Origin of the sequence: Clostridioides sp. ZZV14-6387 (assembly GCF_020657835.1) — a bacterium.
GTDB lineage: Bacteria > Bacillota > Clostridia > Peptostreptococcales > Peptostreptococcaceae > Clostridioides > Clostridioides difficile_A.
Window position 1 is genome coordinate 1 of the sequence record NZ_JAGWCW010000002.1, and the last position, 230,686, is coordinate 230,686.

At 27.5% G+C, this 230,686-nt stretch carries 215 protein-coding genes, 3 riboswitches and 2 other annotated features (1 of these 220 cut by a window edge); of the genes, 74 read left to right on the top strand and 141 right to left on the bottom strand.

What is annotated here, in order from left to right:
• The first annotated feature begins 436 nt into the window (after positions 1 to 436).
• Positions 437 to 1,876, top strand: coding sequence for a cell wall-binding repeat-containing protein (locus KGF38_RS01175; RefSeq protein ID WP_074178202.1), 1,440 nt, complete (start codon positions 437 to 439; stop codon positions 1,874 to 1,876).
• 216 nt (positions 1,877 to 2,092) lie between these two features.
• Entirely contained in the window at positions 2,093 to 3,529 is a 1,437-nt protein-coding gene (gene miaB, locus KGF38_RS01180; RefSeq protein WP_054270410.1) for a tRNA (N6-isopentenyl adenosine(37)-C2)-methylthiotransferase MiaB, read from the top strand.
• Between the two features lie 279 nt (positions 3,530 to 3,808).
• Here miaB and KGF38_RS01185 read toward each other — a convergent pair whose 3' ends face one another.
• From KGF38_RS01185 to KGF38_RS01195, 3 genes are all read right to left on the bottom strand, one after another.
• Positions 3,809 to 4,147, bottom strand: coding sequence for a DUF3784 domain-containing protein (locus KGF38_RS01185; RefSeq protein ID WP_054270409.1), 339 nt, complete (start codon positions 4,145 to 4,147; stop codon positions 3,809 to 3,811).
• Between the two features lie 271 nt (positions 4,148 to 4,418).
• Positions 4,419 to 5,030, bottom strand: a complete 612-nt coding sequence (locus KGF38_RS01190) for an NUDIX hydrolase (RefSeq protein ID WP_021384775.1) — start codon at positions 5,028 to 5,030, stop codon at positions 4,419 to 4,421.
• A 229-nt stretch (positions 5,031 to 5,259) separates the two neighbouring features.
• The gene (locus KGF38_RS01195; protein ID WP_054270408.1) at positions 5,260 to 6,180 is read right to left on the bottom strand and encodes a PhzF family isomerase; all 921 of its coding nucleotides are present in this window, start codon (positions 6,178 to 6,180) and stop codon (positions 5,260 to 5,262) included.
• 255 nt (positions 6,181 to 6,435) lie between these two features.
• Here KGF38_RS01195 and KGF38_RS01200 point away from each other — a divergent pair, with 255 nt between their 5' ends.
• A complete protein-coding gene (locus KGF38_RS01200; protein ID WP_003428797.1) occupies positions 6,436 to 6,792 on the top strand; it encodes a winged helix-turn-helix transcriptional regulator in 357 nt (118 codons plus the stop codon).
• A 114-nt stretch (positions 6,793 to 6,906) separates the two neighbouring features.
• Here the strand turns inward: KGF38_RS01200 and KGF38_RS01205 are convergent, their stop codons facing one another.
• Positions 6,907 to 7,083 carry a hypothetical protein gene (locus KGF38_RS01205; protein WP_054270407.1) on the bottom strand — a complete coding sequence of 59 codons (177 nt, stop codon included), beginning with the start codon at positions 7,081 to 7,083 and terminating at the stop codon, positions 6,907 to 6,909.
• A 52-nt stretch (positions 7,084 to 7,135) separates the two neighbouring features.
• Positions 7,136 to 7,225: riboswitch (cyclic di-GMP riboswitch) on the bottom strand.
• Positions 7,226 to 7,674: 449 nt separating this feature from the next.
• A riboswitch (TPP riboswitch) is annotated at positions 7,675 to 7,774 on the top strand.
• Between the two features lie 128 nt (positions 7,775 to 7,902).
• Here KGF38_RS01205 and KGF38_RS01210 point away from each other — a divergent pair.
• The 17 genes from KGF38_RS01210 (at position 7,903) to KGF38_RS01290 (ending at position 27,316) form a co-directional block, all read left to right on the top strand.
• The gene (locus KGF38_RS01210) at positions 7,903 to 8,193 is read left to right on the top strand and encodes an MTH1187 family thiamine-binding protein (RefSeq protein ID WP_003424145.1); all 291 of its coding nucleotides are present in this window, start codon (positions 7,903 to 7,905) and stop codon (positions 8,191 to 8,193) included.
• Positions 8,168 to 8,938 carry an ABC transporter permease gene (locus KGF38_RS01215; RefSeq protein WP_054270406.1) on the top strand — a complete coding sequence of 257 codons (771 nt, stop codon included), beginning with the start codon at positions 8,168 to 8,170 and terminating at the stop codon, positions 8,936 to 8,938. Before KGF38_RS01210 ends, KGF38_RS01215 begins: the two co-directional genes overlap by 26 nt.
• Before the next feature lie 21 nt (positions 8,939 to 8,959).
• The gene (locus tag KGF38_RS01220) at positions 8,960 to 9,973 is read left to right on the top strand and encodes an ABC transporter substrate-binding protein (RefSeq protein ID WP_054270405.1); all 1,014 of its coding nucleotides are present in this window, start codon (positions 8,960 to 8,962) and stop codon (positions 9,971 to 9,973) included.
• The gene (locus tag KGF38_RS01225; protein ID WP_176702442.1) at positions 9,942 to 10,676 is read left to right on the top strand and encodes an ABC transporter ATP-binding protein; all 735 of its coding nucleotides are present in this window, start codon (positions 9,942 to 9,944) and stop codon (positions 10,674 to 10,676) included. The genes KGF38_RS01220 and KGF38_RS01225 overlap by 32 nt, the downstream gene beginning before the upstream one ends.
• Positions 10,677 to 10,841: 165 nt before the next feature.
• Positions 10,842 to 13,685: a DNA mismatch repair protein MutS gene (mutS, locus tag KGF38_RS01230; protein ID WP_054270404.1), complete on the top strand. Its 2,844-nt coding sequence runs from the start codon at positions 10,842 to 10,844 to the stop codon at positions 13,683 to 13,685.
• Between the two features lie 10 nt (positions 13,686 to 13,695).
• Positions 13,696 to 15,660, top strand: a complete 1,965-nt coding sequence (gene mutL, locus KGF38_RS01235) for a DNA mismatch repair endonuclease MutL (protein ID WP_054270403.1) — start codon at positions 13,696 to 13,698, stop codon at positions 15,658 to 15,660.
• A gap of 37 nt (positions 15,661 to 15,697) precedes the next feature.
• Positions 15,698 to 16,633 (top strand): tRNA (adenosine(37)-N6)-dimethylallyltransferase MiaA, encoded by a 936-nt coding sequence (gene miaA / locus KGF38_RS01240; protein ID WP_054270402.1) that lies wholly within the window; start codon positions 15,698 to 15,700, stop codon positions 16,631 to 16,633.
• 113 nt (positions 16,634 to 16,746) lie between these two features.
• Positions 16,747 to 17,007: an RNA chaperone Hfq gene (gene hfq, locus KGF38_RS01245; protein WP_003428780.1), complete on the top strand. Its 261-nt coding sequence runs from the start codon at positions 16,747 to 16,749 to the stop codon at positions 17,005 to 17,007.
• A 126-nt stretch (positions 17,008 to 17,133) separates the two neighbouring features.
• A complete protein-coding gene (locus tag KGF38_RS01250; RefSeq protein ID WP_054270401.1) occupies positions 17,134 to 18,414 on the top strand; it encodes an aminotransferase class I/II-fold pyridoxal phosphate-dependent enzyme in 1,281 nt (426 codons plus the stop codon).
• A gap of 68 nt (positions 18,415 to 18,482) precedes the next feature.
• Positions 18,483 to 19,829 (top strand): M20 family metallopeptidase, encoded by a 1,347-nt coding sequence (locus tag KGF38_RS01255; protein WP_074178197.1) that lies wholly within the window; start codon positions 18,483 to 18,485, stop codon positions 19,827 to 19,829.
• A gap of 134 nt (positions 19,830 to 19,963) precedes the next feature.
• Complete coding sequence (locus KGF38_RS01260) at positions 19,964 to 21,046, top strand: SIR2 family protein (protein WP_074178196.1); 1,083 nt, start codon at positions 19,964 to 19,966, stop codon at positions 21,044 to 21,046.
• Positions 21,047 to 21,131: 85 nt separating this feature from the next.
• Positions 21,132 to 21,764, top strand: coding sequence for a cyclase family protein (locus KGF38_RS01265; RefSeq protein WP_227832107.1), 633 nt, complete (start codon positions 21,132 to 21,134; stop codon positions 21,762 to 21,764).
• 52 nt (positions 21,765 to 21,816) lie between these two features.
• Positions 21,817 to 22,356 carry a prolyl-tRNA synthetase associated domain-containing protein gene (locus KGF38_RS01270; protein WP_167640344.1) on the top strand — a complete coding sequence of 180 codons (540 nt, stop codon included), beginning with the start codon at positions 21,817 to 21,819 and terminating at the stop codon, positions 22,354 to 22,356.
• Between the two features lie 49 nt (positions 22,357 to 22,405).
• The gene (locus tag KGF38_RS01275; RefSeq protein WP_054270396.1) at positions 22,406 to 23,092 is read left to right on the top strand and encodes a DUF554 domain-containing protein; all 687 of its coding nucleotides are present in this window, start codon (positions 22,406 to 22,408) and stop codon (positions 23,090 to 23,092) included.
• Positions 23,093 to 23,273: 181 nt separating this feature from the next.
• On the top strand, positions 23,274 to 24,149 hold the full coding sequence (locus tag KGF38_RS01280; protein WP_054270395.1) for a hypothetical protein: 876 nt from the start codon (positions 23,274 to 23,276) through the stop codon (positions 24,147 to 24,149).
• 310 nt (positions 24,150 to 24,459) lie between these two features.
• The gene (locus tag KGF38_RS01285; protein WP_227832108.1) at positions 24,460 to 25,758 is read left to right on the top strand and encodes an acyl-CoA thioesterase/bile acid-CoA:amino acid N-acyltransferase family protein; all 1,299 of its coding nucleotides are present in this window, start codon (positions 24,460 to 24,462) and stop codon (positions 25,756 to 25,758) included.
• Positions 25,759 to 25,924: 166 nt separating this feature from the next.
• Entirely contained in the window at positions 25,925 to 27,316 is a 1,392-nt protein-coding gene (locus KGF38_RS01290; protein ID WP_074178192.1) for a benzoate/H(+) symporter BenE family transporter, read from the top strand.
• 56 nt (positions 27,317 to 27,372) lie between these two features.
• Here the strand turns inward: KGF38_RS01290 and KGF38_RS01295 are convergent, their stop codons facing one another.
• From KGF38_RS01295 to KGF38_RS01315, 5 genes are all read right to left on the bottom strand, one after another.
• On the bottom strand, positions 27,373 to 29,790 hold the full coding sequence (locus KGF38_RS01295; protein ID WP_227832109.1) for an ABC transporter permease: 2,418 nt from the start codon (positions 29,788 to 29,790) through the stop codon (positions 27,373 to 27,375).
• A gap of 12 nt (positions 29,791 to 29,802) precedes the next feature.
• Positions 29,803 to 30,468 carry an ABC transporter ATP-binding protein gene (locus tag KGF38_RS01300; protein WP_227832110.1) on the bottom strand — a complete coding sequence of 222 codons (666 nt, stop codon included), beginning with the start codon at positions 30,466 to 30,468 and terminating at the stop codon, positions 29,803 to 29,805.
• An 81-nt stretch (positions 30,469 to 30,549) separates the two neighbouring features.
• On the bottom strand, positions 30,550 to 31,581 hold the full coding sequence (locus KGF38_RS01305) for a sensor histidine kinase (RefSeq protein ID WP_227832111.1): 1,032 nt from the start codon (positions 31,579 to 31,581) through the stop codon (positions 30,550 to 30,552).
• Positions 31,571 to 32,257, bottom strand: coding sequence for a response regulator transcription factor (locus KGF38_RS01310; protein ID WP_227832112.1), 687 nt, complete (start codon positions 32,255 to 32,257; stop codon positions 31,571 to 31,573). Before KGF38_RS01310 ends, KGF38_RS01305 begins: the two co-directional genes overlap by 11 nt.
• 158 nt (positions 32,258 to 32,415) lie before the next feature.
• Positions 32,416 to 33,480 (bottom strand): 4Fe-4S dicluster domain-containing protein, encoded by a 1,065-nt coding sequence (locus KGF38_RS01315; protein ID WP_227832113.1) that lies wholly within the window; start codon positions 33,478 to 33,480, stop codon positions 32,416 to 32,418.
• 292 nt (positions 33,481 to 33,772) lie between these two features.
• Here KGF38_RS01315 and KGF38_RS01320 point away from each other — a divergent pair, with 292 nt between their 5' ends.
• The 5 genes from KGF38_RS01320 (at position 33,773) to KGF38_RS01340 (ending at position 39,441) form a co-directional block, all read left to right on the top strand.
• A complete protein-coding gene (locus KGF38_RS01320; protein WP_167640349.1) occupies positions 33,773 to 34,420 on the top strand; it encodes a TetR/AcrR family transcriptional regulator in 648 nt (215 codons plus the stop codon).
• 123 nt (positions 34,421 to 34,543) lie between these two features.
• Entirely contained in the window at positions 34,544 to 35,215 is a 672-nt protein-coding gene (locus tag KGF38_RS01325; RefSeq protein ID WP_227832114.1) for a response regulator transcription factor, read from the top strand.
• Between the two features lies 1 nt (position 35,216).
• Positions 35,217 to 36,125: a sensor histidine kinase gene (locus KGF38_RS01330; protein ID WP_227832115.1), complete on the top strand. Its 909-nt coding sequence runs from the start codon at positions 35,217 to 35,219 to the stop codon at positions 36,123 to 36,125.
• Between the two features lie 77 nt (positions 36,126 to 36,202).
• Positions 36,203 to 36,889 carry an ABC transporter ATP-binding protein gene (locus KGF38_RS01335; RefSeq protein WP_054270384.1) on the top strand — a complete coding sequence of 229 codons (687 nt, stop codon included), beginning with the start codon at positions 36,203 to 36,205 and terminating at the stop codon, positions 36,887 to 36,889.
• Entirely contained in the window at positions 36,886 to 39,441 is a 2,556-nt protein-coding gene (locus KGF38_RS01340; protein WP_074178189.1) for an ABC transporter permease, read from the top strand. The genes KGF38_RS01335 and KGF38_RS01340 overlap by 4 nt, the downstream gene beginning before the upstream one ends.
• A 173-nt stretch (positions 39,442 to 39,614) precedes the next feature.
• Here the strand turns inward: KGF38_RS01340 and KGF38_RS01345 are convergent, their stop codons facing one another.
• Positions 39,615 to 40,814, bottom strand: coding sequence for a coenzyme F420-0:L-glutamate ligase (locus KGF38_RS01345; RefSeq protein WP_054270382.1), 1,200 nt, complete (start codon positions 40,812 to 40,814; stop codon positions 39,615 to 39,617).
• A 118-nt stretch (positions 40,815 to 40,932) separates the two neighbouring features.
• On the opposite strand from KGF38_RS01345, the gene KGF38_RS01350 reads away from it, so the two are divergent.
• Both KGF38_RS01350 and KGF38_RS01355 read left to right on the top strand, forming a co-directional pair.
• A complete protein-coding gene (locus KGF38_RS01350) occupies positions 40,933 to 41,820 on the top strand; it encodes a LysR family transcriptional regulator (RefSeq protein ID WP_054270381.1) in 888 nt (295 codons plus the stop codon).
• 189 nt (positions 41,821 to 42,009) lie between these two features.
• Positions 42,010 to 42,564 carry a GNAT family N-acetyltransferase gene (locus KGF38_RS01355; protein WP_054270380.1) on the top strand — a complete coding sequence of 185 codons (555 nt, stop codon included), beginning with the start codon at positions 42,010 to 42,012 and terminating at the stop codon, positions 42,562 to 42,564.
• 121 nt (positions 42,565 to 42,685) lie between these two features.
• Here the strand turns inward: KGF38_RS01355 and KGF38_RS01360 are convergent, their stop codons facing one another.
• Positions 42,686 to 43,546, bottom strand: a complete 861-nt coding sequence (locus KGF38_RS01360) for a YitT family protein (RefSeq protein ID WP_054270379.1) — start codon at positions 43,544 to 43,546, stop codon at positions 42,686 to 42,688.
• 573 nt (positions 43,547 to 44,119) lie between these two features.
• Between KGF38_RS01360 and KGF38_RS01365 the strand changes: the two genes are divergently transcribed.
• The 7 genes from KGF38_RS01365 (at position 44,120) to KGF38_RS01395 (ending at position 51,781) form a co-directional block, all read left to right on the top strand.
• Entirely contained in the window at positions 44,120 to 45,343 is a 1,224-nt protein-coding gene (locus tag KGF38_RS01365) for a sensor histidine kinase (RefSeq protein ID WP_227832116.1), read from the top strand.
• Between the two features lie 190 nt (positions 45,344 to 45,533).
• Entirely contained in the window at positions 45,534 to 48,011 is a 2,478-nt protein-coding gene (locus KGF38_RS01370; protein ID WP_227832117.1) for an ABC transporter permease, read from the top strand.
• 14 nt (positions 48,012 to 48,025) lie between these two features.
• Positions 48,026 to 48,712 (top strand): ABC transporter ATP-binding protein, encoded by a 687-nt coding sequence (locus KGF38_RS01375; protein WP_054270377.1) that lies wholly within the window; start codon positions 48,026 to 48,028, stop codon positions 48,710 to 48,712.
• Positions 48,713 to 48,989: 277 nt separating this feature from the next.
• On the top strand, positions 48,990 to 49,415 hold the full coding sequence (locus KGF38_RS01380; protein WP_054270376.1) for a VOC family protein: 426 nt from the start codon (positions 48,990 to 48,992) through the stop codon (positions 49,413 to 49,415).
• Between the two features lie 387 nt (positions 49,416 to 49,802).
• Entirely contained in the window at positions 49,803 to 50,123 is a 321-nt protein-coding gene (locus tag KGF38_RS01385) for a hypothetical protein (RefSeq protein ID WP_003424083.1), read from the top strand.
• Positions 50,124 to 50,260: 137 nt separating this feature from the next.
• On the top strand, positions 50,261 to 50,905 hold the full coding sequence (gene trmB / locus KGF38_RS01390) for a tRNA (guanosine(46)-N7)-methyltransferase TrmB (protein WP_054270374.1): 645 nt from the start codon (positions 50,261 to 50,263) through the stop codon (positions 50,903 to 50,905).
• A gap of 144 nt (positions 50,906 to 51,049) precedes the next feature.
• Entirely contained in the window at positions 51,050 to 51,781 is a 732-nt protein-coding gene (locus tag KGF38_RS01395; RefSeq protein WP_227832118.1) for a hypothetical protein, read from the top strand.
• Between the two features lie 133 nt (positions 51,782 to 51,914).
• Here the strand turns inward: KGF38_RS01395 and KGF38_RS01400 are convergent, their stop codons facing one another.
• Positions 51,915 to 52,193 (bottom strand): hypothetical protein, encoded by a 279-nt coding sequence (locus KGF38_RS01400; RefSeq protein ID WP_003424072.1) that lies wholly within the window; start codon positions 52,191 to 52,193, stop codon positions 51,915 to 51,917.
• 301 nt (positions 52,194 to 52,494) lie between these two features.
• On the opposite strand from KGF38_RS01400, the gene KGF38_RS01405 reads away from it, so the two are divergent.
• The 10 genes from KGF38_RS01405 to lexA all read left to right on the top strand — a co-directional run bounded on the left by KGF38_RS01405 (position 52,495) and on the right by lexA (position 60,895).
• Positions 52,495 to 52,941, top strand: coding sequence for a hypothetical protein (locus KGF38_RS01405; RefSeq protein ID WP_054276746.1), 447 nt, complete (start codon positions 52,495 to 52,497; stop codon positions 52,939 to 52,941).
• Between the two features lie 269 nt (positions 52,942 to 53,210).
• Positions 53,211 to 53,663, top strand: a complete 453-nt coding sequence (gene accB / locus KGF38_RS01410) for an acetyl-CoA carboxylase biotin carboxyl carrier protein (RefSeq protein WP_054270371.1) — start codon at positions 53,211 to 53,213, stop codon at positions 53,661 to 53,663.
• Positions 53,664 to 53,678: 15 nt separating this feature from the next.
• Positions 53,679 to 55,040 (top strand): acetyl-CoA carboxylase biotin carboxylase subunit, encoded by a 1,362-nt coding sequence (gene accC, locus KGF38_RS01415; RefSeq protein WP_227832119.1) that lies wholly within the window; start codon positions 53,679 to 53,681, stop codon positions 55,038 to 55,040.
• A 14-nt stretch (positions 55,041 to 55,054) separates the two neighbouring features.
• A complete protein-coding gene (gene accD / locus KGF38_RS01420; RefSeq protein ID WP_054270369.1) occupies positions 55,055 to 55,909 on the top strand; it encodes an acetyl-CoA carboxylase, carboxyltransferase subunit beta in 855 nt (284 codons plus the stop codon).
• 20 nt (positions 55,910 to 55,929) lie between these two features.
• Positions 55,930 to 56,874, top strand: coding sequence for an acetyl-CoA carboxylase carboxyltransferase subunit alpha (locus KGF38_RS01425; protein WP_054276744.1), 945 nt, complete (start codon positions 55,930 to 55,932; stop codon positions 56,872 to 56,874).
• 188 nt (positions 56,875 to 57,062) lie between these two features.
• A complete protein-coding gene (locus tag KGF38_RS01430; protein ID WP_003424039.1) occupies positions 57,063 to 57,323 on the top strand; it encodes a stage V sporulation protein S in 261 nt (86 codons plus the stop codon).
• A gap of 151 nt (positions 57,324 to 57,474) precedes the next feature.
• Complete coding sequence (locus KGF38_RS01435) at positions 57,475 to 57,846, top strand: ACT domain-containing protein (RefSeq protein WP_074178173.1); 372 nt, start codon at positions 57,475 to 57,477, stop codon at positions 57,844 to 57,846.
• A 29-nt stretch (positions 57,847 to 57,875) separates the two neighbouring features.
• Complete coding sequence (locus KGF38_RS01440) at positions 57,876 to 58,721, top strand: hypothetical protein (protein ID WP_227832120.1); 846 nt, start codon at positions 57,876 to 57,878, stop codon at positions 58,719 to 58,721.
• Between the two features lie 307 nt (positions 58,722 to 59,028).
• Positions 59,029 to 60,156: a tyrosine-type recombinase/integrase gene (locus tag KGF38_RS01445; RefSeq protein ID WP_054270365.1), complete on the top strand. Its 1,128-nt coding sequence runs from the start codon at positions 59,029 to 59,031 to the stop codon at positions 60,154 to 60,156.
• A gap of 103 nt (positions 60,157 to 60,259) precedes the next feature.
• Positions 60,260 to 60,895: a transcriptional repressor LexA gene (gene lexA, locus KGF38_RS01450; RefSeq protein ID WP_054270364.1), complete on the top strand. Its 636-nt coding sequence runs from the start codon at positions 60,260 to 60,262 to the stop codon at positions 60,893 to 60,895.
• Between the two features lie 114 nt (positions 60,896 to 61,009).
• Here the strand turns inward: lexA and KGF38_RS01455 are convergent, their stop codons facing one another.
• Entirely contained in the window at positions 61,010 to 62,167 is a 1,158-nt protein-coding gene (locus tag KGF38_RS01455; protein ID WP_074178242.1) for a ComEC/Rec2 family competence protein, read from the bottom strand.
• Positions 62,168 to 62,633: 466 nt separating this feature from the next.
• Between KGF38_RS01455 and KGF38_RS01460 the strand changes: the two genes are divergently transcribed.
• Positions 62,634 to 64,037: a GGDEF domain-containing protein gene (locus KGF38_RS01460; RefSeq protein WP_074178172.1), complete on the top strand. Its 1,404-nt coding sequence runs from the start codon at positions 62,634 to 62,636 to the stop codon at positions 64,035 to 64,037.
• A gap of 421 nt (positions 64,038 to 64,458) precedes the next feature.
• On the opposite strand, the gene KGF38_RS01465 is transcribed toward KGF38_RS01460, so the two are convergent.
• Together KGF38_RS01465 and KGF38_RS01470 are read right to left on the bottom strand one after the other, a co-directional pair.
• Positions 64,459 to 65,091 carry an OmpA family protein gene (locus KGF38_RS01465; protein WP_054270362.1) on the bottom strand — a complete coding sequence of 211 codons (633 nt, stop codon included), beginning with the start codon at positions 65,089 to 65,091 and terminating at the stop codon, positions 64,459 to 64,461.
• A complete protein-coding gene (locus KGF38_RS01470) occupies positions 65,084 to 66,442 on the bottom strand; it encodes a hypothetical protein (protein ID WP_054276739.1) in 1,359 nt (452 codons plus the stop codon). The genes KGF38_RS01465 and KGF38_RS01470 overlap by 8 nt, the downstream gene beginning before the upstream one ends.
• A gap of 169 nt (positions 66,443 to 66,611) precedes the next feature.
• On the opposite strand from KGF38_RS01470, the gene KGF38_RS01475 reads away from it, so the two are divergent.
• Positions 66,612 to 67,211, top strand: a complete 600-nt coding sequence (locus KGF38_RS01475) for an ABC transporter ATP-binding protein (RefSeq protein WP_054270360.1) — start codon at positions 66,612 to 66,614, stop codon at positions 67,209 to 67,211.
• A 225-nt stretch (positions 67,212 to 67,436) separates the two neighbouring features.
• On the opposite strand, the gene KGF38_RS01480 is transcribed toward KGF38_RS01475, so the two are convergent.
• The 20 genes from KGF38_RS01480 to KGF38_RS01575 all read right to left on the bottom strand — a co-directional run bounded on the left by KGF38_RS01480 (position 67,437) and on the right by KGF38_RS01575 (position 83,823).
• Complete coding sequence (locus KGF38_RS01480) at positions 67,437 to 67,910, bottom strand: ethanolamine utilization protein EutQ (RefSeq protein ID WP_074178171.1); 474 nt, start codon at positions 67,908 to 67,910, stop codon at positions 67,437 to 67,439.
• A 1-nt stretch (position 67,911) separates the two neighbouring features.
• Entirely contained in the window at positions 67,912 to 69,003 is a 1,092-nt protein-coding gene (gene eutH / locus KGF38_RS01485; RefSeq protein ID WP_054270358.1) for an ethanolamine utilization protein EutH, read from the bottom strand.
• Positions 69,004 to 69,014: 11 nt separating this feature from the next.
• On the bottom strand, positions 69,015 to 69,566 hold the full coding sequence (locus KGF38_RS01490; RefSeq protein ID WP_074178170.1) for a BMC domain-containing protein: 552 nt from the start codon (positions 69,564 to 69,566) through the stop codon (positions 69,015 to 69,017).
• Positions 69,559 to 69,831 (bottom strand): EutN/CcmL family microcompartment protein, encoded by a 273-nt coding sequence (locus KGF38_RS01495; protein ID WP_021384701.1) that lies wholly within the window; start codon positions 69,829 to 69,831, stop codon positions 69,559 to 69,561. The genes KGF38_RS01490 and KGF38_RS01495 overlap by 8 nt, the downstream gene beginning before the upstream one ends.
• 12 nt (positions 69,832 to 69,843) lie before the next feature.
• On the bottom strand, positions 69,844 to 70,539 hold the full coding sequence (locus KGF38_RS01500) for a TIGR02536 family ethanolamine utilization protein (protein ID WP_074178169.1): 696 nt from the start codon (positions 70,537 to 70,539) through the stop codon (positions 69,844 to 69,846).
• A 41-nt stretch (positions 70,540 to 70,580) separates the two neighbouring features.
• Positions 70,581 to 71,210 (bottom strand): ethanolamine utilization phosphate acetyltransferase EutD, encoded by a 630-nt coding sequence (gene eutD, locus KGF38_RS01505; RefSeq protein WP_054270355.1) that lies wholly within the window; start codon positions 71,208 to 71,210, stop codon positions 70,581 to 70,583.
• A 12-nt stretch (positions 71,211 to 71,222) separates the two neighbouring features.
• On the bottom strand, positions 71,223 to 71,984 hold the full coding sequence (locus tag KGF38_RS01510) for a cobalamin adenosyltransferase (RefSeq protein WP_074178168.1): 762 nt from the start codon (positions 71,982 to 71,984) through the stop codon (positions 71,223 to 71,225).
• A 126-nt stretch (positions 71,985 to 72,110) separates the two neighbouring features.
• Positions 72,111 to 72,398: an ethanolamine utilization microcompartment protein EutM gene (gene eutM / locus KGF38_RS01515; protein WP_003423991.1), complete on the bottom strand. Its 288-nt coding sequence runs from the start codon at positions 72,396 to 72,398 to the stop codon at positions 72,111 to 72,113.
• Positions 72,399 to 72,491: 93 nt separating this feature from the next.
• On the bottom strand, positions 72,492 to 73,961 hold the full coding sequence (locus tag KGF38_RS01520; RefSeq protein ID WP_227832121.1) for an acetaldehyde dehydrogenase (acetylating): 1,470 nt from the start codon (positions 73,959 to 73,961) through the stop codon (positions 72,492 to 72,494).
• Between the two features lie 2 nt (positions 73,962 to 73,963).
• On the bottom strand, positions 73,964 to 74,626 hold the full coding sequence (locus tag KGF38_RS20510; protein ID WP_054270352.1) for a BMC domain-containing protein: 663 nt from the start codon (positions 74,624 to 74,626) through the stop codon (positions 73,964 to 73,966).
• A gap of 9 nt (positions 74,627 to 74,635) precedes the next feature.
• The gene (eutL, locus tag KGF38_RS01530; RefSeq protein WP_054270351.1) at positions 74,636 to 75,289 is read right to left on the bottom strand and encodes an ethanolamine utilization microcompartment protein EutL; all 654 of its coding nucleotides are present in this window, start codon (positions 75,287 to 75,289) and stop codon (positions 74,636 to 74,638) included.
• 19 nt (positions 75,290 to 75,308) lie between these two features.
• Entirely contained in the window at positions 75,309 to 76,190 is an 882-nt protein-coding gene (gene eutC, locus KGF38_RS01535) for an ethanolamine ammonia-lyase subunit EutC (RefSeq protein ID WP_054270350.1), read from the bottom strand.
• A 12-nt stretch (positions 76,191 to 76,202) separates the two neighbouring features.
• Entirely contained in the window at positions 76,203 to 77,567 is a 1,365-nt protein-coding gene (locus KGF38_RS01540; RefSeq protein ID WP_021384698.1) for an ethanolamine ammonia-lyase subunit EutB, read from the bottom strand.
• A gap of 17 nt (positions 77,568 to 77,584) precedes the next feature.
• Positions 77,585 to 79,018: an ethanolamine ammonia-lyase reactivating factor EutA gene (gene eutA / locus KGF38_RS01545; RefSeq protein WP_074178166.1), complete on the bottom strand. Its 1,434-nt coding sequence runs from the start codon at positions 79,016 to 79,018 to the stop codon at positions 77,585 to 77,587.
• A gap of 183 nt (positions 79,019 to 79,201) precedes the next feature.
• The gene (locus KGF38_RS01550; RefSeq protein WP_054270347.1) at positions 79,202 to 80,611 is read right to left on the bottom strand and encodes a histidine kinase N-terminal domain-containing protein; all 1,410 of its coding nucleotides are present in this window, start codon (positions 80,609 to 80,611) and stop codon (positions 79,202 to 79,204) included.
• Positions 80,604 to 81,179, bottom strand: a complete 576-nt coding sequence (locus tag KGF38_RS01555; RefSeq protein ID WP_054270346.1) for an ANTAR domain-containing response regulator — start codon at positions 81,177 to 81,179, stop codon at positions 80,604 to 80,606. The genes KGF38_RS01550 and KGF38_RS01555 overlap by 8 nt, the downstream gene beginning before the upstream one ends.
• Positions 81,180 to 81,309: 130 nt before the next feature.
• Positions 81,310 to 81,759, bottom strand: coding sequence for a EutP/PduV family microcompartment system protein (locus tag KGF38_RS01560; protein ID WP_074178165.1), 450 nt, complete (start codon positions 81,757 to 81,759; stop codon positions 81,310 to 81,312).
• Between the two features lie 7 nt (positions 81,760 to 81,766).
• Complete coding sequence (locus KGF38_RS01565) at positions 81,767 to 82,117, bottom strand: BMC domain-containing protein (RefSeq protein ID WP_021384706.1); 351 nt, start codon at positions 82,115 to 82,117, stop codon at positions 81,767 to 81,769.
• A gap of 240 nt (positions 82,118 to 82,357) precedes the next feature.
• The gene (locus KGF38_RS01570; RefSeq protein ID WP_074178164.1) at positions 82,358 to 83,488 is read right to left on the bottom strand and encodes a 1-propanol dehydrogenase PduQ; all 1,131 of its coding nucleotides are present in this window, start codon (positions 83,486 to 83,488) and stop codon (positions 82,358 to 82,360) included.
• Between the two features lie 158 nt (positions 83,489 to 83,646).
• The gene (locus KGF38_RS01575; protein ID WP_167640365.1) at positions 83,647 to 83,823 is read right to left on the bottom strand and encodes a hypothetical protein; all 177 of its coding nucleotides are present in this window, start codon (positions 83,821 to 83,823) and stop codon (positions 83,647 to 83,649) included.
• A gap of 295 nt (positions 83,824 to 84,118) precedes the next feature.
• On the opposite strand from KGF38_RS01575, the gene KGF38_RS01580 reads away from it, so the two are divergent.
• From KGF38_RS01580 to KGF38_RS01600, 6 genes are all read left to right on the top strand, one after another.
• On the top strand, positions 84,119 to 85,717 hold the full coding sequence (locus tag KGF38_RS01580; protein WP_074178162.1) for a recombinase family protein: 1,599 nt from the start codon (positions 84,119 to 84,121) through the stop codon (positions 85,715 to 85,717).
• A gap of 13 nt (positions 85,718 to 85,730) precedes the next feature.
• The gene (locus KGF38_RS01585; RefSeq protein WP_054270341.1) at positions 85,731 to 85,922 is read left to right on the top strand and encodes a hypothetical protein; all 192 of its coding nucleotides are present in this window, start codon (positions 85,731 to 85,733) and stop codon (positions 85,920 to 85,922) included.
• Positions 85,912 to 86,712, top strand: coding sequence for an ABC transporter permease (locus KGF38_RS01590; protein WP_054270340.1), 801 nt, complete (start codon positions 85,912 to 85,914; stop codon positions 86,710 to 86,712). The genes KGF38_RS01585 and KGF38_RS01590 overlap by 11 nt, the downstream gene beginning before the upstream one ends.
• A gap of 377 nt (positions 86,713 to 87,089) precedes the next feature.
• Positions 87,090 to 87,224, top strand: a complete 135-nt coding sequence (locus KGF38_RS20310) for a hypothetical protein (protein ID WP_054270339.1) — start codon at positions 87,090 to 87,092, stop codon at positions 87,222 to 87,224.
• 150 nt (positions 87,225 to 87,374) lie between these two features.
• Complete coding sequence (locus KGF38_RS01595; RefSeq protein WP_074178160.1) at positions 87,375 to 87,812, top strand: deoxycytidylate deaminase; 438 nt, start codon at positions 87,375 to 87,377, stop codon at positions 87,810 to 87,812.
• A gap of 131 nt (positions 87,813 to 87,943) precedes the next feature.
• Positions 87,944 to 88,735, top strand: coding sequence for an N-acetylmuramoyl-L-alanine amidase (locus tag KGF38_RS01600; RefSeq protein ID WP_227832122.1), 792 nt, complete (start codon positions 87,944 to 87,946; stop codon positions 88,733 to 88,735).
• A gap of 147 nt (positions 88,736 to 88,882) precedes the next feature.
• Here the strand turns inward: KGF38_RS01600 and KGF38_RS01605 are convergent, their stop codons facing one another.
• The 3 genes from KGF38_RS01605 to KGF38_RS01615 all read right to left on the bottom strand — a co-directional run bounded on the left by KGF38_RS01605 (position 88,883) and on the right by KGF38_RS01615 (position 90,445).
• Positions 88,883 to 89,233, bottom strand: a complete 351-nt coding sequence (locus KGF38_RS01605) for a hypothetical protein (protein WP_054270337.1) — start codon at positions 89,231 to 89,233, stop codon at positions 88,883 to 88,885.
• Positions 89,234 to 89,235: 2 nt separating this feature from the next.
• Entirely contained in the window at positions 89,236 to 89,619 is a 384-nt protein-coding gene (locus KGF38_RS01610; protein WP_054270336.1) for a YtxH domain-containing protein, read from the bottom strand.
• 442 nt (positions 89,620 to 90,061) lie between these two features.
• Positions 90,062 to 90,445 carry a PBECR2 nuclease fold domain-containing protein gene (locus tag KGF38_RS01615; protein WP_054270335.1) on the bottom strand — a complete coding sequence of 128 codons (384 nt, stop codon included), beginning with the start codon at positions 90,443 to 90,445 and terminating at the stop codon, positions 90,062 to 90,064.
• Between the two features lie 348 nt (positions 90,446 to 90,793).
• Between KGF38_RS01615 and KGF38_RS01620 the strand changes: the two genes are divergently transcribed.
• Positions 90,794 to 91,285 carry a prolyl-tRNA synthetase associated domain-containing protein gene (locus tag KGF38_RS01620; RefSeq protein ID WP_074178158.1) on the top strand — a complete coding sequence of 164 codons (492 nt, stop codon included), beginning with the start codon at positions 90,794 to 90,796 and terminating at the stop codon, positions 91,283 to 91,285.
• A 118-nt stretch (positions 91,286 to 91,403) separates the two neighbouring features.
• On the opposite strand, the gene KGF38_RS01625 is transcribed toward KGF38_RS01620, so the two are convergent.
• Positions 91,404 to 92,138 carry a class I SAM-dependent methyltransferase gene (locus KGF38_RS01625; RefSeq protein WP_074178157.1) on the bottom strand — a complete coding sequence of 245 codons (735 nt, stop codon included), beginning with the start codon at positions 92,136 to 92,138 and terminating at the stop codon, positions 91,404 to 91,406.
• A 346-nt stretch (positions 92,139 to 92,484) separates the two neighbouring features.
• On the opposite strand from KGF38_RS01625, the gene KGF38_RS01630 reads away from it, so the two are divergent.
• On the top strand, positions 92,485 to 93,063 hold the full coding sequence (locus KGF38_RS01630; protein WP_074178156.1) for an ABC transporter substrate-binding protein: 579 nt from the start codon (positions 92,485 to 92,487) through the stop codon (positions 93,061 to 93,063).
• Between the two features lie 129 nt (positions 93,064 to 93,192).
• On the opposite strand, the gene KGF38_RS01635 is transcribed toward KGF38_RS01630, so the two are convergent.
• The 7 genes from KGF38_RS01635 to KGF38_RS01665 all read right to left on the bottom strand — a co-directional run bounded on the left by KGF38_RS01635 (position 93,193) and on the right by KGF38_RS01665 (position 98,840).
• Positions 93,193 to 94,434, bottom strand: a complete 1,242-nt coding sequence (locus KGF38_RS01635) for an ABC transporter permease (RefSeq protein WP_074178155.1) — start codon at positions 94,432 to 94,434, stop codon at positions 93,193 to 93,195.
• Between the two features lie 20 nt (positions 94,435 to 94,454).
• The gene (locus KGF38_RS01640) at positions 94,455 to 95,321 is read right to left on the bottom strand and encodes an ABC transporter ATP-binding protein (RefSeq protein ID WP_074178154.1); all 867 of its coding nucleotides are present in this window, start codon (positions 95,319 to 95,321) and stop codon (positions 94,455 to 94,457) included.
• Positions 95,322 to 95,359: 38 nt separating this feature from the next.
• A complete protein-coding gene (locus KGF38_RS01645) occupies positions 95,360 to 96,121 on the bottom strand; it encodes a hypothetical protein (RefSeq protein WP_074178153.1) in 762 nt (253 codons plus the stop codon).
• Positions 96,118 to 96,633 (bottom strand): RNA polymerase sigma factor, encoded by a 516-nt coding sequence (locus tag KGF38_RS01650; protein ID WP_074178152.1) that lies wholly within the window; start codon positions 96,631 to 96,633, stop codon positions 96,118 to 96,120. The genes KGF38_RS01645 and KGF38_RS01650 overlap by 4 nt, the downstream gene beginning before the upstream one ends.
• A 354-nt stretch (positions 96,634 to 96,987) precedes the next feature.
• Positions 96,988 to 97,509, bottom strand: a complete 522-nt coding sequence (locus KGF38_RS01655) for a PadR family transcriptional regulator (RefSeq protein WP_054270327.1) — start codon at positions 97,507 to 97,509, stop codon at positions 96,988 to 96,990.
• A 54-nt stretch (positions 97,510 to 97,563) separates the two neighbouring features.
• Positions 97,564 to 98,412 carry a sialate O-acetylesterase gene (locus KGF38_RS01660; protein WP_054270326.1) on the bottom strand — a complete coding sequence of 283 codons (849 nt, stop codon included), beginning with the start codon at positions 98,410 to 98,412 and terminating at the stop codon, positions 97,564 to 97,566.
• A 146-nt stretch (positions 98,413 to 98,558) separates the two neighbouring features.
• A complete protein-coding gene (locus KGF38_RS01665; protein WP_054270325.1) occupies positions 98,559 to 98,840 on the bottom strand; it encodes a hypothetical protein in 282 nt (93 codons plus the stop codon).
• Between the two features lie 385 nt (positions 98,841 to 99,225).
• Here KGF38_RS01665 and KGF38_RS01670 point away from each other — a divergent pair, with 385 nt between their 5' ends.
• The 3 genes from KGF38_RS01670 (at position 99,226) to KGF38_RS01680 (ending at position 102,320) form a co-directional block, all read left to right on the top strand.
• Positions 99,226 to 100,080: an AraC family transcriptional regulator gene (locus KGF38_RS01670; protein WP_054270324.1), complete on the top strand. Its 855-nt coding sequence runs from the start codon at positions 99,226 to 99,228 to the stop codon at positions 100,078 to 100,080.
• Between the two features lie 196 nt (positions 100,081 to 100,276).
• Positions 100,277 to 101,782 carry a recombinase family protein gene (locus KGF38_RS01675; protein WP_219674014.1) on the top strand — a complete coding sequence of 502 codons (1,506 nt, stop codon included), beginning with the start codon at positions 100,277 to 100,279 and terminating at the stop codon, positions 101,780 to 101,782.
• A gap of 58 nt (positions 101,783 to 101,840) precedes the next feature.
• Positions 101,841 to 102,320, top strand: coding sequence for an ABC transporter substrate-binding protein (locus tag KGF38_RS01680; RefSeq protein ID WP_074178151.1), 480 nt, complete (start codon positions 101,841 to 101,843; stop codon positions 102,318 to 102,320).
• Positions 102,321 to 102,450: 130 nt separating this feature from the next.
• Here the strand turns inward: KGF38_RS01680 and KGF38_RS01685 are convergent, their stop codons facing one another.
• The 19 genes from KGF38_RS01685 to KGF38_RS01775 form a co-directional block, all read right to left on the bottom strand.
• Positions 102,451 to 102,798 (bottom strand): cupin domain-containing protein, encoded by a 348-nt coding sequence (locus KGF38_RS01685; RefSeq protein ID WP_054270322.1) that lies wholly within the window; start codon positions 102,796 to 102,798, stop codon positions 102,451 to 102,453.
• A 406-nt stretch (positions 102,799 to 103,204) separates the two neighbouring features.
• Positions 103,205 to 107,083 carry a DUF11 domain-containing protein gene (locus tag KGF38_RS01690; protein WP_227832123.1) on the bottom strand — a complete coding sequence of 1,293 codons (3,879 nt, stop codon included), beginning with the start codon at positions 107,081 to 107,083 and terminating at the stop codon, positions 103,205 to 103,207.
• Positions 107,084 to 108,128: 1,045 nt separating this feature from the next.
• Complete coding sequence (locus tag KGF38_RS01695; protein WP_227832124.1) at positions 108,129 to 108,875, bottom strand: YdcF family protein; 747 nt, start codon at positions 108,873 to 108,875, stop codon at positions 108,129 to 108,131.
• A 16-nt stretch (positions 108,876 to 108,891) separates the two neighbouring features.
• Positions 108,892 to 112,323, bottom strand: a complete 3,432-nt coding sequence (locus KGF38_RS01700; RefSeq protein WP_227832125.1) for a PAS domain-containing protein — start codon at positions 112,321 to 112,323, stop codon at positions 108,892 to 108,894.
• A gap of 32 nt (positions 112,324 to 112,355) precedes the next feature.
• Positions 112,356 to 114,503, bottom strand: coding sequence for an EAL domain-containing protein (locus KGF38_RS01705; RefSeq protein WP_227832135.1), 2,148 nt, complete (start codon positions 114,501 to 114,503; stop codon positions 112,356 to 112,358).
• A 291-nt stretch (positions 114,504 to 114,794) separates the two neighbouring features.
• Positions 114,795 to 115,634, bottom strand: coding sequence for a prephenate dehydrogenase (locus tag KGF38_RS01710; RefSeq protein WP_219674019.1), 840 nt, complete (start codon positions 115,632 to 115,634; stop codon positions 114,795 to 114,797).
• A gap of 20 nt (positions 115,635 to 115,654) precedes the next feature.
• Complete coding sequence (locus KGF38_RS01715) at positions 115,655 to 116,188, bottom strand: shikimate kinase (protein WP_227832126.1); 534 nt, start codon at positions 116,186 to 116,188, stop codon at positions 115,655 to 115,657.
• Positions 116,189 to 116,199: 11 nt separating this feature from the next.
• Positions 116,200 to 117,009, bottom strand: a complete 810-nt coding sequence (gene aroE / locus KGF38_RS01720; RefSeq protein ID WP_219674020.1) for a shikimate dehydrogenase — start codon at positions 117,007 to 117,009, stop codon at positions 116,200 to 116,202.
• 46 nt (positions 117,010 to 117,055) lie between these two features.
• Complete coding sequence (gene pheA, locus KGF38_RS01725) at positions 117,056 to 118,252, bottom strand: prephenate dehydratase (protein ID WP_074178147.1); 1,197 nt, start codon at positions 118,250 to 118,252, stop codon at positions 117,056 to 117,058.
• A gap of 2 nt (positions 118,253 to 118,254) precedes the next feature.
• The gene (gene aroC / locus KGF38_RS01730) at positions 118,255 to 119,334 is read right to left on the bottom strand and encodes a chorismate synthase (RefSeq protein WP_074178146.1); all 1,080 of its coding nucleotides are present in this window, start codon (positions 119,332 to 119,334) and stop codon (positions 118,255 to 118,257) included.
• Positions 119,312 to 120,625, bottom strand: coding sequence for a 3-phosphoshikimate 1-carboxyvinyltransferase (gene aroA / locus KGF38_RS01735; protein ID WP_227832127.1), 1,314 nt, complete (start codon positions 120,623 to 120,625; stop codon positions 119,312 to 119,314). The genes aroC and aroA overlap by 23 nt, the downstream gene beginning before the upstream one ends.
• Complete coding sequence (gene aroB, locus KGF38_RS01740) at positions 120,625 to 121,689, bottom strand: 3-dehydroquinate synthase (protein WP_227832128.1); 1,065 nt, start codon at positions 121,687 to 121,689, stop codon at positions 120,625 to 120,627. Before aroB ends, aroA begins: the two co-directional genes overlap by 1 nt.
• A gap of 21 nt (positions 121,690 to 121,710) precedes the next feature.
• A complete protein-coding gene (aroF, locus tag KGF38_RS01745) occupies positions 121,711 to 122,724 on the bottom strand; it encodes a 3-deoxy-7-phosphoheptulonate synthase (RefSeq protein WP_227832129.1) in 1,014 nt (337 codons plus the stop codon).
• 461 nt (positions 122,725 to 123,185) lie between these two features.
• A complete protein-coding gene (locus KGF38_RS01750) occupies positions 123,186 to 124,142 on the bottom strand; it encodes a CorA family divalent cation transporter (RefSeq protein ID WP_074178143.1) in 957 nt (318 codons plus the stop codon).
• A 354-nt stretch (positions 124,143 to 124,496) separates the two neighbouring features.
• Positions 124,497 to 125,195 carry a response regulator gene (locus KGF38_RS01755; protein ID WP_074178142.1) on the bottom strand — a complete coding sequence of 233 codons (699 nt, stop codon included), beginning with the start codon at positions 125,193 to 125,195 and terminating at the stop codon, positions 124,497 to 124,499.
• A 34-nt stretch (positions 125,196 to 125,229) separates the two neighbouring features.
• Positions 125,230 to 127,932, bottom strand: coding sequence for a sensor histidine kinase (locus KGF38_RS01760; RefSeq protein ID WP_074178141.1), 2,703 nt, complete (start codon positions 127,930 to 127,932; stop codon positions 125,230 to 125,232).
• Between the two features lie 274 nt (positions 127,933 to 128,206).
• Positions 128,207 to 128,878: a DUF4097 family beta strand repeat-containing protein gene (locus KGF38_RS01765; RefSeq protein WP_074178140.1), complete on the bottom strand. Its 672-nt coding sequence runs from the start codon at positions 128,876 to 128,878 to the stop codon at positions 128,207 to 128,209.
• Between the two features lie 14 nt (positions 128,879 to 128,892).
• Entirely contained in the window at positions 128,893 to 129,546 is a 654-nt protein-coding gene (locus tag KGF38_RS01770; RefSeq protein WP_074178139.1) for a hypothetical protein, read from the bottom strand.
• A 1-nt stretch (position 129,547) separates the two neighbouring features.
• Positions 129,548 to 130,390, bottom strand: coding sequence for an ATP-binding cassette domain-containing protein (locus tag KGF38_RS01775; RefSeq protein WP_074178138.1), 843 nt, complete (start codon positions 130,388 to 130,390; stop codon positions 129,548 to 129,550).
• Between the two features lie 110 nt (positions 130,391 to 130,500).
• Here KGF38_RS01775 and KGF38_RS01780 point away from each other — a divergent pair, with 110 nt between their 5' ends.
• Entirely contained in the window at positions 130,501 to 131,283 is a 783-nt protein-coding gene (locus tag KGF38_RS01780; protein ID WP_074178137.1) for a MerR family transcriptional regulator, read from the top strand.
• A 153-nt stretch (positions 131,284 to 131,436) separates the two neighbouring features.
• On the opposite strand, the gene ftsH is transcribed toward KGF38_RS01780, so the two are convergent.
• The 21 genes from ftsH to KGF38_RS20550 form a co-directional block, all read right to left on the bottom strand.
• The gene (gene ftsH / locus KGF38_RS01785; protein WP_054270303.1) at positions 131,437 to 133,254 is read right to left on the bottom strand and encodes an ATP-dependent zinc metalloprotease FtsH; all 1,818 of its coding nucleotides are present in this window, start codon (positions 133,252 to 133,254) and stop codon (positions 131,437 to 131,439) included.
• Between the two features lie 31 nt (positions 133,255 to 133,285).
• Complete coding sequence (locus KGF38_RS01790) at positions 133,286 to 133,729, bottom strand: MarR family winged helix-turn-helix transcriptional regulator (RefSeq protein WP_054270302.1); 444 nt, start codon at positions 133,727 to 133,729, stop codon at positions 133,286 to 133,288.
• A 330-nt stretch (positions 133,730 to 134,059) separates the two neighbouring features.
• A complete protein-coding gene (locus KGF38_RS01795) occupies positions 134,060 to 134,692 on the bottom strand; it encodes a TetR/AcrR family transcriptional regulator (protein WP_054276700.1) in 633 nt (210 codons plus the stop codon).
• A 170-nt stretch (positions 134,693 to 134,862) separates the two neighbouring features.
• The gene (locus KGF38_RS01800; protein ID WP_074178136.1) at positions 134,863 to 135,753 is read right to left on the bottom strand and encodes a homoserine O-succinyltransferase; all 891 of its coding nucleotides are present in this window, start codon (positions 135,751 to 135,753) and stop codon (positions 134,863 to 134,865) included.
• 29 nt (positions 135,754 to 135,782) lie between these two features.
• Complete coding sequence (locus KGF38_RS01805) at positions 135,783 to 137,048, bottom strand: O-acetylhomoserine aminocarboxypropyltransferase/cysteine synthase family protein (protein WP_074178135.1); 1,266 nt, start codon at positions 137,046 to 137,048, stop codon at positions 135,783 to 135,785.
• A 109-nt stretch (positions 137,049 to 137,157) separates the two neighbouring features.
• Positions 137,158 to 137,260: riboswitch (SAM riboswitch) on the bottom strand.
• A 53-nt stretch (positions 137,261 to 137,313) separates the two neighbouring features.
• Positions 137,314 to 139,971 carry a cation-translocating P-type ATPase gene (locus KGF38_RS01810; RefSeq protein WP_074178134.1) on the bottom strand — a complete coding sequence of 886 codons (2,658 nt, stop codon included), beginning with the start codon at positions 139,969 to 139,971 and terminating at the stop codon, positions 137,314 to 137,316.
• A gap of 125 nt (positions 139,972 to 140,096) precedes the next feature.
• Positions 140,097 to 140,840 (bottom strand): peroxide stress protein YaaA, encoded by a 744-nt coding sequence (gene yaaA / locus KGF38_RS01815; protein ID WP_074178133.1) that lies wholly within the window; start codon positions 140,838 to 140,840, stop codon positions 140,097 to 140,099.
• Positions 140,841 to 140,849: 9 nt separating this feature from the next.
• Positions 140,850 to 141,314 (bottom strand): thioredoxin-dependent thiol peroxidase, encoded by a 465-nt coding sequence (gene bcp / locus KGF38_RS01820; protein ID WP_021384605.1) that lies wholly within the window; start codon positions 141,312 to 141,314, stop codon positions 140,850 to 140,852.
• Positions 141,315 to 141,586: 272 nt separating this feature from the next.
• Complete coding sequence (gene ade / locus KGF38_RS01825; RefSeq protein ID WP_074178132.1) at positions 141,587 to 143,284, bottom strand: adenine deaminase; 1,698 nt, start codon at positions 143,282 to 143,284, stop codon at positions 141,587 to 141,589.
• A 291-nt stretch (positions 143,285 to 143,575) separates the two neighbouring features.
• Positions 143,576 to 144,721, bottom strand: coding sequence for a putative manganese transporter (locus tag KGF38_RS01830; protein WP_074178131.1), 1,146 nt, complete (start codon positions 144,719 to 144,721; stop codon positions 143,576 to 143,578).
• 252 nt (positions 144,722 to 144,973) lie between these two features.
• The gene (locus KGF38_RS01835; RefSeq protein WP_065388390.1) at positions 144,974 to 145,813 is read right to left on the bottom strand and encodes a 4-hydroxy-3-methylbut-2-enyl diphosphate reductase; all 840 of its coding nucleotides are present in this window, start codon (positions 145,811 to 145,813) and stop codon (positions 144,974 to 144,976) included.
• Between the two features lie 13 nt (positions 145,814 to 145,826).
• Entirely contained in the window at positions 145,827 to 146,423 is a 597-nt protein-coding gene (locus KGF38_RS01840; protein ID WP_054270294.1) for a lysophospholipid acyltransferase family protein, read from the bottom strand.
• Between the two features lie 48 nt (positions 146,424 to 146,471).
• The gene (gene cmk / locus KGF38_RS01845; protein ID WP_074178130.1) at positions 146,472 to 147,122 is read right to left on the bottom strand and encodes a (d)CMP kinase; all 651 of its coding nucleotides are present in this window, start codon (positions 147,120 to 147,122) and stop codon (positions 146,472 to 146,474) included.
• 48 nt (positions 147,123 to 147,170) lie between these two features.
• Complete coding sequence (locus tag KGF38_RS01850; protein WP_054270292.1) at positions 147,171 to 148,424, bottom strand: NAD(P)/FAD-dependent oxidoreductase; 1,254 nt, start codon at positions 148,422 to 148,424, stop codon at positions 147,171 to 147,173.
• A 23-nt stretch (positions 148,425 to 148,447) separates the two neighbouring features.
• Positions 148,448 to 149,089 carry a histidine phosphatase family protein gene (locus KGF38_RS01855; protein ID WP_054270291.1) on the bottom strand — a complete coding sequence of 214 codons (642 nt, stop codon included), beginning with the start codon at positions 149,087 to 149,089 and terminating at the stop codon, positions 148,448 to 148,450.
• 200 nt (positions 149,090 to 149,289) lie between these two features.
• A complete protein-coding gene (locus KGF38_RS01860; protein WP_223195487.1) occupies positions 149,290 to 149,727 on the bottom strand; it encodes a DUF1653 domain-containing protein in 438 nt (145 codons plus the stop codon).
• A 128-nt stretch (positions 149,728 to 149,855) separates the two neighbouring features.
• Positions 149,856 to 150,197, bottom strand: a complete 342-nt coding sequence (locus tag KGF38_RS01865; protein WP_054270290.1) for a LytTR family DNA-binding domain-containing protein — start codon at positions 150,195 to 150,197, stop codon at positions 149,856 to 149,858.
• 1,613 nt (positions 150,198 to 151,810) lie between these two features.
• Positions 151,811 to 152,188, bottom strand: a complete 378-nt coding sequence (locus tag KGF38_RS01870; protein ID WP_054270288.1) for a BlaI/MecI/CopY family transcriptional regulator — start codon at positions 152,186 to 152,188, stop codon at positions 151,811 to 151,813.
• A 270-nt stretch (positions 152,189 to 152,458) separates the two neighbouring features.
• Positions 152,459 to 153,019, bottom strand: coding sequence for a TetR/AcrR family transcriptional regulator (locus KGF38_RS01875; RefSeq protein ID WP_054270287.1), 561 nt, complete (start codon positions 153,017 to 153,019; stop codon positions 152,459 to 152,461).
• 251 nt (positions 153,020 to 153,270) lie between these two features.
• Positions 153,271 to 154,242 (bottom strand): MFS transporter, encoded by a 972-nt coding sequence (locus tag KGF38_RS01880; RefSeq protein ID WP_079770270.1) that lies wholly within the window; start codon positions 154,240 to 154,242, stop codon positions 153,271 to 153,273.
• Between the two features lie 33 nt (positions 154,243 to 154,275).
• Positions 154,276 to 154,473 carry a hypothetical protein gene (locus KGF38_RS20550; RefSeq protein ID WP_021384623.1) on the bottom strand — a complete coding sequence of 66 codons (198 nt, stop codon included), beginning with the start codon at positions 154,471 to 154,473 and terminating at the stop codon, positions 154,276 to 154,278.
• Positions 154,474 to 154,715: 242 nt separating this feature from the next.
• Here KGF38_RS20550 and KGF38_RS01885 point away from each other — a divergent pair, with 242 nt between their 5' ends.
• Complete coding sequence (locus tag KGF38_RS01885) at positions 154,716 to 155,195, top strand: DUF2798 domain-containing protein (protein WP_074179376.1); 480 nt, start codon at positions 154,716 to 154,718, stop codon at positions 155,193 to 155,195.
• A 129-nt stretch (positions 155,196 to 155,324) separates the two neighbouring features.
• Here KGF38_RS01885 and KGF38_RS01890 read toward each other — a convergent pair whose 3' ends face one another.
• The gene (locus tag KGF38_RS01890) at positions 155,325 to 156,536 is read right to left on the bottom strand and encodes a diaminopimelate decarboxylase family protein (protein ID WP_054270284.1); all 1,212 of its coding nucleotides are present in this window, start codon (positions 156,534 to 156,536) and stop codon (positions 155,325 to 155,327) included.
• A gap of 624 nt (positions 156,537 to 157,160) precedes the next feature.
• On the opposite strand from KGF38_RS01890, the gene KGF38_RS01895 reads away from it, so the two are divergent.
• Positions 157,161 to 157,763, top strand: coding sequence for a flavodoxin family protein (locus tag KGF38_RS01895; RefSeq protein ID WP_054270283.1), 603 nt, complete (start codon positions 157,161 to 157,163; stop codon positions 157,761 to 157,763).
• A gap of 84 nt (positions 157,764 to 157,847) precedes the next feature.
• Here the strand turns inward: KGF38_RS01895 and KGF38_RS01900 are convergent, their stop codons facing one another.
• Together KGF38_RS01900 and KGF38_RS01905 are read right to left on the bottom strand one after the other, a co-directional pair.
• On the bottom strand, positions 157,848 to 159,605 hold the full coding sequence (locus tag KGF38_RS01900) for a cell wall-binding repeat-containing protein (RefSeq protein ID WP_074179377.1): 1,758 nt from the start codon (positions 159,603 to 159,605) through the stop codon (positions 157,848 to 157,850).
• A 268-nt stretch (positions 159,606 to 159,873) separates the two neighbouring features.
• On the bottom strand, positions 159,874 to 160,764 hold the full coding sequence (locus tag KGF38_RS01905; RefSeq protein WP_074179378.1) for an MBL fold metallo-hydrolase: 891 nt from the start codon (positions 160,762 to 160,764) through the stop codon (positions 159,874 to 159,876).
• 148 nt (positions 160,765 to 160,912) lie between these two features.
• On the opposite strand from KGF38_RS01905, the gene KGF38_RS01910 reads away from it, so the two are divergent.
• The 3 genes from KGF38_RS01910 (at position 160,913) to KGF38_RS01920 (ending at position 163,283) form a co-directional block, all read left to right on the top strand.
• A complete protein-coding gene (locus KGF38_RS01910) occupies positions 160,913 to 161,773 on the top strand; it encodes a YitT family protein (protein WP_054270281.1) in 861 nt (286 codons plus the stop codon).
• Positions 161,774 to 162,092: 319 nt separating this feature from the next.
• Complete coding sequence (locus KGF38_RS01915) at positions 162,093 to 162,659, top strand: TerD family protein (protein WP_054270280.1); 567 nt, start codon at positions 162,093 to 162,095, stop codon at positions 162,657 to 162,659.
• A 42-nt stretch (positions 162,660 to 162,701) separates the two neighbouring features.
• Entirely contained in the window at positions 162,702 to 163,283 is a 582-nt protein-coding gene (locus KGF38_RS01920; protein ID WP_054270279.1) for a TerD family protein, read from the top strand.
• Positions 163,284 to 163,400: 117 nt separating this feature from the next.
• Here the strand turns inward: KGF38_RS01920 and KGF38_RS01925 are convergent, their stop codons facing one another.
• Entirely contained in the window at positions 163,401 to 164,318 is a 918-nt protein-coding gene (locus tag KGF38_RS01925) for a LysR family transcriptional regulator (protein ID WP_054270278.1), read from the bottom strand.
• 129 nt (positions 164,319 to 164,447) lie between these two features.
• Here KGF38_RS01925 and KGF38_RS01930 point away from each other — a divergent pair, with 129 nt between their 5' ends.
• Together KGF38_RS01930 and KGF38_RS01935 are read left to right on the top strand one after the other, a co-directional pair.
• Entirely contained in the window at positions 164,448 to 166,079 is a 1,632-nt protein-coding gene (locus tag KGF38_RS01930) for an FAD-dependent oxidoreductase (RefSeq protein ID WP_074179381.1), read from the top strand.
• Positions 166,080 to 166,081: 2 nt separating this feature from the next.
• Positions 166,082 to 167,029, top strand: coding sequence for a 4Fe-4S dicluster domain-containing protein (locus tag KGF38_RS01935; RefSeq protein ID WP_227832130.1), 948 nt, complete (start codon positions 166,082 to 166,084; stop codon positions 167,027 to 167,029).
• Positions 167,030 to 167,342: 313 nt separating this feature from the next.
• On the opposite strand, the gene KGF38_RS01940 is transcribed toward KGF38_RS01935, so the two are convergent.
• From KGF38_RS01940 to KGF38_RS01950, 3 genes are all read right to left on the bottom strand, one after another.
• Entirely contained in the window at positions 167,343 to 167,606 is a 264-nt protein-coding gene (locus KGF38_RS01940; protein ID WP_054270275.1) for a DUF1883 domain-containing protein, read from the bottom strand.
• Positions 167,607 to 167,704: 98 nt separating this feature from the next.
• A complete protein-coding gene (locus KGF38_RS01945) occupies positions 167,705 to 167,950 on the bottom strand; it encodes a hypothetical protein (protein WP_054270274.1) in 246 nt (81 codons plus the stop codon).
• A 414-nt stretch (positions 167,951 to 168,364) separates the two neighbouring features.
• Positions 168,365 to 168,733 carry a C-GCAxxG-C-C family (seleno)protein gene (locus tag KGF38_RS01950; RefSeq protein WP_054270273.1) on the bottom strand — a complete coding sequence of 123 codons (369 nt, stop codon included), beginning with the start codon at positions 168,731 to 168,733 and terminating at the stop codon, positions 168,365 to 168,367.
• A 446-nt stretch (positions 168,734 to 169,179) separates the two neighbouring features.
• Between KGF38_RS01950 and KGF38_RS01955 the strand changes: the two genes are divergently transcribed.
• From KGF38_RS01955 to KGF38_RS01975, 5 genes are all read left to right on the top strand, one after another.
• Positions 169,180 to 170,136 carry an L-threonine 3-dehydrogenase gene (locus KGF38_RS01955; RefSeq protein WP_054270272.1) on the top strand — a complete coding sequence of 319 codons (957 nt, stop codon included), beginning with the start codon at positions 169,180 to 169,182 and terminating at the stop codon, positions 170,134 to 170,136.
• A gap of 297 nt (positions 170,137 to 170,433) precedes the next feature.
• Positions 170,434 to 170,781 (top strand): hypothetical protein, encoded by a 348-nt coding sequence (locus KGF38_RS01960; protein WP_054270271.1) that lies wholly within the window; start codon positions 170,434 to 170,436, stop codon positions 170,779 to 170,781.
• A gap of 39 nt (positions 170,782 to 170,820) precedes the next feature.
• Positions 170,821 to 171,792, top strand: a complete 972-nt coding sequence (locus KGF38_RS01965; protein WP_176702506.1) for a 3'-5' exonuclease — start codon at positions 170,821 to 170,823, stop codon at positions 171,790 to 171,792.
• Between the two features lie 107 nt (positions 171,793 to 171,899).
• Complete coding sequence (locus KGF38_RS01970; protein ID WP_054276677.1) at positions 171,900 to 172,559, top strand: DUF421 domain-containing protein; 660 nt, start codon at positions 171,900 to 171,902, stop codon at positions 172,557 to 172,559.
• Between the two features lie 2 nt (positions 172,560 to 172,561).
• The gene (locus KGF38_RS01975) at positions 172,562 to 172,942 is read left to right on the top strand and encodes a DUF4363 family protein (protein ID WP_054270268.1); all 381 of its coding nucleotides are present in this window, start codon (positions 172,562 to 172,564) and stop codon (positions 172,940 to 172,942) included.
• Between the two features lie 124 nt (positions 172,943 to 173,066).
• Here the strand turns inward: KGF38_RS01975 and KGF38_RS01980 are convergent, their stop codons facing one another.
• The 23 genes from KGF38_RS01980 to KGF38_RS02090 all read right to left on the bottom strand — a co-directional run bounded on the left by KGF38_RS01980 (position 173,067) and on the right by KGF38_RS02090 (position 201,645).
• Positions 173,067 to 174,230 (bottom strand): MerR family transcriptional regulator, encoded by a 1,164-nt coding sequence (locus tag KGF38_RS01980; protein ID WP_227832131.1) that lies wholly within the window; start codon positions 174,228 to 174,230, stop codon positions 173,067 to 173,069.
• 206 nt (positions 174,231 to 174,436) lie between these two features.
• Positions 174,437 to 175,489, bottom strand: a complete 1,053-nt coding sequence (locus KGF38_RS01985) for a BtrH N-terminal domain-containing protein (RefSeq protein WP_074179385.1) — start codon at positions 175,487 to 175,489, stop codon at positions 174,437 to 174,439.
• A 238-nt stretch (positions 175,490 to 175,727) separates the two neighbouring features.
• Positions 175,728 to 176,927: an argininosuccinate synthase gene (locus KGF38_RS01990; protein ID WP_054270265.1), complete on the bottom strand. Its 1,200-nt coding sequence runs from the start codon at positions 176,925 to 176,927 to the stop codon at positions 175,728 to 175,730.
• A gap of 259 nt (positions 176,928 to 177,186) precedes the next feature.
• Positions 177,187 to 177,394: a binding site (T-box leader), on the bottom strand.
• A 113-nt stretch (positions 177,395 to 177,507) separates the two neighbouring features.
• Complete coding sequence (truA, locus tag KGF38_RS01995; protein WP_054270264.1) at positions 177,508 to 178,245, bottom strand: tRNA pseudouridine(38-40) synthase TruA; 738 nt, start codon at positions 178,243 to 178,245, stop codon at positions 177,508 to 177,510.
• Positions 178,246 to 178,266: 21 nt separating this feature from the next.
• Positions 178,267 to 179,700, bottom strand: a complete 1,434-nt coding sequence (gene walK, locus KGF38_RS02000) for a cell wall metabolism sensor histidine kinase WalK (RefSeq protein WP_074179386.1) — start codon at positions 179,698 to 179,700, stop codon at positions 178,267 to 178,269.
• A 2-nt stretch (positions 179,701 to 179,702) separates the two neighbouring features.
• Positions 179,703 to 180,401, bottom strand: a complete 699-nt coding sequence (walR, locus tag KGF38_RS02005) for a cell wall metabolism DNA-binding response regulator WalR (RefSeq protein ID WP_054270262.1) — start codon at positions 180,399 to 180,401, stop codon at positions 179,703 to 179,705.
• 28 nt (positions 180,402 to 180,429) lie between these two features.
• Positions 180,430 to 181,809 carry a hypothetical protein gene (locus tag KGF38_RS02010; protein ID WP_054270261.1) on the bottom strand — a complete coding sequence of 460 codons (1,380 nt, stop codon included), beginning with the start codon at positions 181,807 to 181,809 and terminating at the stop codon, positions 180,430 to 180,432.
• 159 nt (positions 181,810 to 181,968) lie between these two features.
• Positions 181,969 to 183,117, bottom strand: a complete 1,149-nt coding sequence (locus KGF38_RS02015; RefSeq protein ID WP_054270260.1) for a THUMP domain-containing class I SAM-dependent RNA methyltransferase — start codon at positions 183,115 to 183,117, stop codon at positions 181,969 to 181,971.
• 53 nt (positions 183,118 to 183,170) lie between these two features.
• Positions 183,171 to 183,974 (bottom strand): ATP-dependent sacrificial sulfur transferase LarE, encoded by an 804-nt coding sequence (gene larE / locus KGF38_RS02020; RefSeq protein WP_074179387.1) that lies wholly within the window; start codon positions 183,972 to 183,974, stop codon positions 183,171 to 183,173.
• 384 nt (positions 183,975 to 184,358) lie between these two features.
• Complete coding sequence (locus KGF38_RS02025) at positions 184,359 to 185,060, bottom strand: DUF4253 domain-containing protein (RefSeq protein WP_074179388.1); 702 nt, start codon at positions 185,058 to 185,060, stop codon at positions 184,359 to 184,361.
• Positions 185,061 to 185,692: 632 nt separating this feature from the next.
• Positions 185,693 to 186,055, bottom strand: a complete 363-nt coding sequence (locus KGF38_RS02030; RefSeq protein ID WP_074179406.1) for an arsenate reductase family protein — start codon at positions 186,053 to 186,055, stop codon at positions 185,693 to 185,695.
• Between the two features lie 284 nt (positions 186,056 to 186,339).
• Positions 186,340 to 187,011, bottom strand: a complete 672-nt coding sequence (locus KGF38_RS02035; RefSeq protein ID WP_054270256.1) for an amino acid ABC transporter ATP-binding protein — start codon at positions 187,009 to 187,011, stop codon at positions 186,340 to 186,342.
• A 31-nt stretch (positions 187,012 to 187,042) separates the two neighbouring features.
• Positions 187,043 to 187,654 (bottom strand): amino acid ABC transporter permease, encoded by a 612-nt coding sequence (locus KGF38_RS02040; RefSeq protein ID WP_021384590.1) that lies wholly within the window; start codon positions 187,652 to 187,654, stop codon positions 187,043 to 187,045.
• A 37-nt stretch (positions 187,655 to 187,691) separates the two neighbouring features.
• On the bottom strand, positions 187,692 to 188,495 hold the full coding sequence (locus KGF38_RS02045; protein WP_054270255.1) for an amino acid ABC transporter substrate-binding protein: 804 nt from the start codon (positions 188,493 to 188,495) through the stop codon (positions 187,692 to 187,694).
• A 126-nt stretch (positions 188,496 to 188,621) separates the two neighbouring features.
• Positions 188,622 to 188,884, bottom strand: a binding site (T-box leader).
• Positions 188,885 to 188,969: 85 nt separating this feature from the next.
• Positions 188,970 to 190,277 carry a hypothetical protein gene (locus KGF38_RS02050; RefSeq protein WP_054270254.1) on the bottom strand — a complete coding sequence of 436 codons (1,308 nt, stop codon included), beginning with the start codon at positions 190,275 to 190,277 and terminating at the stop codon, positions 188,970 to 188,972.
• 560 nt (positions 190,278 to 190,837) lie between these two features.
• Positions 190,838 to 191,281, bottom strand: coding sequence for a SufBD protein (locus tag KGF38_RS02055; RefSeq protein ID WP_227832132.1), 444 nt, complete (start codon positions 191,279 to 191,281; stop codon positions 190,838 to 190,840).
• A 216-nt stretch (positions 191,282 to 191,497) separates the two neighbouring features.
• Positions 191,498 to 191,875: a C-GCAxxG-C-C family (seleno)protein gene (locus tag KGF38_RS02060; RefSeq protein ID WP_054270252.1), complete on the bottom strand. Its 378-nt coding sequence runs from the start codon at positions 191,873 to 191,875 to the stop codon at positions 191,498 to 191,500.
• Positions 191,876 to 191,989: 114 nt separating this feature from the next.
• Positions 191,990 to 192,484: a methylated-DNA--[protein]-cysteine S-methyltransferase gene (locus tag KGF38_RS02065; protein WP_054270251.1), complete on the bottom strand. Its 495-nt coding sequence runs from the start codon at positions 192,482 to 192,484 to the stop codon at positions 191,990 to 191,992.
• A gap of 147 nt (positions 192,485 to 192,631) precedes the next feature.
• Positions 192,632 to 196,885: a 2-hydroxyacyl-CoA dehydratase gene (locus tag KGF38_RS02070; protein WP_074179390.1), complete on the bottom strand. Its 4,254-nt coding sequence runs from the start codon at positions 196,883 to 196,885 to the stop codon at positions 192,632 to 192,634.
• Positions 196,886 to 197,252: 367 nt separating this feature from the next.
• Entirely contained in the window at positions 197,253 to 198,422 is a 1,170-nt protein-coding gene (locus KGF38_RS02075) for a hypothetical protein (protein ID WP_054270249.1), read from the bottom strand.
• Positions 198,423 to 198,807: 385 nt separating this feature from the next.
• A complete protein-coding gene (gene gap / locus KGF38_RS02080; protein WP_021384519.1) occupies positions 198,808 to 199,824 on the bottom strand; it encodes a type I glyceraldehyde-3-phosphate dehydrogenase in 1,017 nt (338 codons plus the stop codon).
• Positions 199,825 to 200,261: 437 nt separating this feature from the next.
• Positions 200,262 to 200,870, bottom strand: a complete 609-nt coding sequence (locus KGF38_RS02085; protein ID WP_054276666.1) for an NUDIX hydrolase — start codon at positions 200,868 to 200,870, stop codon at positions 200,262 to 200,264.
• A 73-nt stretch (positions 200,871 to 200,943) separates the two neighbouring features.
• Positions 200,944 to 201,645, bottom strand: a complete 702-nt coding sequence (locus tag KGF38_RS02090) for a B3/4 domain-containing protein (RefSeq protein WP_054270247.1) — start codon at positions 201,643 to 201,645, stop codon at positions 200,944 to 200,946.
• A gap of 225 nt (positions 201,646 to 201,870) precedes the next feature.
• On the opposite strand from KGF38_RS02090, the gene KGF38_RS02095 reads away from it, so the two are divergent.
• Positions 201,871 to 202,137: a DUF1294 domain-containing protein gene (locus KGF38_RS02095; protein WP_054270246.1), complete on the top strand. Its 267-nt coding sequence runs from the start codon at positions 201,871 to 201,873 to the stop codon at positions 202,135 to 202,137.
• Between the two features lie 101 nt (positions 202,138 to 202,238).
• Here KGF38_RS02095 and KGF38_RS02100 read toward each other — a convergent pair whose 3' ends face one another.
• From KGF38_RS02100 to KGF38_RS02160, 13 genes are all read right to left on the bottom strand, one after another.
• Positions 202,239 to 202,658, bottom strand: coding sequence for a YjdF family protein (locus KGF38_RS02100; RefSeq protein ID WP_054270245.1), 420 nt, complete (start codon positions 202,656 to 202,658; stop codon positions 202,239 to 202,241).
• Positions 202,659 to 202,825: 167 nt separating this feature from the next.
• Positions 202,826 to 203,608, bottom strand: coding sequence for a PhzF family phenazine biosynthesis protein (locus KGF38_RS02105; protein ID WP_054270244.1), 783 nt, complete (start codon positions 203,606 to 203,608; stop codon positions 202,826 to 202,828).
• A gap of 31 nt (positions 203,609 to 203,639) precedes the next feature.
• Positions 203,640 to 204,401 carry an EFR1 family ferrodoxin gene (locus KGF38_RS02110; protein ID WP_054270243.1) on the bottom strand — a complete coding sequence of 254 codons (762 nt, stop codon included), beginning with the start codon at positions 204,399 to 204,401 and terminating at the stop codon, positions 203,640 to 203,642.
• 19 nt (positions 204,402 to 204,420) lie between these two features.
• Positions 204,421 to 205,647, bottom strand: coding sequence for an RtcB family protein (locus tag KGF38_RS02115; RefSeq protein WP_227832133.1), 1,227 nt, complete (start codon positions 205,645 to 205,647; stop codon positions 204,421 to 204,423).
• A 249-nt stretch (positions 205,648 to 205,896) separates the two neighbouring features.
• Complete coding sequence (locus KGF38_RS02120; RefSeq protein WP_054270241.1) at positions 205,897 to 206,727, bottom strand: class I SAM-dependent methyltransferase; 831 nt, start codon at positions 206,725 to 206,727, stop codon at positions 205,897 to 205,899.
• 353 nt (positions 206,728 to 207,080) lie between these two features.
• Positions 207,081 to 207,983: an SPL family radical SAM protein gene (locus tag KGF38_RS02125; RefSeq protein WP_074179394.1), complete on the bottom strand. Its 903-nt coding sequence runs from the start codon at positions 207,981 to 207,983 to the stop codon at positions 207,081 to 207,083.
• Between the two features lie 53 nt (positions 207,984 to 208,036).
• Complete coding sequence (locus tag KGF38_RS02130) at positions 208,037 to 208,498, bottom strand: pyrimidine dimer DNA glycosylase/endonuclease V (protein ID WP_054270239.1); 462 nt, start codon at positions 208,496 to 208,498, stop codon at positions 208,037 to 208,039.
• 51 nt (positions 208,499 to 208,549) lie between these two features.
• A complete protein-coding gene (gene def / locus KGF38_RS02135) occupies positions 208,550 to 209,005 on the bottom strand; it encodes a peptide deformylase (protein WP_074179396.1) in 456 nt (151 codons plus the stop codon).
• The gene (locus tag KGF38_RS02140; protein WP_054270237.1) at positions 208,986 to 209,240 is read right to left on the bottom strand and encodes a helix-turn-helix transcriptional regulator; all 255 of its coding nucleotides are present in this window, start codon (positions 209,238 to 209,240) and stop codon (positions 208,986 to 208,988) included. The genes def and KGF38_RS02140 overlap by 20 nt, the downstream gene beginning before the upstream one ends.
• 96 nt (positions 209,241 to 209,336) lie before the next feature.
• Positions 209,337 to 210,053 carry an ABC transporter permease gene (locus KGF38_RS02145; protein ID WP_074179397.1) on the bottom strand — a complete coding sequence of 239 codons (717 nt, stop codon included), beginning with the start codon at positions 210,051 to 210,053 and terminating at the stop codon, positions 209,337 to 209,339.
• On the bottom strand, positions 210,050 to 210,733 hold the full coding sequence (locus tag KGF38_RS02150; protein ID WP_054270235.1) for a hypothetical protein: 684 nt from the start codon (positions 210,731 to 210,733) through the stop codon (positions 210,050 to 210,052). The genes KGF38_RS02145 and KGF38_RS02150 overlap by 4 nt, the downstream gene beginning before the upstream one ends.
• A complete protein-coding gene (locus KGF38_RS02155) occupies positions 210,730 to 211,575 on the bottom strand; it encodes an ABC transporter ATP-binding protein (protein WP_074179398.1) in 846 nt (281 codons plus the stop codon). Before KGF38_RS02155 ends, KGF38_RS02150 begins: the two co-directional genes overlap by 4 nt.
• 113 nt (positions 211,576 to 211,688) lie before the next feature.
• Positions 211,689 to 212,279, bottom strand: coding sequence for a TetR/AcrR family transcriptional regulator (locus KGF38_RS02160; protein WP_054276654.1), 591 nt, complete (start codon positions 212,277 to 212,279; stop codon positions 211,689 to 211,691).
• 277 nt (positions 212,280 to 212,556) lie between these two features.
• Between KGF38_RS02160 and KGF38_RS02165 the strand changes: the two genes are divergently transcribed.
• Positions 212,557 to 212,790 (top strand): hypothetical protein, encoded by a 234-nt coding sequence (locus KGF38_RS02165; RefSeq protein ID WP_054270232.1) that lies wholly within the window; start codon positions 212,557 to 212,559, stop codon positions 212,788 to 212,790.
• 215 nt (positions 212,791 to 213,005) lie between these two features.
• Here the strand turns inward: KGF38_RS02165 and KGF38_RS02170 are convergent, their stop codons facing one another.
• The 5 genes from KGF38_RS02170 to add form a co-directional block, all read right to left on the bottom strand.
• Positions 213,006 to 215,393 (bottom strand): cell wall-binding cysteine protease Cwp13, encoded by a 2,388-nt coding sequence (locus KGF38_RS02170; protein ID WP_074179399.1) that lies wholly within the window; start codon positions 215,391 to 215,393, stop codon positions 213,006 to 213,008.
• 192 nt (positions 215,394 to 215,585) lie between these two features.
• Positions 215,586 to 216,341 carry an acyl-CoA dehydratase activase gene (locus tag KGF38_RS02175; protein ID WP_054270230.1) on the bottom strand — a complete coding sequence of 252 codons (756 nt, stop codon included), beginning with the start codon at positions 216,339 to 216,341 and terminating at the stop codon, positions 215,586 to 215,588.
• A gap of 24 nt (positions 216,342 to 216,365) precedes the next feature.
• Entirely contained in the window at positions 216,366 to 217,517 is a 1,152-nt protein-coding gene (locus tag KGF38_RS02180; RefSeq protein ID WP_054270229.1) for a double-cubane-cluster-containing anaerobic reductase, read from the bottom strand.
• A 196-nt stretch (positions 217,518 to 217,713) separates the two neighbouring features.
• Complete coding sequence (locus tag KGF38_RS02185; protein ID WP_054270228.1) at positions 217,714 to 218,454, bottom strand: EcsC family protein; 741 nt, start codon at positions 218,452 to 218,454, stop codon at positions 217,714 to 217,716.
• A gap of 71 nt (positions 218,455 to 218,525) precedes the next feature.
• On the bottom strand, positions 218,526 to 219,515 hold the full coding sequence (gene add / locus KGF38_RS02190) for an adenosine deaminase (RefSeq protein ID WP_054270227.1): 990 nt from the start codon (positions 219,513 to 219,515) through the stop codon (positions 218,526 to 218,528).
• Between the two features lie 264 nt (positions 219,516 to 219,779).
• On the opposite strand from add, the gene KGF38_RS02195 reads away from it, so the two are divergent.
• On the top strand, positions 219,780 to 221,000 hold the full coding sequence (locus KGF38_RS02195; protein ID WP_054270226.1) for a sodium/glutamate symporter: 1,221 nt from the start codon (positions 219,780 to 219,782) through the stop codon (positions 220,998 to 221,000).
• A 97-nt stretch (positions 221,001 to 221,097) separates the two neighbouring features.
• Positions 221,098 to 221,322 carry a FeoA family protein gene (locus KGF38_RS02200; RefSeq protein ID WP_021384566.1) on the top strand — a complete coding sequence of 75 codons (225 nt, stop codon included), beginning with the start codon at positions 221,098 to 221,100 and terminating at the stop codon, positions 221,320 to 221,322.
• Between the two features lie 219 nt (positions 221,323 to 221,541).
• Here KGF38_RS02200 and KGF38_RS02205 read toward each other — a convergent pair whose 3' ends face one another.
• From KGF38_RS02205 to KGF38_RS02235, 7 genes are all read right to left on the bottom strand, one after another.
• On the bottom strand, positions 221,542 to 221,976 hold the full coding sequence (locus tag KGF38_RS02205; RefSeq protein WP_054270225.1) for a FlxA-like family protein: 435 nt from the start codon (positions 221,974 to 221,976) through the stop codon (positions 221,542 to 221,544).
• Positions 221,977 to 222,066: 90 nt separating this feature from the next.
• The gene (locus tag KGF38_RS02210; protein ID WP_054270224.1) at positions 222,067 to 223,425 is read right to left on the bottom strand and encodes a sensor histidine kinase; all 1,359 of its coding nucleotides are present in this window, start codon (positions 223,423 to 223,425) and stop codon (positions 222,067 to 222,069) included.
• 1 nt (position 223,426) lies between these two features.
• On the bottom strand, positions 223,427 to 224,143 hold the full coding sequence (locus tag KGF38_RS02215; protein ID WP_223195665.1) for a LytR/AlgR family response regulator transcription factor: 717 nt from the start codon (positions 224,141 to 224,143) through the stop codon (positions 223,427 to 223,429).
• A gap of 301 nt (positions 224,144 to 224,444) precedes the next feature.
• Positions 224,445 to 225,752 carry a sarcosine reductase complex component B subunit beta gene (gene grdF / locus KGF38_RS02220; RefSeq protein ID WP_079739719.1) on the bottom strand — a complete coding sequence of 436 codons (1,308 nt, stop codon included), beginning with the start codon at positions 225,750 to 225,752 and terminating at the stop codon, positions 224,445 to 224,447.
• Positions 225,753 to 225,840: 88 nt separating this feature from the next.
• Entirely contained in the window at positions 225,841 to 227,127 is a 1,287-nt protein-coding gene (gene grdG, locus KGF38_RS02225; protein WP_054270220.1) for a sarcosine reductase complex component B subunit alpha, read from the bottom strand.
• Between the two features lie 281 nt (positions 227,128 to 227,408).
• Complete coding sequence (locus tag KGF38_RS02230) at positions 227,409 to 228,731, bottom strand: sigma-54-dependent transcriptional regulator (RefSeq protein WP_054270219.1); 1,323 nt, start codon at positions 228,729 to 228,731, stop codon at positions 227,409 to 227,411.
• On the bottom strand, positions 228,731 to 230,686 hold the 3' portion of the coding sequence (locus KGF38_RS02235) for an ATP-binding protein (protein WP_054270218.1). Its footprint extends 39 nt past the window's final position; 1,956 of the gene's 1,995 nt are visible here — the last part of the coding sequence; the start codon falls outside the window, past its right edge; its stop codon occupies positions 228,731 to 228,733. The genes KGF38_RS02230 and KGF38_RS02235 overlap by 1 nt, the downstream gene beginning before the upstream one ends.

A 230,686-nucleotide genomic window follows, 5' to 3' on the forward strand; every position in this document is an offset into this window, starting at 1 on the left:
ATATATAGTTCGTAATATAAAATGAAATTTAGTTAAAACTTATAAAACTATACCTGTAAAATATGTTTTTAATATAAAATAGAAAATTCTAAATTTAAATAATACTTTAGCCAAATAAAATATGTGTAACTATAATAGAAATAGAATATTTTGAGAAATATATCTATATACTTAAAAAAGAAAAATAAATCTATTAAAATAACATAATAAAAAAAATATTAAGAATAAAAATAAAATTATAAGTATTTATATAAATCTAGTTGATTTTTAATATAAATGTAAATACAATTATATTTATATGAATAATTGCATTGGTGATTATTAGTAATACAATCTAATGTAGTTTACGATTTTACATAAGTTTGTTAAGTACATAACCTAATTAAGAGAATGTATTCATATATTAAAAATTTATTATGAGGGGGATAATTTTATTATGAAATTCTGTAAAAGAATGTTAACATTGACTTTGAGTATTTCTTTTGCATTTGCAAATATTCAACTAGTAAATGCAATATCATCTGTAGAGAAGATACAAGGAAATAATAAGTATGAAATTGCAGGTAATGTAGCAGATGAAAATGCATATAAGACTGCTATACTAATTAATACTAATAATTCTATAGCAGATGGTCTAAGTGCAAGTGGATTAGCAGGAGCTTTAAATGCACCTATATTATTAACTGAAAAAAATACTATACCAACTGAGACATCTGCAAGATTAAAAAATGTATCAAAAGTTTATATAATTGGAGGAACATATTCTATAAGTACAGCTGTAGAAAATTCATTAAAAGCTAAAAATATAAAAGTTGTAAGAATTCAGGGAAGTGACAGAATAAAAACAAGTTATAATGTTGCAAAAGAAATAAACTCAATAAAAAAAGTTGACACTGTAATGTTAACAAATGCATATAAAGGAGAAGCTGATGCTATAAGTATTGCATCTGTAGCTGCAAGAGATAGTACACCAATAATTCTTACTAATGGGCGAAGTATACCTTTTTCAACTAGTGGCTTAAAATCTTATGTAATAGGAGGAACATCTTCAATGAGTACTACTTTAGTAAACAAGACTAAATCTACTAGATTGGGAGGAAGTACTCGCTTTGAAACTAATAAAGCAATAATAGATAAATTTTACAAAGATGCTAAAGATTTTTATATAGCTGGAGCATATGAATTAACAAATGCTCTTGTAGGTTCATCTTTATCAAAAAATAGTCCAATGGTATTAGTTGATAATGGCAGTAATAAAAGCGTCTTAAAGAATGCTAAAAAGATAACTTCTATAGGGTATATAAATTTAACTATAATTCAACAATGTCTAAATGTAACAAATGGACTTGGAGATATTAATACTGGAATTATAAAAGATGATGCTAAGCCGACTACAAAGACTATAAAAGCTGGTATGTATAAGGTTGGAAAAGATATATCAGCAGGGGAATACTTAATAACTTCAAATTCAGGAAGTTATGCTTCTTATTATGAAGTTACAAGTGATAGTACAGGAAATGCTGATAGTATACTTTCAAATGATATTTTTAGTGGAACTAGATATATAACTTTAGAGAATGGGCAGTATATTAAAATTGAGGATTCAACAATGATATTAGCCAAGTATGCTAAAGTTCAAAAGGCCAAGAATGGTAAGTTTGGAAATGGTATGTACAAAATTGGACTAGAAATTCCTGCTGGAGAATATACTATAGTTTCAAATTCTTCTGATGCATATTATGAAGTTAGAGATGATAGCTTGGGTGATGTGGATGGAATAGTTACTAATGATGTTTTCTCAGGAAACAGATATATAACAGTTGAGGAAGGACAATATTTAATACTAAATAATTGTTATTTGATTGAGAATAAATAGGTTTAATTATAATTCAGTAGGAAATAGGTCATTTTAATATAAGAAAGATGTTTTAAATTAAAATTTAAAACATCTTTTTTTATTTTTTAGCAATATACTATATCTAAATTATTATCAAAACACACATATAAAAATAATAATATCTTTAAAAGATTTTTCTTATTTGATATAATTAAGGTTATGTGTAATATAAGAAATTAAATAGGAGGAATAGACGTGAGCAAAAGAAAACAAGTAACAATACCTATAGAGAAAATACAAGAACAAGATAAATATATAGAACAAATACACAGACAAAATGAAGAATACTTCAACAGAACTGGAAAGAGAAAACTCGTGTTTACTCAAACCTTTGGATGCCAAATGAATGAACATGATTCAGAAAAATTATGTTCAATGCTAGAAGAAATGGGATACAAAATGTCAATGATGGTTGAAGAAAGTGATTTAATAATATATAACACATGTGCAGTTAGAGAAAATGCAGAACTAAAAGTATATGGCAACTTAGGACAATTAAAGAACTTAAAAGGAAAAAATCCAAATATGAAAATAGCTGTATGTGGGTGTATGATGCAACAACCACATGTTGTAGAAGAACTAAGAAAAAAATACAAACATGTAGACCTTATATTTGGAACACATAATCTATATAAATTTCCACAATTACTTACAGAGTCAATGGATTCTGACAAAATGTTGGTAGATGTTTGGGATGTAGATGGAGAGGTAATAGAAGGGCTTAGAAGTAATAGAAAATTTGAATTAAAAGCATTTGTAAATATAATGTATGGATGCAATAATTTCTGCACATACTGTATAGTTCCATATACAAGAGGCAGAGAAAGAAGTAGAACACCTGAAGATATAATTGATGAGATAAAAGAACTTGTAGCAAATGGAACAAAAGAAATAACTTTACTTGGACAAAATGTTGACTCTTATGGTAAGACACTTGAAAATCCAGTTACATTTGCAGAACTTCTAAGAAAAGTAAATGATATAGAAGGAATTGAAAGGGTTAGATTTATGACATCTCATCCAAAAGATATATCTGATGAAGTAATATATGCAATTAGAGACTGTGATAAGGTATGTGAATTTTTACACTTACCAATACAATGTGGAAGTAGTAGTCTTTTGAAAAAAATGAATAGACATTATACAAAAGAATATTATTTAGAAATAATAAAAAAGGCTAAAAAAGAAGTACCAGACATTGCTTTTTCAACAGATTTAATGATAGGTTTTCCAGGAGAAACAGAAGAAGATTTATTAGATACTTTAGATGTAATTGAAAAAGTAAAATATGATTCAGCTTTTACGTTTATTTATTCCAAAAGACAGGGAACACCTGCTGCCAAAATGGAAAATCAAATACCAGAAGAAATAAAACATGAGAGATTTAATAGAGTGTTAGAAGCTGTAAATAGGATTTCAGCAGATATAAATAATGGATATAAAAATAGAATAGTTGAAGTTTTAGTTGAAGGAAGAAGTAAAAATAATGAAAATAAATTTGCTGGTAGAACTAGACAAAATAAACTTGTAAATTTCGAAGGCGGAAATGATAATTTAATTGGGGAATTAGTTATGGTTAGAATTACTGAACCTAGAACTTTTTCATTAAATGGAGTACTAATAAATGATTAATATTGTACAATATAATAAAATTATGTAAACTTATCAAAATAGATGTACTATAAAACAAAATATATCAAATTTTAAAAACATACATTACATATGTTATGTTAATTTCAGTTTTTATTATAAATAAATTTGATATAAAATGTAAATTGATAGTACATCTATTTTTATTTTATCAAGTTTTACCTAACTATATATTAATCTTTCCTTATTATATACTAATATATTATAGAATAAACATAGAAAAGCAGTTAATCTTTAATTAACTGCTTAGCTTACTAAATATTATTTTTTACATTTCTTATTAGAATAATAGATATTGAAAAACACACTAGCAAGTATAACGATTATAAATATCACAGCAAATGGAAGCATTTCTTTTTCACCCATTTGTCCATTCTCTACTCTATAACCAAGAAATGCCATAATAAACAACATTATAGATACAATAAAAATAACAATGCTAGAACTTCTACATAATTTTTTTTTATCATATCTAGCTTTCTCTTTATCACTCATAGTATTATACCCTGCTAATAGCATACTTGCTTTTCCATTAAATAATAATATACTTAAAATGAAAAGGGCAATTGCGGATATAACAATAAATCCTACTGCAAACATTATAAGCACCTCCATATACTTTGATTTACAGTTTACTAACTTGTTATATTTTACCATAAAGATACATTAAAATCATTTATTTCATATCTTAACCTTATTAGATATATTATTATGCTATAATTTATCTATAGTATGATAATAACACTTAGTATTTACCTTGAAATTGTATTGGTAATTATGTAATAATAATTAAATAAAAAATTATAAAACATAATTTCTTATATTTTTTAGAATTATTACATTTAAAATTTTGAATATTCACTTACAAGTATTATTCTGATAAGAAGTTTAAAAAGTTTTCTAGTATTTTTGCTGTCATACCCCATATTACATAATCTTTATATTTATAGAATAGAATAGGGTAACTTCCACTTTCAAACTTATAATCTTTTTGGTTTGGAATTGATCCATAGGGTAGATTTTCATCAGGAAAAACTTTTACAGTATTATTATAAGTATTTGGAGGATTTTCTAAAAGATATTTTATAGGTACCAAAAAAGTATGGTCAACTTCATCTTTATTTATATTTAAATTGTTAATGTTTTTTATATATCCTAAATAAGGATGTATTATAAATTTTACAGGTGTTATAAGTAGGTCTAGACTAGATATGATTTCTATATTGTCACTAAAAGTGCCTAATTCCTCACAAGTTTCTCTGATAGCAGCATTATATGGAGTTTCATTGGATTCTATTTTGCCACCAGGAAAAGAAATTTCATTAGGTTGATGCTTTAAATTCTTTGAGCGAACTTCAAATAATATATGATGTATGTTATTTATTTCTACTATTGGAATTAAAACAGATGCTCTTTTCATATTTTTATATCCATTTATATATGGTTTGTAATCTTTGAACTTATTTTTAATATCGTTTATCATTTTTTCCTCCTAAAATAATATTATTAAAAATTATATAATTGAGTTTTGACAATAATATATAATTATGATTTATCTAATTTAAGATATAGTAACTATCTATATTATTATATAATATAATGATAAATATATATTAACAAATAATAAAAAAATTAATTTGTATATAAATTAGTTTGTTATTAAATTAGTATCAATTAGAATTAAAAAGTTCAAAATTTTACTTAGATGTATTCTATAATTCAATTTCTATGTTTGTTGAGAATGCAATTATAGCTTTTCCAATTATTTTTACTTCAACTGGCTTATTATCTGAAATAATTACTTTTACTAACATCTTGCCTTTGCGTTTTATTGCTTCTCCTTGAACTGCTTCAAATATAAACTGTGTGTTAGGTGTAGGTATTACTTTATAATGTACAATATACGCACCTAAAGGCCCATTAGCATTTCCTGTAACAGGGTCTTCTGAAATACCAATTGCAGGAGCAAACATCCTTCCATGAACTTGTAGCATTTCTTTATTATTTAATGTAAAAATATAATATCCATTACATTTTATTTCTTGACTTATTTTCGATAATTCATATAAATTTGGAGATAAATTATTTAATGTTGATAATCTCTTTATTCCAATCATAACCTTTGAATGTCCTGTAGATGCTATGGCAATAGGACAATCTGTATGAATATCTTCCTTTAAAATACCAAATGCATTAAGTAATCTTTCTTGATATGTTTGTTTTAATGGTGGAGATACTTCAATTTTTCCTTGTGTCATAATTATTTCATAATCATTATCTTTTTTTATAATATCAACTGGCAATATTCCAGCACCAGTTTTTTGAAATACTGTTGTGCTATTGAGTTGGTTTTCTACTGCTCTAGCATAATGGGCAGCAATAGTAGCATGACCACATATAGGAACCTCATTAGTTGGTGTAAAAAATCTGATATGTACATCATAATTTTCTTGATGATTTTTAACAAATTTATTGAAAATAAAAGCAGTTTCTGAATTATTTAATTCTCTTGCTATTTTTTGCATTTGTGATTCAGATAAGCCATCAGCATTTGTAATTACACCAGCTGGATTACCTGTAAATTTTTCTTTTGTAAATGAGTCAACTTGATAAAGACGAAATGTTTTATTCATATTATATAATCCTTTCTAAATATTAGAGTAGTTTGTGTACATAGAAAACTTTAGATAAGTTATTACTTATTATTATCTATTTAAATAAAATTAATAAAACAGTATATGTCTATATTAAAATTTAAACATATACATCTAAAAAAGTAGTATTATGTAAGGCTCTATGCTACAATCAAGATTATATTACGAATTAGTATGCTAAACAAGAATGCACTTTTTAGTTAGATACTTACTATTTTGAAAGAGAGGATTGGGATGGATATAGATAATAATTTTGAAGAATTTCCAAATATTGAAGAAAGACAAAAAGATTTTAATTGTTCAATTGGTTTTACCATGACTGTGATAGGAAGTAAATGGAGGGCAATTATTTTATGGCATATTTTAAAACAAGAGCCAATACGTTACAGTCAATTAAAAAAAGAAGTTGTTCATATAAGTCATAAGATACTGTCACAAGAATTAAAGTATCTTGAAAGAGATGGACTTATTAAGAGGATTTCTTATCCGACTATTCCTCCAAAAGTTGAATATTTGTCTACTAAACGTGGTAAATCATTGGAATCGATATTATTAGAATTATGTAATTGGGGTAAACAGTATATGAGATAAACTCAACTGTTTACTTCATGAAAAATAGATAATGAAGCTTATTTTAATTAGTTCTTTAATGTATTATAAAACGTAGATAAAACTAAAAAGGTTTTTCTAGAAAATAAAATTTCTTTAATTATATCTGCTTACCAATACCATCACTTGATGCAAACAAGATTCTACCACGTTCTCTCCATATTCTAGTATAAAGTCATTTAATTGTGTATCTATAAAATTGCAGTAATCGTATGAACTGCATATATATGCAGTTAGTATATGCGTACATCTATCCATTTTATCTATAAACATATATCATTTATCCCCCTAAAAAACTTTCATAAAAACAAAAAGAAAATATCTTTTTGGCAACTGGCTGACATAACTCGTTTCATAAGTCTTAGTCCCTATAGCTTTGCGTCACTAAATTTCTCTAGTTTTGCCTATTTAGTTTTATTCTACAATTACAATCATATAGGAAAACGTTTGATTTTTCAAGGTACATATTAAAAAATTTAAAAATTAAAAAAAATAATTTATTTTTCAAAAATAAATTAGGTAAAATAATTACATTATATAGTTTATATATACAAATCAGAATAAGAGGTTTTTATTATTAACCTAAATTGAACTGATTTGAGGCAGTAGAATAAAGCTAAATAAAGTCAAATGGTTAATAAAATAAAGAAAAATCATTATAATAGTATATTTTTATAACTAAGTTTTAAAATTTAATCAAACTCTAATAAATTATGATGAGTAGGTATTGTGGCAATATACTTTTTTAAAAATACTAAAAAATACTATTTTGGTATTATATATTTTAAAATAGATAAAATATATAATATGAATAAAAAATTTGTTAAAATATGATAAGTGTAGTATAATCAAGTAGAAAAGATATAATATATTTCGGGGAGCTAATGTGCTGAGAGGAGATTTTATCTCGACCCTTTGAACCTGTTTGGATAATGCCAGTGTAGGGAGACCAGTAAAGATGAAAATAAGTCTTATCCTATTGTGGATAAGACTTTTATTTTATTTAAATATATTATCTTTTAGAAGTAAAATTTTTAATAAAAAGCAAAATATACCTAGTAGGTATTAATTATTTTTAAAGGAGTGATTTAAATGGTAATCGCAGACATAGCAGTAATGCCACTAAGACCTTACAAAGGTGAAGAAGAAATGTATAAAGTAGTAGATGCTTGTATTGCTGAAATTGAAAAAAGTGGTCTTAAATGTGAAATAGGTGCAATGAGTACGACTGTTGAAGGTGATTTTGATGAAGTTTTTGAATTATTGAAGAAAGTACATAAAATCCCTTTTAACCTTGGATGTGAAAGAGTTATAACAGTAGCTAGAGTAGATGAAAAAGCTGGGGGTTTGACTATAGATGAAAAACTTAGAAATCATAGATAAAGTTAAAGATAGTATATATCCAATAGCAACATTTTTGTTTATACTTATTCTTTGGCAATCTGTGGTAGAAGTTTTAAAAGTCCCACAGTATATACTACCCACGCCAGTAGATATACTTAATGTATTTTTTAAAGACTCTCAAAATTTATCCATGCATGCTGTAGTTACTATAGGAGAAGCAATACTTGGTTTTATAGTTGCAATTATAATATCATTAATAATTGGTGTATTGATGGATTTTGTGTCGATAATAAAAAAGTGTCTTTATCCTATTATGTTGGTCACTCAAATGATACCTACAATAATTATAGCTCCACTTTTTATGATATGGTTTGGCTTTGGGACAATGCCAAAAATATTGATGGTAACGCTTACTTGTTTTTTTCCTATATTAATAAGTTTTGTAGATGGAATCGAGAATATTGATAAAGATTATTTAAATTTATTTAAGACTATGAATTCAAATAAAATTAATACATTTATTCATCTTAAATTTCCTATGGCAATGGATAAATTTTTTTCTGGGCTTAAAATATCTGCGACCTATGCTGTAATGGCAGCGACTGTTGCAGAGTGGTTAGGTGGAACCAAAGGTCTTGGTGTTTATATGCTAAGGTCAAAAAGTGCATATGCTCTTGATAAAGTATTTGCATCTACTATATTGGTAGTTATATTTAGTTTAATATTTGTAGGAGTTGTACAAGTAGTAAAAAAAATTGTTATAAGACATAGATTAGCAGATTAATTGTATTTGAGGGAGGAAATTATGAATTTCAAAAAATTAGGAATATTAGGTTTAGTAAGTGTTTTTACATTAGCGACAATAACTGGATGTTCTTCAAATAATGATAAGGATAAAAGTAGTACTAAAGATGATTCTTCTAAAAAAGTGACTATGGTGCTTGATTGGACACCAAATACAAATCATACTGGATTATTTGTAGCACTTGATAAAGGTTATTATAAAGAAGAAGGTTTAGATGTTGAAATAGTGCAACCACCTGAAAGTGGAGCTGAGACTTTAGTTGCAACAGGCAAAGCGGACTTTGGTATAAGTTATCAAGAACAAGTTACCTATGCAAAGACTAGTGAAGACCCACTTCCAATAAAAGCTGTAGCAGCTGTTATACAACATAATACTTCTGGGTTTGCATCACCAAAAGAAAAAAATATAACTACAGCTAAGGATTTTGAGGGAAAAACTTATGGCGGTTGGGGTTCTCCATCAGAAGAAGCTGTTTTTAAAGCAGTTATGAAGAAAAATGGAGCCGACTTTAACAAATTAAAAATAGTTAATACTGGTCAAGATGATTTTTTTGCAGCTATGAAAACTGTAGATTTTGCATGGATATTTGAAGGTTGGGATGCAGTTAAGGCAAGTTTAATTGACTATGATTTGAACTTTATACCAGTAAAAGATTTAGATGAAAGATTAGATTATTATACACCACTTATAATTTCTAATGAAACTGTACTAAAAGATAATCCAGAACTAGCTAAGAAATTCTTAAAGGCTACAACAAAAGGTTACGAATATGCAATTAAAAATCCAGAAGATGCAGCAAAAACATTAGTAAAACATGCACCTGAGGTAGATGAAAAATTAGCATTAAAGAGTCAAGAATATCTAGCAAGTAAATATAAAGACGATGCACCTAGATGGGGAGAAATGAAAGACAGTGTATGGAATAACTACACATCATTCTTAAAAGAATATAAATTAATAGATAAGGATATGAAGGCAAGTGATGCTTACACAAATGAATTCTTACCACAATAAAAAAATAAAAGTATCTATAGAAAATGTATCAAAAACATATAAAGAAGTTGAAGTTTTAAAAGATATAAGTATTGATGTATATGAAGGCGAATTTGTTTCTATATTAGGACCAAGTGGATGTGGTAAAAGTACTATCTTTAATATTATAACTAAACTTACAGATTACAATAGTGGTAAAGTAGATATAAATGGAAAATACAGTTACATGTACCAAAAAGACTTACTTTTACCATATAAAACTATAATAGATAACGTGTCACTACCACTAGTCTTAAAAAAAGAAAAAAAGAGTAAAGCAAGGGAAATGGTAAAACATTATTTTGAGGTTTTTGGTTTAAATGGATATGAAAATAAATATCCGTCTGAACTTTCTGGAGGAATGAGACAGAGAGCAAATTTCCTGAGAACCTTTGTAAATTCTGATGACATAATGCTTTTAGATGAGCCTTTTGGAGCACTCGACTCGTTGACTAAGACATCTATGCAAAAATGGCTTTTAGATGTTAAGAAAAAGGTAAATTCAACAATACTTCTTATAACCCATGATATTGATGAAGCTATAATGCTGTCAAATAGAATTTATGTCATTTCAAAAAAGCCATCAATAATAAAAAAAGAATTTATTATTGATAGTAAAAAACTGAATGAAGATAACCTTGAAAATGTCATTAAACTTAAGAAAGAAATAATATCTTTGTTGTAAAAATTATATATATGCTTTATTCAAAGAGTATTAAACCTAGCAATCCAAAATGCAATTATACATTTTGGATTGTTTTTTAGTTATACGTCAAAATTTTATATATTATATTAATAATAATCATCTACTATGATATAATATTTAATTAGAAAAGAAGGAGGTTTGATAATGCAAATAGATATGAATAAATTGACTCCTATGATGAAGCAGTACCTTGAAGTAAAAAACCGATATAAAGATTGTATACTGTTTTTTAGATTGGGAGATTTTTATGAAATGTTTTTTGAAGATGCATTAGTAGCTTCAAAAGCTCTTGAAATAGCATTAACAGGAAAAGCTTGTGGTTTAGAAGAACGTGCTCCTATGTGTGGTGTGCCTTTCCACTCAGCCAATTCATATATATCAAAATTAGTTGAAAATGGATATAAAGTAGCAATAGGTGAACAAATGGAAGACCCATCTACTGCAAAAGGAATTGTTAGAAGAGAGGTTATAAGAGTCATCACTCCTGGAACTGTTTTAGATGGAAATTTACTTGAAAATAAAAAAAATAATTATTTGTTGTCTTTATATAAGGATGGTTCTAATATAGGGCTAACTTATGTCGATATAAGTACTGGAGAAACTAATGCAACTTGTTTAAATGAAGATAAAGTAATTGAAGAGATTGCAAAAATCCATCCTACAGAAATAATTATAAATGATTTAGACTTTATAGAAAAGCTTAGAGATATAGCTACTGTAAGTAATATATACATAAATGAAAGTTTTAGCGATAACTATTTGGATATAAACATATTAAGAGAATATTTTCCAGAGGTTTATCTACAAAAACTAAAGTTTGATGATAAAGGTCTTATAAAGTCAAGCTTATCAATTCTTCTGAATTATATATATAATACTCAAAAACAAATAACATCTAATATAAATAATATAAATATATACAATTCATCAGAATACATGGTTTTAGATATGTTTACTAGAACTAACTTAGAGCTTACTCAAACTATAAGAGGCAATAAGAAGAAAGGTTCATTATTGCATGTTCTTGATAAAACTTCTACAGCAATGGGAGGTAGACTTTTAAGAAAATATGTTGAAGAACCTTTGATAAATAAATCTAAAATTGAAAATAGATTAGATGTAATAGAAGAGATAAAAGATGATTTTATATTAAGAGAAGATTTAAATGATATACTTAAAAATATATACGATATAGAAAGAATATGTGGAAAGATAGCATTTGAAAGGGTTACACCAAAAGAATTAGTTCACTTAAAAAATTCAATAGAAAAATTACCAAATTTAAAAGACACAATAGATTTATCAAATGCAACAATATTAAAAGAGTATGTTTCAGAAATGGATAAATTGGATGATATATACAATTTAATAGATGAAGCTATTTTAGAAGAACCTACAATAACTATAAAAGATGGAAATATAATTAAGTCTGATTTTAGTGAAGAGCTTAAAGAATTAAGAGATATTTCTAAAAATGGAGCTTTTCTTGTAAAAGAAATAGAAAATAGGGAAAGAGAAAAGACAGGAGTTAAATCATTAAAAATAGGTTTTAATAAAGTTTTTGGTTACTATATAGAAATAACAAAAGCTAACTTTAAACAGGCAAAACTAGATGAGACATATATAAGAAAGCAGACACTTAGTAATGCAGAAAGATATATAACTCCAGAATTAAAGGAAATAGAAGAAAAGATATTACATGCTGAAGAAAAAATTAAGTCTCTAGAATACGAGATATTTGTAGGTATAAGAGATACTATATACAAAAATATAGATAGAATACAAAAAGTAGCTAAAACTATAGCTAATATAGATGTTTTTGTATCTCTGGCAACAGTTGCACACATAAATAATTATGTAAAGCCAGCAATAAATGAAAATAATAAACTTGATATAAGAAATGGTAGACATCCAGTTGTTGAAAATATAGTAGGTGAGGAAAATTTCGTTCCAAATGATACATATCTAAACCGTGGAGAAAACATTATTAACATAATAACTGGTCCTAATATGTCTGGGAAATCAACCTATATGAGACAAACTGCTATAATAGCACTTATGGCACATATAGGTTCATTTGTACCAGCAGAATATGCTGATATTCCAATCTTAGATAGAATATTTACTAGAGTTGGAGCTAGTGATGACTTATCTCAAGGGCAGTCTACTTTTATGGTGGAAATGAATGAAGTATCTCTTATACTAAAAAATGCTACAGAGAGAAGTCTAGTTATATTAGATGAAATAGGTCGTGGAACCAGCACTTATGATGGTATAAGTTTAGCATGGTCAATAGTGGAATATATTCAGAAGAATATTAGATGCAAAACATTATTTGCAACACATTATCATGAACTTACTGATTTAGAAGAGGAGTTTAAAGAGGTTAAGAATTATTCAATAGCAGTCAAAGAAGATGGAGAAGGAATAATCTTTTTAAGAAAAATAATTCCTCAAGGGGCAGATAAGAGTTATGGAATATATGTTGCTAAATTAGCTAAACTACCAGATGAAGTCATAGAAAGAGCAAAATATATACTTAAAGACTTGGAAAAAAATCATGTCTATAACAGTGTAGCGATAAATGGTGATAAAGAAAAAACTAATGCGACTAGCATTAATTTAGATGAAGAATTGCTTAAGGTAAATCAAAGTAATTTTAAGAATAAATATGAATCTCTAAAAATAGAACATGAACTTATAGTAAAAGACTATAAGCATATAAAAAAGGATTATGATAAATTAAATTCTAAATTTAAGTTACTAAATGATGAAGTTGCTTTAATAAAGGAAAATGATGATATGGAGAAAACCAATAAAGAAGATTCTGTAAAAGAAGTAGCATTAACTCAAATATCTTTTGACAGTGTAAAGAGAGACATACTATCAGAAGAAATTTTAAATCTAGATATCCTAAATATGACTCCATTGGATGCGATAAATTCTCTTTATAATCTTCAAAAAAAAGCAAAAGAAATAAAATCTTAGAGGTGTGCAAATGAAAAATATAATTAACATCCTAGATGATTTAACTATAAATAAGATAGCAGCAGGTGAAGTTGTAGAAAGACCTTCTTCTGTAGTGAAAGAACTTATTGAAAACTCTATCGATGCAGGTGCAAGCAAAATTTCTATAGATATAGTTGATGGAGGCAAGAGTTTAATTAAGATTACAGATAATGGAATAGGAATACCTTCAAGTGAAGTTGAGAAATCATTTTTAAGACATGCTACTAGTAAAATTAAAGAAATTGATGATTTGTACGACTTATATTCTCTTGGTTTTAGAGGGGAGGCATTAGCATCTATTTCAGCTGTATCCAAATTAGATATGACTACTAAAACAAAGGATGAGATTATAGGAACTAAAATATACGTTGAGGGTGGAAAAATAATATCAAAAGAACCAATTGGTTCTACTAATGGGACTACAATCATTATAAAAGATATTTTCTTTAATACACCAGCAAGACAGAAGTTTTTAAAGTCTACTCATGCAGAAACTATAAATATAAGTGATTTAATAAATAAACTTGCAATAGGTAATCCAAGTGTTCAATTTAAATATACAAATAATAACAAACAAATGTTAAATACTCCAGGAGATGGTAAACTAGTAAATACCATTAGAAGCATATATGGAAAAGAAATAACAGAAAATATAATAGATGTGGAGTTTAAATGTAATCACTTTAAAATGAATGGATATATAAGTAATAACAATATATATCGTTCCAATAAAAATTTACAACATATCTATATAAATAAAAGATTTGTAAAAAGCAAAATAATCATAGATGCAATAACAGAAAGTTATAAGTCTATAATTCCAATAGGTAAACATGCAGTTTGTTTCTTAAATATAGAAGTGGAACCATCATGTATCGATGTAAATATACATCCTAATAAACTCGAAATTAAATTTGAAAAAGAACAAGAAGTCTATATAGAACTTAGAGATTTTCTAAAGGTTAAACTGATACATTCAAATCTTATTGGAAAGTATGCTACTTATTCAGATAAAAAAACGCAACCTAGAATTGCTATTAATAATAGAGAAAAAAGTACAGGTTTTGAATTGAAAAATAATAATTTATTAGAAGATGATTCTAAAAATAACAATATTACTAAAGAAAAAGATGAAGCTATTGAAGTTATAACTTTATCGAGTGAAAAACCAATAAATAAATTTCAATCGGTAAGTGAAGTATTAAATGAAAGTGTAGAAGATGAATTAAAAAACACTAAGTATCTAAGTGAAGATACTGTAAATGACAACATACAAGAAGAATTTCAAGTTGATGGTTCAAGAAGCGATGGTAACTGTTATATTGATAGCATTAGAGAGTGTGAAGAAGAATATTTATATAGTTCAAAAGTTAAATTTTCTCTATATGGATATTCTGTAATTGGTGTTGTGTTTAATACTTATATAATTTTAAACAAAGATGATTCTATGTATTTGTTGGACCAACATGCTGCACATGAAAGAATATTATATGAGAGATATATGGAAAAGTTTTATAGACAAGATATCAATATGCAAATACTTTTAGACCCAGTGGTAATTGAAGTATCAAATGTAGATATGCTTCAAATTGAAAATAATTTAGAGTTATTTATGAAATTTGGTTTTGAATTAGAAGTATTTGGTAATAATCATATAATGATAAGATGTGTACCAACTATATTTGGAGTTCCTGAAACTGAAAAGTTCATCCTTCAGATAGTTGATAATATAGAAGAGATTACAAGTAATTATGATTTAAAGGGAGAAAGATTTGCATCTATGGCATGTAGGTCTGCTATAAAAGCAAATGATAAAATATATGATATTGAAATAAAAAGTCTGTTAAAACAATTAGAAGATTGTGAGAATCCATTTACATGTCCTCATGGAAGACCTATAATGGTCGAAATATCTAAGACGGAAATAGAAAAAATGTTTAAAAGAATCATGTAAAATATTTGGATAGTTAAAATATATGGAAAGGAATATTATGAAAAAAATACCACTTATAATACTTACAGGTCCAACTGCTGTTGGAAAGACAGATTTGTCAATAAAATTAGCAAAAGACATGAATGCAGAGATAATTTCAGCAGATTCTATGCAAATATATAAATATATGGATATTGGAAGTGCAAAAGTTACAGAAGAAGAGATGCAGGGAGTAAAGCACTATCTTATAGATGAAGTTAAGCCTGACTATCCATTTTCAGTCTCAGAGTTTCAACAAAGGGCAAAAAAGTATATATATGAAATAAATCAAAAAGGAAAATCTGTATTAGTAACTGGAGGCACAGGGCTTTATTTAAATTCTTTAATATATAATATGGATTTTGCAAAATCTGATGCCAATAATGAATTGAGAGATGAACTTCAAAATCAGCTTGCTGAAAAGGGAATAGATTACATGCATGATAGATTGAAATCACTCGATGAAGAAGCTGCTAATAGAATTCATAAGAACAATACTAAAAGAGTTATAAGGGCACTTGAAGTTTGTCTAAGCGGTAAGAAAATGAATGACTTTTCAAGTGATTTAAAATTTAATGAAGAGTATGAACCAATAATAATTGTATTAAATAGAAATAGAGAACACTTATATGAAAGAATAAATATGAGAGTTGACATCATGCTTGAAAATGGGTTGGTTGAAGAAGTCAAAAAACTTTTAAGTATGGGATTTAAAAAAGACATGATATCCATGCAAGGTATAGGCTATAAAGAGATATTAAAGTATCTAGATGGAGAATATACATACGAAGAAGCTATCGAAATAATCAAAAGAGATTCTAGAAGGTATGCAAAGCGTCAGATAACTTGGTTTAAAAGATATGAAATAGCAAAATGGTTTGATTTAGATAAATATGAAAGCATAGATACATTAAAAAATGAAATAATCTTATATATTAAAGATTCTATAAAATAATATATAATTTTTTAAGTATACAACTTAATATTGAAAATTTATCATAACTTATATAGAATATAAGGTAGGAATATTTTAGAAGTTCAATTTAATCTTGGGAGGGTACAAATCTAATGAAAAATACAGTTTTAAATTTACAAGATTTGTTTTTAAATAATGCTAGGAAAGAAAGGATACCTGTTACTATATATTTAGTTAATGGAGTACAAGTTAAAGGGCTTGTAAAAGGATTTGATAGTTATATAATATTAATAGAAGGAGATAATAGACAGCAAAACATGATTTATAAACATGCTGTTTCAACTATACAACCTGGAAAGTATATTAATCTAACAAATCAAAATCAAAACAATAACAATAATAACAACAGATAGATAATAATTTAATTTAAGATGATTGAGAGGAGACTTATACTAACCTATAAACTATGATTTATTTGTTTTAGTAAAATAGTCTCCTTTGGCATGTTTAAATAAAATAATAAAGAGACAGGTGATAAAATGCTTAATGAGACAAAAGAATTATTAAAAGATTACTATGGGATAGATGATGATACTTTTAAACTATCGCAAGAAGTAATGGAAGAAATAAAGGACAAGTTTGAAGAAATAAAGGAAATAAGAGAATATAATCAATATAAAGTTTTAAAAGCTATGCAAGAGTCTAAACTAAGTGATATGCACTTTAACTGGACTACAGGATATGGATATAATGATATTGGGCGCGAAAAAATAGAAGAAATTTATTCTAAAGTTTTTAATACAGAAGATGCTCTTGTAAGACCAATAATTGTAAATGGAACACATGCACTTACTTTGTGCATACAAGGTATAGTTAGACCAGGAGATGAAATTTTGTCTGTTACTGGGAGACCATATGATACTTTAGAAGGTGTTATAGGGATAAGAGAAGAAAAAGGTTCATTAAAAGAGTATGGTGTTACATATGATGATGTAGATTTTTTAGAAAATGGGAATTTAGATTTAGAAGGAATTAGAAATAAAATAAATGATAGAACTAAACTTGTTATGATACAAAGGTCAAAAGGATATTCTTGGAGAAAATCGCTTTCAATTAGTGATATAAAAGAAGCTATTGATGTAATAAAGTCTGTTAAACCAGAAGTTATCGTAATGGTTGATAATTGTTATGGTGAGTTTTTAGATACTAAAGAGCCTACTGATGTTGGAGCAGATGTTATGGCTGGTTCTCTAATAAAAAATCCTGGTGGTGGTCTTGCCTTAACAGGTGGATATATTGCTGGTAAAAAAGATTTAATTGAACTTATATCTTATAGAATGACTTCTCCTGGAATAGGAAAAGAATGTGGTCTTACTTTTGGAACTACTAGAAATGTACTTCAAGGATTCTTCTTGGCACCTTATATAGTGTCTCAGGCTGTAATGGGAGCCATATTTTGTTCAAGAGCTTTTGAAAAGTTAGGTTATAATGTATTGCCAAAATACGATGATTTAAGAAGTGATATTATTCAATGTATTAGACTTAATGATGCTGATGAGGTAATAAGTTTTTGTGAAGGGATACAAGAAGCTGCACCAGTTGATTCTTATGTAAAACCTGTTCCTTGGGACATGCCTGGATATGAAAGTGAAGTCATAATGGCAGCAGGAGCTTTTATCCAAGGTTCTTCTATAGAGTTAAGTGCAGATGCTCCAATAAGACCTCCTTATAACGTCTATTTCCAAGGTGGACTTACATTTGACCATTCTAAAATGGGGACTTTAAAAGCGATTGAATTTATAAAAAAACTGAAAAAATAAGCATATTTTTTTTTAAAAAGGTCAAAATATTTATTAGTATATTATGATGAAAATTGAAGGGTGATAATATGAAAGAGCAAATTAAAGAAAAAGTAAATTCTCTACAAGATGAAATGATTTCTTCTATACAAGAAAGTGTAAAAATACCTAGTGTTATATCTGAAGCAACTGAAAACTGTCCATTTGGTGAAAATGTAGATAATGCTTTAAGAGGTATATTAGACTTATGTAAATCTCTAGGATTTAAGACAGTATATAAGGATGGATATTATGGATATGCTGAAATTGGACAAGGCGAAAAGATGATAGGTATACTTGGTCATGTTGATGTAGTTCCAGAAGGTGATTTGGAAAGTTGGAATCATCCTCCATTTGAAGCTGTCCTAGAAAATGGTAATTTATATGGAAGAGGAACACAAGATGATAAAGGTCCTACAATATCAGCAATTTATGCAGTAAAAGCTCTTATGGATTTAAAGGTAGACTTTAATAAGAGAATAAGATTTATTTTTGGAGCTGATGAAGAAAATCTTTGGAGATGTATAAATAAATATAAAGAAAATAATGAAGAAATACCAAATTACGGATTTACTCCAGATTCTAGATTTCCAATAACAAATGCAGAAAAAGGTCTTTTACAAGTTCACTTAACTTGTGATAGTAAAAGTGATATAGAATTGTCAGTTGGAAAAGCCTTAAATGCGGTTCCGGGAAAAGCGATTTATATTGGAAAATATTCTGATAAATTAAAAAAAGAACTTGATAAGTTAAATTTTGAATATACTGTTGAAGGAAATAAAATATGTATAATAGGAAAAAGTGTCCATTCAGCAGCAAGTGATACTGGTATAAATGCAGTAGCTAGACTTTGTATAGCTCTTAATAATATAGGTATAGATTCTAATATAATTAAGTTCTTAGCAGAAGTCATTGGAGAGGATGCTAATGGTAATAATATAATTCCTAATTGTAAGGATGATGTATCTGGCAAGCTAACAGTAAATATAGGTAGAGTAACTATTGATAGTGAAAAAGAATTTGCTGGAATAGATATAAGAATTCCAGTAACATACAAAAAAGATGACTTTGTAAAAGAATTAAAGAAAATGACAGATAAGTACAATTTAACTTATAAGGAGTATGATTTCTTAGATTCAATCTATGTTCCAGAAGATACACTTCTTGTAAAAACACTTAGAAAAGTATACGAAGAAGAAACTGGTCTTGATGGAACACCACTTTCATCTGGAGGAGCAACTTATGCAAGAGCTTTAGATAATTGTGTTGCATTTGGAGCTATTTTCCCAGGAAAACCAGAAACAGAACATCAAGCTAATGAATATTTAATAGTAGAGGATATTGTAAAGGCTACTCAAATATATGCTCTTTCTATTTATGAATTATTAAAGATTTAATATAAATATAAGGCTGTCTTGTAATAGGATTTTTTCTAGGAAGAGACAGCTTTATTGTTGTATTATTAAAGATATGATATGAATATTTAATAGATATAAAAAACAGTAGTAATATTTATATTAGGAGGAATCATATGAAAATAGCTATATTTTTAGGAGCAGGAGCTTCAGCAGCAGAAAATCTACCTATTCAAAATGAACTTTTTAGTGAATATTTTAAAAAACTAAATCCTAAAAACTATAATACCAATATGAATAGAGAATTATACAATTTTTTTAAACAGATGTTCAACATTGATATAGTAAAAGATAATCTAGATAATGCAAACTTTCCTACATTTGAGGAAGTTCTAGGTCTTTTGGATTTAGCAGAACAAAGAAGAGAGGCCTTTAGAAACTTTGGTCTAGAAAATCTAAATAATAGAAGTGATAGTATACGTTTTTTGAGACAATACTTAATATTATTAATGGCTGAAGCAATTCATAATACACCTAGAACAGATAATAAATATCATAAACTTTTAGTTGAAAACCTTTTAGAAAATGATTTACTTCTTGATACCACTTTTATTAGTGCAAATTATGATATACATATAGACAATACAGTCACTGGTTTAAGGGACAAAAATGATTCTCCAATTATGCTTGATTATGGTGTGGAATTTACTAATTTTAAGGAAGAAATAAATTGGAGAAAACCAAAAGAACCACTAATAAAATTATATAAGGTACATGGGTCATTAAATTGGCTTTATTGCCCTATTTGTAATAGTGTAACTCTTACCCCACATGAAGGTGGTGTCATGAAACTTATTGAAAATAGTTCAGAAACAAAATGTCTAGAATGTGGTGAATTGACAGAACCTATTATAGTCCCACCAACATATTTTAAGAATATGTCAAATATATTTTTAAGTAATGTTTGGAATGAAACAGAAAAAACGTTAAGAGATACTGACCTTTTAATATTTTGTGGATATTCATTTCCTGAAGCTGATATGCATATAAAATACATGTTAAAAAGAGTTCAGACAAATAGAAAAAAAGCTCCACTTAAAATAATGGTTTTTAACAATCATTCACAGAAACAAAGAATTACATTGAAAAAAGAAGAAGGAAGATACAAACGTTTTTTAGGCGAAGATGTTATATTTACTGATAATTCTTTTCAAGATTTTTCTGTAAATCCCTTGAAATTTATAAAAACTATATATTAGTATGGTATATAATGGAATAAAAACTGATAGAAATAAAGTGAATTTAGGTATATAATAGAAAATAAAACATAGGGGGTATATAAAAATGAAGGTTTTTGATTTAACTCATGTGACACATAACGACATGCCTGTATATGCAGAGCCTAACAGACCAGATATCAAAAAAGTAGCAATTATTGAAGAAAATGGTTATCAAGAAACACTTATTAGTGTATTTTCTCATAATGGAACTCATATGGATTCACCAAGACATATGTATACTAAAGGTGAGACCCTAGACAAATTGGATATAGAAAATTTTGTTGGAAAAGCTTATGTATTGGAACTTGAAAAAGGAAAGAAGAATATAGAGCTAGAATATCTAAAAAAATATGAAGATGAAATAAAACGTAGTGATTTTATAATATTTAAATCAGGTTGGTCAAAGTTTTGGGATAAAAAGCAGTACTATGTAGGTTATCCTACATTAACAGAAGAAGCTGCAAATTATATAGCTGATACTAATATAAAAGGTATAGGCATAGACATGCTATCAGTTGATAGATATGATACATCAGTTTTTAAAGTGCATCATATTCTATTTGAAAAAGGTAAAATAATAATAGAAAATCTTACAAATCTAGAAAATGTTCCAGAAAAATTTCTATTTATAGCAGCTCCATTTAAGTATAATGACGCTGATGGTGCTCCAGTAAGAGCAATAGCTATTGTAGAGTAATATCTTAAAGAGGGTATAGAAATAACAAAGTGTTTAAGGAGAAAAGAGAAATATGAATGATTTGAAAGATAAAGTTATGAAAGAAGAAGACGAAAATGAAGTGAGAATTAATGAAACTAAAATATATAGTATCTTGGACAAATTAAATATTGAATATGATGTAGTAGAGCATGAAGCTGTATATACAGCAGAACAACTAGTAATTTTGGATGAAATAACAAAAGGATGTCAATGTAAAAATTTATTTTTAAGAAATGCTAAAGGAAATAAGTATTACCTTATTGTAGTTAAAGGAGAAAAGCAGGTTGATTTAAACTCACTTAAAGATAAGATAGGAAGTTCTAGATTATCATTTGCTTCGCCTGAAAGATTATACAATGTACTTAAACTTCTTCCAGGAAGTGTAAATCCTTTTTCATTGATAAATGACATAGAAAGAAAAGTGGAGCTTTACATAGACAAGGATGTAATTAAAGAAGATTTCTTAAATTTTCATCCAAATATAAATACTAAAACTGTAAATATATCTAGAAAAGGATTTGAAGAATTTTTGGAATATTTAAAATATCCACTACAAACTATTGATGTTTAAGTTTTGATAATATGAGTAAATTTTAATTAGCTAATCGAGGGGAGAAAAAATGTTTGGAGTAATAGCAAATAGTCTAGCAATTGCAGGTGGATGTATAGTAGGTCTTATAATTAAAGGAGGACTACCTCAAAGAGTAAGTGATACTATAATGAATGGAATTGCTTTATGTGTATTGTATATCGGTATATCAGGAGCTTTAGAGGGGAAAAATACGTTAGTAACAATAACATCTATAGCTATAGGTGCTTTAATAGGAGAGTTAATAGATATAGATAAATGGGTAAACAAACTAGGAGTTTTTTTACAAAGTAAATTCTCTAAAGGAAATAAAAAAGATTCTATTGCGGAAGGTTTTATATCATCTAGTTTATTATTTTGTATAGGAGCTATGGCAGTAGTTGGAGCACTAGAAAGTGGACTTACAGGAAGTCATGATACATTATTTGTAAAATCTGTAATAGATGGAATAGCTTCTATTATATTCACTGCTTCTTTAGGTATAGGTGTAATGTTTTCTGCAATATCCGTATTTTTATATGAAGGTATTATATGTTTAGGTGCATCGTTTTTAAATGGATTCTTAAGTGACCCTGTAGTTACAGAGATGACAGCAGCTGGAAGCTTACTGATTATAGGTCTCGGTTTAAATGTACTTAAACTAACAAATATAAAAGTAGCAAATTTGTTGCCAGCTATATTTATACCAATATTATTTGGAGTATTTGGAATAATTTAAAGAATAATAGTCTAAGATTTGTCTAATTTTTTTAAAAACTTTAGACAAATTTTTTATTTAGAAGGAAAATAGCTTTTATCATCAAATTAATAATTATAGTATAAATAAGTTTAATATTATGATTATAAAGTTTATATTAAATTTATTTTATTGATGAAACTAATGGGGAGGTTAAAACTCAATGATTACTTTTGATGTAAATGGAGCTATTATCAGATTTGATGATACGAAAAATAATTATAATAAGATAAGGAAAATCTTTAAACTATACGCTTTGGAAATTTCTAAAAACTTTGAAAGAGATTGTTTAAATAATTTTCAAAATTTAAAACAAATATCAGATAGAGGTTTAAATTTAGGAGAAAAATATATAGAGGAATCTTTTAAGAAAGGCATTGAGACTATAGTAAGTTTTGGAATTATAACTATAGATATCGATACCTTTAAAAGTGTTTATTGCGAAAAATACTTGGATTTTAAGAGACTTTTTAATAATTTGAATAAAACTTTTATCATTCCAAATAAAAATAAAAAAAATGGTCATGCTAGTTTTTTAGAAATAGAATCAACAGTAAAAAAAATGAGTAATTATTTATATAATGATTGTTTTAAAATTCATTATGCTGTAGTGGATGCTCTTATAGAAAATAGGGTAACTGAGGTACATTCTTATATTGATGAAGAATCTATAAAAAAATCTAATGCATTATTTAATAATTATAAAGATGGCTTTATTGGAAAAGCTGATGAATGTAAGGTTGTAAAACAAATAATAACCTTAAATCCATATAGAGAAGATGTATACGAATTTTTGGTGAAAGAAGATGGAGATTTCAATAAGGAAATTGAGAGATTAACTGAATTTTTAGGTTATGATATAAAAGATTATAAAGCTTCATTAATGGATATTTATATAAATGAGTTAATGGAGAGTGATGAAAGTGATGTTGAAAATGCAAAAGAAAAGATAGAGAAATATGCTAAATATATTGGATGTAGCGATGAAAATTTATATATAGCAAGAATTAATGCCATATATACTTTTGCAAATGCATGATATAATTAGATATTAAATAAAAAATATCTAATTATATAAATTTAAATTAAAAGATAAACTTGTCAATATAAAATAACATTTATCAAAAACCATTCTTTAGAAAGAGTGGTTTTTATTTATGATGATATTAAATAGAGAGAGTATATTAGTGATAATTTAAAATGAATAAAAAGACATCATATTGACAAAAAGTTGATGAGTTGATACAATAAAATAGTCAATATGATGTCTTAATTTAGAGGATTCATATTACATTGGATAAAGTTATTTTAAATATATAAATCACTAATATTATAAGGAGAAATGGATTATGAAAGTAAATGTATACAATTTAGAATCGTTTGTAGATGAAAGACTTAAAATTATAGTTTCAGATTTGACTCCAAATACTAAACTTAAAGTAAGCATGAAAATGGAATTTCCATGGTGTAAGGGAGAAGAATTCTCTTCTTATGGAGTATTTTCTTCAAATGAAAAGGGAGAAGTAGATTTAGATTCAGTTGAACCTATAGAAGGTACTTATAAAAATCCTGACTGTATGGGATTAATTTATTCGCTGGAAAAATCTAAAACTGAAGGTAATAATTTTGCAGAAAATATATCTATAGATAAGCCAATAATCATGAATATGATATTTGAATCTTCTAATGAAAGAAAAGAAGTTAAACTGAAAAGACTATTTAAATCACATGATATTACTACAAAATACATATCTGATGAATTTATAGGAAAATTATTTTATAAACAAAATTCTAATAATAAAACAATTCTAATGTTGGGTGGTTCTGATGGGAGTTTAGATGCTCTAGACCTTTTAGCAGCTCCACTTGCATCTAGGGGATTCAATGTACTAACAGTTGCTTATTTTGCCTTAGAGGGTCTACCAGATAAATTAGAAGAAGTTCCATTAGAATATTTTGAAAAAGTATTTAAATGGATTAGTGAAAATGAAATTACTAATACTAAAGAAATCTTTATTCATGGAACATCAAAGGGTGGAGAGTTAGCACTTTTACTTGCCTCAAAATATGAACAGATTAAAAAAGTTGTAGTATCAGCTCCACATACTTATTGTTTCCAAGCTCTTAATGGATTGGAGAATGGAAAAGATACTTCATCATGGTCGTATAAAGGGGAACCATTTTCATATATCCACTTAGATGATGATATCTTTCTTGAAGAACAAAAGAAAGATATCTCAAAAGGAATTCCATTTGGATTTGCCAATTCTTATAAAAAAAATCTTGAAAGAGCGAATAATAGAAATGAAGCTAGAATAAGAATAGAAAATTCCAAAGCAGACATACTTATGATTGCTGGGAAAAAAGATAGTATATGGAATAGTTATGATGCTTGTTTAGAGGCATTAGAAATACTTAAAGAAAACAATTATCCATGTAAAGTAGAATTATTAACATATAATAATATGGGGCATCCATTACCAATTCCATATATTATACCTTTAAAAGAGACCTTATGTATGAATGTAGGTGGAGGTATCTTTTCTTCAGGAGGAACGATAGAAGGAAATACACAAGGGCAATTTGAATCATGGAAAAGAACCATTGAGTTTTATAAAGAGCCTTTATCAAGTGATATAAACAAATAAAAATGAAGATGTCTTTCCATATATGCACAAAATCTATCAATTTTATAAATTTAATTTATTGTTTATGCAATTTGCATGTTATATACTAGTTTTAACGACATTGATAATTTATAAACAATTATAAGGTTGTAAATTTATAAGAGTTATCGAAAGGTGGAGTGAAATTATGGAAAGACTCACTAGAATAGAGCAACCTCATATAAAATTTGGATTGTTCAAGATACGAATTCCATTTATACATTACAGGTTTGAGAAACCAGAAGCTATTCAAGGAATAATATCAAGTATGACAAGTTTAGGAACTATTGGTCTTAGTACACAAATTTTGGGATTACCTTATGAAGTAGCATGGAGTATGGCTATAATCAACTCCATATTATACTGCTTACATGTTTTTATGGGAGACCCAGTTGTACCTGGTTGGATTACGGCTTCTATAACTCTTACAACTGCATATTTGTTAAAGTTTAGCATGGGCATTGAAAGAATACAAGCATTAACAGCTTTACAAATAGATTTAGGAATCATATTTATTTTGATGGGAATAACTGGAGTAGCTGGAAAGTTAGTTAGTAAAATACCAAATTCTATTAAAGGTGGGATATTAATGGGTGTTGGTATCTCTACTGTAATATCAGAATTTAGTCCTAAAGGTAGATTTGATTCTTATCCAATAGCTATAACAGTAGGAATTTTGGTTGCCTGTTTTGTAATGTTTTCTGAAAGATTTGACACTTTAAAAGTTAAAAATAAATTTCTATTTCATTTAGGAGAATATGGAGTAGTATCAGCTATTTTAGTGAGTTTAATTGTAGGTATATTTAGCAAAGAAATAGGAATTCCTAGTTTGAGTTTTGATAAAATAATTTACATAGTAGACTTAAAAAATTTAATAAATACAGTATCTCCTCTTGGAATAGGTTTTCCAAACATGATGTTATTTATACAAGGGTTACCAATGGCTTTTATGATATATATAATTGCATTTGGTGATTTTATAACAGGTGAAAATTTAGTACTTTCTGAAAGTGAAAACAGAAAAGATGAATATATAGATTTCAATTCAAATAGGTCTAATATTATAAGTGGTATAAGAAATATTGTTATGGCAGTTATTTCTCCATATATACCAATGTGTGGTCCATTAGCTGCGACACTTACTGGAAGTGTTGCTCAAAGATATAAGGTTGGAAAGGAAGCAATGCAGTCCATTTTTAGTGGTATGGGTACATTAGTGTGGGTTTCAGCTATTTTTATATGTTTTTATCCAGTTGCTCAGATTGCTACTCCTCTTATACCATTAGCACTTTCAGTGACACTCTTAGTTCAAGGTTATTTATGTACAAAGTTGTCAATGGAACTATGTAATACTGGTGTAGAGAAGGGATTAATTGGGCTTATGGGAGGTGTGATTGCTGCTAAAGGTGGAACATGGGGACTTGTTGTAGGATTTATACTGTATTTTGTTTTAATCGATTCTAAAAAGAGAAGAGAAAAAGATAGTAACTCAACAGAAGATTGTATATATGAAATATTAGAAAAAAAGAAAAGTATTTAAAGTTAAAATAGGAGTTGCAACTATCTACTGATAGATTAATTGTAACTCCTATTTTTTTATTGAGAGCGTAAGCGTTCTGTAAGTGATTTTTTTTCTATATTTCTTACAAGTAATTCAGTTGTTAAAACTTGTATTCCAATTAATACAAAAGAAAAAATTAAAATAGTAAATATAGAAAAGTTAAAATTAATAAAATCTACTCTAACTACATCTTTTATAAAAGTACAAAGTAAACTTGAACCCAAATAACCTAATAAACTTGAAATACATACAGCTTTAATACTTATATTTAAACCTTCTCTGTAAAGCATATTTCGAAGTTGCTTTTTTGTCATTCCAACAGCTTGAAGTAAAGCAAATTCTCTTTTTCTGATTAAAACACTATTTATTAGAATATTGGTCATATTTAGTATACCAAAACAAGAAATTAAACCAACAAAAATGTATGAAGTTACAACTATATACTTAAATGCTCTAGTAATCATTTTATAATCATCCTCATATGAATAAAGCATTAAACTAGAATGTTCCTGAATGATACTTAGCAACTTTTCTTCAACTTCTTTAGAATATTTTTTATCTACCAAAATAGAAAAATCTAAGCTTGTATTATATGGAGTTAGAGATTCTAAGGTTTTATCCAAAGCAAAAAACATACTACCTGTATTAGAATTATCAATAATTCCTTTAATTTTCATTTGTTTTTTAATAATATTATTTCCACTAAAAATATCAAATGTAACTGTATCTCCAAGTTTTAAATCTAATCCATAGGATTTTGCTCTATACTTATTTACAATTAAATCATCTGAGTTAAGTTTTTTATAATCTGATTTTCCACTTACAATATATTCTTCAAATGATTTTAAAAGTTCAGGTGTAAGACCTTTAATTAAAGTAGTAAATTGTTTTTCATCTTTATCTTTGATAGAAGGTTCTATAAGACTACCTTTAATTGATTTAGATTCAATTACTTTTTTTACTCCATGAATAGATTCAATCTCATTTTTAAGGGAATCTGTTAATGGGTTGTTTTGTTGAATTTGTGTAATGCGTTCATATAAATTATCACTCTTAATGCTAACAAGGTAATTTTCGTTATATACAAATTGTTGTGACAACTGTTTCTTAAAATTTATCGAATTAGCAAGATTAGCAATTGAAATAAATAAAATTCCACTAATACTTAGTGAGATTAATGCAATTAAGTTCTTCTTTTTATTTGACTCAATATTTTTTAAGGCTAAATTTTTAATATTTATATAATTAAAGTTTTTTATTTTTTTTCTAAATTTAATTTCTGTGTATTGCATAGCTTCAATAGCAGATATTTTGGAAATAATTCTAGCAGGTTTATGTAGAGAAATTCTAACAGTTAAGTACATTACTAGTGATAAAATTAAGATTATAAATGAATCATCTATTATCTGCCATGCCAATGGTTGAATTATGTAAGCAATTATACACGATATAATGATACCTAATGGAATAAAAACAATCGATAAAAAATTTCCTTGTAGAGAAATAATCTTTTTTAACTGAAAAGAAGTCATTCCTAAAGATTTCAACTTAGCATACACATGAACCGAATTAACAACTGAAACATAAAAAATACTGTATATAACAAAAATACTAGAAAAAAGAATAACTATTCCAACTGCCAAAACTGTAATAACCTGTTCACTATCGATTAAATTTGATTCAATATATTTATCATTTAAGTATATATTATGTTTTTTAATCCCTAAAGAAAAGCCAATATCTTTTAATTGTGCCTTAATTGAAGCTGAATCTTTCTTTGTATTTTCTTCTGACAATTTTACTAATACATCTACATCGTTAGGTCTTGTATCATCAAAATTGCTACTTTTGTTTTGTAAAGATGTAGAAATTGTGTTCTTAAAATAGTCATTTGAAACAACTGTATAATATTGTTTAGCATTATCTTGATAATAATTTTCTAAAAGGCCAACAATAACAAAATCTCTTTGTATTTCTTTATTCGTCATATTATCACGATAAGTTAATTTAATACTGTCTCCAATGTCTTTATTTAAAGAAAGTTGCTGTAAGTATTTTTCTGAAATAGCAATCTCATTTTTATTTGTAGGCATAGTACCTTCCATTGGTTGAAAATTCATAAGTTTGATTGCTATATTATCTGCATAAATAGTTGACATCATATAATCTGTCTTCTTGTTACTGCCAATTAACTTGTATGTTCCTACATCACTAAAATTTTTATCTCGATATAATATGTTTTTTGATTTTTCATTTACAGACTTATATATAGCATGATATGGAGATGAATTAACTAAATCTACAGAACCATTATATGAAACTAAAGATACTGTTAACAGTAAACATGTAGAAATCATTATAATAATACCTGAAAGAGATGTTTTGAGTTTATTAATTTTCAAATCATTTAAAGCTATTTTTCTTATAAAAGCACGATTGTTATTTTTAAACATATATTACACCTCCTAATTATCAATTTTTCCATCTTCAATGCGAATAATTCTATCAGTTAGTTGAGCAATTTCATTATTGTGAGTAATCATTACAATTGTTTGATTGAATTTTTCACTTGTCATTTTCAGTAAAGCTAACACATCTGTACTCGTTTTACTATCAAGATTACCTGTTGGTTCGTCTGCTAGTATAATAGCAGGTTTTGTTACAAGTGCCCTAGCTATAGCAACACGTTGTTGTTGTCCTCCAGAAAGATTGCTTGGTATATCATATAGTTTTTCTTCTAGAGAAAGCATGCTTATAATTTCATGTATAAAATCTTTATCTATGGTCTCTCCATCTAATCCTATTGGTAAAATAATATTCTCATATACATTAAGCAAAGGAACAAGATTATAATTTTGAAATATAAAACCTATGTTTCTACGTCTAAAAATTGTAAGTTGTTCGTCAGTCATATTTGATAATTTTTTATCTCTTATAACAACCTTTCCAGATGTAGGATTATCTAATCCTCCCATCATATTTAATAATGTTGATTTACCACTTCCAGATGTACCTACAATAGAGATAAACTCACCTTTCTCAATAGATAAACTTACACCATCGAGAGCTTTTGTAATATTTGAATTTTCACCATAATATTTCTTCAAATCAATTACTTGTAAAATACTCATCATAAAACCTCCTTAATATATTATAAGAACAGTATAAAATCAAAATGTTGCAGAATTATCACAAATAAAATATTTAAAGAGCTATTTATTTGGTAAGAATATAGAAAATGTAGCCCCTTTTCCAATATCTGATGTAACTTTAATGTATCCACCTTGAAGAGATATAATTTTTCTTGAAAGATATAGACCTATTCCAATACCATCTATATCATGTACATCTTCCTCACGATAGAATCTTTTAAATATTTCTGCTTGATGACTTTCTGATATTCCTTTTCCATTATCAGTGATATCTATTTTGGTGTACATAACCCAACATTCTGTAGATACATGTATTTTCCCATTAGCATTCGTGTATTTTACTGCATTATCCAATATATTAAAAATAGCTTCAGAAGTCCATTTTTTATCATGAACTATATATAAATTAGGGTCACAATCGACTGTAACTTCAATGTTCTTTTTTTCAGCATCAAATAAAATTCCACTAAGTGCTATAGCAATTGTTTCATAAATTAAAGTTTTCTTTTTAGATAGTGTGATTATACCTGTTTCTAATCTAGATGTTTTCACCATAGACTGCATCAAAAAATCTAATTTATCTAATTGACCTTCCATATCCATCAAAAACTCATTTTGAATTTCTGTTTTAAATTTTTGATTGAGTAGAGTAGTATTAATCATCTTTAAATTTGCAATAGGAGTTTTAATTTGGTGAGATATATCAGAAACTAATTCTTGTAAGTTAGCTTTTTCCATTGCAACATTATGACGATTTTCTTGAATAACTTCATACATTCTAACTAATCTATGATTGATACGTGATAAAATAGTTTCTTCTTCTAATACAATTTCAATATTGTCTTCACTATTCATCATACTATCTAAAGTATGACATATTTCAGAACAAAACATAGTTATTTTTTTATGAAGTAAAAATACTATTAGGGCCATAAATCCACAAAGTATTATTGTATATATTAATAATAATACAACTAGTTTTATATCATCAATTATTACATAAATTACTATATTAAATAGAATGGCTGTAAAAATTAGACCAATGGCAATTGTTAAATAAATAGAGCTAAAAGAAAATTTTTTAAATTTCATTTCTTTCACCCAACCACATATACCCCATACCATATACTGTTTTAATATATTGAAAATTATCCTTTTCAATCTTACTTCTAATTCTACTTATAACAGATGTTAAAGTATGTTCATCTACAAAGTTAGCATCTATATCCCAGAGTTTTTCTAAAAGTATTTTTCTTGTTAATATGTTTTTAGGATTTTCAGTAAATAGCTTCAATGTACGAAATTCTAATGGAGTAAATATAATTTGATTTCCATTTATGTTGGCTGATAGCTCAGAAAAGTTAATTTCAAGATATCCATCATCATAGCAATCTTGTTTTGTTTTTATTGTAATATGATTTAAAAGAGCTTTTACTTTCTGCTTAAATACATTTATATTAAAGGGTTTTGTTATATAATCTAAAGCTCCAAGCTCATAACCTTTAATCATATCGTATTCCATATCATTAGCTGTTAAAAAAATTATTGGTATATCACAATTCATCTTAATTTCTTTACATAATTCAAATCCACTCTTATCTGGTAAATTAACATCTAAAATGATTAAGTCGAATTTATACTCCATAATAGACTTTAATGCAGAAATAGCTGTAAATTTTGAAGTAATCAAATATCCATCTTCTGTCAGGTTATATGACAGAGTTTTATTTAATATAGTATCATCTTCCACAACCAATATCTTTTCCATATATATACTCCTTTTATGTTTGACATTTTATAAGGTCAATTATAAATTTAAAATATTGCTGAATTGTTATAATCAAGAAAAAATCCTTCATAATCTATGTATTTAATAAAAAATCTGTCCTATAATTCATCATAGGACAGACTCTTGACTAAGTAGAACTATTTTAACCAAGAAGGGTTGCCAGGTACAAATATTCTTTTACCAAATTTTGAAGTATACTCATCTAAAGCTTTTTCAATAAGTTCATTATTACCCTTAAAAGAAGTGGTATTTTTTATAGTTTCAAGATTTTGGCTGAATGGGCAAGCAGATATACACATACCACAATCTGTACCTAAATATCTCCATTTAATATAACATGTTTCATGTTCAATTACCCAATTATACTTTCCATCATCACTAATCTTAATATCATTAGAAAGTGAGTGAGAAGGACAGTTAAAAGAACATTTTTTACAGACCTTGCAAAAATCTTCTAATCCAAAATCAACATATTCATCTTCTAAAAGTGGAATATCTGTAGTAACAACACCTAATCTAAGTCTAGAACCATAATCTTTATTTGTAAGAATAGCATTTCTTCCTATATCGCCCAGACCAGCATCACGAGCTATAAAAACAGGCATTACTAAATAGTTAGCATCCATATGATTTCTGGCATCATATCCTAAGTTTCTTATGTAGTAACTTAAAATCATTCCAACAATAGAAGCATCTACATAACACTTTGATGTTTCTATAACTTCACATATCATTGGTGCTCTATTTATCATTTCTTTATCCATTTCACATCCAAATACAATAGCATACTTGTGAGTCAGATTAACTTCTTCTCCATAATTTTCTTCATGTCTTCCCCTATTTGTATAAATATGATAGTCTTTTAATTTAGTTATACCAACTACAGAAGCACCATATTGCTTTGCAAAACCTTTTATTTTTTTTGTCATTGATTTTGCATCTACATCTACTTTTGTGTCAGAAACGTTTCCTTCACATAAGGACTTTATATCAGATAAAAAATCAAATGCACTACTTGCCATTGGAGAGTTTTCTTTGTTGTAAGTCATTGTTCCTTCGCTACATAAGTTTGGTCTGCTTCTTATACTATCATCAATTTCTTTTTTCTCAGGATTTTGCTTATAATAGTCATTATAAGCAGTACTATCCTTTTTATAATTTGCCCTTGCAAACATAGTATTTCTTTCATCAACCCTTTTCATCTCTATTCCCCCTAGTAAAAATATACTTAAAAAATATATCATTATTGTTGTATAATTTAATTATATAAGAACAACGTTGTATTTTCAATTTAAGTGTAGTTAAATTGAGAAATGTATAACTACATAATTAATTATAATATTTTTATAAGGAAATTATATTAATATTAAAAAAATTAGGAGCAAATACGTTTTGTTGTCTTTAAATGGAGTGTGTTGACATATTGTAAAGAATCTTATTATAATTAATGTACTAATGATTAGTATAAACTAATAAAGAAAGAAGTGAATTTATATGTCAAGAAATAAATACTCTGATAAAATAAAAAATCAGATACTAGAAGTCGCATGGAAAATATTTGAAGAGCAAGATTATGATGATGTAACTATGCAACAAATCGTTGATACTCTTGATATATCTAAAGAGGCTGTGTATTATCATTTTAAAGACAAGGAAATGTTATTTGAAGAAATAGTATTAAATAGTTTAAGAGTAGAAGTTGAAAATCTAAAGTCATTATTAAACAATCCTAAGTTAACTGTTAGAGAAAAAATATCTGAATTTATTTTATATATATCTAGTTCAGAAATAAGAAAAAAATTGATTGATTATATGTGCAGTCAAAAAAAACCAACTTTTTTTATAAAGAATATAAGAGCATCTACTATCGAAATAACTCCTTTATTATCTTGTCTAATAAAGCAAGGCATAGAAGAAGGTATTTTTAAAACAGATTATCCAGATGAAGTATCTGAAGTATTCATAATTTTAATTAATATTTGGCTAGACCCAATATTATTTAGAGATAGTACAGAAAAATATTTCAGGCGTATTGAATTTTTATCTGAATTTTTAAGTGCAAGTGGTGTACCTATTATAACTGATGATAATTTAGATTCAATCAAAATGTTTTATGAGGCATATTCTAAGAATGAAGAGTAAGTACAAGATATAAGACTGTAACTAGATTTGAAAAACAAATTTAATTACAGTCTTTTTAGTGAAATAAATATATATTAAAACTATAACAAGACAAAAATAATTAAAATTTAAAGGAGTGTAAAATTGAACTTATTAATTATTGAGGATGATATAAACTTAAACGAAGGCCTTTTTTATGCGTTTGAAAGTGATGGATTTAATGTATTTAAGGCTTACACAGTACAAGAAGGATTGCATGTATTTAATAATAAAAATATAGACCTTATAATTTTGGACTGTAATCTCCCAGATGGAAATGGATTTGATGTGTGTAAGTTAATAAAAGAAAAGTCAGATACACCAATTATAATGCTTACTGCAAGAGATTCAGAAATTGATGAGGTAAAAGGATTAGAAATAGGACTTGATGATTACATTACAAAACCATTCTCTTTATCTGTATTAAAGGCAAGAGTTAAAGTAGCAATAAGAAAAAAATTAAATAATAAAGTAATATATTCTAATGGAATAAAATTGGACCAAAACTTACTTAGAGTATATAAAAATGAAGAATGTTTAGAACTTAGCTCTGTAGAATATAAGCTTCTAAGTTACCTAATTGAAAATAAAGGTCAGATATTATTAAAGGAACAAATTTTGCATCATATTTGGGATAGTGAAGAAAATTATGTTGATGAGAATATTGTATCTGTAAATATAAGAAGACTTAGAATAAAAGTAGAAGATAATCCATCTAATCCAAAATATATAAAAACAGCTTATGGAATGGGGTATCTATGGAACGAGGTAGAATAAGATGTTGGTATTAGCTTTTATGATATGTATAGTAGCTATATGTATCATAATCACTAAAAAAAATCAAAATAGATATGATGAATTGAGCTTAATGTTAAATCAAATATTGGAAGGTAAAGAAGTTACTTATTCAGATACTAAAGATACAAGATTATCAAAAATTTCTCACCAAGTAAAAAAAGTTAAAGATATGATAGAAATAGAAGTAGAACAGTCAAAATTAGAAAAAGAAGCAATTAAAAGTTTAATCTCAAATATGTCACATCAATTAAAAACTCCACTTTCAAATATAACTATTTATTGCGAACTTCTGGAGAATATGAATATTTCTACATCACAGAAAAAGGAGTTTTTACAAAAGATGAAAAATGAAACCTTTAAGATTGATTGGTTATTACAATCTCTATTTAAGATGACTAAATTAGAAGATGGAGTCATTAATTTTGAGGTAGAGGAACTGTTAATAAAAGATACTATTCTGCAAAGTATTAGTACTGTTTTTAATAAAGCAGAGGCTAAAAATATAAGGATAAGTCTAGAACCATTTTCAGATGTAAAGCTAGTCCATAATAAAAAATGGACTATAGAAGCAATTGTAAATGTATTAGAAAATGCAATAAAATACTCACCATCAAATAGTGTAATTACTGTCTCTATAATAAAAATGGAATTGTATACTAAAATCACTATTAAAGATGAAGGAATAGGCATTGATAGTAAAGAGTTAAATGATATTTTTAAAAGGTTTTATAGAAGCAAGAATGTAGAAAATCAAAATGGAACAGGGATTGGTCTATATCTTGCAAGGTTAATTTTAGAAAAAGAAAATGGGAATATTATAGTAGAATCTAAGTTAGGAAATGGAAGTTGTTTTAGTATCTTCTTACAAAACTGTAAGAGTTTAAATTAACTTTGTAGGATGAGTGTAATTATCGTCATTTACAATATCTTATAAGAACATATATCTGTACTGAAAGGAGAAATTAAATGAGTATATTAATGACGAATAATTTAGTAAAACACTATGGAAAAGATGAGACTAAAGTCAAAGCTTTAAATGGAGTAAGCATAGAAATTGAACGAGCTACGTTTACTGCTATAGTTGGAACTTCTGGTTCTGGTAAAAGCACATTATTAAACATTATAGGTGGATTAGATAATCCAACATCAGGTGATGTAATAATTAAAGGAAAGAATATATCTAAAATAGGAAAAAAAGATTTAACAGTATTTAGAAGAAGAAATATAGGGTTTATATTTCAAAACTACAGTTTAATACCAGTACTGAACACTTATGATAATATAACTCTTCCTGTTACATTAGATAGAGGAAATAATGTAGACCATGAATATATTGAAATGTTGATGAATACATTGGGGATTTGGGATAAGCGTCTAAAGTTTCCAAATGAGCTTTCTGGTGGACAGCAACAAAGAGTAGCAATTGCTAGGGCTTTAGCAAATAAACCTGCACTTATATTAGCAGATGAACCAACTGGAAATCTTGATAGTAAAACCACAATGGAAGTAGTATGTTTATTAAAAGAAAGTAGTGCAAAATTTCATCAAACGATACTGATGGTAACACATAATGAAAATATAGCACAAGTATGTGATTCAATTATACATATTGAAGATGGAATTGTAGTAAATAATGGTGGTGGAGTACTATGATGTCTTTGATAAAGTTTGCAATTCAATATATTAAACATTATAAAAAACAATCTATATCTATATTTTTAAGCATAGTATTATCAGTAGCACTCTTGACAGGAATTGGTTCTCTAGTTCATAGTGCAAATAAAAGTGCAATCGAAAAAATAAGGGAAGATAGTGGAAATTATCATTTTTACTATAAAGTAAACGAGAAACAACTAAAAAAAATTAAAGAAAATAAAAAATCAAAAAAATACACTATAGATAAACTTGGAGTTACAAATGCTAAATCTCATATAGATGAACCTTTTATTATAGAATTTTTAAATGCAGATTCATCATACCTAGATATGACAGGTAGAAAATTATTGCAAGGAAGTCTTCCTAGTAAAGATGGAGAGATAGCTTTTGACACATATTCACTAAATAATTTAAATGTAAAAAAAGAGATTGGAACGACAATTAAATTAGATGGTAAAACTTATAAATTATGTGGTATTTTATCAAATCTTACAAATCCCAAAACTGATATGCAAGGATTTGTAAATGATTATTCACAACCTAAAGAAAATAATTCTTATTTAGTTTATGTAAAGTATGATGAAAATAAAAATATAAATAAGCAAAACTCTAAATTTATAAAAAAATTCAATATATCAAAAGAAAACGCTCGTGTAAATTGGCACTTATCAATTGAATTTGGAGTAAAGCCTCCAAAAGGCATAGAAAAATATAATATATTTGAGTTCTTAAAAAATCTAGAGCTAAATACAAATGCAATTATCTTACTTGTTGGAGTATTTGGCGCAGCAGCAGTATATAGTATTTTCCACGTTTCAATACTTCAGAGAATATCACAATATGGAGTTTTAGAAGTATTAGGTGCCAATAATAAACAACTCTTATTCTTACTATTTTTAGAGTTATTTTTACTTTTTATTATTGGATTTCCTATAGGTTGTATATTGGGTATTGGAGTAGCATCTACAATATATGAACGATTTCCACATATATTTTTGAGCAGTGATATTACTCCAGGAGCATTTTTTATAAGCGAAAAATCTATTTATTTGGGATTCTTATTTATTTTATTACTGTTAATTATAATTACTGTGCGTGTTGTACATCAATTAAATAAATATTCTAGTATAGAATCCATGAAAAATTTTAAGGTCACTAATAAGCAAAAAAGGACTCTAGAAAGTGTAAGACATTCTAATATGACAAAGGTACTATCTCATAAATACATGACTCAAAAAAAAGGAATGTTTGTGGGTATTTTATTTTCATTGTCACTTGGTGGGATTATTTTCCTATGTTCCAGTTACTCTATACAGCTTACTAAAAATAATAATGAACTCACAATGAAAGCTGATGATGGTTTAAATTCTGACTACCAAGTAACTATGCAAACAACAGATTTTGATATAGGTATACCTAAAGGTAAAATTTCAAGACTCAATGAGGTTGAGGGAGTATCACGAGTTTATCCAGTAAAGTATTTGTTTGGAGCTATACAAATTAAAGAAAAACAATTATTTTGGAAAAACTTCTTTAAACCTCTTGAGAAAGATTATAGAATAAAGAATTTTTTTAATGGTATTTGTACAAAACAAAGCGAAGGTGGATACCTTTTAAAAACCAATATATATGGATATAACAATGGAATGTTAGAAGGGCTAAATTCTTATGTCATAGATGGAAAAGTTAATCATGACGATATGGTCAAAAATAATAAAGTTATAGTTAGATTACCTATGGATGGGACTGGTATGTATGATGCAGTGGATATAAAACCAGGAAATACAATAAAGGTTAAAGTACCAAAAACAATGAAACCAACAGGTGAAATTGTTAAATTTAAAGAAGAAAATAAGGATGATTATGTAACAAAAGAATTTGTAGTTGCTGCTACTGTAAAACGTGTAATGGCTAATAACATATATTTTATTGGCGACTATGGTATGGATATAGTTATGACAAATGAACAAATGAAGAATAACTTTAATATTGAAAATTACAATTCAGTAAGTATAAAAAAGACAAAAGAAAGTAATAGCGTAGAGTTGTCTGAAAATATAAAAAGTGTTGTAAATAATATAAAGAGATGTATAGTAACAGACTATACCATAGCTATTGAAAAAAATAATACCTATTTAAATCAAAAACTTTTATTTATATATGGTATTGTATTTGTACTTCTAGCAATAAGTCTGTTTCATATTATCAATACAGTAAGTTACTTAGTTTTTTCAAGAAGACATGAATTTGGGATTTTAAGAGCTATGGGTATTACGGATAATAGGTTTTTACTTATGATGATGAGAGAAGGTTTCTTATATGGATTATATGCAAGTATTATAATGATAATTGGAAGTATTATTGGACAATTTATGATTTATTTTATGGTAAAACGCATATATTTATATATAAATCCAATCTTTGAAGTAAATGCACCTCTCTATATAGGCATGATTGTTTTAAATATTATTATCAGCATCGTTGCAGTTATTATTCCAGTAAAGCAAATTTTAAAAAATGATATTATATCAGAAATAAGCAAGAGCTAGAATTGTATAAATCTAAATAAGAATGTTTATATAATCTAAAAATGCCTTAGAGTTAGTCATTTCTAGAGCCATTAAATAAACCTCTTAATTGATACATAGAAAAATGTATCAATTAAGAGGTTTTAATAAATTTTAAATTTAATATAGAGAAATAAAATCCTCTTTTAAAAAAATTATTTTGTATAATTGTCAAAGTATCCTTGTATGTAAATAATAGGAGTACCTTTATCTCCACTTCCAGATGTTAAATCTGCTAAAGAACCTATAAGGTCTGTTAATCTTCTTGGAGTAGTACCTTGAGAAACCATATTTCCTGTTAAATCATCAGATTTATTATCTTTTTCAACTATGTATTTAGAAATAGCTTCTTTTAATTCATCACCAGATAAGTCAGCAAAATCATTATCTGCTAAATATTTTAATTTCACTTCATTTGGAGTTCCTTCTAAACCTTTTGTATAAGCAGGAGATACTACTGGGTCAGCTAACTCCCATATTTTCCCTACAGGGTCTTTAAAAGCTCCATCTCCATAAACCATTACTTCTACATTTTTACCTGTGATTTCTTTTATGTCACCTTGAATTTTGTTTACAACCTCATCACAATTTATAGGGAATAATTTTACTGTTTCTTCTGTAGCTTTGTTTGAACCTAAAAGTCCGTATTGGTCATTATACCCACTACCATCTACACTTGATGTCATTATATCATCAAGAGAATACACTTTTTTAGCACCATTTTGCTTTAAAATTCTCTTTGTTCTTTGTCTTGTATGTATATCACAAGTTAAAATACTTGTTGTATAGTCAAGAATAGTTTTTGGATTATTGGCAAATATAATTTCTACTTCTGCACCACAATCTTTAATTAAATTCTTATAATAATCAACATAATCTACGCCAGTAAATGTATGTTTGTTATATCCAAATAACTCTCTATATTTTTCCTCTGTTAAAACATCTGACCAAGGATTTATTCCTTTATCATCAAGTTCATCAATACTTATTAAATGGTTTCCAACTTCATCAGAAGGGTAGCTTAACATTAATACAACTTTTCTACATCCTTTTGCAATTCCTTTTAAACATATTGCAAAACGGTTTCTACTTAAAATCGGGAATATAACACCAACAGTATCATCTCCAAATTTATCTTTTACATCTGTCGCAATATTATCAACATGAGCATAATTTCCTTGTGCTCTAGCTACAACAGCTTCTGTAACTGCAATTACATCTTTGTCTCTAACTTCAAAGTTTTCACTTTTTGACGCATTTAAAACAGAATCAACAACTATTTTGACTAAGTCATCTCCTTGTCTTATAATAGGTGCTCTAACCCCTCTTGAAACAGTCCCAACTAATCTATTCATTATTCAAAATCCTCCTAAAGAATTAATATTGTCATATTAGTACCATGTATATTATAATTCAAATATGATTATAAGTAAAATAAATAATACTAATATTTGACATAAGGAGTAATTATATATGAATATAAAACTTGAACTATATAGGATTTTTAATGCAGTTGCAAGTAATAAGAGTTTTTCTCTTGCTGCCAAAGAATTATTTATGTCACAGCCAGCTGTAAGCCAGTCAATAAAACAATTAGAAGAACAATTGGACACTATACTGTTTTATAGAAATAATAAAGGTGTAAAATTAACACCAGAGGGAAAGATTTTAAGTGAACATGTAACTACTGCATTAAAGCTAATAGCATCTGGAGAAGATAGAATAAATAAATTTAAAAAATTAGAATATGGTTCTTTAAAAATAGGAGTAGGAGATACTGCTGCACGTTTTTTCTTATTAAAGTATTTAGAAATCTTTCATAAGAAGTATCCACATATACATGTATCTACAATAAATAGAACGAGTAGAGAACTTATATCCTTACTTAAAGATGGAAATATAGATATAGCAATTATAAATATGCCAATAGAAGATGATTCACTAAATATTGTTGAGTGTATTGAAATACATGATATATTTGTATGTGCAGATGATTACATAGAATATAAAGGTAAAAAAATATCCTTAGAAGAATTAAATACATTGCCTTTGATAATGTTGGAAAATAAAGCAAATTCAAGGTTGTATGTAAATGAATATTTTTTATCAAAAGGTATAAAACTAAACCCAGATATAGAATTGGGTTCTCATGAATTACTTTTAGAATTTGCGTACATAAATCTTGGCGTATCTTGTGTTATAGAAGAATTCAGTATAGATTATTTGGAAAGCGAAAAATTATTTAAATTGGATATAAAAGAGCCAATACCTAAGAGAAGTATAGGGTACTGTCACTTAAAGGATATCTCCTTGTCTTTAGCAACGAAAGAATTTTTAAGTATGATTTCAAATAATATGTAATTTAGAATGTATATAACAAGTGTGTTGATATACAAAGTGGATACAAGTTTGTACGTTTGAAAGATTCATATAATAAGCTAGTTTTTATTAAAAATAGAAATAAGGTTAATTTGAGAACATTTATATAATTAATATCGTATTTTAAATATGAACAGTATATTTAGATTAATGTATAAAGGGGGATTAGAAATGTCTGATTCTGGATATCCTCAAATGAAAACCTTAGAAACTAGAAACTGTATACTAAGACCTGCATCCTTAGAGGATGTTGAAGATTTTTTTGATTGTTATAAAAATAAAGTAGTAGTAAAGCATTTACCATTTAGTGAACACAAATCTTTAGAAGATACAAGAAAGTTTATAAAATCTTTTTTTCTAAATCCTTATAAAAAAGGAAAGATTGGTCATTTTGCTATAGTATATAAAAAAGACAATAAAGTTATTGGAAATATGGGGTTTAATAATATAAATCCCAAAGCATTGGAAGCAGAAATAGGTATATGTATCAACCCAAACTATTGGGGACATGATTTTGCTACTGAGATAACTAAAAGAGTAATACAGTATGGGTTTAGAGAATTAAACTTAAATAAAATCATTGCTATAACATATGAAGAAAATCAGAATTCTACAAAATCATTAGATTTGCTAGGATTTAAATGTATGGGAAAACATATTAAGAAAATTCATGCTGGTAGTATTGTAAAAAATGTTCCTTGTTATCAATATGAATTGAGAAAATAATAGATATAAGTATTTAATATACTAATAAAGTTTAAACAAAAAGGACATGAGACTTTCAGACTCATGCCCTTTTATATAAAATTCTTATTAAGCAAAATTAATTAAAGTATTAACTTTATAATTAATTTTCTAATTTTTTAAACCCTTCTCCAAGAACTTCATGTACATCTGTAACTATAACAAATGCAGTAGGGTCAGTTCTTTTAACCAATCTCTTTAGATAAAGCTCTTGTTTTTTAGAAACTACAACTAATAAGACCTCTTTATTTTCTCTAGTATATCCACCCTTACCATCTAGAATAGTAAGACCTCTATCAAGTTCTTCAGTTATAGCTTTTCTTAAATTTTCTGGCTCATCAGAAATAATAAAAAATGCTTTTGAATGGTCAAATCCTTCTATTATCATGTCTGCTATTTTTATTAATATACAAAGTGCTATACCAGAGTAAAGAGCAGTTTCTAAACTACGATTTACTATACCAGAAGATATAACAACCATTCCATCTAAACATGACATGAATTTTGTAGCTTTTATTCCTGGGAATTTTTTACTAAGTATGAGTGCAATTAAATCTGTTCCCCCAGTAGAAGCATCTGACTTAAACATTATTCCTAAACCAATACCAACTAATATTCCACCTGCAATAGCAGATAATAGTAAGTCATCAGTAAATCTTAATTTTGATAATGGGTCTGTTAATTGGACTATAGCAGAAAACACGATTGTACCAAATAACGTTTTTAATGAATTTTTTGTTCCCATAATTCTAAAAGCAAGTATTACTAATGGTATACCTATAATTAACATGATGGCTGATACTGGAAGTCCTGTAACTTTGTTTAATACTAATGATAGACCACTAAGCCCACCTGGAGCAATTGTATGTGGTTTTAAAAACATATTTATACCAATACTCATTGATATACAACCAAAAAATAGACCAAACATCTCAAGTAAAATTGGCGACTTTTGTTTTTTCATATAAACACCTCCATGAACTTGTCACAATTTAATATTATAACATATTTGACCAATTTATATTATATAAATTTTTCTTGATATAAGTAATTTCAAGTGTTTCATTATTCTTAATATTTGTGAATTTTATATAGTGTTTTAATATTTTTACTAATATTGTTATTTATCTATGAAAGTTTTATATGTTATAATTTTTTAGTTCTTTTATAAAGTATCCCCTATAAAGATAGTTATATGAAGAATTTCTTTATATTGTTTAATATGCTGAGATACTTTTATTTAAATTTATTGAAGACAATAACTATCTTGATAACATAAAGTAATATAAATATAATTTATATAGATAGTTATATTTTTAAATCAAAATACAAGCTTAAGAAAAGAGTTGATTAAATGCGTAAACCTAGTTACAAGACAATACTCCATTCATACCTTATTTTTTTCGTAATTTTTCTTTGTTTAATTTTTATTGTAATAGGCATTTTCTTATCCCTTATTACTATTCAACAGCCAAATGGGAAGTATGTACATAGTGATTGGGCTAAAAAATTTACTGAAGATTTTAATGAACAAATAATGTTTATAGATAATAAACCACAAATAAAAGAATATGGTTTAGAAAAACTTCAAGAAAACAAATTGTGGTTGCAAATTTTAGATTCTAATGGAAATATAGTTTATGGATTTTCGGAACCCAAAGACCATAAAAATTACTATTCTAATTCTGAATTGTTAGCATTAGTTGAGCAAAATAATTCTAGTGATGGCACTACATACTTTAATACTATTACAAATAACAAAAATGATTTTATTTATATTATACATTTTCCATTAAATATATCTAAAGTAAATATGTTTTTTGATGGTAATAAATTTATAGGTGGAAAGTCAATTATATTTTCAATTATAGTAATTATATTTTTAATAATTTTGATTTTTGGAGTCATTTATAGTTACTGGGTAACAAAGTGTATTTCCAATATTACAATTGCTGTTAGTGATGTTTCAAAAAGAAGCTATCTACCAATTAAGATTAAAGGAGTTTTTGCTGATGTTTATAATAGTTTAAATCTTCTGAGTGAAGAAATTCATAAAAGTGACGAGATACAAAAGAAAACTGATATTATGCGAGAAGAATGGATTTCAAATATAACCCATGATTTAAAAACTCCACTTTCACCAATAAAAGGATACGCAGAACTCCTTGCAGATAACAGTATTACTCATTCATCCGAAAAGATACATAAATACGCTTCAATCATGTTAAAAAATATAGAATATACAAATAAACTTATAAGCGATTTAAAGTTAACCTATCAATTACAAAATGGAACTATTCCTTTAAATAAGAAAAATGATGATTTAGTAAGGTTTTTGAAGGAATTGGCCATTGATATTTTAAACTACCCAGAGTATGAGTTAAATATAATTGAATTTAAAAATGATACAGACATTATTAACTTTAGTTTTGATTATACACTATTAAAACGTGCTTTTAGTAATCTTATCATTAATGCTTTTACATATGGAAATAAGGATACCAAAGTTGTTGTGAATATAGCGTTGAATGAACAAATTGAAATTACTATTTCAGATAATGGAAAAGGGATTACAAGAGAAGAAGTGTCAAATTTATTTAATCGTTATTATAGAGGAACCACGCAAAAGCAAAGAAAAAATGGAACTGGCTTAGGATTAGCAATAACAAAGCAAATCATTGAAATTCATAAAGGAGATATATCTATTGAAAGTGAATTGGGTCTAGGCAGTTCATTTCATATCTGCTTTCCACTTAATTAAGGTTAATTAAGGTTAATTAAAAAATATATTAAGATTGGTAGATTATTATGTTTATATAATAGTTTATCAATCTTTTTTATTTAGGATTTTGTTTAGTTGAAAACAGAATAAAAAGTTGTATTAGAGATTCTACATAGATTGGATTAAATCTAAGTCTAGGTTAAATTTAATTAAGGAAGTAGGTGTAAATTTGAAGATTATATTAAAGTATATTTTAACAAATGTTAGAGAAAGAAAAATTAGGACAACAGTTATGTTATTGTCCATAGTTTTATCGACAGTTTTACTTTTTGTTTCGTTCTCGATTGGATTATCTTACGAAAGTGCACAGAGAAAGATGGCAAGAGGTATGTTTGGTAGTGCAACTATATCTATCCAAAATAAAAATCCAGATATGTTAACTAGTCTAGAAGATATTCCTAATCTAAATTCTATAAAATCAAAGGCTGGGATATTAGAAAGTTCTGCTATTTATCATAAGGATGGATATTATGAATCATTCAGTCTTATATCAGCAGACTTAAATCAACTGAATAAAATCAACAAACCACGATTGGAAAATGGGAATAGTATTACTGATTTTTCTGGTGATAAGATTATTCTTCCCAACAGTTTTACATCAAAATATAAAATAAAAAAAGGTGATTCTATTACTTTACAAATCTATGGGAAGCCCTATACTTTTGAAGTTAGTGATATTGCTTCATATGATACAGTATTTTTGAGACATACAAGAGGTGTAAATGCACTATTACCTAAAGAAACTCTATCTAAAATATTAAATAAAGTAAATGGATATACAAGAGTTCTTATCGAATCAAAAGGAGAAAAGACAGAAAGTCTAGTAAGTAAATTGTCTGAAGAACTTCCAACTGAAAAATACAAGGTATCAAGTACCATAAATGAAAGTAAGATAGTTGCAGATGCTAGACAAAAAACAATGCCTTTCTTCTTAATAAGCTTTTTCGCATTAACTCTTAGTATATTTATCATATACAGTAGTTATAAAGTGATTACACTAGAACGCATTCCATTTATTGGTACTTTTAGAAGTGTTGGAGCTAATGAAAAAACTGTAACTTATATTTTAATGTTTGAAAGTTTGCTATATGGAAGTATTGGAGGAATGATTGCTATTCCTATTGGTATAGTTGTTTTAAATATTATGCTACATGGACTTGGAAATTCTCTTGAACAAGGAATATCAATTCCAACAGTAATATCTCCTCTTGGGGTGATTATCTCTGTTATAGTAGCAATAATTGTTTCTTTATTTAGTGCATATATACCTGTTAAAAAAGCTAGTCATTTACCTATTAAAAATGTCGTATTAGGAACTGTAGAAGAAAAGAATGTTTCAAATCGTCATATACTTTTTATAGGCACTATTATACTTATTTTGTCTATTCTACTACCAAGAATATCACCTGAAAATACACTGTATTTAGCTGGTGGATTTTCATTACTGGGATTAATCGTATCTACTATTGTGTTAATACCTCCTTTTACTGATACCATGTCTACAATTTTTGAGTTTGTTTATGAAAAGATTTTAGGTAATGAGGGGAAATTAGCTGCTAGAAATATGAAAAATAACAAAAATATTACACAGAATATTACGTTATTATTTATAAGTATTTCTGCAGTGATTGTAATAAGTGTTGTTGGCAGTTTTGTCAAAACTTATGTAGGTGATGTATTTCGTGATGCAGAACTACAAGGTTTTGCAGATGGAAAGATGGATGAAGAGTTTATTGAAGATGTTAGACATATAAGTGGAATTAAAAATATTTTACCTATTTATGTTATGAATAATAAGATTTGTGGTAACAATACAACATTTTCAAGACTAGAAGCCACAGATAATTTAAAATTGTATAGTTCTATGCTTGCAATCAATTATACAAATTCTGATATGAAAAAACAAGTAATTGAATCTTTTGAAGATAAGCGTTCTGTTATTTTGAATGAAGATACTTTAAAAAAACTAGGTTTATCTATAGGAGATACAGTAACTTTATCTAATAATAAATATGAATTTTCTTATAGTATAGTAGGTAGTTTTAAATCTCGTGCAAGTGATGTAGAAGCTGTTATACCATCACATTATGCTGTTAGCGATTTTGATGAAACTAATTATGGTCTTTTAACATATACAGCAGTTAATCCAGATGCTGTTATGATTCAGATAAGAGACCTATTTAAAGATACATCTAACTGGAGCCGTACAGTTAAAGAATTTAATAATGATGCTTTAAAAACTATAAATAGTTTTTTATCTCCTATGAATAAAATGACCTATTTCATTTTTATTCTTGCTACAGTTGGGATTATCAATAACCTAATAATTAATTATATTCAAAAAAGACGTTCTATAGCTATGTATAAATCGGTAGGGCAAAGCAATAAACAAAATGTAAAAATGACATTGATTGAAGGTTTTACCTCAGGTTTGCTCGGTTCTATTATTGGAATTGTAATATCTATAATGGAAATTCAAACTATATTCATAGTTGCAGGACCAAAGATTTCAATGTCACCAGAATTGGATTTTAAAACATTCATTATTGTAGGATTATTGGGAATTGTAGTAACTTTAATAGGTTCAATAGTCCCAATTGTAAAAAGTAAGAAAATGAATCTAGTAGAAGAAATTAAATTTGAATAATAATGGAGGTTAATATGAAAACTATATTTAAGAGTTTAGCTGTAGAAGCTAAAAATATTATTAAAGAATTCAAAATTGGAAATGCAACAACTAGGGTGCTAAAAGATATATCCTTGCAAGTAATGAAAGGTGAATTTGTTTCTATTATGGGTCAATCTGGTTCTGGGAAAAGCACTCTTTTATATATCTTAGGAGGCTTAGATACTCCAACTAATGGAAAAGTGTATATAAATGGAACTGATATATCACATTTTGATGATGATAATATGAGTATGATACGTCGTAGAAATATAGGATTTGTATTTCAATTTTATAATCTAATACCAAATCTAAATGTTGAAGAAAATATAATGCTTCCCTTATTATTAGATGGTAAGAATTTAAAAGATTATAAAAATCAATTAGATGAAATATTAGATATAGTAGGTTTATGTGATAGACGTAAACATACACCACGAGAGTTATCTGGTGGTCAACAACAACGTGTTGCTATAGCTAGGGCTTTAATAGGAAAGCCAGAAATTTTATTTGCTGATGAACCTACTGGAAATTTAGATAGCAATACAGGAACAGAAATAATAAATTTACTAAGTAAAATAAACAGAGAAAGTGGTCAAACTATAATTATGGTAACCCACTCATTAGAAGCAGCTAAAAGTAGTAGCCGTACTATTACAGTTTTAGATGGTTTAATTGTATAATGAGTTGCTAGGATATGAATTACCAATAAATTAGAAGTTTCAGAGAGCGTGGAAAGTGTCATAAAAAGGTTGTTAAAACTAGGTTTAAGTGTTGAAGAAGTTTCAAAACATACGATGTAGCCTGCTGAATTTATTAAACAGTTTCAATAATTATAAAATGTTAAAATATAAGTTTTTTTATATTGCAAGAACTAAATACTTAGTACATAATATAAGGACACGTAAAATAGCTTACAAACTCAATGTTTGAATTTAGATTATTGGAGGTAATTAAGTTATGTATGATGAATTGAAAATAAAAATGTATTCATTTACAATGGATTGTAAAGACCCATATGAATTAGCAAAATTCTATGCAACATTACTTAAGTGGGAAATACCATTTTATAATGAAGAATTTGCATGTGTTGGTGCTCCAGGAACAAATCAAGGTACATATCCTGGTATAACGTTCCAACGAAATCCTGAGTATAAACAACCTGTATGGCCAGGAAAGCCCGAAGCTCAACAGCAGATGGCTCATATGGATTTTGCTGTTAATGATTTGGAAAAAGCAGTTCAGTATGCAATTCATTGTGGAGCGACAATCGCAAAAGAGCAATTTTCTGATGATTGGAAAGTTATGTTTGACCCAGCTGGACATCCTTTTTGCTTATGTCAGATGAAATCAGTTATTGAGAGTAGCCATTTTGCATTGTTATAGCCACAACATCTTTGAGTAGTTACAAATGGAAATTATAAAAAGAAAGAAGAAGCACGATGATACGTACCATTGTGCTTTTCTTGTTGTATACAGAGAAGCTTTCAAATATATAAATTTTGCATATATGAATTGGTCATTATCAAATGTGTTATAATATTAAGGCAACAAATAAAAGAATTATATTTTTTAGCAAAACTTTTATTTGTTTACTATGCATACAATAGGGTATTTACTTAAGGAAATAAAATATCATATAAAATATTTTAAAGCTTTAAGTAATATTTGGCAGAAGTTTTAGTAAAATATGCAAAAACTAATTGATTATGTACCTTATATGGGTATATAATAGATATTGTTTTAATAAAATATTTGAAAGGGAATGATTTAATGAAAATTACTTTACCAGAAACAGCTATTGATACTTTGAAAAGTATCTTAAAAGACAATCAAGATAAACCTAATAATATAAGAGTATACTTTGCAGGTGTTGGTTGTGGAGGTCCTTCTTTTGGATTAGCTTTAGATGAGAAAAAAGAAGATGACTTAACTTATGAAGTTGGAGAATTACAATTTGTAATGAGCTCTGATGAATATAGTCAGTATGGAGATATAATAATAGAAGATACAGGATTTGGATTTAGAGTTATTCCTGAAAATATGAAAGATCAAGGTGGAGGAGGATGCTCTGGGTGTTCAGGGTGCCACTAAGATTAATTTTTTAGCAGATTAAGAGCTCTCTTTATAGAAATAGATTTCTATTTTAAGAGAGTTCTTTTTATTTTTTGCTTAGATAATGTATAATAAAAAATGTATTTTACTAATTTTTATATATAAGGAGAATTATTGTGAGAAGAAGACGAAAAAAAGGTGCAGATGAAAAACTTTTAAGTTATACAAAATACGTTTTAAGAGACAATATAGAAGAATTAAAAGGTAAGTGGAGTTTTAAGTTTGGTAATGATAATCCAATACATGTGGAATTTGGTACTGGTAAAGGTAAGTTTATAACAACTTTAGCCCAGCAAAACCCTGACATAAATTATATTGCTATGGAACTTAAAGAAGAAGTTCTTTTAAAGGCTGTTGAAAAGGCTGATGTTTCTAATTTAAATAATATATTATTTTTATGGGGAGATGTAAGTAATATTTTAGATTACTTTGAAGCTAAAGAATTGTCAAGAATTTATATAAACTTCTGTGACCCATGGCCTAAAAATAGATGGAGTAAAAGAAGACTCACTCATTCTGGATTTTTAGATATGTATAACAAGGTTTTAGAAGATAATGGCGAAATTCACTTTAAAACAGATAATGAAAAATTATTCGAGTTTAGTTTAAATGAAATTGCTGCAAATAATTGGCTATTGAAGAATATTTCTCTTGATTTAGGAAATAGTGAGTATGAAAATAATGTTACAACAGAGTATGAGGACAAATTTATGTCACAAGGTATGCGAATATTTAGATGTGAGGCTAAAAAACGTAACTAGCAATATGTTTATAAGTTTAATAGTAGAAATTTATTTTAATTTATATTAATAAAGTGTACGAAAGTAGGTATATACAACAAGGAAACAGAACCCTCTCATAGAAATTAAATTACTATATATAAAAAATTTATGTGGGAGGGTACTATGAATTTAGCTAATGTAATACCATTTCTTATTTCTGCGGCAGCTTTAAGTCCAATAAATTCAAATGATAATGTTTTAAGCGACAATCAACTTAAAAATATTTTTCCTGATGCCAATCTAAGAGCAGTTGTAAAACGATATATAAACCCAGATGAGATGACTATAAGCAATATAAAGGCTTTAGATGGAGAATTTTATGCAACTGGTGAAAACATTTCAAATTTAAAAGGAATATCCTATCTTGAAAATGTAGACAATTTTATTTTTTGGAACAATAATATAAAAGAAGTTCCTAGAGAAGCTTTAAGTCTAAAAGATATGGATTCAATCAATTTAGCAAATAATTATTTGATTGATGATGGTGTAGTAAATTCTCTTTCTGATAATGGTGTGGATGTGAATTGTGATTTGAATTTTATTGATACAAAAGACAATCAATATAAACTGGATTCTAAATATCATAATGTTGATATAGCAAAAGGTGAAAGTATTGATTTGAGAAAAATAATTACAAAGAAAATTGATAGCTATTATAAGTATTGGGAAGTTACTGATAGCCTTCCAAAGGATTTAGATTTTGCTATATCTGTAAGTGATAAAAACATAATTTCATATGAAGGTATGATTGTTAAAGGTAATAAAACAGGTCAAGCTGTAGTAAAAGTTGTACTAAATGACAAAAATGATTTAAATACATCTCAAGAAGTTCTAATCACTTTCAACGTAAAATAAGTATATGTCAACTTACTTAATAATTTGATTTTTAATTTAAATGTATAACTAAAATAAAGGTTGCTGGTAACAGAGCACTATTATTAGCACTTTGTTACTAGCAACCTTTAGATATCTATTAAAAATAGATTATCTAGAAAATACCATTTCTTCTGTTAGTAGCCCATATTCCTATTAAAATTATTAATGAATATATGATATATAAAACTATTCTTATATACTGGACATCTAGTCCAAAAAATTCAATGTTACTTTGTGAGGTATGCAACATCACAAGGACTGCAGATATACCAATAAGCAAAGGATTGATTACTATTTGCTTATCAGTTCTTAAAATCATTATTTTACCCATCCAAATAATTGATAATATAAAAAATAAAATTTTAAGACCAAATTCTAATGTATCTACCAAAGCGAAAACATCCCTTCATTTATAATAAATTTTTCAGCTCAACAAAAATATAAAACCCTGTAATAATTTTTAATCCTGTGTTAAATCCATAATGAGATAAATTAATTGAGTAGCATAAAACTTTATCTACATTAATATATACTACACTATACTTCAAATTTCTTAAACATAAATTAATGAAATTAACAAAAATTTATTCATAAGCATATAAAGATATATTTCATTATTCATAAGCATATAAAGATATATTTCATTATTTAAACGCATATCATTATATATACAGTTTTAGGAGGTGAGGTATATGGAATCTAAATTTTTTAATTGGTACACTCAATCCCTAGGAGGAACTTTTGGCATTATATCGTGTATATGCGCTTACTTAAATGGATACATGTTTGTTTATACAAATAGTGCTAGTAAATACTTTGAAAGTATCGGCTTTTTAGGAATAATTTCAAGTTATACATTACTCCCACTTTGTATGTTAACTGTAATTTTTGGAATTATATGTTCTTATACTCCAAAGACATCTGATAAAAGTATCTTTAATATACCTTTTTTTACTTTAAATAAAAGATTAATATTTCTTACAGTAGTTTTTGGCTTTATAGGTGCTAGAGTTTATTTTATAATTCCTGCAATTTTAATAACTTTTAACATGTATAGTGATATTTTAATAACTAAGTTAAAGTATATTCTATGTAAAGATAAAGAAAATGATACTAATTTGAAAGAAAGCGAAGTCTAAATTGCATAATATTGGTATTTGTCTTAAAAATCCCCGAGGTATTAATTTGTATTCTCTTGTATTTTGCAAAAAATATTGAATTTTATTCATTTTATACTTATAATCTATATTAATAATGGAAAATTAAAACAAATATAAGTTACTTGTTGTTAATCTAAAATTAAAATATATATTAATGTGTTGATTCTCTAGTCAGCACTTTTTCTTTTATAAATTTGTTTTTTGTGATATAATATTAGCACCAGGTAATAATACAAGGGGGTAACAACATGAACATCAATGAAATTAAGGAATTATTAAAGGTTATAGACTCAACTAACTTAGAATATGTAAAACTTGAAAGTAGCGATTTAAAATTAGAAGTATCTAAAAAAGCTCAAGTTACAAGTTCACCTGTTTTAAGTGTACAACAAGAATCAGTAGTGGATCTTTCTTTAGAAAAGCCAGTTGTAAACGATATACCTGTCGCATCTAATGAGAATCTATCAGTGGTAGTAGCTCCTTTGATGGGAACATTCTATGATTCTCCAAGTCCAGATGCAGATAGTTTTGTCAAAGTTGGCGATGTAGTTGAAGAAGGCGATACTTTATGTATATTAGAAGCGATGAAGCTTATGAATGAGATAACAAGTGAAATTAAAGGTGAAATAATTGAAGTATTAGTTGATAATGAAGAACTAGTAGAATATAATCAACCTTTATTTAAGATAAAACCATTGTAGTAGGAGGTATTTAAGTTGATAAAAAAAATACTAGTTGCAAATAGAGGCGATATAGCAGTTAGAATCATCAGAACATGTAAAGAATTAGGTATAAAGACTGTTGCTATCTATTCTGAAATAGATAAAGATTGTTTTCATAGATATATAGCTGATGAATCTATTTGTATAGGGCCAAACAATATAAGCAAGAGTTATAACAATATAGAAAATATAATATACCTTGCTCTTAAATTAAAGTGTGATGCTATTCATCCAGGTTTTGGTTTTTTATCAGAGAATCCTGAATTTGCAAGACAATGTGAAGAGAATAATATTATTTTTATAGGTCCAACAAGAGAACAAATGATTTTGATGGGAGATAAATCTAGAGCAAGAGAAACTATGATGGAATTAAATATCCCTGTTGTTCCTGGTTCAGAATCTGTTTTGAAAACTAAGAAAGAAGCTTTAGAAGTTGCAAGAGAAATTGGCTATCCTGTTATGATAAAAGCCTCAAGTGGAGGCGGTGGAAAAGGTATGAGAATCGTTAGAAAAGAAGAAGAACTTTTTTCAAATTTTGACATGGCAAGTTCAGAAGCTCTAGCAGCATTTTCTAATAGCGATTTATATATGGAAAAATTCATAGAAAATCCTAGACATATAGAAGTACAAGTATTTGGGGACAAACACTCAAATGCAATACATTTAGGTGATAGAGATTGTTCTATGCAGAGAAGAAATCAAAAAGTAATAGAAGAATCTTTAAGTCCATACCTTTCAGATGAAGAGAGACAAAAACTTCATAAAATCGCAGTAGATATAGTAAAAGGTGTAGGTTATATTGGTGCTGGTACTATTGAGTTTATAGTTGACAAAGATAAAAGCTTTTATTTTATAGAGATGAATACAAGAATACAAGTTGAGCATCCAGTTACAGAGATGGTAACAAGTCTTGACCTTATAAAGCTTCAAATATCTATAGCTAATGGGGAAGAAATTCCTTTTAAACAAGAAGATATTACTTTTAGAGGTCATGCTATTGAGTGTAGAATAAATGCTGAAGATTCATCAAATAACTTTGCTCCATCACCAGGTAAGATAGAATCGTTAAATTTACCTGGAGGTTTTGGTGTTAGATTTGATACTTTTGTATATGCAGGATATACTATACCACCTTTATATGATTCTATGATAGGTAAATTAATATGTTGGGCTGAGACTAGAGAAGAATGTATAAATAGAATGTATAGAGCTCTAGACGAAATTATTGTAGAAGGTATTAATACAAATGTAGAATTCCAAAAGGCACTTGTAACAAGTGAAGAGTTTAGAGAAGATACTCATCATACCAAATTTATAGAAGATGTCTTTATGAAGAAAGAATTTGCTACATTATAAGGAGTAAATAGATTATGATAAAAAAATTTTTATCATCAAAAGAATCTAAGTATGTTACGATTTCTTTAGATGACAACTTTAAAAAGAATAGTGTAGATGATAAATTTTGGACTTATTGCAAAGGTTGCGATAGTCATGTATTTAGAAAGGACATAGAAGAAAATTCATTTGTATGTCCAAAATGTTCAAGACATTATGGCTTAAGAGCAAGAAAAAGAATAAATTTATTGATTGATAAGGGAACTTTTATGGAGTTTAATTCTGAGGTAGAATTTCAAAACCCACTAAACTTTCCTAAATACAAAGAAAAAGTAGACTCTTATAAGGAAAAAACGAATGAGTCAGAAGCTGTTGTCACAGGTTATGGAAGATTAAATGGAATTAAAACAGTTATTTGTGTAATGAATCCTGATTTTATGATGGGAAGTATGGGTTCTATTGTTGGAGAGAAAATAACTTATTCAATAGAATATGCTGCTGAAAATAATTTACCTATAATTATTTGTTCTGCTTCAGGAGGAGCTAGAATGCAAGAAGGTATGGTATCTCTTATGCAGATGGCAAAGACTTCTCAAGCACTTTCTAAACTTGAAGAAAAATCATTGCCATATATATCAGTTCTAACTGACCCTACTACAGGAGGAGTAACTGCTAGTTTTGCTATGCTTGGAGATATTATAATTTCTGAACCAAATACATTGATAGGCTTTGCAGGTCCAAGAGTAATAGAACAAACAATAAATCAGAAACTTCCTGAAGGATTCCAAACTTCTGAGTTTTTACTTGAAAAAGGTTTTATTGACATGATAGTAGATAGAAGAAAAATGAAGGAAGTATTATATCAAATTCTTGCTATGCACAAGAAATAGGGCATGAAGGAGGAACTGTTTTGATTGAAAATAATAGCGAAAAAATAAAGGTTTTAGAAAATGATATTAAACAATTAATAACTATTTCTGAGGCAAATAATATAGATTTAAGTGACAAAATAAATTCACTTAATGAGAAATTGGAAAAACTTAAAGAAGAAGCCTTTTCCCATCTATCTCCATATGAAAAAGTGATGTTAAGTAGAGATATAAAAAGACCTACGACTTTAGAATACATAGAACACATTTGTTCTAATTTTTTAGAGCTTCATGGAGATAGGCTTTTTAAAGATGACCCTTCTATTGTTGGAGGAATAGGTCAGATAGGAAGATTCAATGTTACTATAGTTGGTCATCAAAAAGGAAGAGATACGAAGGAAAATATAAAAAGAAATTTTGGAATGCCTCATCCAGAAGGATATAGAAAAGCACTAAGACTTATGAAACAAGCTGAGAAATTCAATAGACCAATAATAACGTTTATTGATACATCAGGAGCTTTTTGTGGTTTAGAAGCAGAAGAAAGAGGACAAGGAGAAGCTATTGCAAGAAACTTACTTGAAATGAGTAAACTTTCTGTTCCAGTAATCACTTTTGTAATTGGTGAAGGTGGTAGTGGAGGAGCTTTGGGTATTGGAGTAGGTAATGATGTTTGCATGTTAGAACACTCAGTTTATTCTGTAATATCACCTGAAGGTCTTTCTAGTATCCTATTTAAAGATTCTTCTAAAGCTAAAGAAGCTTGTAATGTTATGAAACTTACAAGTGATGATTTGTATGATTTAAAAATAATAGATAAGATTATAAAAGAGCCTCTTGGAGGAGCACAAAAAGATGTAGAAGCTGTTTCAAAGGAAATAAAAGCTTATATTTTAGAAAGATTAAATCATTATAAAGATATGGATAAAGAAGAAATTATGACTCAAAGATATAATAAATTTAGAAATATTGGAAAATGCTTATAGAATATAAAGAAATTTGTAGTTTTTTCATTATAAAATGGTTTTAAAAAATAAAGGTTTTCTTAAAACAATTATAGAAGTATATTTTTATAAAAGTATACTTTAAATGATGATTGTAATTAGTAAATGGCAATTGTGATTTAGTACTTTAGGTAATGGATACTTTAACAAATTAACAAGGAGATGTTGAAATGGAAGTACTAAAAGTTTCATCAAAATCTAATCCTAATTCTGTAGCTGGAGCCTTGGCTGGAGTACTGAGAGAACGAGGTATTGCAGAAATACAAGCTATAGGAGCTGGAGCTCTAAATCAAGCGATAAAATCAATTGCAATAGCAAGAGGTTTTGTTGCACCTAGTGGAATGGATTTAGTTTGCATTCCCGCATTTACTGATATAGAAATCGAGGGTGATAAGAAAACAGCCATTAAACTTATAATTGAACCTAGATAATATATCTTTTATTAGAATTTAATTAAGTTTTAAAGGTTGGCTATAGAAATAGGATACTATAGTGAACCTTTTTTACGTTATATGTTTTATTTTATATAATTTTTAATGTATAATCTTAAGTAAACAAATAAGTTTGGAGGAGATGTACATTATGAAATTAAAATTATTTGCAGAAGAGTATGCAGTATGTAGATTAAATAATGATAGTAAAATACCAACATGGATAGATACAAAAAACTTTTACTCTATAACTAAGACTGAGGATGAATTAAGTGTTGTATGTTCAAATAATAATATTCCTTCTGATGTTAAGTCGGAAAAAGAGTGGAGAATACTTAAGATACTAGGACCTTTAGATTTTTCACTTATAGGAATTTTATCTAAACTAAGTGGCTTATTAGCAGAAAATAAAATAAGCATATTTGCAATTTCTACATATGATACAGATTATATTTTAATAAAAGAAAAAGATATAGAAAATGCTTGTAAAATTCTAACTTGTAATGGATATGAAGTAGAGTAGTCAAATACTTCTACATGAGGTTTTAATTTATGATTCATATAATCGAAATTTTAAAAATAAGTATGATAAATATCTTTTGCTTTTTAGGAATATTTATTGTTTTTGGACTGATTTTTAGTATTACAGAAAATCTAAACAATAAATTTATATTTTCATCTTTTGGAAAAACTGGGATTATTGTAACTGGAGCTATAGGAACATTTATTCATGAACTTAGTCATTTGATAATGTGCTTGATTTTTATGCATAAAGTAAATTCAGTTAAATTTTTCAGACCAATAGAAAGTAAAAATGATGGCATATTAGGATATGTAAGTCATAGTTATAAGAAAGATAGTCTTTATCAAAGTATAGGAAATTTCTTTATAGGAATTGCACCTATTATAGGTGGAACAATAATGATTATTTTACTTTTTAATATATTGTTGCCAGAGAGTTATATGAAAGTGACACAAAATATAGACTTAAAATTATATGTAAGTATGATTAATAGTTTCAATATAAACGGTTTTATACACATTATTATAGATGATATTTCTAATTTTATAAAAGTAATGTTGTTAACACCTAGTATATATTCATTTAAGTATTTTATATTTATGTTCCTAATGTATTCTATATCTACACATATGTCACTTAGTAGTGCTGATTTAAAAAACAGCTTAAATGGTTTGAGTTTTATAATCATAGTTATTTTCGCGATAAGTCTAATTACATACTTACTTGGACCTGATAACTTGAATATATCCAGTCTGATAGTTCAATATAATATATTTGTGAGTTTTTTTATGGCGATAGGGCTTATTTTTTCAGTGGTAACTCTAATAATATCTTATATTTTAAGTTTGGTCAGTCCATTTAAAAACTTTAATTAAAGAGCTGTATATTTTACAATATATTTAGTTTTATTAGAAACATATAAAAATATTAAATAAAAAAGATTTCAGTAGAGTATAAAATTTCTCAATATATTTATAGAATAATTCTTAAAATATATTGAGAAATAAAAAAAGAGTACTTAAATACAACTAGTCTTTAAATGTGGATTTAGGGAATAGTTAGTGCTAATCTCGATTAAAGCACTACTAATCTCTTAAAAATACAAAAAATAATTAAATTAAAGATTTATAATTAATTTATATAATTTAAAAGATTTATATTTTTACTTTAGGAGGTTTAATTTTGAATAATGATAAGAAAATTATAAAAATACATAATAAATCAGATAAACCTGATAATATCGTCATCAAGGAAAATGAGCTTATAGAAAAATGTCTACTTTTGGAAAATAAACTTCCTATATTTATGAAGGATTATTTTATATATTTAAAAGGCTCTGTTGCAGTTTCCACACGACTTGCTTATTTAGAAGATATAAATTTTTTCTGTTCATATTTGGTTGAAACTAAAGAATTAACAAGTGCAGATTGTATAAAAGATATTACTGAAGATGACTTTAATACAATAAAATCAAGAGATATAAATTTATTCTTAGGTGATTATTGTAGTAGATATTATAAAAATACAGAAAAAAACACATTAATTTTTGAAAATAATAATAGAGCTTTGGCAAGAAAAAAATCATCCATCTCTACTCTATTTAAATTCTTATATAGGAACTCTCAAATAGATAATAATATAACTGATGGATTTAATCCAATAAAACTTCCTAAACCTCAACCAGATGCTATTAAACGTCTTGAAATAGATGAAGTTGCTAAGATGTTAGAATCAGTAGAAACAGGTGAAGGCCTTACAGAAAAAGAAAAAGTATATTGGAGAAAGACTAAATTGCGTGATAAAGCTATTTTAGCTCTATTTGTTACATATGGGCTTAGATTAAACGAACTTAGAGAATTAAACATATCCTCTTTTAATTTTTCAAGAGGAGAATTTAAAATATATAGAAAACGTGGAAAGGAAGTTTTAATGCCTATAAACCATACTTGCGAACATGTAATAAAAGACTATTTGCAAAATGAAAGAATAAGAGATGATTTATTAAACGATGATGAAAAAGATGCTTTATTCTTATCTCTTCAAAACAAGAGAATTACAGCAAAAGCTATAAGAACATTGGTAAAAAAATATACCTCTATTCCACTGGATACGACTAGAGATAATGGATATAGTCCTCATAAATTAAGAGCAACTGCTGCGACTTCCCTAATCCAAACAGGATTTTCTATATACGATGTTCAAAACTTACTTGACCATGATAATGTCACAACTACTCAGCTTTATGCAGCTCATAAAAAGAATGTAAAACGTGATATAGTTAAGAATTTTGAATGGATTGAGGATGATTAAAAATCAGGAACAAATGTTTGCAGATATAAATGGATTATGTTATAATTAAAAATATAAAACGTATGGAAATAAAAACAAAATATGTTTAGAAATGAGTGATGTTATGTATTTAGATCTAACTGAAAAGCAAGTTTTGATATTGGAATTTATAAAGTCTCAAATCATATTAAAAGGTTATCCACCTGCTGTAAGAGAAATATGTACTGCTGTAGGGTTAAGATCTACTTCAACTGTACACTCTCATCTAAATAAACTTGAAAAACTGGGATACATAAGAAAAGACCCTACTAAACCAAGAGCTATTGAAGTTTTAGAACGTAGTAAAGTAAATGATGTTTCTGGAGCTAATCAAGAAATAATAGAACTTCCATTAGTAGGTCAAATAACAGCTGGAGAACCCATTTTAGCTCAACAAAACATAGAGGAATACATTCCATTCCCTGCCAGTTTAGTAAAGGGCAGTAATAATTTTGTATTAAGAGTAAAAGGCGAAAGTATGATTAATGCAGGAATTTTAGATGAAGATTACGTTGTAGTAGACAAAAAAAATACAGCCTTGAATTCTCAGATAGTAGTTGCACTTATAAATGGTGAATCTGCTACGGTTAAGAGGTTTTTTAAAGAAGGACACTTAATAAGACTTCAGCCAGAAAATGATTTTATGGAACCAATTATGCTTAATGATTCAGAAGTTGAAATTGTAGGTATTGTAACTGGTGTATTTAGAGTTATAAAATAACTATTTAAAGAATACTAAAAAAATAAGCTATTCGTATAGATAAAATGTGTTATCTACTAATTATAGCTTATTTTTTTTATGCATTTATTTTATTTTTTATTATTTGCTCTTTTATTATTTTCCATAACATATATCACATGGGTCATTTTTTTTACTTTCGGAAATAGTACCTGATAATATTTTTTTACTTCTTGAAAGACCACTACAATTTTTTGTTGAGTGATAACTCTTCCCTTTTGGAGTAAAATACACTATTTCTGATGTATTAGATACATTTTGTTCTTTATTTAGAGGTTCATTTTTTATTGTATTGTTATTTGATTTTTCAGAGTTTCCATCTTCTCTAACCCCTTTTTTATAGCTTCCATCTTTACAACTTGTAAATACTCCATCACCTGTCGATTCAAATATTATGTCTGAACACTCATCACTTCTATGTACCTTTACTCCCATTTTTTCCAATTTGTTCATTGTTTCTTGATGTGGATGACCATATGAATTACCTTTACCTACTAAAAGGACTGCATACTCAGGGTCTACTTTATCTAAAAACGCTTGAGATGAACTACTACGAGAACCATGATGAGCCACTTTTAAAAGGTCTACTTTGCTAAGTTTTGATAGTATCTCTTTTTCTGTACCTTCTTCAGCATCACCTGTAAATAAAGCTTTATCTTTACCATTAGTATATGCAAGAACTAGAGATTGTTCATTAGTCGTATCTCCACCATTTGTATTTAGAACTTCAAAGTAAGAATCTTCTAAATAAAACTTCTTATTTTCAAGTGGTACACTTGGAGATAAATCTTTATCTACCAAAGCATTTATAAAGTCTCTATAACTCTTTGTTTCTGCTGAACCATTTGATACAAAAACATTCTCTATGTTAAAGTTTTTGACAACAGAATCAAGTCCACCTAAGTGATCTGCATGAGAATGGGTAGCTATAAGATACTTAATATCTTTTACACCTTGCTTATTAAGATAATCTACCATTAAATTTTCATCATCATTATCCCCACCATCTATCAATGAAAAAGTTTTACCCTCTTGAATCAATATTGCATCACTATTTCCAGTGTTAATAAAATGAATTTTTACATTTTTATCACTTGATATACTACTAGATAAGGAATCTTTGTTATTTGATTGATTGTTGCCATTATCTGATGTATCGCAACCAGTCAAATAAATCGATATAGATATTATCAGTAAAAATACTAAAGCTTTAAATTTAGAATTTCTTTTACTTTTTATATTACTATTTTTTATACTACTTCCTATCACAAACTACTCCTCCATTTTCATAATACTTTACAACATCTATCGACTTATTTTATCATAATTAACTATTTAGTATCAATATTTCTCTTATATAGTCAGATTATATTGACTTAACATTGAAAAAATAATACCTTTATTATTTCTTTATTTTTACAATATAAACTGTTACTTTTTTATGTATTTTTAAGTAATAATGTTTAATATAATAGTGATAATAATAAATTGCATCATAAGGAATTTTTAAGCTTTAATCCATTAAAAAAATATACTATAATATATGTATTAACTAAAAGAAAATAGCTAAATAAGTCATTATTAGTAATATAAAAATATAATTTTAAACTTTGATAACTGTCAGTTTAACTATCTTAACCTATATTTGAGGAAGGAAATTCTCATTTCAAACTTAGCCAAATGATGAGTTATTGACAGGATTTTTACTTAGGAGGTAAAAATGAAAGATAACTCACATTATACACTTATTCAAGCACTTGCTAATATGCTCATTGGAAAACAGATAGATACAAAAACAATTACTAAGTCTCTTGAACTTATCTGTAATACCTTCTCATTTGAATGTGGTTTAGTATATGAAGCAGACCAATATAATCAATTTAATTTAATTGAAAATTATAGTTTGAATGATATAAAATTATGCAATAGTTTTAATGCATGCGAAATTAAGTCAGATTTTCAAAATCAATTAGCTCATCAAGAAATAATCTACTTAGATAAAAATAAAGATTATAAATCATGTGAGATTGATTTTATGAATATTTTTTCTGCAAAATCTTTGCTTGGAATTTCTGTAGTAGATGAATATTTTAATAACTATGGTTTTATCTTATTTCTAAATACTACATGCAGTAAAGTAGATTTTTCTGATTCTGAACTTAAGACATTAGCCATTGTACTTTCAATGCTTGAAAAGTATTTAGGAATAAGAATACATAGAAATAAAGTTTTATTCACACAGACTGCACTTGAAGGAATAATAAATCATACAGGCATAGATATTTATATAATTGATTTTTATACATATGATATTTTATATGTCAATGAGTCAATGGCTGCTCCTTATGGTGGCGTATCTCAATTTTCAAACCATAAATGCTGGCAAATTCTTTTCCCAGGACAGACATCTCCTTGTGAGTTTTGTCCACAAGAAAATCTTATTGATGAAAATGGGAATAGTACAGGAGTATATACATGGAATTATCAAAGACCTTTTGATGGAGCGTGGTTTAGAGTATTTAGTACAGCTTTTAGGTGGGTTGATGGTCGTCTTGCTCATCTTGTTAGTAGTGCAGATATAACTGATAATAAAAAGAATGAAGAATTAATTGAATATATGGCAAATTACGACGTGTTAACAGGTCTGCCAAACCGAAGGATGCTTATTGAAGAATGTAAAAATAGAATCGACAATGCTAAAGAAGATGAACAAGGATATGTAATCTTTTTCGATATTGATGGCTTTAAGGTAATTAATGATAATTATGGGCATGATGCTGGTGATGAATTCCTTGTAAAACTTGGGGATTTTTTCTCTTCAATTCCACTTCTTAAGAATTCTGTTTATAGAAATGGTGGCGATGAATTTGTTGCTGTAATTGGTGGGGATATTACAAAAGATAATATTCGCAATTTAATAAATTTTATACATAATAGATTTAAAAAACCATGGAATTTAAAAAATGGCTCAGTATACTGCAATACTAGTGTTGGCATAGCTTGCTATCCAGAAGATGGAAATAATGCAGAAGAATTAATCAATAAAGCAGACCAAGCAATGTATCAAATTAAGAAATCTGGAGGAGCAGGAATCTGTTTTGGCTATCAATTGATAAAAAAATGATTAAAGTTAAATTTTTTCATCAATAAAAAGGTAACAACTAAGGTTAGTTGTTACCTTTTTATTTTTCTACTATAATCTAATTAATAAATAATTAAATTATTCTAAGCTCTATATAATATACTAATAGCTCTAGCATTATATGGGTTTTTATGATATTTTTCTACATATTATTTTAAATGACTTGTTATCGTATAATAATATCAACAATTGACTGCTTATAAATTTTATATTATATAAAATGAAATATTTTACATCAGTAGTACCCAGTTATGCATTTTAAACGACCATTTACGTTTAAGATATTGCAAATTTTTTCTAAAAACTATAATATGTTAAATATCAACAAAAATAAATAAACTTTTTCCTTAAAGAAGGCTTAAAGCTCACACCAACTGCCTTCTTTTTTTTTATAAAAATTCAATTATTTATTTTGATTAATATTTATTTCATATTTTAGCTCTACCCTTCTAGATGCATCTCTGTTTACTCCATTATCTCCATCTTTTATAAGTTCAGCTTTTGATCTTCCTATTGCAATAATATGTCTAGTAACCTTATCTTTATATTTATAGTCACCAATCTCATCCCCTACTATATACTTTGCAACACTATATGCTCTTCTTTGGGACAGGTCTAAATTGTATATATAGCTCCCTACATCATCTGTATGGCCTTCTATAACTATTTTTGATATATAATCCCCATAATCTTTATAAATAGTTTCTATGTACTTTGGAACAAACATTTTTAACATTTCTTTAGCCTCTGGTTTTAAAACATCACTATCTACATCAAACATAGTTCTTTCACCAAAGGTTACTTGACCATTAACCTTATCTACTTTCACAGGAATACCACTTTTTTTAAAGGTCTCCTCAACAGAAGCATTGACGTTCTTGGCCAAATCTTGCTCGACAGAACCTGAAATACTTTCTGAACTAAATAAGATAAGAATCACAACCATCAATACAGTTGATAATAAATCTGTAAATGTTGGCCAAAAGCTACTCTTTTCAAATTCTCTGTTAACAGTTCTTCTATATTTATTATTCATTTAACTCATCCTCACCTATGACCTTTATTTCATTATTTTCTATCTCATAAATTTCTTCGCTGAAAGGGTTAAATACACTATCGATATCATCTTTAAATAATTCTTCACTCTCAAGAGGAACTTCATCATGCATAAAAGAGTTATTAAACATAACGTCTAATTTATCTTGAATATCTAAAGAATTCTCAAACATTATATCTAGTTTAACTTGTAGGTCATTGGAAAAGTTTTCAATAATACTTGAAAGATTTTTTATTGAATCATCTAGAGTAAACTTTTCATCTAAAAGAATTTTTTGATTTTGAGATATTTTATTTTCATGAGTCATTAATTTAGTTAATAAATCTTGGGCACTTCTTTCATATAAAGCAAATCCTGCATTTATATTTTTTATGTAGTCTCTAATTTTAAACTGGCTTTCAGTAGCATTGTATATATTTTTTGAAGATTCTTTTATGTCAAATAAAATCTCTTTATTTATGTTGTCTTGATTATCATACTTATCAAACAGTTTTACAAACTTTACATTTAAAATATTAAACTGTTTATCTAATTTTCTTACGCTTTGGTCAAAGGTCTTAATAGAGCTTTGAGAACCCTCTAAAAGGCTTTTTAAAGCTTCTATTCCACTTATGAATTCATCATTAAAGTCATTTAAATCTTTAGATATTTTATCAAATTTTTCAATAGCTTCTATAGACTTACTTATTTGTTTTATTGTATTTTTTACCTCTTCTACTTTTAAATCCATTCTTTCTGATTTAAAATGAGTTATCTCAGATGTTAATAAATTTTCGCATTTTAACATTATCTGTATTAAAACATGTTCACAATCTTTTATCTTTGTACAGTAGCCTATAATTAGAGAAAATACGACTCCAAAGATGCTTGTTGTAAATGCAGTCTGCATACTACTAATAGTCGAAGGAAGTGAATTTATAATGTCTTTGGTATCAACACATAAAAGCATTGTAGAAAGTCCAACAAATGTACCTAAAACTCCAAGCAAAATACTTATTGAAGATGAATTTTTTATACTTCTAATCTTCTCTAAAAGTGGTAAGTTGTTGTGTTTTAAATCTGATACAACTTCTTCTATAAAAGAAGTTATATTTACATCAGAATAAGGATTTTCTTTGCTATATGTATAGTAATCATTCCTTACCTTTCCATAAAATTCACTCGTTTTATGGTTTCTATTGATTTCTTCTAGTTTTGAACTTACAAACGAGTATACTCTGTTATTTTCTATTATCTTAAAAACAGAATATAAAGTTATTGCAAGTAAAAACAATATAGTTATCGGATTAGTAAATATTGACTCTATTAAATTAGTTATTATGTTACTCAATTCTATCCCCTACCTTATAATTTATTTATCTATAATTTATACGTACAAGTTACTAAGAAAATACGTAAATAAACAAAATATTTATATTATATTTATGAAAAATGGTACAAATAGGTCATATTGTTAATAACATAATATATACGAGCTAAAAGTTATAGGGGGTGGCATAATGAATGACAACATAGTAGAGGTTAAAAATATAAATATGAACTTCTACACTAAGGAAGGCGAGCTTGAAGTATTAAAAGATGTTAATTTTAACTTGAAAGAAGGAGAAATATTAACTTTGCTTGGTCCTTCTGGAAGCGGTAAATCTACAATTTTAAATATTCTTACTAATCTTTTAAAACCAACTAGTGGCGACGTAAAGATTACTGGAAATATTGGATATATGTTTCAAAAAGATAATTTGCTTGAATGGAGAAATATAATGGATAATATAACTATTGGCTTAGAAATTCAAGGCAAAAAAGATAAAAAATCTTTAGATAGAGTTGAAAGTCTTTTAAAGACTTATGGATTATGGGATTTTAGAAACATGTACCCAAAAGAATTATCTGGTGGTATGAGACAAAGGGTTGCACTTATTAGAACCCTGTCTGTAAATCCAGATATTTTACTTTTAGATGAGCCTTTTTCAGCTCTTGATTATCAGACGAGATTGTTAGTTTGTGATGATGTTTATAGTATTATTAAAAATGAGAATAAGTCTACTATTTTGGTTACGCATGATATTGGTGAAGCACTATGTATAAAAGTGCAACACTAGGAGATAAAAAGTATATATTCCGTTTTTTCAGAATAAATTTAAATATTTAAGAAGACAACTTTGAATCAAAAGTAATTATAAGCTATTAAATATGAAAATAAGGCTATGATTTTGTAGCCATAGCCTTACTAACAAATCTTTAATTATCACTTTAAAAGTAAAATTTTATTTAAAGAATACACAGAAACATTTCAATAATTTAAATATATTTAAAGTATTCTCTTGTTAATTTTGAGATGCCCAGTCTGCTGGATATGTTACATATATAAACCTAGCATAATCAGGTACAGAAAATTGTATCTTACTTCCTTTTGGTATAAATATTAACTCACCTGAAGAAGCAGATATCTTTCTTCCATCTATTATTATATCTAAAGTTCCATCTATTACATAATCTATTTCATCATAGTTTAGAGTCCAGTCAAAAGTAGTTTCCTTCATCTCCATCATACCACAGCCTAATCTAGGACTTTCCTCTAATGTAAATAAATCTTTTGTATAAACTACATCATTAGGATTTCCTGTATCTAATCTATCAGATTCATTAACCTTTACTGTTGGTAACTTTATAGAAGTTATTCCACTAGCATCTTTATTTCTAACGAAATCTACACTATCTTTAGTTCCATTTACTTTTTCTTCTATTATTTGTCTTACTAATGTTTCAATTAAGTTTTTATCTATATTTGTTATATCCATCTTATGCATTCTCCTTTTTTAGTGTTTTATTTGCTATAACCATAGCTAATAGGACTGCTGTTATACCACCAACCAATTTAGCAACTATCATTGGTGTTATCATATTAGCATTAAACCCTGCTGTAAACCCTAAGTGGTCTCCAAATACGAATGCTGCTGAAACAGAGAATGCCACGTTTATTATCTTTCCTCTATTATCCATATCTTTCATCATACCAAACATTGGTATACAGTTAGCTAAACTTGCAACAAGACCTGCTGCTGATACATCATTCATTCCAAGAACTTTTCCTAAAGCCATCAGTGGTTTATTGAACACTTTTGTTATAACAAACACTAGTGGGAATGCCCCTGCTAAAACTATTGCTATATCCCCTACTATTTCTATACCTTCACCTATTGGTTTCATTCCAGGTATTACAACTATTCCTGTTAAGGCTTCAACTATCGCAGCAGCAAGCCCTAAAGTTATAACTATTACTACACCTTTTCCAAAATATGTGAATCCTTTTATCATAGCATTTTCAAACTTCAATAATCCAAGTGCTATAACTACTGCAAATATTATTATTGGCACTAAGTTTCTAAGAACCATCATTACCTCAAATCCTGCAACTAATCCACCAACAAACGCCCCAACAGGTATCGTTATTATTCCTGCAAGTATTCCTGTTGCTAAGAATTTTTGGTCTTCTTTTTCTATTATCCCAAGTGCAACTGGTATTATAAATACTATTGTAGGTCCCATCATAGCTCCTACTATTAATCCGCCAAATAATCCAGCATTTGGGTCTTTTGCAAGCTCAAGAGCAAGTGGCGCACCACCCATATCATTAGCTAATAAACTTCCAGCAAACATAGCTGGGTCAGCTCCAAGCATATCAAATACTGGCACTACAATTGGTCTTAATACATCAGCAAGTACTGGTGCTAGACATATAACACCAACCATTGCAACTGCAAGCGAACCCATTGCCATTATACCTTCTTCAAACTGTTCTCCAAGACCAAATTTATTGCCTATACACTTATCTATAGCTCCAAGTGCCATGAAGACTACCATTACATAGATTATAATTTCGTTTATACTCATAATGCCCCCCATTATTTTATTAGACTTTTTATTATTTGACTGTCTACTGATGATATTACAGTCTTATAGATTACTTCTTTTTCTTTTACAACTTTTTCACTTTCTTTTAATGCATATTCTAAACTACTTAAATCTCCTGCGACTATATATACTAACTTTCCACCTATAGTAAAAGATAATTGAAGCTTTACTAATACTAAGTCGCCTGATTTTAAAGTATTATCAAGCATTTTTATTCCAGCACATACTTTACTACTTTCAACAACACCTATAGAGACTATATTATCTAATGTTTGGTACCTATTTTTAAATCCATTTAATATTTCTTGTGAAATTGAATTTATTACAAAATTATCTACAATGTACTTTTCTCCAAGCTCCATTCCATAACTTATGCATTCATTTACATAGGAAGTTTCTCCACCTACTATTATTAAAAATTTACCTGGACAAATACTTTTTAAGTATAATACATCAACTGATGATTTTTTTACCATTTCATTAGATACTTCTATACCTTTAGCTATACTTTTAAACTCTATAGCACCTATACTTTTATTCATCAAATACCTCAAATGAGTCAACTACTCCAACTATAGTTGCATCTACTGGAACATGTTTTTTTTCAATAGATTCTCTTGCTGAGGAACCTTTGGATATAAGAACTAAGTCTCCATTTCCTGCTCCTGCATTATCGGCCGCAACCATAAAGCCTTCTTTGTATGTGTCTTTAGTTTTTAAAATTTTTACGACTAAAAGTTTTTGACCACACAATTTTTCATCTTTTCTTGTGGCCCAAACATTACCTACAACTTTTCCTATATCCATAAAATTACCTCCTTACATTTTCTTTAGTTCGAGATGGTGTATTCTCATAAAATCTACAGCTAATGGAGTTATTATACTTTTTTTATTAACTAATATATTTTTAACTCCATTTATAGTAGGTTTTCTTAAATCAGCTTCTGATATAAGCTTTTTATTTCTTAAATCTAAACTAAACTCATTAACTATCTTTGTATTCTCTGTATTGATTAAACTTATAGTATCTTTATTTAAAATTTCTGTAGTTTCACTTTGTATACTTAACTTACTTTTAGCTATAGTATTTAAGTCTTTTATAATTACAACACCAAATTTACGTATTTCATCTTCAAATGATATAAATTTTTTATACAATGCTTTTGGTGCAGTATCTTTATATCGTTTGTATTCAATTCCTTCATCTAAGACATATACTTTTTTACCTTTCATAAGCATCTTTAGTATAAATCTCTCTTCGTCACTTGTTGAATTTCCAAGTGCTAAGTTTGATAATCCTCTCATACAAAGTTTTGAAACTATCACGACCTCGCATTCTTTTATGCTTTTATTAAATTCTACTATTTCAAATTCATCTCTTAATAAATTAAATTTACTGTTATCCTGTTCAAACACAGTTACAGCTTTAGGTTTATTAGATACTTTTAATTCATCATTATTTATTTTTTTATATATTTCTTCTATTACTAAATCTACAAGCTTATCATAATTCATATTAAATCCTCCCTAGAGGTAATCTATATAGCAGGTTAAATCTATGCTTTCTTTATTATTTTAGCAACAGTCCCTTTTGAATAACCACATGCATTAGCTTCATCATAATCTATGTGCATGTAAGTTTTAAAACTATCACTAACTCTTATTACTACATCATCAAATGTTAGAGGTCTCTGACCCATCACTTTAGCTTCAACTATTTCTCTGTCACATACATTGAATTTTTCTGCATCAGCAGGCGTCATATGTATGTGTCTTTTAGCAACCATTAATCCTTTATCGAGTTCAACTTCACCATGTTGTGTTGATATTTTAACCATTAAAGTTCCTTCTAAGTCTCCACTTTGTCTTATAGGAGCTTTTAATCCAAGAGTTGAACCATCTGTTAAAGAGATTTCCACTTGAGTTTCTTCTCTACATGGTCCAAGTACAACTACATTTTTTATACTTCCCTTAGGCCCTGTAATAGTAACTCTTTCCTTACAAGCATATTGACCTGGTTGAGATAAGTCTTTTAATTTTGTAAGAGTGTGCCCCTTACCAAATAATTTATCTACGTCTTCTCTACTTAAGTGAACATGTCTTCCTGATGCTTCAACCTCTATAAACGCTTCTTTTTTAACTCTATTTATTACTTCTTCTACTATTTCGTTTAATAGACTTTCCATTACGTCCTCCAACTACTTATACTTATTAGTCCTAACTTTATATATCATTATCCAAAATACAGATGACAATCTATTAAGTGCCTTTATTAAATCTTCTCTATGAACATTTCCATACTCACCCTTAAATGCTTCATAAGCTGCAAGTTCAACCTCTCTAGCATTGCTTCTTATACTGTTTATAGCAACTACAGCTTCACCCATTTCATAACTTGGGAATTCATGTCCTATACCAAAATATTTTTTAGGATAGTGAGATTGTTCTCTAAGTTCTTGAGGAGTTAACCCTAAAAGTTTAAAGTCTTCTAGTTTTTCTTCCAGAACTTCACATCTCATTATATTTCTTACAAAATCTAATACTTCTTGTAATTCCTTAACAAGCTTTGGCATATCTAGATTTTGACAAAGAACTTGAGTTTTCAGTATTTCTGATTCAAGTGAATCTATTTTACCTCTTAGTATTATTCTTTTATGGTCTTTAAAAACTAAAAGATTTCCATTTAATTGAGTCATATGTTCTGGTTTCTCATCCAATTTAGCACCAAATACAGTAGTATATCTATATGTTTTTTCTTTAACTACTTCTTTTATAACTTCCTTAGGTTCATTATTTATGACTGGAAGTTTATCAACATACTTAAGCTCAATACTTCTCTCAGCTAAATAAGATTTTGCAGAAGGAGTTATTATTTGCCCTTTTTCTATACAAAATTCAGTTATATTATCTTTATTTTTTCCAATTTTTCTTTTTACTTCATTTTCTGTTAAAACACCCATTTTATCACATCTCCTATTAGATGTATAAAAAAGGCTACCTCAAAATACATTGAGTTTATTAGTAAGACTCATTTTTGAGATAGCCTCTTTTTTAATCAAAATTTAAATTTTCAAATTACATTTATATTACTCAGCTGATACTTTTGGTAATATAGCATCTACTTCAAAATGTGGTCTTGGTATAACATGAACTGATATTAGTTCTCCAACTCTTTCAGCAGCAGCAGCTCCAGCATCTGTAGCAGCTTTAACAGCTCCAACATCTCCTCTTACCATTACAGTAACTAATCCTCCACCTACTTGCTCTTTTCCTACTAATTGTACGTTTGCAGCTTTAACCATTGCATCTGCTGCTTCTATTGCTCCTACTAATCCTTTAGTTTCTATCATTCCTAATGCATTTGCACTTGCCATAATCTTATCCTCCAAAAATTTAATATTATTTTATAGTTTTTTATTTTTAGAAATCTTATAGTTATAAACTATAAGTTTCATTGTTTATTTTAATTATGCTAGTTCTTTGACTAATCTTTGAACTAGAAGATTTATTAATTCTTCTTTATCCATTGAGTCAAACATTGATTTTTCAACTTGAGATTTATCTCTACCAAGTTCTTCTATTTCTTTGATTCCATAAGCTACTCTTTTAATATTTATTAAATCAAGTGGACCTACATTGTTTGAAGTTGAGCTTCCACCTATCGCACCACAACCAAGTGTTAGTGCTGGTACAAGATTTGTTGATGCACCTATTCCTCCAAGTGCTGAAGGAGTATTCACAAGTATTCTTGATACTGGCATGTTAAGAGCAAATCTTTTTACCAATTCTTCATCATTTGCATGCATTGAGAAAGTATGTCCAGCACCTTCATTTAATAGTATTTCTCTACATCTATTCATAATAGCATCTACATTATCTTCAACATAGAATGCAAGTATTGGTGTAAGTTTTTCTCTTGAATAGGCTACATTGTGACCAACTTTAGTTTCTCTTGCAACTAAGACTTTTGTATTTTTAGGTACATTTGCAAGGTCTGCTAAATTTGCTATCACCTCAACACTCTTACCAACTATTTGCGGATTCATAGTACCATTAGCTCTTAATATGAACTTTGCTAATCTTTCACTTTCTTCTTCATTTAAAAGATATGCTCCTTGGTTTTTAAGTTCTTTTAAAACAGTTTCTTCCATGGACTTTTCTACCACTATCGATTGTTCTGATGCACATATAACACCATTATCAAAAGTTTTAGAGTCTATTATTCTCTTGACTGCCAACTTAACATTTGCTGACTTATCTATAAATGCTGGTCCATTTCCAGGGCCAACTCCTATAGCTGGTGTTCCTGAAGAGTAAGCAGCTCTAACCATTGCTTCTCCTCCAGTTGCTAATATTAAGTTTGTATCCTTATGCTTCATTAATTCACTTGTTCCAACTATACTTGGATTAGTTATACATAATATTGAATCCTCTGGTGCTCCAGCATCTATAGCTGCTTCGTTTATTATTTTAACTGTTTCAAGTATGCATTTTTTTGCATTTGGATGTGGAGAGAAAACTATAGTATTTCCTGCCTTTATAGATATTATGGTTTTATATATTACTGTTGATGTTGGGTTTGTTGAAGGTATAAGCCCTGCTACAACTCCAACTGGTGTAGCTATATCTATAGTGTTTTCTTTTTTATCTTCGCCAATTATTCCAATAGTTTTTGTATCTTTTAAAGTTTTATAAACTCCCATAGATGCAAAAGTATTTTTTATTACTTTATCTTCCCATTTTCCAAATCCAGTTTCTTCATTTGCCATTTTAGCTAACTTAGTAGCATTATTAAATGCTGCATCTGCAATAGACTTTACTATTTTATCTATTTGCTCTTGGCTCATTTTAGAAAGTTTCTCTTGAGCTACTTTAGCCTTTTTTACAAGAGTTCTGACTTCTTGTATAGATACTAAATCTTTATCTAAAAGTGTCATAACTATTTATCCCCTCTGCTAAGCTTTTTAACTAAGTTTATTAATTCTTCTTTCTTAAGAACATTTAAATCTTTATAAGTTATTGAAGAGTCTAATTTCTTAGCTATAGCTTTAAGTTTTTTTACACTGTTTTTTGATAAATCATCTTTATCGAAATCAGTGTTTTCTATTTTAACTTGTTCTAATACTTCTTTATGAGCATTAGAATTTTCTATTTTTTCTTCATTAGCTTCAGTTAAACTATCATCGACTGTTTCTATTTCATTTTTAACTTTCTTTATATTACTATCTTGTTTATCATTATTTTCAATATCATCTAAAATTACGTTACCTATTTCTAATATATTTTCAAAGTTCTTATCTGTCTTTTCCAAAACTTCACAGACTTTAGATTCTTCCTTTTTAAATAAAGTATCTGTTACTTCATTATGGATTCTTGGTATAATATGTGATGCCCTTAATGTACCAACTCTTGAAGCTGCCATTTCACCTGCTTCTAGAGCAGATTTGACAGCACCAACATCTCCATTTATTGTTAAAGTAACAATACCTGCTCCAACCTTATCAACTCTTACAAGATTAACATTTGCAGATTTTAAACAAGCATCAGAAGCTTCTATTGCAGCAACATACCCTATTACTTCTATTAAGCCTATAGCATCCATTTAATTATCCTAAAAGCCTGTTGGATTGTCTGCAACTGATTTTACTGCTTCGGCAAATGCATCACATGCTGCTTTACAAGCTGATTGAGAACCTGTAAGTAATGCTCCACCAAAGTTTGTTTCAGTTGGAGGTGCAAATAATTCGCACATTTTAACATCTGCTGCTTTCATCGCTGCATCTAAAGCATACATTGCTTCAAGTGGTGGTGCTACTAAATAAGCTAATGCCTCACCTTCTCTTATTCCTGCTACTTCTGAAAGGTATGTGCCTGTTCTTGATACACAATGAGCGTAATATGCTATTGAATCATCATCATTTGCACTTATAAAAGTTGCTCCATATTCCATAAAATCAATTATTGCATTTAATCCACTTCTTACTTCGGCTGGGCTTGGTCCTGCTATTATTCCTAAAACTTCACCAGCAAGTTTTGTTGAAGCATTTGCTGCACCTGCATACATTGATTTTGCATATACAACATCAACTTCTGAAGCTTTAGTTGCTTCATCAAGAGCTGTGTATGTAACATCATCACAGTCTGCAGTTATTAACCCCAAGCTTTTATGGTGTGATTTTAATTCTAGTTTTTGTGCCATTTCTGGACTTATATTCGAAATTATTTTAACTCCTAGTATATTAGGACGAATCATATCGTTTTTCATATTCTACACTCCCTCGACTTTATTTAAGGTCTATTCCTGAAGCTTTTTTATCCAGCATAGTTTTTATAAGTTCAGCTATATGAGCACCTGCCTCGACTGCAGTTGTTCCACCTTTGTGAATATTTGATATAACTGTTCTCTTTGCTTCTGCCATTCCTATATATGGCTTATATGCTATATATGCTGACATTGATTCAGCAGTAACCAATCCTGGTCTTTCTCCAACCAACATACATATAACTTCACAACCTAATTCTTCACCTAAGTGGTCCATAGCACCAACTCTACAGTGTTTAACAAATAAAATTTCACTTGAGTCTATTCCATACATTTTTAGACCTTGTTTTATAGCTGGCACACAATCTTTTAAGTTTGCTTCTATAGCGGCTGAACTAAGTCCATCTCCTACTAATATTAAAACCTTTTGATTTGTTCCAAATTTAGATTTTATATTATTTATAGTTTCTGGAGAGAATTTTCTTCCTAGGTCTGGTCTAGTTAAGTATTCATCTTTATCTTTACATAAAGTTTCTACTGCAAACATATTATTTTCTTTTATAAATTCTTCATCTACATAAGAGAATACAGCATCTTGTGCAGCAGCATGGTCTGCTCTAAATCTTAAAACTGTTTCTGTTTTATATCTTGTACCAGCTCTTCCTATACCTAATCTTGCAGGTGTTTTGGCTTTCATATCTAAGTAAGCTTCTGCATCCTTAGGATTTTTTACTAGTAATTGCTTTCTTATATCAATTTCTGTTATATCATCTATGCAAGCACTGTTATCAATTACAGTTTCAGTTGCTTTCTTAACAGTTTCAGATACAACATTAGTATCTAATTCTCCAACCATTTGTCCAACTAACTGTTCTACTAATGCTTTTAAATCCTTCTCATTCATACTAAATACCTCCTATCCTAATAATATAGATGCGTCTCCTGCTAACTCTGTTAACTTACCATCTTTAGAGAATCCCATCTTTTCCATCCAAGCATCAAATTCTTTTATTGCAGTCAATCCAAACATTTCTCTAAGTGATGCTGTTTCATGGTATCCTGTTGTTTGGTAGTTAAGCATTACATCATCTCCATGAGGTATTCCCATAAAATACGTACATCCTGCTGTTGTCAGTAGTATAGCTAAGTTTTCCATATCATTTTGGTCAGCCTTCATGTGGTTAGTGTAACAAACATCAACACCCATTGGTAATCCATGTAATTTACCCATAAAATGGTCTTCAAGTCCTGCCCTTACTACTTCTCTAGCATCATATAAATACTCAGGCCCTATAAATCCAACAACTGTATTTACTAAGAATGGTTCATACTTTTTAGCAAATCCATAACATCTAGCTTCCATAGTAACCTGGTCTATTCCATGATGTGCTTCTGAAGATAATTCTGAACCTTGTCCAGTTTCAAAATACATAACATTAGGTCCAGTAGCTGTACCATGTTTTAAAGCTAATTGTCTGGCTTCCTCGATAGTATCACCATTGAATCCAAATGCTTCATTTCCTTTTTCAGAACCTGCTATAGATTGGAATATCAAATCTGCAGGAGCACCGTTTCTTATTGCTTCCATTTGTGTAGTAACATGTGCTAATACGCATGTTTGAGTTGGTATTTGATATTTTTGTTTTACTTCTTCAAATCTTTTTAACACTTTAGTAACACTTTCAACTGAGTCATCAACTGGGTTTAAACCAAGTACTGCATCTCCTATACCAAAAGTTAAACCTTCAAGAAGTGATGCAAGTATTCCATCTGGGTCGTCTGTAGGGTGATTAGGCTGAAGTCTTGCTGATAATGTACCTTGTTCTCCTATAGTTGTATTACAATGAGCAGTAACTTTTATTTTTTTAGCAGCATAGACTAAGTCCATATTTGACATTAACTTTGCAACTGCTGCTATTATTTCAGAAGTTAATCCTCTTGATATTCTTCTTATATCAAGACTTGTAGTATTTGAATCTAATATCCATTCTCTAAGTTCTGATACTGTCCATTCTTTTATTTCTTCATAAACTTTTTCATTTACAGCATCTTGTATTATTCTTGTTACTTCATCTTCCTCATATGCTACTGCAGGATTATTTCTTATATCCTCTAACTTTATGTGTGATAAAACAACCTTTGCTGCTATTCTTTCTTCAGCTGATTCTGCTGCAAGACCTGCTAATTTATCTCCTGATTTTTCTTCATTAGCTTTAGCCATTACATCATATAAGCTTTTAAACTGATAAGTACGTCCAAATAATTTTGTCTTTAAAATCATTTACTTACCTCCTTCTATTAATTAAAAACTAATGTTTTTATTACTACAGGTAAAACTTTGCCTTCAACTATAGGTTTCCCAATGTCAATATAGTCTCCATTTTCGACCTTGACACTGTCTATACAGACAATTTCTTCTTCATAATTTAATAATGCATATATTGCTTGACCTAATACTTTTGCCATATCGTTTTCAACAATTACTACAAAAGGCAAATCATTTTCTATGATTTGTTGCATTCCATCCACAAATCCTTTGGCATATTCTTGTATATCTGAAAAGGCTGGGTTTTTCTTGCCTATCATAGCTATAGCAACTTTCTGTAAATCATTTTCTAACTTAAACCAGTTAAGTTTGTTTTTTATAGCTTCACTAATTTGTTTTGAAGTACCTACTTCTTCATCCATTGATAATTTTAAAACTGGCAAGTTCTTAAGTGGAAAATTTTCACTAGTATAAGTTATTGTACTTCCACTTACCTCAGTAGTATGAGAACCTGCACCAACTACTGTAGCTCTTATTGTCTCCATAGATTTGACTATGTTCACTTTTTTAAGGTACTCACAATTTTTTATTGCTTGACCAAGTAAAATTCCCAAATCACCATATTCAAAATAATCTTTTATTTCTCCATCATAGTAAATATAATCAGCTACCCCACCTGAAAATGAGACATTCTTAATATCTTCATCTATATTGATTGATTTATTGGTTATTATAAAATCAAATAAAGGTGTCTGAGTTTTTAATCCTATACTTTCCATTAATAAGTCAACCATTATATTAACTATTGGTTTTGTATTTTCTATTGTAGCTACAGTTCCAACTTGAAGATTTAAATTATTATCTTTTATGATTTCATTTATTTTAGGTGATATATAAGTTATTTCTTTACTTATTTTATCTACTTTTATAAGCCTTCCACCTATATCCAAGCACCCAGTATCAGTTACTTCTCCTCTTTTAAATGAGGCTATATTACTAGTTCCCCCACCTATATCTATATTTACAATTGTAGTTGAATGTTTTTTTGAATAAATATGAGCTCCAGCTCCTTTACCTGATATTATACTTTCTAGGTCAGGACCTGCTGTTGCAACAACAAAATCTCCTGCAAATCCACTTAAAGTATGAAGCACATCGTTTGCATTTTCTTTTCTGGCTGTTTCGCCAGTTATTATTACTGCTCCTGTATGTATATCTACTTTAGATATATTTGCTTTTTTATATTCACTTTCAACTATTTCTTTTATTTGCTGTCCATTTATTTCATTATTTGAGATAAGGGGAGTGAAATAAACCTTACTTTTATAAATAATTTCTTTGTCTACTATACTTATCCTAGGTACCGAAAAATTTGATTCAGTATTTTCTACTATTAACTTAGAAAAAATCAACTGAGTAGTACTTGTTCCAATGTCAATACCAACACTTAATAACTCTTCTCTCATTTTCTCACCTCCTAAAGTTTAAGTATGTCTTAAACAAGCAAAGAGGCTTAAAGCTATAATAAATATCTGTTAAATTGAATTCATATTTACAAGTTTTATAAATATATTCAACTAACTTAATTTATTAATAACCTTAAGCCTCTTTGCTCAATTAAAACTACTACTTTGTAGATGAGTTATTATTTAAATATTAATTTGTGTAGGTATAGTAATTAATACTTCTGTCCCATTTTTACTACTCTTTCTTTTTATACTTCCTTTTAACATTTGAGTTATATAACTATCTATTATATATGTTCCTAAACTATTTTTATTTATATTATCACTATCAAATCCAACGCCATCATCTATAATAGCTATATTTCTAGAATCATTATCTTTATTTATTAGTATTTGTATATTGCCACGTTCTCTATCAATGAAAGCATGGTCATAACAATTTTGTAATATTTCATTTATAACTAAAAGTATGGCGGTTGCTTTTTCTCCACTAATTTTAAAATCTTCACCTGTTATACATATATCTATATCTTTACTAAACAAATAACCACCTTGAATATTTGATACTAATAAGTTGATACCTTCTCGTATAGATATATTATTATCTACTTCCTTAGATAACAGATAATGAGTTGAAAGTATTGCAAACACTCGGTTTATTATATTATCTAAACATTGTTTAACTTCCTCATTTTGAGATAATCTACTTTGCTTTTTTATTATAGATATTACTGTATGAAGATTATTTTTCACTCTATGATGAGCTTCTCTAATAGCTACTGTTTTTAAAACTAGTTCTTCTTCTTTTCGTTTTAAATCACTTATATCTTGTACTATTTTACAAACTTTAAATTCATCATCTTTGATGTATATAGTTTTTATTTTGAAAAACATATTACCTATCGAAACTTCATTTGTTTCATCATAATTTTCATCTATTAATATATCTTCAAATACTTTAGTTTCTATATATAAGTCGTTGTAATGCATATCCTGTATATCACAATCAAATCCAAGGTTTTTATACATCTCAGTTGCAATACGATTTTTAATTTTTAGTTTTCCATTTTTATCAAATATAAGGATGGCAGAATTTAAATTGTCAACTAAAAAATCATTATTTCCTATCAATTTTATAAACTGATGTAAATTCTTATTTTCTTCATCCTCGTTAGTTTCAAATTCACTTTTAACTTCACTGCTTATATCTTTTTCAACTATTAATACTGCTAAAACTTTGTCATCTAATGTTATTGGCTGAATATTTTGTTTAACCAGCTTGTATTCTTGTGTTAAAGCTTTTATATCTCTTGCTCTTTCTCCAGTTCTTAGACACTTTATAACTCCTGGTTCATTTTCAATTAGAGCCTTTTTACCTACAACACTTTCACTGTAGACTGACTTTTCTTTAGGTCTACTATGTGCCACAACAATCGCTTCATCATCAAGTTTACTTAGTACATCTATAAAAACATCAGCCTCATAAAAGGAAGCCATTAAATCTAAGGATTTTGATACTTCTATAATTTTTTCAATTTCATTATTATTTAAGTATGTTTGTGTAGTTGCTATTTTTTTTATCGTATTAGTCATCGTATCCTATAATAATCATTTTGGCAATTTCCATCATTGTAGTTCTTTTATCCATACTTAATTTTCTTATTCTAGTGTATGCTTCATCCTCAGAAATCTTAAACTCTCTTATAAGTATACCTTTTGCTCTTTCTACTAATTTTCTTTCATTCAATTTAGAATTTACCTTTTCTAAATCTTTTTTCATTTTTTCAAATTCATTTACCTTATTTAAACACATTTCTATAGTTGGGATAAATGACTTTTCACTTGCTGTTTTTACCAAGTATCCATAAGCACCTATACTTTTGGCTTTTTCTATATATTCTTTATCTTCAAATGAAGTTAATAAAAGCACTCCACCTGCTAGATTTTCTTTACAGATTATTTTGCCTGCTTTTATACCATCAAGTATTGGCATTTCTATATCCATTATAACTAAATCAGGTTTGTGTTTTTTACACATTTCAACAGCTTCAAATCCATCACTTGCTTCTCCTATTACTTCATAACCATGACTTTCTAGTATATCCTTTGTGTCCATCCTTAACAGTGGTTCATCATCAACCAATAGTATTTTTTTCCCCATGTTCCTACCTCACTTAAAGATTAAATCTTTTTAGAATAGTTTATATATTTCTTTATAAAATACTAATTTATATTTTCTTTAACTATCCATATAATTTTATCATATTTTTTAGTTAAAAAAACATTTCCCCTTAAATTTCATCTATATTTTTAGATTTTTCTAGATATTTAAATAATGTTTCAAGCCCAATATTATCCACTGTATCTATTTTAAATATTTGACTTGCTCCTGCTAGTAATAGTCTCTCATAAGCTATGTTGATTTCATCTTCAGTAGCTTTATTTATTTTAGTTATAATCCCTATTACATCTTTACAAAACATACTTGCAAACCCTGGTGCTATATAATTTTCTTCTTGTGTAGCATCATACACTATTGCTATAATCTTTGCATCTGCTGATGTTGTTATTAATGCATTATATAGATTTCTGTTTTCCATATATTCACCTGGAGTATCTATTGCATTATTATAAAGTTCTACTGACTGAGTTTTTTTATATTTCAATTCCAATTGGTCTAGTTTTTGACATAGAGTAGTTTTTCCACTACCCGTCTTTCCCATAAATATTATATTCTTCATTATATTATTATGTCCTTGTTATTTTTGTAGATGAGAAGTTTAGCATATTTCCTAAAACTTCTAAAACATCATCTAATGCAGATTCTACAGAACTTACATCTCCTGATATTACTACAGAGCCACTAAATCTATCTATAAAACCTAAAGATACATTTGAAGATTTTGTAGCAACATCTGCTGCTATTATTGATGCTTCGCTGGGTGTTATTGTAAGTATTCCTATTGCATCTTTTTTATCAAGTACCAATCCTAACTTCTTATATATATCTTCATTAGGGTTAGCTATTATATGTGCTAATGTAACCTGTTTTCCAGGAACATATTCTTGAATGACTCTTTGCTTAGATTCTTCAGCCAAATTTATTCCCTACTTTCTTTAAATATAGTTTACTAAAAAGTTATTTGCTTAAAATAAAAGAAGCTCCATAAGAATAATATTAATATTCCTAAGAAGCTCCGTTGCTTTTTACTAAAGTATCACGCCTTTGTGATACTTTCATTATAGTTTTATGTTTTATATTTGTCAATATATTATTTATATTTTTAAAAACATTTTCCCTATTTGTATAATATTATGTTTGCATGTAATAAAATGTAATTATTTAATATTATTTAATATGCTTATTATATCCTCTTCAGTTGGTACTTTAGGATTGGTTAATGTACAAGTATCTTTTATAGCAAGTTTTGCTATTTCTCTTTCTTCATTAGTTATATCTTTTAAATTTAATTTACACTGTGTTAATTTGGTTGGCATATTCATTTCTTTTTGCAATTTCTTTATTTCATTTACTAAGTTTTTAACTGCTATCCTTATATTACCATTTACAAACCCTACTAATTCTGCTATTTGCGCATATTTCATGGCTGTATCTGAGTAAGTTGTATTAGTATATCCTACTATTGATGCATTATATTCTATCACATGTGGAAGTAATATTGAATTTGCTCTTCCATGTGGTATATGAAATTTTCCACCTAATACATGTGCTATAGAATGATTTATACCAAGTGATGTTTGATTAAATGCCATACCTGCCAGACAAGATGCATTGTGCATTTTTTCTCTAGCTTCTATATCATTTCCATCTTTATATGCCTTTATTAAGTACTTAAATACTAGTTTTATAGCTTTTTCGGCTAATGCATCTGAAAAATCATTAGAATTTGTAGATACATAAGCTTCTATAGCATGTGTCAATACATCCATACCTGTATCTGCTGTTATAAAGTTTGGTACAGTTTTTATAAGTTCTGGGTCTAGTATTGCCATATTTGGAAGTAAATCATCACTTACTAATGGATACTTACATCCCTTTTGATTATCTGATATTACTGCAAATGATGTTACTTCTGAACCTGTTCCACTTGTTGTTGGTATTGCTATAAATTCTACTTCATTAGTTTTTAATATTTTTTTAGAAAAATCCATTATAGATTTTGCAGCATCTATTGCAGAACCTCCACCCAATGCTATTATTACATCTGGATTTATAGATTTAAATGCTTCTATTCCCGCTACTACTATTTCTATTGGTGGGTCTGGTACTATTTCTTCAAAAACTTGATATGTTGAATTTATTAAATTACATGTTATTTTATCTATTGTTTTTGATTTAACCATAAATGGGTCTGTTACTATTAATACATTTTTGTTTTTTAATTCTTGTAGTGCTTTTAGTGAACCTTCTCCAAATTTTATTTTGGTTTTAATCTCAAAATTATTCAAATTACCATCCTCCTTAAGTTAAATACGCAAAAAAGCTCCATAGACTTTATCTATGGAGCTCCATTGCTCTTTTAACACTTCATTGTGTTATATTTTAAAATATACTATTTGATTAATATAATGTCAAGTCATAGTACATTAAAATCAATAATCGAAGCTTATGTATCAGCTTTACTTACGTTTAATTCTTTTTCTAAAAGGGTAAAAGCCTCCCCTAAAATTTCTTTAGGATATTTTTTACTTATTATATTTACAAACCAATTAGCTTTAGCCATTTCTATTTCATTGAGTTTAGCTTCATCTTTAGGAAAAATTTCTATAACCTTGATTTCCATATGCAAGCCCCCTACACATTTTTGTTATAACTACTAGTTTTAAAAATCATATTTTAAAATATCTGGATTTTAAGTATCTTATATTAATCTATGAAGTTATAGATTTGTCCTGATACAACTAAGTATCAATTTGCCTAACTCATTTGGAATTTTAATGGCAAAGAAATAAAAAAAATAAATAGTCATATATTATAAAGGGGATAATTATATAAATTCAATTAATTAATATATTCATTTGAAATACTATAATAAAAAATTTAAAATAGATAGCTCGAATTTATAGGAGGTCTTAATTTTGAAAGCTGCAATTTATTCAAGAAAATCAAGATTCACTGGGAAAGGTGATTCTATAGAAAATCAAATACAACTATGTATGGATTATTCCAAATCTATTGGTATAGAAGATTTTTATATATATGAAGATGAGGGCTTTAGTGGTAGTAATATAGATAGACCACAATTTAAAAAAATGATGCAAGATGCCAAGGACAAAAAATTTAATTATCTAATTTGTTATAGATTGGATAGAATTTCGAGAAATGTATCTGATTTTTCTACTTTAATAGAAAAATTAAACAAACTAGATATATCGTTTATATCTATTAAAGAACAATTTGATACCTCTACTCCAATGGGAAGAGCTATGATGTTTATATCAAGTGTATTTGCTCAATTAGAAAGAGAAACCATTGCAGAACGTGTAAAAGATAATATGTATGAATTGGCTCGTAGTGGTAGATGGCTTGGAGGCAAAACACCTCATGGATTTAACAGTGAAAAAATCACTTTTTTGGATGAAAATCTAAAAGAAAGAAGTATGTATAAACTCCAAGTAAATGATGAACAAATGGAGATTGTAAAGCTAATATATAATAAGTACTTAGAATTTAGGTCCTTATCAAAATTATATAAATATGTCTATCACAATAGTATAAGAGGTCCTCATGGTGGTAAATTTGACCCTAGCTCTTTATCTAGAATACTTAGAAATCCAGCATATGTAAAAGCTAATGATGAAATTTTAAAATATCTCAGAGACAATGGTATGGAGGTTATAGGAACTCCAGATGGAAAATGTGGAATATTGACATATGCTAAAAATACGTCTGATTCCATAGCTGCAATTGCAAAGCATCTTGGAGTTATAGAACCTGAGATATGGCTTAAAACACAAAATCAACTGGATAAAAATCGTGATAAAACGCCTAGAATAGCAACTGGTAAAACTGCTCTTTTATCTGGTCTTATAAAATGTGGTAAGTGTGGTGCTAATATGAGAATCACTTATAAAGGTAAAAAAACTGATAAAGATTTAAAATATTATTATGTATGTGGAACTAAAAAAACACTTGGTGTTGATGGTTGTAACTGTAAAAATCTTAATGGACCATTAGTTGAAAGTTTAGTTGTAGATAAAATTAAAAATTGTGATTTAGAATCTATCATAAGTGCATTTGATAGTAATAAAATTAAGATTGATTATGCCTTTAATGATTTACACTCCGAGATTGATTTACTTAAAAACAAGGTTTTAGAGAAGGAAAAACTTATTAACAATTTAATTAAAGAGCTTGCAAAAAATACTGGCAGTATCGCTTCTGATTACATAATTTCTCAAGTTGAAAGTTTAAATAATGAGATTAGTATCTTAAAGAGTAAGATTGATGACTTAGAGTCTAGTGATATAAATACTAGTAGTGATTGTTTTAATTTGGACATTATTGTTAGTAATTTGAAGAAATTTAATGATGAAGTTGATAATGCTAGCCTGGATGATAAGAGATTATTATTGTCTACTATTATTGATTCTATTATTTGGGATAGTAGTTTAGGAGACCTTAACATTATTTATATGGGTGCTGAAATAGATGATTCTGTTTCTTTAAATAATTAGTTGCACTTTCTTAGTGATAGTAGAAGCAATAAGCATATCAGATAAGGTTGCAATATTATCTAAAAGACCTGCTACCATAAAAAACATTTACGACATTGAACTTAATATGGATGGAACAAAAACGCCTCTCAAAACACGTAAAGTTCCGGATTTTCAAAAGTATTTCGACATATTATGGAAGGAGCTAGATACACATGAGGCTTAATAAAAGATCAGAAGGATATATAAACTATGTTAAAGGTGTAAAAAGAGAAAAAAGAAATGTATTGTTCTACCAGTTATTAATTCTAATTGGTTTTATCATAGTCTGGGAACTTCTAGCTGACTTAAATGTTATAAATACATTTCTATTTAGCAAACCAAGTGATATTTACAATTTATTTATTCAGTATGCATCTAGTGGACAGTTATTTAAGCATATTGGAATATCTGTATATGAAACTGTCCTTGGTCTTGTTATAGGGACTGTTTTAGGTATATTGGTAGCAATTGCTCTTTGGTGGTCAGAGAAATTATCAAAAATATTAGACCCATTTTTGGTAGTTTTAAATGCTCTTCCTAAGACTGCTTTGGCTCCTATAATTATAGTTTGGGTAGGTGCTGGAATAGAAGGAATCGTCGTAACAGCTGTAACTATTTCGGTTGTTGTTACTATACTTTCAGCTTACAATTATTTTATGAATATAGATGAAGAGAAAATTAAAATGCTAAAAAGTTTTGGAGCAAGTAAATCCCAAATACTTTTTAAACTTATACTACCTGCAAATACAGGGAATTTGATAAATTTAACTAAGATTAATATTGGTATGGCATGGGTAGGCGTAATTGTTGGAGAGTTTTTGGTTTCAAGATATGGAATAGGATACTTAATAGTATATGGCTCTCAAGTATTCAAATTAGATTTAGTAATGATGGGCGTATTTGTATTGGCTATCTGTGCATGGGCAATGTACGCTGTAGTTAATATTATAGAAAAAATATACAATTCTAGATAAGTAAAATTTTATTCAAGATATTTGATTATTTTAGTGATTATAATAAGGAATGATTTCTTATAAGTAATCATTTTTCGAAATTAAAGAGATACATTTTTAATAATTAAAGCTGTAGGAATATTTGTGAAGATATAAGACAAATTTACCTACAGTTTTTAGTGTGTAAATAAGAAAGTAAATAATAAAAAAGATTAAATAATAATTATTTAAGTGATAATTTTAAAACTTACTGAATATAATTATATGTCGGTTAAAGACGTATGAAAATAAAAGGAATTTAGAAGTTACATGTTGTATAAATATTGTATATGCAGCATGTAATAAATCTTAGCACTATTTATATTCTATACAAAAAGATATTTGAAGGGAGATTAAAAATGGGAATATTAGAGGGAGCTGCAATGATAAGAAAAATTGCAATTAAAATAGCTAAAGAAAAAGGGATTACAGAGCAAAAGGCATGGCCTGAAGCTGTAAAAGAATTTAAAGAAAAATATGAACTTCTATTATAAACCTTGATTATAAAACTGTCTCGATTTTATTGAGACAGTTTTCTTATTTTAAATTGCTTTGTTTCTAACATATTTATATATAAATTTGTTTTTAATACTATTTTTAAGGTATAAACTTTATATATTAGACATAAGTTTGGAGGGATTAATTTGGAAAATAAAATTGAAAATAGATGTTCATGGCAAGAGTATTTTATGAGATTATGTGAGACAGTAGCTGAAAGAGGTACTTGTGATAGAGCCTATGTAGGTGCTATAATTGTAAATTCAGAAAATAGAATTGTATCTACTGGTTATAATGGTAGTATTTCTGGAGATAAGCATTGCAGTGAAGTTGGTCATGAGATGAGAGATGGACATTGTATTAGGACAATTCATGCTGAACAAAATGCTCTTTACTATTGTGCCAAAGAAGGTATCGCAGTTAAAGATTGTTCCATTTATGTAACTCATTTTCCATGTTTAAATTGTACTAAAGCCATAATTCAATCTGGAATTAAACATATATATTATAGAAATGGATATAGAATGGATGAATATGCTATAAAATTATTGAAATCAAGCAATGTATTATATACAAAACTATAACTTTAATACATTTTACCTAAATGCTCTATGAATTTACAAGATATCTTATATTAAATCTATAAGACATAAAAAGAAACAAATTTCTAAGTTATGCATATATTAAATAGAGGTTAAATTTAATTGAAAAGGAGATGCATAGCTTGAAAGTAGTAGTAATACCAGGGCATACTTTAACTGGAAAAGGTACAGGAGCTGTTGGATATATAAATGAAGGTAAAGAAACAAGAATAATGAATGACTTGATTGTCAAATGGCTTAAAATGGGGGGAGCTACTGTTTACACAGGAAGAGTTGATGAATCAAATAATCATTTAGCAGACCAGTGTAAAATAGCAAACAAACAAGAAACTGATTTAGCTGTTCAAATTCATTTTAATGCAAATGTCACAACTTCAACTCCAGAAGGTACAGAAACAATATATAAAACTAATAATGGGAAAATACATGCAGAAAGAGTAAATGCTAAATTAGCTACAGTATTTAAAAACAGAGGAGCAAAATCTGATGTTAGAGGTCTTTATTGGCTTAATCATACTGATGCACCAGCAATATTAATAGAAGTATGTTTTGTAGATAGTAAGGCAGATACAGATTACTACATTAACAATAAAGATAAAGTTGCTAAATTGATAGCAGAAGGAATATTAAATAAATCTATATCAGATTCTCAGGGGGGAAATAAAGTGTATGAAAATGTAATAGTTTATACAGGAGATGCTGACAAAGTAGCAGCTCAGATTTTATACTGGCAATTAAAAGATGCTTTAATGGTTGAAGCATCTAGTTATAAGCAAGGTTTAGGGAAAAAAGTTTATGTTATAGGTGGAGAAGCTAATAAACTTGTAAAAGGTGATGTAGTAATAAATGGTGCTGATAGATATGAAACTGTTAAATTAGCATTAAAACAAATAGATAAATTATAAGAGAATGATTATTTTATAAAAATCTAATAAAAAGATGTATCTACTTGTTAGTTTATTAATTAATAGATACATCTTTATTTATTCATTCATATTAATTTTATCGATAAATTATTTTCTGTTTTAATAATTTTTTCATTAAAACTAGAATTATTTTTTATCTAAAAAAATGTTTTTGATTATAGTCAATATATCAACTATAACATCCATATTTGATTTGACACTGTCTTTAGTAACAAGAAAATCTGCTGTAACTTCAGTAACTGCTTCAGTTACATCTTTCATATTTTCTCCTACTTCTCCAAAATTCTCTACAACACTAGGAAGATTATTTAAAGTTGTATTTATATTTTGTGTATTATCATTTAAAACAGTTCCAACATTACTTAAAATCTTATGTAATTTAGCAAGTACAATAATTAAATAAACTAAAGCAACACATCCAAGTATAGCTAATAATATATATATTATACTTATATTGATTGTTATTGTATTGTTCATTCCTATTCCTCAGTGACACTAACTGGTTCAACAATATCTATTATTTTATCTTCCTCATTAGAATGCTCAATGTTCTTTTTAGTATCTATATACTTTCTTATTTTTTTCTTTGACTCCATAAAATTTCCTCTTCTATCTTCTAGCTTGTTAGACATTTTATCTTTTACATCTACTGTTTTAATATTTATTTTTTCAACAATCTGTTGTGAAGCATCTTTTATGTCTTCTCTTGTTTCTTTTCCTGATTTAGGAGCCAACAATACTCCACTCACTGCACCAGTAACTGCTCCTAACACTACACCAGCTGTAGCAACTTTAGCTTGCTTAACTTTTTCAGCTCTTTGTTTAGCTTTTCTCTTATCTTCTATTTTCTTTGATAAACTCATATCTAATCGCCCCTTATTATAATATTTCTAAATATTATAATACATTTTTTTCCATAATGATATAGTTTCTAACTAAATTTTTAGAAACTAATACAAAAAAATACTTTTTTATAGATATAGGATTATTCATATTATTCCATAAATCACATTATATGAATATCTAAGAAATTATTTAGGATAAAGTAAGTATTCTTATACTTCAAATCTTTTATATAAATTTACTTAATAGTTCAAAAAACAATAAGAGAGGAATTAATCCTCTCTTTTAAATGTAATTAGATTTGGCAGGGCGGCGTATCCTGCATCTCTATTAACTACTCCATAGTAGCGTATTGGGTGCCCTTTCCAACCTCAAATCTAACTAATAAATATCTACATATATATTAATATTATAACTTATTTAACAATATTTTTCAATAGTTTCAAAAATAATAATATTATGTTAACTTTCGTATTGTTTTACTCTTCCACTACTAATTCTACTTTCTAATTTCGCTTCTTTTATAGCATATAGTGAAGATACATATAAATATCCCTTTTTTGTATCTAGTTCTGTAGCCACTAAAATATAATCACCAATTTTTTTTATAAACTCCACACTTTTTCCAGGCTTTTTAGGATGACTGCCTATATATTCAGGAGATTTGAGTACCATTTTTATAGTATCTATTATATCATTAACAATATCCTTACTTAATTGACACCTATGTTTTTTCTTTATATGTTTTATAACACCAGAAGAAGCATAAATTTTACCAGTATATTCAATTCCAGCAAGTTCTGCAGTTTCTTCATCTATGATTCCAACAACTTTGTCTGTAGACATATAAAGCACGTTCCTTTCTAAGGTAATTTACTGTTAATACTGTAAAATTTATTAAAATTAAATATCTCTATTTAAAGTATAGTTTATTCCAAAAAGAAAAGATAGTATAATATAGTTTTTTCATATGTGACTTTATATAATCTCTTTTTATATAATTTATAAATAGTAAATAATGTCCTTTTTACAAGTATTTTTAAAATTTTTTAACTTTATAGAATTATATTTGTACATTAGAGCTTTATCTAAAAGCAAATAATATAGCATTTACACACTATAAAACGTTTTCTTTTGAAGTTTTATGTGATAATATTGTTTATATATAAAATAAATTTCTAATAGGAGGATATTATGGATACTCAACAACAAGAAGTATATAGAAAATTGGATGAATTAAATATACCTTATGAAGCTGTAAATCATCCACCAGTTTATACAATTGAAGAAATGGAACAATTAGAAACATTACATATGGAATTTGTTGTAAAAAATTTATTTCTTCGTGATGCTAAAGGGAAAGAACATTTTTTAGTTGTACTAGGTAAGGATAAAAAAGCAGATTTAAAAGACATTCGTCAACAAATTGATAGTAAGCCTCTTAGTTTTGCATCAGAAGAAAGACTTCAGAAATACTTAAAACTTACTAAGGGAGCTGTAACTCCTTTTGGTATATTAAATGATACAGATGCTGTTGTAAAAGTTGTATTTGATAAAGATTTATTAAAAATGGATAAAATAGGTATACATCCAAATGACAACACAGCTACTGTGTTTTTGAAATTTGAAGACATGAAAAAACTTATAGAGCAAAATGGAAATGAAATATATTATGTAGAAGTATAATTATTACTTACTAGAAAAGGCAAAAGAAATCATTACTTTTGCCTTCTTTAAAAAATACGATTAATCTTTCAGCTTAGCATTTAAAATTTTCTCTATAAGCTAAATTAACTAGTCTTTACTATCTTTTTCTTGCAGCCACAAGTAACATCATAGGTCTGCGTAATTCATCTTTCATTTCAGGAATTGTATCTAATAGTTTTTCTTGTGGTTGAGGTTCGATTATTTCTAATATTTCAAATCCAGTTTTATTTAAAGTATTTAGATAAGTTGTCAGTGTTTTATGATATTTTATAACTTCTTCTCCTAAAAAATTAGATTTACGTACTCCTTCTGTAAAATATCTATCAACTGGCCAATGAAGATGATTACCATCCTTGTCACAATACCATTCTTGAGTTCCATATGCAGTGAATATAGGATGTTCAACAGAAAATACGAACTCACCTCCACTTGAAAGGCAGTCACTTATTTTATTACATATATCTTCAAATGATTGAATATAATGTAGTGCCAAAGAACTAATAACTATATCAAAACTATCTTTTGGAAAATTAATATCTTCAATAGGCATACATATGTATTTTATATTATCAAATTTTGTTTTGTTTCTAGCTTCTTTTAGCATTTTTTCTGAAATATCAATTCCAATAGCAGAATCTGCTCCATTTTCAACTGCATATTGACAGTGCCATCCAAATCCACAGCCCAAATCTAAAACGCGTTTTCCTTTAGATTCTGGTAACATTTTTTTTAAAACATGCCATTCTCCAGCACCTGCTAGACCATTTATAGAACGTTCCATTTTACTGTATTTATCAAAGAATTCATCATTATCATATTTATTTTGTTTCATATAATTTCCTCCATTTTAATTATGTTTGTCCAGTAATACTCAAGTAATTGCAAAATATAAAGTTAGGTTATTTCATATAAAAATAATCTAACCTTATATATAAATTCTTTTCATATAAATTAGTATTTATATATAGTACTCTAAAATAATATTATTTTAATTTTACCCTTTAAATTATAAATAATCAATATAATTTACCCAAGATTAAACATTGTTTAAAACATAAAACTCAAATTTATTTTTAGGTTTTTGTAGAAATAGAATAAATATAGATACATTTTTGTAACAACTACAATAAATATTTAATACTATATATTATTCGGATGTCTTATGGGAGGTATTTATTATGTTTAAAAAAATAGTTGCAATTGCAAGTTCTGTTGTTATAGGCACGCTATGTCTAACTGGATGTGATTTTAGTTCCAATGATAAAAAAGATGACTCTTCTTCATCTAAAAATCTAGATAAGGTAACTATAGCAGAAGTTACTCATTCCGTTTTTTACGCTCCACAATATGCTGCTATTACAAAAGGTTTTTTTGAAGATGAAGGTATAAAAATCGACCTTATAAATACTCAAGGTGCTGATAAAACTATGGCGGCTTTGATTTCAGGTGAAGCAAATGTAGGTCTAATGGGTCCTGAAGCATCTATATATGTATATAATCAAAATAAAAATGATTATGCAGTGAACTTTGCTCAATTGACTAAAAGAGATGGAAGTTTTCTAGTAGCTAGAAAAAAAATGTCTAATTTCTCTTATGATGATTTAAAAGGAAAAGAAATATTAGGTGGCAGAAAAGGTGGAGTTCCACTTATGACTTTTGAATATGTTCTAAAAGACAAAGGACTTACTATAGGAGAAAATCTAAAAGCAGGTAATGTTAATGTAAGAACTGATGTACAAAAATCAGTATGTTTATAACATAAACTTATAATCTCTAAACTACATATTTTATAATTGCTCAACTTAAATACAAAACTTCAAAGCTTGAATATACAGAAATTAACTATAATTTATTTCTGTATCCTCAAGCTTTTTATATTATATAGTTTAATTAACTTGGTGTTTTTTAAAATTATTTTTAGTAAAAGGTAAGAAAATAATTGCAAGTACTAAACATGTAAAAATAATCATAGTTGGTAAATCTATTATTAAATTACCAATCTTGTAATCTATATAATTGGCAAACGAAAATGAAATAGCATTTGATGGCAAAATTCGTAAAATCAGATTATAAAGTTTGTTGGTTTCACTATATTGTAAAAATATTGGTACGAAAAGTATTATTATATTTGTAATTAAAACTGGAAAAGGTGATTTCATGCAAGAAGATAATAAAAGTGTAAAACTAATTAATGCTATTAATATAATATAAATAACTAATATGCTTAGTAATGTTGCCTGTAAAAGTGTATATGGATATGGAACTGAACTAGTTGTAAGTTGTAATGGTAAATTCCATCCATCCATTCCAAAAGACAGAGTGAGTATTCCAACACATACAATTGTGTTTATAATAAAAATAATTGTCCCAAATAAAAAGGAACTTATTATTTTGGCTGTTATAACTTTACTTTTTCCATATTTAGAAGATAATATCACTGAATCAGTACCTGATTGATATTCTCCTGAAAATACAGAAGCTATACTTATACAAATAGCTAATATAGTAAAAATCAGTAAATCTCTCGATAATATGAAATAATCCCAACCTTGATAATATCCATTTAAATAGGGCTCACTTATTTCCTTATTCTTAGATAACCAAAATTCCTTTTCTTTTTGTGTATAATTTCCATTTGCATATTCCATATTTAAGATTGTATTTACTTTTTCATTTCTAGACTTATAAAAATCAATGCCATTCTTTAGTGACATTGTTCTAATTATAGAGGAATCAAAATCATTAGGCTTACTATATGACTCTATTATAAAACTGTAAAAACTCTTACTAGGATAAAAAAATTTCCAATAAATATCTGGTTTAAAATCTGAAAAACCACTTTCATCTTTTATAATATTATCTGGATTATTAAACATTTTTTGATATTCTTTAACTGAGTTTTCTACTTTTTTATTTGTTATGTACCCATCATTTAATTTAGATTGTTGTTTTTTTATTTCAATGGCCTGTAGACCTCTATACTCTTTTCCATTCTCATCATTAGCTTTTTCTTGAAGTGGCATTAAAGAAAAAAGGATTATGCTTAAGGCTAGACTTCCTAAAATAACTGCTATTGTAGACTTTCTCTTTATTATTTTTTTTAATTCAAATTTAATTAATGTAGACATACTTATCTCCTTATATATATTTATAGTTCCTTATTAATACAATATAAATACAAATCTTCTAATGTTGGTTTCAAATTACATGCATTATCATGTGGTTTTATATCACTTATAATTCTAAGATTTACGACTCCTCCAGAATGATGAATATTTGCTAAACAATATCTATCAGACATATACTCTACTTCATTTTCATTAATTACACATTTCCATACTTTATCTTTTATTTTTGAAGTTACCTCTTCAACTGAACCAGTTAAAATGAATCTTCCTTTTTTCATTATTAAAATCTTATCTGCAATATGTTCTACATCAGATACAATATGAGTAGATAAAATAACAATTTTCTTTTTAGAGAATTTTGAAATCAAATTACGAAATCTAACTCGTTCTTTAGGGTCTAATCCTGCTGTTGGTTCATCTAATATTAAAATTTTAGGGTCGTTAAGTAGTGTCTGAGCAAATCCTAGTCTTTGTTTCATCCCTCCAGAGAATGTTTTTATTTTTTTATTGATTACATCTGATAAACCAACAATTTCTAATAATTCTTGTGTTTTTTTCTTTGCATGGCTAGGTATCAATCCCTTTAATGAAGCTATATATAGCATAAATTCTTTTGCAGTAAAATCTGGATAATATCCAAAGTCTTGAGGAAGGTATCCAATCATATCTCTAAAATCTTCTCCCATATCCAAGTTATTTTTACCATCTATCTTTACTTCTCCAGATGTTGGACTTAATATCCCACAAATCATTCTCATAAGAGTAGTCTTTCCTGCCCCATTTTCTCCTAAAAATCCATATATACCTTCATTCAATCTAAATTCTATTTTATCTACTATAACTTTGTTATTATACTGTTTTGTTAATCCTTCTACACTTAGCTCCATACTTATTCCTCCTGATACTGTATATTCTTATTTTTTTCTTACACAATAATATTTTCAAACGAACGAATATGTCTCCATGTTTTTCTTATTTCATAAATTAATATTACTGATGTGATTATAAAAACGATTAGCCATTGGTTTATTGATTCAAATTGATATATACTTTTTCTAAAAGTACCTAGTGTAAATATCAATAATACAAGAGATACACCATATATCATACAATAATAATTCGTATTTTTACCTTTGTTTTTATTTATAATTTCCATACATCCTATACACATTAAGTTAAAGGGCACTAGTATATAAATTATTATATACAGTACATTTAAATTAATAGTTTGTTTTGCAGATATCAAGACAATAAGCATAAGCAACAAATCACTTATTCCAAATACAAGCATTCTTGTAGCAATAATTTTGTGTAGTGTATTTTTGGTTGAAAATTCTATCTCTAAAATACTACTATTATATACTTTTGCTAACTCTTCTATATTAGTTAATATGAGAAGTGGAAATGTTGCGGAAATCAAGGATAAAGTATTGTAAAGTGAATTGCTATCTCTTGATGTACTAAATAAAAATAAGCATATTATACACAGTACTAAAAATTGCATAATCCAAGTTCTTTTTCGTATAAAGCCAATTTGAGAGATAAAAAATTCTATACTATTCATTCTTTTATCTGCATTATTAAATGTTAATTCATGTATAGCTTTAACCGTTTTTTCAATTGCTGAAACATCATATTTTGGAACTTTATATTCAAATAGACTTTCTTTAAGTTTTTTATTATTCATAATTTACCTCCTTCCAAATATAATTTTAGTTTTTTTAATGCTCTATTCATTCTATACTTTGTGACAGAGACGCTTGAACCCATAATCTTAGCAATATCCTTAAATTTTAAATCATGATAATATCTTAAAATTATCACTTCAAACTCTACTTCTGGTAATTTAATCAAAGCTTCTTTTACAAATATTTTGTTTTCAACATCTGCTAATTCTTGCTTTGACATCTCTTTATCTAATGACTCTAAATATATAGGTTGCTTTTTCTTCCATAAGTCCTTACACTTATTTTTTGCAATAACATATAAATAGTTTTCAAACTTACCATAATGTTTATAATCACTTATATTTTTTATAACTGTTATAAATACATCTTGGGTTAAGTCTTGTGCAGTCATTTGATTGTCTACATGGCGATAACAATAACAATAGATGCTATCATAGTATTTTTTGATTAGAGTATCAAACAATTCTTTTTCCCCTGCTTTTATTCTTGATATAATCCGAGCATCATTCACTATTATCACCTCCGTCATTATATATAACGATTTATACTATAAAAAAGTCAGTATAAAAAAATTAATTTATTATTTTATAATTATTTATAAATACAATTATATTAAAACTATTTATACCATTAATTAATACTCAAACAATTTTATTATATCAAATGTCATACTTTTCATCTTAAGTGTCTGTAATTCAACGATTAATAACTTTATATTTATAAATTTTATTTACATAGTATAAATGTCTTTTAACATCTTATATAATAAAAAGACAGATATCCAATTGGAAATTATCTGCCTTATTTTAATCTATATATCCTACATTTATATAAAGTATATATGTAGATTTTTTTATTATTAACATCAATCTTTAATATCATTTAGTAACTTCTCAAACCATTCAATATTAACTAAATGGTGAGAACGAGAATTTTCTAGCATTCTATTAAAATAATGTGAATTTGTTTTGTTATTTTCTATGGATTCATTTAACAGAGAAATTCTTACTTGAGTTTGCTTAATTTGCGTTTCCAATAATTCTATTAACTTTTCATTTTTATAATCATTGGCAAATAACAGTGTTGCGTAAAATGATAGATTTATATACTCTGTTTTAGAACCATACTTATACATTAGTTTTTCAAATTCTTGACATCCAAGTTCAGTAATTATATAGTTATGAGTTTCTCTACTTTTATTAGATTGTTTATTTTCAACTTTTTCAATAAACTTTTTTTCTTCAAGTTGCTGTAAATTATAATAAAAAGAACCTTTAGTGAAATTTACTATGTACTTGTAATGCTTCTTCTCCATTAATGCTAACAACTCATATCCATAAGAATTTGGATTTTGTTTTAATAATCCTAAAATTAATAATGGTATCAAAAAATCACCTCTTTTTTCAAGCTATATTTACTAATATATTAATGAATATTTTATCTAATTATCATTAAGTTTAATAAGTTTAGATTCAAACTCATCATATGATATCTTTCCTAGTGCCAAGTCCATACTATTTATATATATTTTTTCTGTTTTTGTATATGTCTTGGAATTACTTGGTATTATCAACTCACTTTCATTAGCTAATGCTTCCATAATATGCTTTTTATTATAAAAAGCTTCAAAATAACGTAATCCAAATTTTCTTTGAGATATTGCATCAATATGAATACCATCAGGATTAGATGTAAGGCCTGTTGCTGTAACAAAGTAACAATTATCTTGTTCAAAAGCAAATTTCTGTAACTCTTGATTGATAAATACGTACTCAGTACAACTTTTACCAAAACCTACTTTTCCTAAGAAGTCTCCCAATCCACCAATAATAATCGGCATATCTGGAATATTTAATTCTTTTCTAAGAGCTTCAATAATAGAAAGTAATTTTTTATAATAAAATTTATAGTTGCCATTATTACTGTCACTTTCTCCTTGATGCCATAAAATTCCTGTCAATTCACTGCTTTGCATGGCAAATTTAGCTTCACTTATAGCATGTTTAAAAAGTATACCATCTATATTCCATTCATCTAAGGAACTGCCTCCTTCAGCACAAGGAATTAGCCCAATTCTATCCTCTTGATTTTCACAACACCATGCATTTGCAAATGATGCAGCAAGACTTACCCCAGAAACTGGTCTGTCATAATTAATAGGTTCTGTCATCATTTGCCATCTTCCATTACGTAACATCTGTATTCTTTCATTATAAATTGGAGTCACTTCACTTATGAATCCTCTTCCAGCCATATTGGACTGTCCTAACATTAAAAATGATTTAATCATTGTTATTGTCCTTTCTTAAACTCTTATTGTATTTATTTTCCATAGTAGTCTAATTAGACTATCTATGTTTATATTATAGTCTAATTAGACTATAAGTCAATAATATTATAAAAAATACTTGTCCTACTTGACTTATTAAAGAAGTGCTAATGACTAGCAACTTCTTTGTTTGAATCTTTTATTTGTAATTGTCTATCTACCATTATTTTTTCTATTGCTTCATATATTATTGTATCTTTTTCTTGTTTTTCTTCTAATGTGAACTTTCTTCCTAAGGTTGTTTCAGGAGATACTACATGACAGATTGTCTTTCCATGTAGTACTGTCATGGATATTTTATAACCATTCTCGTCTGTTGGAACATCTACATCGTCGTCGAGATATATTATAGTAGTTGTACCATCCAAGTCTTTTTCTATCTTTGGCATTTAAATCCCCTCCTCTTTATATTTTATGTATCTTAAAAATTGTCCTATTCTCAATGATTATTTATAATTGAGTAACTAAGCTTTGCTTGATTAAAAGCAAACCCTCAAAAATAGTTAACTATGAATAAAATATTATATATAATTAAATGTTTAACCTAAAATATTATAAAAATTTCATAATCAATTAAAACTGTTATCTTCTATAAAAATTAGATACTAATTTGTGATATACTTTAATGTGAAAAACAATACTATTTGTTCATTTTTGTAGTTAATTACAGACTTTCTCATGTTCATTCTTTATTAAGCTAGTTAATTAGTGCATAGAAAGAGAGGATTAACTATTTTAAAATATATATTATATAAATTACAAGGAGCTGATTTTATGGAATGGATTGAAAGATTAAACAAAGCAATTAACTATATTGAAGAAAACATAACAAAAGAAATTGAATATGAACAAGTTGCAAAAATAGCTTGTTGTTCTACATATCATTTTCAAAGAATGTTTGCTTATATGGCAGATGTACCACTTTCTGAATATATTCGTCGTAGACGAATGTCTTTGGCAGCTGTAGAATTACAGAATGATGATAAAAAAATAATTGATGTAGCTTTAAAATATGGATATTCTTCTCCAACTGCCTTTAATCGTGCATTTAAAAGTATTCATGGTGTTGCTCCATCAGTTATAAAAAAAGGAGAAATAACAACTTTGAAGGCCTTTCCACCAATCAGCTTCAAAATTAGTATAAAAGGAGCCGAAGAAATGAATTATAGAGTCGAAAAAAAAGAAGCATTTCGTATAGTTGGTGTATCTCAACCACTTCACACTGAATTAGAAAAGAATTTTGAAATTGTTCCTCAAATGTGGCAAAAAGTTGCTTTAGATGGAACTCTTCAAAAATTAATACCTATGATGGATAGTCAACCTCAAGGTGTATTAGGTATAAGCATTTGCAATGATTTAGAAGAATGGAGATATTTTATATCAGTTTCAAGTACAAAATCTATAGATAATACATTAGACGAATACACTATTCCAGCTTTTACTTGGGCTATATTCTCTGGAGAAGGCCAATGCCCACAAGCAATTCAAGAACTAGAAAAGCGTATTGTAACAGAATGGTTGCCTACTTCTGGATATGAATATGACAATGGTCCTGATATTGAGCTTTACTTAAATCCAGACCCACAAAATGCTAAGTTTGAAGTATGGATACCTGTTGTAAAAAAATAGCGTAAAATTTATAGCTAAGGTATAAAGATAACAATATGAACATTACTTAAAGTATGAGATTTTAAATGGACTATAGAAATTACTATATAAAAATAAACCTTTAAAAATATATCGTGTATTTTTAAGGGTTTATTTTTTATATTTTAAATATAATCAATTTGTTGTTGAATATAATATATTCAAGGAGTGTGATTTAATGAATGTCGCAATTTATTTACGCAAAAGCAGAGCTGATGAAGAAGCAGAACATAGAGGTGAATTTGAAACACTAAGTAGACATAAGACAACTCTTTTAAAATTAGCAAAAGAGAAAAATTTAAATGTTATTAATATTAAAGAAGAACTTATTTCTGGTGAAAGTATAAAATACAGACCTAAGATGATAGAACTATTAGATGAGGTTAAAAATAATGACTATGATGCAGTCTTAGTAATGGATATTGACCGTTTAGGACGTGGAAATATGCAAGACCAAGGATTAATATTGGATACATTTAAAAAATCTAAAACAAAAATTATTACTCCTAGAAAAATTTATGATTTAAATGATGAATTTGATGAAGAATATTCCGAATTTGAAGCTTTTATGGCTCGTAAAGAATTAAAATTAATATCTAGACGTATGCAAAGAGGAAAAATTAAAAGTATTGAAGAAGGTAAATTTATAGCTCAAGCACCGCCTTATGGATATGATATTAAATATTTAAATAATAAAGAAAGAATACTTATAATAAATGAAGAGAAAGCAACTGTTGTTAAAATAATCTTTGATATGTATTTAAAGGGAGGTGGCGCATGTAAAATATCTAGTTATCTAAATGAACTTGGTTATAAAACTACAACAGGTAGGACTTGGTATGAAAAAGGAGTTAGAGATATTATAAAAAATAAAGTGTATTGTGGTTATATAGTATGGAATAAAGTTGAGAGAAAAAGAAATTCTAGTAGAACAAGAGGAATTGAAGAACAGATTGAAGTAAAAGGAAAACATGAACCAATAATAAGCGAAGATATATGGAATGAAGCACAGAACATAAGAAAAAAACGTAGTAACTCTCCCACATCAAACAATAAAATAACTAATCCACTAGCTGGGATTGTAAAATGTGGATACTGTAATCATACTTTAGTAGCTAAATCCAATACTACATCAAGTGGTCATGAGAAATATATGGTTTGTACTAATTGTAAAAATAAAGCTACAAAATTATACATATTAGAAAATAAAATTTTATCAGTTTTAAACAAATGGGTAATAGATTATAAACTATCTTTAAAAGAAGAAAAAGATAGTTTTAAAATTAAGGATAATTTAGAAAATACTTTAGCAAGTTTAAATAAAGAATTTAATAATCTAGAAAAACAAAAAGAGCGACTACATGATTTTTTAGAACAAGGGATTTATGACAGTGATACATTTCTAGAACGTTCAAATATACTTACATCTCGTATAGAAGATATAAGAAAAGCTATAAATAAAACAAATATAAATATTGAAATTGAAAAAGAAAGAAAAATAGTTGAAGCGCAAGTTATTCCTCAACTTGAAAGAATTCTAAGTGAATATACAGAAGAGAAAGAACCCTATTTAAAAAACATACTACTTAAAACTGTAATTAATTATGCTGTATATAAAAAAGAAGCTAGTCAGAAGTCTGATGATTTTTCTTTAACACTCTACCCCAATATCTCAAGAAATTAATCAAAAAATTAAATACATATTTTAGTGTTATAATTAGACTGATTACCAATTTGGTGTAATGGCAGGAGCTTTTGCAGGTGGAGAAGGAGACTTTACAACAGCTTTTGAACCTACAGCAACAGCTATGGAAAAAGAAGGTAGTGGATATATAGTTACATCTATAGGAAAAGATTCTGGAGAAATACCATTTACAGCTTATTCCACTACTAAATCATATATGAAAAATAATAAAGATTTAATTCAAAGATTTACAAATGCTGTCTATAAAGGTCAACTATGGGTTCAACAAGCACCTAGTAAGGATATAGCTAAAGCTATGCAACCTTTCTTTGAAGATATATCTTTAGAAGACTTAACAACAGTTGTAGATAGATACAAATCAATAGATGCATGGTCTCAAAATCCTGTATTAAAAGAAGAAGGATTGAACAAATTAATGTCTGTTATGAAAGAGGCCAAAGAATTAGACAAAGAAGCACCTTATAAAGATATTGTAAATACTGAGTTTGCTGAGAATGCTATAAAAAATATAAAATAAAGAATATATGTTCATCATTTCAACAATGAAAAAGAGGCTTATCTCTATTTTGAGATAGCCTCTTTTTACAGTTTGAGATTAAAGTTTATATAATAAAATAGAAATTAAAATACTAATTGTACTTATATATCTATCCTCTATATTCTGCTCCAGCATTGATTTTTGTGATTTGAACAGCTACCATTTCTTCTTTGCTTCCATTAGTAATCTCATGCCATTCTCCTGTTGGTACAAAGACAGTATCACCATCTTTTACATCACATTCATGTTCACCAAGCTTCATTTTACCTTCGCCCTTTAGAAACACAAATATTTGCTCACCATTAGGATGTCTATGAGCATTAAGAACTTGATTAGGTTTAAAATAATAAACTTCTGAAGTTATATCACTACCAGCGAATACTGGTATTTTTGGAACAGCTGTATCATTATATTGAGCTAAGCTTCCATCTAATAGATTCTTTTTATTTTCATGCATACTAGAAATACCTCTTTTCTGTATTATAGATTTACTCTTATTATTCCAATATAAAAAAATAGTATTCTCATCCTCAACAATAGGAATAAAATTCTTTTATTCTTAAAATGCAGTAAAGTTTACCTATGTACTTAAAGAAGTGTACCTTTATGAATATAAAAATAGCCTGAGGTGATAAATCTTAAATTATTTTTGGCTATATAAATTTAGATAAGTAAAAGATATGAATAATTTTTATTAAAAAAACAAAACTATATAAGGACCACTTCGCTTTAGGCAATAGCACTGCGAAGTTAGTCCTTATCAAATATAAAAAGGTTAATATTTTTTAATTACTATAAAATATTTTCTTCATACACTGTAAATCTACTTTTTATCTTATTTAGGATAAAATTATTGTGGCAAATTAATATTTAGACTTATTTTTAGAACAATCATTGTGACAATTGCAACTGTGCTCATTGCAACAACAATCATTACAGCAATTGCAACTATGTTTATCACAACAACAGTCTTTACAACAATTACAACAAGGATTGCCACAACAACAATCTTTACAACAATTACAACAAGGGTCGTCACAACAACAATCTTTACAACATGAGTCATCACAACAACACTGTTCAATTTTCACTTTCACTCTTGATATATTATTGTTGGGATTTGAATCTGGTGTTGTTGAAGTTACTTTTGCAGTATTTATTAGTTTGTCATTACATGTTGGTTTTACAAATCCTCTCAATAGAATAACTCTTAAAGACCCTGCTGGTAATGTACCTATATCAAGACTTCCAGTCCATGGTTTAAAACTTATACCTCTATCCAATGAAAATTCTGCCCTACCAAGTTTATTTGACACATGGTCTATTAAAATAACATTTTGAGCATCTGCTGGGCCTGCATTTGATACTTTTATTAAAAATTCTAATCGTTCTCCTACACAAACTTCTTTTTTATTTACTAATTTTATTACGGAAACATCTGCTGATAAGCTTACTTCTGCTTCTGATGTTGAAGTATTGTTATTTAGATTTGGGTCATACGTAGTTGAACTTACAGTTGCAGTATTTACAATAATACCTACTGCTGTTTGGCTTACTGTTCCCATTATTATAATATTTCTTATTTCTCCAGCATTTAGAGTACCTATATTAAGTCTTCCAGTCCATGGATGGAAAGTCACTCCGTTGTCTATTGAGTATTCTGGATTTAAAATAGAAGTCGGTATATTGTCTGTTAAAATAACATTTTGTGCAGCTGATGGTCCTGCATTTGAAACCTCAACAACATAAATGAATGTTTCTCCTGGTACAGCAATTGGTTCATTCTCTTTTATTACAGAAATATCTGCTGATGAACTTACTTCTATTTCTGCTGTCGAAGTATTATTGTCTAAATTTGGATCAGGTGTAGGTGAACTTACAGTTGCAGTATTTATAATCATACCTACTGCTGTTTGACTTACTATCCCTTCTATTATAATACTTCTTATCTCTCCAGAATTTAAAGTTCCTATATTAAGACTTCCAGTCCATGGTTGGAAAGTTACGCCTCCATTTACTGAATACTCGGGATTTAGAATAGAGCTTGGTACATTATCTGTTAAAATAACATTCTGTGCAGCTGATGGTCCTGAATTTGTAATTACTATAGTATAGCTAAAAGTTTCTCCTGGAACTGCTGCATCCATATTGTTAGTCTTTATTACACCTATATCTGCTGATGCAATAATAGGAGTTGTCACTGTTGATGAATCTACAACTGGTTCTGGTACATTTGCACTTACTTCTGCTGTATTTGTAATATATCCTGTGGCTGTTGAACTTACTAATCCCTTTATAATAATTCTTATTAATTGCCCTGGTGCCACTGTACCTATATCAAGGCTTCCAGTCCATGGTTGGAAAGTTACTCCATTATCTATTGAGTATTCTGGATTTAAAATAGCAGCAGGTATATTATCTGTTAAAACTACATTCGTAGCATTGGATGGTCCTTCATTAAAAATTCCAATTGTATATACAAGTTCTTCTCCAGGAACAGCTACATCCTCATCAGTTACTTTTATAATAGAAATACCTGCTTGTGGATTAACTGGTGTAATAGTAGTTGATATATTATTACTTAAATCTGGGTCAGGTGTAGATGAAACGACTGTTGCTGTATTTACTATATCTCCTGTAGCGTTTAAACTGACTATTCCTTGTATTAAAATTGTTACTGAAGCTCCAGCACCTAAAGTTCCTATACCAAGACTTCCAGTCCATGGTTGGAAAGTTACCCCACCATTTGTTGAATACTCTGGATTCAAAACAGAATCTGGTATATCATCATTTAGTACTACATTTTCAGCATTTGATGGCCCTAAATTTACTACTTCAATAGTATATTTTAATAAAGTACCTGGAACTGCTGAGTTAGGTTCTGATGTCTTAACTATCAAAAGGTCTGCTAACAGACTTACTTCTGTATCTATTGTAGACGTATTATTTCTAGGGTTTGGGTCTGCTGTAGATGAAGATACCACAGCTGTATTTCTTATAGTACCTATTGCTGATGGATTTACAACCCCTCTAATTATAATAACTCTTACTTCTCCTACTCCTAAAGTACCTATATTAAGACTTCCAGTCCATGGTTGGAAAGTTATTCCTCCATTTGATGAATACTCTGGATTCAAGATGGAAGCAGGTATATTATCTGTTAAGATTACATTTTCAGATGGATATGGTCCATTATTTATAACTTTTATAGTATACATCAGTTCTTCCCCTGGATTCACAACATCAGGCTCAGACATCTTTGTAACTTCAATATCTGCTGTTATTACCAAAAGTGGAACTGGATTAGAATCTACTGAAAAATCATTTGGTATTCCTCCCTCTACAGGTGTATAAGAGTAATCTATAGTTGCTATATTATTAATTGGATTTGGATTAGGAATACCTTCTACTCTTACATCAAAGGTTACTTCAACACTTGTCCCTCCTCCAACATTTGGCAATGTAAAACCTATATTAGGGTCTACTCCTGATATAGATGCACCATTAACCGTTACACTTCCAGGTATAAATAACAAACCATTTGGAACGATATCTCTAAAAAATACATTAGTTAAAGGACTACTACAAGTATTATCTAGTCTAACTGTGTATGTGACTATATCTCCTACATTTGCAGCCATTGTATTGCTTGTTTTTATTGGAGTAAATGTTGGTATTTCAATTTTTCTTAAAGAAACATCATCTATAGCATAATCATTTCCGACAGCACCTTCTCCTTCACTAAAAAATTCTACTGTAAGTTGATTATTATTTTGAGAATTAATGATAGTACCTACTTCTTTCCATTCTGGTGCGTTTGTATTAACTGGAATTTGAGTTCCTAATGTTGCCTGATACAATATATTATTATTTTGGTCAAGTATTCTTACGCCTAATTGTGGTGGTGGATATCCTGTTACCTTAAAAAGATTTAAAATCCATGTACTAAATAGGAAATTAGTATTAGGTGTAACAGATACTGTTGATCTAAAAAATACAGCGCCTGGATCAAAACCATTTACTACCATCATTCTACCTGTTTCATTTCCTGTAGTATGGTCAGCAATACGCCACCAAGCTCCTATAACGTTACTCATCGCATTTGTCATAATGTTTTGTACTGTGTATTCTCCATCTATCGGTGTAAACTTAGTCGGGTCTGGTACCACATACGTAAAATCTGGAGTTACACCTGGGTAAGGTTCTATTGCAGGAGCTGTATTACTTGGTGTGCCTGGTTGGAAAAAACCAAATGTACCATTATCCGCATCTGTAATAAGATTTATATCAGATACAGATACACAAGGGTCCAATATATTTTGTATAGGTGTATAAATTACAGGTCCATTTAATATATTTTGATTTGTTATATCAGAACCTGTCACTGTTATTAGTAATGTATTAGGTGTTGTAGAATCTAAGTTTGTTGAACCTGTAGGTGGATTTGTTACAAAAGTAATAGGAGGTGCTTGGGCAATTGGAACTGGACCTATTACTGCTGTTGCAAAATTTCCTGGTGTCGGTATTCCTCCTGGAGTTCCAAAAGCCTCCACAATCCTATAGTTACCATTTGGAACATTAGTAAACACATAATTCCCTGTAGCATTTGTAAGAACTACAAGTCTAGCTCCAGTTGTTATATTTTGTAACACAACTGGTACATTGGCTATTCCTGTGTCTCCAGTGTTGATAGTAGCACTTCTATCTCTATCAAAAATTATTTGGCCTGACACTGTTGCCATATTATCACTCCTTTAAAATTATAAAATTTTGTGTTCATAATATATTATTCTTTTAAATACTTTTATGTGACATTTTCATTCAATAAGCATGCTTTTTTTCTATAATATTCTTTTTTTCTTTCCATAATCCCCAATCTATTTGATAGCGTATTTTTTGTGGTAGATAAACTATTTAGATTATAATTTTTAAAAACTATCATACAAATAAAAAATGGCATAAAATATACTATTTTATGCCATTTTTTATTAATCCAGTATTTTCAATATATATAACAAGATAAATTTGTATTTTGTCAGTAAAATGTCAGTAATTTTTTTATTATTTTTTCTCTTTTTTTAGTTTTAAATAAATTAAAAACCATGCTTTTATATTCTAAACTATCAAACAAACTATTTTAAAAAAATCAAATTTAATCACTTAAGATATTTTTCGGATTAAACTATATACATCTCATTTTTTATTTATGTTCTATTTTAATCATAAAATTCTCAGTATTTTATTCACTTAATAATAATAGCAAATTAAAAGTAACTTCAAAATACACGTTGAAATCTAGTTGAATTTTATAACATTTACTGACTTTGATTATTTCGTATTTTTTATTATAATTATTTTCGTAATCTTGCCTAAAATAACGACTTATTATTTTAGTTTTTAAGTAGCTTATATATTTTTTATTGATGTTTTATACCTTTGAGGATAAAATAAGCTTAGAATTTATTTAAACGTCTAATTATACGCCTCAAGCTAAAATTAAGAATTTTAGTTAACTTTATTTTTATTATGTAAACTAAAAAGTCTTTTTAAAACTCTATCTATATTTATAAAAATTAGTACAATCTTGAAACTATTTTTATATTGATTTGTATTAATATTATGAATATTTTATTTACGTTCATGATATTAATATAAAATGCCAAGGAGATTTGTAAAGATGAGAAATGGATTAGAATTAAAAGAAAAGATAATTTTATAACTTTTGGTTTATCATATAAAAAAAGACTGGATATAGGTTTATAATTTATATCCAGTCTTCTTAATTTATTATATATCAAAAACAATTGTTTTCCATAGTGCAAAAAATTCTCTTGTATAATAAGTAGGTATAAATGAAAGTTTTGATTTACTAGCATAAAAAGAGGTGTTTTTATATCCATTTCTATATGCCAATATTTTACTTCTAAGAACATGAAAATCTGTTGTTACTATTTTTATTTTTAAGTCTTTTAATTTTCCTTTGCTATGTTCTTCTATCTTTAACTTTGAATACTTAAAATTTTCGTAAGTATTAGTAGATTTATCTTCCTCTATTATTCTATTTTTATTTATACCATTTTTTATAAGATAATCTTTCATAGCTTTTGCCTCAGTTATATTTTCTCCATTTCCTTTACCACCTGATACAACCACATAACAATCATCATTAACCTTTAAATATTTTAAGGCTGTGTTTAATCTTCCCTTTAAGGTTGTACTTGGTGTATTCTTCTTTACAGAAGCTCCTAAAATCAATAGATAATCACTCTTTACTTCAAAGTTGTTTTTGGGGTAAAAAATAATCAAACTTTCAGTAACTATGAACACTATTAGAAAAACACTAATTATTATCTTTAGCAATTTATAAAAAACCTTCTTTTCTTTAATTTTATTCTTAAATATTTGATAAACAATTAATAGGATTCCTACAACTAAGAAAATTTCACTAAATGAAATACCTCCAAAAACTATTTTAAGATAAAAATAGTAAATTGCAAATACTATGCCCAATATTAAACTAACACTATTTAACATATTCTCATAATCCTTTTTATTTATTTTTGTACAAAGAAATATCTATACACTCTATGAGACAGTTATATTCTCCGTCTATCCAATTAATCCAACTTGCTATACTTACATTTGTACCAAATGTATTTGTCTCCATATTGAATTTCGAGTGTTTATTTTCTTCCAATCCATTAAGAGGACAATTATCACAAGGTTTATTAGATTTTAATAATGATTTATAACAAGTCTCACCTAGTTTTATTTCTAAATCTAGACTTGATACCTTATTATTGATAAAGAGAAGTTCATAAGTATTTGGATTTACTATATATATATAATTATCAATGGAATCAAGGACTTCCTTAAGTACAGGTTTAGATTTTTCATATTTATTTACTTTTTCTATACTCTCGTAATCTATATTACCAACTTCATTTTGATAGACATAATCATTGTAAAGTGCATATTTATCTTTACCTTTACTTTTTGCATAATAAAGTGCTATATCTGCTTTTTGATAAAGGTCTTCAAATATAGTTCCATGTTCTGGAACAAATGAAATTCCAACTGTACCTGATATTTTATATGTCTTTTTGTTTTCAGTATAAGAGTTTCTAAATATATCGCATATTTTTTCAGCTTTCTTTTTAGCATTACCAAAAGATTGAATATTCTTTAAGAATACTATAAATTCATCTCCACCAATACGACCCACTATATCATCTTTTCTAAATATAGGTTTTAGATGTTTAGAAACCTCAAATAATACTTTATCTCCAAATACATGTCCTAAATTATCATTTACAGATTTAAAATTATCTATATCAACAATTAAAAATGCATGTATTCCTAAGCTTGACTCTTCAGAACCTAAGAAATCATTAATTAGTTTTTCAGTAGTCCCTTTATTATATAATCCTGTAAGGGTATCCCTTTCTGCTTTTATTTTTAATCTAATTTCTTCATTCTTCTGTTTATCAATATCTTTAACATAAGCAAGAGCTTTTATATCATTCGTAATAGAGTCTTTTATCAGGTGCATCGTGCAAATAACCCAAATCATTTTATTTTCTTGATTCATTCTTCGATATTCTAATTTTATTTCACTTATATTATTCTTATGTGCAGTTAACAAATTCTTACACAAAAATGTATTTAAAAATACATCTTTATCATCTTTATAGATAATATTCTTTGCTATATTTTTTACCATCTCTGAGTAGTTATTGTTAGGCTTAATTCCGAATTCTTTATACCAATTTTCATTTCCTCTTATAAAAGTATCTTTTGATACATTTATCTCATAAGTTATCATTGCTTCCGATAATATAGCTGAATGATATTTGCCTTCTTGATTATATCTTATTTCTGCCTCTTTTTGTTCGCTTATATCTTCCTGTATACCAATTGCTCTTACAGGTTTCCCATCTTCATCAAAAACTGTGGTCAAAGTAACCTTATTCCATACGTAACTTTTATCTGGAAGTTTTATCTTAATTATACAATTTGCTATCTTTGCTCCATTCATTATTTTCTCGTACATATTTATAAAATCATCACTAAAATCTTTATGAATTATTCCTGATTCTACTAAAGAATATGGAACATTTTCAGTAATATTAGGAATGTTGTACTTATCAAGTTCTTTATTAGTATTTAAAAGTGATTTTGTTTCTATATCATATTCAAATATAGTGTTTGATGTTTGTCTTAATGCAATTCTAACTCTTTCTTCATTGATTTTAAGTTTTTGCTCTACATTTTTCAAATCAGTTATATCAGTCAGAATCCAAATACCTTTTTTACTTCCATCGCTATCAACAATTAGTCTTCCTTTTACAGAAACCCAGATAATATTACCATCTCGTCTTATTATTCTATGTTCATATTCAGCTATACCTTTTTTATCTAACTGATGCTTTATACTTTTAAGAGTCTTTTTTCTATCATCGTAAAAAACGAGAGTACATGCCTTGTATTGAAGTTCTTCTTCTAGTTGTTTGCGAGTATATCCAATCATTGAAAGATAACCAGCATTAGTGTATTGTATAGTAAAATCTTCATTAAAGTCTGTTATAAGTATGCCACCTAAAATATTTTCTGATACCATTTCAAGTTCTAGATTTTTTTGTTCCATTTCTTTTTCTAATTGTTTCGTTTTTGTAATGTCTACTGTTACACAACAAAGATACTCTTTACCGTCAGGTTCTGTTATAATTTCTCCTTTATTTAAAACCCACACTACATCACAATTTTTTGTTATAACTCTGTATTCTAGCTCAATAGTTTTGTTTTTGTGAAGCTGTTCAGAAATCTCCTCTTTTATTCTTTTTACATCGTCTTTATGTATTAGATTATAAAAGTCATTATTAAATATGGTTTCTATTTCTTCTCTTGTATAACCAAACAAATCTATAAATCCATCACTTAAAAAATTAAATTCATACCTTTCTCCAATCGTACATTTTTGTACTCCTCCAGGAATGCTATTTGTAATAGATGATATTTCTTTGTTTGTTTTTAATATATGTCTTTGAGATTTATTATTTTTATAAAAGATGTATATTATAAGTATAATAAATAATAAGAATACTTTAAAAATTAGAGAAAATGCTAATTGATTTATTTTATCAATATTTTTTCTTACAGTATATTGTGGTATAACAGAAAGCACATACCAATCATTTACACCAATTGGTGTATAAGTGGCATACCTATTCTCTCCTTTATATTCATATGATGTAAAACCACTTTTGTTATTCTTTGTGTCCTCGTATATTTTTTTATAGCTATAACCTTCATCAAAAGAGGCATTTTTAAATATATCATATATATTACTACTAGATTTAATAAGATTATTTGTATGTAAAGATTTTAAAACAAATCGTCCACTAGATTCAAATATATGTATATATCCATCACTATTAAAACTCGTTATATCTATAAGTTCAGCTAGTTTATCATTGTAGTAAGAACCATACAAAATACCAACTACTTTATTGTTTTTAAGCACAGGTGTAGCTATAACAAAAGTATCTTTCCCATCAACTGGAGATTTTAAAATTTCAGATATATTACTTTCTCCTCTAATTGCTTTCTTAAAATATTCATAATTTGATACATCAATAGTTTTTCCATCACTAGTATGACTTATCCCCTTAGGAGATACAATAGATATTCTTTGAAAGTCAGATTCCTTTGATATTCTAGATAACAATGGAATTATTTCTTGATTATCTATAGTATCAAAGTATGAAACCATATTTGATACACTTTTAATGAATGATAAAGAACTATCCAATTTTATTTTTATTGCATTAGAACTTTGAAGAGATATCTCTTTTAAATTAACTTTATTATTTTCTTCTTCTTGAACATTCGTTTTAAATGCAAAGTCAGAAAATGAAATTATTGTAAATAAAAATATTAAAACAATACTCAATATGCTCTTTAAAGATTTTGCTCTTATCATTTATTTACCACCTCCCATTTAAGATTTATTGACTATATTTTATAGACTAATTTTTCAAATTCTTTAACTGGTAATGGTTTTGAAAAATAATACCCTTGAACAATATCACAATTTGCTTCTTTTAACATTTTTATTTGACTTTTAGTTTCTATTCCTTCTGCAACGACACTTATTCCTAATTGTTTGATGAGAGAAACTATGCTTTTTATAACAATTTGACTCTTATCAACATCTTTATCATCTATAAAAAATCCTCTATCTAATTTTATTACATTTAATGGTATATTTTTAAGCATATTTACAGAGGAATATCCTGAACCAAAGTCATCCATTGAAATTATAAAACCAATATCTTGTAAATTCCTACTTACATCAAATAGAATATCAGTATCTCCAAACATACTAGATTCAGTAATTTCAATTTCTATTAAACTATATGGTATTTTATATTTATCACATACATCTACTATCTTTGAAATAAAATCTTTTTTTAAAAAATCAACTCTTGAGAAATTTACAGATATGGGCAATGGTGAAATACCTTTATCAAATAAAAACCTAATTTCTTTACAAGCTTGTTCTAATATATACATATCGATTTTTCTAATAAATCCATTTTTTTCAAATATAGGGATGAAATCTCCTGGATATATTACTTCATTTTCTGTATATTGCCATCTTACTAAGGCTTCACTTCCACAAAATTTATCTAATCTAATATTATATTTTGGTTGTAAATACATTACAAATTGACCATTTTCAAGTGCATATTCCATTTCTTTTTCTATCTTATCTTCAAGTAATAGTTTATCTCTTAATTTATCATTAAAAAAAGCAAAGTTCACATCACTATTATTTTTTATTGAAGATTTTGCAAGTGAAGCTCTATCACTATATACACTTGCAGTTAGAGTTTTATCTTTAATTTCATAAATTCCAAAAGATAAGTTTACAAGTTCATTATTTGCCATAATCTTTTTGATGATATTTACTATATCTTCTTTTTCATCATATGTTAATAATATATTAAAGTTATCAGCACTTACACGAGCAAAAGTTTCATTATTATTGGTTAGTTCATCTAAAGTACTAGCTATATTTTTTAAAATTAAATTTCCCTTTTTATGACCATATATATCATTAATCGCTTTAAATTTATCTATATCAAATATAACCATTGCATATTTATTATTTTGTGAAGATTTTTTCAATAAATTTATAACATCCAATTCAAATTTTCTCCAATTTGAATAACCAGTTACAAAATCTGTATATGCTATCTTTTCTATAGTTTTTTGGCTTTTTGTCTTTGAATATAATATGTACATTATAATACCTAAAAATAAAAATGAAAGTATAATCCACCCAATAATTGTAACTATCATCAAATCATTCAGCTTTTTAGATACAACCATCTTTGGAACAAAGGATGCTATAAACCAATCATTAATTCCTAAAGATGTGTATGCCATGTAAAACTTTTTATCTGATTCTTCAACTTGCACTACACCTTGGTCTGACTTTTTCATATTTTTAAAAGTAAACCTTTTTTCAAAGTTAATTTGAGATAGGTTTGTAATATCTGAGTTTAAATTTTTATGATACGATGGAATAATTATATTACCATCACTATCACATATAAGTGAAAAACCTTCCCCATTAAATGTAGAAATTGATAAGAATTCAGATATAAACTCAACATCATAATCAGCTGCAATCACAGCAACAATTTTTCCTTTATTATATAAGGGTACAGCATATGTTTCAGTAAGTTTTCCAGTAGTTTTATCTATTAATGGTTTTGATATATTAGATTTACCTTTAACTGCAAGTTTAAAATAATCTCTATCTGAAAAATCTGTTCCAAAAATTGTTTCAGCATAACCTTTCCCGTTTGGTAAAATTAGACCAATATTATTATAATTACTGTCTTTGTTATAAGATTTTAGAATTTTTAAAGTTTTTTCTAAATTAAAGCTATCCTCTGTCTCTAAAAGTTTAGAAATGCTCTCTAATTTATCTAAATTACTTGTCAATTTACTATTTATTGCGATTTTACTTTCTGTACTAATTTCAGACAGATATTTTTGTGTTTCATATTCTAGTGCACTATCCATATTACTCACATAAAAAAAAGCAAATATACTAAAAAAGAATAGCACTATAAATGCGATTAACATATTTTTCAATATTGGCCTACTATTTTTCAAGTAGATACACCTCTCCCTCTTTAACAACTATAATTTAATTGATTCATTTTATTTTACTATTAATAACTCTTTTTTACAATTAAGTTTTATAATTTGTTAACAAAAACTAGTTTTTAAAATATTATTTATAAAGTAACAATATTTAAGGGTACAAATACATCAATAACATATTTAATTATATTAAATCCATAGATACTAATACAATTAAATATGCTATCGCCTATATTTATACCCATCGACATATAGCTTAAATAACAATCTTTATTTTTCTAGACTTTCTCTTCTTGTTGAAGATTTTTTAAAATATTCTATTAATTTATTTTTATCATTATTAAAAATAGCATCTTTTATCAAATTTACTTCTGACTCAAAATTTTCTATAGATTTTAGTAAATTATCTCTATTTCCTAAAAAAAGTTCACTCCATAAATCTTCATTCATATTTGCAATTCTAGTTAAGTCTCTATAACTGTCTCCAATAAATTTACCTGTATCTCTATCTTCTTCATCACTATTTATAAGAGCAACTGCCATAACATGAGGAAGTTGAGATGTAAAAGCTATAATCTCATCATGTTTCTGTGAAGTCAATTTTTTTACTCTTTTAAATCCTATCTCCAAAATTAAATTCTCGACCAATTCTAAATTTTTTATATTATTTCTACCAGTTGGAGTAATTATATAATTTGCTTCTTTAAAAACCTGTTCACTTGCAAAATCAATTCCCTTCTTTTCTCTTCCTGCCATGGGATGCCCAAATATAAAATCTATGTCATCTGGAATTATTTTTAATACATCATTGATAAGTGCTTCTTTTATTCCTGTAGTATCAGTGATTATAGTTCCTTTTTTAAAGAATTGCTTATTATTATTTAAAAAATCCACAATTAATCTAGGATATATAGATAATATAATTAAATCAGCTTCCTTAAATAGCTCTTTACCTGTAGTACTTCCTTTTTTTATGATTTTTGATTCTTCTGCTTTCTTTAAAGTTTCTAAATCTACATCCACTCCAAATACATTTTCATATCCTGCTTTTTTTAGTGCTTTAGCAAAAGAACCTCCTATAACTCCTAGCCCCACAATAACAATATTCATTATCTTCATTTCCCCCTAGATTATTTTTCTTTAAACTCAAATTTAAAATTATCACTGATTGCATTCGTAATATTATATATAGCATTACTTAATGACTTATCATTTAAAATCTCAATATCTGAAAACTTTTTATAAAGACTTATTCTCTCATCATAAAGATTGTACAATCTATCTTTGCCATTCTTTAATAAAGGTCTTGAATTAATATTTATATCTTCTAAAATTTTTTGTACAGGTCTATCAATAAAAATAACTATACCTGTTTCTTTTAATATCTCCATATTGGCATCTTTTTTTATTACACCACCACCAGTAGATACCACTGTTTTATCACTAATAGAAAGTTCTTTGCATGCTTGAGTTTCATAGCCTCTAAAAACATCTTCTCCTTCTGAGAACAACTCTGCTATACTTTTTTGTGATATTTCACTTATATAATCATCCATATCACAGAAACTACAATTATATTCTTGAGCTAGAAGTTTACCAATTGTAGTTTTTCCACTTCCTGGCATACCTATTAATATTAATTTTTCTTTTGGTTTATTTATCATAATAATCCCCCTTACAAAAACTCTAATTTTAATTCATTATATATAACATCTAAAATATCATTATTTATTTTTCTATTCTGCCAAATTTCCTGAGACTTTATTGCTTGACCTACCAACATATATAAACCATCACAAGTTTTCTTACCCATATCATTACCAATTCTCAAAAACTCCGTTTCTCCAGGATTATAAATTAAATCCACTAAAGTATCAAAATTTTGTATAATTGATTTTGGTACTGGTGATATTCCAACATTAGGATACATTCCTACTGGTGTAGCATTTATCATTATATCTCCTTTTATAAATTGAAGTTCTTCATAGTCTATTAATATAGCTTTATCATTTAATAATTTTTTATTATCCTTTTTTCTAGTTGAAACATAAACTTTATCTACTCCAGAATCAAGGAGATATGTAAGAGCAGCTTTAGATGCTCCACCAGTTCCTAATATAACAGCGACTTTTCCTTGAACATTAATATTGGCCATTTTAAACATACTATCAAGCCCAAAGTAATCTGTATTATAACCATATAATATATTTTCTTTAAGTAAAATTGTATTAACTGCTCCTATTCGTTTTGCTTCTGGTGATATAAAATCTAAATATTTCATAATGCGTTCCTTATATGGCACAGTGACATTTACTCCTTGTATCCCTAATAATTTTATAGCACTCTCTAACTTGGATATATCTTCTTTTGATATTTCAAAGTTTTTATATGCACTTTCAATATTTAGTATCTCAAATATTCTCTTATGGATATGAGGTGAAACACTATGAGAAAGCTTTTCACCTACTAGACCAAAAAAATTCATCTTTGCACCTCCTAATAATTAAAATTAAATAAAGAATTCTATTTTCCTATTCAATTTTATTCTTATATACACCTATAAATTTAAAATATGCTGTATTATGTTCTATTAATTCTAATAAATTGTACACTCTTGGATTATAAAGAGAGCATTCAAAATCTATATAAAAGAAATATCTCCATGAAGCATCCTTCATAGGTCTTGATTCTATTTTTGTCATATTTATATTATTTTCAGCAAAGTACCCAAGTACTTTATATAGTTTTCCTGCTTCATGTTCAACAGAAAATACTATGCTCATTTTATTTGATTCTTCATCAATGTGTATCTGATTGCTGATTACCACGAATCTAGTGTAATTATTCGTAATATCATTTATACAAGGGCTTATTATTTCTAGTTCATAAATATTTGCAGCTTTTTTACTTGCAATTGCCGCTTTTGTTTTGTCTTGAAGTCTTTTTACAAGTTCAGCACTTGTTGCTGTATTATTAAATGGTATCAGCTTCCAATTACTATTCTGTTTTAAAAACTCACTACTTTGCCCTATCCCTTGTGGATGAGAGTATATTTCTTTTATATCTTCAAGTTTTGTACCTTTTATTCCAATTAAATTTTGGTCTATTTTTATACATTCTTCTCCAACTATATAGAAACCATATTTTCTTAAAAGGTCATAAGTTTCAGAAATGGCTCCTGTAGATGAATTTTCTATAGGTATTATTCCATAATCTATTTCTTTATTTTTAAGTGCTACGAAAACATCTTCAAATTCTTTAAATTGTTTTTTGGATATTTTTTTGTTGAAGAATTTATTTAAGGCTTCTTCTGTAAATGAGCCTGATATACCAGGAAATCCTACTAGGATATTTTTTTTATTAATTTCATATTTTAAAGTTTTATATTTATTTATGTTTGACAAATCAAATTTCTCATTTGATGAATTTAGATTACATTCAGATTTTTCTTCTTTATCGTCATCCATTATTCTCTTTTGTAATCCCCTACTAATTTCCATTATAGAATTAAAAAACTGTATCGTTTCTTGAGAATACCCTTTATTATCCAAATTATCTACAGCTTTACTTAGTACCTTTTCTTCTCTATCTTTTTGAAATATAGTAGTGTTATTTTTCATTTTATGTTTAGCAATCTCAAGAACTGTATTCATTCTCTTTTCAAATAATTGAATAAGCTCTTTATCTATGTCATCAATTTCATTTCTATATCTTGTTAAATCCTCCATTATTATCGTCCTTTCACCAAATCAAAAATTCCAATAGCCGTTACTGCTTCTATTACAGGTACTGCTCTTTGAACTATACAAGGGTCATGTCTACCTTTAATAGATAAAATATCATCTTTTTTATCTTTTATATTAATTGTGTTCTGCTGAACACTAATCGATGGTGTTGGTTTTACTGCAACTTTGAAAATTATTGGCATTCCAGTTGTAATACCTCCAATAATTCCACCATTATTATTTGTTTTACTCCTAACTTGATTACCTTCATAATACATCTCATCATTACTTTGAGAACCATACATATCTGTAAGTCCAAAACCCAAACCAAACTCTACACCTTTTATAGATGGAACAGAAAACAATAAATGTGATAGAGTAGATTCAACAGAATCAAAAAATGGATTCCCAATGCCTACATTAATTCCCACTACTGCACATTCAATTATTCCACCAACTGAATCTCCTTGATGTTTTGCATCTATAATAGTATCTCTCATAGTGTCTTCCTTTGATAAATCAAGTAAAGGTAACTCTAAAGTTTGTAAATTTGTTAATTGTTGTTTTGATATATCTGCATAATCAAAGCTAATATCTTCTATATCTTTAATTTTTTTTATATGTGCTCCTATTTCTATTCCTTTTTGTGATAGAATTTGTTTACATATAGCACCACAAAATACTAATGGAGCTGTTATCCTCCCTGAAAAGTGACCTCCGCCTCTGTAGTCATTAAATCCAGAATATCTTACATGCCCTGTATAATCTGCATGTCCTGGTCTCATTAAATTTTTAAGTTCCCCATAATCCTTTGAACGAGTATCACTATTTCTTATGATTGCACATAGTGGAGTTCCTGTAGTTTTACCATCAAAGTATCCACTTAGAATTTCTGGTATATCACTTTCATTTCTTGAGGTAGATATAGAATTTTTTCCAGGTGCCCTTCTCTTCATTTCTTTATCAATCTTATCAAAGTCAAGTTCAATTCCAGAAGGAAGACCATCTATATTTATACCTATAGCATTTCCATGAGATTCTCCAAAAATTGAGATTTTCAAATTATTTCCCCATATTCCACTCATCAATTCGCCCTCCTAACATCTCAAAATCTTTAAAAAAATGTGGATAAGATTTAGATACACACTCAAAATCTTTTAATACTATCGGTTTGTCACATCTACAAGAAGCTATTGCAAGTGTCATTGCAATTCTATGGTCTTTATGACTCCATACTTCTACTCCACCATTTAGCTTACTTACCCCATCAATTATTAAACTATCTTCTTTTTCCTCTATATTTGCTCCAAGTTTACTCAACTCAACATTTATTGCATGAAGTCTATCACATTCTTTAATTCTAAGCCTTCCAGCATTTATTATTGTAGTTCTTCCTCTACTTAAAGCTGCTACTACTGACAAAACTGGTATTATATCTGGACACTGAGATGCATCTATTAGAGTACTATTTAAACAATTAACTATACCTTTTATTTTTTCATCTTCTCTTAAAATATCCATACCCATTCTAGATAAAATATCAATAACTTCACTATCACCTTGAAGAGAATCTTCTTTAAGGTCTAGTATATTAATTTCTCCTCCAATAGCATCTGCTGATAAATAAAATGCACCTTGAGAATAGTCACCTTCCACTTTATAATCTCTAGCTTTATACATTTGATTTCCTTTTATAATAAATTCTTTATAATTATTGTTTACAATCTCTATTCCAAAATCTCTCATAGTTGAAAGAGTTAAATCTAAGTATCCTTTGGATTCTAGCTCAGTTGTAATTATTATTTTTGAATCATTGTCTAATGTTGGTAAAATAAATAATAAACCTGTTATAAACTGAGAACTTATATTTCCTTTTACTTTAAATTCATCTGGTTTAAGTTTTCCTGATATTACTAAATCCAGTTGATTTTCCTTATAGCTATATTCTATATTTTGTCTATCAAAAATTTCATAATAAGTATCAAGTGGTCTTTTCCCAAGATTCCCTCTACCTACAAATCTTTTTATTCCATCAAATGCTAGTGATATAGGTACTAAAAATCTTAAAGTAGAACCTGATTCATTGCAATCTATTGTCAATTTAGATTGATTTAATTGATTTTCTTTATTCAAAACTGCTTCTTTAGAAAAAATACCCGTAATTTCTAAAATATCTTCCTTCTTTTCTATAATAGCTCCAAGTGATGTCATTGCTCTTATAGTAGCTATAATATCATCAGAAAAATCTATATTAGAAATTCTACTTTTTCCATCACTTAAAGATGAACAAATAACTACTCTATGTGCCATACTTTTGGATGGTGGGATTTTTACATCTCCAGACAATCTACTTGGATATATTTTTAAACTTCCCATCATTTTACCTCCTGAAAAAATTTAGAAGTAGTATTATATATAATACTCTCTCCAATGTTCTTTAAAAGTATTATTTTTAATGTATCACCTAGATTCTTTTTATCAAGAGATATTGCATCTATTATAGACTTATTATCTCTTAATTCAATTTCATAAGGCAAATCATAATTTATTAAAATTGATTTTATAAGCTCTGATGTACCCTCATTTGTGATTCCTTTTTTTTCACTTTCTAAAGTTATCTTATACATCCCTATGCCAACAGCTTCTCCATGAGTATAGCCAGAAAAATTGTAATATGTCTCAATAGCGTGACCTAATGTATGCCCAAAATTTAGAAGCATTCTATCTCCGAAGTCTCTTTCATCAGCTTCAACCACTGTTTTTTTAATAAAGCAACATTTGTGTATAATGTATTCTATATGTTGCATTACTTCTTCCCTATTTTTTAAACTTAAAAGCTTATCAAAAAAAGTTTTGTCTTTTATACATCCATATTTTATAACTTCAGCCATTCCATCTCTATAAAATTTTTCAGGAAGTGACAACAGTACATTTGGGTCGATAAACACAGCTTTAGGTTGATAAAAGCTTCCTACCAAATTTTTTCCTCTTTCAAGGTCAACTCCAACTTTTCCACCCACAGAACTATCAACTTGTGCTAACAAAGATGTTGGAATTTGAATGAAATTTACACCTCTTAGAAAAGTTGCTGCTACAAATCCACCTAAATCTCCTATTACCCCTCCTCCTAAAGTAATAATCAAATCTTTTCTAGTCAACTTAAAGTCGAGTAAACTATCATATATTTTAGGAAGAGTATTAAATGACTTTGTTTCTTCACCAGCTTTTAATATTATAGCTTTAGTTTCAAATCCAGATTCATTTAAATTATTTTTTACTTCACTTAAATATAATTTCGCTATATTTTCATCAGTTACAATAAAAATCTTATTTCCAGAATATATTTTTTTTATTTCTTTACCTATATCTTTTAATATGTTTTTTTTAATAAATATGTTATAGCTATTTTCTTTTAAATTTACTAATAATTTTTCTTCCACACTTAACCATCCTTTTATAGATTATATTTCTCTTCCAACTGCTAATGCGACAGTCTTTAATTCACTTATTAATTCATCATATTCATTTGGTCTAATTGATTGTTTGCCATCACAAAGTGCATGGGCTGGGTCATTATGAACTTCTATTATAAGCCCATCTGCTCCAACTGCAATTGCTGCTTTAGATAGAGAGTCTACCATCCATGATTTTCCTGCTGCATGACTTGGGTCAACTATTACTGGTAAATGACTAAGCTTCTTTACAGCTAAAATTGCACTTAAATCCAAAGTATTTCTAGTATATGTTTCGAAAGTTCTTATACCTCTTTCACAAAGTACTACCTTTTCATTTCCTCCAGCCATTATATACTCAGCTGACATTAACCACTCTTCAATTGTAGCAGATAATCCTCTTTTTAAAAGTATTGTTTTATGTGTTTTTCCTAATTCTTTTAATAAATCGAAGTTTTGCATGTTTCTAGCTCCAACTTGAATTACATCTACATTTTCTTCAAATATATCTATATCTTGTGTTGACATTATTTCTGTAACTATAGGAAGCCCTGTTTTTTCTTTTGCTTTCTTTAATAAATCTAATCCATCGTATCTTAATCCCTGGAAAGCGTATGGTGATGTTCTTGGTTTGAATGCTCCTCCTCTTAAGAATCCTGCTCCTGATTTTTTTACATCTTCAGCGATAGATACTATTTGTTCTTCTGTTTCAACAGAACAAGGTCCAGCTATCATAGCAATTTTTTTTGAACCAATTTCCATCCCATTAACATTTATTATAGAAGGTTCTGGATGAAACTTTCTGTTTGCCTTTTTAAAAGGCTCTACTACATGCATAACTTTTTCAACTATTTTATTTGCCTCTATTCTTTTAGCATCTATTTTACTAGTGTCTCCAACTAAACCTAAAACAGTTAGTTCTGTCCCATCTATAGGATTAACTTCTACTCCTTCTCTTCCAATAGCTTCTATTAACTTCTTAACTTCACTTTTATCTGCTCCCATTTTTAATACTACTATCATTTTTACTACCTCCCAATATTATAGTTTTATATTTAAAATAAAAAAGAGAACTCACTAATGAGTTCTCTAAAATAATCTATTAAGCATTAAATCTTATATAAATATACAAAACAACAATTTTTATAAAATTTACTTATGCTCAAAATCATTAAAACAAGGCCTCACCAGAAAGGAATTGCATGTATTTTTGTAAAAGAAATAGCCAGCGCTAAAATAAAAGCCCCAGAACATAAAGTAATAAAAGCTATAAAGTTTTGCTGTTAGTTCTTTTAATATTCCTTTCATAGTATTCTCCTCCATTTTTATAATTTATTATTCTTCTTGTTTAATAATTATAACAAAGAAAATATAATTGTCAATATTTTCTATAAATATTTTCAATTTAAAATATTTTTTCATTTTCTTAAATTAGTTTCTTAATTGCTGTATTTTTACAAAATCATTTAAAAATCATCTGCTCTTTACAATAGTTTTTTTATTTTAAATATTACAATTCCAACAAAAATTATACATAGCATAAAGAATAAAGTTGCTGGATATCCATAGACCCAATTTAATTCTGGCATGTATCTAAAGTTCATTCCATATATACCAGTTATAATTGTAAGTGGTGCAGATATAGCTGTTAGTAAAGTTAATTTTGTAATTAGATGGTTTGTTCTTTCACCTACTCTAGAAGAGTATATATCTAATAGTTTATCAGCTAATTCTCGTGTTGATAATGCAAAATTATATAATTTATCAATTCCAAAATCTATACCTTGAAAATTTTCAAGATTATATTTTTTTACATTGGAATACTTCAAATACCTTATATTTTCTTTTACTATTCTGTCACCAATATATAAAAGAGGTCTCGTATTCTTAACTATAGTCCTTGTTAGACCCCTTACATCACTTATTCTAGATACATGATTTTTATGAATATTATCCATCATCTCATCTTCTATTTGAAGAATTAATTCTTCAACTTTTTCCAAAGACTCAAAACCATTTTTTATAACCTCTCTAAAAATTAAATAGTTTATTTTAAATAGATTTATAACTGGGTTTTTTTCAAGTTGAGAATTTTTAAAAATAATACTTTTTACAAATTCAAATAAAAAATGTTCCTCATTTACTACAACTAATATAAAATTATCTGATAAATACATATTTACTTCTTCTATAATAGCCTCTCCATCTCTTAATTCAAATGTATTTAAACTCAAAAAATCGTAATTATCAAATAAATCAAGTTTCGTTATTTCATCAAACTTAAGACAATCATTAAAAGTTATCTCATCTATATCCAAGATTTCTTTGAGCAATTTTAAATTTTTTGGAGCACTTAATATAAGATAAGAATTTTCTGCTGTATAAAATTTTTCACTAAAATCTTCAATAATTTCTCTTGTATTTAAATTCAGTATATACATACATCTACTCCTAAACTTCAATTTACATTTCAAAAACTTTCTATAATGATTATTGTAATTATTTTACACTATTTTAATAATTATTATTTAATATTTATGTTAAATTTATTATAAGACAAGGGTTAAATATTTTTATTGTTTAATTAAAATCTTTACCACAAATTATACCATGTATTTATTTTAAATCATATTTCGTATTATTAATACTAAAAAATTATTGATACTTAAAAAATAAAAAATAAAATGCATATACTAAACTAACAATAGCATATACACTTCATTCTTATTTTTAACTAAATTATATAATTATAATATACATTAAATATTCAATCTGATAATTAATATACATAACATCTATTCATCATTTAATCTATATCCTACACCAACCTCTGTAATTATATACCTTGGGTCAGCAGGTTGCTTTTCTATTTTCCTCCTTAATGTTGCCATAAAAACCCTTAAAGACTTAGTTTCATTTCCAATAATACTACCCCATATCTCTTTTATTATAAAATTATGAGTAAGTACTTTTCCATGATGTTTTGCAAGTAATGAAAGAATATTATATTCAATAGGTGTCAAATGGACTTCATTATCATCAACTATAACTCTTCTTTTATCAAAATCAATCAATAATTTATCTACTTCAAAAGTAGATTTAACTTCTTCTTTTTGTTGTAACTCTATCTGTGAATGTCTAAGTGCTACTCTAACTCTAGCCAATAATTCTACTATCGAAAATGGTTTTGTTAAATAATCATCCGCTCCTGCATCAAATACTTCTACCTTTTCTCTATCTTGTTCTCTTGCGGAAACTACAATTATTGGTATCTTTGAAAATTGTCTAATAGCTTTTATTACCTCTATTCCATCCATATCTTCTAACCCTAAATCCAAAAGAACGACATCTGGAGAATATGAAACAGCAATCGATATTCCTTCTTTACCAGTTATAGCTTCCTTGACATCGTAATCTTGTGTCAAAAGCGCAGTAGATATAAATTTTCTTATTGTCTTATCATCCTCTACTAATAATATAAGTTTTTTACTCATTTCTTCCTCCAAAAATAAATTTCAAAATTTGACATTATTCATTTTCCTTAGGCAAACTAAATTTAAAAGTTGAACCTTTATCTCTATTATTTTCTACCATAATTTCACCTTTATGAGCTTGAATTATTGATTTACAAATTGATAATCCAAGTCCAACACCTTTTCTAGAATCCTTAGAACCTTCTTCTCCTGTAAAAAATCTATCAAAAACATGCTTTTTCAATTCTTTTGATATACCAGGGCCATTGTCAGATACTTCAAACCAAACATAATCTTCTTCTTCATATACATTTATATTTATCTTACAATCTTCTTTTGAATATTTTAAAGAGTTATCTATCAAATTAATTAAAACTTGCTCTACCAATTTTGCATCCATAGGAACAAATAGTATTTGTTCTGGTATATTAATATCTATAATTGCATTCTCAATTCTTTTTTTAATTTTTTGCAATGCTTCTGAGATAACCTCTTCAACAAGTTCAGAATGTTTTTTAACTTCTAATTTTCCTTCATCTATTTTAGTCATGCTAAGTAAATTTTCAACAAGTCTAATTAACCATTGAGTATCTTCATATACACCACTAAGTAATTCATCTATTATATCTTGACCTATAGTACCTTTATTTTTTATAATCGTACTTACTGCTCCAGATATTCCTGCTAATGGAGTTCTAAGGTCATGGGAAACTGCTCTTAGAAGATTACTTCTTAATCTTTCTCTCTCTATTTCAAGATTGGTATTTTCTTTTGCTTCTGATAGAATTTCTCTGTCAAGAGCTATTGCCATTTGAGCTATTATTGTTTCAATTAAATTTATGTCTTCTGCATCTAATTTCGAATCAATACATGATATCCCAACAACCCCTAAAGTTAAATTCATACCTACTATTGGTATATAATACCCCTTTGAACCTGGAAGTGTATCTGTATCACTACCTGCCACTGTTGAATTGGATAAAACCCAACTTGCAACAGCTTTTTCATCGTCACTATCTAAATCATTTTTATCTTTGTTAGAAGCATTTTTTTTATATAACTTTGATTTTTTATGCTTATCTACACTTAAATAACAAACTACATCTCTACTCAAACTAAGAGATAAAAGCTCTATCCCCTTATTTACTATATCATCTTTATTTGATAACCTCAAAAATCCCTTTATTATTTGGTATATCATTTTTGTATTTTCTTCTCTTTTAGCAGCTGTTTCTGCTTCATGTTGTACCTTAGATGTAAGTGTACTAGTTATTATACCAACTATCGAAAATACAACTAATGTAACTATATAGTTTGAATCAGCTATTGATAATGTATATATTGGTGCTGTAAAAAAATAATTTAGCAGGATTATATTTAACACAGAACTCACTATACCTGTGCTATATCCTTTAGTCCACATTGAAACTAAAACTACTCCTAACATATATATTAGCAGTATATTTTCTCTTATAAATCCAAGACTTTGTACTACATATGCTAAGATACTTATCATTAAAGTAACAATCATAAGTTTGATAAAATCAACCTTACTAATTTTAAATTTTGATTTTATTGATAGTTTATCTTTTTTAGGTTTATATTTAACTTCTGAAGCAAATTTATAAGGTATTATATGTATATCTATATAATCCACTTCGTCTATTAATTTGTCAACTATATCTTTTTTAAATTTCTTATTAAGTTTTTTATTATTTGAATGATTTCTACCTATTACAATTTTTGTTACATTTCTAAGCTTTGCAATCCTAAGTATCTGTTCAATTACATCTTCACCATGTAAAACAATTATTTCACCACCTAATTTCTTGGCAAGTTTTAAATTGTTTTGTAATTGTTTTTGCTCTTGTAAAGGTAATCTTGCTGTATTTGGAGTTTCAACATATAAAGCTATCCATTTTGCAAATGTACTGTCTGATATTCTAGATGCAGTTCTAATGACTTTTGCAGAGGATGGAGAGGGGCTTATACATGCAAGCAATGTATCTGATGTAGGTATTACGCTTACATCACCTTTTGATAATCTAGTCATTTGTACTTCTTTATTTACTCGTTCTGCTGTTTTTCTAAGGGCAATCTCTCTAAGGGCAACTAAATTATCTTTTATAAAAAAATTATCTTTTGCTCTAATTGCTTGTTCTTTCTTATATATTTTACCTTCACTGAATCTTTCAAGAAGTACATCAGGTTCAACATCAATAAGTTCCAATTGTGTATTAGTATCTAAAAACTTATCTGGTATAGTTTCTTTAACTGATACATTTGTAATTATTTCAACAATGTCATTTAGACTTTCTAAGTGTTGAACATTTACAGTGGTATATACATTTATACCTGCTAACAATAATTCTTCTATATCTTGCCACCTTTTTGTATGTCTTAGCCCAGTGACATTAGAATGTGCAAACTCATCTACCAATATAACGTCTGGCTTTCTTGCCAAAGCAGCATCTAAATCAAATTCTTTTAGTTTTATAGATTTATATTCTATCTCCTTTACAGGAAGAATTTCTAATCCCTCAAGTAAAGCTAATGTCTCTGGTCTTGTGTGTGGTTCAATATATCCAACTACTACATCTACACCTACTTTTTTCAAATTTTGTGCAGATTCCAACATAGAATAAGTCTTCCCTACTCCTGCTGCATAGCCAAAAAATATTTTTAATTGACCTCTATTCAATTTATTTTCTTCATTTTTAATTTTTTCTAACAGTATATCAGGGTTTGGTCTGTCCATTAAACAACCTCCTTACACCTTTCATTATTATTATATTATCAATTTTGGCATAAAATTGTAGTTAAAATGTATTTTTAATGATTAAGATTATGTAAAGATTTAAATATGTACTATTAACTAAATAATAAAAATACTTAATAAATACAAGTAGCAAATAACTTTAGAGATTTCATATACACGATTCGGATTTTATACATAAAAAATAAAGCAAAACACTACAAATGAATGGTATGTGTTTTGCTTTATTTGCAGTTTTATTTTAATAGGTTTGGCTTTAATCGTTAATAAAGTCCAAAAGAATATCTCCATTATTTGTATAAGTTGTAAGTTTCTTTGAACCATTATGTTTATCATTAGGCAAATTACTTTTTCCCTTTTTTATATAGTTTGATATAAAAAAATCATCATAAGAACCTATTAGTGTTCCACCTATATTACCATTTTTCGTTTCAAGTTCTATAGAGTTTCTTGCATCAAGCTCTTTTAATTCAATATTTCCATTGCTAACCTTTATATCTACTGAACTTAAAAATGATAATTGTGATATTTCTATATCTCCATTAGATGTTTTTAAGTTTAGATTTTCTAAAGATTCATTGGGTATCCACATTTTTATTGTTCTGTTTTCTATTGAAGTCTTTCCACCTATATAATCACTCCAACCCTTATTAGTAATATATTTAATTGACAATCTATTTTTTTCGAATAAATCAATCATATAATACTCTTTTTCATTGTCATAATAAGAAATATGAATTTTTTTATCTGAAGATGGAAAAACCTCAATTTTTCTATCTTTTATGTCAACTTCTATATTATCTATATCTAACATAGAGTATTGCTTTTTCTCATAAGTAGTATCTGTAGAAGAACACCCCACTAAAGTGCTTGATAATACAATTAATATACTTAAAAGACTAAATAATTTTTTAAAGTTTTTTTTCATTTGTAATCTCCTTGTTAAATAGCTTTCTTCTTCAATACAATCAAACAAAGATATGCTAATAGGAAACTACCTATTGAACAAATTCCAATATGTAACAGTGGATTGCTATTGAACATAATAAGCTTAAAAAACTCTACCAGTATGCCACGCAAATGCTGTATAGGAACAAATATACATATGATAGCTATAAGAGCGATGTCAGTTATCCATCCATACCAATAAGTTTGCATAGACAATAATAAATGTAAAAATATAGATACTAACAATAGGAAGGTAAATTGCTGGAAAAAAGCAAGAAATGGTCCATTTTGCCACCAACCACATAGTTCTAATAAATTTATTACTGTTTGAGTTTGATTAATCGGGTCTATTACAAGATGAATGAAAGTATTTATGAGAGATACTGCTAGAGCAGTAATAATATATGTTATCATACTTCCCCAAAAGTAATATTTTTTAGTTGCATTTAAATATATCAGCTTGCTGAAATTAAAATATACAATAAAAAATGGAACTATTAATATATAAAGATAAGTATAATTTCCACGGCTTATGGCTATTTTTGCATCACTAGATGTACTGGATAATAATACTACTAAAATTGTAATAATAAATCCAATAAAGCTACTCGAAAAATTACGTTTTAAAATTGTTAAAACTGGATTCATATTAAATTACCTCCTTTCTTCCAACCATATAAATAAAGAAATCTTGGAGAGACATTTCTTCTATATTAAGACTCTCAGAATTAATAGGTACGTCAAAAATGTGCCTTGTCAAAAAACCTCCAACTTGTTCATTTCCAATTATATTCAAATCTTTAGTAGCTTCTTCTACCTCTTGTTTTGGTCCACTTACACTATATGCTTTATCCTTAATAACTTGTAATGTATCAAAAAAGCATAATGCTCCTCTATCAATAATAATCAATTTTTGCATAACTTTTGCAATTTCATCTATTATATGAGTAGAAACAATAATAATTCTTGGTTTCCGAGAAAAACTTTCTGTTAATAAAGAGTAAAACTCTGCACGCATAATTGCATCAAAACCAAGTACTGGTTCATCTAAAAGAATTACTGGTTTATTACTTGAAAGACAAATAATAGTAGAAACCATAGTTTTCATTCCCAATGAGAGTTTATTAAACTTTTTACTTCCATCCAATTCAAAGCGTTCCATCATCTCAATGGCAAATTGATTGTCAAAAGAAGGATTTAATTTTCCTGCAATTTTAATAAGTTTTTTTACAGGAAGATTAAAATGTTTTGCAAAGTTATCAATATAACTGACACTAGTATCCATTGTTGCTGTACTAATAAAACCTCCATTCACATAAATACTTCCACTAGAAATATTCTGATAACCTGCAATAGATTTTAAAAGTGTAGTTTTTCCTGCACCATTTCTTCCCAACAAGCAATATATTCCATCTGCTTGAATTGTACATGTAAAATCTCTTAAAATAACTGCTTCTTTGTATTTCTTCGTTACTTTTTTTAATTCTATCATAACTTGTTATCCTCTCTAATCTTTCTTTTTTATATCATTGTGACTTATGTCAACAGATGATATAATGTATTATAAACTTTTGTGTTACAAAAAAGTCAAGAGGTGAATGAATGAAAAATTACTTTTCGATTAAACAAGCTGCAGAAATTGTAGGTATGACTAGTGAAGCACTACGTCACTATGACCGTATTGGTATTGTAAAACCTTGTTACAGAGATGAATCATCTGGTTATAGATATTATTCTGAACAAGAACTTGTAAAATTACAAACTATAGCATTACTTAAATCAATGGATTTTACATTAACAGAAATTGGAGACATATTACAACTTGATAACCTACACAAAGTTATTGAAGCTCTGAAACAAGCTGAAGAAAATGCAAATAAGAAAATAGCTTATCTCCAATATGCAAAAGAAAAAATTAAACGTGCTTACACAGATTATGAAAACAAATTAAATAATATTGATACTAAAAAAGATAATTTTTTTGTAATGCATATTCCCAAAAGAGTTATTCTTATTTCCAATAATATGGAACATGCATCATTAAAAAACTTATGGAACTATCATGAACATTTCTATAATCAACTTGATACATCATTAGAATCGCAATTTTTATTTGAAGATATGGCTGGTATGATTACAACTCCAGAAAAATCTAGACTGTTTGCAATTTGTTTAAAGTATCCCTCTGTAGAAGAATTAACTATATTGCCAGAAGGTGATTACCTATGTGCAAACTGTACAGAAGAAAATAAAGATATAGTTTTAAGAGAATTATTACATAAATTAAAAACAGAATCTAATATATGCCCAAATGTAATTGTACACATCATATCTGTAACTGGAATTTTACAATGGAGTTATCAAATACAGATATTGCTAAATTAAGATAGCTTATTCAAAACTTATACAATATAAAATAAAAACTAGTTATATTAAATAAGATTTTTCCATATTAAAAAGTGGTATAACATTTATAAATGCTATACCACTTTTTAGTAAATCTAAAAGGATTTTATCCTAAATCATTAAATAATTATTTTATTGTAAATTAAGTATTTCCATAAACTCATCACCTGTAATAGTTTCTTTTTCTAATAAATATTCAGCAAGTTCATGAAGTTTTTCAATATTGTTTTCTAAAATTTCAGTTGCATTTTTATGGCAAGTTTTTATTATTCTAAATACTTCTTCATCAATTTTGGCAGCAGTGTCTGAAGAACAAGCAAGAGAAGTATCTCCTCCTAGATATTGATTACTTATTGTCTCTAGAGCAACCATATCAAACTCTTCACTCATGCCAAGACGAGTAACCATAGCTCTTGCAATTTTTGTAGCTTGCTCTATATCATTTGAGGCTCCTGATGTACAAGTATTAAAAATAACCTCTTCAGCAGCACGACCTCCTGTAAATGTAGTTATTTTATCAATTGCTTCTTCTTTAGACATAAGTACACTCTCATCTTCTGCAACTTGCATAGTATAACCCAATGCACCTGAAGTTCTAGGTATTATAGTAATCTTATGGACAGGAGCAGAATGTTTTTGCATAGCAGCAACAAGTGCATGACCTATTTCATGATAAGCTATAATTTTCTTTTCCTTATCTGAAATTACAGCTCCTTTACGTTGATATCCAGCAATTACAGTTTCGACAGATTCATCAAAATCCTGTTGTTCTACTATATCTCTTCCTGATTTAACAGCTAAAAGTGCGGCTTCATTAACAATATTTGCAAGTTCTGCGCCTGAAGCACCTGATGTAGACCTCGCAACTGCATTATAATCTATATCTGAGCTTACATTTACATTTTGAGCATGCACCTTTAATATAGCTTCACGTCCTCCAAGGTCTGGAAGTTCAACTGGTATACGTCTATCAAATCTTCCTGGACGAAGTAATGCTTTATCAAGACTATCAGGTCTATTTGTAGCAGCAAGTATTACTACACCTATTCCACCATCAAAACCATCCATCTCACTTAACAACTGATTCAAAGTTTGTTCACGTTCATCATTTCCACCTAATCCACTTCCATTATCACGCTTTTTCCCAATAGTATCAATCTCATCTATAAAGACTATACATGGAGCTTTTTCTTTTGCTTGTTTAAATAAATCACGAATTCTAGATGCTCCCATTCCTACAAACATCTCAACAAATTCAGAACCAGATATTGAGAAAAATGGAACATCTGCTTCTCCTGCTACAGCTTTTGCAAGAAGTGTTTTTCCTGTACCTGGAGGCCCTACTAAAAGCGCACCTTTAGGCATTTGTGCTCCTATCTTCTTGTATTTTTCTGGATTGTGTAAGAAATCTACTATTTCACTTAAAGCTTCTTTTGCCTCATCTTGACCAGCAACATCATTAAATCTTTTTCCACTTTGAGCAGATACATACATTTTGGCATTGCTCTTTCCAAACTGCATACTGTTGCCACCCATTCGCTTTTGCATTGATTTCATCATTAAATTACCAAATAGCATAAGAATACCTATAGGTATTATCCATGTAAGTAAAATACTTAAAAGTGGTGAGTTTTCCTTAGGAATAACCTTATTAAACTCTACTTTCGCATTTTTCAATCTATCTACCAATTCTGGGTCATCCATTCTACCAGTTATGTATATATTCTTATCTTTACTACTAGATGGACTTATTGCTATTCTATTATTTTCTATCTCAACAGATTTTACTTTTCCTGTATCCAACATCGTAAGAAACTTTCCATAGTCAATCTCAACCATTTTTTTATCCATTAGACTTGGAAATATTAAAGCATTTAAAAACATTACTACTATTATTATTATTGTATAATAATAGAGACCAGACCTTTTCTGTGGTTTATGTTCATCCATAATTTTATTCTCCTTTAAATTATTTTTTATGTTATTTGCAATCAATGTAAGTTAAAAGCTTATTTAACTTCTCTAAACCTTCTATTATATCTTCCATATCTTGCAATTTTTCACTAGTCATATTTTCAAAATAATCATCAAAGATACTGCTTGAAATACTCTCCTGTATATCTAGTGATTTATTTGTAAGCCTTACTTTTACAATTCTTTGGTCTTCCATATCTCTTATACGATTTAAAAAACCATTCTTTTCAAGTCTCTGACATATTACTGATACATTACTGTTTGTCATATTTAAATTTTTTCCTAAATCACTTATTTTTTTCTCTCCATGTTCACATAGTTCTGACAGAATCAAAGCTTGCACTGCTGTAATACCAAGTGGTTGATAAAATTGGCTCAATAAAGTTGCAAATTTAATATTTATATCTCTAGTCAATTCCAATAACTCTTTCTTAAAACTTATCTCATCCATACAAACTCTCCCTACAAAAACGCTTTATTTTACTGAATATTAACCTTAGGCTTAAGTGTATCTCACTAATAAATACTTAATACTATAATATTTAATGTATTAAATATTATAGTATTAAGTATTTATTGTCAATTACAATATTGTAACTTCAGTTATAAATATCATTTCTTATTGATATCTAATTTGATATAATATATTTTTAATAAAATTTAATGAAAAATCGATGTATATATTTTACACCGATTTCCCACTTTTTAATCCCATTACAACTAATTATCTCAAATATAGTATGACTAAAAATCAAAATATAATAATAAATAGTGCAAAAATTTAATTCTTTATTATCATATCATGTACAAAATCAAAACTACCTTTATCTGCACCTAAGGTTGTTTCCATAATATAAACAAAAGCCTCTGTTTTTTGTAACATTTCATCTTTATTCCAATTGAACATTGATTCATCAAATATACACTCAGAAGAAGCAATCAAAAACTCTATCGTTTCTTTTGGATACTTTGTATTGAATACTCCTTCTCTTACTCCTTGTTCTACTACCTCTGCTAAGATTGGTGTAAAGTTTAGAATAGTTTTAACTATTGTCTTTTGATGCATTTCTGCATTGTTTGGTAAATGGAATTGTTCAATTACTTTTTCTTTATTATTTCCAACACTAGGTCTTTGAGACATCAATATCTGAAAGAATTTTTCAAGCACTGGAATTTCTGGATTTAAAGCAATTTTTTTTGCCACATTTATATCATTATCTATAATTCTAGTTATAATTGCATCCATTACTTCTTCTTTGGATTTAAAGTAGTAATAAAAAGTACCCTTTGCAATTCCAATTTCATTTAAAATATCATTTATAGTAGTTTTCGAATAACCTTTAGTACAAAAAAGCATTTCAGCTGTATCTAATATTTCAGCTTTACGTTCTTCAGGGTCTTTTACAATTCTCATATGTTTTCTCCTTTCAATAGACCGTCAGTCGGTTTAGTTTTATTATATAAAACTACTATTATAATGTCAAATTTTTTAAAAAATAATAAGGTATAAAGAATCATTAAGACTATCTCTATACCTATCATTTTCTATATCTTATCTAATTATTTTTATATAGCATCTCAAATTTATTGTAGTAGATAGTTTTTTATCCAATTTCTAAACAATAACTCAGAATGTTTTTTCCATTTGACAGTTGGCTCTTGTGAAGGGTCATTATTCATATAATAGTTTTGAGGTATTGATATCTCATCTCCCTTGTCTATATCCCTCTTATATTCCTTATCAAGAGTGTACTTATCATATTCACCATGCCCCATTACAAATACATCTCTTGAGTTTGTAATTATATAAGGACCAGCTTCTTTAGAATGGCTTACAATACTCAATTCTTTATTATTTCTTAGAGCTTCAGTATTTATAGTAGTGTGTCTTGAATGTGGAGCAAAAAATTCTTTTTCAAATCCATCTACTATTTTACTATTTTTATCTACTTTATGCTTAAATACCCCAAAACATTTTTGACTTAATGGAAGTTTTTTTACATTGTAGTATTTGTAAAGACTTGCTTGAGCTGCCCAACATATATATAATGTAGATTTAGTTTTTCTTTTAGAATAATCCATAATTTCTTCTAGTTCATCCCAATAATCAACTTCTTCAAACTCCATTTGTTCAACTGGAGCTCCTGTTATTATAAAACCATCAAAGTGTTCTTCTTTGGCTTCATCAAATGTTTTATAAAAATCCTTAACATACTCATTGCATACTCTCTTACTTTCTCTTGTTGAGATTTTAATAAATTCCACAGATACATTAAATCCTGTTTTATCTATTCTTCTAAGTAAATCTAATTCTGTATCCATCTTTATAGGCATTAGATTCAATATAGCTATCTTTGTATCTATATTCTCTTCATATTTTAATTCTTTATTAAAATCTTCTTTGTAAACTACATCTATTCCTTCATCCAATAATTTATTAATAACAGGTAATCCTTTTGGTAGTATTAAAGCCATATCTTTTCACTTCTCTTTCTCTTAGACTATTAGAAATTTAAAGCTTGATTTAAATCAGCTATTAAATCCTCTACATTTTCTATTCCAACGGACAATCTTATTAGTGAAGGTAATACTCCAGATGCAATTAATTGTTCTTCTGTTAACTGTCTATGAGTAGTTGAAGCTGGATGTATAACACATGTTCTTACATCTGAAACATGTGTAACTAAAGATGCTATCTGTAATTTTTCCACAAATTTTTTGGCATTTTCTAATCCACCTCTTACTCCAAATGATAAAACTCCACTACATCCTTTTGATAGATACTTTTTGGCATTCTCATAATACTTATTATCTTCAAGTCCTGGATAGTTAATCCAATCTACATTTTCGTGTTTTTCTAAAAAGTTAGCTATTTTAAGTGCATTTTCACTGTGTCTCTCCATTCTAAGGTGAAGTGTTTCAACATTTAAATTAGTAAGATATGCATTAAATGGGCTTAAACAATTTCCATAATCTCTAAGTAGTTGAACTCGTGCCTTAGTTGCATATGCAGCATTTCCAAATTTTTGAGTATAGCTTATTCCATGATATGTTGGGTCTGGTTCAACTAACTCTGGAAACTTTCCATTATCCCAATTGAAATTTCCACCATCTACTATAATCCCCCCAACACTTGAAGCATGCCCATCTAAATACTTTGTAGTAGAATGAGTAACTATGTTTGCCCCATATTTTAGAGGATTGCAAAGCACTGGAGATGCTAGTGAATTATCAACTATAAATGGAACATTAACTCTCTTAGCCACATTTGCTATTTTTTCAAAATCTATAACTTCAAGAGTTGGATTGGCAAGTGTTTCTGCAAACACAACTTTAGTATTTTCATTTGCAAGTTTTACTATTTCATCTTCACTTGAATCTAAATCAAATGATATTAAATCTATTCCAAATTTTTTAAGACTAGGTCCCAATAAATTGAATGTCCCTCCATATACTTTTGAAGAACAAAGTATACTATCTCCTGCTTTACATACATTTAAAACAGCTAACATATTTGCAGATTGACCTGATGATACAGCCACAGAAGATACTCCCCCTTCTAGCAAACTTATTTTTTCTTCAAAGGCTTGAACAGTTGGATTACTTATTCTTGAATACATATGTCCATCAACTTTCAAATCAAATAGGTCAGCAAGTTGGTCTATACTACTATATTTAAAAGTTGTACTTTGATATAAAGGTAAGACTCTTGGTTCTCCATTTCCTGGTTTATAATTTCCTTGCACACATATTGTTTCTTTGTTATACATTTTTGTATCCCCCTTAGATTTTAGTAAAAAAAATTAAACTATTTACCAGATGAGATTTAAAATAAATAAAGCCTGAGTATATAACTCAGGCTCTGTATAAGCTTAATTATACTCATCTCTCAGCTTTCGCCGCAGGATTTAGCACCAATGTATATAAATATACTGGTTGCCGGGTTTCATAGGGCCAGTCCCTCCACCTCTCTGGATAAGATTTATTTAATTTTTCTATGTTTTATATCTTATATATTTTTCCTAATTTTGTCAACTATTTTTTTGAAATTTTTCTTTTAATAACTTTTCCAACTTCTACTTGAACTACAGACATTGTGGCTAGAATGATTGTTATGAGCCATTCTGAACCATTTAAAATAGTTAAACTGAATGCATTTCTAAAGACAGGTACAAATAGTATTACTGCTATTAGTAATGCAGAAGTTAAAAATGAAATTAAAAGAAATGGATTCTTACCATTATTTTTATTAAACATGGAATCTGTATTTGAACGCTGACTAAATGCTCTTAACATTTGTGAAAATGCTAATACACAAAATGCCATTGTTTGACCTACAGCATGATTTTCTATATTAAGACCAATTTTATATGCTAAAATAGTCATTATTGCCACAAATATACCTTGAGTAACTACTCTTTGTATAAGATTTTTTTCAAATAAGGTTGTTGATTTTACTGGCTGATGCTTCATTATATTTCTACTTGGTGGGTCAACTCCAAGCGCAAGGGCTGGAAGTGTAGCAGTTGCAAGGTTTACCCACAAAATATGAACTGCAAGAAGTGGAGTATCCCAATTTAATAATATTGCAACAAACAATGTAAGTATCTCTGCTATATTACCAACAAGTAAGAATTGTATAACTTTCTGTATATTTCTATATACACGTCTACCTTCTTTTATTGCATAAGCAATTGTTGTAAAGCTATCATCCATTAAAATCATATCAGAAGAATCTTTTGCAACGTCTGTACCACTTATACCCATAGCTATACCAATATCAGCAGATTTTAAGGCAGGAGAATCGTTTACTCCATCTCCAGTCATTGCTGGCACTTCTCCAATTCTTTTTAGAGATTGTATAATTCTAAGTTTATCAAACGGGGACACACGTGCAAATACTGTAGCATTTTTAACAGCCTCATCTAGCTCATCATCACTTAAATTATCAAGTTCATCACCAGATATAACAGTATTTCCTTCATTCCATATTCCTAATTCATGAGCTATTGTTGTAGCAGTAACTTTATGGTCACCAGTTATCATTATGGTTCTTATACCTGCTTCTTTACAAGTATTTACTGCATTAATTACCTCAGTTCTTGGAGGGTCAATCATACCAACCATACCTATAAATGTCAAATCATATTCTATATTTTCATTATCTTCTTTTGGTATAGATAAAATCTCACGCTTCGCAAAACCAAGTACACGCAGTGCATCTTTAGACATAGTAAGACATAATTCGTGTATATTCTTTTTATCCAATTCGGTAATATTTCTTTCACCTTTTGATGTTAATATTTTAGTACACAAGTCAAGAATTTCATCTACTGCACCTTTAGTATAAGCAGTAATCTTTCCATCTATATTATGAACAGTTGTCATACATTTTCTATCAGAATCAAAAGGCTGTTCAAATACACGTGGATATTCTTCTTCAAGAGCTTCTTGATCTATTCCAAATTTGTTAGCCATAAAAATTAATGCACCCTCTGTTGGGTCACCTAATATTTCATCTGTTTTATCTGGATTAATACATGCATCATTACAAAGTGCACCAGCATAAACAATCTCTTTATATACTAGTGGATGTTTTTCAGATGCAGTATCTATTGATGTAACTTTCCCAGATTCAAAATCTCCATTTACAGCAATATGTGTAACAGTCATCTTATTTAAAGTTAATGTACCAGTTTTATCACAACATATTACTGTAGCTCCTCCTAGTGTTTCAACAGCAGGTAATTTTCTAATTAAAGCATTTCTTTTAGCCATACGTTGTACGCCTAAAGCCATTACAATAGTAGCTGTTGCAGGTAATCCCTCTGGAATAATTGATATGGCAAGGGAAATTGCAATCATAAACATTGGCAAGAGAGGTCTCTGATAAAATGCACCTATTGCAAATATAACAACGCATACAATAATACCTATTACACTTAATGTCTTTCCAACAGTATTAAGTTTACGTTTTATAGGAGTATCAAAATCATCTTGTGAATCTAAAAGATGTGCTATGTTACCCACTTCTGTATCCATACCAGTTGCAACTACAACACCTACACCTCTACCATATGTGACAATTGAGGATGTATAAGCCATATTGCTACGGTCTCCTAATACACATTCTTCAGGTAAGATTGTATCTGAGTCTTTTTCTGATGGAACAGATTCTCCCGTTAATGAAGCTTCTTGAATTTTTAAACTTGATGTCTCTATCAAACGAAGGTCTGCTGGAACCATCGCCCCATCTTCTAAAAAAACAATATCTCCTACTACAAGATTACTTGCTGGAATAACACTTTCTTCACCCTCACGCATAACACGAGCTATAGGTGAATTCATATTTTTTAATGCTTCTAATGATGATTCTGCTTTTTTCTCTTGAACGATTCCAATAACTGCATTTACTGTTACAATTATTAGTATTACAAAAGCTTCTGTAAATTCTCCAAATATCAAAGATAATATGGCTGCTCCTATTAAGATTAAAACCATAGCATCTGTAATTTGACTCCAAAGCATTTGTAAAGTTGTTCTAGGTGGTTTTTTTCTCAGTTCATTTAAACCATTCTCTTTAATCCGTTTTTCCGCCTCGGTATCGGTGAGCCCCTCTTCTGATGAATCTAGACTTTCTAAAATTTCATGTGTTGCTCTTGAATGCCAAGGCATCTGTTTGTGATTTTCCATTTTGGAAGATCACTCCTTTCTTTTTTTGATTTAAGAATAATTATATTTTAAAATTAAGCTCAATTCAATACACAATAAGCATATTTTACCTAAATTTAACAATACTATTTAATATTTAAAACTATCTACTCTTTTACAAATACATATTCACCATTATCAGATAACTTTTCTTGATACTTATATCCACCTAAATTAAACTTCTTTAGTTCCTCAATATCTTTTACTCTATTTTTTACAATATATTTTACCATCATTCCTCTAGCTTTCTTTGCTTGTGTAGATTCAACTTTCAATTTACCATTTTTACTTACCTTAAAAGTACATGTAATATATGTATCACTATCTTTAATAAATTTTTCTATGGATTTACTGTATTCATTTGATGTCAGATTGACGATAGCCTTTTTTTCTTTAATTAGTTCTTTATATATGCTATTTCCCCAATATTCATATAAATTCTTAAATTCTTGTATCTGTAATTTTGTCTGCATTTCTAATCTATATTCATATATGCTGTCATATGGTTTTATAACTCCATACAATCCACTTATGATTCGAATACAACCATCAGCAAATTCTTCATCTTGCTTTGTAAAACTATGTGCTTCTATGTTTTTATATTGCATTCCATCATAAGTTAAGATTGCAGGACTCCCAAGTCTATCAAACTTAATGCTCTCAAATCTATTTTTATTTAATGTAGCTAGTTTTTCATTGATTTTCATTTTGTTTTTGAAATCTTCTATACTAAATATTTTTATATTCTCCACTATTTCTTTTACATTATCTATAAAACAAGGCAAACTTAATTCTCTATCAAATGTTTCTACATGCTTCATATTTTTAGCTGGTGATAACATTATAATCATAAATTTCTATTACTCCTGTTTTTCCAAATATTCAAGAATTTCTTGTGCATTTGTATCTGGCTTTGCTTTTTCAAATACCTTTTCAATAATTCCATTTTCATCTATGATATATGTTGCTCGCACAACTCCCAATGCAGTTTTTCCATACATTTTTTTCTCTTTCCATACATCAAAGGCTTTAATAGCAACTAAATCAGGGTCAGAAAGTAAAATAAATGGCAGTTCATGTTTTTCTGCAAATTTTTGATGTGATTTTATACTATCTTTACTTATACCAATAACTTGTACATCATCCTTTTTAAACCCATCATACGCATTTCTAAAAGCACAAGCTTGGCGTGTGCAACCTGGTGTATTATCTTTAGGATAAAAATATACTACTACTTTTTTTCCTTTAAAATCTGACATACTTACTTTATTTCCATCTTTATCTTCTAATGTAAATTCTGGTGCTTTTGTTCCTATACTCAACATATATATCTCTCCTTTTATTTTTATTTATAAATTTATATTATGTATATATTATTACCCTATATATCTGTTCGTAAATAAAATATTTTATTTTTTATGTATAAAAATTCATCAATATATAATTTTCATATATTTATATACTAAAAATAAATAAAAATACTTTAAGTCTATTATTCAAACTTAAAATCTCTTTAAATAATAGACTAATTAAAATAGACAGTATTCAATATATATTAAATACTGTCTGTTTATTGTTGTTTTTATAATATTATAATCTATATAAATTTAAATTCTTCAACATCAAACAAACCTAAATCAGTAAGTCTTATTTGTGGAACAACAGGAAGCGCCATAAAAGAAAGCGTAATAAAAGGGTCTACATACTTTGGCACTCCCATATTTCTTGCTATCTCCAACATATTGTCAGTCGTTTCCTGTACTTCTTCAGCTTGAAGAGTACTAATTAATCCAGCGACTTGAAGATTCAGGTGTGCAATAACTTTTCCATTTGATACAATTACATAACCACCTTGAATTTCTTTCAAATAATTTATTGCAATTATTATGTCATCATCATTATCTCCTGCAACTATTATATTATGAGAATCATGAGCCACAGTAGTGGCTATTGCTCCATTTTTTATTCCAAAGCCTTTTAGTGGTGCAATTGATATATTCCCAGTCATTTTATGTCTCTCAACAACACAAAGCTTTGAATACTCTTTATTTGGAATAAAATATCCATCTACATTTGGTATGGATTCATACAATTTATTTGTTAAAATTTGATAAGGTACAATTTCCATCACATAATTTTTTTCATTTGATTTTAACTGTATTTTCTCTTTACTAATCTCTTTAAATTTAACTGTATTGAGTAACTCTTTGTCTTTAATCTCATAATTGTAATTAGAGAACATTTCTTTAGTTACCAATTTACCATCTTTATAAACACTCTCCACTTCCATTTCATTTAAACTATTCAACACAACAATATCAGCTTTATAACCAGCTCCTATTGCTCCAATCTTTTTTAACCCATATACTTTTGCCGAATTATATGTTGCAATCTTTATGGCTTTGATAGGTTCCATACCTAAATCAATTGCACATTTTATATTCCATCTTATATGACCTTGTTTTTCTATATCATCTAAATGCTTATCATCTGTACAAAACATAAATTCTTCAATTGGTAAGTTATGATTTAACAATCCCTTTACTATAGATTTCAAGTTCTTCGCTGCACTACCTTCCCTTATTAAAATCTTTAGACCTGCTCTCAATTTTTCATATACCTCATCAAAAGTTATACATTCGTGGTCATTTTCTATTCCTGCACACACATATGTCTGAAGTGATTTCCCACTTATATTTGGAGCATGTCCATCTACAATCTTACTTTTAAAAATTTCTAATTTATCTAAGATTTCTTTTTCAGAATCTATAACATCATTAAAGCACATTACCTCTCCTAATCCTAAAATCCTAGTATTCTGTATATACTTCTCCATGTCTTTTGCACAAAATTTACCGATTCCATTAGTTTCAAATCTTGTCGCAGGTACAGATGAAGGCATCATAATATATACATTAAGTGGTATATCTTTTGTCGATTCTAATAAAAAATCTATTGCATTTGCTCCTTTTACATTAACCAATTCATGTGGGTCAGCGATGATAGTTGTCGTACCTGATTTCAATAATTTTTTTGATAATTCAATTGGCATTACCATTGTAGATTCAATATGCATATGTGCATCAATAAAGCCAGGTGATATATATTTACCACTACAATCAATTTCTACATTCCCATTGTAATCCCCAATACCAACAATAGTATCTTCCACTATTGCCACATCTCCCACTATCAATTCTTCTGTAAATACATTTATGATTGTTCCATTTTTAAGTACAATGTCAGCTTTATCTCTTCCACTTGCTACATCACACTTTTTCTTTAAAGTACTCATTTTTACAACTCCTCTTAAGTTTTTTATATCAATATACTTGTTGTATTACATATTATAATTTAATTTATTAATATATATTATATATGAGTTTTAATAAAAAGTATCACTTGAAATTTGTTCCAATATTCATTTAATTAAACAGAGAGAACATGAGAAATAATATTATCCCTCATGTTCTCTTTAATAGCTCAGTCATATTAAATTTTTACTTTACACTTGCTTATTATTAATCTTGAAATATAAATTTATAAACTTGTATTATTCATTCTTAGTTATCTTATATAATCATCTTTATCCTAAAAATACATAAACTATCATACCTACAAGTATTGCTGGTATAGTGGTAATAATCATGGCCCATAAAGACGATTTTTTATCCATTGCTAGAAGTGGAAAAAGTGCATCTCCATCTTGGGAGATAGAGTTGGCTATAACTGCACCAAGTGGTATAGTTCCCTTCAAATAGAATGACATAAGCACAATTTGTATACCACACCCTGGAATAAGTCCAAGACCTGCACCTATAAATACACTTATTACGCCAGTTGATAATACTAGTTTGACTAAGTATTCATCTCCACCTAAAATTAATATTATCAAATCATAAATAAGATATGCAATAAAAATCCATGTAATTACAAATGATATTTCACCAACAGAGTGTATAAGCATTTCTCTTAGAGAAATCTTTTTATTTTCCTCTTCTTTTTGGTTGGAATTTTTAAATACTTTTTTAAAACACCACATATAAATTATTGAAAATAATATTCCAATAACTGCAATTGCTTCTTCTAAGGAATGTAGCTTCTCAATTATAGGTAGATTAAGCCCAGAGTGAGCAAGCAACATAAATATAAAACCTATTAATACAATTCCTATATAAATTTTATATCCTTTCCCATGTGTTATTATAAATGCAAGTCTATTTGTGTTGCCATGAGATTTAGCAAGATTGTCCAATATTATTTCATCATGACTATGTGCTTCTTTAGAGTTGGTTTTATTTATACTGTGTTTATCCAATTCTCTTCGCTTTTTTAATCCTAATTTTTCTTCAAGTTTAAAACAATCTACTAACTGCCCAGTTATTATTCCTGTAATAGTACTAACTATTGTAACAAAAAAATACATCTTAATATTCGCTGAGATAAGTACAAATGCAGCATCTCCCATACTAGCTATTAAACTTGCGATTATTGCACCAAAGCTCAACTTCCCATTTATGTATAATGGCATTATTGCTAAACTTCCCCCACAACCTGGTATAGCTCCAATTAAAGCCCCTATCAAAGGTTGAAGTTTTCTGTTTTTTGATATTATATTAGTAAAATTCCCACTAGTTTTATAATTAATATATCCAAATAACAAAATAAAAAATCCAATCATAGAACCTACATGTAAAAATGCTTCTTCAGAAGCAGATATTAGCATTTCCATTAATTTACCTCCTTACCTAATTTCACAATAATTATATTATATTTTATTTGTTATTGATAATCAATATCAATTTATCTTTTATATTCTTAATATTAAAAAGTGCGCATCTTATATTATTAATTTCTCATACATTAAGATACACACTTTTTGATATTAGGCTATCTATTTATCACATGTAGTATGAAATCACATATGATAAATAGATAAGTTCTATGTTATAACAATGTCCACATGCTGTATTATTTACTGAACTTATAAATTTTCAATGAATGTTACAACTTCTTCTATTATCCAATTAGGTGTAGATGCTCCCGCTGTAATGCCTAATGTTTTATATCTTTTAAGCATATCTACATCCAATTCATCTTTAGTTTCTATTGCAAAAGTTGGAACTAAATCTTCACAAACTTTTACTAATTTTTGAGTATTAGAGCTATGTTTGCCCCCTATAACTACCATACAATCAACTTCTCTAGCCAACTCTTTAGCTGATTCTTGTCTTGTCTTTGTAGCTGAACAAATAGTATCATTAAACACAATTTTTTCCAGTTTATCTGATAGTTTAGCAACTATACTTGAATATAAATCTGGATTTATTGTAGTCTGTGCCACAAGACAATATTTTTTTGAATTATCCAAGTCCATATTTTCCATCTGTTCTACAGTCTTTATTATTATTGCTGAATTTTCACACCATCCATTTATGCCTATTACTTCTGGATGTTTCATATCTCCAATAACTATTATTTCATAGCCTTTATTATGATACTCGCTTACTACTGTATGTATTTTCTTTACAAATGGACATGTAGTATCTACTATTTTTAGTTTTTTATCTTTTGCCTCTTTATATATTTTCTCAGGAACTCCATGAGACCTGATTATCATATTTTCATAATTTGGTATTATATCAATTTCATCTACAGTCTTAAGACCTTTTTCTTCATATTTTGCTACTGCTTGTTTATTATGAATAAGAGGTCCTAGAGCATATATACCAGAATTATTTTTTTCTACTTCATCCCATGCCATTTTCATTGCTCTTTTAACTCCAAAACAAAAGCCAGCATGTCTTGCTATTTTTACATTCACAGGTTTTCCCCCCTTATTTTGAATATTTAAAGTAATTTTGTTTTATTACTTCTAAAATCTCTTGTGATATTCTTTCATGGTCATCATTACTCAATTTTTCTTTAAAATGTTCTTCAAACGATATCGGTTCTCCAATATATACAATTACTTTACTAAATAGTTTATATTTAGATATTATCGATACTGGAACAACTTTAGACTTACTCTTTATTGTAAATACAGAAAGACCTGCCTTAGCTTTACCAAAAGAATCCCCTTTAATTCTAGTCCCTTCTGGGAATATACCTAATATATAACCATCTCTAATAGACCTCAAAATAGTTTTTATTGTAGATACATCTGGCTTCTCTCTATTTATCGGCATAACATGCAATTTTTTTAATAAAAATCCTAATGGCTTAATTTTAAATAATTCTTTTTTTGCAATTGCAGCTATTTCTCTATTTTCTATAGCAGCAGCCAAAAATACAGGGTCAAGATTAGACTTATGATTTGAGGCTACTACTATATTTCCTCTATCTGGAATATTCTCAGCACCTATAACCTCATACTTAAAAAACAGTTTAGAAAAACCTTTAAAAATAGTTATTGCAAATCTATAAAAATTCACGTTTATCTCCCTTCAATACTACATTATATTTTATTATGATACATCAAACTAAAGATTTATTTTAGAGACAACTTCATCTACAACCTCTTCTATTGTTTTCCCTGTAGTATCTATTTCTAGTGCATCATTAGCTTTTACTAATGGAGCAAATTCTCTGTTTGAATCAATATCATCTCGTTTTATTATATCTTCAATTACTTCCTTTAAAGTAGTATTATATCCCTTATTACAAAGTTCTTTATAACGTCTACTTCCTCTTTCTTCTGGAGTAGCTACTAAAAAGAATTTATAATCTGCATTTGGGAAAACATATGAACCTATATCTCTACCATCTAATATTACTGAACTTTTTGTTCCTATTCTGCGTTGAACTTCAACCATTAACTGTCTTACTTCTTTTATCTTGGCTACAGCAGAAACATTATTACTTACTTCTATTGTTCTTATTTCTTCATTTATAATTTCTTTGTCCAAGTAAATATTATTATTCTTAAAATCTATATCCGAATTTTTAGCTATCTCAATAACTTCTTTCTCATTATTGACATCAATATTACTTTTTAAACACTTATAAGTAACTGCTCTATACATAGCACCTGTATCTATATAATTTATATCTAGCTTTTTTGCTACTATTTTAGCTATTGTACTTTTTCCAGCTCCTGCTGGACCATCTACAGCTATAACTAAATTACCCATATATACACCTCTATTTATTCATATTTAATTGTTAGTTAAAAACTACACTTATACACTAATACCCGAAAGATATCCAGTTGAAAAAGCTATTTGTAAATTGTATCCTCCAGTTTCTGCATCTATATCAATTACTTCACCTGTAAAAAACAAATTCTTAATTAATTTAGACTCCATAGTGGAAGAGTTAATTTCTTTGACTGATATTCCACCAGAAGTAACCATACCAGTGTTTATACCTGTAGTTCCATTACAAGTCAGCTTCATATTTTTTATATACTCAATGATTTTAATTTCATCCACTTTAGATAAATCACTTGCTTTTTTATCATTTAAAGATAATAGCGTAAGAATTTCTTTTAAGAAATTTTGAGGTAGTATTTGTTTAAGATTATTTATGATATTTTTGTTTGGAAATTCTCTGATTATACTAGAGATTTCATCAGCATTTAAACTTGGTAAGAAATCTATATTTAATTCTACCTTTTCTTTATCAATAGTCTTATTAATATAAGATGACATTATAAGCACACAGGGTCCTGTTATTCCAAAATGTGCAAATAACATGTCTCCTGTCTTTGATATTTTCTTTTTCTTAATCTTACAAGATATTTCCACATTCTTCATAGATATTCCTTGTAAATCTTTAATCCATTTTTCTTCTATTGTAAGTGGAACTAAGGCTGGATATAGACTATTTAATGTATGCCCATGATTTTGAAGAATCTTATACATTGAACCATCTGAACCAGTTTTTGAATAACTCACTCCTCCAGTTGATATAATGACCTTATCTCCCAATATCTTATCTCCATTATCTAAAATGACTCCTCTTATTAGACACTTTGATTTGTCTTTATTAGAATCATTTTCTGAAGTTATGTCTTCAGTTATAATGTCTATAACTTTTTTATTGTACATTATCTTAACATTGTGGTTGATTAAATCTTTATTTAGTACTTCTATCACTTCTATGGATTTATCATTTTTAGTATATACTTTGTTATCATTTTCTTCTTCAATTTTATATTCTAAATTTCTACTTTCAAAATACGAAATGAGGTCTTTATTTGTAAATGAGTAGAAACTGCTATAGAGAAATTTCTTATTATTAACAACTTTATCAAAAAAATCTTCTATCTCTCTATTGTTGGTAAAGTTACATCTACCTCCACCAGTAGCTCTTAGTTTTCTTCCTAATTCTCCATTTCTCTCAATTAGTATCACTTCATTATTATTTTTCGAAGCTGATAGAGCTGCCATCATTCCAGAAGCACCTCCACCAACTACTATAACTTTACTCATAAACTTCTCCTTATAATTGATTATTACTCTAATGCAGAATTATTTATCTTTACATGATTTTTTATATGGCTTGTATCATTCATTTTTATTATAACAGGGCCATAATCTTTAAATTCTACTATATTTAAAGCAGTATTATCCTGCTTGATTCTATATATATTTTCCATACCTGATTCTAAAAATGATAATAACATAACTCTTAATGTGATTGAATGAGTGACAAGAATTATATTTTTATCATCATATTTTTCATTTAATTCTTTTATAAAAGCATCTACTCTATCTTTTATGAGTTTAAGAGTTTCTCCTTCTGGTATGTTTACTAAGTGTGGTTCATTTCTCCATGTTGAATATATATCTGAATAATCTTTTTGAATCTCTTTTATTAAAAGTCCTTCCCAAACTCCAAAACCCATTTCTCTAAGTGCTTCTGTTTTTTGAACTTCAAGGTTAAGTTTATCCCCTAAAATTTGAGCTGTTTGCATTGCTCTTCCTAAGTCACTACTAAAAATATAATCAATCGAATATTTTCCAATATCTTCAGAAAGTTCTTTTGCTTGTTCTATCCCTTGAGGAGTAAGGTCCGAATTACCATGTCCTTGTGTTTTCCCTAAAAGATTCCAATCTGTTTGTCCATGTCTTACTATATAAAAAGTATTTCCCATATGCCCTCCTAATATATGCCCATTTTTATTAAATATAAATTAGTACTTCTCAAAACTTAATTATATCATATAATACTTTACTTTGTTCTATTTTATAATTTAATCTAGTATATTATCTTCAATAAATCTCTTTTATATTTACACAAGTTATTGTTCTATAACAGAGCTTTTATAAATTTATAAAAAATAATTTTCACATATTACTTATAGAATTCTTCAAATCTGTATTTCTGGATTGGATTAAAATATTTATCTATATCTACTTTTGATAAAAACATATCCAAAGGTCTTGCAAATATACCTGTATCATCGTATAAAGTCTTATATAGAACTAAATCATTTTTGTCTTTTTCTTCCTTATGATAAAACTTTCCATCTAAATCTATATATACACAGATATCATCTTCTCTTTCAGTGTGCCTAATAACTATCTTATATTTATTTTCGTTTTTATTTAAATCTTCTTTGCTGTATAATTTACAAATATTTTCTATATCATCATTGTTGGTAGCCTTACTAAGCCCCATTGTAGCATAGTATTTTCCTTTAAAATGTTTATAGATACAAGGATATTTTAATTTTCTTCTATTCGTATCTACATCATCTTTTGATTCAACTATTTTATTATAATCTCCCATATCTTTTTCCTTTCTCTTAAAAAGAATTTTATATTTAAATAAGTTACTTGTTTTATATTTTATCATAACTTGAAATTTATTAATAATATAATAAATAAAGAGGCTGTATAAAATACAGCCTCTCAAAATTAATCTTCATAATCATATAATTTCTCTAATTTCTTTTTTAACTTCTTTTTTCTTTCTGAACCCAAAATTCTTATAAAATTATTATTTACAAAAATACAATTATTGCTAAGATAAAACTCGCACTTATCTAAATTTACAATATAACTATTACTACATTTGAAAAAATTTTCTTCTTTCATTAATTTTTTTATACTAGGAGCATTTTCTCCAACTTCGTAATTACCATTTTCGGTATAAATCTTTGATTCATATTCTTGTTTCTCTATGTACAAAATCTCTTTGATATTAATTGAAAAACGTTTATCTTCGTATTCAATATTAATAAAATTTTCATCTTTCATTTACATCCCTCCAAGTACTTTATTAATTTAATTTTAGTGTTTTTTATCAATATAATCTATCGGAAATATATGTAAGATTGACTCATTTAAAAGATTTAAAATCTTGCTTTTTAGGTTATGGTATATGTTTACTTTTTAACATTATTTTTTAAAGTTAAAAGCACTTTTTTAAATTATATTTATACTTATACTTATATCTTTCTTTAATAAAATAACCTTTCTATAAGTCCATGTAAAATTATACATAAAAAAGTAATTATTAACTTTTTCTCTAAATGAATTTTATTAGAATTTATATTTGAATTGGTAGCTTAATTTGTTTATACAATATATATATTTATAAGTGAATTTTTAGTTGAAATGGATTATGTTAGAAGATAGCATTTGGATATATTTGCTATCTCCTTTTTATGTAAATAATTTATATTATTTTTTTCACTTTAATTTTAAGTATTATACGTATTAATACAAATATTGAAATATTAGATAGTATTAATAAGAAAACTATTGCTAAAAAAGCAATTCTTTTCTCTGGAGAAATTTTCACAAGATTGATAATATAATCATAGAGTATAAAAAATGACAATAAATTTGCTATAATAGGAACACATATGTATATCTCTTTTTTACTAATTATAAAATTTTTACTAGAAATTTTATAAACATAAAGCAATGTAACTAAGATTAATTTCCCTAAGAATATAGCTTCATACCTATATAAATTTCCACTAAGTAAAATATTCATATTATCCAAATTATTTATGGATACTACTAATAACATACTTAATGCATTTATACCTATCAATACCAACCAATAAAAAAAAGAAATTACTAGACATTTATATATATTGACTTTGTAATTAAGCTTATAAAAGATAGCAGTTATAAGTATGCATATCCAAATTCTATTATCCGCTCCAATATTTATATAGAAAGAAGAAATAATAATAAAAACAGAAATTAAGAAATATATATTTAGTTTTTTAAAATTAATTTTTGCTTTACTTGTATAATCAAAAATTTTTTTACATGCCCATATTTCTACAATGGAAGAGACAAGTGTTATAAATGTATCTAACATAATAATATCCTCAGTAATAATTAAATTATATTTTTTTTATAAAATAATATAATAAAAAATACATACTAATTATAGCACAAAGATACAATTAGATTTGGTATAATTACTTAATTTTTTTAATAAATTTTTAAAATAAGTTGTGATGTATTAATAATCTAATTAATAACAATAAATTTAAAATATATAAAAAGTATTTCTTACATTTACCTCATATATAAATAAGAAAAAACAAATTTATCTTTTAAACAATTAAAAATAATAAAGTAGATTTTAATATGATTGAATAAAAATAATAACTTAGACTTAGGAATATTGATATGTTATAAAATCATTTTAAATGTTAAAAAATCGATATTTACTAGGATAAGTGGTATCATTTAATTTGATACTCCCTATTCCAATTGTTTTAGGTACTCTACTAAATTAGGACCTATTTAATATTACTTTATGAATAGTGAGTAACTGATTAAATAATACCATTTATGGATTTTTTCAGCCATCTATTAAAAACTTAGAATTTTAACTTATATAATTACTCCTCTTCTAAGTTTTTAAAATGACTTTCAAATAAATCTAGTACATCTTTATCAATAACTTCATCATCATGTAATGCTGAAATCAAGCTCTGTAAAGAATTATCATGTATATTACTCAAAAAATCTTTTGTCTCAACGCTTAAATACTCTTTATGGCCAACAACTATTGTGTAATGAGTATATCTATCTATCTTTTCTGCATTTAAAAAATGTTTTTTAACAAGTCTTGATAAAAGTGTTAATGTAGTTGTTTGTTTCCATCCATATTTTTGCTCCATAGCTTCAATAGTTTCTTTTGATGTTACTGTATCATTTTTTTCCCAAATAAACTTCATAACTTTTAATTCTGCTTGTGGTATTTTTGAAATTGTCATAGCCTAACGCCCCTCTCATACTTTTATTAAATTAATACTATCGCAATATAGTTTTTAAGTCAAAGATTTTGTCGATAATAATATTTTCCAATTTTTACCATAAGCTATTTCTTGATATAATTCTATAATAAATTACATAAGAATCGTTTATTCTACATCATGAAATTAAATTATGTGGATTATAGTAAAACATATTTTATATCACAAATGTAATATCCTAGAAGGAAGGTTTTCATGAACAAAATTTCAGCTCTAGTTTATATATTATAATTATTTACCCTCTATAAATAAATTCATAGATTTTAGAATTATCTCAGACATCTCTTTGGGTGTCTGGGCAAATCCGTTTTTTAGCCATTCAGATAGTATATTCCAAAATCCTCCAGAAACAAAGAGTATAGCATATGTAACTTCTTCTTGAATATTAAACTTATTATCATCTCCTTTATAGATTTTATAGATAATAGGAAGAAACTCGTTATACTTTTCTAATAAAAAAAACATTAGATGATTTTTATTTAGCATAGTTAAAAATTCAACATGTTTTTGCCAAAATGAAAAATATAGTTCTGTCACATTACTTAATGATAAATCACTCTCATTCTTAAAACATTCAATATATTCCTGACATAAATTTTGGCAATATGTTTCAAGTATTTCTCTCTTACTGTTAAAATTTCTATAAAATGTTCTTCGTGATAGTAAGGCATTCTCTGCAATTTCTGTTACAGTTATACTGCTATAATCTTTTTTTGACATCAAAGATAATAAAGATTCAATTAGACATATTCTCGACTGTTCTGCGATAGATTTTTTTTTATCAACTTGCATTATTAAATTCCTCCATATCGTTTTTTAAAAATATAATGAAACACTTACTTCAAATATATTGAAGTCTATATTTTTATAATTTCTATCATTATACAACAGCCAAACAGATGCCACAAGGAAGTTATCAAAGCACAACTTTTAGGTTAATAAGAACAAAAGAATTCATAAAAATGAATCCTTTTATATATAATCTTAATTAGTTTTTTATATAATACTAAAGCATGTCTTATCTACTCATCAAAATTTAAAGTTTATTTTACATCATTCTTAGTAAATAAACCAGTAAATTTATACATCCAAAATGCATTCACAAATAACAATAAACTTGTTGAAAAAAATACTGTCCTAATACCTAAATGTGCTGATATTTGTCCCCCTAAAAAAGCTCCTGATGAACAACCTATATACTGAGCAGATGCATTATATCCAAATATTTTCCCCACATATTCTTCTGGTGCAATTTTTTTTAATAAACTATTTACAGAAGGATTAAGCCCTGCTACTGATAATCCTAATAAAAACCTCAATAACATCAATTGCCATGCAGTTCTTACAAAAGCTTGTGGTATAAATATAACTCCTGCCCATAAAAGTGAAATCAGTAATACCTTTTGAGGCCCTACTTTGTCTGATATTTTTCCAAGCCTTTGAGCCGCTAATAAGTTTGCCAATCCTGATGCAGAAAATGTTAATCCTGCTATTAAAGCTACATTTGATGCAAAATTTGTAAGTTGTGATATATATATTGTTACAATCGGTTCTATAGAATACAACGCTAGCTGAGTAATAAATGTAGTTACAAAAATTGATGCAATTAAAAATTTATTTGGCAATGGATTTAATGGTTCTTTAATTATAGAAATTGGCTTTGTTGTTTCTTTAGGTTTAAAATTATCTACTACAAATAGAATAGATATGATAAATGATACAAATAATAATCCTCCAGTTATAATAAAAACACTTTTAAGCCCTAAAATTGATTCTATATATCCTCCTACTGTTGGTCCGATTAAGGAACCAGTAGTTGATGCTGTTGCAAGTGTACCTAAAGCCCAACCAGAGTGATTTTTATCTGTCTGAGTTGCAATCAGTGTAGTACACGCAGTAGCATAACCCGTAAAAACACCTTGGAGAATCCTTAATCCTAATAGCTGATAAACATTTTGTACAAATGCCATGGTAAATATCACTATTCCCATACCAATATTTGCACGTAGAAGCATTGACTTTCTTCCATATTTATCAGCAGCTTTACCTCAAATTGGTGAAAAAAATGCTGCTACTACAAAAGTACATCCAAAAATTATACCTGAATACTGTTGTATTAAACCAACATCAGTTACACCTAACTGTTTAATATATAGTGGAAGTATAGGTGCTATTTGGCTCATACCTATAGAACTAAAGAACATCCCTATCCAACATACAAATAAATTTCTTTTCCACAATTCCATATAGAACTACACCCCCTATATTTTAATTTTTTGGCAACACTATAATTTTATTACCTTATATTATTAATTATAAAGTTAAAAAAACCAATTTCCATGGATAACTATAAAAAATAAAATTTTTTTATTTTCATTTATGTCTATTTCAAAAAATAAATTTCAAATTTTAAAAAATTTACTTACGACAAAATTTTTCTTCATGTATAATCCTAATATAAATAAATTACACTTGGAGGTAAATGAATATGCCACAAAATAGAAAAGAAAGTTTAATATTTACAGTACTTATGTGTGCCTTTATGGTATTTTTTATGAGCGTTTACAATATTTCTATACATGATAAATTCTCATTAGATACGTTTAAAAGTGCTTGGTTGGATTTTCCAACTACATATGTTATAGCTATGATTTTTGACTGGTTTATTGTTTCTAATATCGCAAAAAAAATAGCATTTCGTATTATAAATCCAGATGCTAAACAAATTATAAAAGCTATTGTTATATCGAGTTGTATGGTTTGTGGAATGGTCATCTGTATGTCTTTATTTGGAGCTATTAAATCAATTGGGGGTCCTAATACACTTATCACTATATGGATTATAAATATAGCCAACAATTTTATTGTTGCATTACCACTACAACTGTTAATTGCAGGGCCATTAGTTAGATTTATTTTTAGAACATTATTTCCAGAAGGTACAATTGTTGAAATAGTAAATTCTTAAAATAAATAAAGGTATAAAGAGTTATTATACTCTCTATACCTTTTATCGCTCTAAATTAAAATTATATTTGTATCCATCACTATACCTAAAAATTTATATCTATTCTAGATTAAATATTTAAAACATAGTTTATTCAATATATCCGTCTTTTCTCTTATAATATTGTTTTGGAATCTCATAACTAGAAAATAATAGTGGAGATAATGAATATGAGTAACTTCCAGCATTACTAATAGAAATCAAATCTCCTATATTTGCTTTTTTCAATTTAACATTATTCGCTATTACATCTAATGAAGTACAAAGATTTCCAACAACATTTACATACTCTTCTTCTTTTATATTATTTAATACTGAAACAGAGAATGCATTATTTGATGTATATAGTGGTTCTTGACCTTCTAATTCTACCCCATAAGTAACCTTTTCAACTAGATTAGAAATAATTGGTCTCATGAATCCATTAAGTCCATTTTTTACAATAAGGTATTTTTTCCCTCTTGATACTTTGATATCTACAATCTTAACATAATAATTACCTGCTTTACAGACTATGAAGCGTCCTGATTCAATAAGAAGTCTTGCCTTCAATGTATTTGAATTAGTTAAGACAATCTTTTTAGTTAACCTTGAAAGTTCTTTAAGATTAACAGGATTCTCTCTAAGATTATCATACACTACTCCAAGCCCACTGCCAAAATTTATAAATTCGATATTAATATATTTACTTTTATTTAGGTTTAAAGCTATAAGAAAACATTTTTCATAATAACAACCCAACTTTTCAAAATCCAATACTTGAGATTTAATATGTATGTGAATTCCAACTACAGATATATAATCACAAATGCTTAGCATTTTAAAGACACTGTCAATATCTTCTATATCAATACCAAATTTACTTGATATAGTATTATCATCATCCATGGTGAAATTAGGATTTATTCTGATTCCTATTTTAGTTTTCTTATCGATTTTCTTTGAGATTTTATTTATAAGTTCTATTTCTGTGATACTATCTGCAATAATTATACATTTATCTAAAGCTATTTCTATGTCAGATTCTGTTTTGCCTGGTGATGAATAATATATATCATCTTTGGCAACTCCACATTTTGATGAAAGTATAACCTCATTAATTGATGCAGCATCTGCTCCAAAACCTTGTTCTACAATACTTTTTACAATTTCATTATATGGATTTGTTTTTATAGAATATAAAAAATCAAAACCTAAAATATTATTTTTTAGTTCTTTACACTTTTCGATTATACTAGTCTCATCATATATGTAACAAGGTGCATGTTCTTCTATAAATTGAATTTCTTCATTTAAGCACATATTTTACCTCCAAGCCTATAAATGTATTCATAAATTAGATAACTCTATTCCTATAATATATTCTACTATATATTATCATAATTAAATACTATATATATCTAATTAACTATAGTTCTTTATACTGTAAATGATTTCCTTTAATTAAAAGATATAGTTTAAAAACATTATTTGAGTATTCTCTATAAATTTATAGTCATTTTTACTTACTTTTTTAAATAATTTATTTCAAATTTATTACAAACTTAAAAAGGATATTGTTGTTATCATATTATAATAGTATCCTAAAACTATATTAAACTTTAAAATTGTGAGGTTATTTATGAAATTCTTAATGGTTTTTTTAGTATATTTTTTGATGTACATTTTACTTGTGCGTATTGGGAAAAAACTTAATAAGGTATATCCATATAAGAATCATATTTTTATATGGATGATTTTAATTTTATTATCATTCTATATAGTTACAAATATAGCTGTTTTTTTTTAATCACTTATATAATACTATTGATTTTAAGATATTATGATAAAATAAACTTCATTCTATGTAGCTTGTCTTTAAAAGTTTATTATACAAACATTGCTATAGAATTAAAAACTATTTTAAAATACTGTGGAGGTGTCAATATGGAAGTATGTATTCTCATGGGAAGTCCTAAGAAAAAAGGTAATACTGCTGCTATTCTAAAACCTTTTATTGAGGAATTAGAAGATTATAATGCAAATGTTGAAGTAATATGGTTATATGATTGTAAGATAGAACCTTGTACTGCATGTAAGACATGTCAGAAAAATTTTTCTGAATTTGGATGTTATCATGAAGATGATGTTCAGAAAATTTTCAAAAAAATTCTTATGTGTGATTTACTTGTTTTTGCAACTCCAATTTATTCTTGGTACTGCACTTCACCAATGAAATCATTACTTGATAGATTGGTGTATGGAATGAACAAATACTATGGTGATGAAAAAGGACCTGCATTATGGGCAGGAAAATCATTAGCACTTATTACAACATGTGGATATAAACCTGAAAAAGGTGCTGATATCTGGGAAAACGGTATCAAGAGATATTGTAAACATTCTCAATTAAAATATATCGGAATGCTTGTTGAGCGTGACTTAGGTAAACCTAGTTTCATGGATAGAGAAAAAGAAGAACATTCTCGTCAATTCGCAAAACAAATTTATAATATCTTAGATAATTCAACTAAAGTAGACAACTGTTAAGTACATAATGCCACAAGTAAAATATTGATAATTAAGTAAAGCTTATATAATTTAAAAATTATATAAGCTTTATTTTCATATATTTTATTCACCAAGTGTTATATTGTTTATGCCATTATTTTTAACCTCAATAACTGGATGCCCATTTCCTAAAATATAATCTTTAGACCAACCATCAGGTAACTTATTTAACCCATTGCCTATCAACTTCAAGTGTAAATTTGATGGTTCTTTTTTCAAGTTTAATTTAAAGATTCCATCAAAGTTATCTTTGCCATCTTTTCCATACAAGCTTATATCTCCACTTATATTCGTAGCTGTTATATCTACAATTCCATCATTTGACCTAAACTTTATTTCAGATGATATAGTTTCAGCTGTTACAGCTGAAATACCATCATTAGTATTTATATTAAATGGATATGTAACACTATTATCGACAATTTTTGCAATTCCATCATTAACATTAACTGTAGCTCCACCTTTAATATTATAAAGTTCTACTGTTCCTCTTTCTACCTCTACATTAAAATTAGAATACTCTTTATCAGGAATCCCAATTTTTATAACATTTACCATTTTATCTTTATTTGCATTTATCATATTATCGCCATTCATATCTTGTGAAGGTCTATCTTGCTTCTCTATTTTTTTCTTAGCACTTACAAACAATTTTCCATCCTTCACATTATTGGAAGAACTCTCTTTATTCACAGAAAAAGTACAATTTTTTTCATTAGTCACACTTACATAGTCAAATTCAAATTTATCAGTATTTGTCTTTTCAACAACTACACCTAAATTATCTATTTCTATAGATACTTCAGAAACTTCATTCCCTTCAATTGAAGTTAGGTGTTTTACAATGTTTGGAGTTATGTTCATATCATTATATTCCACTACATCTAGACATTGTTTGTATGTATTAGCATCAATTCCTCCAACTTTTGTTATGCTTTTAGCTCCTTTTAAAATACCTTTGTTACTTCCATCAGCAACTAAAACGATTGGTTTTTCTTTAGCTAGAGGAGATAGTGTTAGCGCATCTACCAATTGATACCCCTTTGTTATGTAAAAATCTGTTGCTCCATTATAAAATTTCTCTATCACTTTTTTATTAGTTTCAAACCTATCATTGCCACCAATTCTAGTTGCATTAGTTTTCTTTACTAAGTCTTCACTTATTGCAGACTTGCCTCCTATTGCGTACACATTTAAGTCTTCAGTGCCAAATGGAATTGATTTACCATCTGTAAGTATTATGGCTCCTTTGTTTTTTGCAGCTACAGGTGCTACACTCATAGCATCAGCCTCTCCTACAAATCCATTTGTCAGCATGACTTCTTTTACCTTACCAACTTCATTTATTTTTTTTGCTACATTGTAACTAGTTTCAATTCTATTATTTCCATTTATTCTTTCAACTTCAATACCTTTTCCTTTTATATCTTTTTCTACTGAATTTTCAATAGTATTGTAGCCACCAATTATATATACTTTTTTTACAGTATTCAAAGTCTTATTGTCTAGTCTAGTCGAAGTAGCTTTTGGTATCTCATTTTTTTTAGTTAAAAGTATAGGTGCATTAATAGCTCCAGCCAATCCACTTGATGAAAGTCCATCAGATAAACTTTTATCTCCATTAACTAATATTACAGTATCATAATTCTGCTTGTCTGCTATAAGCCCTGCTGTTTCATATCTGTCATTTCCTATTATTGAATCCTCTTTAAACTGTGCGTTTACAGTTAGATTACTAAAAAGAAACATAGTCAAAGCCAAGGTTGATATACTTATTTTTTTACTGAATTTTTTGAATTTTTTATTCATAATCTCTACCATTTCCCCCTATAAATTCTTTAATTTGCTTATAATCTATCCTCTTATTTACAAATTATAACATAATTTTATAATCAAGCATCTATTTTTATAAAATTATAAGTCAATTTATACCAATTATTTTATCTTATTCATTATAAAATTTATTTGTTATAAAGTAAAAAACAAATTTATATTTAAGACTTTTATAAGCTTTTAGAGGTACTGTTGTTTATTTTTTGTGATAAATTGATAGTAAATTTAATTTTTATCATTACTTTCTAACTAATATTTATACAGTTTTTATCAACATCTTGCCACCGTCAAACACGTATTCAACCATTTTATTCTCATATAAATATGTTATATAAGAACGTATTGTACTTCCAACTAATACATATTGATTAGCATCAAGTTTAACACTATACAAATCACACATTTTTTCAATAACTTCATCAATTGTAATTGCTTCACAACAGACTTTTTTAATATTATCTATTATTTCTTCCATCTTATTTTTATTAATATCAATTAAATTTTTTATATCTCTAGTTTTAACAGAATGACTTGGAACAAAGAAATCTGCTTCTAAACTTCTCATTTTTTCTAATGTCTTAAATTGTGATTCTATATCCAATAGGAAGAAAAAATGATATTTGGTAATTATATTTTCTGGTGTAAGACTATCTGCAACAAACAAAACATCATCTGGAGTTCTAATACCAATCATTTCAAAATAATGACCTGGAAGAGAAATAGCTTCAAGTTCTGTATCTACAATTTTTCCATTTGAAGGTATAATATAATCAACTTCACTTTCTTTTGCTAATAGAAACTTATTTTTCAGTGCTTTACTTGGATAGCCTCCATATAAAAATGTTGATTCTAGTATTGGATTTTCTGTAAAATATCCTTCCATTTTAGTTGTAGCAATTTTGCATTTTGTTTGATTCTTCAAATATGCATTTCCTCCTATATGGTCTGCATTTGAATGAGTGTTTATTATTAATTTAGGATTTAGATTATGCTCCTCTAACAATCTTAAGACTTGTCTAGCAGTATCTTTGTTATTTCCACTATCAATTAAAGTTGCATCATTACCATCTACATATACACCTACTATTGTAGGGAGTGGAATATAATACGTGTTTCCTTTTATATGTTCTAGAGTTAATTTAGCCATTTTATAACCTCCCTTTAAATTTATTTTTAATTATAGCATTAATTTTCAGAAAATTCCAATCAAATTATTTTTATAATATATTTTTATTTTTTTTATTAAAAATTGGAAAAACTATATAATATATATTATAATCTATATATAAGGAGTGATGTTATTGAAAAAAGATATAATAACTTTTTCAGAAATTTTAATATTAATTGTAGGCTGTATATTAATGGCAATTTCTCTTAACATGTTTTTTAATCCACATGCAATCGCTGCTGGTGGTATAACAGGGCTTGGAGTTATTTTAAACGCACTATTTGGTATAGAACTTTGGATTGTCAATTTAATTTTAAATGTTCCATTATTCATATTTGCTTACAAAATACTTTCAAAGAAAGATTGTTTTAAAACAGTTTTAGGAATAATTTTTCTTACTATAGCACTTAAGCTTACTGCAAATATGGCTACACTAGATATCACAAATGATATGTATCTTGCAATTATATCTGGTTCTATTTTAATGGGAGTTGGTCAAGGTCTTATTTTTAGAATAAATGGCTCTACAGGTGGAACTGATTTGATGGCACTCCTACTAAATAAATATTTTCCTACATTTAGTATACCTGTTTTGATGGGTATTGTTGACTGTGTTGTGGTAGTTCTATCAGGTATAGTAAATAGACAGGTTGAAATTGCACTTTATTCAACTGTAGCTTTATACATTTTAGTAAAAGTCAGTGACTTACTTATTGAAGGATTTAATTATTCAAAATCATTTACTATCATATCTGACCTTTCAAAAGATATAAGCAAAAAAATAATGGAAGATTTAGATAGAGGTGCAACTATCCTAAAGGGCGAAGGCGCTTATACTGGAGAAAATAAGAATGTGCTCTTAGTGGTGGTTGAGAAAAAAGAAGTTGTCGAATTAAAAAAATTAGTAAAAAATGTCGACCCTAATGCATTTATCATAATTACAGATATACATGAAGCTTTGGGTAATGGATTTAAAAAAATAGAATAAATATAAAACAAATGGCAGACATAATTAACATATATAAACAGAGCTTTTTATATGTTAATTATGTCTGCTTTTAAATTTCTTTTTTATTTTATTATCAATAATCCAAAACACTTCCATCATAACTACCTCCAGACTTTATATAAATTTTTCTAGATATACTTGAACTTAAATATAACATTCTAAAATATTTACGTAATTATACAATTAAATAGTTTATAGATATAGCCAAATTAGTCTAAGTATGTATATAATAGAGCTAATATGATTCTTACACTTATAACTACCAATAAAACTTAAAATACAAAAAGGAGAACTAAAAATGAGTGTTAGTTTACAAAAAGGACAAAGAGTAAGTTTAGTAAAAGACAATAATCCTGTAAAAAATGTAATTGTAGGATTAGGATGGGACATGAACAAACTAGGTAAAAAAAATTATGACCTAGATGCTTTTGCAATAGCATTGACTAACCAAGATAAAATGAGTTCTAAGAGTGATTTAGTTTATTTTGGGAATCTTAAGCATCCTTCTAAAGCTATTATACACACTGGAGATAACTTAACTGGAAGAGGTGAAGGTGATGATGAACAGATAATGGTCAATTTAGATGGTATTCCAGAATATGTACATAAGATAATTTTTGGAGTCTCTATATACAAAGCTAACAAAAGAAATCAAGATTTTGGTCAAATGAATAATTCTTTTATAAGATTAATTGATGCAAATTCTAAACAAGAACTATTTAAGTATAACCTTCAAGAAGATTTTTCTGGTAAAGTCACAGTTTTGGCAGGTGAAATTTATCAAAGAAATGGAGAATGGAAATTTAATGCTTTAGGTATTGGTCAAAATGAAGAACTTCGTGAATTAACTAATTTATATAGTTAATAATAATTACAATAAAAAATTTATAACAAGGAGTTGTTTTAAATGGGTATAACTTTGGCAAAAGGACAAAAAGTAAGTTTAACAAAAACTAACCCTGGTCTTAAAAAAGTAGTAGTAGGATTAGGATGGGATACTAATAAGTATGATGGTGGCTTTGATTTTGATTTAGATGCTTCTGCATTTTTAACTGGTGCTAATGGTAAAGTTACAAATGATGGAGACTTTATATTCTACAATAATTTAAAACATGCTTCTGGAGCAGTTGAATATATGGGTGATAATAGAACAGGTGTTGGTGATGGTGATGATGAACAAATAAATGTAGACTTATCTAAAATACCACAAGACATTGCTAAAATATCATTTACAGTTACTATAAACGAAGCTGTAACAAGAAGACAAAATTTTGGACAGGTTGAAAATTCATATATAAGAATCTACAATGAAGAAACTAACGAAGAACTTATTAAATATGAATTAGGTGAAGATTTTAGCATAGAAACAGCAATAGTAGTTGCAGAATTGTATAGACATAATGAAGAATGGAAATTCAATGCTTTAGGTTCTGGTTTCGAAGATGGTCTTGCAGGACTATGTGGAAACTTTGGTGTTAATTTAGGTTAATATTAATTTAAAATAGTAAAGATATTTTTTAAACTAAATCTATTTAATAGCATAGGCGAACAAAAAAAGAGTATATTAATATACTCTTTTTTTATTTCCTATTTTATTTTTAATATGTTATAAAACATTCATTTTTTTATTCTTTTTTCTCATTTGCTTTTTTCCAAACTCTACTGAAATATCAAAAAATGATGAGATATTTTCTGTAAAAAATTTATTTTTATGATATGCAATGTCGAATGTCCTCTGTAAATTGATACCCTCAATATCACAAGACCATAAAAGATGCTTTTTTAAATAATCTTCAACAAGTAATTCAGATATAACTGCAATACCAAAATTATCTACAACTGCTCTCAATATAGCTTCAGAATTATAACATGACCATCTAATATTCATTGGAATTTTCAATTCTTTTAACTGATTTTCTAACTGTGCTCTTGTGCCGCTTCCCAACTCACGCATAATTAATGGTTGATTCGAAAGTTCTGAAACGTTTATGTAATCTCTTTTGTAAAACTCATGCTTATTAGAACATATAAGTACTAAATGGTCATTAATAATGCTTTTTGTAACAATATCTGGATGCTTTATTTTGCCCTCTACAATGGCAATATCTAATTCACTATTAAGTAGTTTCTTTGCAATCAACCTTGTATCTTCTACAAATACTTCTGGTTCTATCAAAGGATTTACTTTATATAACTCTAGTATTATTGGGCTTATTACACATGTTCCAACAGTTACTGTAGCTCCAACTTTTATACGAATATTTTTTGCACAGTGTTTCATGCAATCATTCATTTCTTCATTTATAGATAAAAGATGCCTCCCATATCCAAGAAGTTTTTTTCCTGCTTCTGTCAAATATAATTTTTTTGAAATTCTTTCAAATAACTTAACTCCATACTCTTTTTCTATTTCTGAAATGACTTGACTAACTGATGACTGTGTAATATACATATTTCTTGCTACTTCACTCATTTTACCACACTCGGCAACCTTAACAAATATCTCAAGACTGCGAATAGTCATATTATCACAACCTTAGCAAACATTAGTAAATACTTATGATTTTATTAATATTTTAGTATTTTACAAATGTATTGTCAAGAACTATAATTTTAGCATAGAGTTATAAAAGAGATTGGAGTGTGATATATTGTGAAAGTATTGATTATAGGTGGAGTTGCCGCTGGAACAAAGACTGCTGCAAAAATAAAACGTGAAATGGGTGATAACTGCTCTGTTACAATTCTAAATAAAGGTGAAGATATTTCTTATGCTGGTTGTGGTCTACCATACTATGTTGGCAATATAATTAAAGATAAATCATCTTTAATTGTCAATACACCTGAAAGTTTTTCGAAGCTAACAGGAGCAGAAGTTCGTTGTGGTGTTGAAGTTACCTCTATTGATAGAGCTACAAAACAAGTAATTTTGAAAACGATTTCAACAGGAAAAGAAGAAAATTTAAGCTATGACAAACTTGTAATTGCTACAGGAGCAGACCCAATAAAACCACCAATACCTGGCATTGACTTATCTGGAGTATTCTTTATGCGCACTCCAAATGATGCTATAACACTAAGAGATTCTATTGGAGATGGTGTTAAGAGAGCTGTTGTTATCGGTGGAGGTTTTATTGGTCTTGAAATCGCTGAAAACCTTTCTGCAATGGGCATACGTGTAAGTGTTATTGATATGGCTGAACATGTTATGCCTGGATTTGATACCGACTTTGCTGAATATGTTGAAAATCATATGGCTGATAAAGGTATAATGATTTTTACAGGTGACCAAGTTGTAGGCATTGAAGGTCAAAATAAGGTCGAAAAACTTCGTACTAAAAATAGAGTCATTAAAACAGATTTAGTAGTTATGTCAGTTGGGATTCGCCCTAACACAGACTTTCTAAAAGATACAGGTCTAGAATTTGCTCCAAATAAAACACTTATTGCAGATGAATATATGCTTACAAACGATAAAGATATATATGTAGTTGGAGATTGTGCATTTGTAAAAAATGCTTTAACAAATAAACCTACATGGTCACCTATGGGTTCATCTGCAAATCATGAAGGTAGAATTTGTGCACAAAATATATCTGGTAAATCTAAAACCTACAATGGTGTCCTTGGAACAACAGTAGTAAAATTACCTGAACTCAATGCAGGAAAAACAGGACTAAGTAAAGAAACTGCTGAAAAAGAAGGTTATAATGTTTGTTCTGTAACTATAGCTACTGATGACAAAGCTCACTATTATCCAGGTGCATCTAATTTTATTATAAGAATGGTTGCTGAAAAGGATACTAGAAAATTATTGGGTGTTCAAGTTATGGGACCTGGAGCTGTCGATAAAATAGTAGATATATCTGCCACTGCAATAACTTTAGGAGCTGACCTTTATTCATTAGAAAGTATGGACCTTGCATATGCACCGCCTTTTTCAACTGCTATTCATCCATTTGTAGTAGCAGTAAATGTTTTACAAAACAAACTTAATGGAGAACTTGATAGTGTTTTACTTGATGAAATAGAAGACTTTGATAGTTGGACTAAAATAGATGTTTCAAAAGCTCCTTCTATTCCTAGCTTACGTTATCTTCCTGTTGGGGAGATTAATGGAGAAATTGAAGGTCTTTCTAAGGATGAAAAAATCCTTCTTATATGCGCAAAAGGTAAAAATAGTTATATGGCTCAAAATCGTTTAAGACGCTTTGGCTATACAAATACTAAAGTTCTTGAAGGTGGAATACTATTTTATCCAAATCTTAAGGTAATGGAGGAGTAATTATGAGTAATATTACAGCAGAACAAAAAAAAGAATTAAAAGGTAGAGGTTTTTTACCAAGCAGAGATGGAGAACATTTTGCAGCGCGTATAATAACTGTAAATGGCGTAATAAATACATCTCAAGCAAAAAAAATTGCAGAAGCTGCTGAAAAATTCGGAAATGGTCAGTTAGCATTTACTACTAGATTAACAGTAGAGTTACCTGGTGTAAAATTTGAAGACATTGAAGCTTTAAGTGAATTTATTGCTAGTGAAAATCTAATCACAGGTGGAACTGGTTCAAGAGTTCGTCCTGTTGTAGCTTGTAAGGGTACTGTTTGTGTTCATGGTTTAACTGATACACAGGCACTAGCTGCTGAAATACATCAAGAATTTTACAAAGGTTGGTATGATGTAAAGCTACCTCATAAATTTAAAATTGGTGTCGGAGGATGCCCTAATAATTGTATTAAACCTGACTTAAATGACCTTGGAATTGTTGGTCAACGTGTACCTGATTACGACTCTGAGTTTTGTGTTGGTTGTAAAAAATGTGCTGTTATGGAAGTCTGTCCTGTCAAAGCAGCTAAATTAACAGATAAAGGTAAACTTGAAATAGATAGTAATTTATGTAATAACTGTGGAAAATGCATAGAAAGTTGTAATTTTGACAGTATTGAAGAAAAAGAATCTGGTTATAAAGTATATATAGGAGGAAAATGGGGAAAATCTGTTCGTCCTGGAACACAAATCGATAGATTGTTTTCAAAACAAGAACTTATGACTTTAATTGAAAAAGCAATTCTTTTATTTAGAGAACAAGGTAAAACAGGAGAACGCTTTGGAATAACAATTGACAGGATTGGTGTTGATAAATTTATAGATATGCTTTTATCAGATGATGTTTTGGAAAGAAAAGAAGACATACTTGATGCTCCTCTACACCTTAAAGGTGGAGCTTTATGTTAACAATAAATATTTTAATAGTATAAATTTTACTAATATGTATAATTTAGTTAAGAACAATAAAAAATTAAGTATTATAAATAATTTGTAAAGGTATATACAAATATATCTTTACAAATTATTATTTTATAACAACTATTTATTAATTTTATGTTAATTATATAAAATACACAATAAGTAATAATCTCTGATATTTTCAAGTAGTATTGGATAGATTATATCCTATCTCTACATATAAGTTTCCCTATATGCTGACTACCTTAGCTACTAACTCACGACTAAAATCACGAGTGTGTGTAGCTATTTTTTAATCAAATTAATTTTGAATTGTATTAATTGAAAAACCAACTATTCCACTATTTCCATCTTGATTTACAACCAAATACCATGTTCCTGTATTAGGTACTCTCATTCTACATAGATTTTTCTTGGCAAACCCGCCATAGTAATCATAATTTTTTTGATTTTTAAATTTCACATAATTTATATGATCTAGCAATATTACATTAGCTTGTTTCTCTAAATTTACTTCTACAATATCCCCTTTTTTTAGATTCATCTTGCTATAACTATATTCCATTGAACTACCCCTCCAGTATCGAATAATCTTTGTTATTTACTCATCTCATATATATAAAAATCCATTTAAAGTATTATAATTACTATATAATTACATTATTATCCAGCTTTAACTTTGTCTACTACAACCCAAAGTTTATTAAAAATATTATTGGCAACGACTTCTCCATCCCATACTACTTTTTCTTCTTTATTTTCTAGTAAAGCATAATACCCAGAGTCAGAACTTTCATCTTTATAGACCGTAACGTAAAACTCTTCATCACTATATCCGGGCTTATCTTTAAAGTCTTCAGATATTTTACATTTTAATATATATCCTTCTAATTCTTCCTCTATAAACAAATCAATTCCTCCAATCTCTATATTTTTACTAATTATACCATATTATGATATAATCTTTGCATTTTATCTTAAAATTCTATTTTTTCTTTATTTTATAAATAAATTATATACTTTTCTGCTTTTTTACTTTATATTACATTAATTATCTCTTTTATTTTCTTATATATTTCTTTATAATTTATAAATTTACTCATTAGTTTATTTCACTTTATATTAATAAATATAACAACTCATTTAATATTAAATCATTTACATTTTCTTAATTACAGCATTTATATTTTTTTATCAATTATTATCGTTTCAAGTAAATTATTTCGATTAAAATATAATAAAATTAATTTTTAAATTATAATATATTGAAAATAATAAAAAAAACAAGTATTTTATTAAATATAAAATACTTGTTCTCTATGATTATTTTTGACTTTCTAGCATTTCATTTAAAGCATCATATGTGAAATTTATTATTTCTTCACAACTTACTTTATTTTTCTTCAAGGATGCACATATTTCTGTGCTGTATCTATCTCTTACTCTATTCATTAATTCTCTTGAATACTTTCTTGCCATATTTTCATCCAAATTACTCTTTCTTCCATTTAGATAACCGATTATGACAATAGCTGCATTTACAGCTCCACAGACACTTCCAACAGTAATTCCAACCCCCATACCACTTCCTATTGAAATGGGTATATCTGTGTTATGTTCTTCATTATAAGACTTTATTAACGCTTCTGCACAAGTGTATCCTTGGCTATGATATATTGATGGTCTTGTCATTTTTATACTTCCTTTCAGATTTTATTTTATATATTTTATTACTGTTTAATATTATAATAGTATCAATATTGTTATATAACATTTCTACAACTATAAACTCTAACTTATGTTTACAATATCTAAGTTTATAGCTTTCTAAATTTAAATTACTTTTTATTTATGGAATTGCCTCTACTAAATATTTCAAATGATATGATTTTATTATATCTTAAATTTATCTTAATTTCTGTGACTTAGTCACACAATCTATATCTATTTATAATAATTTAATCTAATTTACCAGTATTATGTAATATGTCTTTGAATATTACTTTTTTAAACAGTAATTGAACTCTATTAAATTAAACAATATATTATTGAGTTTAATCCTTTGTATTTAAACAAAAGATTTGCTAAAATAAAAATAAGCAATACTACATAAATCAAACCCCAAGGAGGTTGCCAAATTGAAAAAAATACTTATAACAGGTGCATTAGGACAAATAGGTTCAGAATTAACTATAAAACTTAGAAACGAATATGGAGATAAAAATGTAATTGCTAGTTCAAGAAGAATAAAAGATGGAAACACTGTGTGTGAATCTGGTATATTTGAAATATTAGATGTTACAGATAAAGACCGCTTCTTTGAAATTGCTAAAAAATACGATGTGGACACTATAATTCATCTAGCTTCTCTACTTTCTGCAGTTGCTGAAAGCAAGCCTTTAGAGGCATGGAATTTAAATATGAATGGATTAATAAATGGACTTGAAATAGCTAGAGAACTAGATTGTAAATTTTTCACACCTAGTTCAATTGCCGCATTTGGTGAAAATTCTCCAAAAAATATGACTCCTCAAGATACACTACAAAGACCTAATACTATGTATGGTGTAACTAAAGTTTCTGGTGAGTTACTATGTGATTATTATCACTCAAAATTTGGAGTAGACACTAGAGGTGTTAGATTTCCAGGTCTTATTTCTTATGTTACTCCTCCTGGTGGAGGAACTACAGATTATGCAGTTGATATATATTATGAAGCATTAAAAAATAAGAAATATAAATCTTATATAGCAAAAGGCACTAAAATGGATATGATGTATATGCCTGATGCACTTCAGGCAATAGTGGATTTAATTGAAGCTCCAGCTGATAAACTTATTCATAGAAATGCTTTTAATATTACTGCTATGAGTTTTTCTCCTGAGGAAATAGCTGCTTCTATAAAAAAATATATCCCTGACTTTGTAATGGAGTATGATGTAGACCCAGTAAGACAAAGTATAGCTGATTCTTGGCCTGATTCTCTAGATAGCAGTAGCGCAGTAGAAGAATGGAACTTTAAATTTAATTATAATTTAGATAAAATGACTAAAGATATGTTAGAAAAATTATCAGAAAGAGGAATTGGTAAATAACAACTAATCTCTCGATTTTAAAGGAATTCAGGGAATAAGATATTTTATTTTTATAAATTAAATCTATAAGATGTTATTTTATATACTTTTTCTCTGAATTCTAAATATAATTTATTTCAAACATTTAACAACCTATTATTCTTATACACTAATATTGATAGTTTTTCATGTATTAATTATACAAAATAATCTTAAAAACTAAAATGAAAGGAAAAGCTACTATTTTAAGTGTAATAAAAAATTTAATTGAATTTTACTACACTTTTCATAATATAATGTAAGTAGCAGGTACTAATATTGCTAAACTTAAGGGAAATTAGAGAGGAAATAATTAAAAAATATATAGGTGATAGTTTAATCTCTGAGCTTACAGAGGAATTAAAAGACATACTTATAACTGATTTACAGTCTAATCCATTTAAAAGTAGTATTGAACTTAGTATAATCCCAGCAAATATAGAAATATTTAAAAAAATAGAAAACACATTGTTAAACTCTAATGTTAATTTAAAAATGGGTTGGGAAAGAATACTTATAAATTACATACTAAAAGATTTATTTGAATTAAATTATGAAATAAATAAAAGTTGTAATGAGCCTTTGATGTTTAGAATCATTATATCGATTGATTCTTATGATGCTTAGTTACACTAAATAATATACATGAGGATGTGCTTTATATTTATGAAATACAAGTTATTTATAGACTTTGAATTTAATATGCTAGATGATAATAAAAATAAATTAGAATATAATGGAGCTGAATTAATTTCAATTGGCGGAGTTTTAGTTGATAATGAATTTAATATAATGGATGACTATTATTCTTTGGTTAAACCAAAATACAATGAAATACTTTCAAATAAATGTAAAAAGCTTACTAAACTAAATCAATTAGATATTGATAATGCTCCTAACCTTTTATATGTTATGGATGATTTTTATAGATGGTTTTGCAAATTTAATGATATTACAATATACAATTGGGGTGATTTTGACATTGCTGGCCTTCTAAATTCATTTAGAGTATGTAAATATACTGGTAAATGCTTAGAGTTGTTTAATATGATGATTGATATTCAACCTTTTATATCTCAACACATTACATACAATCATAGAATCTTATCTAGACAATTATCTTTACTTAATATGAAAAAGATTTTTTCTGTAGAAGGAGAAATTAAACATAATTCACTTTCAGATGCTATGGATTTAATGAATGTATGTAAAAGCTTTTACCTTAATTATCCTAAAGATATTAACACTCTTGAAGAATTATATAATAAATTACCTCCTATCAAAACTCCTTTATATTATATTCCATACTTCGAAGATGAAAATTTTGAACTTAAATTCGAGAAAACTCCAGAAGATATAATAATTTATCTCAAACAAATATTAAATATACTGAATATAAGTAAAAAAGAAATCTATTTTAAAAAAAGAAGCGTACTAGTAAATAACTCTAAAATTATTAACTTTAAAAATCTGTCTTCTTCTTTTAAATTAATAAAACTCAACGAGTTTGAAGAATATCCTGATTTTATTTTAAAATTAGGAGACAAAAATAATTTTGCTGAATCTGTCATTAAAATAAATAAGAGCAATAGAAAATCTATAAAAAATTTAATATTAAAATTATCAAGAACACCTTAAATAATTGAATTTAATTACTTAAGGTGTTTTTTATATTTTGAATTAAAATTCTTAGATGGGACATAATAACTAAATGCAAATATTTTTTAAAGGAGTAATTGATAGATATGACAGTAGTATTAATAAGAAGTATTATATTATACATAACAGTGCTAATTGCGCTTAGAGTCATGGGAAAAGGTGAGATAGCTGAAATGAACTGTTTTGATTTAGTTATAACACTTTTAATTGCGGAAGTTGCATCTGTTCCAATGGAAAATAATAATATACCAATTATAAATGGCGTTGCAGCAATAACTGGGCTTGTAATTATGCAGACCCTAATTTCATTCCTATCCTTAAAAAGTAGAAAATTAAGTTCATTTTTATCAGGTAAACCTTCTATACTTATAGATAAGGGGAAAATTGTATATAAAGAACTAAAAAAAGAAAGAGTTAGTATAGATGAATTATTAGAACAACTGAGAATTCAGGGTTACTTCAATTTAAAGGATGTACAGTACGCTATTTTAGAGACTGATGGTAATTTAAGTGTTGTACCAGCATCAAGTTATAATAGTACTCCTCCAAGAGCATTTAATCATTTACCAATTCCACTTATATTGGATGGTAGAATAATAAATGAAAATCTAGACATGGCTGAAAAAGATACTAATTGGTTAATGGGTATCTTAAAATCTAACCACATAGAAACTTTTAAAGATGTTCTTATTTGTGTTTTAGACGAAAACGACAAAATATTTATTCAAAATAAAAAGGGTGATTAATATTGAAATCTACAACATTTGTTATAACATGGGCTATTTTATTCTTATTATTTGGATTTTATGTCAATAATAAACTATACGACTTTACAGATGGCTACAAAAATAATATGTCTGTTTTGGAAAAATATATAGAAAATGAGGATTGGGAAAAAGCTCAAAAAGAAGCTGATTCCATATCTACAAGATGGAATAAAGAAAAAAATCATTGGTACAAAGTTTTAAATCATGAGTACTTTGATGAAATAGGTCTAAAGTTTAATATTCTTGATAAGACAATTTACACTGAAAATAAATTAAGGTCTTTAGAAGAAGTCGAAAGTATAAAAACATATTTAGGAAATATTGTTGAAAGTGTTAAATTTGATGTAAACTATATATTTTAACAACTTAAGCAAGGATATAAATAAAAGTAAGATAATTTATATCCTTGTTTTAATGCTTTTACTAAATATCTTAACAAAGTGTATAGATTTTTACTTCAAAGTTTGTAATAGTTATTGACTTTACTTATAAATTGTTACTATCAAAATAAAATTTAAAAGCTTCTCCAATAAACTTGGATGTACCATCACCGTATTTATTATCAGTTATTTTTATGTATGTAGAATTTGATAAATAAAGTTCTGCCATATAATCAAAATATCTCTCTCCATTATCTATTTTATAAAATTCATTGCTCTTTTTCATTTCATTGTCTATTTCTTCAATAATACTTTGAACTTCTTTTGATGAGCAATCCCTACTCAAATCTGATACTAGTTTTTCATGCAAGATATTTATCTTAGGCTTTTTATCTCCTAAATAAATCTCTAAGGTTTGTCCAATAAACTTTCCTGCTCCATCTCCATATTTTTCATCTATATTTTTTATCCATATAGGATTTACCAAATAATTTTGTACCATACTGTACCAATTATCATCTCCAGTATCCATGTAAAAAATTTCATAATCTTTCTTAGATATATCTGTTATCTCTCTCGCTATTTCTTGAAGTTCTTTTGAAGAAGGATTCTTACTTAAGTCTTCTACAAGCTCTCTATATAATTCTTTTAATTTAGGATGTTTTTCTTTCAAACAATCATTTTTATATATATCAAATTTTTCTCCTAAACTCAATATATCACTGCTAAAGTTTGTTTTTATAGCTTTTGCAAACTTCTCAATAGTTCCATATTGTTTTATAGCCATTTTAGCAATTTTTTCCTCACTAGATTTAACTTTTTCAATAAGTTCATCATATCTTTCTACATTACCATAAATTTTAATTATCTTATTTTTATGATCTTTTTTAAATTCTTCTAGTACATTAAAATACTCACTCATGTCAAACTCTTTAAAATTAATAGTACTCTCTCCTTTTATAGTTTTGTTTATCAGCTCTATTAATTCATCTAATCTTTTTCGCTTTAAAATGAGTAATTTCTTTTGATTTTTTAAAGCTTCTACTTTATCAAAGTATTGGCTTGACATTATCTCTTTAACTTCCTTCAAAGGTATGTCAATCTCTTTAAAAAATAAAATTTGTTGGAGAGTCTTAATAGCTTCATCATCATAAAGTCTATACCCTACATCTGTAATTTTATTTGGTTTTAAAAGACCTATTTCATCATAGTAGTGTAATGCTCTTACGCTTACTCCTGTTAAATCTGAAACCTGCTTTACTGTTCTCATATCAACACCTCAAAACTTGATTTTATAGCTATCAATATTTACTAATACATCCATGCTATATTTTCATATTACACTATTACGTTATGTCAGGGTCAATAAAAATATCTTTATTATAAACAACTATATTCATTTAAAATATTTTACAAAGAATATGAATTAGTCTATCTTCTGTAAAGCTAATACCCTTTGAGAGACATATATATTTTTTATACATCTAATATCGAATATACTTCTTTCATATTCTTCAAAATCTCAGAAAAAAGTAAAGGAAGTTGTCCTGTATCATCACTCTTTTGAGTTAAATAATCTATTATAATATTAGATATTATCTCAATCATAGTAGCACTTTTATCAAATATCTCAGCTCCTTGTATGAAGGTGTCATTTTTATATTCTTCTCCAAGTTGGTTAAGCATTCTGCTCATTTTATCAAAACCTCCTTTAAATTTGACGTTATCTGGTTCTTTAATTCCCTTAATTGCATTTGGAACGGTTGGTACTGTCCCAAAAAACATAACCATATTAGATAATATCTTATCATAATCATCTTTTTCCAGTTCATTTTTCCATTGCGGCAATTCTTTGATAAACTTTTCAAAACCTTTGTATCCCAAAAATCCTTTAGGTGGATTTAAAAACATATTACCCTTTATAGTAAGTGCTTCTCTTGCAATCTCATATTTACTCTTTAAACTAGTCATTCTAACTGTGCAAATAGTATTCGCCTTACTCAATCCTAAATAACTACAATTCATACTTTGGCGTAATTCCTCATAAGATAGGTATAATAACTCAGTCCTTCCACAATCATACAGGTATATTCTTTCTTTTTCATCATCATATCCTACCATTAATATGTAATGAAAAGGAATATGTTCTTTATGGTATAATTTCTGATAATATGGTAAGTGATACATATCTAAGGCTCCTAAAATAACTGGATACCCATTATCAATTTCATATTTTGCTTTTTTTAATGCTCGCTCATATCTTCTAAATTCATAATGCTTGTATTCAAAACCAACAATTGGTGCTAAAAATTCATACATCTTTTTTGTTCTTCCATCTCCCAAAGCTACCATTCTTTTTAATTCTGCTTTATCTGTTTTCATATAACAAAAGGAACCAAAACCTGATAATAAAAAGAAAAAATCATTTGGAAGGCATTCACCTGTTTTGTTCATATATAAATCTTCTATACCATTCCACATGCACTCATAATCATGTGAATGATGTTTAATTTCAATTATTTTTCTCATATATTCGTTCTCCTTACTATAAATTTTTATTAGATTTAGTATAAACCCTCTTACAGTGAGAGAGTCAATAACTTTTATTCCTATGAAATTTATATTTAAGGGAATTACATTTTTCTATTACTAAATTATTTGAATTACACTATATCTTATTATATTGTGTAACATAATAAATCTAGATAAAAAAAGAGCATATAAAAACTAGAAACAGTTTTTATACACTCTTAATCAACTTATTATATTATTTTCCAGCCTTCATAGCTCTAATTTTTAATGGTAAAGTAAATAGATTAATAAATCCTTCTGCATCTTTGTGGTCATAAAGTTCACTGTCTCCAAAAGAAGATATTCCTTCATCATAAAGAGCATTTTCAGTAAATATTCCGGCAGGTTTTATATTACCCTTGTAAAGTTTAACTTTTACTGTTCCAGTAACATTGTCTTGAGTTTGCTCCATAAATGCATCTATAGATTCTCTTAACTTACAATACCATAATCCATTGTAAATAAGTTCTCCATATTTATAAGATACCATTTGTTTAAAATGTAATGTATCCTTGTCTAAAGTAGCACTTTCTAAAATATTATGTGCTTCATAAAGAATTGTTCCTCCTGGAGTCTCATATACACCTCTTGATTTCATACCAACAAGTCTATTTTCAACTATATCTATAACACCAATTCCATGTTTACAACCTAATTCATTTAATTTGTGAATTAATGCAACTGGAGATAATTCTTCACCATTTACCTTTTTAGGAACACCTTTTTCAAAGTAAACTTCTACATATTCAGCTACATCACATGCATCTTCTGGGTCTACACATTGTTTGTAAACATCTTTCTTATGTTCATTTTGTAGATGCTCTATATCTCCACCTTCAGTTGATACATGCCAAAGGTTAGCATCTACTGAATATATTTTAGCTTTAGTTGCTGTTACCTTTATATTATGCTTTTCTGCATAGTCTATAGCATCTTCTCTTGATTTTATATCCCATATTCTCCAAGGTGCAATAACTTTTATAGTTGGGTCAAGAGCTGCAATTGTAGCTTCAAATCTAACTTGGTCATTACCTTTTCCTGTACAACCATGACATATATATTTTGCACCTTCTTTATGAGCAACTTCAACTAGTTTCTTAGCTATTATAGGTCTTGCTAAAGAAGTACCTAATAAGTATTTTCCTTCATATTTAGCTTCTGCTTTTACAGCCTTGAATATAGTTTCAGTTACAAATTCTTCACTTATATCATCCACATATGCTTTTGATGCTCCACTTTGTAAAGCCTTTTCATAAACATCTTCCATTTTATCTTCTTGACCTACATTTCCACAAACAGCTATAACATCTATATCTTCATAATTTTCCTTTAACCAAGGTATTATGATTGATGTATCAAGTCCTCCTGAATATGCTAATACTACTTTTTCCTTCATTTTTAATTCCTCCCAATTTTAAATTATGATTTTTATTTTTTGTTTAATAGCAATTCTTAATATTGAATGATTTTAAGAATTTAAATTAACTTAAAATCATTTTAATACTAAAAAAGCCTCTCAGTATTTTTAAATACTAAGAGGCGAAATATCCGCGGTACCACTCTTATTGATAAACTTAGCTAATCAATTAGTAAACGTTCAACATACTAAATAAACATTAGTAATTAAATATATTAAAAAACGCCTCTTGGAAAAACCAAGAGACGAAATATATCCGCGTTACCACTCTAATTGATAAGATAAACTTATCCACTCTTTCTCTTAAGGCGAGATTACCTACTAACATACTAAATTCAATTAGCATCCTCCAAAGCTCTTTTCACTAATACTCATTTGCTAAGCTTCCACCATCCTTAGCTCTCTATAAAACGCATAGAAGTTACTCTCTTTCTCACAGGATTTAAATATAAAGTTTTTCATATCTCTCTTATAAAATATATAATAGTTTATTTTTCCATTTATGTCAACTATATAATTTATTTTATTTTTGTTTTAAGAAGATTTTCTACTTTATTCACTAATATCTCACTTTCCAAAGACATAACCCTTTAGCTGGTGCTGTATCTGATGCTTGACTTCTATCCTTAGATTCAAGCATAGACTTAATATCTTGTGGGGCTTTTCTTTTAAGACCTACTTCTATCAAAGCTCCCACTATTATTCTTACCATGTTATATAAAAATCCATTTCCTTCAATGTATATTTCTATAACATTATCATCTTCTTTTATATTTATTGAATAAATCTCTCTTATATTCGATTTTTTCTTAGACTTAGAAGAAGCAAAACTAGTAAAATCATGTTCTCCTATTAAGTACTCACTTGCTTTTATCATTCTATCTAAATCCAATTTTTTACTTACATGAGTAGCATATTTTCTTATAAAAGGATTGTGATATTTGTTATTGTCAATTTTATACATATAAGTCTTTGACTTTACATTATATCTTGAGTGAAATCTTTCATCAACTTCTTCAACAGTTTTTACGACTATATCTTCTGGTAAATATTCATATAAGTATTTTTGGATTTTATCTACTGACTCTGTACAACTTGTTCTAAAATTTATTACTTGTCCTCTAGCATGAGCTCCCATATCAGTTCTTCCAGAACCAATTATCTCAACTGTTTCATTTGTCATTTTACTTAAGACAGTTTCAAGTTTTTCTTGTATAGTCATATTATTATCACCTAGTTTTTGGTACCCTTTATATCTTGAGCCATCATATGCTACTATCATTTTTATGTTTCTCATCTTAATCCTCTTTCTAAGAATTTATGCTTGTTTAGCAAATTTATTTTTTATATTAAAAGTTATTTTTGTTCCAACATTCTTTTCACTTTCTATTTTCATTCTTCCACCATGAAGTTTTACAATTTCATTACTAATTGCTAGACCTAACCCACTACCAGCTTTATTGTAATCTTCTTGGAAGAACTTATCTAATACTTTATTTAGATTTTGTTTTTCTATGCCTGAGCCATTGTCTTCAACTGATATAGTTGTTATATCTTCATTTTGAGAAGCTACAACTTTTATGTAACCACCTTGACCAGTAAATTTAAATGAATTCTGTATTAAATTTATAAGAACTTGTCTTAATCTGTTCTTATCTCCTTGAATATTCTCTATAAACTCATTTTCAAATTCAAACAAAAGTGCTATATCTTTTTCAGCTGCTTTAACTTTAAGCTGATTCACAACACCTACAACTAAACCCTCAACATCAACTATATCAACATGAAGTTTTATTCTATCTGAAGAAAGTCTTGAAAAATCCAATAATTCTTCCACAAGTTTTATAAGTCTTTCTGTTTCATCTTGTATAATACCTAGACCTAGGTCTAGCTCTTCTCTTGTTATACTTTCATAACCTAAAGTTTCACTCCATCCCTTTATTGATGTAAGAGGGGTCCTTAGTTCATGTGATACAGAAGATATAAATTCTTCTTTTAATTTTTCACTCTTATCAATCTCATGTGCCATATGTTCAAATGTCTGTGCCAAATCGCCAATCTCATCATCTACAATTTTCATATTTTCTAACTTTATATTATAATTTCCTACAGCCAATTCATTTGCAAATTTCTTTAATTCTCGTAATGGTTTTATAAGAGTCTCAGCAAATTTAAGACTTATTAGTATAGCTATAATAAGTATAAATATACCAGCTAATATAAGCCATGTAGCTTGCTTTAATATCGCATTATCAATAGCATCTAATGAAACCGTATATCTAACAACACCTTCTATTATATTATTTACCTTAAGTGGCAGAGAAATACTCATAACATGTTCTCCAGTATCTGCTATTCTATAGGTATATGGTGTTAAGTTTTTTGTCTTTATATCTTTTAGTGCATTATTAACATCTTCATAATTTGCTTTTTCTTTACTCTTAAAACCATATTGGTCTAATATAATATTTTTATCCTTATCTATTATTGAAATTCCAAATTCTGAATTCTTAGTTAATGGTTGCTTATCAAATATGTTTTTTACTTTTTTCTCAAAGCTTGTAGTCTCCATTGTAATAGCGTTATATTCATCAGCATATTTTATTTCAGATTCAAGTAGTTGTTTGACAGAATCATAGTAATAGTTTTGTATATAAAACATAAACAATCCTTCAAACAGAGTAACCATTATAATAATTATTATAAAGTAGTTTTTTATTACTTTTTTTCTCAGACCTTCAAAATGTAACACTATTATTCTTCCTTTCTAAAACAGTATCCATAACCCCAAATAGTTTGTATATATTTTGGTTTTGATGGGTCATCCTCTATTTTATTTCTTATCCTTCTTATATTTACATCTACTATTTTAAAATCATATAAATAATTAGTTCCCCAAACTTCATCTAGTATCTGGTCTCTACTTAATGACTGCTTAGCATTTGATATCAAATATTTCACTATTGAAAATTCAGTTGGAGTAAGCTCAATTTCTTTTCCATTTTTAAATAATTTTCTCTTGTCTATATCAAGTATAAATGGAGGAGAAACTATCTCACTTGACTTAACACTTGAATCATCCTTTGCTACTCTTCTAAGAAGAGCAGAAACCCTGACTAAAAGTTCTTTTATACTAAATGGTTTTATGATGTAATCATCTGCTCCTGAAATAAATCCTTCTATTTTATCATCTTCTTGGGCTTTAGCAGTGAGCATTATTATTCCTACTTGGTCAAAATTTTCCCTTATAAATTTGCATACCTCTATTCCACTTATATCTGGAAGCATTACATCCAAAAGAGCTATTGTAATGTCACTTTCTGTTGTCATTTTTTCTATAGCTTCTCTCCCAGTACCTGCCTCAACTATCTCATAACCTTCTCTTTTTAAGTTTATACTAACAAAACTTCTAATCCCAATTTCATCTTCTAGTATAAGTATTTTTTCCTTCATAAAATAAAACCTCCAATTGAGTATAATATTAACCATATATTAATGAGAAATATTCTTTTAGTGCGTCTATAGTAATATCTAGCTTATCCATTTCATTTGCATTGTTTATGACTAGCAAGAAAGTATATTCATCACTCTCTTGAAGTACAATAGAATTTTGAGCATTTGGATTTTTTCTATCTTCAAGTTTATTTTTACTCTCTACTACTATATTAAACAAATTCTTACGATCTGAATAGTCAAAATAATAAAATTTAAATACTGCTTTTTCTCCAACAAATTCTTGTTCAACAAGTATTTTGTCAAATAAATTGTTTGGAATAAACAATTTAAAATTATATTTATAGTTATAATATATCTGACTTGTAAATATTAAGCTTGAACTAGCATCTTCTTTTCCATTCCATCTATACCAACTTATATTTGCAGATGCTTTAGAACTGTAAGTGTTTCTATTGTTTCCTGCTACTATAGGTATTTCTATAATCTTATCTTTATCAATATCATCTACAGGTATGTAATAAGATTTAGTAATAGTTTTATCATAATCACTAAAAGCTTTTTTAATTTTTCCATCTTTCATATAAAGTATCTGTGTAATATAATTATTATCCTTTAATATAGGAATATCAAGCACAGCTCCTTTTATAGCTGCAGACGAATTTCCAATAGATGAAGCAACATTACCTAAAGTTATATATAGTTCACTCAAATTCTTCACATTTTCAAACTTAACATAATCCTTGATTTTCATATTCCCATCAAAATTTGCGACACTTGCAAACATTTCATTAGTTTTATTATTCAAATGAAGCATCAATATTTCCAATTTGTCATCTCCATCTATATATCCAATTTTCACTTTCATGTCATTAAAATCGTCTTTGTTTGGAAGCCATGACGCATCTAAGTCATACACCTTTGTTATTTCATTATCTTTTACTTTATATATATGCATATTAGTTTTATCTTTGGATTTAATCAGTAAAACCACTTCTTTATATCCATCTGAATCCAAATCATAAAAATTAGCATACTCTATTGACTCACCATTTTCTAAAAAATGGTCACCAAGTACATATTTTTCTCCATTATAACTTAAAGTTACAAACCCTACCTGAGTTACATTATTACTTAAATCTTCTTTTTGTTCAAATACTACTAATTCATCAACTCCATCACCATTTAAATCCACTTTATTTATTTTTCCTACTTCTTTTGCATTAGAAGGTAATATCATAGATGAATCTGGTTTTAGTAACTGGTCAATACCATCATACAGTACTTTTTTTGTATCATCATAATCAGGTATCTTTGCTAATTGTTCTGGAGATTCAGTTTTAATATTACATCCAGTAACAAATAGCATCATTAGGGCTACTACAGTAATAAGTTTTAATACTTTCATTTAACTCCTCCTAATCCTATCAATCTTGAATTTTGCTCACAAAAATCTCCTCACAATAATTAGACGTTTCAAGTCGTTATAATGTTTTACTTATTTTAATAAAACTTTATATTTTTTTTAATAAAACTTTATACTTTTTATCCATAAATAATATGAAAGCTATTTATTGTTTCTAGGAGGCTTAGGACCTGGATATTGGAAAAAGTTAGTTTTTAACATACCATTATACAATTTTCTTTTTTTATCTGCCTTTTGTCCAAATTCATATTCAAAATCTTCATAAGATGTTATTAAATAATATGACCAATTTTTTAATCTTCTGAATGCATAACCAAGCTCTTTATACAATTGTTTAACACTATCTTTATCTTCTAATCTTTCTCCATAAGGAGGATTAGTAATTATAAATCCAAACTCATCTTCACTTTTAAATTGAGTTGCATCTCCTATATTAAATTCTATATATTCATCTACACCTGCTATTTCAGCATTTTCTCTAGCTATATCTATACATTCTGCATCTATATCATATCCATAAATCTTAAATTTAGTTTCATTATCTATCTTATTAAAAGCATCTTTTCTTATATCCCACCATATTTTTTTATCAAGAGTTCTCCATTTTTCTGATATAAATTCTCTATTTAAACCAGGTGCCATATTTATACCTATCATAGCGGCTTCAATCAATATAGTACCAGAACCACACATAGGGTCCACTAGAATTCTACCTGCTTTCCATGGTGTTAAATAAATAAGCCCAGAAGCTAAAGTCTCTCTTATTGGTGCTTTATTTGCTTTTTCTCTATATCCTCTCTTATGCAAAGCATCTCCAGTTGTATCTATAGAAATAGTTACCTTATCTTTATGTATAAATACAAAGATAGGATATTTCTCTTTATCTTCTTTAAGCAAACCTTCTTCCAAGTAACTTTTCTTTAAGCTTTCTACGATAGCTTTTTTTACTATAGCTTGTACATCTGGTGTACTGTATAATTTTGATTTTATGGAAGAAGCCTTTGATATAGGAAATTGAGCTCCATAAGGTATATATCGAGACCAATTTATTCTTTTTGTATTTTCAAATAATTCATCAAAACTTTTTGCCTCAAATTCAGCAATTTTAAGATGTACTCTTTCAGCACATCTTAGCCACATATTTGATTTTGCTATTCCAAACTCATCAGTTTTATATGTTATTCTTCCATCTTCTGTTTTTATTATTTCATATCCTAAATTAGTAATTTCTCTAGCCAGCATTTTTTCCATCCCAAAAAAACATGGCGATATTAATGTATAATTTTTCATAAAACCTCCTGTTTCCTATATTAATTACAAAACTTATTTATTTTTTAAACAATCTACACATTTAAATTCATACTTCCCATTTTATACCCTGACATATCTAGTGTAACATATTTAAAGCCAAATATTTTTAATTTAGTATCAACTTTATTAAAATTGTTATTTTCAAAAAATTTACCTAATTCTTCCTGGTCAACCTCTATTCTAGCTATATCTCCATGCATTCTCACTCTAAATTGAGAAAAACCTAAATCAGATAAATAGTCTTCACTCTTTTCTATTATTCTTAGTTTTTCATCTGTTATTTGAACTCCATAAGGAATTCTACTTGCAAGACATGCAAATGATGGTTTATTAAAAGTATTTAATCCTAATTTTTTTGAAAGTAATCTAATTTCAGCTTTTTTCAAACTACTTTCTTTTAGTGGACTAATTACTTCTAACTCACTCAATGCTTTAAGCCCAGGTCTATAATCTCCTAAATCATCTATATTTGTTCCATCTACTATGTACTTTATATTATGTTCTTTTGCTACCTCTTTTATTTTAGAAAATATATATTTTTTGCAATGGTAACATCTATCAGTACCATTTTCTTTAAACTCCTTTAAATCAAAGTTTTCTATATTTAAGATGATATGTTTAACACCAAAATTTTTAGTATATTGTTTAGCTTCTTCAATCTCTCTACTTGAATGCATCATTGAATGTATAGTTACAGCTATAACATTTTCCCCTAATGTATCTTTTGCTACCTTAAGTAAAAAGTTACTATCTACTCCACCAGAATAAGCAACTACAACACTTCCTAATTCAAGTAGTATTTCCTTTAATTTTTCTAATTTTTCTTCTTCATTCATAAAACAACCTCCATATCTAGAAAAACATGAACAATAAAATATTATATTATTTTTTACATTCTTAATGATTATAACATATAAAGTATTTATTTTATAAAATAGAATTATATTTAAACACGTTAATTACAATATCAAAGAATTTTTAAATCTGTATAATTTAAACATATTACTGTAATACACTGTATACTAAAAATGAAATAGTGTAATATAGTAATATGTTTAAAAGCCATGAAGTGGAAATAGCTATCCTCATGGCTGAATGCACAAATTTGTTTTAAGATAATTATTTTTCCATCAGTTATAATTGTAAATCACAAAAAAGATACTATCATATGAATTTTCTAAAACTTTTAATTTAATACTTATAGCTTACATATATTTGTCTTAATCCCACCAAAAAAGCCATATTGTAGAACGCTGTAGTACTTCTTTAAGAACTTTTAATGTTTCATATCCTTGTACAATAATGTCTTCACAGTAGAGGACTAATTCAATACACAAGTCATCAAATTTTTTATTATCTTCAATTGGATTTTTTGCAGAATATTGAACTGTATCACTTCCAATTGCAATTGGGAATGCTCCATATTTTTCGTACCAATATTTTGCAACAGCTATATGTTCTTCATCACTAGGACAATCATTAAATCCACCAATTGGTATATATGCAAATACTTCATATGGTTTAATTGTTGGAACTTTGGCTATGTAAACTTTGTTATTTTCTTGAAATATATCTATGTTTGTAATTGGACTAAAATTTTTATAATCATAAAAAGTGTCCTCAGAACCCATTAACTCTGTTAGCAATTCTGGAATCTCACACTTTCTAGAATGGAAGAATTCATTTACATCAATCTCATTACATTTCTCTAAACAATATTTTCTATAGTTTTCAAGAGAACCATACTCTTTATTAATCATATCTATATTTTCTCTTAATAACCCTACTTTTTCATCAATAATTATAATCGGTGTATATCCATTTTCTTTTCCATCTTCTCTCATTTTTTCAAATAAATCATCAATATCAATATCATTGTTCACAGGAACACATTCAAAACCATATAAATCTTCAATACTCATACTTATCTCCTATTCTTTTTAGATTTAATTCTTTTGAAAGTTTTCTTTTTTTGTTGTCAAGTTTTTAAATACTATTATTATTTGTAAAACTATAAGTATAGATGCAGTTTATAAAATATACTTACATAAGACAAAAGTTAATTTTATTTTTTGCATAAATAAGATATTTTTTATGACAATTCCCTTATATAAATATAATAGCACAAAACACATGTTCATGGTTAATAATAAGTGATTTTGTAATAATTCGTTGTATATTATACTATTTTAAGTAAAATAAATGATATTCTTTGTATAAGAAATAATATGTTTATTGATATGAAGTTTTTGGGGTTTAAATCTGTTAAGAATAATATTTTAATATTAGTAGATATACTTAAAAGAATAAATCTTGTTGTAATACTTAGATTCTAAATGTAGTCTTTTAAAATCCCATATAAAATTGCAGGAATCAATAAATTAAAATCAGAACTTAGATTGATAATATATTTATATATAATCTCATATAGTTCTTCTATTCTATAGAATCTAATAATTAGATAGATATATTTGCTAATTTATATATAAAAATCAGAGTTGATGTATAAATTTATAGGTGTATCAATTATTTTAATCAATACACCTACATACTTCTAATCTTCTTTTAATAAAGTACTTTTCCAAACATCTTCTTTGAAACCCAACAGTACATTTTCACCATCAAAAAGCAACGGTCTTTTAATAAGCATTCCATCACTTACTAATATTTCTAAAAGTTTATCATCAGATTCACTCTTTACAATATCTTTAAGACCCAATTCCCTATATTTCATACCACTTGTATTAAAAAATTTCTTTATATCATATCCACTAGTCTTGTAGATTGCTTCTAATTCATCTTTACTTGGAGGATTCTGAACCATGTCTATATCTTCAAATTCTAAATCATTTTCTTTAAGCCAATTTTTTGCTTTTCTAACAGTAGAACACTTTGTATATCCATATAATTTAATCATCATATTAAAATCCTTTCTAATTTTTTATTTTTATACCCATAATTTGCATATTATAACCAATTTATATCACAATCATCCTAAGCTTTCAATATAAAAAATTATTCTATTTTAAAACAATCATTAATTTATATTAAATATTTAAATTATTCTTTTATAATATATTAAACCTAATTAATCACTCAATATTAGATTAAATTTTTAAATAAAAAAAGGGCATAGTGTATTTGTTTTACTTAGCCCCTATTTATATTATAAATGTTCCTATAACTTCCATTTATAAAATATTAAACAATTTTTTCTTTGATTTGAACATTCTCTACTATACCGTCTTTTATACTTATAATCTTATCTGCAACATTATTTGAGAAAACAACATCATGCGTAATTATTAGTATAGTCATCCCTTTATCTTTAAGTCTGTTCATTATATTGACTACTCTTTGAATAGTATCAATATCAAGTGCAGAAGTAGGTTCATCAAAACAAAGAACCTTTGGCATTAGTGCACATGACCTAGCTATTGCGACTCTCTGTTGCTGTCCTCCTGATAATTCAAATGGATAGGAATTTAATTTATCCTCTAAATCAACTAATCTTAAAAGTTCTCTAGCCCTCTCTTCAGCTTCTTTTCTAGGAACTTTAAATACATTAACTGGAGACTCAATTATGTTTTCAAGAACTGTCATATGAGGAAATAAGTTAAAATTTTGAAAAACCATACCTATTTTTCCTCGTATCTTTGTCATATCTTTCTTATTTTTTATTATCTCATTATCTATTATAATCTCTCCACTATCAAATTCTTCAAGACCATTTATACATCTCAATATTGTAGTCTTTCCTGCACCAGATTTTCCAAGTAAAACTCCAATTTGACCTTCTTCTAACTCAAAAGAAATATCTTTAAGTACCTTATTTTTTTTAAATGATTTATTTAAGTTTTTAATTTTCAGCATGTAAAAAACCTCCTCCTATAATATTGTAACTTTATCTATAATAAGAATATTTTTTTTCAAGTAATTCAAATCCCTTAGTAAGTATAGCTACAAATATAAGATATATTGCCCCTGCCTCAAATAATGGTAATAAGCTCGCTTCTCTGTTCATTGCTATTTGAGATATTCTTAAAATATCATTTAATCCTAATATATATACTAAAGATGTATCTTTTACTAATGTGATTACTTCATTTGAAATAGGTGCTAGTATTCTTTTAAAAACCTGTGGAAAGATTATTCTCTTATACATTGTAAATTTATCAAATCCTAGTACTTTTGAAGCTTCATATTGTCCTCTATCGATTGACTGTATTCCACCTCTAAATATTTCTGCAAAATATGCTGCATAATTTAAGAAGAAAGCTACTATTCCAGCTGTAAATCTGTCAAATACAATTCCTAAAAGAGGTAAGCCATAAAATATGACTATCATCTGTAAAAGTAAAGGCGTCCCTCTCATTATTAATATATAACATTGTGTAATACCACTTATTAATTTATTTTTTGATAATCTTAAAAATGCAACTGCAATCCCCAATGGAATTGATACTATCAATGTTATACAAAACATTGCTATAACTATCTCTAAACCTTGTAACATGCCTATAGTGCCCCCTTCTTAACAGCTAATCTATCTTTTACTTAAACCACTTATCATAAATTTTGTCAAAAGCTCCATCTTTTTTCATTTCTTTTAATGTTTCATTTATTTTCTTACAAAGTTCTGGATTTTCTTTAGAAGTTGCTACAACATAATCTTCTAATCCAAAATCTTCTTTTAACACTTTGTATTTATCTTCACCTTTTTGACCCATATAGTATCTAATTAAAACTTCATCACCAACAACTGCACTAGTTCTACCTATTTCTAAATCTCTAAGTGCTTTATCATAAGTATCATAAAGAACTGGTGCTCCACCTTTTAAGCTATTCATGAAATCTTTATCCTTTTCCACTGCATCAAGTGCTGTTGAACCTTGTTGTGTTCCAACTTCTTTATCTTTTAAATCCGCTTTTGAATTTACTTTTGAATCACTTAAAGTAACTATTATCTGTTTATTTTGTAAATATGGTTCTGTATATGATACTATTTTCTTTCTTTCATCTGTTATAGAGTACCCATTCCATAATACATCTACAGTCTTTGAGTCATTTAACTCAGTTTCTTTCATTGACCAATCTATTGGTTGGAACTTAACTTCCATTCCAAGTCTCTTAAATGTCTCTTTAGCTAACTCTACATCAAATCCTACAGTATCTCCTTTTTCATCTAAAAATCCCATTGGAACAAATGTATTATCAAACCCTACAATTACTTCTTTTTTTGCTTCTTTTGAAGCATCTTTTCCCTTTTCATCATTTGATTTTGAACAACCTGCCATTCCACTTACTAAGCCTAACATAATTGTAAATATTCCTAATTTTTTTAATATATTTTTCATAATATTCTCCCTCGTCTTTTAAATTTTTAAATATTTTGATTATTTTTTAAAAAGTATATCTGTTGCAATATAATTCTCTGCGCGCTTAAAAAATTATATTAAAAAAACTCCCGTCTCTAGCTTCTGCTAGAGGACGGGAGTTGACTCTCGTGGTTCCACCTCTGTTCATTAATGCCTCACGACACTAACCTCTTTAAGTACAATAAAATAATTATACTCTAGCACTATAACGGGTGCAAGGATTCCGGAAAGCTCCTAATGAAGTATCTTTACTCTTTCAGAGTTCTGCTCAAAGATGTGTTCAAAGTAAAATCTACTGCTCCTCTCACCAATCGGAAACTCTCTGTTTAAGATTAACTACTTCTACTATTTCTTTTCTTAGCATTTAATGTTGTTTTGAATTGTTATTATGATATTGATTTTATAGCATAAGGCAATATCTGTCAATATATATTTTAAAATAAATATAAAAATTTAATTCCAAGGAACAACTTCTACTTCACCATAACATCGTTCTACTAATCTATTGGAATACTCACCTCTATACCCCAAAATAAAGAGTAAAACAAGCTCAATATATCTTGTTCCTATTGAGATTATATTCCAAATATCTTCAACTTCTAACACAGCTCTATGAGTTCTCCTGCTTGGATGAACTATACTATTCCTTAAATAAATCACTAAATCTACCCCATCATCAAACTTGTTTTTTATTGTATTGTCAAATATATTTAATTCATGTTTTCCATATGGTATTTTGCATGTATCAAGTAATAGTCTTATATTTTTAGATGCTAAGTTACAATCAAAAGCTTCATCTGTAAGTATTTTATTTTGCTCTACTAAAATTACATATGATAGAGTTTCAAGTGCAATTTGTACAGATATTATGTTATTTTCCATAGTAACACTTCCAAGAGATTCTATATACCAGTCAGTAACACTTTTTATTGCAGAACCATAATAAAAATCTTCTAATTTTTTGCACATAAGACTTATATATTTCTCCATATTATGATAGTTTGAAAGTGTATCTGACCATGTTGGTACATATCTAAATGGAGATATCTGATTTTCATTCCATATTCTATAGACTTCATTTCCGCTTCTATATCCTTTGGCCAAACAAAATCCAACATACCTTCCACACATAAAACTCAAAGCTGTTGATATTCTATCTAAAAGATTTATTGTATTATTTGTTCTAAAAATTCTACCATCTTTTCTTCTAACTCTACCTATATGAGTTATTATTGCTCCAGACTTAGACCTTAAATCTGACTTAAGTTCTTTTCTATAATCATATCTTTTATCTATAGTCACAACATAATCATTTATATCAAATTCGATTCTACCTGCATATACTTTATCATTATATTTAATGAGTTTGCCTGGTATTTTATCTAAGTTTATTATATTAAAATCTACATGTTCAACATAAGAGTTTTTGGATTTTATACAGTCATCATTGATATATCCTTCTATAGTAACATCGCTTAAAGTGTTTATTGTTATGGAAATGATTTTATAACCATGAACTTCAAGAATAGCATTATCATAATCTAAAGCTAAATTATCATCATCATTATCTATTTCTTCAATACAACCTATATCTGCCTTAAAGTTTATAGATATTGGAGGTGTCATTTTATAATAAATTTTTCCATTACATCTATATTTTTTATCTAAATATATGCAAAACCGACCTTCATAGATATTAATATCTTCATTGATACCATAGCTTAAATACTCTGATGTTATAGCATCATCAATTGCTTTCATTTTAATTCCCACCTTTGCTTTTGTATAATAACATAGGGATTGTAGTTCTTTTTTATTTAGTAAAACTCAATCTATTATATAATTTAGCGTATTATTTCATTACTTATGTACTTTAATAATTTCCTATAAAAATAGTGTCATTCTAGTATCATCGTTTATTTAATACATTATGTAATTTATTTAAATTTAATTCTTTAAAAATTTATATTACTTACTTGCAATTTCTACAGTTTATTACATCCTTCCTTGTAATTATAGCATAGTTTTATAATTTCATATTATATATTTATTTCCTTTGTTTTTATTCATTTAGATATTATCATCACTATATATGTATTGTCAAAGAAAACATTTAATTTATCAAATATCTTATAACATATTACATAAGACCTTATATGTACATTATTTAGTTAAAAAACTAATAATCTTATCTTTTTTTAAATAATTTTTCAAACAAAAATGGCAGCTTTGATTTATTGTTTCAAAACTGCCATCAAACTGAAAATATTCTATTTTGATGTATAGAACTTTATCATTATATTAATAGTCTTTTACTTCCATCAATCTTCAAGCTTAGATAAAACTTCACTTATATCTTTTTCCACTAATGGTTTCATATTGTTATTATAAATACTTATGTTTGCATTACTTAACTCCATTTGTATACGATGGATAAGATTTTTTTTATGCTCTGTAATCTTAGGTAATGATTTAATAAACATTCTTGAAACAGAGGGTTTCTTATCTGCAATGTGACTTAAAATATAGTCTATATTTATTTCAATTTTATTTTCGGTATCCCATTGAGCATTTGCTGCTATTAATAGAAGTCCTCTTGCCCTAATATATGAGCTTTCATTATTGAGCATCTCTAAAAATGAATCAAAAAAACAATATGTAATATTTGATTTCATACTTTCATTTTCTAAAAACAAAAAAGTTTTATATGCTTCATTCTGATTTTTTGAATATAATTTGTTAATAAGTAAATTTATATCTTCCAATCTTCTCATCTCCCTCATAACAAACATCTATTTAAACAAAGTATAATATATCCAAGAATGGATATAAATAAATGTCTATATTAAAAAAAATTCTAAAATTCTGCTAAAATCACTTACTATTTATTTACAAACAGTAATCATAAAATATTATAAACTTATTGATTATAGGCTAAAAAAATAAGCTATCAAATAATTTATACTTGATAGCTTATTTTTTTATAATTCTTTTTTTAAAGTTTCCTTTAGACTATCATATGCAAAATCCATTATCTCTCTACATGCAACTAAATCTTTTTTTAAGTCTATACATAGTTCTGAGCCATACTCTTTTCTTACTGTTGTAGTCAAATCTTTAGCATACACTTTAGCTTTAGTACTTTCATCTTCATGATTTCTGCCTTTTACATATCCAATTATTATATTTGAGGCATTTACTGCACCACATAAACTAGCAACTCCACAACCTGAACCTAGTCCACTTCCTAAACAAACTGGTATATCTGTATTAAATTCCTCATTATATGCTTTTATAACTGATTCTGCACAATTAAAACCTTTTTCATGATATTTTGATGCTATAACTTTATTACACATTAAAATTCCCCCTCGTATTTATAAATTAAAATATTTTTTTGATATTTTTGTAAAAAACACTTCTTTTTACCATTATTATATCAAATTTTAACAACAAAAACACTTTTTTCTAGATTATATACTTTTTTCTAAGTTTAATAGTATCTCTTTCAAATCAGAATGATTTCCCATATATCCACCAATATTATTTTTACCAACCACTCTATGGCAAGGTATTATTATTGGAATTTTATTACTTTTACTTGCTTGTCCTATTGCTCTCACCGATTTTGGATTATTTATATTTTGTGCTATATCTGAATAATACAAGGTCTCTCCATATGGTATTTTTAACATTTCCCTATAAACTGATTTTTGAAACTCAGTCCCTTCAATACGAATATCTAAATCAAATGCCTTTCTTTTTCCCTTAAAATAATCATCTATCTGATTTATAGCTTCTTTTAAATCTTCCTTGCTTCTTTTTATGTCAATTCCTTTTTTGATATATTCATCTTTTAATTTATTAAACTTTTCATCTCCTATATCTATGCTGACTATAAAACCATCTTCACTTAATATGTACAAATTTCCTATTTTAGATTGATAAACATCATATACTAGATTCATATAACTTTCCCCCTTTACTCTAGTATACATATAATTTTTTAACTAATAAAGAGTTACCCTAAAAAATAGGATAACTCTTCTTTTATAACTGCTTAATATATAATATTTTTTTAATTTATTAACTTTTAATATATCAAAACATCAATTTTATATATTTTTGAAAGCTTTAGAAAGCATAAGTTTTATCCTGTTAAGCTGATTTACCTCACTTGCAGAAGGGTCATAATCAATAGGTATTATATTTGCATTTTTATACAATCTTTTTAATTCTTTTATAGAACCTTTACCAATTATATGATTAGGCAAACATCCAAAAGGTTGCATACAAATAATATTTTCTACACCTTCATTTAAAAGCTCAACCATCTCTCCAGTTAAAAGCCAACCTTCTCCAGTTTGATTACCTAATGACACTACTGGTTCTGTATTTTTAGCAACAGTCTTTATGTTCCCTGGTGCATAAAATCTTTTGCTCTTATCAAGTGCCTTCTTATACACCCTTTGGTATATTCCAGTTATGTATATAAATGCTTCTCCTATAATTCTACTCTTTCTACTTCCCTCTAAATGAGTATGTTTATAAATAGTATTGAATGCACAACTTAAGAAGAAATTTGTAAGGTCTGGAACAACTGCTTCGGCACCTTCTCGCTCCAATATATCTACTAAATTATTATTTGCGATTGGATGGAATTTCACTAAAATTTCTCCTACTAAACCTACTTTTGGTTTTTTTACATCAAGTATCTCTAAGTTATCAAATTCCTTTACTATATCTTTTATATTTTTAGTAAATACAGAAATCTTTGCTTTGACAAGAGAAGTTTTACATATATCAACCCATTTCTCATATAGAGTATTTGCACTTCCAGTTACCTTTTCATATGGTCTCACCCTATAAAGTACCTTCATCAATAAATCTCCATATACAACTGCCATAAAAAGTCTATTGATTAATTTTAGTGAGATATTATCCATTATTCCGCTATCTTCTATTCCATTTACACTAAGTGCTATTACAGGAACATCTTTAAATCCAGCATCATACATAGCTTTTCTCAAGAATCCAATATAATTTGTAGCTCTACAACCTCCACCAGTCTGAGTTATAGTAACAGAGGTATTATTTAAATCATATTTACCAGATTTTAATGCTGTTATTAATTGACCCACGACTATTATAGCTGGATAACATGCATCATTATTTACATATCTTAGTCCCTCTTCAATTACATTGCTATCTGTATCTTTTAAAACCTCTATATTATAACCACTTAAATTCATAGCCTTTTCAAGAAATTGAAAATGTATTGGAGACATTTGTGGAGCTAATATAGTATGTTTGTTCGTTATTTGATTATTTTTAGCATATTGTATCCTATTTATCTTTATATTTTTAACATCTATATTTTTGCTTTCTCTTTCAAACATGGCTGCTTTTAAAGACCTCATTCTTATTTTAGCAGCACCTAAATTGTTGCCTTCATCAATCTTTATGATAGTATATATCTTTGATTTTTCATTAAGTATTTCCTGAACTTGGTCTGTGGTTACTGCATCCAATCCACATCCAAATGAATTAAGTTGAACCAATTCTAAATAATTTTTATCTCTCACAAAGCTTGCTGCTTTATACAATCTTGAATGATATACCCATTGGTCTACAACTCTAAGAGGTCTTTGTATATTTGCTAGGTGGCATATTGAATCTTCAGTAAGTACTGCCATATCTAATGAGTTTATAAGTTCTGGCATACCATGATTTATTTCTGGGTCTATATGATATGGTCTCCCACATAACACAATCCCCTTCATATCTCTTTCTTTTATTTCTTTAAGTGCTCTTTCTCCTGCAGCCTGTATTTCCATTTTAAAGGAATTTTGTTCATCAGTGGCTTTATCAACTGCATTATTAATTTCTTCTTTAGTTATATTTATATCTGAAAAACTTTTTGATAATTCTTCATAAAGTCTTTTTTTCAATTTTTCTTTGTCATTTAGACTTATAAATGGATTTATATAGTTTATGTTCTTATTTCTTATATTTTCCACATTATTTTTTATTACTTCAGAATATGATATTACAACAGGACAATTATAATAATTATCAGCACTTGAATCCTCTTTATTTTCATTCGTTACGCTTGGATAAAATATATTTTTTATGCCCTTTGCAATTAAGTTTTCTATATGTCCATGAACTAATTTTCCTGGATAGCAAACTGTTTCAGAAGCAATACTAGTTATACCAGTTTCATATAATCGTTTTGATGACCTATCTGAAAGTACAACTCTAAATCCCATATTATTGAAAAAAGTAAACCAAAATGGATAATCTTCATACATATTTAATACTCTTGGTATCCCAATCTCTCCATTTTTTGCTTCTTCTTTTTCTAGTGGTTTATATCTAAAAATCCTATCATATTTGTACTTAAATAAATTTATTGGTTTTTTCTTTTCTAGTCCTATTTTTTTATCGCCATAGATAGCTTCGCCTTTCTCACATCTATTTCCTGAAATAAAAATTTCATTATCAGAAAATTTATTTATAGTAAGAAGACAATGATTTGAGCATCCTTTACATCTAATTACACTTGATTCTAGCTTTATATTATTTAATTCTTCCTTAGATAATAAAGATGTTTGATAGCCACTTTCATACTTTTCTTTTGCTATAAGTGCTGAACCAAAAGCACCCATAATGCCTGAAATATTAGGTCTAATTACATTTTTTTCAATTAATTTTTCAAAGCTTCTAAGCACCAAATCATTATAAAATGTTCCACCTTGTACAACAATATTGCTACCAATTTCATTTAAATCTCTAATTTTTATTACTTTAAACAAAGCATTTTTTATTACAGAATAAGATAACCCTGCTGATATATCTCCAATACTTGCTCCTTCTTTTTGAGACTGTTTTACTCTAGAATTCATAAACACAGTACATCTTGAACCTAAGTCTACAGGACTTTGAGAATAAATCCCTTCATGTGCAAATTCTTCTATTGTCATAGATAGAGAAGTTGCAAATGTTTCTAAAAATGAGCCACAACCTGAAGAACAAGCTTCATTTAATATTATATTGTCAATTACTCCATCTTTTATTTTTAGGCACTTCATGTCTTGGCCACCAATATCAAGTATAAAATCTACATCTTTATCGAAAAATTTAGCAGCTTTATAATGTGCTATAGTTTCTATTTCTCCATTATCAATTTTTAATGCTTTTTTAATAAGACCTTCTCCATATCCAGTTACAGTTGAGCTCAGTATTTTAACGTCCTTTGGCAATATATCATATATTTCATTTATAACTTTAATAGTAGTTTTTAATGGATTTCCTTCATTACTATTATAATAAGAATATACAAGTCTTCCTTCTTCATCAATAAGAGCTGCTTTAGTAGTAGTGGAACCCGCATCAATTCCTAAATAACAATTACCTTTGATTGAATTTATATCTACATAGTTTATTTTTTCTTTTTCATGTCTTCTTGAAAACTCTTCATATTCGTTTTTATCTCTAAATAATGGTTCTAATAAATTTACTTCTCCATCTTCAATATTCTCTATACTATCTAGTTTTTCTATTAGAAACTCTAAATTTATACTGTCTTCATCTACTGATAATAATCCCGCTCCAATAGCGATATAAAGTTGTGCATCTTCTGGAAAAATTATATTTTCATCTTTTAAATCTAATACTCTTTTAAATGCTTCTCTAAGCTCAGATAAAAAGTACAATGGACCGCCTAAAAATGCTACATTCCCTTCTATTTTTCTTCCACAAGAAAGAACACTTACAGTTTGTACGACAACAGCATTAAAGATACTCATGGCGATATCAGTCTGCTTAGCTCCATCATTTATGAGAGGTTGAATATCTGTTTTAGCAAAAACACCACATCTTGAAGCTATTGGATATATAACATTGTACTCTTTTGCTAGCTCATTTAATCCACTAGCATCTGTCTTTAAAAGTGACGCCATCTGGTCTATAAATGCTCCTGTACCACCTGCACATATCCCATTCATTCTTTGGTCTATTCCTCCACTCAGATATGTTATTTTTGCATCTTCACCTCCAAGTTCTATGACAACATCAGTTTCAGGATGGAAATATTCTATTGCTTTTGTACTAGATATAACTTCCTGAACAAATTTTACTTCTAGTTTTTTAGATATTCCAATTCCACCTGAACCAGTTATTACAATCTTAGTATTTATATTTCCCAATTTTTCATATATACCATTTAGTACTTCTTTAACTGATTTTTTCACATCAGAATAATGTCTTCTATATTCTTTATGAACTATATTATTACTATTATTAAGTACCACAACCTTCACCGTTGTAGAACCTACATCAATTCCTATATGAAATAATTCATCCATTGTATCCCTCCATACTTATATGCTTTTTTTAATTTTTGTAAGTTCTATGGCTTTATTTTAAGTAAGTTATTCTATAATCTTTATGACTAATATTTTTATTTTATGATTATTTTATTAATCAAGCTTACTCTACTAGGTAATTCCCAATCCTAACCTTAAATTTTAAATAAGAACATATAGTTAGTGTACTAAATTTTGTCATAAATTTCTACAGATTTTTGTTACTTTTTACATAAATATAACGTAACTCTAATATCTACTTAATATTTATATATTATCTTCATTCATCAAAAAATGGTTGCCAGTGTACAAATTCTTCTTGTACACTAACAACCATTTCTTATATACTACATTTTATTAACTATACTTATCCTACGAGCATAAATATGAAGTGGGCTGCTGCTCCTGCACATAAACCACCTATTGTATGAGAAAGAATAGCTTTACCTGCTAATTGTCTAGCATTTAATGCATCCATCATACCAATATGTGTACTTAAATATCCACTCCAACACATCCCCATAGCTGTAAACACTGCTATATCATTAGGAGTTATAGCTCCTGATTTTATAAATTCTGGAACTAAAGACATTGCTGCTCCAACAGCTCCCAGTGAAGTTATAGGGAAAGCTATTGCTTCTGGTGATGTAAATCCAAACAATGGTTCTAATATAAATCCAAGTTTATCTCCAATAACTGGAAGTAATCTTATTCCTTCATATGCAGCTCCTGTATAAACCTCTTGACCTGTAACAGGGTCTGTAGATGGTCCAAAAGTTAATAGCATGACTAATGTACATACTACTAGGACACCTGGGATTATAGCCATTCCCATATCTACTCCCATTTTACCACCCTCAAGAATTGCATCTAAAGCTCTTTGGAACACATTTCCTTCTCTGACTTCTCTAAATTCAGCTTTTTTCTCTAGTGACCCTGTTGCTTTATCTTCCTCTGGATTGTATTTATAAAATTTCTTAGTAAATGTCAACATTATTCTAACACTTACTATACTACCTATAACAGCACCTAAATTACCAATTAATGCTGGAAGTACATATTCTGTACCTTGTGAAATCATAAATGTTGTTAAGATAAGTCCCATACCAAAAGCTGTTCCTAAGTTACATAATGCTGGAACTTGATATTTTTTAAAGTACTGTGTGAATGTTTTATCTTTAGCAAAAGGTATAATAGCTGGATTATCTGATAAATAAGTTGTTATAGCTCCTGCTATACTAGCACCAGGCAATCCATACAAAGGCTTCATAAATATAGCGAAAATTTTATTAATTAATGCTATTACTCCAAACTCTGAAAGTAGTGCGCTTAATGCGCCTGCAAGAACTGCCATAGCCATAATTAAGAAAACTGTCTCTAATAGTAAAGCATGTGCTGTACTCATTATTACTTTGAACATCATTCCAGCTCCCATAATACTACCAACATATCCAAAACCAACTACTAGTAATATTAAGAAAACAAAAGTTTCCATGCTTACTGCCTTAACCTGTCTCCTGTCTGTTAACTTCTCCATTTTGAATCATCCCTTCTTTTTCTTTTGTTGTAAAGTTTAACAAAACCTTTTCTCTTTTTTAATTATACTTATAAATATTACTGTTTGCAACTTTATTTGTCATTTTTTTATCATAATTAAAATGAAAATCAGTATTTTAATAATAAAAATTTTTCAGATTTATGCAAGCTTTCGACATCTTATCCTTCATTTTAGAAAAAGTATGATTCCTTACTAATTATACACATGTTACTCTAACGACCTAATATCCACCTATAAGTTGTAACTTGTATCTTTTATAGTAAACAAAAAAGATTATGAAAAAATTTTTCCTTCAATATTTTTCATAATCTTTTTTGATAATTTTATGGAATTTTTTTTAAATTTTTTTTAAAAAAGTTATGTATTATTGTAATTTTTCAGCTATATATTTTACTAAATCAACTGTTCTTGATGAATATCCCCATTCATTATCGTACCATGACACTACTTTAACCATATTGTCTTCTATAGCCATTGTGGATAGAGCATCTATAATAGATGATCTAGAATCTCCTCTAAAGTCTATAGAAACAAGTGGTTTGTCACAATATCCTAGAACTCCTTTTAATTCTCCTTCAGCAGCATCTTTTAATGCAGAGTTTACTTCTTCAACTGTAACGTTTTCTTTAAGTTCACACACTAAATCAACAAGTGAAACTGTTGGTGTTGGCACTCTAAGTGAAAAACCATTTAATTTTCCTTCTAATTGTGGTAATACTCTTGACACAGCTTTTGCTGCTCCTGTAGTGGTAGGTATTATAGATTCAGCCGCTGCTCTTGCTCTTCTCAAGTCTTTATGGCTCTTATCTAATATTCTTTGATCGTTAGTATATGAATGTACTGTAGTCATTAAGCCTTTTACTATACCAAATTTTTCGTCCAATACTTTAGCAAATGGTGCTAGGCAATTTGTAGTACAAGATGCATTTGAAATTATATTGTGCTTTTCATTATCATATTGTTCTTCATTAACTCCGATAACTATAGTTATATCTTCATTTTTTCCTGGAGCTGTTATAATTACTTTTTTTGCTCCTGCTTTAATATGCTTTTCTGCCTTTTCTCTTTGTGTAAACAATCCTGTTGATTCTATTACTATATCAACTCCAAGTTCCTTCCATGGTAATTCTTCTGGGTCATTATATCTTAATATTTTTATTTCCTTAGAATTTACTACTAAAGTATCTTCATCTTTTGCTTCTACTTCACCTCTAAAAGTTCCATAGCATGAATCATATGTAAATAAATGTGCCAAAGATTCTGTTGTTGCTCTTGCATTTATGGCTACAATTTCTATATTATCTCCTAATTCTTCTTGAGCTATTCTTAATACAGCTCTTCCTATTCTTCCAAATCCGTTCATTCCTACCTTAATTTTCATTATGAAATGTCTCCCTCCATTACTATGTTTTTACATGATTATTGTACACTAAACAAATCATTTGTTCAATACTTTTTCTTGATTAAATAATTAAATTCTATGTTTTTTTATTATCAAAAGAGAATTAGTGTATCATTTTTATCTGTTTTAACCCTCATTTAGTATATACTTTTTATCATGTGAGGTCTGAAGTCATTTATTTTACTCAATGTCCCTTGGGACATATTTCGCCATCTTTTTTTTGAATTTTTAAACTATACTTATTCATAAAATATACTATATTAGATATTCTTTTTTAATTTAAAATAATAAAAAACAGATAAATTATTATTTAGCCCAAAAATATATAAACTTCTAAACTTTAATACACAAAAAAGAGATTATAATTTCTATAACTAAAATAAACTTTAATCATATCTATAATCTCTTTTCTATAACTATTCAAATAATTTAGTTCCTAAGCTTACAAACATCTGTAAAATTAAAAATGCTTTTGTATCTATTTTATGATTACTTGCTAGAATCTCTTTGGCTTCTTCTTGCGAGATTAAAAAAGCTTCAATGTCTTCATCAGGTTCTAAAAATTCATCTGTTATCTCTCCATCACATATACAATAAATAAATGCAACAGATTCATCACTCATTCCAGGAGATAAGTATACTTTATCTTTACTCTTATCTTTTTTGATTTCTAAAAGAGTAAGTCCTGTTTCTTCTCTAAGTTCTCTTTCAACAGAAGTCCCTATAGATTCACCTTCATCAACAAGCCCTGCTGGTAATTCATATATATAGTCATTGATAGGTACTCTAAATTGTTTTATCAAAATCAGTTTTCCACTACTTTTATGAAGTCCCACTATTACAACTGCATCTGCACTATCTTCTTCATTTTTCAAATAAATGCGTTTTAGTTCTTCATGACTTTTTCTTGATGCTACCATCCAAACCTTATCTTCATTCAATTTATTCTTATACTCAATTTCAAAAAGTCCTATAAACTTATTTTCAATCAATGGATTTACATTATTTATTATAGTTTTTTTCAAATTTACTACGACCTTTCTTTTTTAATACCATCAAGCAAATATAAATATGATGCCTTAATAAATATTTACCTTATTATATTTCCATTTCTGGATTATCTTTATCTACAAAACCTACTTTAATCTCACAATCAAAGATTTCTTTTAATAACTTCGCTAATTCTTCTCTTGCACTCATTACTTTATCCAAATTAGCATCAGTGAAACCATCTATAGGGAAAAATATATTTTTTGAACTATTAGTTATTTTTCCTTCCTCTCCTTGTCTCCATATCCATCTTCTAGTCTTTACCATATCTCCAACAGAATAGATTAATTCTCCCTCTTCCATTAACTCAACATCAGTTTCTCCAAATGGAACAAATTTATCCCCTTCTTTTGAAAATCTAACATATACATCATCATTTCTAAAATCCATATCATGCGCACCCATTGGAAGTAAATATTTTAAAGAAATAGAATTTCCTAAATCTACAATAGGATTTATATGAGGAAGTTTCTTATTCTTAGCAACTCTTGTTGTCATTGCTTCTATTGAACTCATAAATTTGTTTGGGTTCATTCCCAAGCTTCTAAAGGCTTCTCTATATGGTATGATTTCTTCTGATTCTTTCACTTTTTTATCTTTAAAGTAATCTTCTACTCTATCTATACTTATATCTAAAAGATTACTTATTCTTTCAATTTCTTTAGTATTATCTATCCCTTTTGCTACTACTACCCCAAAACATACATTTTCTAATTTATCAAAGACTTCTTTTTCTACTATAAATTTCATTTTGTCTTATCCTCCTGTTATTTACATTATTTTCTAAGTAAATTTTATCACTTTATGTCTTATAAATATACCCCCTATTTATCAATTGTTTAAGTTTTTTAAATTTTCCAATTAATGTTATATTTAATCTTTCCAAATATCTTATATGTACTAATTGCAAATTTAACTTTCAAAAACAGAACTCTTACTTTATAATGTATAATATATTTTTATGGAGGTTAGATTATGAAAAATTTTATTTTGATATATTTTATAGTTATTAATTTTATTGCTTTCTTTTCAATGTATATAGATAAAAAAAGAGCAATTAAAAATGAATGGAGAATAAAAGAAGCCACTCTTATTTCTATAGCTGTAATTGGAGGCAGTATAGGTTCTATAACTGGTATGTATTCTTTTAGACATAAAACTAAGCATATTAAATTTACGTTTGGGATACCATTTATAATATTCCTACAATTATTATTAATATATTTTTATATTTTAAAGTAATTGAAATACAAAACTTTATTTTTCCAATAAATTAAGGTGTATGAAACTTTTGATTTCATACACCTTTTTCTAGCAATTCATAAAAAAACATCTAATTAAAATTAATGACCTTTATGTTTGGCTTTTCTCTTTTCTTGTTTCAAATTGAAAAGTCTTTCTTTTTCTTCTTCTTTCCTATCTTTAGCTAGAATTTTTTTATCCTGCTTTCTTTCTTCATATTGATGCTTAAGGGCATTTTGAGCCTTAGTTCCTATAGTTTCTTTTTCTTGTTCCTTTTTTACTTTTCTCTGCATTCTTTTGTATCCAACTTTGTCTTTGGTTATATTCTTTTCTAACTTAATACTACCAAAATCTAATGAGAAAAATCTTTCAAGTATAAATTCATATACTTCTACCTCTTTAGGTTCTGCTCCAAAAACTACTCTACATGCTTCATATTTCTTACCATCTTGTCTTTCAAATACACCTATCCAAAATGGCTCTTCAAATAAAACTGTCAATTTTCCACTAACTTTGTCCATTGCTAGTTCCTCCTATTTAGTTACTTTCTAAAGAACGGACAACCAAGGAGGCAGGTTACTGACAGCAATTGCTGCGTCTGGACTACCAACCAGACTGTGTTTTTATCTTTATAAATTAAATATTATCTTTTTTAATAATCATTGTCAATGTTGATATCAATTAATTTCTAAGTATCGATTTTTATTGTTCCCTGCATAAATAAAACTGCTTCACCAGAAATTCTCACAGTATTATCTTCTAATAATTCACACTGAATTATACCACCTCGATTAGACAGTTGTGTTGCTACCATTTTATTTTTTCCCAATCTTTCAGCCCAATATGGAATTAAATTACAATGAGATGAACCAGTTACAGGGTCCTCTGAATCTAATTCTGGACAAAAATATCTTGAAACAAAATCTGTATTACTCCCTTGTGCTGTAATTATTATACCTAACCAATCTGTCAATTTACGCAAATTTGCATAATTAGGTACATAATTTATAACTTCTTGTTCACTATTTAGTAATAAAATTAAATCTCTTGAAGAGTAAATAGCACTTGGTATACAACCTATCAAATCAATTTGTTGTGGTGATAATTCTATTTCAGTAGGCATTAGTTTTGGAAATGTCAACTCATATAGATTCCCATTTCGTGTAACTTTAAGATTTCCACTTTGAGTAACAAACTCTATTTTTTGAATATTACTATCAATAAAATTTGATATTATATAAGCTGCTGCCAAAGTTGCATGCCCACATAAATCAATTTCTGCTTTAGGAGTAAACCATCGTAATTCATAATTTTCCTTATTTTTGACTATAAATGCAGTTTCTGGCAGATTGTTTTCTTCTGCTATTTTCTGCATTAATTCCAAAGGCAACCTCTTGTCAAGTACACAAACTCCAGCAGGATTTCCTTTAAATAATTTACTTGTAAATGCATCAACTATGTAGTATTCCATTCCTTATATTCACTTCCTAATTTCAATTTTCTTATATGTATTTCTCAATATTACTCTGTTCAACAACCATTTTACCTAATAATGTGATTGCTTGCTTCGGACAATTATTTACACACCGATAACACATTGTACACTGACTATTGGAAACAACCATCTCATTTTTAATTACTAAATTATTCATTGGACATAAATCAATACATTTACCACATATGATACATTTATCATCATTTATTTTTAGTTTGTCTGTATATCGATTCATTTTATTAATAAAATATAGTCTTTGTCCAAATAGTCCTACAATATGACACAAAAAACCTAACCCATCTTTTGGTGGTATCCCATACTTCAAATCTTTACTAGCTTTCTTTATTTTATTTTCTGCTTTTATTACTAAATTTCTATTGTAATCCAAAGAATGTTTTAATACCTTTTCATCTCCTATACTATCTGGCATCTTTATGTGTAGCCCACCAACAGTAGTAGCTCCATATTTTTTAAATATTCTAGATAAAACACCAGAACCATCTCCACTAAACAGAGCCATAGTGGCAATAATAAAAATATGTTTCCCATTCCACAAGGATGAATTATTGACTATAAAATCTTTTAATATTTTAGGTACATTACTATATTGTACAGGATAACCCAAAACAATGTCCTCATGATTGTGGATGTATTTTAAAAGTTCACTATCTTCAATAGAATAAGAATCTGCTGTTGTATCGTATTCTTGTAAAAATTTTTCTACACAGTATTTTGAATTACCTGTTCCACTAAAATATATTCCTAACATCGATTTACTCCTACAATTATTAATTTGATTTAAAATTATAAATAGGTTTCAATATATTAATTATGTCAACCGTATCTCTTATATTTTCTACAATCTCATCAATTGGTTTGTACGCTTGAGGTGCTTCGTCAATAGTTTTAATATTTACACTTGTTGTAAATATATTTTTCATAGATTCTTCATAATCTTTCATATTTATATTTCTTTTAGCTTCTCCTCTTGAAAGTATGCGTCCTGCACCATGAGGGGCAGAATTAACCCAATCTAAATTGCCTTTGCCTACTCCCAATATAACACCATCTCTCATGTTTATAGGAATTAGTAATTTTCTACCTTCATATGCTGCTATAGCTCCTTTTCTTAATATCTTATTTTCAATTTCTATATAATTATGTATAGTTTGAAAATGTTCTAAATCATTAAATTTAAGACCTATGCATTCTTCAATTATTCTTTTAGCCATTGTATCTCTGTTTAATTCAGCATATCTCTGTATAATATCCATATCATGAAGATAATCATCCATTAATCTTCCTTCTAAATAACATAAATCTTTTGGTATTTTAGGAGTAAAGTTATGTTCTTTTTTAAGCCTAATCAATGCATCTTGAATCTCATCTTCTCTATTTTCCTTTTTATACTCCTCTATAAGTCTTTTACTATCGTCTTCAAATTCATTGTTGGCTCTGATATAATAATCATAAGCTTTTTTTTGATAGCATTTTGCTACTCTATTTCCAAGATTCCTACTACCTGAGTGTATTATTAAATACTTATTTTTTTCATTATCTTCATCTAACTCAATGAAATGATTTCCTCCTCCAAGACTCCCAATTGCCCTGTTATATTCCTCAGTTGCTTTTCCTATATCTTTTAAACAGTATAATGATTCTATTTCTTTTTTGTAATTTGCCTTACTATATTTATTTATATTAAATCCATGAGGTATTTTCTCTCTTATGAAATCATCTATTTTTTTTAAATCCAAATCGATTTTACCTAGATTTGCACATAAAACACCACAACCTATGTCAACTCCAACAAGATTTGGAACAATTTTATCTTGTATTGTCATGACAGTACCTATTACACAACCAGCACCTGCGTGGCAATCTGGCATTATTCTTATCTTAGACTTAGCTGTAAACTCCTGATTACATAATTCTATTATCTGACTTATAGTTGTACTATCTACATTCTCTGTAAATATTTTTGCTTTATTACACTTTCCTTGAACCTCTAACATCAATATCACATCCTTTTTAGCTCTTTTGAGATATATGTTACTTTTAATAGCATTAATTGTTTTAAAAGATATCTAAATAAATTTTATATAGAAATAACAATCTAAATATTAACTCTTACTTTTGTATAAGTAAATTTATAATGTATTAAAAGTAACATAAAAATTCCCATTTTTCAATATATGTGCTTTTCTTATATTATTTTATTATTATCGGTTTCAAGTTTTTATTTATCCATTTAGAAATATTTATTATTTCTGTAAAACTAATCCCATAGTCATACTATCATCAGAATATGCCTCACCTTTAACATTACTAAAAAACTCAACAGACTTAAATCCAATATCTTGAATTTCTAATAAGAAACTTTCTTTTGAAAAATAGTGATTCCAAATATAAAATACATTTTCATGTTTTTCTGTCATCACAAGGGTTTGCTCAAGTGTATTATAATCACTGTATTTACAATTATCTTGTATACACATATATCTTTCGCTACTCCAAAATCCCCCATCTTCATTTATTTCCCAGCTCTTAATCTCTTCAAAATCATTGTATTTATTTATTGTAAATACATCTAATATCAATTTTCCTCCAGGTTTTAAACTTTTATAAATTTTCTCCATTAACAATCTTCTGTCTTCAGTTGATAAAGCTCCATAATCACAATAAATTAAAGTAGCTAAATCAAATTCTTCATTGTAATTCATACTTAAATAACTTTGAAATAAATAGTTTATATTTAAATTCGTTTCTTTATTTCTATTTTGTGCATATTTAATAGAACGTTTTGAGAAATCAATTCCGGTTACCTTATATCCTTTTTGCGCAAATCTCTCTGCATATAATCCTGGGCCACATCCTAAATCAATTAATTTAGGATAATCTTTTGGACTTGCAACTGTAGCTATCCAATTTACAGAATCCTCAATAAAGTTAAAATTTCTACTTGCTCCTTCAAAGTCAACATCTAAATGAGCTTTTAATAATTGTTTTGAAATGTACTCGTCATTCCAAAAATTAATTTCACTTCTTTTGTAAAGCTCTGGTCTTTCTAAATACATACATAATTTGTTTAACAAAACATACCACTCCTTAAAATTTTTATTTTTAAAATAAAAAAACCACAGAGTTTACTCTGTGGTTTAACTTCAAAAAGATGAGTTTAAATAAGAGTAAAATAGAACCAAATATTTTTAAGCACAACAATAAAACTGTAGTTTAACTTTGTTTGCTTATTAAATTTGATTTTATTCACTCTTTTCCAGAAATACTTATATCAACGATTTTATGATATCAAGTATCACCGAACAACATCATCCTTTCATATTTTTATTTTATGAATTAATTATATATTTAATGTTTATATTTGTCAATAAGATTTAATTTAAACATTTCACAATCATTTCTCTAAAAATATTTTTTATATCTGAAATTAATCAAAAAAAGATAACTGTACATCTTGTGTTTTTTTTAATTTTTCATTCATTACCTTAGAGTAACTACTTGATAAATAATGTTTGTTTCTAAGTTCATTGACCATTTTATACAATTGATTTTTATACTCTCTATTAGCTGAGCCTGTACTATATAGTATTGATAATTTATTAAATAATTCAGGAAACTCTTTTTTAACAAAGTCAAAAAAGACACCTCTAGTTAGCCCTCGTAAGTACAATATCCCAGGCAAAACGTAATGTACATTACATTCTCTTGCATATGTAAATAAAGAATTTATATTCTCAAAATCATCTGTGATATACGGTATAATTGGCATAATATGCAATCCAACTGATGCGTTAGTTTTTCTGAACTCTTTTAACATATTAAACCTTCTCATTGAATCTACACCATTTGGTTCAATAAGTTTTTGTATATCTTTATTTACTGTTGTGATTGTAGATGCTATGTTTATGTATGTAATCCTAGATAATTTGTCAATCAAATCATAATCTCTCAAGATTAAATCCGATTTTGTGGAAATAATAGCTGGTGTCTTATACTTTATTAATAGATTTAATATTTCTGGCATAATTTTATAATCTTCCTCTATTGGTTGATAGCTATCTGTAACACCACCTATATTAATTACTTCTCTGTTCCACTTACTGCTTCTAAGTTGTTTCTCAAGTTTTTCTACTATATTCGTTTTCACATAAATCTCTTCAAAATAATTATTAGAATTAATATATTTATGAGAATAAATAGCATAGCAGTATTTACATCCATGCTCGCATCCACGATAAATATTTAAATCCCATTTATAGGGCATACTTCTTTTTAATTTATTACAAGCTATTTCACAATCTATTGGAATATATTTTACCTTAGTATACAAATAATCACCTCTTTATACATAATAATATCACAATATTAAATCATAATAATTAATTAGAGTAGGTAATTTCCAGACCATAATTTATAATCTTCACCATATTTATAAAGTAATATCTTCCATTCATCCATGGGTATTCCTCCACAGGTCGCTTTTTCTTCTAAATTATATAAGCACTGCCTCAAATATATTTTATTGTGCCAAGAATTATATAGATTCTCTAAACTTAAACTATGCACCTTAGATATATCATTTGAGAAATTGTTGTTCTCCCACTTTAATATACTTATGTATTTGAGTTCATTAGGCTTATAATTTCTCTTTAACATTTCATCATGTATAATTCTTGTATAAAACTTAAACTCGTCTATACTATAATCCAAGACCTTATTAACTAATAGATGGTTTGGTGTACCTTTTTTATCTATAGAACCTTTTATAGCAAGTAGTTCTCTCCATTGACTTACTAATTGATTTTTAGGTAATACATCAATTAAATCCTTATGCCATAATCTCATAATTTAACTCCTCACTATAAAATATTTTCTAAATTTAATCCTAAGTATATCTTATAACTTTACATGTTCAATAATTTTATCTGTAAAAACTATACCATTTAAATGGTCTATCTCATGACAAAGACATTTTGCCATAAAACCTGAACCTTTAATTTCTATTTTTTCACCATACTCATTTAAAGCTTGTACTGTAACTTTTTTCGGTCTTTTTAATTTTCCCCATGTTTCAGGAAAACTTAGACAACCTTCAACAACAATTTGTTCTCCTTCTTCTTTAAGAATTTCAGGATTAACAAGCTTAATAAGACCTTCTCCTAAATCTATAACAACTAATCGTTTTAATACTCCTACTTGGCATCCAGCCAGTCCTCCACCATTTGGTGTATTATACATAGTCTCTGCCATATCATTTAATATCTCTCTTATCTTATTATCTACATTTTCTACATACTTACTCTTTTTTCTTAAAATTTCATCATCAAAAGTTCTAATCTCTCTTAGAGCCATAATGTTCCCCCCTACTTATCTGTGCTCTTGATTTTCTTTCACTTTCTTCAAATAAAAATACACTCTCAATTGGCTCATTAAAAACACTTGAAATATCATATGCCAACCATATTGAAGGTTCATTTTTACCAGTTTCTATAGCATTTATCGCCTGTCTAGACGTTCCAACTAATATGCCAAGTTGTTCTTGTGTTAAACCTAAATTTTCTCTTAATATCTTTATTTTATTTTTCATACATACTCCATTCATGTAATGTTAACCTTACATTTCAAATGTAACATTTTTCAACCTCAATGTCAAGTTAACCTTACATTCATTCTATAAATTGTCTTACTTGATTATTTTTTTACTAAATTTTTTAAATAGTAAAAAAACCCATACTAATGATATAAAAAATGAAATAAATACATATATATAATTACTTTCCTTAAACGCCTTTGACAACCAAAATGTTGGCAAGAAAAAGAGAATATATTGTACTCTATTAAAAATAAAAAATGGTGCTAAAATACCCATTATAAAAACACCTGATAATTTAGTAATAGCCATTCCTTCCAATTTATTTGAGGATAAAGAAATCACCAACATTGATGTAATGGTTGCTTGTAACAAAGCTATTAAAGAAATTAATATGTTTGACAAGAAAGTGATTTTAGTTAAAGAAAAAATCATTAATAAAACTACTGTAATAACAAATGCTAAAATAGTTGGTATTCCAAGTCTTGAAATAAGATAACCAGTTTTACCAAGTGGGGTTACTATTAAATACCTTGAAATATTGTCATCAATCTCTCCTAATATGACCATTGTAAAAGCAAAGGAGAACATAAAAGGTGTAATAAAAGCCATAAGCAAATCAAACATCAAGAAATATGACTTTAAATTTAACTGATAGTAAAACTTATCAGACAATATATCTTGTATTAATGGTATTCCAAATTTTATAAATACTCCACACAGTATTGGAGAAACACATACTGCAAAAAGGATTGCATCTCTTTTAACTTGTCCAAACTCTTGTTTAAAAGCATTTATAATCTTTATCATAATTTTACTCCACCTACCTTTTTCCAACTACTACAAATAAAATAATAGGTTATAAAATAAGTTATTATTATCATTAATATTAAAATTAAAATATTAATTACTATAAAACTTTTATCCCCACTAATAAGAGAAATGCATACATTAAAAGGATAAAAATCTATATATGATTTTGTATCAATAAATACATTGAGTATTGGTGGAATAAAACATATAATCTCAATAGGAATAGTTGAAACAATAAACTTATTTAAGCTAGATACTCTACTTGCAATCATCAATCCAAGTAAAGAAAATATAACAGAAGAAAAAAAAGTTCCTATAATTATTATTACAATGTTATCTAAATTTACTGCACTGGCAATAAATATAGCAACAATACTAGATATTATTCCTAGTGAAATTACCTTTGATAAAATGTATTCTGACACTTTTACTGGAGATACAGTTAAAGAATTTAAAACTCGTTGACTTTTCTCAAGAAGTACAATAGCCCCCATAAAAAACAATCCCATTGCTGCTGGGTCAGAATAAATCATAATTATGGCTATCTTTTCTCTCATAAAAGTCGGAAATACATTGATAACACAAATATATATAATACTTAAAATAATATATAAAAAATAAAAACCATATTTAAATTGAAACTTTATATCTCCTACTATAAGGTTTTTTAGTCTCATTGTAAGTTCCTCCCTGTTATCTCAATGAAAATATCATTTAATGTTGGTTCGCTACTATGTATTGATAAAAGTTTATTTTTTTTAATAAGCATATTCAAGTTTTTGTCATTACTAGTATTGTTCAAAAAACATTCAGAAGTTTTTTCTCCATTATCAAAATAAGTATATCTGATTTTTATAGCTCCTTTTGACATGATAAGGTTATGTGGTGTATCTAATGCAGATATTTTTCCATTTACAATAAACGCTACCCTATCACAAAGCTCTGTTGCATCCAGCATATTATGAGTTGTTAAGATAATAGTTTTACCTTTAGACTTTTCTGATAAAATTATGTCTTTCATAACTTTGCTGTTTGATGGGTCAAGACCACTTGTTGGTTCATCCAAAAATAAAATATCTGGATTATGTAATAAAGCTTTTATAAAATTTAGTCTAGATTTCATCCCTTTTGAATATTCAGATATCTTTTTATTTCCTTCATTTTCTAAACCTACTGATTTTAATAGTTCATCAATAGGTAGCAATTTTTTGGAATATAAAGAACCAAAATATTTTAGATTTTCTATTGCAGTCAATTTTTCATACAAACTTGGAAATTCAAAATCAACACCTATATTTTCATAAAATTTATTTGAACATTTTTTACTTTCTATTCCATTAACAACTACACTTCCTTTGTAATTGGTTATCATGCCAATTAGAATCTTTTGTAGTGTTGATTTTCCTGCCCCAGATGGACCTAAGAATCCTAGTATTTCCCCCTTCCCTACTTTAAAATTAATATTTTGTAAAAAATCTCTATCTGTGTAACTAAATGATAAATTATCAACCTTAATCATTTTATACCATCCTTTCTACTTTTTGACCATTTTAATTATATAGTCAATAAAAGATAATTTTTTTGTTTGTTAACTATTCTCTATAAAAACAATTAGCAAACAAAAGTTAAACTCTACTTTATAAGTTGTATAACTAATCCATGTATCATTAACCTTAAAGCATCTTCAAAGCAATCACTTCCAACTTCTCGTTTATATAACATAGTAAGAAAAACTGCTCTAAAAGCGCCACTAAAGCTTTCTATATCCTTATTTTTTGCATTTGGTATATAAGATATAATCTCTCCAATTTCAAAATCATCATGTTTGAAATGTTCTTCCATTATCGAATCTGGTAACTTTCGCATTAAGATTTCAAGTTCTCCACTTACCATAATATTTAAAATCGAGGTACTATCAACTAGTTTATAAAATTTCATAAATATCTCTGTCAATTGCTCACATGTAATATTTTCATCTATCCTCCCTATTTCGTACAGAATCTGTTTCTGTATAGAATCATGTATATCTCTAAGTACCTCAAAAAAGAGTACTTCTTTTGATTGAAAAAATAAATAAAAAGTTCCTTTTGGTATTTTTACCCTTCTTACAAGCTCATCAACAGTAGTCTTTCTGATACCATATTGCTCCATACATAAGCTTGCTTCTTCCTTAAGCCTTTTTATTATATACTCTCTTTCTTTATCAGAATATGATTTAGGCATTTTTTCTCCTCCATTTTGACTAAAATATTTTATACAGTCAATATAATACTTTTTTTATTAACTGTCAATAGCTTTATTAATATACTTAAAAATCTTCGAAAATTCTGAATTTTTTATAGCATTTTTTATTCTATAGTGTTATAATATAAGTATAAATAATATATTATTCTAATTTTCATATCTATTTGCTTATTTTTTAACTTAGTTTCTAATAGAAGTAATCATATTCATCTTTTTAAAAATTTCATTTTTAATAAAAAATAAAGGAGTTGATTTCATGACTACTACTACAAAGAACCGTTTTCAAGATTATGTACAAGAAAACTTAAATAAATATGTTGAAGTGCATTCTTATTTTAGCAGTTGTCCTCTATATGGTGAAATTATAGAAGCAGACAGCTTATCAATTACACTTTGCTCAAGATATATAGATGACTCTAATCCAACTTTAAACGAAACTTACACATTATATTTACCATTAAGCTCAATAATATCTATTAGAACACTATAAAAAGTTAATTATATATGGGTTATTTATATATAAAATGCAAAATTTTCTGTATAAAATAACCCTTTTTATTTGTGTTTTTAAATGTATAATATGCAAATTAAAAGCTGAAAATAAAATTTTATAATTATTGATTATTTTATTTATCAATAATTTAAAATAATTATTTTCAGCTCTTATTAATAAAAATTACTAATACATATTAATATTTAAGTATCTTATTTAGCACTCTTTAATTTTACTAACTCTTTAAATGCATTTTGATTTGCTCCACCACCAACTTGAGTTACTTTTTCTAAAGTCTTGTTTTTAAGAACTTCTTTTTGGCTATCAGCTAATTTGTCTCCAACTAAAATTACTGGTGAACCAGTTTTAGACCCTAGAGGACCAACTGCCAAGCCATCTATCAAATCATTTTGACTCTTAATTCCATTTTTAACTACAAATGCATTTTTTAAAGTATCTTTTTTATAAAAATTATCTATTATCTTGGAATTAGTTTCATCTCTACTACTACCAGATAATCTAATTGGATTTTTCAATTTACTCTCTAAATTACTTGATAAAGATACTGTTCCTCCAATAATATAAGATTTATCTATATTTAATGAATTTAAAAAGTCATCAGCTCCTTGCAATTCGCTTTTTTCATTTGCAAGTATAATTGGTATATTATTTTCTGCTGCGGCTGCTCCTACACTAATGGCATCAGCTAATCCCTTTACTCCATTAACAACTGCTATTTGAGAAACACTTTTTATACTATTTAGTTTTTGAGCTAATAGTAAACTTGTCTTATATCTATCACTTCCTGATATTCTCTCTATTGATATGTTTAAGTTTTTTAATTGTTGTTCAATTTCTTTACTTATAGAATTCTCTCCACCTATTAAGTATACTTTCTTAACACCTAATCTTTGTATCTCAGCCTTAGTCTTTGAATTCAAAGTTTCTTTTTGTGTTAATAGTATTGGCGAATTGATAGCAGATGTAAAAGGAGTTGCTGCTAATGCGTCCACTATTGAACCTCCATTTACTAAAACTACATTTTCTGAAGAATTAAAACCATTTTGACTAACTTTGATAGCAGTTTCATATCTATCACTACCAATTAAAGACTCATTTGGTATACTCTCTCCAGAAGACTTTTCTGTAACAGCTTTTATAGTGAAATTACATGGATAGAAGTTGCTATCTCTATTTATATCGAAGAATTTTCCAGTACTATCTATAACGTAACTTTCACCTAAATTAGCTTTTGCTTTAAATGTATCGTATCCTGGTACATTTGATTCAGAGCCTATAGTTGATTCTCCATTTTTTGCCTCTATACTGACTACAATTGCTCCTTTTCCTGCTGGTATATCAAAAGAATCAATTGGAACTGTTATGTATCCTGAATATTGTGCAGTACCTTCTTTTAACTTTTTCATATTATTCTCTTGAGGTATACCATTTACTACTGGAGCATAATATACTTCATATTTAGCCCCTATACTCTCAGTTAAGAACATTACAGATTTTAGAGTCTCATCACCTCTATTAAAATCAAATACATTTGCAGCTGTTATTTTGTTTGAAATTAAAGGAACAATACTTGCATAGTCATGTTGATACATTTTTTCGTCATCATTTGGCTTTTGACCACCTTTGATTGAAAAGTTATCTATATCAGACATAAGTGTTTTATCTTCATAAGATATCCAGAAATATCCATTCTCAGAATTATAATCTCCCCAGCTATTTTTTATTAGCCAAGCACCATTTTTTGATGGTTTAATGTTTGCATTAAAACTGTCTTTAGAATAGTTATCATCCCAGCCCACAATTGAAATAGCATGATTAGTATTAAAACTTTTTGTTGGACAATAGTATGCATTTTGATTTTCACTTTGATATTTAATATCTTCATAATAACCAGATGTTACTGCTCCATACTGCAATATAGCATTTTTTGTAGAATTTATATCATTACTTACACATACAGCATCTGTTACATTAAAAACAGTTGGAGATGTATTCATATTAGTTGGCTTTGTAGCTCCTTGTGCTTTAGATACTTTACCATTGTATGGAATGTCTTTTTCCAATTTAGGACCTGACCAAGATGTTAAATAGCCCATAGCTTCATAATTTAAAGCACCATCCATGTCATTTACAGTCCATCCATATTCACCCTCTGAAGCCCACCATCTTAGATGTTCTTCTGATAAATCATAATCTCCATAGTTATTTAATTTCAAGAAACTCTCTAAAGTTGCCATTGCAGCGAAATCCCAGCATATTCCTAGATTTTCTTGATTTTTTACTGATGTCATAAGACCTAATTTTCTAGGGTCATAAGATGCTGGTGCGGTTCTTCCTTTACTCTGAATTTGAGTACCTTCCAGTTGATATGGATTTGGTATAATACCATTATATTTTTCTGTACGTCCATTTTTAGCATCTTTTAGATATTGTTTATAAGTTTCACTGTATTCTGCTTTTTTTATCTGATTCAATGTACTACTACTGTCAGCTGATACAGGAATTGTTGACATTACTAAAATAGATATTAAAAATAGTGCAACAAATCTTGCTGCTTGTTTTGAAGCAAATTTCTTCACGCGTTCTCCCCCTCACTTCGATCTAATTTTAAAAACTTTAATGTTATATATGATTAAATATAAATTATTTACAAATATATAATCATTTAAATCAATTATACCAAAGTTTCCCTTTATAAATAAACAAAATAAAATAAAAAACTGGATTTATCCCAAATAAATCCAGTTTTCTTGTTTTATTTTTAATATATTTTATCTAAACCCTATTACAGCAGCCCCTAAGGCTCCCATTATTTGAGTATCTTCTGCAATAAAAATTTTTCTGTCCAGTATTTCTTCTATCATTTTTACTAATTCTTTACTCTTTGCAAGTCCTCCAGTAAATGCAACTTCATCTATTATCTCACCTCTTGCCAGCATTGAAGTAGATTTATTTGCAATAGATTTAAGTATCCCTGCTGCTACCTCTCCAGTAGAAATATTTTGAGCTAAAAGACTTACAATTTCAGATTCAGCAAAAACTGTACACATACTAGATATATTAACTGGATTATGTCCTTGAGCTAATGTATCAATACTTTCTATATCACTTCCCAAAAGATTAGAAGTAATTTCTAAGAATCTACCAGTTCCTGCAGCACACTTATCATTCATTATAAAATTAAATACATTTCCATCTCTATCTAAGTTTATAACTTTACTGTCTTGACCACCTACATCTAAAATAGTCCTTATATTCCTATTTAAAAAATAAACTCCTCTAGTATGACAAGTTATTTCTGTCACTTTCTTATCAGCAAAATCCATTACTCCTCTTCCATAACCTGTCCCTACTACTTTTTTTATATCTTTTTTATCAATTTCACTACTTAACAACTCATAGACCTGTTTAGATGTACTTTTAGGGCTCCATCCAGTTGGTATAATTATTTTCTTAATAATTTTTTCACCATCGAATAATACACCTTTTGTTGCCACTGACCCTGAGTCCACTCCTATACTAAACATAATTCCTCCTACTTTTATGTATTCCTACAACATCTCTACAAACGCTTCAAATCTAGTTCTCAATTGTTCAGTATCTGATTTTGAATAATCAGTCTCAAGAGACATAAATGGCTTGTTTTTTTCTTTTGTAACAAATTCTCTTATTCTATAACTTTCTATATTAAATGTATGACATGCTTGTAAAACTACATCTATTACAGCATCAACATTATATTCATCTATTATTCTATCTAATAATTCAATACGATTATCATTATTCATCATACAAGAACATCCTATGTTTATATACTTTTGTGTTAAAGCATCATAAACATCTTCTATTTCTTCATCAACTAACAAATCATTTGATCTAATAGCTCCACAAAGTTCATATGCCACAACTGAAGCTCCTGCATCTTCTAAAGTCTTAACTATTTTTTCGCTTATTCCACCAATAGGAGAACCTGTTATTAATATTCTTGGCTTATCTTTTTTAACTGGACATTCTCCTTTTTCATATCTTTCTTTCATATCATCTATGACTTTTCTTAAAGATTGCTTAAGTTCCGTACGGTCAAATTTGAAGCCTGCTTGATATAAAACATTATGTAGCTCAAGCCCTGTAAGTGCAGATGGTTGCAATTTACCAAGTGCATAAAACTCTTTTAAAAGTTCTCTTTCTTCATTTTTATCTTTTATAGCAGCTCTTATATCATCTTCTGTTATAGTCACACCTAAGGATTTCTCAACCTCATCTTTTAATCTTATCATTTCATCCTTCCAAAGCTTATAGGCAAATTCACCTTTTGATGTATTTGGAAGATGCATTACATAAGTTGGTTTAACCTTTGCAAGTTCTTCATACATCTTTTTCTTACCATCACAAGTAGTTTCTCCTATTAATAAATCAGAAAAATAGAAATATGGACAGGTATCTGTTATTGCATGCCCATAACTTGATTTTATTAAAGGACAAAGATTTCTTGGAAGTACTCTTTCTGCATCTGGTATTGGCTCTTCACTAACTCCACATACACCTACTACAGTTGCACCAGCTGCCATTGGAATTTCAACTGGAGTGAAGGTACAGAAAACTCCAACCATCTTTTTCCCACTTTCTTTAAGTTCCTTTGCATTTATAAATCCTTTTTGTCTAGCTTCATTAAAGCTATCAAATTGTTTTGGCAAATTTGTCATGAAAATATTCCTCCCAATTACTTTTCTTCATAGTTTAGCTTGTATTTTTAACAGTAAGAACTAAATTTTTCCATCAAAATACAAGCCTTTACATTAAATTCTATCATGCTTTACCTTTTATCCATAATCGTTTTTATCAATGCAAATATAAGTATATATAGATATATTGTATAATCAATTTTATCTCTTGTTATACTTATAAATTAAGTTCTCTAATTCTCAATCTATAAGCATATACAGCAGTTTCATGTAGTTTATCAATTAATTTTCCATTCACATAAAATCCTACAAATGCTCCTATTCCAGGCATTAGTTGCAGAAATTTAGCTAAATCTAAATAATCTCTATATTCTTGTTGAAATGTCTTCCAATCAAAATCGTTAATATCTTCTGGTAAACTCTTCACATATTCATCCCAGTTATTCATCAATTTAAAAGTTTCATTTATATGATGTTGGCTAGAGAAAGCCAATTGTAATATACTTAATATATAAATTCTTTCTCTATAATCCTTAACATCATAACCATATATTGAAGCAACATCATATAAAAATTTTATTTTAATCCCTAGAAGTAGGGGAAAATCAGAAAGGCCTAATAGAATTCCTCCAGCCCCTGTTCCTGCTCCTTCAATCATTGCAGTAGTTTTGTAATTTTTAGCTTTTTCTAAAACTAATTTTTCTCTTTCTTCTAATGTCATATTTCTTATTGGTGGTTTTGTAGCGTATTTGTACCCAAACAACACAGTCTTTGTCATTCCCTTTATCGAAGAAGTTATTACTTCATGGTATTTATCTGGCAATACTCCATTAACTTTATTTTGTATACCTTTTGATGCCTTATCAAATATTGAAGGTTTCTTTAATATATTTTTCTTCCATTCTTCAAGTTCTTTTTTAGCTAGTTTAATATAAGAGATGTCTTCATAACTTTTCACGTTTTTTCTCCTAATCTAATATATTTTTGTTGATTCATTAAGTGGATTTAAAGTTTAAATAGCTTAATCTGTTAAATTAAGCTATTTAGATACTTTTTAGTTTTTTCATCTGCAAAACTAGCTTCTACTGTATTTCTGTACATTAATTTATAATCTTCTAATCCTAATTTAAATGTACTAAATATAACATTTAGTTCTGAATTTAAGCTTATATCCGATACAGTCCTGTTATCTGTATTTATGCTTACATGTAAATTATCTTTATAAAAATTATAAAATGGATGTGTCTCATAAGAATCTACCGTTTTAGTTTGTACATTACTAGTTGGACATAATTCAAGTAATACTTTTTTATCTTTAACTAAATTATAGGCCTTTTTATGTTTGTTAATTTTTACACCATGACCAATTCTATCCGCTTTTAAAATATTTATCGCATCTACAACATTTTCTCCACTTGCTGCTTCTCCTGCATGTACTGTAACTTTATATCCATATTCTCTTGCTAATTTAAAAGCCTCCTCATATTCCTTACAAAACCCTTCTTTCTCTGGCCCACATAAATCTACTGCAACAACACCTTTATTTACAAATGATTTTCCTTCTTCAATTACTAATAATGCCTCTTTTGAAGTCATAGTTCTCATACAACCTAATATCAAATTTCCTTTTATATCATAAATACTTTCAGCTTCTCTAATACCTTCTATTATACTTTCAATTATGCTTTTAATACTCATACCTTTTTGGGTGTGAAGTAATGGTGCAAATCTAATTTCAATGTATTTTACATTTTCTTTACTTGCATCTTCCAAAAGTTCAAAAGCAATTCTTTTTAAATTTTCCCTAGATTGCATTACTTTTAAAGGCAAATCAAATTTTTCTAGATATTCATCAAGTGAAGTACAATTAAAAGAAACTTTTGCTAATTTTTTTATTTCATCAATATTATCTGAAGGTAAATCTATTTTCTCTTTAATAGCTATGTCAAACATAGTTTCTACTCTAACACTTCCATCTAAATGGCAATGTAAATCTATCTTAGGTAAATTTTTAAACATTTTATCCTCCTACTAATAACATTCTAAACATATTTTTAAGTCTTATTTCTATTATATCAATATACTAAGGTTTTTCATTCTAAAAAAATTATATCTCTTTAAAATATTTTAATTTAATTTATGATTATCTAATTATATCTACTGATTTTTATTAATATACATTTATTAATATACATTTATTAATATACATTTGATAATAAAATTCTAGTACATGAGAATTTAAATTATACAATTAATATTTTAAATTACAAAGGAGGACTTATTTTGATTACCTTAACTTTTGATATGGTACAAACCTTAACACTATCTATGTTATTTTTTTTAATTGGTAATTTATTAAAGAATAGAATTAACTTTTTAAATAATTTCTGTATACCTGCTCCAGTAATAGGAGGTCTGTTATTTTGTTTTTTAAACTTATTTCTTAAATACTTTAATTTAGCAGATATATCTGTAAGTGGAAATTTAATGCCAAATTTTATAACCTTCTTTTTTACAACAATAGGACTTGAAATAAGCATAAACCTTATAAAAAAAGGTGGTAGTGTATTATTTAGATATTGGATTTTGTGTGGAGTACTTGCATTTTGTCAAAATATCCTAGCTATTACAATATCAAAGATTATAAAACTTGAACCTCTTTTAGGACTTATGTGTGGTAATGTATCTATGGAAGGCGGTCATGGTTATTCTGCTGCATTTGGACTTACAATAGAAAATCTTGGTGTAAATGGAGCAGTTGGAGTTGGCCTATCTGCTGCAACAATAGGACTTATTATAGGTGGTATATTAGGCTGTCCTGTAGCTAGATTTTTAATAAACAAATATAAACTAAAACCCTCAACAGATATAGATTTATTAAATTCTAATTACAATAGAAAGACAAATAGAATAAGAAATAATGACTTCTCTCAAACAATAACACCAACTATATTTTTAGAACAGGTACTTATCATATTTATTTGCATAAATACAGGAGAAATCATAAGTAGAATATTTTATATAATGTTTAATATTCTTTTACCTTCTGTCGTAACTTGTATGTTCTCAGCCGTTATTTTTAGAAATTTAAATGATAAAATAAATATACTGAAATTAAATTTTAAACTTATTAATTTTCTAAAAGAACTTTCATTAGGAATTTTTTTGACTTTATCACTTATGAATATAGATTTATTTGAATTATCTACATTATTACCTCCTATTCTTCTAATAGTAACTTTCCAAGTGATTTTTATAATCCTATTTTCAGTATTTATCTGCTTTAGAATTCTTGGAAAAGACTTTGATTCTGCCATCATAATAAGTGGTTTAATTGGACATGGAATAGGGGCTACTCCAAATGCTTTAGCAAATATGAGCTCTTTGACACAAAAATATGGTGATTCTCCAAAAGCATTTTTGGTAGTTCCACTAGTAAGTGGATTTTTGCTAGATGTTATCAGTATCCCTTGTATATTATTTTTCATAAACATACTAAGTTAGTATGTTTATTTTTTTGTTATATATTGACAATTTGCTATTTTTGTTATATATTATAAATATAGAATTTGATAATGATTTTCATTAGGAGGTGTTAATAATGACTGTTTACAATTTAAAACTTGGACAAAAGGGAGTTATAGACAATATAGCTGGGAATGAAAAACTTATGAAAAGACTTCTAGCTTTAGGATTAATAGATGGCACTGAGGTTGAAGTTAAAAAGATAGCTCCTCTTAATGACCCTATAGTGATTAGATTTAGAGGATTTGATTTGGCTATTAGAAAATCCGATGCAAAGAATATAAATTTAAAAAATAATTAATATATAAGAATAAAAAAGAGATTTTAAAATCTCTTTTTTTATGTGTATAGATAACCTTAAATTGATACTACATCAGTATAAAAATTATTAATACAAACTCATAAATAATACTCTTATAAAACCACATATAAATATCCATAGGTATGTTAATTGCAAATAAATATATCTATGGATACTATTCCTTAATAGTACAAAATAAAAACTATTTTTATAAATAAACTATATTTGTCTATTAAATTTCACTTTTAAATCTTTATCATCTTGAACAAGACTATATGTATTATCCCATTGCTCTTCTTCATCACTTCTCTCAAAAACATCATACAATGTTTTTATATTTTCATTAGTAAAAGGTTCTTTTCCTTTCTCTAATAGGTTCTTGTTTACTTCTGAAATATTATTTTGTTCTCCATTTGCTTCTTGTGCTTTATTTCCTTTTAGCTCTTGAATTTTATTTTCAATCTCTTCTATTTCTTTTTTTAAGCTTTCTATTTTTAACTTGGCTGTTTCACTGTCAATACTCTTATTACTTTTTAATTTCTCTATTTCATCTTGCAATACTTTTTTCTTTTGTTCTAAACTTTGTATCTCAGTCTGACAATTATCTGAACTATTTGTAATTGGTGCTTGACCACTTATATTTCCTATTTTCATTTTAGCAACCTCCTATTTTCTCTATATGTTAAACTTTTTTATTTAAATACATAGTATTGCTTACAAAGTTTATTTTCAACTGAATTGTTCTCAAATATCAATATGTTGTAATGAAATAACTAACATTATACTTATTTGAAAATAATCCGATGTATTATCTATACTTATAGCTCCTTGATATTTCTTTGCAATTTCTTTTATATTTGAAATTCCTATACCTGAGCCACTTGTATAATTATTTATTGGGTTATAACTATTCTTTATTTCTATCAAAAAAAATCCACCTTCTAGCTTGCTAGAAAGCTTTAAATACCTATTTTGTTTATCTACAAGCCTACAGGCTTTAATTGCATTATCAATAGCATTTGCAAATACTATACATAGATCAAAATCCTTCATATTAGTGTCTTGTGGTATGATTACTTCACAATCCACCTGTATTCCTAATTGCTTTGCTACACTCAATTTATTATTAAAAAGAGCATCAATGACAACATTTTGTGTATGGCAAGAAAAAGACAGGTCACTTGTCACTTTTTCAAGTTTATTTAAATAATCTTGTGCTTTTGAAATTTGTCCTTTTTTCAATAATCCATTGACAATAGCTAAATGATTCTTAAAATCATGTCTAAATGATATAGTTTGTGATAACCGTGACTTAGCTTCTTCAATATAGCTTTTTTGAGCATAAATTAGTTGATTCATAATTTCCTTCTCTTTATCTGCTTCTAAAGATTGCATAAGTTTCTTAAAGGTAAATAGAGAAAAAAATACACATATAGTTCCAATTATAGAAAAAAGAAATGCTTGTATTGCTTCAGTCAAAGATGTATTTAACAACAATTTTGCAGTCTGAAGTTTTGTATCTATATTTATATATGAACTACTTTTAAATGCTCTCATAAATAATATTATAAATAACAATGGAGTTATTAAAATTACTAAATACTTATCAAATTTTACAACTTCAATATTAAATTTTTTAGCACTATAGCAATATATAAATCCAGCTATTATAATAGTAATTGAAGATGATATCCCAACATTTATATAAAATTTATAAATATTTGTATTTGCATTACTAAGAAATATAAGATAATTTAATGGAGCTATAAATCCATATACTAACTGTTCAATTATATATACTAATAGAGATGATACTATAGATAAAACTGTAGATTTTTTTATGATATAATTCACAAATAAAAAAGTCATAAGAAGAAATAGAATCTGTGAAGAAAATAAATTATTTAAATTAAAATATGTACCTATGATGATTAACAGAAATGAAACTAGCGAATACAAAATAAAACTCCAATGTTTTGAATTAGTATTTGTAAAACTAATTAGAAAATAGTATTGCAATATTACCATCAAAAGTCTATATATGATAAAAGAAAATAAAAAACTATACTTTAAAAATAAATCAGAAGAAAATAAATTAATCATACTATCTCCTCCTATTTTTCATAAATTCAAGCATAGCTTCTGAAAATATTTGTTGGCGTAGTCTAGAAACTGGTATCTTGTCTCCATTTTCCATAACTGCATTACCATTTTCATACCCATATACAGATTGCAAATTGATTATATAGCTACGGTGACATCTAAAAAAGTTTGTTGGCAAACTTCTCTCTAAATTATCAATGGTTCCATAATAATCTATAGTCTCTTTTTTTAAGTGAACGTAAATCTTTCTTTTTATGACTTCACAATATAAAATATCTACAATTTTCAATCGCCAATATGAATAACCTCTTTGTATTGTGATATAATTATTTTCATTATTCTCAAGTTTTATAACTATCCTATCCAAGGTTTTATATAGTTTCTCATTAGATAATGGTTTTATCAGATAATTTATAGCATCTACTTCAAAAGCATCATATACAAATTCATTTAAAACTGTAACAAAAACTATAAAGCAATCATTACCATATGCTCTTAATTTTCTAGCTGTCTGCATTCCATTAATCTCTTTCATTTGTATATCTAAAAAGATAATGCTAAACTTTTCGTGATTGTATAGTAAATCTTCTGCTTTATCAAAAAGTTCTATATTACACAGTAGATTATTTTGCTTCATATATAATTGTACATTTTCTTTTATATGATTTAACATGTATGATTCATCATCACAAATGGCAATTGAAATCAATATATACACCTTCTTTCTTGTTATTATTCTAATTATTATATAAAGTTAATTTTTTCTATTCAATTAAACTGTTCTAACATGTTGAATATATGTTCCAAAATGTAATAACCTCACTTTTCATAGTATATCTAATTTAAATTTATGTATCAAGATTAAGTCAAATTAATTTATCATTTTATAAGCCTAATTTATACATATATAAATAATTCTTACTATATTTAAATTTGCATAATAAAAAAAGATATCATAAAATAATTTAAAAAAACTATTTTATGATATCAATTTTAATTAAAGTGTTATATTATTTTTATTATTCAAATACGGTTTGAGTTTCTATATCCTCTTTTAAGGCATTTAAAGCTTTTAAAACTATCTTCTTTCTAATCTTTTTACTTTCTTCTTCTCCTAGATTAGGATTTCCAAGTGGGTATGGTATTCCCACTGCTGGAACAATCCTATTAGCTCCTATTGTAAGTGATATTGGTACTACAGTACAAATATGAACAACTGCTATACCAGCTCTTTCTATCTCTTTTACCATCGTTGCTCCACAACGAGTACAAGTACCTCATGTAGATGTTAAAATTACAGCATCCACATTATCTTCTAAAAGTTTCTTTGAAAACTCTTCCCCAAACCTTTTGGAATTTCCAACACTTGTTCCTGTTCCTGTAGTAGTAACAAAATAATTTGCCAATTCTCCAATTATACCTTCTTTTTCAAGTTCCCTAACTACATCTAGTGGAACAACTAAATTTGGATTTTCAAGTACATATGCTCTATCATAACCTCCATGTATAGTTGTAAAATCTTTATTTGACATAGAATCCATATCTGTTAAATCATAAATTCCATACTTAGTAGCACTTGAAGACTCAATTTTATCTGGATTATCAATTGGAACTATCCCTCCAGAAGTTACTAGTGCAAGTTTTATTTTAGATAAATCCTTAATAGGCTTCATAGGTGTGACTCTATCAAACTCAGGCATTGGATACTCAGTTTCAAAGTTTTCTCCCTGCATCTTTTTAACCAACATATCAATTGCTCTTTCAGAACCTCTAAATTCATGGAAGAAATTTTTTCTTATTCCTCTCATTATATATCCTTCTTCTTCAGGAGGACCTATTTCTTCTCCTCTAACCAGTTTAAGACCTAGCTTTGTCATTATTGGAACTACTTTTCTAAGACTAGCTGCTGAATTTCCAGTAGATATTATGTGTAAATCTAACTTAAACATGTCTACTCCAGGATTTTCTTTATACATTCCTGTAATTGCAGGAATATTTAGCTCATCTTCAACTGCTTTACAAATAGCTCCACAAGCTACTCCATATCTACCTGCATTAAACGCAGGCCCTGCAATAAATAAATCAGGTTTTTCGTCTTTTATCATTTTTAAAAGTTCTTGAGTTGTACTTTCAATATTCTCTCCAAAATACGTATCTCCACAAATTACAGTTGAAATTATTTCTGCATCATCATTAAATTGACTTTGAAATGCCATTCCAGGTCCTACTGCTCCCTCTCTTTTCTCTGGTGGAATGTCTGCTTTTTCTTCTCCTCCTATACCAGCAAAGAAATTATTTATATAATGAACCACTCTGATTTTACTCATATCTTAACCCTCCAAAACACTTTATAGTTATACATTAATTAGAACAATGATTACTTACTCTAACAAAACTCTATATTCAACCATTTATTTAATAATATCTTGCTGTCAGATGATTATAACCATTTGCTATAGTTGAAGCTATTATTATTTGTAGTTCTGCATCCATGCTTCCATCATCATTTAAACACCCTTTATACCCACCAATCATCATTTCAACATATTCCAAAGTTCCTATAATTTTCTCCATTGCTGGAAAATGAACCACTAAGTTCCCTTGACCACAAGAAACAACTGCATCTGCTTCTTTAGTAGCATCTGCTATAGATTGACTCTTTCCATCCTTCCCAGGAAATTCATCTGTTATCAAAACTACACTTGCTCCAACTTCACTACACTTTTTACAATTCATCATTAAGTCAGTATCTGGATTTCCATAACCTTCTTCTGTAACTAGTACTCCATCAACACCCAAAAACTCTATTAATTTTGCCACCATATCAGAACTTCTCTCTTTATCAACCAAGAATACGTTTTCATTAGTCAAAATAACACCTACAAAGTTTAAATCTTTTCCATGTCTTTTATATAAGTCATGTATAACTGGATTATTTAAATGATGGAATGTAGTGACCTTATCACATGGTGCTACACAGTTTCCAGAGATTATAGCTCCATCCATTATTTCAGTTGGATACATAAAAGTAGGAACTATTTGTTTAGCATCTACTCCATAATAATAAGTATCATGTAAAAGTCCTTGTGATTGTAACATATGAACATATGCTACTGTTGGTAGGTCTGGATATTCTTTTACTTGTTTTAATAATGGTTTTGTCTCATATACAATTATTTCATCTGGCTCAACTTCTCTTCCTGCTTCACCTATATATGCACCTATTTTCAATCCAACAATTCTAGCTGCTTCCTCATAGTCATGAGTACCTATACCATCTTTTGCTTTTATAACAATACATATATTATTTGTTTTTGAAAAAGGTGTATATTTAGCAGTAGGGCCACTCATATCAATTACACCTTCTTGAAATCCAACTATATTTCCACAAGTTACAACACAAGCTCCTAAAAGTACATGTGTTCTTCCACTTCCTACAGTCTTTACTTTGTTTATAATTCCAGGAAATATTTTACTGTCATCTCCAATTTTAACTCTAGGTTCTATTACATCTTTAACTGGAGCTATTCTTACTGACTCACCAGGTCTTGCAAGTTCAACATTTACATTTACAATTCTTTCATCTTCCAAGGCTATTTTTTCTATTTCTTTACTATTCACATATAATACTCCATTTTTTACTTCCGTCTTTTCTCCAAATTCAACATTTTTTATAAATATATTCCCTAGCTCTAGCTTCATATGAAAATCCCCCTTAATATATTTAATCGCAATTAAAAGTATTTATTATTACGTTTATTCATATATAAAGCATTTTCTATGCCAATTATTTAAGATGTGTATTATATTTATTAATGTTATAGAGATTTTCATTTCTAAGTTTTATAAGTATTGAATTTAACAATAATTATTGTAAATCTTAAATTTTAAAATTATAATAAAAAAAGATAAGTATGTTTTTTCTACTTATCTTTTAATAGAGTTTGAGAAGTTTTTTTCTCATTTAATGAGAAGTTTTTTTCTCACTTAATATTATATTCTGATATTTTATTAGTTAATTGCCTTCTACTAATTTCTAATTTTTTAGCTGTGTTTGACACATTATTTCCACATAAAGATAAAACCTTTTCAATATACTCACATTCAAATTCTTTTCTTATTTCTCTTAGAGGTCTAATACTTATTTTTTCATCTATATACACATTATTTGATATTAAATTTAAATTATCTTTTGATAAATTACCTTCTTCACTTAAGACTACAAGCCTATTTATTATATTTTTTAATTCTCTTATATTTCCAGGATAATTGTAATTTAATAAAAAATCCATTACTTCCTTATCAATTGAATATACCTTTTTATCATGTTCATTTTGATACTTATTTAAGAAAAATTCTATAAGTGTATTTAAATCTTCTCTTCTACTTCTTAATGGTGGTATAGTTATTGTGATTGTACTTATTCTATAAAAAAAATCTTCTCTTATATTTCCGTTTGATATTTCTACTTTTGGTTCCTTATTCATTGCACAAATTAACCTAAAATCAACTTTAATTGATTTATTACTTCCTATTCTCTCTATAGATTTATCTTCAAGTGTTCTCAGTAATTTTACTTGAACATTTAAAGGTATATCTCCTATTTCATCTAAAAATAAAGTTCCTTTATTTGAAAGCTCAAACCTACCTTTTCTACTATCCACAGCTCCTGTAAAAGAACCTTTTTCATGACCAAACAACTCAGACTCCAATAAATTTTCTGAAAAAGCACAACAATTTACAGGTACAAATATCTCGTTCCTTCTTGGACTTATACTATGTATGTACCTGGCTAGTATATCCTTCCCCACACCAGATTCTCCCAAAATTAATATATTAACATCTTTACAAGCAGCTTTTTCTGCAATTTTTATGACATCATTGAAATTCCTATTTTTGGATTCTAAAGTAAACTCTAAATTATTCTTTTGTGTAGAAATTGATGCTTTCACTGCTTTTACCTTTTCAATTTCTTCTAATAAATTTTCAATAGGATTGCTCTTTATAAAATAAGATAGCGCACCTCTTTTCATAGCATCAACTGCATTTTCAATACTTCCATATCCTGTAACTAATATAACTTCTATACTCTTATTAATAGATTTAATTCTGTCTAATAGCTGTACCCCATCCATATTTTTCATCATAACATCAGATAAAACCAAGTCATAATTCTTATCTTTTTTAATGATACTTATAGCTTCTTCCCCATTTAGTGCTATATCTACAATATAACCATTCTTTTGTAGAATTTTTTTCATTACCGTTCCATACTCTAGCTCATCATCAACTACTAGTATTTTCATTATATAGTCACCTCTTTATTTAGTGGAATCTTTATATGAAAACAAGTTCCAATACCTAATTTACTTTTTACACTTATATCTCCATTATTCTTTTTAATTTCATTATAAGTAATGTATAAGCCTAAACCAGTCCCTTCACCTATTGGTTTTGTAGTATAGAAAGGATTAAATATATCCTTCAAAGCATTTTCTTTTATTCCTTCACCATTATCTTTAAAATCTATAAACAAATAATTGTTTTCTACATAACAGTCTATAACAATTTGCCCACCTTCATGTATTGCATCTACCGAATTAGAAATTAAATTTATAAATACATGTTTTAGTGATTCTCCATTTATATAACATACTAAATTCTTATTACACTCTATTTTTATTTCAACATTCTTTAACTGCAAGATTTTATATTGAAGCTTCACTATGTTTTCAATAAAATTTCTTATATTTATATTTTCTAAATTATCATCCGATATTCTTGCGAAATTTAACAGGTTTGTTATTATGTTGCTTGCTCTATCTACATTACTTTCTATAGATTTTACACAGTCATTTACTTCTTCCATTGTAACATCATCTTTTAAAAGATAACAATTGTTTCTTATTATCCCTAGAGGATTTCTTATCTCATGTGCTACACCAGAAGCTAGTTGACCTATAGATATCATCTTGTTCTCCCTAAGTAACTTTGCCTCTACTATCTTATCCTTCGTTATATCCTTAATTAGAACCACTATATACTCAATATTATTTTTTTTATATTCTACAGGAAAAGTACTTATCTTTAAAATCTTATTATGTAATTCAATTTCATTTGTTTTATGGGTGCTTTCAGAAAATGTTTTTTCAATAATTCCCTTCATAAGGTTAATTAAATCTTCTCTTTTGTAACTTATTTCATTCACAAAATCAGATAGAACTTTGTTCGATTCTACTATTTTGTAATTTTCATCTATAAGCATTATTATATCTGTAATACTATTAAATGTAGCTTCTAAAGTCTTTTTATTTTCTAGTACTTCTTTTGTTTTTCTTTTTATTTCTATCTTTAACAAATATGTATAGCTATAAAAAATATAAATTGATATTAAAATTATACCTATAAAAAGATAAATACTTGGCACAATTCCTCTTTCATACAATATATCATCAACATCATTATATGCAAAATACCACTTTTTCTTTAAGTCTTTATATACTCCATTTTTTTGAAGTTTGAAAATCCCTTTATTTAGAATACTGACCAATTCTTCATATTGTTTAGGTACAGCAAGAACAGCTTTTTTAGTATAAATAGGATTAGTTAAAACATCATATTTATCTGAAAGTCCATAATTACTTATATAATATCGTAATACTGGTTCATCACCCACAACTGCATCTACTCTCCCTGATATTAGATGATTAACCCCAGTCTTTATATCTGGAGTTAATACTATATTTATGTTTTTAACTTTTTGTTTTAAAAAGTTTATAGAATAGTCACCTTCTGGTATCGCAATTGTCTTTCCCTTTAAATCCATATAACTACTTATGTCTTGAGATTTCTCATTTTTTAGTATATTTGCACTTAAAGTATATATTGGGTCTGTAAATATAAATTTGTTTGCTCTTTCTTCTGATGGAATTAAATCGAAGAATTTTATACTATTATCTACCGAATTTATGAAAGATTCTTTCCACCAAGTATTTGGTTTAAAATAAAAGTCTTTACCAATTTGAATTGACAAAGAATTCATTAAGTCGACAATGATTCCTTTATACTGCCCATCTTCTTTACCTTCATACCTCAAAGGAGGAGAACTTTGGTCAGAACTATACACCAAATTATCATGTTCCTCCAACCATTCTTTTTCTTCTTTTGTAAATGGTAGTGATTTTTTAATATATTCAAATATATTGAGATTATATTCCGTATTTACATACATATTTGTAAGTGAAAATACCACTAAAAAAGA

Coding starts and splice junctions, on each gene's coding strand:
- KGF38_RS01560 (WP_074178165.1), bottom strand. CDS start 81,759: ATGAAGAATATAATATTTATGGGAAAGACGGGTAGTGGAAAAACTACT.
- KGF38_RS01775 (WP_074178138.1), bottom strand. CDS start 130,390: ATGATAGAATTAAAAAAAGTAACGAAGAAATACAAAGAAGCAGTTATT.
- accB (WP_054270371.1), top strand. CDS start 53,211: ATGAACATCAATGAAATTAAGGAATTATTAAAGGTTATAGACTCAACT.
- yaaA (WP_074178133.1), bottom strand. CDS start 140,840: ATGATTATAATGTTATCACCAGCTAAAAATATGAAGCATGTAGAAACA.
- accD (WP_054270369.1), top strand. CDS start 55,055: ATGATAAAAAAATTTTTATCATCAAAAGAATCTAAGTATGTTACGATT.
- KGF38_RS01360 (WP_054270379.1), bottom strand. CDS start 43,546: ATGAAAAAACAAAAGTCGCCAATTTTACTTGAGATGTTTGGTCTATTT.
- aroC (WP_074178146.1), bottom strand. CDS start 119,334: ATGAGTGGAATATGGGGAAATAATTTGAAAATCTCAATTTTTGGAGAA.
- KGF38_RS01395 (WP_227832118.1), top strand. CDS start 51,050: ATGAATTTAGCTAATGTAATACCATTTCTTATTTCTGCGGCAGCTTTA.
- KGF38_RS01555 (WP_054270346.1), bottom strand. CDS start 81,179: ATGGGGAAAAAAATACTATTGGTTGATGATGAACCACTGTTAAGGATG.
- KGF38_RS01985 (WP_074179385.1), bottom strand. CDS start 175,489: ATGAGAAAAATAATTGAAATTAAACATCATTCACATGATTATGAGTGC.
- KGF38_RS02140 (WP_054270237.1), bottom strand. CDS start 209,240: ATGAAAAATAAAATAAAGATATTAAGAGAAAATTTAGGTTTAACACAA.
- KGF38_RS02100 (WP_054270245.1), bottom strand. CDS start 202,658: ATGGACAAAGTTAGTGGAAAATTGACAGTTTTATTTGAAGAGCCATTT.
- KGF38_RS01260 (WP_074178196.1), top strand. CDS start 19,964: ATGAAAATAGCTATATTTTTAGGAGCAGGAGCTTCAGCAGCAGAAAAT.
- KGF38_RS01435 (WP_074178173.1), top strand. CDS start 57,475: ATGAAATTAAAATTATTTGCAGAAGAGTATGCAGTATGTAGATTAAAT.
- lexA (WP_054270364.1), top strand. CDS start 60,260: ATGTATTTAGATCTAACTGAAAAGCAAGTTTTGATATTGGAATTTATA.
- KGF38_RS01805 (WP_074178135.1), bottom strand. CDS start 137,048: ATGTATAACAAAGAAACAATATGTGTGCAAGGAAATTATAAACCAGGA.
- KGF38_RS01380 (WP_054270376.1), top strand. CDS start 48,990: ATGTATGATGAATTGAAAATAAAAATGTATTCATTTACAATGGATTGT.
- KGF38_RS01770 (WP_074178139.1), bottom strand. CDS start 129,546: ATGAATCCAGTTTTAACAATTTTAAAACGTAATTTTTCGAGTAGCTTT.
- KGF38_RS01590 (WP_054270340.1), top strand. CDS start 85,912: ATGAGGCTTAATAAAAGATCAGAAGGATATATAAACTATGTTAAAGGT.
- KGF38_RS01350 (WP_054270381.1), top strand. CDS start 40,933: ATGAATATAAAACTTGAACTATATAGGATTTTTAATGCAGTTGCAAGT.
- KGF38_RS01430 (WP_003424039.1), top strand. CDS start 57,063: ATGGAAGTACTAAAAGTTTCATCAAAATCTAATCCTAATTCTGTAGCT.
- KGF38_RS01790 (WP_054270302.1), bottom strand. CDS start 133,729: ATGGATGAGATAAGTTTTAAGAAAGAGTTATTGGAATTGACTAGAGAT.
- KGF38_RS02010 (WP_054270261.1), bottom strand. CDS start 181,809: ATGAAAGTATTAAAACTTATTACTGTAGTAGCCCTAATGATGCTATTT.
- KGF38_RS01355 (WP_054270380.1), top strand. CDS start 42,010: ATGTCTGATTCTGGATATCCTCAAATGAAAACCTTAGAAACTAGAAAC.
- KGF38_RS01935 (WP_227832130.1), top strand. CDS start 166,082: ATGAGTAATATTACAGCAGAACAAAAAAAAGAATTAAAAGGTAGAGGT.
- KGF38_RS01490 (WP_074178170.1), bottom strand. CDS start 69,566: ATGAATAAAAGTATAGGTGCTATAGAGTTTAAAAGTATAGCTAAAGGT.
- KGF38_RS02130 (WP_054270239.1), bottom strand. CDS start 208,498: ATGAGATTATGGCATAAGGATTTAATTGATGTATTACCTAAAAATCAA.
- cmk (WP_074178130.1), bottom strand. CDS start 147,122: ATGGGTAATTTAGTTATAGCTGTAGATGGTCCAGCAGGAGCTGGAAAA.
- KGF38_RS01635 (WP_074178155.1), bottom strand. CDS start 94,434: ATGTCTACATTAATTAAATTTGAATTAAAAAAAATAATAAAGAGAAAG.
- eutA (WP_074178166.1), bottom strand. CDS start 79,018: ATGAGAGAAGAGTTATTAAGTGTTGGTATTGACATTGGAACAAGTACT.
- aroE (WP_219674020.1), bottom strand. CDS start 117,009: ATGAATTTTTTTGGTCTAGTAGGTGAAAAGCTTTCTCATAGTGTTTCA.
- KGF38_RS02210 (WP_054270224.1), bottom strand. CDS start 223,425: ATGATTAATTTATTTTCTTCTGATTTATTTTTAAAGTATAGTTTTTTA.
- KGF38_RS01630 (WP_074178156.1), top strand. CDS start 92,485: ATGTTTAAAAAAATAGTTGCAATTGCAAGTTCTGTTGTTATAGGCACG.
- KGF38_RS01860 (WP_223195487.1), bottom strand. CDS start 149,727: ATGGGAGATTATAATAAAATAGTTGAATCAAAAGATGATGTAGATACG.
- KGF38_RS01850 (WP_054270292.1), bottom strand. CDS start 148,424: ATGAGTAAAGTTATAGTAGTTGGTGGAGGTGCTTCTGGAATGATGGCA.
- KGF38_RS01225 (WP_176702442.1), top strand. CDS start 9,942: ATGCTTACACAAATGAATTCTTACCACAATAAAAAAATAAAAGTATCT.
- KGF38_RS01980 (WP_227832131.1), bottom strand. CDS start 174,230: ATGAGAACAGTAAAGCAGGTTTCAGATTTAACAGGAGTAAGCGTAAGA.
- KGF38_RS01755 (WP_074178142.1), bottom strand. CDS start 125,195: ATGAGTAAAAAACTTATATTATTAGTAGAGGATGATAAGACAATAAGA.
- KGF38_RS01605 (WP_054270337.1), bottom strand. CDS start 89,233: ATGAACAATACAATAACAATCAATATAAGTATAATATATATATTATTA.
- KGF38_RS02065 (WP_054270251.1), bottom strand. CDS start 192,484: ATGAATCTAGTATATGATGTTTATCAATCTAAAATAGGAAATTTGTAC.
- KGF38_RS02040 (WP_021384590.1), bottom strand. CDS start 187,654: ATGTTACAAGGTTTAGAGATAGTTATAGCAATGTTTTGTATAACATTG.
- KGF38_RS01710 (WP_219674019.1), bottom strand. CDS start 115,634: ATGAATATTGTTATTGTGGGGCTAGGAGTTATAGGAGGTTCTTTTGCT.
- gap (WP_021384519.1), bottom strand. CDS start 199,824: ATGAAAATTAAGGTAGGAATGAACGGATTTGGAAGAATAGGAAGAGCT.
- KGF38_RS02175 (WP_054270230.1), bottom strand. CDS start 216,341: ATGTTTAGTATAGGAGTGGACTCAGGGTCAGTGGCAACAAAAGGTGTA.
- KGF38_RS02045 (WP_054270255.1), bottom strand. CDS start 188,495: ATGAAAAATATATTAAAAAAATTAGGAATATTTACAATTATGTTAGGC.
- KGF38_RS01280 (WP_054270395.1), top strand. CDS start 23,274: ATGATTACTTTTGATGTAAATGGAGCTATTATCAGATTTGATGATACG.
- KGF38_RS01315 (WP_227832113.1), bottom strand. CDS start 33,480: ATGAAAAGGGTTGATGAAAGAAATACTATGTTTGCAAGGGCAAATTAT.
- KGF38_RS01185 (WP_054270409.1), bottom strand. CDS start 4,147: ATGTTTGCAGTAGGATTTATTGTTATATCCGCAATTGCCCTTTTCATT.
- KGF38_RS02025 (WP_074179388.1), bottom strand. CDS start 185,060: ATGAGTATTGAAGATTTATATGGTTTTGAATGTGTTCCTGTGAACAAT.
- KGF38_RS01690 (WP_227832123.1), bottom strand. CDS start 107,083: ATGGCAACAGTGTCAGGCCAAATAATTTTTGATAGAGATAGAAGTGCT.
- KGF38_RS01300 (WP_227832110.1), bottom strand. CDS start 30,468: ATGAGTATTTTACAAGTAATTGATTTGAAGAAATATTATGGTGAAAAT.
- pheA (WP_074178147.1), bottom strand. CDS start 118,252: ATGGAGGATTTAACAAGATATAGAAATGAAATTGATGACATAGATAAA.
- KGF38_RS01885 (WP_074179376.1), top strand. CDS start 154,716: ATGCCACAAAATAGAAAAGAAAGTTTAATATTTACAGTACTTATGTGT.
- KGF38_RS01600 (WP_227832122.1), top strand. CDS start 87,944: ATGCATAGCTTGAAAGTAGTAGTAATACCAGGGCATACTTTAACTGGA.
- KGF38_RS01890 (WP_054270284.1), bottom strand. CDS start 156,536: ATGTGCTTAAATGAAGAAATTCAATTTATAGAAGAACATGCACCTTGT.
- KGF38_RS01175 (WP_074178202.1), top strand. CDS start 437: ATGAAATTCTGTAAAAGAATGTTAACATTGACTTTGAGTATTTCTTTT.
- KGF38_RS01275 (WP_054270396.1), top strand. CDS start 22,406: ATGTTTGGAGTAATAGCAAATAGTCTAGCAATTGCAGGTGGATGTATA.
- eutH (WP_054270358.1), bottom strand. CDS start 69,003: ATGAGTATAAACGAAATTATAATCTATGTAATGGTAGTCTTCATGGCA.
- KGF38_RS01475 (WP_054270360.1), top strand. CDS start 66,612: ATGAATGACAACATAGTAGAGGTTAAAAATATAAATATGAACTTCTAC.
- KGF38_RS01905 (WP_074179378.1), bottom strand. CDS start 160,764: ATGGCTAAATTAACTCTAGAACATATAAAAGGAAACACGTATTATATT.
- KGF38_RS01335 (WP_054270384.1), top strand. CDS start 36,203: ATGAGTATATTAATGACGAATAATTTAGTAAAACACTATGGAAAAGAT.
- KGF38_RS01365 (WP_227832116.1), top strand. CDS start 44,120: ATGTTTATAGATAATAAACCACAAATAAAAGAATATGGTTTAGAAAAA.
- KGF38_RS01940 (WP_054270275.1), bottom strand. CDS start 167,606: ATGGAATATAGTTATAGCAAGATGAATCTAAAAAAAGGGGATATTGTA.
- KGF38_RS02200 (WP_021384566.1), top strand. CDS start 221,098: ATGACTGTTTACAATTTAAAACTTGGACAAAAGGGAGTTATAGACAAT.
- KGF38_RS02230 (WP_054270219.1), bottom strand. CDS start 228,731: ATGAAAATACTAGTAGTTGATGATGAGCTAGAGTATGGAACGGTAATG.
- KGF38_RS01700 (WP_227832125.1), bottom strand. CDS start 112,323: ATGATAAGAGCAAAATCTTTAAAGAGCATATTGAGTATTGTTTTAATA.
- KGF38_RS01665 (WP_054270325.1), bottom strand. CDS start 98,840: ATGCCAAAGATAGAAAAAGACTTGGATGGTACAACTACTATAATATAT.
- KGF38_RS01870 (WP_054270288.1), bottom strand. CDS start 152,188: ATGACAATTTCAAAAATACCACAAGCAGAATTAAAAGTTATGAAGTTT.
- KGF38_RS01250 (WP_054270401.1), top strand. CDS start 17,134: ATGCTTAATGAGACAAAAGAATTATTAAAAGATTACTATGGGATAGAT.
- KGF38_RS01620 (WP_074178158.1), top strand. CDS start 90,794: ATGGATACTCAACAACAAGAAGTATATAGAAAATTGGATGAATTAAAT.
- KGF38_RS01810 (WP_074178134.1), bottom strand. CDS start 139,971: ATGGAAAATCACAAACAGATGCCTTGGCATTCAAGAGCAACACATGAA.
- grdG (WP_054270220.1), bottom strand. CDS start 227,127: ATGAAGCTAGAGCTAGGGAATATATTTATAAAAAATGTTGAATTTGGA.
- KGF38_RS02160 (WP_054276654.1), bottom strand. CDS start 212,279: ATGCCTAAATCATATTCTGATAAAGAAAGAGAGTATATAATAAAAAGG.
- KGF38_RS02155 (WP_074179398.1), bottom strand. CDS start 211,575: ATGATTAAGGTTGATAATTTATCATTTAGTTACACAGATAGAGATTTT.
- KGF38_RS02030 (WP_074179406.1), bottom strand. CDS start 186,055: ATGATTAAATTATATGGATATACAAAGTGTTCTACTGTTAGAAAAGCA.
- KGF38_RS01900 (WP_074179377.1), bottom strand. CDS start 159,605: ATGGTAGAGATTATGAATAAAAAATTCAAAAAATTCAGTAAAAAAATA.
- def (WP_074179396.1), bottom strand. CDS start 209,005: ATGGCTCTAAGAGAGATTAGAACTTTTGATGATGAAATTTTAAGAAAA.
- KGF38_RS01195 (WP_054270408.1), bottom strand. CDS start 6,180: ATGAATAAAACATTTCGTCTTTATCAAGTTGACTCATTTACAAAAGAA.
- KGF38_RS01705 (WP_227832135.1), bottom strand. CDS start 114,503: ATGTTAATCGCATTTATAGTGCTATTCTTTTTTAGTATATTTGCTTTT.
- walR (WP_054270262.1), bottom strand. CDS start 180,401: ATGAAGGAAAAAATACTTATACTAGAAGATGAAATTGGGATTAGAAGT.
- KGF38_RS01670 (WP_054270324.1), top strand. CDS start 99,226: ATGGAATGGATTGAAAGATTAAACAAAGCAATTAACTATATTGAAGAA.
- mutL (WP_054270403.1), top strand. CDS start 13,696: ATGAAAAATATAATTAACATCCTAGATGATTTAACTATAAATAAGATA.
- KGF38_RS01190 (WP_021384775.1), bottom strand. CDS start 5,030: ATGATAAACGATATTAAAAATAAGTTCAAAGATTACAAACCATATATA.
- KGF38_RS01695 (WP_227832124.1), bottom strand. CDS start 108,875: ATGTTAAATAGTGTTAGTTTAATATTGGGCATAGTATTTGCAATTTAC.
- KGF38_RS02035 (WP_054270256.1), bottom strand. CDS start 187,011: ATGCTGAAAATTAAAAACTTAAATAAATCATTTAAAAAAAATAAGGTA.
- KGF38_RS01320 (WP_167640349.1), top strand. CDS start 33,773: ATGTCAAGAAATAAATACTCTGATAAAATAAAAAATCAGATACTAGAA.
- KGF38_RS01645 (WP_074178153.1), bottom strand. CDS start 96,121: ATGAATAATAAAAAACTTAAAGAAAGTCTATTTGAATATAAAGTTCCA.
- KGF38_RS01500 (WP_074178169.1), bottom strand. CDS start 70,539: ATGAATTATGATAAGCTTGTAGATTTAGTAATAGAAGAAATATATAAA.
- KGF38_RS01680 (WP_074178151.1), top strand. CDS start 101,841: ATGGCAGGAGCTTTTGCAGGTGGAGAAGGAGACTTTACAACAGCTTTT.
- KGF38_RS01520 (WP_227832121.1), bottom strand. CDS start 73,961: ATGACACTTTTAGATAAAGATTTAGTATCTATACAAGAAGTCAGAACT.
- KGF38_RS01880 (WP_079770270.1), bottom strand. CDS start 154,242: ATGCTTCTACGTGCAAATATTGGTATGGGAATAGTGATATTTACCATG.
- KGF38_RS01480 (WP_074178171.1), bottom strand. CDS start 67,910: ATGGATATAACAAATATAGATAAAAACTTAATTGAAACATTAGTAAGA.
- eutD (WP_054270355.1), bottom strand. CDS start 71,210: ATGGAAAGTCTATTAAACGAAATAGTAGAAGAAGTAATAAATAGAGTT.
- eutM (WP_003423991.1), bottom strand. CDS start 72,398: ATGGCAAGTGCAAATGCATTAGGAATGATAGAAACTAAAGGATTAGTA.
- KGF38_RS01440 (WP_227832120.1), top strand. CDS start 57,876: ATGATTCATATAATCGAAATTTTAAAAATAAGTATGATAAATATCTTT.
- KGF38_RS01550 (WP_054270347.1), bottom strand. CDS start 80,611: ATGACTAATACGATAAAAAAAATAGCAACTACACAAACATACTTAAAT.
- KGF38_RS01675 (WP_219674014.1), top strand. CDS start 100,277: ATGAATGTCGCAATTTATTTACGCAAAAGCAGAGCTGATGAAGAAGCA.
- KGF38_RS01830 (WP_074178131.1), bottom strand. CDS start 144,721: ATGGAAATGCTAATATCTGCTTCTGAAGAAGCATTTTTACATGTAGGT.
- KGF38_RS20310 (WP_054270339.1), top strand. CDS start 87,090: ATGGGAATATTAGAGGGAGCTGCAATGATAAGAAAAATTGCAATTAAA.
- KGF38_RS02090 (WP_054270247.1), bottom strand. CDS start 201,645: ATGAAATTTATAGTAGAAAAAGAAGTCTTTGATAAATTAGAAAATGTA.
- KGF38_RS01800 (WP_074178136.1), bottom strand. CDS start 135,753: ATGGCTTTAATACTACCAAAAGGATTACCTGTTATTAATAAATTATTG.
- KGF38_RS01295 (WP_227832109.1), bottom strand. CDS start 29,790: ATGTTTAAAAATAACAATCGTGCTTTTATAAGAAAAATAGCTTTAAAT.
- KGF38_RS02115 (WP_227832133.1), bottom strand. CDS start 205,647: ATGTTAGAGGTTCAAGGAAAGTGTAATAAAGCAAAAATATTTACAGAG.
- KGF38_RS01305 (WP_227832111.1), bottom strand. CDS start 31,581: ATGAAATTTAAAAAATTTTCTTTTAGCTCTATTTATTTAACAATTGCC.
- KGF38_RS01575 (WP_167640365.1), bottom strand. CDS start 83,823: ATGGAAATCAAGGTTATAGAAATTTTTCCTAAAGATGAAGCTAAACTC.
- KGF38_RS01610 (WP_054270336.1), bottom strand. CDS start 89,619: ATGAGTTTATCAAAGAAAATAGAAGATAAGAGAAAAGCTAAACAAAGA.
- KGF38_RS01875 (WP_054270287.1), bottom strand. CDS start 153,019: ATGCAAGTTGATAAAAAAAAATCTATCGCAGAACAGTCGAGAATATGT.
- KGF38_RS01210 (WP_003424145.1), top strand. CDS start 7,903: ATGGTAATCGCAGACATAGCAGTAATGCCACTAAGACCTTACAAAGGT.
- KGF38_RS01495 (WP_021384701.1), bottom strand. CDS start 69,831: ATGGATATAGGAAAAGTTGTAGGTAATGTTTGGGCCACAAGAAAAGAT.
- KGF38_RS01855 (WP_054270291.1), bottom strand. CDS start 149,089: ATGGGAAATACTTTTTATATAGTAAGACATGGACAAACAGATTGGAAT.
- KGF38_RS01685 (WP_054270322.1), bottom strand. CDS start 102,798: ATGCATGAAAATAAAAAGAATCTATTAGATGGAAGCTTAGCTCAATAT.
- KGF38_RS01660 (WP_054270326.1), bottom strand. CDS start 98,412: ATGATTAAATCATTTTTAATGTTAGGACAGTCCAATATGGCTGGAAGA.
- KGF38_RS01750 (WP_074178143.1), bottom strand. CDS start 124,142: ATGTATATACTGAATTTAAATACAAGAGAAATTATTGAAGATTTTAGT.
- mutS (WP_054270404.1), top strand. CDS start 10,842: ATGCAAATAGATATGAATAAATTGACTCCTATGATGAAGCAGTACCTT.
- KGF38_RS01640 (WP_074178154.1), bottom strand. CDS start 95,321: ATGGAGCTAAGTGTAGAAGGATTAACAAAACAGTATAATAACAAAGTT.
- KGF38_RS02060 (WP_054270252.1), bottom strand. CDS start 191,875: ATGTGTAATAAAGTTATAGCATCAAAATATCATGAAAAAGGTTTTAAT.
- KGF38_RS01255 (WP_074178197.1), top strand. CDS start 18,483: ATGAAAGAGCAAATTAAAGAAAAAGTAAATTCTCTACAAGATGAAATG.
- KGF38_RS02075 (WP_054270249.1), bottom strand. CDS start 198,422: ATGGAGAAGTTAACAGACAGGAGACAGGTTAAGGCAGTAAGCATGGAA.
- KGF38_RS02165 (WP_054270232.1), top strand. CDS start 212,557: ATGACTACTACTACAAAGAACCGTTTTCAAGATTATGTACAAGAAAAC.
- KGF38_RS01290 (WP_074178192.1), top strand. CDS start 25,925: ATGGAAAGACTCACTAGAATAGAGCAACCTCATATAAAATTTGGATTG.
- KGF38_RS01780 (WP_074178137.1), top strand. CDS start 130,501: ATGAAAAATTACTTTTCGATTAAACAAGCTGCAGAAATTGTAGGTATG.
- KGF38_RS01910 (WP_054270281.1), top strand. CDS start 160,913: ATGTTATTGAAAAAAGATATAATAACTTTTTCAGAAATTTTAATATTA.
- bcp (WP_021384605.1), bottom strand. CDS start 141,314: ATGTTGAGTATAGGAACAAAAGCACCAGAATTTACATTAGAAGATAAA.
- KGF38_RS01375 (WP_054270377.1), top strand. CDS start 48,026: ATGAAAACTATATTTAAGAGTTTAGCTGTAGAAGCTAAAAATATTATT.
- KGF38_RS01285 (WP_227832108.1), top strand. CDS start 24,460: ATGAAAGTAAATGTATACAATTTAGAATCGTTTGTAGATGAAAGACTT.
- KGF38_RS01405 (WP_054276746.1), top strand. CDS start 52,495: ATGGAATCTAAATTTTTTAATTGGTACACTCAATCCCTAGGAGGAACT.
- KGF38_RS01460 (WP_074178172.1), top strand. CDS start 62,634: ATGAAAGATAACTCACATTATACACTTATTCAAGCACTTGCTAATATG.
- KGF38_RS01310 (WP_227832112.1), bottom strand. CDS start 32,257: ATGGAAAAGATATTGGTTGTGGAAGATGATACTATATTAAATAAAACT.
- eutL (WP_054270351.1), bottom strand. CDS start 75,289: ATGAAAAACGATATGATTCGTCCTAATATACTAGGAGTTAAAATAATT.
- ftsH (WP_054270303.1), bottom strand. CDS start 133,254: ATGGATGAACATAAACCACAGAAAAGGTCTGGTCTCTATTATTATACA.
- larE (WP_074179387.1), bottom strand. CDS start 183,974: ATGAATGAAGAAGAAAAATTAGAAAAATTAAAGGAAATACTACTTGAA.
- KGF38_RS01865 (WP_054270290.1), bottom strand. CDS start 150,197: ATGAAAGATGAAAATTTTATTAATATTGAATACGAAGATAAACGTTTT.
- KGF38_RS02145 (WP_074179397.1), bottom strand. CDS start 210,053: ATGATAAAGATTATAAATGCTTTTAAACAAGAGTTTGGACAAGTTAAA.
- KGF38_RS02095 (WP_054270246.1), top strand. CDS start 201,871: ATGAAAAATTTTATTTTGATATATTTTATAGTTATTAATTTTATTGCT.
- KGF38_RS01760 (WP_074178141.1), bottom strand. CDS start 127,932: ATGGACAGACCAAACCCTGATATACTGTTAGAAAAAATTAAAAATGAA.
- KGF38_RS20510 (WP_054270352.1), bottom strand. CDS start 74,626: ATGGATGCTATAGGCTTAATAGAAGTAATAGGGTATGTTGCTGCAATA.
- KGF38_RS01510 (WP_074178168.1), bottom strand. CDS start 71,984: ATGGGTGTTTTAACAGAAAATGAAGTAAAAAGAAAAATTGGAAAAAAT.
- KGF38_RS01615 (WP_054270335.1), bottom strand. CDS start 90,445: ATGTCTACAGACAAAGTTGTTGGAATCATAGATGAAGAAACTGCAGAA.
- ade (WP_074178132.1), bottom strand. CDS start 143,284: ATGAGTACTTTAAAGAAAAAGTGTGATGTAGCAAGTGGAAGAGATAAA.
- KGF38_RS01715 (WP_227832126.1), bottom strand. CDS start 116,188: ATGATAAATAAACCAAAAGAAAAATTAATATTAATAGGTATGCCAGGA.
- KGF38_RS02050 (WP_054270254.1), bottom strand. CDS start 190,277: ATGAAAGCAATTGATGATGCTATAACATCAGAGTATTTAAGCTATGGT.
- KGF38_RS01345 (WP_054270382.1), bottom strand. CDS start 40,814: ATGAATAGATTAGTTGGGACTGTTTCAAGAGGGGTTAGAGCACCTATT.
- KGF38_RS01205 (WP_054270407.1), bottom strand. CDS start 7,083: ATGTTTATAGATAAAATGGATAGATGTACGCATATACTAACTGCATAT.
- KGF38_RS02105 (WP_054270244.1), bottom strand. CDS start 203,608: ATGGAATACTACATAGTTGATGCATTTACAAGTAAATTATTTAAAGGA.
- KGF38_RS02150 (WP_054270235.1), bottom strand. CDS start 210,733: ATGAGACTAAAAAACCTTATAGTAGGAGATATAAAGTTTCAATTTAAA.
- KGF38_RS01465 (WP_054270362.1), bottom strand. CDS start 65,091: ATGAATAATAAATATAGAAGAACTGTTAACAGAGAATTTGAAAAGAGT.
- KGF38_RS01895 (WP_054270283.1), top strand. CDS start 157,161: ATGGAAGTATGTATTCTCATGGGAAGTCCTAAGAAAAAAGGTAATACT.
- KGF38_RS01990 (WP_054270265.1), bottom strand. CDS start 176,927: ATGAAGGAAAAAGTAGTATTAGCATATTCAGGAGGACTTGATACATCA.
- KGF38_RS01215 (WP_054270406.1), top strand. CDS start 8,168: ATGAAAAACTTAGAAATCATAGATAAAGTTAAAGATAGTATATATCCA.
- KGF38_RS20550 (WP_021384623.1), bottom strand. CDS start 154,473: ATGGAATTGTGGAAAAGAAATTTATTTGTATGTTGGATAGGGATGTTC.
- KGF38_RS01765 (WP_074178140.1), bottom strand. CDS start 128,878: ATGAAAAAAAACTTTAAAAAATTATTTAGTCTTTTAAGTATATTAATT.
- KGF38_RS02205 (WP_054270225.1), bottom strand. CDS start 221,976: ATGAAAATAGGAAATATAAGTGGTCAAGCACCAATTACAAATAGTTCA.
- KGF38_RS02180 (WP_054270229.1), bottom strand. CDS start 217,517: ATGACAAATTTGCCAAAACAATTTGATAGCTTTAATGAAGCTAGACAA.
- KGF38_RS01915 (WP_054270280.1), top strand. CDS start 162,093: ATGAGTGTTAGTTTACAAAAAGGACAAAGAGTAAGTTTAGTAAAAGAC.
- add (WP_054270227.1), bottom strand. CDS start 219,515: ATGTTTAAAAATTTACCTAAGATAGATTTACATTGCCATTTAGATGGA.
- KGF38_RS01920 (WP_054270279.1), top strand. CDS start 162,702: ATGGGTATAACTTTGGCAAAAGGACAAAAAGTAAGTTTAACAAAAACT.
- KGF38_RS01220 (WP_054270405.1), top strand. CDS start 8,960: ATGAATTTCAAAAAATTAGGAATATTAGGTTTAGTAAGTGTTTTTACA.
- KGF38_RS01270 (WP_167640344.1), top strand. CDS start 21,817: ATGAATGATTTGAAAGATAAAGTTATGAAAGAAGAAGACGAAAATGAA.
- KGF38_RS01340 (WP_074178189.1), top strand. CDS start 36,886: ATGATGTCTTTGATAAAGTTTGCAATTCAATATATTAAACATTATAAA.
- KGF38_RS01965 (WP_176702506.1), top strand. CDS start 170,821: ATGAAATACAAGTTATTTATAGACTTTGAATTTAATATGCTAGATGAT.
- hfq (WP_003428780.1), top strand. CDS start 16,747: ATGAAAAATACAGTTTTAAATTTACAAGATTTGTTTTTAAATAATGCT.
- KGF38_RS01540 (WP_021384698.1), bottom strand. CDS start 77,567: ATGATTTTAAAGACAAAATTATTTGGACGTACTTATCAGTTTAAAAGC.
- KGF38_RS02110 (WP_054270243.1), bottom strand. CDS start 204,401: ATGTTAGGAATATATTTTAGTGGAACAGGTAATTCAAAATACTGTGTA.
- KGF38_RS01265 (WP_227832107.1), top strand. CDS start 21,132: ATGAAGGTTTTTGATTTAACTCATGTGACACATAACGACATGCCTGTA.
- KGF38_RS02015 (WP_054270260.1), bottom strand. CDS start 183,117: ATGAAAAATTATACATTAATATCGCCATGTTTTTTTGGGATGGAAAAA.
- miaA (WP_054270402.1), top strand. CDS start 15,698: ATGAAAAAAATACCACTTATAATACTTACAGGTCCAACTGCTGTTGGA.
- KGF38_RS02070 (WP_074179390.1), bottom strand. CDS start 196,885: ATGGATGAATTATTTCATATAGGAATTGATGTAGGTTCTACAACGGTG.
- KGF38_RS01925 (WP_054270278.1), bottom strand. CDS start 164,318: ATGACTATTCGCAGTCTTGAGATATTTGTTAAGGTTGCCGAGTGTGGT.
- KGF38_RS01385 (WP_003424083.1), top strand. CDS start 49,803: ATGAAAATTACTTTACCAGAAACAGCTATTGATACTTTGAAAAGTATC.
- KGF38_RS01330 (WP_227832115.1), top strand. CDS start 35,217: ATGTTGGTATTAGCTTTTATGATATGTATAGTAGCTATATGTATCATA.
- aroA (WP_227832127.1), bottom strand. CDS start 120,625: ATGGGAAGTTTAAAAATATATCCAAGTAGATTGTCTGGAGATGTAAAA.
- KGF38_RS01795 (WP_054276700.1), bottom strand. CDS start 134,692: ATGAGAATTGTAAAAGACCCTGAAGAACGTAAAGCTGAAATATTAGAT.
- eutC (WP_054270350.1), bottom strand. CDS start 76,190: ATGAATGAGAAGGATTTAAAAGCATTAGTAGAACAGTTAGTTGGACAA.
- KGF38_RS01200 (WP_003428797.1), top strand. CDS start 6,436: ATGGATATAGATAATAATTTTGAAGAATTTCCAAATATTGAAGAAAGA.
- truA (WP_054270264.1), bottom strand. CDS start 178,245: ATGAGAAACATAAAAATGATAGTAGCATATGATGGCTCAAGATATAAA.
- KGF38_RS01970 (WP_054276677.1), top strand. CDS start 171,900: ATGACAGTAGTATTAATAAGAAGTATTATATTATACATAACAGTGCTA.
- aroF (WP_227832129.1), bottom strand. CDS start 122,724: ATGATAGTAGTATTAAAAATGGGAGCAGATAAAAGTGAAGTTAAGAAG.
- KGF38_RS01950 (WP_054270273.1), bottom strand. CDS start 168,733: ATGACAAGACCATCAATATATCATAGCCAAGGATACACTTGTGCAGAA.
- KGF38_RS01625 (WP_074178157.1), bottom strand. CDS start 92,138: ATGAAACAAAATAAATATGATAATGATGAATTCTTTGATAAATACAGT.